Raw genomic sequence first — 168988 nt, 5'->3', positions numbered from 1 at the left:
AGTACCTGGCTACGAACCAGGCGGTCGGGAGTTCGAATCTCTCCGGGCGCACCATTACATCGAACGGCAGGCTCGCCTGCCTTCCCGTCGAACGTGGCGACACGCGCGGCAGGACACACAACCAGACAATGCAAATGCGCCCGTAGCTCAGTTGGATAGAGTACCTGGCTACGAACCAGGCGGTCGGGAGTTCGAATCTCTCCGGGCGCACCATTACATCGACGAAGACAGCAGCCATCGGTTGCTGTTTTTTTTTGCGTTGGCGCCGGCCAGCGGCCGGCACTACCGGGAGGTCAACCCTGCGGTGCGGGTGCCTGGGCCGCCTGCATCGCCATCAGATCGGCTTCACCCGGCAGCTCCGGTGCCGGGCACGCGCCACCGGCGTGGTCGTCGTGCGCCAGCCAGTCGTCCACCACGCCGCCCAGCAGGTCCACACGCAGCGGCAGCGTGATGTGGTCTTCGCCACGCATTTCGATGTAATGCACGCGCGGGCTGGCGGCGGCCAGGCGGCGGCCCTGCCCGACCGGCACGTGCTCATCGTCCTGGCCGTGCAGCAGCAGCACGCAGGCGCGGCTGTCGGCCAGCGCGCGGGTGACGTCGACGCGATCCAGGTCCAGATCCAGGCGCTGGCTGGCGGCGGCGATCACCTGGTCGATATCCTGCCCGCCATAGCGCCAGCGCCCGTAGGCCGCCATGGCCTGCGCCTTCCATGCGGTCGGCTGCAGCGACATCAGGTGCGGGATCATGCTGCGGATCGCATCGCCGGCATTGGCGAAGGACTCCATCGCCACCACCCCGGTGACCTGGTCGCCGAGCTTGTCGGCAGTGAACAGCGCGGTGGCCGCACCGTAGGAAACGCCGAACAGGTACAGCGGCCCGACCACCTCGCCGCGCGCCTTCAACGCCGCGATGACATCGACCACGTCATCCGATTCGAACGTGCCGTAGCCGGACGGGCCGGCGCCGGAATGGCCGTGGTTGCGCAGATCGATGGTGACCACGCGGTAGCCGGACTGCGCCAGCTGCAGCGACCACGGCAGCATCGCATCACCGTTCATCATCCAGCCGTGCAGCAGCACCACCGTGCCGCGTGGCGCCTGCGGCTGGAACGGATGCGGCAGGTCCAGCGCCATGCCGGTGCGCAGCGGCTCGCCGTTCTGGTGCTGCTGGGCCAGGTATTCGTAGCGCACCCCGTACTGCCCCGGGTCGAAGGCCCGCCAGAAGATCGGGACGCCCGCGCGGCCGGTCACGAGGCCGTGCCGGTTGGGCACGCTGTCCACCGCTTCGGCGATGCGCGCGGTGTCCAGCAGCGTGGACACGCCACCCGGCGCGATCAGCCGATCGCTCAACGAGGTCGAGGCGGCGGTGGAGGTCAGGGAGGAGCAGGCAGCCAGCCACAGGCCAGCCCCGGCCAGCAGCAACAGCAGCAAGCGCTTCATGGGGAGATGTGCGAAAACCAGACGAGTCGGGCAGGTTACCGATCAGGCCGACGGCGCTCTATCGCATCCAGATGACCATCCGATGACAGCGAGGCCACGATTCAGGTTGACTAGCCCAGCCAGGCCTCCATGGTCGGCCACCAGCCCGCCAGCACCTCCGGGCGCTGCATGCGCTCGCGCCACCACTTCAGCGCCGCCCCCTCCTCGCCGGTGCGCCAGGCCAGCCAGAAGGTCTCATCCGGCTTGGGCTCCTCGACCTGCCTGATCACCAGCCGCCCCTCGCGCACCGCCTGCTGCACATACGGCTCGGGAAGGAAGCCGAACCCCAGTCCCGCACACTGCAGGCGGAACTTGCTGACCATGTCCGGCACGGTGACCGTCTCCTGCCCCATCAGCAGCCCGACCGTGCGCGGCAGCAGCCGCCGCGCCGAATCGGCCACGGCGATGGCACAGTGGCCGGCCAGCTGCTCGCGGCCCAGCGGCTCGGGCGCGGTTGCCAGCGGGTGCGAGGGCGCCACCGCGAACACGAAACGCACCACGCCCATCGGCTCGACCACGTAGCCGCCACCACTGGGCCCCTCGCCCGCCGCGCCGACCAGCAGGTCCGCGCGCCGGTCCAGCAGCGCCTCCCAGGTGCCCGACAGCGATTCACTGATCAGCCGCATCCGGGTCTGTTCGGCCACCGCATTGAAAGCGCGCACGTCCTCGGCCAGCAGTGCCGGCACGAACATCGAGTCGACCGCCACGGTCAGTTCGGCCTCCCAGCCGGAGGCCACCCGCCGCACCCGCATCTCCAGCTCGCGCGCCGCCCGCAGCAGGTGGCGCCCCTCTTCCAGTAGGGCCTCCCCGGCCGGGGTGAGGTGCGCGCGCGGCCCGACCCGGTCGAACAGCTGCACGCCCAGGTCCTCTTCCAGCTTGGAGACGGTGTAGGAAATGGTCGAAGGCACCTTGTGCAGGGCCTTGCCGGCCGCGGCGAACGAGCCCCGGCGGTCGATGGCATCCAGGATCTGCAGGGCGTCGAGGCTGAGCTTGAGCATTCGAATTTTTCGATGATGGCTTGCAAAACTATCCGTTTTTCAAGCCGGCGGAGCAAGCGGATACTGGCCGCAACAGGAAAGGGGACGGCAGCGACCGCCCCGGACCGCCATCGAAACCATCGAACACCAAGGAGATTCCCATGCTGCAGATCCGCAAGAGCAACACCCGTGGCAAGGCCGACCATGGCTGGCTGAACTCCATGCACACCTTCTCCTTCGCCAACTATTACGACCCGCGCTACGTCAGCTTCGGCCCACTGCGGGTGATCAACGAAGACCGCGTCCAGGGTGGCCAGGGCTTCGGCACGCACAGCCACAGCAACATGGAGATCATCTCCTACGTGCTCGGCGGCGCGCTGGAACACAAGGACTCGATGGGCACCGGCTCGGTGCTGCGCTACGGCGACGTGCAGCGCATGAGCGCCGGCAGCGGCGTCAGCCACAGCGAGTTCAACCACTCGGCCGACGAAGCGGTGCACTTCCTGCAGATCTGGCTGTTCCCCGACCAGGAAAACATCACCCCGAGCTACCAGGAGACCCATTTCGCCCCGGACACCAAGCGCGGCCAGCTGCGCCTGATCGCCTCGCGCGATGGCCGTGAGGGTTCGCTGCTGATCCACCAGGACGCCAACATCTACGCCACGATCCTCGACGGCGACGACCGCGTCCACCTGCCACTGGCCCCGCGCCGCGGTGCCTACGTGCAGGTCGCCCGCGGGCAGCTGCAGGTCAACGGCATCACGCTGGAGACCGGCGATGCGCTGCAGGTCAGCGACGAGGCACAGCTGACGCTGGAAAACGCCAACGACGCGGAAGTCATCGTGTTCGAGCTGGCGCTGTAACCACCCGGCCTCAAACGCAGACACCCCGGTTGCCCGGGGTGTCGTTCGTTGCGTGGATCAGAATTTGTAGTTCAGCGTCAGCCGCACGTTGCGCGGCTCGCCCCAGGTGTAGGTGCTGTACCAGCTGAAGATCGTGTAGTAGTGCTTGTCCAGCAGATTGTTGACGTTGAGCGTCGCCGACAGCTGGTCGTTGAACTGATAGCGCGCCATGGCATCGAGCAGCCAGTACGGCTCGGTGCGATGGAGCTGGCTCCCGCCGGTGGCGGGGTTGGTGATGGTGCCGAACGTGCTGCCCTGCCAGCGCGCGCCACCGCCCACGCTCCAGCCATCGGCTGCACCGGTGAGGCGGTAGCTGGTGTGCACGCTGAACTGATCTTCCGGCTCCAGCGTGGAGACCTTGGTGGACTGCTGGCGCGCGATCTTGTGCGCATAGCCGCCCTGGACCTGCCAGCCCGGCGCCAGCTGACCCGACACCTCCAGCTCGTAGCCCTTGGTGCGCACCCCCATCAGGCCTTCATAGGCGATCCCGCCGCTCGGCGTCCTGCCGCCGGTCGGTTGTGCGTAGTTGTCCTGCTCCAGCTGGAACACCGCCGCGCTGGCGTTGAGTCGGCCATCGTAGAACTCCGCTTTCAGGCCGGCCTCGTAGCTGCGCCCTTCCATCGGATCCAGCACCCGGCCCTGTTCGTCCTGGTTGCCCTGCGGCTTGAAGATGGTGCTGTAGCTGGCGAACACCGAGAAGTTGCGGTTGAGGTCGTACACCAGGCCGGCGTACGGAACGACCACGCCACTCTCGTCGGTATCCGGAGATGTGTAGTTGGCGATGCGGCTGCCGACGATCAACTTCAGCGGGTCGGCCAGGTCGAAACGGCCCACCACGTAGGCACCGCTTTCGCGGGTGACCTGGTTGTCACCGTAGCCCCACTGCCAGTCCGGCTCGGGCACGTCGCCGGTCCAGGCGTAGTAGTCGGCAACGCTGCTGACATAGCCAGGCTGCGGCGAGTAGCCGTTGTTGACCCAGCGCTTGCGCGACACGCTGCCGCCGACGACCAGCTCGTGCTGGCGGCCGAACCATTCGAACTTTCCGCTCACATACAGATCGGCCGCGTTGCTGGTGGTCTTGCCGATGTACTGGCCCAGCCACATGCTCACGCCCTCGCCGGTCACCGGATCCGGATTGCCACCGGCCGCGGCACCCAGCGAGGCGTCATACCCGTTGACCTGGTGGTTGAGCTGCAGCTTGGCGACCCAGTCATTGCCGAAGGTGTGCTCCAGCGTGGCGAAGCCGGTACGGGCGTACTGGCCCCAGCGGCTCCATTGCGCGCCGTTGTTGAACGAGCGCGGCATCTTGTTGAAATTGCCTTCGCTGTCCAGCAGCGGAATGCCGCCCCAGCTGGAACCCTCGGGATCGCTGTCCTGGTAATCGGCCCCGACGGTCAGCAGCGTACTCTCGCCGATATCGGCCTCGAGGATGCCGTAGAACACCTCATTGCTGCGCTGGTAGTGGTCGGCATTGGAATGCCTGTCCTGGTAGGCGCCCACCACGCGGCCGCGCACGCGGCCACTTTCGGTGAGCGGCCCGCCGACATCGACCTCGGCGCGATAGCTGTCCCACGAGCCCACGCCCAGCGTGGCGCTGCCGGCCAGTTCGCGGGTCGGCTTCTTGCGCACCAGGTTGATGGTCGCGCCCGGATCGCCCATGCCGGTCAGCAGGCCGGTGGCGCCCTTGAGCACTTCGATGCGGTCGTAGATGGCCATGTCGCTGAGCGTGTTGCCGGCCGAGTACGCCGAATCACGCGCCATCGGGATGCCGTCGTACTGGAAGTTCTGCACCGCGAAGCCGCGCGCGTAGTACTCGGTGCGCTCGCTGTCATAGGTGACGATGCTCACGCCGGGCGTGACCTTCATGACGTCGTCGATGCCGTTGAGGCCGAAGTCGTTCATTTCCTGCCGGGTGATCACGCTGATCGACTGCGGGGTCTGGCGCGGGCTGAGCACCAGGCGGGTCGCGGTGGCGATCGTGCCGGGCGTGTAGGAATCACTGCCTTCGGTCACGGTGCCGAGCTGGTTGGCGGTGACCTGCACGGTCTGCAGGGTCTGCGCGCCTTCCTTGGGCGGTGCTTCGCCACGTGGCGCCTCGTCGGCCTGCACGGCCGAGGCGGACAGGGCCAGGCCCAGCACGCAGGCCATCGCCTGCATCAGCGGGGAGAGCGCGGGAACAGCACGACGGCGACCCGGGTGGATCGGGGCAACACGGAACGGAACGACGGACACGGCAATGCCTCCAGGCAGGAAGGGACTCCTCTGGCGGCGGCTGGAGGGAACGAATGGGCGGCATGATGCCGCATCCGGGGCGCCAGTGGAAGATGGCGCGACCGTTGAGGCAGAAGGCGTTCGGGGGTCGCCCCGCGCCAGGCGGGGCGTGGTGGGTCAGCCGCGCGGCACCGGGGCATCCGAGGCGATCAGCTTCTCCTGCTTCAGCTCGGCCCAGAACGCGGCCGGAATCGCCACGGACATCGAGGCGACATTGGCCAGCACCTGTTCCGGCGTCCGCGCGCCGGGAATGACCGCCGAGACCACCTCCGGCGCATCGGCGAACTGCAGCGCCGCGGTGCGCAGATCCACACCATGGCGATCGCAGACGGCCTCCACCTTCGCGCGCTTCTCCGGCGCCCACGACGGCACCTTGCGGTCATAGAGATACCGGTCGCGCCCGGCCAGGTAACCGGCCAGCAGCGGCGAACCGACCACGACCGATGCACCGTGTGCGGCGATCTTCGGGAAGGTGTCATGCAACGCCTGCTCGTGGTCCAGCAGCGAGTACTGGCAGGCGAGCAGGAAAGATGTCCGGATCCGCCTCGGCCACCGCGCGCAGGGCGGGCTCGGGCCGGTTCACACCGAAGCCCCACGCCTTGATCAACCCCTCCTCGCGCATGCGGGTCAGCGCCGGCATCGCGCCCTTCGCAGCTTCCGCGAAACGCTGCTCCCAGGGCATGCCCAGGTCTTTCTCGTTGTCCGGCGACAGGTCATGGATGAAGACCACGTCCAGCTGCGACACACCGAGCCGGTTGAGGCTGTCCTCCACCGAACGCCGCATGCCGTCGGCGGAGTAGTCGTAGCGGTAATGGAACGGCGACGGGTCCTTCCACATCACGTCCTGCAGCTCACCGGCGGTCGCCGTCAGCAGGCGCCCGACCTTGGTCGACAGCGTGTACTCGCGCGCCGGATGGTTGTGCAGGTGATGGCCGTAACGACGCTCACTCAGGCCCAGCCCGTACCAGGGCGAGGTGTCGAAGTAGCGCACCCCGGCCGCGTACGCTGCGGCCAGGGTGGCTTCGCTCTGCGCATCGGTTGCGGCCTCGAAACCATTGCCGATCGCGACGCCGCCCAGGCCCAGGCGGGTCTGCGGCCGGTAACGCCTGCCCTGCTGCGCGGGATTGCCGGGCAAGGGCTTCGCTGAAGCCTGGCCGCGGGTGGGCAGGACGCTGCCCGGGCCGGCCGCTTGCGCCATCAACGGGGAGGCGGCGAAAGCGGCAGTGCCGGCGGCGGCAACGGAAAGGAAGTGGCGACGTGCGTTCACGGCGACTCCTGTTTCTGCGGGGAAGCGGACAGCGTCGCAGAGCGGTGGTGCAGAGCATGCCGTTGCCGCGTCAAGGCAGCGGCAACATTGCCCCCTGCCGCCCTGCGGATGTTCAGCCCTGGGCAGCGCCGGCGGCGAGAAGCAGCGTCTCGATCGCGCGGTACCCGCGCTGGCGTGCATGCTGCAGCGGGCTCACGCCTTCACCGTCGGGCAGGTTCACATCCGCGCCTGCCGCGATGAGCTGACGGACGATCTCGACATGCCGCGGGCCGCCATCGGCGAGGATGATCGCCTCCAGCAGCGCGGTCCACTGCAGGTTGTTGACGTGATCCACATCGACACCGGCCGCGATCAGCGTCGCCACGGTCTCCACGTGCCCGCGTTCGGCCGCTGGGATGAGTGCGGTGCCGCCGTAGCGGTTGGTGCTCTTCAGGTCCGCGCCGGCCGCCAGCGTCGCGCGCAGGATCTCGAGATGCCCGCGGGCACCGGCGTAGAGGTAGGGGCTGTCCTGGATCGCATCCTTGGCATTGACGTCGGCACCGGCCTGGATCAGCGCCAGCGCGGCCTCCACGTGATTGTGGTGGGTCGCGACCAGCAACGGTGTCGCCTTCGCCACGCCGCGCGCATCCACCCGGGCGCCCTGCCCCAGCAGCGTACGCACCGCAGCGGCGTCACCTTTCTCCGCCGCCCGATGCAGCCGCTCTTCCAACGAGGCGGCACTGGCCGGCATGACCATGCCCATCAGCAGGCTCATGACCACCCAACCACGCAGCGACCTCCGTCCCATCGACATGTTCCTGCTCCTTTCACGGGGGCGCCCGGTGGAACGCCGCTGGAGAACGACCGTAGCCGAGCCGCCGCGCTGGCACCAATGAAGATTGGGGATCGACGGCATTCGCCATCCGAATGTGTCGGCCGGCGCGCGTGCCGCCGATTTCATGCGACGCTGCGCGCGACATTCGACACGGACGCACATCGCCATGCTGCATCACATTTCCCTGGGGGTGCGCGATCTCGCGCGTGCCGCCACCTTCCACGATGCCGCGCTCGGTGCGCTGGGCATGCGCCGCGTCTTCGAAGACGACGAGGCCATCGGATATGGCTACGCGGAGGATGAGGACCTGGTGTGCCTGAAACTGCGGGCCGATGCCGCAGCGCCGGGCCATGGATTCCACCTGGCGTTCGGCGCCCCGTCCCGCCAGGCCGTGGACGCGTTCCATCGCGATGCGCTGGCGGTCGGCGGCACCTGCAATGGTGCGCCGGGACTGCGCGAGGACTATGGCGATCACTACTACGCCGCGTTCCTGATCGACCCGGACGGGCATCGGATCGAAGCGGTCTGCAAGACGGTCGTTTGAACCGGATCGCACAAAGAAAAAGGCCTCCGTACTTGCGTACGGAGGCCTTCTCTACAACTGGCGGAGCGGGAGGGATTCGAACCCTCGATAGAGTTTTAAGCCCTATACTCCCTTAGCAGGGGAGCCCCTTCAGCCACTCGGGCACCGCTCCAGTGTTCTTGGTCCGCCGCCGTGATGAATCATCTCAGCGGGGGCGCGAATAATAACGTTTTCCGCGCCCTCAGGTAAAGCCTTAATCCGAAGAATTTTCACTTCCGGATGCATTCGGCTCATCACCGCGCTGGATGCGCTGGTAAATCTCTTCGCGGTGCACGGCCACGTCCTTCGGAGCGGTGATACCGATACGCACCTGGTTGCCCTTGACGCCGAGCACGGTCACGCTGACCGAGTCACCGATCATCAGGGTTTCGCCTACACGGCGAGTCAGGATCAACATTTGTTCAAGTCTCCAGGGGAACCGGTGGTGGCATTTCCCCACCGGCTTGGCGCCCCGGCAAGAGCGCCCCACGACAACGGGAAAAGATTCGCCATAGTACCGTCAGGCCTCCCGACCCATCAAGGAGCAGGAGGCTTCAGGCTGTTCAGATACGGGGGGTGACCCAGTCGACGACGGCGGCCAGTGCAGAAGCAAGGGCGGGCCCGTCCTCACCACCACCCTGGGCGAGGTCCGGGCGGCCGCCGCCCTTGCCCCCGATCTGACTGGCGATATGGGCCAACAGTTCCCCGGCCTTGACCTTGCCCATTGCGCTGCCGTTCACGCCCGCGACCAGAGCGGCCTTGCCGTCCTGGGCACCGGCCAGCACGATCACCGCGTCGCCGAGCTGCTGCTTGAGGCGGTCGATCGCATCGCGCAGCGCCTTGGCATCGAAGCCTTCCAGGCGCGCGGCCAGGATCTTGATGCCGTTGACCTCGACCGCGGCGGCGCCAAGATCAGCGGTCGCACCGGCGGCCTGCTTGGCCTTGAGCGCCTCGAGCTCGCGCTCGAGCTTCTTCTGGCGCTCGCCCAGCTGGCGGATCTTGTCGACCACGTCGCCGGCGTTGCCACCGAGCAGTGCGGCCGCTTCGCTCAGCTGCGCTTCTTCATGGGCCACGTAATCCAGCGCGCCCTGCCCGGTCACCGCTTCGATGCGGCGCACGCCCGAGGACACACCGCCTTCAGCGGTGATCTTGAACAGGCCGATGTCACCGGTGCGCGACACATGCGTACCGCCACACAGTTCGGTGGAGTAATCGCCCATCTTCAGCACGCGCACGTGCTCGCCGTACTTCTCGCCGAACAGCGCCATCGCACCGAAGTCGAGCGCTTCCTGCATGCCCATGTTGTGGACTTCGGCCGCGTTGTTGGCGCGCACCTGCTCGTTGACCTTGCGTTCGATGATCGCCAGGTCCTCGGCGCTGATCGGCGCGAAGTGCGAGAAGTCGAAGCGCAGGCGATCGGGTGCGACCAGCGAGCCCTTCTGCTGCACGTGGGTGCCCAGCACTTCGCGCAGGGCGGCATGCAGCAAGTGGGTGGCCGAGTGGTTGAGGATGGTCGCGCCGCGGCGCTGGCCATCGACCTGGCCGGACAGCACGTCGCCGACCTTCAGGCTGCCGCTGGTGATCCTGCCCACGTGCCCATGGAACTGGCCCGCGAACTTCTGGGTGTCACTGACGTCAACCTGCACGCCGGCGCCTGACAGGCTGCCGTTGTCGCCGACCTGGCCACCGGATTCGGCGTAGAACGGGGTCTGGTTGGTCAGCACGATGACGTCGTCGCCGGCCTGCGCGGTCTCCACCGGGCGACCGTCCTTGAGGATCGCCACCACGGCGAGGTCGTCGGCCTGCAGGCGGTCGTACCCGAGGAACACGGTCGGCTTGAGCGTGGCGACCAGATCGGCCGACAGGGTCACGCCGCCGCCGAACTTGCCAGCCGCGCGCGCGGTCTCGCGCTGGGTGTCCATCGCGGCATTGAAGCCTTCGATATCCACGGTCAGGTCACGCTCGCGCGCGATGTCCTGGGTGAGGTCGAGCGGGAAGCCGTAGGTGTCGTACAGGCGGAACGCATCCACGCCCGGGATCACGCCGTTGCTGACCTTGGCCGCGACGTCGTCGAAGATCTTCATGCCCGAATCCAGCGTTTCAGCGAAACGCTCTTCTTCGGCCTGCAGGGCGCGCACGACGGTGTCGACCTGCGCCGGCAGTTCCGGATAGGCCACGCCCATCTGCTCGACCAGGGTCGGCACCAGCTTGCTGAAGAACGGCTGGCGCACGCCCAGCATCCAGCCATGGCGCAGGGCGCGGCGGATGATCCGGCGCAGCACGTAGCCACGGCCTTCGTTGGACGGCAGCACGCCATCGACGATCAGGAACGAGCAAGCGCGGATGTGATCGGCGATCACGCGCAGCGACTTGTTCTCCAGATCAGCCATGCCGGTCAGCTCGCTGGCCTTGCGGATCAGCGCCTGGAACAGGTCGATCTCGTAGTTGGTGTGGACGTGCTGCAGGATCGCGGCCAGACGCTCCAGGCCCATGCCGGTATCCACGCACGGCGCCGGCAGCGGCACCAGGGTGCCGTCGGGCTGGCGGTCGAACTGCATGAAGACCAGGTTCCAGATTTCGATGAAGCGGTCGCCGTCTTCATCCGGCGAGCCCGGGGGGCCACCGGCGATATGGTCGCCATGGTCATAGAAGATTTCGGTGCACGGGCCGCACGGGCCGGTCTCGGCCATCTGCCAGAAGTTGTCCGAGGCAAACGGCGCGCCCTTGTTGTCGCCGATGCGCACAATCCGCTCTTCCGGAATGCCCACCATGTCGCGCCACAGCGCGTAGGCCTCATCATCGGTCTGGTAGACGGTGACGAGCAGGCGCTCGGCCGGCAGCTTCCAGACCTGGGTCAGCAGCTCCCAGGCCCAGGCGATGGCGTCCTTCTTGAAGTAATCGCCGAACGACCAGTTGCCCAGCATTTCAAAGAAGGTGTGGTGGCGCGCGGTGTAACCGACCTGGTCCAGATCGTTGTGCTTGCCACCGGCGCGCAGGCAGCGCTGGACGTCGGCCGCGCGCACGTAGCTGCGCTTCTCGGCGCCAAGGAACACGTCCTTGAACTGCACCATGCCGGAGTTGGTGAACAGCAGGGTCGGATCATTGCCCGGCACCAGCGGCGCCGACGGCACGATCGTATGGCCTTTGCCCTTGAAGAACTCAAGGAAATCGCTGCGGATCTGGGAGGTAGTGAATTTGACGGATGCGTTCATGGGGGGCTGGCTTTTTGCGGGCCGGTCAGTCCCTGGCACGCAGCCCCAATGGCCGGGTGTCAACTGCAGGACCGCCGAAACCACAAAGGGTATCAGGCCCGGGCCGCTCAGTCCTCAGGGTCGTAGCGGGTGGCCTGGCGGATACTGTCGCCGGGGAACCCACGGCGGGCCAGAAGATCGGCGGCTTTGCGCCGCGCAGGCAGTTCCTGCGGGCCGGCGTCGCCGAAACGGCGGCAGACCAGGTCGCGGGCGTTCTCGGTCCAATCGCCTTCAAAGGTGTCCATGGCGGCGGCGATCTGGTCGCTGTCCAGCCCATGCGTGCCCAGTTCGGCGCGGATGTGGATCGGGCCATAGCCCGTGTTGGCCCGAATCCGGACCAGGTTCTCGGCAAACCGGGTGTCATCCTGCCAGCCGGCCTCGGCCAGCTTGGCGACGGCCGCCTCGGCCGCCTCGTTCTCGATGCCACGCGCCTGGAGCTTACGGGTCAGTTCTTTACGCGAATGCTCGCGGCGCACCAGCAGCCCCAACGCCCGCTGGACCGGCGTCTGTTCCTGGACACGGCGCTTGCGCCGGGGTGCGGGGGCTTCGGAGTCTTGCATGGCAGTGGTCCATTACAGTGCGCCGTCCTTGGCGCCATCCCGTCGGGGATACGTGAAACTGCAGGACAGGGCGAGCGTCACTGACGGCGCTGCCCTGCCCCGCAGGAAACTCATTCGGCGTCGTCTTCGGCCTCGTCGCCGCCTTCGCGCACGGCTTCTTCCGGCTGGAACTTCTCGCGCAGCTCGGCTTCCAGGCGCTGGGCAATCTGCGGGTTGTCGCGCAGGTAGCCGCGGGCGTTGTCCTTGCCCTGGCCGATGCGCTCTTCGCCGTAGCTGTACCAGGCGCCGGCCTTCTCGACCAGCTTGGCTTCCACGCCCATGTCGATCAGTTCGCCTTCGCGGCTGATGCCTTCGCCGTACAGGATCTCGGTGATGACCTGCTTGAACGGGGGCGCCAGCTTGTTCTTGACCACCTTGATCTTGGTCTGGTTGCCGATGATCTCGTCGCCCTTCTTGATCGCGCCGATACGACGGATGTCCAGGCGCACCGAGGCATAGAACTTCAGCGCGTTGCCGCCGGTGGTCACTTCCGGGCTCTGGCCCGGCATCATCACGCCGATCTTGTGGCGCAGCTGGTTGATGAAGACCACCAGGGTGTTGGAGCGCTTGATGTTGCCGGTCAGCTTGCGCAGGGCCTGGCTCATCAGACGGGCCTGCAGGCCCGGCAGCTGGTCGCCCATTTCGCCTTCGATTTCGGCCTTCGGGGTCAGCGCGGCGACCGAGTCGATCACCACGATGTCCACCGAGCTCGAACGCACCAGCATGTCCGCGATTTCCAGCGCCTGCTCACCGGTATCCGGCTGCGAGAGCAGCAGGTCGTCCACGTTGACGCCCAGCTTGGCGGCGTAGATCGGATCCAGCGCGTGCTCGGCATCGATGAAGGCGGCGGTACCGCCCTTCTTCTGGCATTCGGCGATCGCCTGGAGGGTCAGGGTGGTCTTGCCCGAGGATTCCGGACCGTAGATCTCCACGACACGGCCCTTGGGCAGGCCACCGATACCGAGGGCGATATCCAGCATCAGCGAACCGGTCGGGATGACCTCGACCGCCTCGACGACGCGGTCGCCCATGCGCATCACGGCGCCCTTGCCGAACTGCTTTTCGATCTGGCTCAACGCGGCGGTGAGGGCGCGCTTTTTGTTTTCGTCCATCGGAGTGGTCCTTGCAGAGGTCGTATCGGTGGAGGTGCTGTCTTTGGAAGTCTTCTTGGCCATGGGTTCACTTTAAGGCTGGCGTATCGCACGGGCTGAGATTCTGCCCGGCGTTCGGAAAAAAAGTATCGGACATCCGTACCAACCTCAGCAGAACCAGAGATGTGCCACAAAAGACCGCGCGTAATAGAGGGAAAAACCGGGTCAGCGGTTGGGCCGCAGCAACCCGCAATAGAGGCCTTCGATGGCGAAGTCCTGGTCGGGCAGGACTTCGATCGGCTTGTAATCGGGGTTGCGCGGCAGCAGGCGGATCCGGTCCTTGCCCATCTTCAGCAGCTTGACCGTGATCTCGTCATCGATACGGGCCACCACGATCTGGCCGGACCGGGCGTCGCGGGTGCGGTGCACGCCGATCAGGTCGCCGTCGAAGATGCCTTCGTCGATCATCGAGTCGCCCTGCACCTTCAGCAGGTAATCTGGTGCCGGCGAGAAGAACACCCGGTCCAGGACCACGAAATCGTCCGAGCCGATATCCGCCCCGATCGGCAGACCGGCCGCGACCCGGCCCAACACCGGCAGGCGCAGGACGTGGTCCGGCAGCGCCGAGGCGGGCAGCGATTCGGGCAGGCCGCTCTGCAGCGACGGCGCCTGGACCAGCCGGATGCCGCGGGCCTGGCCCGGGATGCGACGGATCGCCCCGGCCTGCTCCAGCGCCTCGAGGTGGTACTGCGCGGCCCGGACGCCCTTGAAGCCGAACGCACGGGCGATTTCAGTCTGCGACGGCGGTGCGCCATCGGTCTCTATACGCTCGGCGATCAACTGCAGGATCGCCTGCTGGGTATCGGTCAGGTCCATGGTTAGTAGTATTACTACTAACGATGCGGGCACGCAAGTGCCCGCAGAGGAAGAGCAGATAGAAGAAGGGTGGTCGAGGCCCGACCGAAGCCGCCAGCAACACCTGTAGCCACCGACCGTTGGTCGGTGACCGCGCGAACGCGCGGCAATGCCTGACGGCGCGGGCGCATGTCGCTTGCGGCCATCTCTCCGGCGTTTAGCCTCTGCCATCTCTTGGGTCAGGCATTCGTGGGGGCCGGATGAGGAGCAGCCACGCATGGCGTGGCTCTACCCGTGGAAGCGGTGACGGACCGGAGCAGCCACGCGTGGCGTGGCGCAACCGGGCAGCGGTGACGGACCGGTCAGGAAGGAGCGTCCGACCAACGGTCGGACCTACACGGAATCCCCCGCTTGGGCGGGAGATTCCAGGGATCCTTCGGATCCCAGCGGCAAGAACCCTACGGGTTCTTGCCGCTGCGCCAGATCGAAAACAGGATCCACACGCCGCAGAACCCGGCGCCGATGAAGCCGGCCACGCCGAGCGCGAGCAGCCAGCGGCTGGAGATGCCGCCGACGCTGTGCATGACGATCGAGGAGCCGATGATCAGCGCGGCAGTCACGATCCCCATCACCAGCCGGTTGGCGGCGCGGTTGACCTGGTCGCCAAAGCCCTGCAGCGCGGTGGTCTCGATCTTGAGCTGGAGCCGCCCGCGGCGCGCCATCTGCAGCAGGCGACGGACATCGCGCGGCAGATCGCCGACCAGGTCCATCACCCCGACCAGGCTGCGCTTGCCGCGCTTGAGCATCGCGCCGGGCGAGTAGCGCTGCCACATCACGCGCTCCAGATAGGGACGCGCGGCACTGGCCATGTCGAACCGCGGATCGAGCTGCCGCCCCATGCCTTCCAGGGTGAGGAAGGTCTTGATCATCAGCGCGAGGTCGGCCGGCAGGGTCAACGCGTACTGGCGCAGCAGCTGGGTGATGTTGCCCAGCATCAGGCCCATGTGCAGGTCCTTGAGCGGCACGCCGCGGTACTGGTCGACGAAGGTGCTGATGTCCTGCTGCAGCCGCGATTCGTCGACCTCCACGCCCCCGGCCCAGTCCAGCAGCACGTCGGCCACCTGTTCCGGCTCCTGGGTGACCAGGCCATGCAGCAACTGGGCGACCTGGAAACGGCGCTGCTCGGAGATCGCACCGACCATGCCGAAATCGATCACGCCGATCCGGCCGTCGCGCAGGTAGATGATGTTGCCCGGGTGCGGGTCGGCGTGGAAGCAGCCGTCCTCCAGCACCATTTTCAGCACGATGCGTGCCCCCGTGCGGGCGAGCTGCACGCGGTCGAGACCGGCTGCATCGACGCCGACAAGGTCACGGCCGGGAATGCCGTCGACGAAGTCCTGCACGTTAAGGCTCTCGCAGGTCCACTCCCAGTGCACGTTGGGGATCAGGATGTCGTCGCGGCCCTGGAAGTTGCGTGCGATGCGCTCGGCATTGCGGCATTCGGCCGCGAAATCCAGCTCGCGGCGCAGCGAGACCTGGAACTGCTGCACGACTTCGGCCGGGCGGTAGCGCTGCAGGTCGGGCAGGCGCGCTTCGACGATTTCGGCCAGCCGCGCCAGCAGGCGCAGATCGGCCTCGATGACGTCACGGATGCCCGGCCGCCGGATCTTCAGCACCACCGCGGTGCCGTCGTGCAGGGTCGCGCGGTGGGCCTGCGCCAGCGACGCCGCCGCCATCGGCGTTTCATCCAGCCACGCGAACACCTCGGTCGCGGGCGCGCCAAGATCGCGCTCCAGCTGATCGCGTACCTGTGCATACGGCAACGCGGGTACGGCGTTCTGCAGTTCGGAGAATTCAGCGATCCAATCCGGCGGGAACAGGTCCACGCGGGTCGCCAGCACCTGGCCGAGTTTGACGAAGGTGGGGCCCAGGTCTTCCATCGCACGGCGCACGCGCACCGGCGCGGTCATCCGCAGCATCTGCTGGGTGTCGTTCCAGTGCAGCAGCCGGCCGGCACGTTCGAGCACATCGGCCAGGCCGATGCGGCGCACGAGGTCGCCGAAGCCATAGCGGATCAGGACCGACGCGATTTCCTGCAATCGCCCCAGGTCACGCACGGTACCCAGCGTTTCCCACATCGGCCCACTCTCCTGTCAGCACACCCGGTCAGGATGTCACAACAGCGGGAAGATTCCGGTCAGCGCCTGCTGCACGGTCTGCCGCCGTATGGCTTCGCGGTCGCCCTCGAACTGGAACAGCTGCGCACGCGCGTAGCCGCCACGGCCCTTCCAGCCGATCCAGACGCTGCCGACCGGCTTGTCCTCGCTGCCGCCGCCGGGGCCGGCGATGCCGGTCACCGCCACGGCGATGCCGGCACCGGAATTGATCAGCGCACCGGAGACCATTTCCAGCACGGTCTCGCGGCTGACCGCACCGAACTGCTCCAGGGTCTGCGCACGCACGCCGAGCAGGCGTTGTTTGGCTTCATAGCTGTAGACGACCATGCCGCAGTCAAAGAACGCCGAGGAGCCGGCGATATCGGTCATCGCCTTGGCGATCCAGCCGCCACTGCAGCTTTCGGCGGTCACCAGCTGCAGCGAGGCCTGCTGCAGGCGCTGGCCCACGTCACTGGCGAGGGCGCCCAGCTCGGCGTCGGAAGGAACGGTCATGGGGAAATCCTGGATCAACGGGGGGACGAACGCCCCCTGTTTTAGCCGAAAACGTGGGTGGTGTCGTGTGTCCGCGGGTGCGACGGAGGGTCGCGCTTCCTCAGGATCATGGGCGCCGGCCAGTGGCCGGCACACCCATCACCATTCCGGGAGCTTCTTCGGGAGCATCGCGCGGATCGGTTCGCCGCCCTCGCCGGCCGCCAGCTTCTCGGCCTCGGCGATCGGGATCTCGACCTGGAGCAGCCAGCCGTCCTCGTCGGTGACTTCGCTGCGTACGACCTCCAGCTGATGCAGGCGCGAACGCAGGCGACCGGCACTTGGCGGCAACCGCAGCTCGCCGCTGACATGCTGCAGGCCCAGGCGCTTGCCCAGCACGGACTGCAGCAGCGGCAGGCCGACATTGTCGCGGGCGGAAATCCAGACCCGCTCGCGGCGTGCGCTGTCCGGGATGCCATCCTGGCCATCGTGGCGCACTTCGGCCCCGTCGATACGGTCGATCTTGTTGAACACCAGCAACTGCGGCAGATCGCCCGCGCCGATGGCGGTCAGCACTTCATCGACCTGCGCGATGCGTTCCTCGCGGTGCGGATCGGCGGCATCGACGAGATGCAGCAGGAAGTCCGCTTCGCGGGCTTCGGACAAGGTCGACCGGAACGCGGCCACCAGATCATGCGGCAGGTCGCGGACGAAGCCGACGGTATCGGCGAGCACCACGCTGCCGCCCGGCAGCGCGATGCGGCGCACGGTCGGGTCCAGCGTCGCGAACAACTGGTCCGCGGCGTAGGCCTCGGCGCCGGTCAACGCGTTGAACAGGGTCGACTTGCCGGCGTTGGTGTAGCCCACCAGGGCCACGCGCGGCAGCTCGCTGCGCAGCCGGGCACGGCGCATCTGGGTGCGCTGCACTTCCACCTTTTCCAGCTTCTTCTGCAGCTGCTCCACCCGCTTCTGCAGCAGGCGGCGATCGGTTTCCAGCTGGGTTTCACCCGGCCCGCGCAGGCCGATGGAACCGCCGCGCTGGCGCTCCAGATGGGTCCAGCCGCGGATCAGCCGCGTGGACATGTGGCGCAACTGCGCCAGCTCGACCTGCAGCTTGCCTTCGTGGCTGCGCGCGCGCTGGGCGAAGATGTCCAGGATCAACCCGGTGCGGTCGATCACGCGCCGTTCCAGGAAGCGCTCCAGGTTGCGTTCCTGCCCCGGCGACAGCGCATGGTTGACCAGGATCAGGTCGGCACCGGTCGCATCGGCCGCGGCCTTGACCTCGTCCAGCTTGCCGCTGCCGATCAGGATCGACGGATTGGGCCGATCGATGCGCGCGGTCAGGGTGGCCGCGATGCTGGCCCCGGCGGAGCGGGCCAGATCGGTGAACTCTTCAAGCACGTCGTCTTCGAGCCGGCCGGCATGCGGCTGGATCAGGAGTGCGTGTTCGCCTCGCTTGGAACGGTCAAACACGCAGTTCTCCAGAAATTTTCACACTGTCACTCAACGTCGTCATCACCTTGGACGCCTTCGGCGCCATCATTGGACTGCACATAGCCACCACCGGGCCCGACCTTCACGTTGCGCGCCGGAACGACGGTCGAGATGGCGTGCTTGTACACCATCTGGCTCACCGTGTTACGCAGCAGCACCACGAACTGGTCGAACGATTCAATCGTCCCCTGCAGCTTGATGCCATTGACCAGATACACCGACACCGGCACACGTTCGCGCCGAAGTGCATTCAGAAACGGATCCTGCAGCGATTGCCCCTTGGACATTGCACACTCCTGATTATTGTTTTTATGGTCTTCCGGCAGTTGCCACGGCCCCCGCCGCCCGCCGGAACCCTTGATGGTACACGGGGTGGAGGCGTGAAGGCGTGGACTCAGCGTGCGACGAAGGTCGACACCGCATCCGCCAGGGAAGCCCTGTCTAAATGGGGATCGAACCAGCGCGCATCAAGCTCCCCGCGCAGCCAGGTCAGCTGGCGCTTGGCCAGCTGACGGGTGGCCTGGATGCCGCGTTCACGGAACGCGGCCGCCGTACCCTGCCCGTCCAGATACTCCCAGGCCTGCCGGTAGCCCACCGCGCGCACCGCCGGCAGATCCAGCGGCGCCGCGACCCCGGCCATGGCAGGCAGGGCCCGCAGCGCGCGGACTTCGTCCAGGAACCCGTGGGCCAGCATGGCGTCGAAACGGGTCTCGATGCGCTGGTGCAGCACCGAACGTTCGCGCGGTGCGAGGACCAGTTTGAGCGCCCGCACCGGCAGCCGGTCTACGCCAGGCAGCTTCTGCCACTCGCTGATCGGGGTGCCGGTCAGGCGATGGACTTCCAGCGCCCGCTGGATGCGTTGCGGGTCGGTGGCGTGAATGCGCTTTGCAGCGGCCGGATCGAGGCCGGCCAGCTGCGCATGCATCGCCGCCCAGCCCTGCTCGGCCGCCTCGGCCGCGATCTGCGCGCGCACCGCCGGATCGGCTTCGGGCATCGGCGACAGGCCCTGCAGCAGGGCGCGGAAATACAGCCCGGTGCCGCCGGCCAGGATCGGCATTCGCCCGCGCGCGATGATGTCCCGGACGGCACGCGCCGCGTCGCTGGCGAACTCCGCCGCCGAATAGGTCTGCCACGGGTCGCGCACATCGAGCAGATGGTGCGGCGCCTGCGCGCGCTCGGCCGCATCGGGCTTGGCCGACCCGATATCCAACCCGCGATAGACCAGCGCCGAATCGACGCTGACGATCTCACCATCCAGCTGCTGGGCCAGCGCGATCGCGGTAGCGGTCTTGCCCGACGCGGTCGGGCCCATGACCGCGATCGCCAGCGGGCGCCGATCGACGGCCATCAGTCCTCGTCCGGCCAGCGCGGCATCGCCGGGGCGGCGGACACCCGCGGCATCGGGACGGCATCGACCGCTGCCCACACCTTCAGGGCATCGACCGTGGCCGCGACATCGTGCACGCGCAGCAGCATCGCGCCGCGCTGGGCCGCGATCAGGTGTGCGGCCACCGAACCGGCCACGCGGTCACGCGGCTGCTCGCGACCGGTCAGTTCACCGATGCTGCGCTTGCGCGACAGGCCGGCCAGCATCGGCACGCCCAGCTCGAGGAACCGGTCCGAGCGCGCCAGCAGGATCATGTTGTGTTCGGTGGTCTTGCCGAAGCCGAAGCCCAGATCGATGATCAGGTGCTTCTTGGCGACGCCGGCCATCTCGGCCTGGAACATGCGCTCGGTCAGGAAGCGGTGCACCTCGGCGACCACGTCATCGTAGTGCGGGGTGTCCTGCATGCTGCCCGGCTCGCCCTGCATGTGCATCAGCACGACCGGCACGCCGAGGTCGGCGGCGGCGTCCAGCGCCCCCGGCTGGCGCAGCGCATGGATGTCATTGATCAGGCCGGCTCCGGCCGCGACGGCGGCACGCATCACCTCGGGCTTGAAGGTGTCGATGCTGATCGGCACGGTGGTTTCGCGTGCCAGGCGCTCGATCACCGGGATGACGCGGCGCAGTTCTTCGTCCAGCGGCACCGGCGCACTGCCAGGCCGGGTCGACTCGCCGCCGATGTCGAGCAGGTCGGCGCCCTCGGCCACCAGCTGCAGGCCGTGTGCGACCGCGGCCTCGACGCTGTCGTGGTCACCGCCGTCGGAAAACGAATCCGGGGTGACGTTGACGATGCCCATGACCCGCGCGCGATCCAGCCGCAGCAGGCGGCCGCCGCAATCGAGCTGGGGAGAGATATCGAACATGGGCAGATCCACGAAGTACGCCAGCGCGTAGTTTACGCTGGCGCACCGGACCGGCAGTCAGAGGTCGCCGAGGCGGGCCCCATCGACCGGCTTGGCCAGCCAGATCGCCAGATCGTTGCCGATCGCATTGACGGTGCGTTCAAGCACATCGCAGGAGCCCTTGAAGCCGGCAAACGCGCCACCGCGCGACACGCGGCGTGCGGTGACCGTGGCCACCTGCTGGCCGTTCTCGAACAGAACACCGCGCACGGCGGCCGACTTGAAGTGGCCGGTGAACGCATTGCCTGCGCTCTGCGCCTCCACCAGCTCCAGCTTCAACGCGTGTCCACTGCCGGTGTTCACCGGATCACTGCCGAAGACGATGGTGTTGCCATGCGCCGGGGCATTCCTGCCCAGCGCGGTCGCCAGCTGCGCGCCCATCCGGCACTCGGCCTTGATGTTCTCGGCGATGATCGCCGACTCGTTGAACGGCACCGGATCCTGCACGTGGATCTCGGCCGCCATGACCGGCGTGGCACAGCACAGCAGCGCAGCAACGGCTGTGCGCATCGAATGACGCATGAAAATCCCCCTGGAAAGTGTGTCGGCCGATCCCCCGGCCATGCCCGACCGCAGCATGCGGCGCGGGCAAGCGCATCGTGCCCACTGCCGGCCGCGCGCGCAACCACTCAGCGCTGGCGGCGCTTGCGCTCCACGTAGACAGTCTTGGCGATGCTCATCAACACGCCGACGGCGATGCCGATGCCGGCGCCGAGCAGGAAGTTGTCGCGGGTCAGGCCGATGGCCACGCCGATGATCGTGGCGATCACCATTTCGGTGGTATGCGAGATCGGCTGCGGCGGGGGTGCGGACATGGCGACTCCAGAACGGGAACGAATACGGTGTCCCATTATGACCTGCCGGAAACGACGAAGGCCGGGTTTCCCCGGCCTTCGTCAGTTACGTGGGCAACACTCAGATCTGCTCGGCAGGACCGGCGATCGGCGCGACCGGACGGGCATCGCCGCCCTTGTCGTTGTTGTTGCCGCCATCCTTGTTGCTGGGCGACTTGTCCCAGCCCATCGGCGGCGGCGGATCGCGGCCTTCCATCACGGCGTTGATCTGCGGCGCATCGATGGTCTCGTACTGCAGCAGCAGCTGGGACATCGTGTGCAGCTTGTCGAGGTTGGCGGTCAGCAGCTCCGTGGTCCGGGCGTAGGCCTTGTCCAGGATGCTGCGGACGACTTCGTCGATGCGGCGGGCGGTGTCGTCGGAGACGCTCTTGTGCTGCGTCACCGAACGGCCGAGGAACACTTCATCGTCCTCTTCGCCGTAGGCGATCGGGCCGAGTTCGTCGGACAGGCCCCACTTGGTGACCATGTTGCGGGCCATCTTGGTGGCGCGCTCGATGTCGTTGGAGGCACCGGTGGTGACCTTGTCGGTGCCGAAGATCAGCTCTTCGGCAACGCGGCCACCGTACAGCGAGCACAGCTGCGACTCGATCGCGACGCGGTTCATCGAGTACTTGTCGCCTTCCGGCAGGTACATCGTCACGCCCAGCGCACGGCCGCGCGGAATGATGGTGACCTTGTAGACCGGATCGTGCTCGGGCACCAGTCGGCCGACGATGGCGTGGCCGGCTTCGTGATACGCGGTGAGCGTCTTTTCTTCTTCGCTCATCGCCATCGAACGGCGCTCGGCACCCATCAGGATCTTGTCGCGGGCACGATCGAAGTGGTCCATGCGGACTTCCTTCTCACCGCCACGCGCGGCAAACAGCGCTGCTTCGTTGGCCAGGTTGGCCAGGTCCGCACCGGAGAAGCCCGGGGTACCCCGCGCGATCACCATCGGCTCGACATCGTCGGCCAGCGGCAGCTTGCGCATGTGCACCTTGAGGATCTGCTCGCGGCCCTTGACGTCCGGCAGGCCGACCACGACCTGGCGGTCGAAACGGCCCGGGCGCAGCAGCGCCGGATCCAGCACGTCCGGACGGTTGGTGGCGGCGATGACGATCACGCCCTCGCCTCCCTCGAAGCCGTCCATTTCGACCAGCAGCTGGTTCAGGGTCTGCTCGCGCTCGTCATGACCGCCGCCCAGGCCGGCACCACGGTGGCGACCGACGGCGTCGATTTCATCGATGAAGATGATGCACGGCGCCTGCTTCTTGGCCTGTTCGAACATGTCGCGCACGCGGCTGGCGCCGACGCCGACGAACATTTCCACGAAGTCCGAACCGGAGATCGAGAAGAACGGCACCTTGGCTTCGCCGGCGATCGCACGGGCCAGCAGGGTCTTGCCGGTACCCGGCGGGCCGACCATCAGCACGCCACGCGGAATCTTGCCGCCCAGCTTGGTGAACTTGGTCGGGTCGCGCAGGAAGTCGACCAGCTCGCCGACTTCTTCCTTGGCTTCGTCGCAACCAGCGACGTCGGCGAAGGTGACCTTGATCTGGTCTTCGCCCTGCAGCTTGGCGCGCGACTTGCCGAAGGACATCGCGCCCTTGGCACCGCCGCCACCACCCTGCATCTGGCGCATGATGAAAATCCAGAAGCCGATGATCAGGATCACCGGGAGGAAGTTCATCAGGATCGCGCCCAGCGAGATGCCGCTGGACGGGGGCGCCTGCTCGAATTCCACTTTCTTGCCACGCAGCACGTTGATCAGGTCGCGATCGTAGGGCGCGGTGATGGTGCTGGTCTGGCCGCTGCGGGTGGTGTAGGTCACATCGTTGGCACCGCCGCGCATTTCGCCCAGCACTACCTTCTGGATGTTGCCGCTGTCCACCTGGTCCAGGAACTGCGAGTACGTCGCGCCCTGTGCGCCGGCTCCGCTGCTCTTCGGCGAGAAGCTCTGGAAGACCACCATCAGCACGACGGCGACGACCACCCATAGCAGGAGGTTCTTGGTCAAGTCGTTCATCCTCATTGGCTCCGGTGTTCCTCTAATTCCTGACGCGATTCGTATGGTTGAGCTTACTTGATCTGCGCGCGTTTTCCCTGCCCCAAGGCATACACCTCGGGCGAGCGCTTCCGGGACGCTTCAGGCTTGCGGATCACCACTTTGTCGTACCGGCGGCGCATTTCGCGCACGTAGTCGTCAAAGCCCACGCCCTGGAACAGCTTGATCAGGAACGCGCCACCGGGCTTGAGATGGTTGTCGGCAAAATCCAACGCCAACTCCGCCAGGTGCATCATCCGCGGTTGGTCCACCGCGTCCATTCCACTCTTATTGGGGGCCATATCCGAGAGCACAAGGTCCACCGGCTGATCGCCCAGCATGGCTTCGAACTCCGATAGGACGGTCTGCTCCCTGAAGTCCCCGTGAAGGAACTCCACGCCGGCCAGCGGCGGCATCTCCAGGATGTCCAGCGCCAGCACCCGGCCGGTGTCGCCGATCTGGCGCCGGACCTGCTGGGACCAGCCACCCGGGGCGGCGCCCAGGTCGACCACGACCATGTGCGGCTTCAGCAGCCGATCCCGCTGCAGCAACTCCTCCAGCTTGTAGGCTGCGCGCGAACGCATGCCCTCGGCCTGGGCCTTCTTCACGAAGGGGTCGGCGAAGTGCTCTTTCAACCAGCGTTGACTGCTTTTGCTACGGGTTGCCATTGAGATGCGGGTCGGATGGGGAGGTCATGATACCCTGATCGCCCCAGTTAACCGCTTGTTCCTGAATGGCTATCGCCCTGACTTCTTCCCAAACCCGTTTCCTCCGCGGCCACGCGCATGATCTGAAAGCCCTGCTCCAGATCGGCGGCAAGGGGGTGACACCGGCCTTCCTGGCTGAACTGGAAGAGGTGCTGGAGCGCCACGAGCTGATCAAGGTCAAGGTCGCCGCCGAAGACCGCGAGGCCCGTGACGCCCTCATCGCCGAGCTGGTCAGTGCCAGCGAAAGCGCGCTGGTGCAGCGCATCGGCCACGTTGCCGTGCTGTACCGCCCGAGCAAGGAACAGCGCCAGATCGTCCTGCCGCGCGGCTGATCCCGGAACGCCCATGCAGCTGAGCCACGAAATCCCCGACTACGCCTACGCCCTGCGCGCCGCCGATGGCCGCAGCGCGAAGGTGAATGACCGGACGCTGGCCGCCAGTTTCATCCTGGCCCCGGACACGCTGATCGAAGCCTGGCCGGTGACCGACATCGCCCAGCTCACGCCCGAGCACCTGCAGCCGGTGCTGGCCTTGAACCCGGCGCTGGTCGTGCTGGGCACGGGCGACACCCAGGTGTTCCCGCCGGCTGCGGTCATGGCCGCCTGCCTGACCCGGGGGATCGGCCTGGAAGTGATGAACAACCCGGCCGCGGCGCGGACCTTCAACATCCTCGCCAGCGAGGGTCGCAAGGTGGCGGCCGCGTTCATCCTGAAGGGGTGAGACCGGGATTTCCGTTCAGAAAAGGCCGCCCTTGGGGCGGCCTTTTTCGTTCTTACTTCGGCGGCAGGTACAGCAGCGGATCGACCGGCTTGCCGTTGTAGCGGATCTCGAAGTGCAACATGTCGCGTGCAGCACCCGTCCGGCCCATCTCGGCGATCTGCTCGCCGGCCTTGACGCTCTGGCCTTCGTTGACCAGACGCTTGCGGTTGTGGCCATAGGCCGACAACCACTGGTCGCTGTGCTTGATGATGATCAGCTCGCCGAAGCCGACCAGGCCGGCACCGGAGTACACCACCACGCCGGCGGCCGTCGCGCGGACCGGCTGGCCACTGGCACCGGCGATGTCCACGCCCTGCTTGGTCGCTTCACCCGCGACGAAACGGCCGACGATCGCGCCGTCCGCCGGCCAGCGCCAGCTGATGTTGCTCTTGATCGCGGTGGTCGGCGCGGGGGTCGCGGCCGGCGCGGTCGTGCCCGGACGCGGCGCGGTGACCACGGTGGTCGGCGCGCGGCCGGGGCTGCCGCTGCCGCCCGGGTACAGGCGCAGCGACTGGCCGGGATAGATCGTGTACGGCTCGGCCAGCCCATTCCAGGCCGCCAGATCACGCGGCGTGATGTTGTGGATGCGGGCCAGCGCATACAGCGTGTCACCGCGACGGACGACCGCCGTCTGGCCCGGTTTGGCCACCGAGCTCTGCGGGGTGCTGTGGGCCACGCCACCGCCCGAGCCCGAGGGCCGCACCACGGTGGCGGTGCCACAGGCGCTCAGCGCCGACACCACCAACAGCAGCGCGCCGGTGCGCACTCCTTTGCTCAAACGATCAGCACTCATGCGAACTTCGACCTCCATACAAGCCAGGCCACCAGCACGACCACCAGCGCGGTCGCGATCCAGCCCAACGGTTCAATCCAACGGCGCAGCGCAGCTTCCGCGCGCGGCCCGCCAATACGAATGACCGCCGCCAGCACGTACACGCGCTTGCCACGGCCGATCAACATGCTCAGGAAATACTGTGGCAACGGCACGCCGACGATACCCGATGCCCATGTGAAGACCTTCATCGGGATCGGCATGAAACCGCCCAGCACCAGGAAGGTGAACACTGCCCACGGCGACTCGGCCATCTTGGCCTGCACGAGGGCGATGCCGCCTTCGATGCTGGTCAACATGCCCAGCGCGGCGAACACCGGCTTGAGCGCTTCGAAGGCGAAGTGACCCAGCGCATAGCCGACCAGCGCGCCTGCCATCGAGCCGGACAGGCTGAGCGTGGCGAACCACCAGCCGCGTTTGGGCTGGGCAACGCACATCGGGGCGAGCATCACCTCGGGCATCACCGGGAAGATGATCGCCTCGATGAAGCTCAACACCGTCAGATAGGTCGGCGCGCGCTCGTGCGCGGCCCACTTCATTGCCCGCTCGTACAGCGGACCGAAAATCTTCATGACGCAACGCTCCTTGGAATCAGTCCAGCATGCCAGACAGCAGCGGCACGAACGTGACCGGTGCCAGTACCTGCTGTTCGACACTGCCGTCATCGCGACGGGTCAACTGGATCAGCGACTGCGCGCCCGGGCCACCGACCGGCGCGACCAGGCGGCCGCCGACGGCAAGCTGCTCGACCAGCGCATCGACCAGCGCCGGTGCCGCCGCAGTCACCACGATCGCATCGTACGGACCGTGCTCGGCCCAACCGACGCGGCCGTCGTCATGCTTGCTGCGGATGTTCATGCCCAGGGCGCGGAAGCGCTTGCGCGCCTGGCGCAGGAGATCGCCGATGCGCTCGACCGTGTACACCTCCAGCCCGATCGCGCCCAGCACGGCGGCCTGGTAGCCCGATCCGGTGCCGACTTCCAGTACCGTCTTCGGGGCGGACTGCAGCACCGCTTCGGTCATGCGCGCCACCACCCAGGGCTGGGAAATGGTCTGGCCATGGCCGATCGGCAGTGCGGTGTCTTCGTAGGCACGCGAGGCCAGCGCTTCATCGATGAACAGATGGCGCGGCACGACGCGGATGGCATTGAGGGTGGCTTCGTCGGCGATGCCGGCATCGCGCAGGCGATCCACCAGGCGATCGCGGACCCGCTGCGAGGTCATGCCGATGCCGACGGCTTCGGGCTGCAGGCGCAGGCGTGGGCTCATGCCGGCCGGTCCAGTGCGGCAGTCAGCCCGCCGACCCAGCTGGCCACTTTCTCCAGCGCCTGGTAACGGGTGAGGTCGACCTGGATCGGGGTGATCGAGATGAAGCCGTTGCGCACTGCGTGGAAATCCGTGCCGGGGCCGGAGTCCTGCTCGCGCCCGGCCGGGCCGATCCAGAACACCTGGTTGCCGCGCGGGTCGCGCTGGGCGATGCAGCCCTCGGCGCGATGGCGGTTGCCCAGGCGGGTCACTTCGAAACCACGCACCTCGCTCCACGGCAGGTCCGGCACGTTGACGTTGAGGATGGTGTCGGCGGGCAGCGGATCGGCCTTGAGGCGGGTCACGATCTCGACCGCGGCACGCGCGGCGGTCTCGAAATGACGGGGCTCGTGGTTGTGCGTGACCAGCGACATCGCCACGGCAGGCAAACCGAGGAAACGTCCTTCCATCGCCGCCGACACGGTGCCGGAGTAGATGACGTCGTCGCCCAGGTTGGCCGCGTTGTTGATGCCCGAGACCACCATGTCCGGCTCGTACTCGAGCATGCCGGTCAGGGCCAGGTGCACGCAGTCGGTCGGCGTGCCGGCCACCGAGCAGGTGTAGTGGTCGATGCGCTTCATGCGGATCGGCAGGTCCAGGGTCAGCGAATTGCTGGCGCCGGAACGATCACGATCAGGAGCGACCACGGTCACTTCATGACCGGCGTCACGCAATACCGTGGCGAGCATCTTGATGCCCGGCGCATCGACACCGTCGTCGTTGCTGACCAGAATCCGCATCTGCGATTTAACCGCTTGATTTTTCAAGACTTCGATTCCATCACTTCCCACTGTTGGCGGCGGTGGCCCTGCCCCTCCCGGGACCGGACGACCGCGCAAGTGCGTCAGCTATTGTGCCGCAAGCAGACAGATCGTCCTACCCCGATAACGGTAGGCATCGCCCTTCCCGCCCATTAGGCTGTACGCATGTCACATCCTGAAGACGAAGATCCCGCGGCGCTGTTCCGGGCCGCCATCGGCGAGGTCACGCCGCTGCGCAAGGCGGTCACCCCGCCGCCGTCCGCGCCGCGGCCCAAGCCGCGTGCGCGGATGGCCGAACAGGATGAACAGGAGGCCCGCGGGGAATTCGCCCGGCTGCTGCGCGACAGCAGCCCGCTGGAGGCCGGCGATACCGCCAGCTACCGGCGCGACAACCTGCCGCCGCGGATGTTCCAGCGGCTCAAGCGCGGGCAGTATTCCGTGCAGGACGAACTCGACCTGCATGGCGCGACGGTCGCGCAGGCCGAGGCACTGGTGCGGCAGTTCCTGGTGGAGGCGCATGCTCATGAGTACGGCTGCGTGCGCATCATCCACGGCAAGGGGCTGCAGTCCGACGGGGGTGCGCCGGTGCTGAAGAATCTGGTCGATCGCCTGCTGCGGCTGCGCAACGACGTGCTGGCGTTTCATTCCGCGCCCGCCGGGCAAGGCGGAACGGGCGCGGTACTGGTGCTGCTGGCAAACCGGTAGAGCCACCCCATGGGTGGCTGCACGGGGTGCCGATCGTGCGGCATCCACGCATGGCGTGGATCTACGCCTCCGGTGCGGCCTGGCTGGCGTCTTCCACCGGGCCCAACTCGTGCAGTACCGCGGTGGCGTAGCAGCCCGGCGGCAACGCGAAGCTGAGTTCCAGCACATCCGCAGCCAGCCACTGGTGCTGCAGCATGGCCGGGCGCAGGCGCAGCGCGCGGCGCTCCTGCTTCAGGCGGGCGCTTTCCAGGCCGGCCCGCAGCGCCAGCGATTGCTCGTCCGACACCGCGCCCAGCTCCAGTTCGGCGGCGGCACCGGTGCTGCGCAGCTCGCCCTCGCCCCACAACGGGCCGCTGGGATGGATGTCGAACCGGCCGAGGCGATCGGCCAGCAGATCCGTCCACGGCTCCGGGCCGAACACGCTGCGGCTGCCATCGAGCATCCAGACCTCGCCGTCCAGCGGCGTGTCCCAGTTGCCCTGCTCCACGCGTGCCGCCAGCACCTGGTTGAACAGGGCCGAACGGGCCGCCGAAAGCAGCAACGAACGCTGGTCGGGGCGCATGCGACGGCCACCGAACATCGCCAGCGCGGCCGGCACGTTGCCGCCATCGCGGCCGAAACGCTGCTCACCGAACCAGTTCGGCAGGCCGCGCGAGGCGATATGGGACAGGCGCTCTTCGATGGCCGTGGGATCGCCCTGCACGTCGCGCAGCACCAGCTTGAAGCGGTTGCCAGCCAGCGCACCGCGCTGCAGCTTGCGGTTGTGCCAGGTCGACTCCACCACCTCGATCTCGTCCGACGCCAGCAGCGCCGGGTCCGGCGCCACGCGCTTGGGCAGGTGCACGCTGAAGCGCTGCGTGGTGACCGCGTGGCGATCCTTCATGCCGGCGTAGCTGACCCCCATGTCCGGCAGCCCGGCCCACTTGGCCAGCACCTTGGCGACATGCACGGTATTGGCGCCGCGCTTGCGGATGGTCAGCAACAGGTGCTCACCCTCCCCGCTCGGCTCGAACGCCGGCAGTTCGTCAACCTGGAAATCCTCGGGCGAGGTGCGGATCTTCGCGCTGAGCAGCGGCGCGCCGAACGCCAGCGGCAACGGGATCACAGGGCCACCAACAGCACGCTGGCCTGGGCGGCGATGCCCTCGCTGCGGCCGGTGAAGCCCAGCTTCTCCGACGTGGTCGCCTTGACGCTGACGCAGTCCAGCGCGATCCCCAGCACGGTGGCGATGCGCTCGCGCATGGCCAGGGCGTGCGGGCCGACCTTCGGCCGCTCGCAGATCACGGTGATGTCGGTGTTGCCGACCTGCCAGCCGCGCTCGCGCAGCAGCCCGTTGCAATGGTCGAGCAGGTGCGCGCTGTCCGCGCCCTTCCAACGCATGTCGGTCGGCGGGAAATGCACGCCGATGTCGCCCAGCGCCAACGCACCGAGCATCGCATCGCACAGCGCGTGCAGGATCACATCGCCATCGCTGTGCGCGAGCACCCCGCAGCTGTGTTCGACGCGGATGCCGCCGAGCATGATGTGGTCGCCCTCGCCGAAGGCATGGACGTCGTAGCCCTGTCCGATGCGGAAGGGAGGAAACTGGGGCGTGGTCATTGCAAGAACCTGCGGTTGGGTGCGGCGCGTGCGGACGTCAGGGTGCGCGACGCGACAGCACGAATTCGAAACGGGACAGATCAGCCGGGGTGGTGACCTTGAAGTTGTCTTCGCTGCCTTCCACCAGCAGCGGGCGCAGCCCCTGGCGCTCCATCGCCATGGCTTCGTCGGTGATGTCCACGCCGGCGTCGGCCGCCTCCTGCAGCGCGCGCGCCAACTGGTGGCGGCGGAACAGCTGCGGGGTCAGCGCGCGCCAGAGGCGTTCGCGTGGTTCGGTGGCATCGATGCCGCCATCATCGCCGGCACGCTTGAGCGTATCGCGCACCGGTGCGGCCAGGATCGCCCCGACCGGGTCGGCACGCCCGACTTCCAGCAGGCGGCCGAGATCGGCAGCGGCCAGGTTCGGGCGTGCGGCGTCGTGCACCAGCACGAAATCGTCGGCGCGTACGTCATCGGGCAAGGCCTGCAGGCCGGCCAGCACCGAGCTGGCGCGGGTTGCACCGCCGATGCAGGTCAAAATGGGTTTGTCCGCCAGCGACTGCCAGCCCGGCCAGTCGGCATCATTTTCGGCGACCACCACCATCACCCCAGCCACGACCGGGTGCGAGAGCAGCGCCTCGAGGGTGTGGGCCAGCAACACGCGGTCGCCGGCGAGGAGATACTGCTTGGGCGTGGCCCCGCCGAAGCGGGTGCCACGGCCAGCGGCGGGAACCACCGCCCAGATGCCCGCCATCAGGGCACGTCCTGGTGCGGCGCGTCCGGATCGGTGACCGCCGTCGGCGCACGCGGAGGCGGCACCGGCGCGTCTTCGACCACGCGGTAGAACTTCTCGCCGGGCTTGATCATGCCCAGCTCGCTGCGCGCGCGTTCTTCGATCGCCGCTTCGCCTTCCTTGAGGTCCTTGACCTCGGCAGCGAGCGCGTCATTGCGCTGCTGCAGCCCGGCGTTGTCCCGCTTCTGGTTCTCGACCTGGGCCTCGAGCATCATCACTTCGCCCGAGTTGCCCGGTCCAAACCAGAAACGGTACTGCAGCCATGCGAGCAGCAGCGCGAGCACCAGCAGCAGCCAGCGCCAGTTGCGCATGCGATCAGCGCTTCAGCGACACGAACGCGTCACGACCGGCGTAACGCGCGCCGGCACCGAGGGCTTCCTCGATACGCAGCAGCTGGTTGTACTTGGCCACGCGATCGCTGCGGCACAGCGAGCCGGTCTTGATCTGGGTGGCGGTGGTGGCCACGGCGATGTCGGCGATGGTGGTGTCTTCGGTTTCGCCCGAACGGTGCGAGACGATCGAGGCGTAGTTGGCCGCGTGCGCCATGGCGATCGCTTCCAGGGTCTCGGTCAGGGTGCCGATCTGGTTGACCTTGATCAGGATCGCGTTGGCGGTGCCGGACTCGATGCCTTCCTTGAAGATCTTCGGGTTGGTGACGAACAGATCGTCACCCACCAGCTGCACCTTGTTGCCGATGCGGTCCGTCAGCAGCTTCCAGCCGGCCCAGTCGTTCTCGGCCAGGCCGTCTTCGATGGTCACGATCGGGTACTGCGCGGCCCAGTCGGCCAGGAAGTCGACGAACTGCTCGGAGGTCAGGCGCTTGTTCTCGCCGACCAGGTTGTACTTGCCGTTCTCGTAGAACTCGCTGGAGGCCACGTCCAGGCCCAGCAGCACGTCTTCACCGGCGGTGTAGCCGGCCTTGCCGATCGCTTCCAGGATGGTGTCCAGCGCTTCGACGTTGCTGCGGAAGTCCGGCGCGAAGCCGCCTTCATCACCCACCGCCGTGCTCAGGCCGTGGCCCTTCAGCACCGACTTCAGCGAATGGAAGATTTCGGTACCGGCACGCAGCGACTCGGAGAACGAGGTGAAGCCGACCGGCAGCACCATGAATTCCTGGAAGTCGACGTTGTTGTCGGCATGCGCGCCGCCGTTGATGATGTTCATCATCGGCACCGGCAGGGTCACGTCACGGCCGTTGGCCAGGTGCTGCCACAGCGCCTGCTTCTTCGAGGCGGCCACGGCGTGGGCATTGGCCAGCGAAACACCGAGCAGCGCGTTCGCGCCCAGGCGGCCCTTGTTCTCGGTGCCGTCCAGGTCGATCAGGCGGCGGTCGAGGCCTTCCTGGTCGGCGGCATCGAAGCCCTTCAGCGCGGTCGCGATGGTGGTGTTGACGTTGGACACGGCGTTGCGCACGCCCTTGCCCAGGTAACGGGTCTTGTCGCCGTCACGCAGTTCCACGGCTTCCTTGGTGCCGGTCGAGGCGCCCGAGGGCACCGCGGCACGACCGAACGAGCCGTCCTCGAGGATGACTTCGGCTTCCAGCGTGGGATTGCCACGGCTGTCGAGGATTTCACGGGCGTGGATGCTGCGGATCGTGGTCATAGCGGGCCGGTTACCAGTCAGAGTGGGGAGGCGCCGCCAACGCAGCGCCGAAAAATAGATGCCGCGTGATTATCCCTGCACACCCGTCACTTGCCAAATCGGCGAGGGCGCGGACAGCGCCCCAACCACGCTGGCGTTGCCCGGAACCAGCGACGGGATCACCAGCAGCACCAGCAGCAACGCCAGCAGGGCCAGCCCGACGCCGCCACCCGCCGCCTGCCGGCGCAGCCGGAACGCGAGCACGCTGGCAGTCACGCAGGCCAGTGCGGCGGTGCCGGTCAGCGACAGCGTCGCCAACAGCATGGGCATTACCCCGCGCAGTGCGTTGTCGCCATCACCGGGCGAGCCCATGCTGGTGAACATCAGCACCACCATCAGGAACACCCCGCACCAGGCGGCGATCGCCGCGCCCAGCGCGATCCAGCCCCAGGCCCAGCCGCGCCAGCCGCGGCGCACCGCGGGGGACGCCGGAACGTCGGCCATCATGCGAAGCGCGAGAACCCGTGCTTCTTGGTGACCGCGTCGAGCTCCATCAGGGTTTCGAGCAGTTCTTCCATGCGGTCCAGCGGCCAGGCGTTGGGACCATCGGACAGCGCCTTGGACGGATCCGGGTGGGTCTCGGCGAACAGGCCGGAGACACCGACTGCCACCGCTGCGCGCGCCAGCACCGGCACGAATTCGCGCTGGCCACCGGAGCTGTTGCCCTGCCCGCCCGGCAGCTGCACCGAATGAGTGGCATCGAACACGACCGGGCAACCGGTATCGCGCATCACCGACAGCGAGCGCATGTCGCTGACCAGGTTGTTGTAGCCGAAGCTGGCGCCGCGCTCGCAGACCATGATGTCCTGGTTGCCGGTGGCCTTGGCCTTCTCCACGACAGGCTTCATGTCCCACGGCGACAGGAACTGGCCCTTCTTGATGTTGACCGGCTTGCCGGCCGCGCACACCTTGGTGATGAAATCGGTCTGGCGCACCAGGAAGGCCGGCGTCTGCAGCACGTCCACCACCGAGGCCACTTCGTCCATCGGGGTGTATTCGTGCACGTCGGTGAGCACCGGCACGCCGATCTGCTTCTTCACTTCGGCCAGGACCTTCAGGCCCTCTTCCATGCCCGGGCCACGGAAGGCGGTGCCGGAGGTGCGGTTGGCCTTGTCGAAGCTCGACTTGAAGATGAAGTTGATGCCGAGGCGATCGGTGATTTCCTTCAACTTGCCAGCCACGTCCAGCTGCAGCTGCATCGACTCGATCACACACGGGCCGGCGATCAGGAACAGGGGCTGGTCCAGCCCGACGTCGAATCCACACAGTTTCATGGCGTTTCCTTGTTGTCCGGCGGACACTGGCCAGGCCAGCCGCCGTGGGTGATTAGCGCTCTGCAATGGGGGCGCGCGGCCCCCACTGCAAGTGCGGCGTGCCGATCAGGCGGCTGCGTCCTGGGCCAGCTTGCCACCGGCCTTGCGCTCGCGCGCGGCGCGGATGAAGCCGATGAACAGCGGGTGGCCTTCGCGCGGCGTGGACAGGAACTCCGGGTGCGCCTGGCAGGCCAGGAACCACGGGTGCTGGTCGCGCGGCAGCTCGATGACTTCCACCAGGGTGTCGTCCATCGACTTGCCGGCGATCACCAGGCCCGCATCCTCCAGCTGGGTGCGGTAGCGGTTGTTGAACTCATAACGGTGGCGGTGACGCTCGGACACCACGTCCTTGCCGTACAGTTCGCGGGCCAGCGTGCCCGGCTTCAGGCGCTGCTCCTGCAGGCCCAGGCGCATGGTGCCGCCCAGATCGCTCTTGTCGTCACGCTTCTCGACATCGCCGGTCGCGGTGCGCCATTCGGTGATCAGGCCGATCACCGGGTTCGGCGACTGGCGGTCGTTCTCGGTGCTGTTGGCGCCGTCCAGGCCGGCCACGTGGCGGGCGAAATCGACCACCGCGGCCTGCATGCCGTAGCAGATGCCGAAATACGGCACCTGATGCTCACGGGCGAACTGCGAGGTCAGCACCTTGCCTTCGAAGCCACGGTCGCCGAAGCCGCCCGGCACCAGGATGCCGTCGACATCCTTGAGCGCGGCCAGGTCGCTGTCCTCCAGCTCCTGGGCTTCGAGCCACTTCAGGTTGACCTTGGTGCGCTGGCGCAGGCCACCGTGCTTGAGCGCTTCGCCGACCGACTTGTAGGCGTCCTGGTGATCGACGTACTTGCCGACCACGGCGATGGTCACCTCATCCAGCGGGTGCAGGGTGGCATCCACCGCGGCTTCCCACTCGGCCAGGTCGACCGGGCCGGCCTTGTCGCCGAGCTTGAGCTGGTTGACGACGATATCGTCCAGGCCCTGCGCATGCAGGCCCATCGGGATGCGGTACAGCACGTCCACGTCCGGCACGCTGATCACCGCGCGCTCGGAGACGTTGGTGAACTGGGCGATCTTGCGGCGCTCCGAATCCGGCACGACCTGCTCGGAACGGCACAGCAGCACGTCCGGCTGGATGCCGATCGAGCGCAGCTCCTTGACCGAGTGCTGGGTCGGCTTCGTCTTCAGCTCACCGGCAGCAGCGATGTACGGCACCAGGGTGAGGTGCATGAACAGCGCCTTCTCCGGGCCGCGCTCGGTGCGCACCTGGCGGATCGCTTCCAGGAACGGCAGCGACTCGATGTCGCCCACGGTGCCGCCGATCTCGACCAGCGCCACGTCGAAGCCTTCGGTGGCCTCGTCCATGCAGCGGCGGATTTCATCGGTGATGTGCGGAATGACCTGCACGGTGGCGCCCAGGTAGTCGCCGCGGCGCTCCTTGCGGATCACGTTCTCGTAGATCCGGCCGGTGGTGACCGAGTTCTTGCGGCTCAGGCGGGTGCGCACGAAGCGCTCGTAATGGCCCAGGTCCAGATCGGTCTCGGCGCCGTCGTCGGTGACGTAGACCTCACCGTGCTGGAACGGGCTCATGGTGCCCGGATCGACGTTGATGTACGGATCGAGCTTCATCATCGTCACCCGCAGGCCGCGGGCCTCGAGGATGGCGGCAAGCGACGCGGCGGCAATACCTTTGCCGAGCGAGGACACTACGCCGCCGGTTACGAAGATCAAGGGAGTCATGGCTGGGGGTGTCCTGTCAGGAAGGGGGAAACGGCGCCGGCGCGCAGGGCGACGGACGACGTGAAGGGGGAAATCGGGGCGATCCGGGCGGCTGCGGGGCGTTCACGCGCCAGGGCCGGGATCAGGGGGGAGACGGTGCGGGAGTGGGTCAGCGACGTCGGGTCAGCCGTGCCGGCCACTGTCTGGACCGTCACCTCCTGCCTACCCTGCTGGCGATCGCGCACGATCAGGCCAGTCCATTCGCTGATGGATGACACGCACTACTCCCGGAAAGCCATAGTTTACAGATTGCCGGCCTCCAGCCCAAGGGGCGGATGACGGTCTTCACATAAAAAGAAGAGCCCCGGCGCGATACCGGGGCTCATGGTGAGTACTTTTTCAGATTCCCAGGTCTCTCTGGTGGAGAGCCCCCTTGGAGTTCAAGGGGGCGCGCCGACAGGCGCGGGGATGTGGAGGAGAGGGTGAGCGGGGCCCACGGTTTGCCGCGCAAACCGTGGGGAAGCGTCAGCGCGAAGCGCTTATCGCTTCTTCCGCGCTTCTTCTTCCTCTTCCTTCTGCGGGGCCTGCTCGCCCCTGGCCTTCATTTCGGCCGTGGCGGCGGCGCGGCGCTTGGCCTTGGCGTCCGCCTCGGCCTGCGCCTTGTCGGCCTGTTCGCCCTGCTGCGGCGTGGGCTGGCCCTGTCCGGCGTTCTGGGCCAGTGCCATGGGCACGGCCACCACGGCGGCGGCGATGGCAACGATGGTCAGCAACTTCTTCATGGGGTGCTCCTCGCGGTATGGCATGGAATGGGTCGCCGGAGGGTCCGGTTTCCCATCGCAGACAGTCTATCGCGCCCCGGTCGGCCGCCCCCTGAACGTGTGGCGTGCAAAAAACCCGTCCAGACCGCAAACTTCGCCGTCGCATTGCGCTTTATGAAGACAGATGAACGCCCGCTATAACGCCGCCGATATTGAAGTCCTGTCCGGCCTGGACCCGGTCAAGCGCCGCCCCGGCATGTACACCGACACCGCGCGCCCGAACCATCTGGCGCAGGAAGTCATCGACAATGCCGTCGACGAAGCCTTGGCCGGACACGCCCACACGGTCGAAGTCACGCTGTTCAAGGACGGCAGCTGCGAGGTCAGCGATGACGGCCGCGGCATGCCCGTGGACATCCACCCCGAGGAGAAGATCCCCGGCGTCGAACTGATCCTGACCCGCCTGCACGCGGGCGGCAAGTTCAACAACAAGAACTACACCTTCTCCGGCGGCCTGCATGGCGTCGGCGTCAGCGTGGTCAACGCGTTGTCCACCCTGGTCGAAGTGCACATCAAGCGCGACGGCAGCGAACACCGCATCACCTTCCGCAACGGCGACCGCGCCACTCCGCTGGAAGTGGTCGGCAGCGTCGGCAAGAAGAACACCGGTACCCGCGTGCGCTTCTGGGCCGACCCGAAGTACTTCGATACGCCCAAGTACAACCTGCGTGCGCTGCGCCACCTGCTGCGCGCCAAGGCTGTGCTGTGCCCGGGCCTGACCGTCAAGCTTCTCGATGAAGCGACCGGCGAGCAGGACACCTGGTACTACGAAGATGGCCTGAGCGATTACCTGAAGGCCGAGCTTGGCGAGCGCGAGATGCTGCCGGCCGACCTGTTCGTGGGCCACCTGAAGAAAGAAAACGAGATCGTGGACTGGGCCCTGGCCTGGATTCCCGAGGGCGAACTGGTCCAGGAAAGCTACGTCAACCTGATCCCGACCGCCCAGCACGGCACCCACGCCAACGGCCTGCGCACCGGCCTGACCGAGGCGCTGCGCGAGTTCTGCGACTTCCGCAACCTGCTGCCGCGTGGCGTCAAGCTGGCCCCGGAAGACGTCTGGGACCGCGTATCGTTCGTGCTGTCGCTGAAGATGACCGATCCGCAGTTCAGCGGCCAGACCAAGGAACGCCTGTCCTCGCGCCAGGCCGCGGGCTTCGTCGAGGGCGCCGCACACGATGCCTTCAGCCTGCTGCTCAACCAGAACGTCGCCTTGGGCGAGCAGATCGCGCAGCTGGCGATCGAGCGCGCCAGTGCGCGCCTGAAGACCGAAAAGCTGGTGACCCGCAAGAAGGTCACCCAGGGCCCCGCCCTGCCCGGCAAGCTGGCCGACTGCATCAGCCAGGACCTGTCGCGCACCGAGCTGTTCCTGGTCGAAGGCGACTCCGCGGGCGGCAGTGCCAAGCAGGCCCGCGACAAGGACTTCCAGGCGATCCTGCCGCTGCGCGGCAAGATCCTCAACACCTGGGAAGTGTCCTCGGGCAGCGTGCTGGCCTCGGAAGAAGTGCACAACCTGGCGATCGCGATCGGCTGCGACCCGGGCAAGGAAGACATCGCCGGCCTGCGCTACGGCAAGGTCGTCATCCTGGCCGACGCCGACTCGGACGGCCTGCACATCGCGACCCTGCTGACCGCGCTGTTCCTCAAGCACTTCCCGGCGCTGGTCGATGCCGGCCACGTGTTCGTGGCGATGCCGCCACTCTTCCGCGTCGACGTGGGCAAGCAGGTGTTCTACGCCCTGGACGAGGAAGAAAAGCGCACGATGCTGGACAAGATCGAGCGCGAGAAGATCAAGGGCCAGGTCAGCGTGACCCGCTTCAAGGGCCTGGGTGAAATGAACCCGGAGCAGCTGCGCGAGTCCACCATCCACCCCGATACGCGTCGCCTGGTGCAGCTCACCATCGACGATGGCGAGCAGACCCATTCGCTGATGGACATGCTGCTGGCCAAGAAGCGCGCCAGCGACCGCAAGGGCTGGCTGGAAAAGAAGGGCGACCTGGCCTCGCTGGAAGTGTGATCGACCGGTTGTGACAGTGGAAAAACCCGCCTCCCGGCGGGTTTTTTTTGGGGCACGGGGAGACACCGGGCATGGCTACACGGGGCAGGAGCGGCTAACGTGGCCACACCTCGAGCACAGGAACCCGCATGCCGTTCGATCCCACCCTGCAACTGGAGAGCGCGCGTCTGGTGCTGACACCGATCCGCGCCACGGACGCGCAGGCGTTGTTCGCGATCCAGTCCGACCGTGCCGGCATGCGTTACTGGAATCATCCGGCGTGGACGGACCTCAAGCAGGCCTACGTGCAGATCCTCGACGATCTGGCCGCGCTGGATGCGGGCACGCAGTTGAAGCTGGCGATCCGTGAACGTGTGGACGGGCCACTGCTGGGGATCGTGGTGGTATTCGCGATCGACGAGACGTCCCGGCGCGGGGAGATCGGGTATCACCTGGCGCCGTCGGCACAGGGCAAGGGCTACATGCACGAGGCGCTGTCACGGTTCGTGGCGTATCTGTTCGACGTGCTGCGCCTGCGCCGCCTGGAAGCGGAGATCGATCCGCGCAACGCCCCCTCGGCGAAGGTGCTGGAGCGGCTCGGCTTCCAGCGCGAGGGGCTGCTGCGGGAGCGCTGGCGGGTCGCCGGCGAAGTATCGGATTCGGCGGTGTATGGGCTGCTGGCAAGGGAGTGGCAGAGACCAGGCAGCGCAGTGTCAGGGTGACCGTCTCACGAAACGGCCTCCGGCCATTTCGGCCTCGGCATCCGCCTTCCCACGAAAAAGCCCGCCTTTCGGCGGGCTTTTCGATGTTCAACGCGTGGACCGATCAGGCCCAGCCGAACATTTCGAACAGACGCAGGATCAGGTACGCACAGCCGCCGGCGGCCGGGATCGTCAGGATCCAGGCCCACACGATGCGCTCGATCACGCCGAAGCGCAGCGAACGCGGATTCTTGGCGAAGCCGACGCCCATGATCGCGGTGGAGATGCTGTGGGTGGTGGAGACCGGCATGCCGAAGTGCGCCGCCACGGTCAGGATCGTGGCCGAGCTGGTTTCCGCGGCGAAACCGTGGATCGGGTGCAGCTTGACCATCTTGTGGCCCAGGGTCTTGATGATCTTCCAGCCGCCCGACGCGGTACCGGCGGCCATCACCACGGCACAGGTCAGCACGATCCACATCGCGATGCCGTCACCGGCGCTCGCGTCCGGGTGCATGAAGGCCAGCCAGGACGGCAGGTCGTTCAACGCACCGGTCGCCTCGGCACCGATCAGGGTCATGGCGATGATGCCCATGGTCTTCTGCGCGTCGTTGTGGCCGTGGGCGAAGCCCATGTAGGCCGCCGACACGATCTGGGCCTTGCCGAAGAACGCGTTGACGATGCGCGGGCGCGCCAGGCGGCCCAGGAAGCCACCGATCTTCGCCATGCCCGCGATCATGCCCCACAGCAGCAGCATCACCGCGATGCCGAGCAGGAAGCCGGCGATCGGCGAGGTGATCATCGGCAGGAACACCTTCCACAGCAGGCCCTTGTTCTGGGCCCAGGTGCCGATGCGCTCGGACCAGATCAGCGCGTCCCAGTTGTTGTGGGCCGCGGCCAGGCCGGCGCCGCACAGGCCGCCGATCAGGGCGTGCGAGGACGAAGACGGCAGGCCCTTCCACCACGTGATCAGGTTCCAGATGATGCCGCCCAGCAGCGCGCACAGGATCACCTGCGGGGTCACATCGACCACGTTGGTGTTGAGCAGGCCCGAGGCGATGGTCAGCGCGACGGCGGTGCCGGTCAGTGCGCCGATGAGGTTCATGAACGCGGCGAGCATCACCGCCCAGCCGGGCGAGAGCACTTTGGTCGCCACCACGGTGGCGATGGAGTTGGCGGTGTCGTGGAAGCCGTTGATGAACTCGAAGACGAGCGCGGCCAGGATCACCACCAGGACAAGGGTCAGCATGCTGTGGCGTCCGTCAGCTGTTCTTCAAGACGATCTGGTACGCCACCACGCCGGCCTCGCGGCAACGATCGATGGCCTTTTCCAGGATCTCGAAGAATTCCTTGAGCAGGAACATCTGCAGGCTGTCCAGGCGGCCGGAGTAGATGTCGCGGTACAGCTCGAGCATCAGGCGGTCGGCTTCGTTTTCCAGCGAACGCAGCTTCTCGTTGAGCGCGGTCATCCGGTCCAGGTTCATGTGGCGCAGGTCGTTGACCATCTCCACCACCACGTTGGCAGCCTGTTCCAGCATCGCCGCGCGCGGCGCGAAATCGATGTGTTCCAGATGCTGGGTGGCCAGCGAATAGCGATCGGCGAACTTCTCGATCTGCTTGGGAATCTTGTACAGCGCCGAACCCAGCGCTTCGATGTCTTCGCGCTCGATCGGGGTCATGAAGCTGTCGACCAGCGCCTGGCTGATCTTGTCCGAGGCCGCGCGCTCGCGCAGGCGGGCCAGCTTGAAGGCGTCCAGCGCCGGCTGGCGGTCCGCTTCGCGCAGCATGGAGTGCAGCGCCTTGGAGCTGTCCTGGGCGGCCTGGGCAGCCTCGTCCAGCAGGGTGTAGAACTGTTTGCCGGAGCCAAAAATGGTCTGCAGAGAGAACATTGAGAAACCTATTCGCCGTCGAGGAAGGACGGCACCGGGCGGAATTATGACGGTTTGATGTCCAATCCGGGTACTCCCTGTCATCTTCACGCTCTGACGGCCCTGCCTGAACGACCCTGATTGCATCCCTGCCCCGGCCTTTTGTTAAGATGCGCGGGCACCTTCGGGTGCACTCTATGGACGACGACCCTTACCCCCCGCCGCACCGCCGCGCTCACGCGCCCTCCGGTAGCCGACATCGCTTGAACACGCCCTCCCTGCCACCAACCGGGGATGCCGCCCGTGTTTGAACTGATTATTGTCCTCGCCCTGATCCTGCTCAACGGCTTCTTCGCCATGTCCGAGATGTCGGTCATGACCTCGCGCAAGAGCCGCCTCAAGCAGATGGCCGGCTCCAGCAAGCGCGCCGAGCGCGCCCTGACGCTGTCCGAGAAGCCCGAGAACTTCCTCTCCACGGTCCAGATCGGGATCACCCTGATCGGCATCCTGACCGGCCTGTTCGGCGGTGAGGCCATCGGCCTGACCATCGCCGAGTGGCTGCAGGGCATGTTCCCGGCCTTTGCTTACTCGGGCGTGGTCGGCAAGACGCTGGCCGTGGCCCTGATCACCTTCCTGACGCTGATCTTCGGCGAACTGGTTCCCAAGCGGCTGGCCCTGACCCGTTCGGAGGACATCGCTGGCCTCGTGGCGCTGCCGATGAGCTGGCTGGCCCGCATCGCCGCGCCCGGCGTCTGGCTGCTGTCCCACTCCACCCGGCTGGTGCTACGCGTGCTCGGCCTGGGCAAGGACGAATCGGCCTCGGTGACGGAAGAAGAGATCCGCATGCTGGTGGCCGAGAGCCATGAGGCCGGCGTGATCGACGCCCACGAGCGCGACATGATGAACCGCGTCATGCGCCTGGGCGACCGCACCGCCGACAGCCTGATGACCCCGCGCAACCGGATCGCCTGGCTGGATACCCAGGCCGATCCGGAGAAGAACATCGCGACCATGCGCGAGAACGAGTTCTCGCGGTACCCGGTGTTCCGCGACAACGACCAGGACATCGTCGGCGTGCTCGAGGTCAAGAGCCTGGTGACCCGCCTGGTGCGCGATGACCATTCGCTGTTCCAGAACCTGCGCGAGCCGCTGTACGTCTCCGAGTCCACCCATGCAATGAAGCTGCTGGAGATCTTCCGCGAGGAACAGCAGTCGATGGCGCTGGTGGTGGACGAGTACGGCGAGATCCAGGGCCTGGTCACGATCAGCGACCTGATGGGCGCGGTGGTTGGCCGCCTGCAGTCGGTGGAGAACGTGGACGAGGACGCGCTGGTGGTGACCCGTGAGGACGGCTCGTTCCTGGTCGACGGTTCGCTGTCGATCGAGGATCTGCGCGAACTGATGGGCAACGCCGAGCTGCCCGATGCCGATGATGGCGACTACTACACGCTGGCCGGCATGTGCATCCACTATTTCGGCCGCATCCCGCATGCGGGCGAGTACTTCGATTGGGCCGGCTGGCGCATCGAGATCGTCGATCTCGACGGTGCCCGGGTCGACAAGCTGCTGCTGCGTACCCTGAGCGAAGACGAGACCGATGACATCACCGGCTGAGCCGACGCCGCCGGACCCGACGCGGCCGCAGTACCGCAACGAGGGTATCCGTACCCTGCTGGCGATGTTCGACCACGGTGACCCGGAGCAACGGCTGCTGCTGGGCCAGATCCTGCAGGACCTGCAGCAGAGTGCGTTCGGTGTGTTCCTGTTCGTCGCGATCCTGCCCGCCTTCATTCCGATCCCCGGGATCGGCGGTGCGGTCAGCGGGCCGCTGGTGGTGCTGATCGGCGCGCAGATGCTGTGCGGCATGCGCCGGCCGTGGCTGCCGGGCTTCATCAGCAGGCGGGGTCCGAAACGCGGAACCATGCATCGTTTCCTGGAGCGGATCGACGGTCCGCTGCGGCGGCTGGACCGTCTGCTCAAGCCGCGGATGCCCGGGCTGCTGGTGCCGCTGCCGGCGCACGCGTTCAGCGGCCTGCTGCTGATTCTGATCGGCGTGCTGTTGTCGCTGCCGATCCCGCTCACCAATTACCTGTTCGGCTTCCAGCTGCTGCTGTTCGCCCTCGCGCTGCTGGAGCGCGATGGCGTGCTGATGCTGCTCAACTGGATCGGCGCCGTGGCCGCCGTGTTGTTCTTTGGCTTCAGTTCGGGGCAGCTGGTGGGCTATACGGTGGATCTGTTCCAGCGCTGGTTCTGACGTACTGAGGTACCGACCAACGGTCGGTACCTACCGCATTGCTGACCCACGGTCGGTACCTGCCGCATTGCTGACCAACGGTCGGTACCTGCCGGGTTATCGAGTCGGTACCTACGCGCCGGGCTTGAGATCCACCGTGCCGGTGTCGGACATCGCGCCCGGATCGTCGGTCACCGCCGACAGCACGAAATACAGCGCCTTGCCCAGCAGGCCACCGGGACCATCCCAGTACTCGGCCGATTCGGCGCTGACGTGGATCAGGCGCAGGTTCGGGTCGTCCTTGCCGCCGGGGAAGAAGATCTTCATCGCCGGTGACCACAGCTGCTCGATCTTCGCGCGGTCGTTGACCACGCGGGCCGTACCCGAGACCGAGACATAGGTGTTGCCCGAGGGCGACGCATAGGCGACGTTGACGCGCGGATTCGCCGCGATCTCGGCGATCTTCGGGCTGTCGGCCCCGGTGGCGAACCACAGGTCGCCATCGAACTCAACTTCCTGCGTGCCCAGCGGTCGGCTGAACAACCGGCCGTCCGCGCCGACCGTGGTGAACATCGCGATGTCCACGTCGCGGATCAATCCGGCCAGTTGTTTGATGTGCTGCTGGCGATCGTGTTCGGCCATGAGGTGGCTCCTGTAAGGGGAGCCCCCATCACAGCCGATTGGCGGCTACGGCGACGTGAACCGCGCGGTCACGCGTTCTTCGCATGCAGCGCCGGCGTCAGGCCTGCAACGCGCGCCATGCCTGCATCGCCAGGCCGAACGAACGCTTGCGCGCGGCATGATCGTAGATGTTGGCGGTGACCAGCACTTCGTCCGGCTTGTGCCGCGCCACGAAGGCGGCCAGGCCGTCCTGCACCTGCTTCACGTCGCCGACCACCGCACAGGCCAGCGCGCTCTGCACGCCTGCCTTTTCGTGCGGCTGCCAGAACGCTTCGATGTCGTCGATCGGCGGCGGAATCAGACCCGGCAGGCCGCGCCGCAGATTGACGAAGCTCTGCTGCTGGGTGGTGAACAGCCGCTTGGCGTCGGCTTCGGAATCACTGGCAACCACGTTCAGGCCCAGCACCGCGTACGGCGCCTGCAGATACTGCGAGGCGCGGAACTCGCGACGGTAGACCGCCAGCGCTTCGTCCATCGCGTCCGGGGCGAAGTGCGAGGCGAACGCGAACGGCAGCCCCATCGCCGCCGACAGGCGCGCACTGAACAGGCTGGAGCCCAGCAGCCACACCGGTACCGGAATGCCCGCACCGGGCACGGCGCGCACGGCCTGCCCCTTCTGGGCCGGCTCGAAGTAGTGCAGCAGCTCGCGCACGTCCTGCGGGAACTGGTCGGCGCTGTCGAAGTAACGGCGCAGCGCGCGGGCGGTCGGCTGGTCGGTGCCCGGCGCGCGGCCCAGGCCCAGATCGATGCGGTCCGGGTACAGCGAGGCCAGGGTGCCGAACTGCTCGGCCACCTGCAGCGGCGAGTGGTTGGGCAGCATGATGCCGCCGGCGCCGACCCGGATGCGCTGGGTGCCCCCGGCCACATGACCGATCAGCACCGCGGTGGCGGCGCTGGCGATGCCGGGCATGTTGTGGTGCTCGGCCAGCCAATAGCGATGGAAACCCCAGCCTTCGGCGTGCTGGGCCAGGTCCAGCATGTTGGCGAAGGCCTGCGTGGTGTCGCTGCCTTCGCAGACCGGCGCCAGATCAAGAATCGACAGCTGCATCATGAATGCTCGTTCCAACCAGGAGATATCTCACTGAGATGGGGCTGTCCGCGCGGTTTGCCACCGCCCACAAGGCGCGGATGGCAAGACGCTGATTTCCGTCTCGCGACGATTCAGGACAATCAAGGCCGTGAAGACGGCTCAGGCGGCGTCGGCGTCCTGGTCGACCAGCGGTTGCATAGCCGGGTCCAGCGCCACCCGCTCGTCGAACACGAAGCAGCGGCCGTCATAGCCCTCGCCGCCCACGGCCTCGAAATAGCCCAGGATGCCGCCGTCCAGCTGCAGGACGTTGTCCATGCCATCGTTGCGCATCCACAGCGCCGCCTTCTCGCAGCGGATGCCGCCGGTGCAGAAGCTGACCACCGTGCTGTCCTTGAGCGCCTCGCGGTGCGGGGCCAGGGCCTCGGGCAGGTCGGTGAACTTGGTGATCGGCAGCACCAGCGCGTCCTGGAAGGTGCCGTACTCGATTTCCTGGGTGTTGCGGGTGTCCAGCATCACCACCGGCTTGCCCGCGTCATCGTGCCCCTGGCGCAGCCAGCGCTGCACCGTGGCCGGATCGATAGAGGGTGCGCGCGGATAGGCCAGCGGCTGGCCGTCGTCGATGCGGAAACTGATGATCTCCGGCTTGACCTTGGCCTTGAGCCGGGCGAACGGCTGCATGTGGCTGTAGCTGGTCTTCACGCGCAGCCCGGCAAACCGCGGATCCGCCCGCAGCGCGGCGTAGAAGCCGTCGATCCCGGGCTCGGCGCCGGCCAGGAACAGGTTGATGCCCTCGCCCGCCACCAGGATCGTGCCGCGCAGCTGCGCGGCGGTTGCCCGCTCCAGCAGGGTCGCGCACAGCGCGTCCGGGTCGGCGACGGGGGTGAAGTGGTAGGCGGCGGTATTGGCGATCATCCCGCCATTTTAGCCGCTGGGCAGGCGCCGCGCCTGACCCGGCCGGGAATCAGCCGCGCAGCAGCACGAACGGCAGCAGCACCAGCGCGGTCGCGACGGCCATGCCGATCAACACCGCGACCACGAACACCGGGCGGCGCCGGATCAGGCTGCCGAAGGTCTCGGCCGTGCCCTCGCGCAGGGCGGCCTCGCGCTCACCGCGGACGCGTTCGCCGCGCGCCTGCTGGTACTCGGCCATCAGCGCCTTGGCCCGCGGGTGATCCTCGTTGTCGCGGACCCATATCCCGCCAAAGGAGATTCCCCAGGGGCTGGGCTCGGTGCGGTAATGGGCGATGCCCGCCTTGTCCAGCAGGGCGGTGACATCCTGGATTTCATCGTCCGCGACATTGCGCAGGTTGAGCAGCAGTTTCGACATGCGCCCATGATAGCGCCCGGCGATGCGCTACCCTTGCGTCCCCGTTTTTTGGATCCGGAGCCCGCCATGCGCCGTCTGCCGCGTTACCTGCTCGCCCCCCTGATGTTGTCGCTGCTGGCGGCCTGCACCCCGCCCGGCCCGCCGCCCGGTGGCAGCATCGCGCAGTTCGAGAAGATCGACACCCAGCCGGGCACCGGCGCCGAGGCCACGCCGGGCAGCAAGGTCACGGTGCATTACACCGGGTGGATCTACGACGAACGCACCGCCGACAAGCACGGCGACAAGTTCGACAGCTCGGTGGACCGTGGCGAGCCCTTCAGCTTCGATCTCGGCGAAGGCCAGGTCATCAAGGGCTGGGACGACGGTTTCGCCGGCATGAAGGTGGGCGGCAAGCGCACGCTGATGATTCCCGCCGAGTATGGCTATGGCGCCCGCCGCGCCGGCCCGATCGCACCGAACTCCTCGCTGGTGTTCGATGTCGAGCTGCTCGACGTCAAGCCGCGTTGATCCTGCCTGCATGAGCATTGCCCTGACTACCCCACGCCGGGTCGCGATCATCGGCGGCGGTCCCGCCGGCCTGATGGCGGCGGAAACCGTGCGCGCTGCCGGCCACGTCGTCGATCTGTACGAGGCCAAGGGATCACCCGGCCGCAAGTTCCTGATCGCCGGCAAGGGCGGCCTCAACCTGACCCACTCCGATGCGCGCGACGTGTTCGTCTCGCGTTATCGCGAGCATGCGGAGGCGGTAGGCGGCTGGCTGGCCGATTTCGATGCCGAGGCGCTGCGCGCCTGGGCGCTGGCATTCGGCGTGGAGACCTACGTGGGCAGTTCGGGGCGCGTGTTCCCGGTCGACCGCAAGGCCGCGCCGCTGCTGCGCGGCTGGGTGCGCCGGCTGAAGGAACAGGGTGTGCGCTTCCATGTGCAGCATCGCTGGACCGGCTGGGATGACGCGGGCGCGCTGTGTTTCCAGACCCCTGAAGGCGAGACCACCGTGACTGCCGACGCTGTGGTGTTCGCGCTCGGCGGCGGCAGCTGGCCGGAACTGGGGTCGGATGGCGCGTGGGTCTCTCCCATGACCGCGCGCGGCATCGACATCGCCCCGCTGAAGCCGGCCAACTGCGGCTTCGACATCGGCTGGACGCCCTACTTCAGCGAGCGCCAGGCCGGTGCCCCGCTCAAGCCGGTGGTGGCGCACTGGACCGACCTGCAGGGTCAGCCGCGTTCGCTGCAGGGCGAATGCGTGATCACCGCAACCGGGATCGAAGGCAGCCTGATCTATGCGCTGTCGGCCGATCTGCGCGACAGTCTGGCCCGCGATGGCCGGGTGGACCTGCAGCTGGACCTGTTGCCGGGCCAGACCGAAGCGCAGGTGCTGGAGAAGCTGCAGAAGCCGCGCCAGGGCCGCAGTTTCGGCGAGTTCCTGCGTCGCCAGCTCGGCCTGGGCGGGGTCAAATCCGCACTGCTGTTCGAGGTGCTGGGCCGCGAGGCCGGGCAGCTGCCGCAGGACCGGATCGCGCATGCGCTCAAGCGCCTGCCGCTGGCACTGCAGGCACCGCGGCCGATCGATGAAGTGATCAGCACCGCCGGTGGCGTGCGGCTGGAGGCGATGGACGCGCAGTTGATGCTGCGCGAGCGCCCCGGCACGTTCTGCGCCGGCGAGATGCTGGACTGGGAAGCGCCGACCGGCGGTTACCTGCTGACGGCGTGCTACGCCAGCGGGCTGCGCGCCGGCCGTGGCGTGGTGGCGTGGCTGGCGCAGGCATAGATCGCGAGGTGCCGGCCAGCGGCCGGCATCACAGTGTGCGCTGCATGCGCACCGAGGCGAGCGCTACCCCGCTGGGATGCGGATAGCGTTCCTCGCGCAGGGCCTCGAAGCCACAACGGGTGTAGAACGGCACCGCGTTGAGCGAGGCCGAGAGCACCAGCGGACGCGCCGGATCGGCCAACGCCTCCATCGCCTGCATCAAGGTCAGGCCGATGCCACGGCCACCGCAGTCGGGATCGACGAACAGCGCGTCGATCTCATTGCCGTCCCGATCGATCACCCCATACCCCAGCAGGGCGCCGTCGCTGTCTTCGGCGACCACGCAGCCACCGGCCGCCAGCAGCGCGCGATAGTGCGCCGGCGGTGGCGTGCCCGACCAGGGCGCGATCACCTCCGGCGGATACGCCGCGCTGCACAGTTCTCGCACGCAACGCGTGCGCAGCACCCACAGGGCGTCCGCCTCATCGGCACGGCCCACACGCAGTTGAACGGTACGGTCCCCACTCACCGCGATTTGCTCGCACGCAGCGCCTGGATGCGCGCCGGGGGCTGGAAGGAATCGCTGCGCGCATCGGCCCAGTAATCGTGGAAGACGGCATGGTCCGGCACCTTGCGCAGCAGCTCGCCGGGGGCGAGATACCGGTACAGCGATGCCAGCGAACGGATCTCCACCGGCGAGACACGGCGCAGGATGTGCTCCGGCCCCAGCTCCGACGGATCACTGAGGCCGGCCGCGCACAGCAGGTCGCGCAGCGCACGCAGCGTGTTCTCGTGATAGCTGTGCACGCGCGTGGCCTTGTCGGTCGCATCCAGGTGGCGCCAGCGATTCGGGTTCTGCGTGGCGATGCCGGTCGGGCATTTGTCGCTGTGGCAGCTCAGCGACTGGATGCAGCCCAGCGCGAACATGAAACCCCGCCCGGCATTGCACCAGTCCGCGCCCAGCGCGATGGTGCGGGCGATTTCGAACGCGCTGGTCACCTTGCCGGCCGCGCCGACCCGGATGCGATCGCGCAGGTCCAGACCGACCAGGGTGTTGTGCACCAGCAGCAGGGCTTCATGCATCGGCACGCCGACATGATCGATGAACTCGGCCGGTGCCGCGCCGGTACCGCCCTCGGCCCCGTCGACCACGATGAAGTCCGGCAACAAGCCGGTCTCCTGCATCGCCTTGGCGATGCCGAACCACTCCCAGGGATGACCGATGGCCAGCTTGAAACCGACCGGCTTGCCGCCGGACAACTCCCGCAGCCGCGCCACGAACTGCAGCAGCTCGACCGGCGTGTTGAACGCGCTGTGCTTCGACGGCGAGACGCAATCCACGCCCATCGGCACGCCGCGGGTGATCGAGATTTCCTCGCTGACCTTGGCCGCCGGCAGCACGCCGCCGTGGCCGGGCTTGGCACCCTGCGAGAGCTTGATCTCGATCATCTTGACCTGATCGTGGTTGGCGTTGGCGACGAACTTCTCTTCGCTGAAGCCACCCGCATCGTCACGGCAGCCGAAGTAGCCCGAGCCGATTTCCCAGACCAGATCGCCACCCATCTCACGGTGATACGGTGAGATCGATCCTTCGCCAGTGTCGTGGTAGAAACTGCCGCGCCGCGCGCCCTCGTTGAGTGCGCGGATCGCATTGGCCGACAGCGAGCCGAAGCTCATCGCGGAGATGTTGAACACACTGGCCGAATACGGCTTGGCGCAGTTCGGGCCGATCTGGATGCGGAAATCGTGGTGGCCGATCTCGGTCGGCGCGATCGAATGGTTGATCCATTCGTAGTCCACGGCATAGGTGCTGCGCAGCGTGCCGAACGGCACCACGTCCATTTCATTTTTCGAGCGCTGGTAGATCAGGGCGCGCTGCTGCCGCGAGAACGGCACGTCCTCCAGATCGCTCTGCACGAAATACTGGCGGATCTCCGGGCCGATCGATTCCAGCCCGTAGCGGAAGTGCGCCAGCACCGGGTAGTTGCGCCGCAGCGTGCTGCGTTTCTGTAGCAGATCCCAGGTGCCCAGCACCGCCAGTGCGGCCGTCACCCCCACGCCCCAATACCAGGCGGGCCAGATCGTGGCCAACCACAGGCAGACCGGGAACAGCAGGATGGCGAGCAGATACGCGAGATAGCGATGCATGGCTTTCCTCAATCAATAGCTGCCCCGAGTCTACAGGCGGTCGTCCACCACTTCCCGGGGCCATACGGATTTGACGTCGTACACCACGCCACCAGGCGTGAGCAGCGCGCGCACCTGCGCCGCGTCGAAGGCGCGGAAACGATCATGCGCCACCGCCAGCACCACGGCGTCATAGCCGGCCGCCGCCGGTGCCTCGACCCAGTGCACTCCCGCATCGGCAAGCGCGGCCGGCCCGACCCACGGGTCCTGCACGTCCACCCGCGCGCCACTGGCCTGCAGCCGCTGCGCCAGCTCCAGCGCACGGCTGTTGCGCAGGTCCGGGCAGTTCTCCTTGAAGGTCACGCCCAGCACCAGCACGCGCGCCTGTGCGACGGCGATGCTGCGCGAGGCCAGCAGCGCCAGCACCCGCTGTGCGACGTGCTCGCCGACACGGTTGTTGACCTGGCGCGCGGTGTGGATCAGATCGGGGTGATACCCCACGCTCTCGGACTTGTGCAGCAGGTAATACGGGTCCACGCCGATGCAGTGGCCACCGACCAGGCCGGGGCGGAACGGCAGGAAGTTCCACTTGCTGCCGGCGGCGTCCAGCACATCCTGGGTGTCGATGCCGAGCCGGTCGAAGATCAGCGCCAGCTCGTTGACCAAGGCGATGTTGACGTCGCGCTGGATGTTCTCGATCACCTTGGCCGCTTCGGCCACGCGGATCGAGGGCGCCGGCCAGGTGCCGGCGGTGATGATGCCCTTGTACAGCGCGTCGACCACGGCGGCGACCTCGGGCGTCGAGCCGGAGGTGATCTTGCGGATATCCGGCAGCCGGCGTTCGCGGTCGCCCGGATTGATCCGCTCGGGGCTGTAGCCGCAGTAGAAATCGACGTTGAAGCGCAGTCCCGATCCTGCTTCCAGCAGCGGCACGCACACTTCTTCGGTGGTGCCGGGATAGACCGTGGATTCGTAGATCACGATATCGCCGGGCGTGAGCAGGCCGGCGATCAGGGTGCTTGCACTGCGCAACGGCGCCAGGTCGGGCTGCTCGTGCGCGTCGATCGGGGTCGGCACGGTGACGATGTATACATTGCACTCGGCCAGATCCGACGGATCGGCGGTGTAACGCGCGTGCACCGCGGCGGCGAGTTCGTCCGCCTCCAGTTCCAGGGTGTGGTCCACCCCACGCTGCAGCTCCGCCACGCGCGCGTGGTCGATGTCGTAGCCGATCGTGGCGTGTTTTCCGCCGAAGGTCACCGTCAACGGCAGCCCGACGTAGCCGAGCCCGATGACGCCGATGCGCGGGGCGAGCGCGGCGGAGATGGCCTGCGTCATCGAGCGGCTCCGCACCGCGGAACCGGGCCGGCCATCAGGCGGGGCATCATCAGGGAATACGTCATGCGCTACGGAACCGGGGGTGCAGGTGATGCAAGCCTAACGCGCCGGACCCTGCCCCACAAAGAACAAAGCCGCCGCCCGCGGAGAGTACGGACGACGGCCAAAGGAATAATGGTCCAGCTGCGGTTACTACCCTTTCAGACAGCCTCCAAGGGCAAACCTCGCAAGACTGGTCACAGCTGGTAGAAACATACTAGGCGCTGAGCCGTGATCATTCTGTTACGGCCAGCGTTGTTTTGCGTTACGACCCCAGCGTCACTGCCGCCGGTTCCAGTTCCCCGGAGACACCGGTCCAGGCAGCGAGCAGACATCCGAACCCCGCCAACGTGTCGTCGCCAGCCGCAGGTCGCGACTGGAATCCCTGCCACGGCGCGTCGGCGATGCGCGCGAGCGCAGTCGGGTCGACCGCTGCCGATGCCATCGTCCAGCGCGGGAAATGACGCGCGTCCACCGGACCACGCGCGAGTTCGCGAAGATTCGTATGGATGCGTGCGTTGAACACGCGCTGGAACACCGAGTCGACGCCGTCCTCCGGCCCTTCGAAGTACTGCAGGAAGCGCTGGCCGTCGAACATCAGCACGCCGGTCACGCCCGCCACTTTGTTGAATCCCACTGCTGCCTGCAGAATCTGATCGATATCAGACGTTTCGATTCCTTCGATAGCGTCGCTGACATAAGCGACCGCATGCAGCGGCATGAATTATTTCCTTGATGAACTTGAGCTGACTATGCCACGAAGCATTCGCACTGGGTAGACGCCCCGCCATCGCGCTCATTCCGGCACCAGGACCTCGTAGCCCCGGGCCCGCAGTTGATCGGCATAGCCACCGGGCGTGACCATTGACGTCACCGGGACGGTGGCGAAGGTCACCGCATTGCGACGCAGCGCATCGCTGGCCATGTCCATCCATTTGCGATGCGCCTGGGCATCGACGTCGGCCAGCCCGCGCCGCCGCCCGAACTCGCTGGTCGCCACCGCATCCACGCAGGCCAGGTACTGCCCTTTCACCGCCAGGCTCTCCAGCGCCGCGATGTCGCCAACCGACCAGGCATTGGCCCGCTCGGCCAGCAGCGGCAGGCCATGCTCGACCACGTCCAGCGTGCGGCGGAAGCACTCCACGTCCTGCAGTGCGGTGCCGCGTACTTCCTTGAGCGCTTGCCGCGGGTCGGCGATCTTGATCGTCACCCGCGTCGATACCGGTGTGAGGCCGTGGGCCTTGCTGGCCTTCTCCACCACCTTGGACACCGGCGAGGAATGCCCCAGGCCGACATCCTTGAGGGCGGCCGCATACAGCTCCCCTGCAGCGACCAGCGGCCGGTCCTTCTCGATACCCTTGTCGCGCCCGATATGACGCTGCTTGAGTACCTCCCAGCGCGCGTAGAGATCGGGTGGCAGGCGCTCGCGCAGCGTGCGCCCGTCCGGGTCACGCGCGGCCTTCATCGCCGAGGGCAGCAGGGTCAGTCCGCGGAAGAAACCCACATCGGCGTCCAGCGTCCAGCCGGGTGAGCCAAGCACCTCCTGCGCGCTGGCGATCACGGCCCGCACCTCGTCGGCGCGCCATTCCAGCTTGGCAGGCAGCGGCGACACGGTACCGAGAATCCACAGGGTGTGGCCCTGCGCGTCGCGGACCTGCCACATGCCGGGCCCGGGCTGCTCGCCCGAGACCAGCACCGGCGCGAGGTCGATCACCTCGCCCGCAGCTTCCTTCGGCGCCGGCGGCAGCGTCGGATCCTGGGCGTGGGCGGCGCCGCCGAGCAGCAGCGCGACGCTCCACACCAGTGCTTTCCCTGCACATGCTGCGTTTGCCATGAGGCCTGTCCGAAGAGAGTTGCTGCGCAGCCTACGGTGGCGCGCGTCCGGCTGCGTAAAGTTTGCGTTGCGCGCGATTCCAAAGAACCTTGGTGCCCGGGGCCGGAATCGAACCGGCATGGGGTTGCCCCCGGCGGATTTTAAGTCCGATGCGTCTACCAGTTTCGCCACCCGGGCAACGGCGCGCATAGGGTGCCTGATCACGCCGGGTTTTGGAATGCACGCGCGCCGATGCGCCCCTGCTCAGATCGCGCGCGAGTACCGCACCGGCTGGTCCGGCTGGGCCAGATAGCGGTCGAAACACATCGCCAGCAGCCGCAGCAGCGGACGTCCGCGCTCAGTGACCCGCACCACGCCCTGCGTGTACTCGGCCAGGCCGTCGGCCTGCAGTGCGGCCAGCGCGCGCAGCCCGTCGGCGAAATACGTCTCGAAGTCCACCCCGTGCCGTGCCGCAAACGCCCTGCCATCCACCTCGCCCTGGCACATCAGCTGGCCGATCAGCTCGGCGCGCAGCACGTCGTCCGGGTCCAGCGCCAGGCCGCGCCAGACCGGCAGCCGCCCCGCATCCACCGCCGCTTCCCAGGCCGGCAGCTCGCGCGGATTCTGACTGTAGGTGTTGCCGATGTGGCTGATCGCGCTGGCGCCAAGGCCGACCAGATCGGTATCGGAATGCGTGGTGTAACCCATGAAGTTGCGGTGCAGTTGACCCGCGCGTTGTGCGCGCGAGAGGTCTTCCTCCGGCAGCGCGAAGTGGTCCATGCCGATGTACTGATACCCCGCCTCGGAGAGCCGTTGCACCGCCAGGCCGAGCAGGGCGAGTTTCTGTTCGGGGCTGGGCAGATCCGCATCGGCGATCTGGCGCTGCGCGCGGAACAGATGTGGCAGGTGCGCGTAGCCATACACGGCCAGGCGATCCGGCCCCTCGCGCAACACCGTTTCCAGCGTCTGCGCGAACCCGGCCAGCGTCTGTTTCGGCAGCCCATAGATCAGATCGACATTGACCGAGCGCAACCCGTACTCGCGGCATGCACGCAGGATATCCAGCGTGGCTTCCACGCCCTGCTCGCGGTTGATCGCCTTCTGCACATCGGGATCGAAGTCCTGCACGCCCAGGCTGGCGCGATTGAAGCCCAGTTCGGCCAGTACCGCGATGTCGGCGCGCGTAACGAAGCGCGGATCGAGCTCGATGGAAAAGTCGCGCGAGGCCGCCGTGCTCAGCGTGAAGCGCTGGCGCAGCCCCTCGATCAGCTCGCGCATCTGTGCCGGCGCGAGGAAGTTAGGCGTGCCGCCGCCGAGGTGCAGCTGGATCACCTCCCGCGCCGGATCGAACTGCGGCGCCATCAGGTCCGCCTCGCTCAGCACCCGCGCGACATAGGCGATGCCCTTGCCATGGTCACGGGTGATGACCCGGTTGCAACCGCAGTAGAAGCACGGGCTGCTGCAGTACGGCACGTGGACGTACAGCGACAACGGTCGCCCAAGCCGGTTGCTGTCCACGATGGCTCCGCGCAGGGCCGATTCACCGTAGCCGTCATGAAAGTGCGGCGCGGTCGGATAGGAGGTGTAGCGCGGGCCGGGCCGATCATGGCGGCGCAGCAGCTCGGGGTCGAAGTGCCAGGCGAGCCCGGCGGCGGCAGGCGAGAAAGTATCCATGTCGCCAGCGTGCGCGTACATGGGCGCGCGCGCATTGCGTCAGATCAATTCAGGCCCGGGCGCCCCGCCATCGGCAGGCTGGGCCAGCGCAGCATCTGGAAGCGGCGCCAGAACGTATCGGCGATGCGCTCGGCGACATCATCGGCCAGCCGCTGCATCGGCACGTTGCCGCATTCGGCAGTGGTCTGCCGGAACAGCGCCAGCCAGCGGTCGAAAAGATCGCGGTCGAGCTCGTCCATGGCCATGTGCTTGGGCATCGGCGCGCCTTTGAAGCGACGCGTGCCGCGCAGCATCGCCGACCAGAAATCGACCAGCTGGGCCAGGTGCGCATCCCAGTCGTGGATCCGTGCCGCGAACACCGGCGCCAGGCGCGGCTCCTCGCGCACTCGCGCGTAGAAGTCGTGCACCAGGCGGGTGACCTCGTCCTCGCTGCACAGGTCCAGCGCCGGGAGGGGCAGCGTGTTGTCGGTGGGATCGGCCATGAACATCCTCGGGCGGCAACGCCCAGCATCGTCGGCAGGGTCCGCCGCTGCCTTGATCAGGATCAATGAAGCCGGTGGCGAAGCCTTCTAGTCTGGGAGCTCGACAGGAAGCGCGCACCCGCGATCCCGGCCCCCGGTCGGCGCGAAGTATAGCCCCGCCCTGCCCCCTCCTCCTGAGCGTGGCCGCAATGAACGACCTGCACGACCCGCCCGACGGCAGCCGCCGACGGCTGATCCAGCAATGGGGCGCCATCCTGTGGCCCAGCTTCGTCGCCGCCGGCCTGGCCAGCGTGGTGTTCTTCGCCTTCGTTGACCCATTGCGCCTGCGCGACATCAGCTTCCCGCAGCATGAGATCAGCCGCGAGCTCGGCTATACGCTGGGCTTTTTCATGTTCTGGGCGGTCACCGCCGCCGCCAGTGCGATCACCGGATACCTGCTGCGGCCGATGCCCGGCGACGACGACGATCTGCCGCTGGGGTGACCATGTCCAAGCGCGTGCCCCTGCACCTGGTCGATACCCCGCCGGCGTCCCCGCCAGCACAGCCGCACACGCCGCTGCGCTGGCGTCCGCTGTTGTCCGCGCTGCTGCTGGCCGGGTTCTACGCGCTGCCGTGGCTGCGCTGGGACGGCCGCCAGGCGCTGCTGTTCGACCTGACCGCGCGCCGCTTCGATCTGTTCGGCTGGACGCTCTGGCCGCAGGACGTGGGCCTGCTGTTGGGGCTGGCCGCCGTGCTCGGCGCCGCGCTGGTACTGGTCACCAACCTGGCCGGACGGGTGTGGTGCGGCTATGGCTGCCCACAGACCCTGTGGAGCCGGCTGTTCCGCTGGATCGAACAGGGCATTGCGCGCCGGGTGCCGGCCGCGGGTGCGGCGCGCGCGATCAAGCACCTGGCGTGGATGCTGGTGGCGGCATGGACCGGTATCACCTTCGTCGGCTTCTTCAGTCCGATCCACGGGCTGGTCGGCACGTCATGGCCGCCGCTGTGGAGCGGATGGGAGACCTTCTGGATCGTGTTCTATGCGGCGGCCACCTGGGGCAATGCCGGTTTCCTGCGCGAGCATGTCTGCCGCGAGCTGTGCCCGTATGCACGCATCCACGGCATGTTCTGCGACAGCGACACCCCGCGGATGCACTACCACGCGCGCCGCGGCGAACCACGTGGAGCGCGCGTGCCGGGGTTGGGCGGTGTCGAGGCGCGTGGCCGCGGGCTGCTCGACCCCACCAGCGCCCGCGATTACGCCTTCCGCGCCGCGCATGAAGACATCGCCGGCCCGATGCCGCGTTTCAGCGCCGACCGCCTGGGTGATTGCCTGGATTGCGGCGCCTGCGTCAGCGTCTGTCCGATGGCGCTGGACGTGCGTGCCGGGCCACACGCGGACTGCATCGGCTGTGGCGACTGCCAGGATGCCTGCGATGCACGGATGCGCGCGGCGCAGTTCCCGATCGGCCTGATCCGGTACACCAGCACGGCGGCCATGCAGCAACGTCCCGCGCGCTGGCTGCGCCCACGCACGCTCGCCGCGGCCGGCACGCTGCTGGCGCTGCTGGGTATCGGTCTTCATCACGTGTCGTAGCGCCGCGCTGGCGGTGTTCCCCCTGCGGATTCCCGGTCCCCCGACCCGGTCTCAGCGTGCGCGTGCCCGCGCACTGCGCGGCGGCACCAACTGCGCCCGCCGCACGATCCCCAACTGTTCGATGATCAACGCCAGCTCATTGGTGACACGGGTTCGCGCGGTGCCCTGCGCCGGTGGGACCAAGCGCTCGAGCACGCGCTGGTAGGTGGACCAGAATTCCGGGCCGCAGCCATGTTTCACGTAGCTGGCTTCCAGCTCGGTTCGCACTCCGTCAGCCAAGTCATGTTCGCCGTATTCCATACGACCTCCGTGGGACTTGCTTGCTTCAGAGACGACAAAACCCCCTCAGGGGCGGATTCACTTCGGGTTCACTTAAAATTTGCACGGTCGTTGCATTAAGTCAATTACCCGGCCGGCAAACGCAGACGCCATGATGAACCGTTCATAATGCGCCCCGCCCGCATCTGCATCATGCAGCTGCGGTATTGACAGCAATATGTCAGTGGCGGCCCCGCGGATAATCGGTGACCGTCAGGCCTCACTCCCCCGGGAAACTTCACGGGAGGCACGCTCACTCGGCGGACGAGCGGGTTTCCTGGACCCCGGCGCGCTCGGGCAGGTGCGGTGCGACGAACCGCATGAGACGCTCCATTGCACTGTCCACCGGCGGGCCGCCCAGGCTGCGATCGGCAAACGCCTCCCAGTCACCGGCCGACAACTCCGCGATCAGGGTCGGGTCCACGCCCAGCCAGCGCATGCTCCAGTACGGGAAATAACGCTGCGGCACGCGTGTATGGCCGAGTTTGTGGATGGCCCGATGGCTGCGCGCCTGCAGCACGCGCTCATGCACGGCGGACACACCATCATCCGGACCTTCGAAATACTGCAGGAACCGACTGCCATCGCAGAGCAGCACACCGGTGACCCCAGCCAGGCTGTTGAAGCGGATGGCATCTTCGACAAGAGCATCGAGATGCGCCGCAGACAACGGGCCCGCAACGTCGCTGACATACGCGATCGCGCACAGGGGCATGGGTAAACTCCGACAATTTCAAACCACTATGCTGGCACTTTCAGGTACCTAAATAAAGCCACTGCCTGAAGCGTTCAGAACAGGGCGGGTTTTACTGCCGCGGGGCAATCGAACTGCGGACCGCCTCACTGAAGGCATCGAGCAGGAACGGTTTGGCGATCATCGCCATGCCGTTGTCGAGAAACGCTGAGCGTTCCTGCGCTTTCTCCGCGTAGCCGGTCATGAACAGCACGGGCAATGCCGGGCGCGACTGCCGCGCGATTTCCGCCAGCTGTCGTCCGTTGAGGCCCGGCAGCCCGACATCGGTGATCAGCAGGTCGATTTTCTTCGACGAGCCCAGGATCGGGATGGCGCCGTCGGCATCGCCGACCACTTCGGCGGTATACCCGAGATCCTCCAGCACCACGGTCACCAGCATGCGCACCTGCTCGTCATCCTCCACCACCAGGATCGACTGCCCGGCGCCGAGCGACACCGGCGGTGCGCTGGGGGCGTCGTCGTGTTCGGTGACTTCGTGGACCACCGGCATGAACAGCGACACCGTGGTGCCCTGCCCCGGCGTGGAGTCCACGGTGATGTGGCCGCCGGACTGCTGCATGAAGCCGTAGATCATCGACATGCCCAGGCCGGTGCCCTTGCCGATCGGCTTGGTGGTAAAGAACGGCTCGAAGATGCGCTCCACCACTTCCGGGGGCATGCCGGTACCGGAATCGGCGACGGACACCACCGCGTACTCGCCGGCCGGAATGGTCGGCAGCTCGCCGTCGGCGACGTGGACGTGCAACGTGCGCAGCTGCAACTCCCCGCCATCGGGCATCGCGTCACGCGCATTGATGGCCAGATTCAGCAGCGCGCTTTCGAACTGGTTGCTGTCCAGGTTCGCGCGCAGCGGCGTCTCGCTGATGGCCATCTGGATGCGGATCGTTTCGCCCAGGGTGCTGCGCAGCAGGTCCTGGACCGAACCGACCAGCTCATTGAGTTCCACCGTCCTGGAATCCAGCGATTGCCGGCGCGAGAACGCCAGCAGCCGCTGCGTGAGCGCCGCCGCGCGCTGGCTGGAGGCGGTCGCCGCATCGAGGAAGCGCTCCAGCCCATCCATGCGCCCCATCTCCAGGCGCATGCGTACGATATCCAGCGAGGACAGGATGCCGGTCAGCATGTTGTTGAAGTCGTGCGCGATACCGCCGGTCAATTGCCCGATCGCGTCCATTTTCTGCGACTGGCGCAGGGCGGCTTCACTGGCCTCGCGCGCGGCCATCTGGCGTTCCAGTTCGGCGGTGCGCTCGGCCACCATCGCCTCGAGGTCCAGCGCGTGCTGCTGGCTGGTCTCCAGGGCGAGTTTGGACGCGGTGATATCGGTGACGAACACATGGAAACCGTCCGGCGCGCCTTCCGCATTGAAACGCGGCGAGTAGCGGATTTCACTGTCGCGTCGGCGGCCGTCACTGAACGGCCAGTTGGCTTCGAACACGATGTGCTCTCCCGCCAGCGCGCGTTCGATCAGCGGCCGGCGGCTGGTCCACACGTCCTGCCCGAACACCTCCGGCACGCGCTTGCCGATCACCTCCACTACAGGGCGCTCGAACCAGGCTTCATAGGCCTTGTTCGCGAAGCGGTAGTGCAGGTCGCGGTCGATGAAGGCGATCAGCACCGGCATGGCATCGGCGACCAGGCGCAGCTCGGCCTCGCTGCGCTCCAGTGCGGCCCGTCCATCGGCCAGCGCCTGCATCTGGTCGCGCACCAGGAACTGCTTGTCGCGCGCCCTCAGCGCGCTCTGCACGGAGCTGAGCAGCGAACTGCTGCCCAACGGCCGATCCAGTTCGATGATGTTGATCGCCAGCTGCAGGCCGGGATTGGCCAACGGGCGCTTCTGCGAGCGCGGCGAGCGCAGCAGGATGAAGGGGATGTCCGACCAGGACGGCTGCCGGGCCAGCGGCTCCAGCAGGGCGCCCGCACCTTTGGTCACCGCCTCTTCGGTGACGACCACGGCGCCCACGTCATCGTCGAGCGCATCGCCCAGCCGCGACAGGCTGTCGTGGATCGTGGTGTTCAGTCCGGACGCGTGGAGCACCGAAGCGATGCTCTCCGCATCGCGCCCGAACGGGGCAAAGATGTGGATCGCCCCGGACGCGCCATCATTCCGCACTGGCGAGGCCAAGCAGATGCGCCGTATTGCCCACGAACTCCGGCGTGCCGGTCAGGATGCCCTTGAATTCGTCCAGGGGCGCACTGAGCGAAATGCCCTTGCCGTCGATCTTCAACTCCCGGATCGTGTTCTCGTGCGCACCACCGCGGTTCTTGATGACCGAGATCGCCTTGCGGATGCGGCCCTGCGATTCGAAGAAACGGAACAGCACGACCGAGTCGGCGATATAGGAGACGTCGAGGTTGCCGGTCGACATCGTTCCGACCAGGCCATGTTGCGGATTGATCAGGAGGGTCGCCACGCCCTTCTGGTTGAGATACGAAAGCATCTCATGCAGCTGCAGCATGAGCTGCTTCTCCTGCGGCATCGCGGTGACGTAGCCGATGAGGCTGTCGATCACCAGCAGCTGGCAGTGACGTTCCTCGACCGCACGCTGCAGGTTCCAGGCGAACTCGCCCGGCGAGATCTCCGCCGGATCGACCTGTTGGATTTCCAGCAGTCCCGAGTCGAGATGCTTGCTCAGATCGATGTCCAGCGATTCCGCGCGGGCCAGAAGCGTGCCGATGCGCTCATCGAACTCGAAGATGCAGCAGTGCTCGCCGCGCTCGCACGCAGCCCAGACGTACTGCAGCGCCACGTTGGTCTTGCCGCTCCCAGCGGGGCCGGTCAGCAGCGTACTGGTGCCACGCAAGGGTCCGCCACCGAGCAGGCTGTCGATCTCGCCCACCCCGCTGCTGATGGGCGTACCCACGAACTTGGCGTGGTGATCCAGCGCGATCAACCGCGGGAACACGACCAGCCCGCCCTCGCGGATGGTCATGTCGTGGTAGCCGGCGGTGAAGTTCACCCCGCGCAGTTTCTGCACATGCATGCGGCGGCGTGCCGGGCCGAAATCCAGCGTCAACCGCTCCAGCGACACCACGCCATGACACAGACTGTGCAGCTGGCCATCGCGCTCTTCGCCGGAGGCGGTCATGTCATCGACCAGCACGACCGTCGCGCTTTTGGGCGCGAAGAACTGCTTGAGCGAGAGAATCTGGCGACGGTAACGCAGCGGGTCCTGCGACAGCAGCCGCAGTTCGGACAGCGAATCGAAGACCACGCGATGCGGCTTGATGCGCTCGACCTCGCGAAGGATCAGCTTGACCGTTTCGTCCAGCTCCACTTCCCAGGAGTGCAGGACGGACTGCAGCCGCCCATCGCCGAGCGCTTCTTCCGCCGAAGCCAGCTCGAACAGCTCCAGCCCCTCCAGCGACCAATCGTGGGCATCGGCGACCTCGCGCAGTTCGTCTGCCGTCTCCGAGAGCGTGATGTACAGGCAGCGCTCCCCCTTGCTCAATCCATGCAGCAGGAACTGCAGGGACAGCGTGGTCTTGCCCGATCCGGGGGGCCCCTCCAGCAGGTACAGCCGCCCTTGGGGAAAGCCTCCGCCAAGAACGCTGTCGAGCCCTTCGATCCCGGTTGCTACGCGCGCTTTTTGTGTCTGCATAAGGTTGCCAATGTGGACGGCTGCAGCATACGAAGCGCCCTGTGTAGGCCCCGTCGGCTCTGCCCGCCAACCTGAATGGAGACCCACAACGCACAAAGCCCGCTTTCGCGGGCTCTGGGCTTGTTTCTATTTGGAGGCCTGGGTCGGAATTGAACCGGCGTACGCGGATTTGCAGTCCGCTGCATGACCACTCTGCCACCAGGCCGGTGACCCTACGATCATCGAAGGCGTGTTGCATGCCCCGATAAAACAAGACCCCGAGAACGGGGCCTGGTCAGGATTTGGAGCGGGAAACGAGACTCGAACTCGCGACCTCAACCTTGGCAAGGTTGCGCTCTACCAACTGAGCTATTCCCGCAAAATCAAGCGTGCATGTTACCGAAACCACTCGAAACACGCCAGCTTTTTCACACCTTTTTTCACATCCCGGTCGATGCCGCCGGACCGGATGCCCGCGTGCCACCGCGGAGAAAAACAAGGCCCCAAGGGGGCCCTGTCGAAATCTGGAGCGGGAAACGAGACTCGAACTCGCGACCTCAACCTTGGCAAGGTTGCGCTCTACCAACTGAGCTATTCCCGCAGACTTTCGCTTGCCCCGACCGCACCGCACCCTGGGGCGCTGGAGGCTGTCGGCCCCTCGACCTGCGTCGAAGGAGCGCTATTCTGTCGGAATTCCTTCACGTCGTCAACATCCTTTTGGCCGCAACTTGGTCTGGTTCCCGACCCTGCCAACAGCCCGCCACACCCGCACCCCAGGCCGATGGACATTGCGCCGCGCGGGGCGGTCACGGCGGCCTCCGGCAGCTCCCCCGTGCTCCTCCAGCACAAAGTCCCCCATGTCCAGCCTGCCAGACGCTGACGTGCCGAAGCGCCCACCCGGCCAGCACGTCGTTGCGGTTCTCCGCGGCCCGCTTGCACTTTTCCCACAAATTGTATTGTCAAAGGAAGTGCGACGCCGTCTGATGCATGCAATGCAACGGACCCCACACCTGAAGATTCCGACACCCATGGCATGCACCTCCGGCAGCAGCGCCAGGCTGATGCTGTCTGCACTCAACTACATTCAATGTTGCCCTGCCCGCATGGCCGCCACCTGTACCGGACTGTTATTGACCGCGTCGGTGGTAGCCGCCCCCGTGACGCTCGTATTCCCGCTACCCGATGGCAACCACCTGAGCGTTTCCGCCAGCGACAAGCACGTACACGCGCAGCGGATGTCGGGGAAACGTCGGGCAATTTCCGTGGATTCCGACCTGCGGCGGGTGCTCATGCAGGCCAATACCGTGTTTCCGATCAACCGCAGCGGCTTCATGCTGGAGGGCGGTCCGGGCGTAACGCTGTTCGTGCGCACGGCATCCAATCCCGGCCATCCGATGGACTACTGCGGTTCGGGGCGGGAAGACCAGGTGCTGCTGATCGAAGTACGCGCGAACCGACTGGTCTTGCTCGACCGACTGCTGCTCGACAGCTGCTTACGCTCCATTGCAGTGATAGCAGACCTGGGCGACTCGCCACAGGAAGCCGTGGAGCCCATGGCATATCCGTGGGTGGCTCGATTTCAGGCGCTCAACATGGATGGCCCTTATCCGCGCTGCGTTCGCATCGCACATCAAAGACTCTGGGTAGACGACTCCTGCGAGACAAGCGAGCGGCCTCAGCCTGAGTAGTCGCCCGGCCCGTCATGGTCGTCGGGGCTGCTGTGCTGACGGAGTGAACCCATGATGCAGATGCATACGCGAGGCACCGCGCGCATACGAAAAAAGCGACCCGGGAGGTCGCTTTTTTCGGCGTTTCCGTTCGCGACGGATCGCGATGGACACAGTATCTGGAGCGGGAAACGAGACTCGAACTCGCGACCTCAACCTTGGCAAGGTTGCGCTCTACCAACTGAGCTATTCCCGCTTGGGAGGCGAAATTCTACAGCCAAATGCAGGGCTGTCAACAGCCCTTTACGGATTCTTTTTTGCCTTGGCGCTCTCACGCGCGAGGCGTTCGTCTTCTCGCAGGCTCGGCCAGGCGGCGTGCAGGTACTGCAGGCCCGACCACAGCGTCAGGATCGAGGCGATCGCCAGGGTCCAGTCACCGATATGGAAAACCTGGATGCCCATCCAGATGTCCTGCATCGGGGTGTGTGGTGCGACCGAATACAGCAGGCACAGCAGCGCGACCATCTGCGCGGTGGTTTTCACCTTGCCGATCACGGCCACGCGCACCTTGGCGCGCTGGCCGATTTCCGCCATCCATTCGCGGAGTGCGGAGACGGCGATCTCACGGCCGACGATCACCGCCGCCCAGACCGCCATCCACGCCGTGGGATGGCCCTGCACGATCAGGAACAGCGCCACGGCCACCATCAGCTTGTCCGCGACCGGATCCAGGAACGCGCCGAACGCGGACTGCAGGTCGTAGCGGCGGGCGATCCAGCCGTCGAGCCAGTCGGTGAGCGCGGCCAGGCCGAAGATCGCCGCGGAGGCGAAATTGGTCCACTTGTAGGGGAGATAGAACACCAGCACCAGCACGGGGATCATCACGATCCGCAGCAGGGTCAGCCAGGTGGGGAGGGTCAACTTCATTGCGTCTCTCTACTCGCCCGCCGCGTCGGGCGTGGGCAGTCCATGAAGGTTAGCGTAGATACGCGCAGCGAGGGCGTCATTGATGCCTTCCACCTTCGCGATTTCCGCTTCGCCGGCGGCTTTCAGGCCGACCAGGCCGCCGAAGTGTTTGAGCAGGCTGGCACGTCGGCGCGGGCCGATGCCGGGGATATCTTCGAGTTTGCTGGTCATGCGGGCCTTCTGGCGGCGCCCGCGGTGGCCGGTGATGGCGAAGCGATGGGCCTCGTCGCGCACCTGCTGGATGAACTGCAGCGCCGGTGAGGCCGCGCCCGGGCGCAGCTCGCGGCCGTCCGGCATGACCAGGGCTTCATGCCCTGCCCTGCGCTCCACGCCCTTGGCCACGCCGACCAGCATCACCCCTTCCACGCCCAGATCGGCCAGCGCGGCCTGCGCCTGGGCCAACTGGCCGGCGCCACCATCGATCAACAGCAGATCGGGCAGCACGCCATCCTCTTCGACCGCACGGCGGAAGCGCCGCTCGATCGCCTGGCGCATGGCGGCATAGTCATCGCCCGGTTCGATCCCGCTGATGTTGAAGCGGCGGTACTGGCTGCGCACCGGGCCCGCCGCATCGAACACCACGCACGAGGCCACGGTGGCTTCGCCCATGGTATGGCTGATGTCGAAACACTCCACCCGCTTGACCTGCTCGGTGAGACCGAGCATCTGGCGCAGGTCTTCGCTGCGCGCGTGCTGCGCGGTGCGGCTGCCCAGTTCGGTGACCAGGGTGATCTGCGCATTGCGCGCGGCCAGCTCCACATACCCGGCGCGCTCGCCACGGACATTCCACCGCAGCTGCACCTTGTGCTCGGCGGAAGCACTCAGCGCTGATTCGATCAGGCTGGCATCGGGAATCTCTCGGTCGAGCAGGATCTCGCGCGGAGGGGCGTGCTCGGCGTAATACTGGGATACGAACGCGCCCAGCACTTCGTCGGCGCTCTCTTCGCCATTGGTGCGCGGGAAGAACGGCCGCGTGCCCATGTTGCGGCCATCACGGAAGGCCAGCAGCAGCACACAGGCACTGGCGCCCTGGGTGGCGCAGGCGAGCACGTCCAGGTCGGCGGCACGGCCGTCCACGTACTGACGGGTCTGCATGCTGCGCAGCGAGGCGATCAGATCACGCAGGCGCGCGGCCTGCTCGAACTCCAGTGCTTCGCTGGCGGTCTGCATCTGGGTGCCGAGCTCGCGCGCGAGCTGGTCGCTCTTGCCTTCCAGGAACATCGAGGCGCGGCGCACGGATTCGGCATAGTCCTCCGGCGCCACCAGGTCCACGCACGGCGCGCTGCAGCGGCCGATCTGGTACTGCAGGCAGGGCCGCGAGCGGTTGCGGAACACGCTGTCTTCGCAGCTGCGCAGCTTGAACAGCTTGTGCATCAGGTTGAGCGTTTCACGCACCGCGGTGACACCCGGGTACGGCCCGAAGTACCGCCCCGGCACGGCGCGCGGGCCACGGTGCAGCGCGATGCGCGGCCATTGCTCCCGGGTCAGCAGCACGTGCGGGTAGGTCTTGTCGTCGCGCAGGGAGACGTTGTAGCGCGGCGAGAGCGACTTGATCAGCTGGTTTTCCAGCAGCAGCGCCTCGGCTTCCGAGCGGGTCACGGTCACGTCCATGCGCGCGACCTGCGACAGCATCGACATGATCCGCGTGGTCTTGGGCGTGCCGTTGAAATAACTGCCCACGCGATTGCGCAGCGCACGCGCCTTGCCGACGTACAGCAGGGTGTCGTCGGCAGCGTACATGCGGTACACGCCGGGGGCGGTGCTCAGGTGGGCCGCAAATGCCTTGCCATCGAAGGCGGGGGCGGAAGAAACAGTCATTCGTTGATCGGCACGTCGCTCAGGACACCACTGACGGGGTCGAAACGGAGGACGGCATGGGCGTCGGTTTCCGCGATCCAGACCGCACCGCCGCCCAGCGCCAGGCCGGCCGGGCCATGCAGGCGGCGCGGCAACTCCAGCGTGCTCAGCTCGCCCCCGCCGAGGCGCAGCGTGCGCAGACGGCCGTTGCCGGCATCGGCGATCCACAGCAACGGGGCATCCGGACTCAGCGCGATCGCCTGCGGGTACTGCAGCAGTGCCGAGGCACGCGGGCCATCCTGTTCGCCGAAGGTCCACAGGCCCTGCCCGACCAGTGTCTGCACCAGGTCGCCGCGCAGCTGCATGGCGCGGATCGACGAGCCGAGCGCATCGCAGACGTACAGCACCTGCTGGACCGCCGCGACCGAGCACGGCTGCGCGAACGCGGCCAGATGACCGCTACCGTCGCGCGCGTCGATCGCGCCGCTGCCGGCGCGCCACTGCAGGCTGCGCTGGCCGAGGTGATAGGTCCAGATGCGGTTGTCGCCAGCCATCGCGATATGGATCTGGTTGTCGGCGACCGCCAGGCCCTGCGGGTGGTTGAGCGCCGTACGGCGCGGATCGGCTACCGGCCCTTCGATCGGCTCGCCGGGGCGCCCGGTGCCGCACAACGTATCGACCTGGCCGGACAGCAGATGGATGCGGCGCACCGCATGGTTGCCGGTGTCGGCAACGTACAGCCATTCGCGCTCCAGCGCGAGGCCCTGCGGGTGGTGGAAGGCCGCTTCGGCCTGGCTCCCGTCCATGAAATCGGCGGTACCCATGCCGAACTGGCGCAGCACGCGGCCACCGTGGCTGCATTCCAGCACGCGGTGATGGCCGGTATCGGCGATGTACAGGCGCTCGGTGGTCACCGCCAGCCCGGTCGGGAAGCGCAGCGCGAGGCGCGGCTCGGGGCTCAGTTCGCGGGCACCGTGCAGGTCGTCATCGGACGGCCGCGCGCTGCCTTCGCAGAGGGCCGTGAGGGCGCGGTCCAGTTCGCCGCCGAGGCCGACCAGCCGTTCGCGCTCGCGCCCCTGGGCATCCAGCAGGACCAGGGTCGGCCACGCGGTCACGCCGAAGCGGCGCCAGCCGTCCCACTCCGCATCCAGCAGGGCCGGGGCGTTCAGGCCCTGGCGCCGGAGCAGTTTCAGCGACTGCGCCGGATCGCGCTCGCCATCGAAACGCGGCACCTGCAGCACCAGCAGCTGCAGCTTGCCCGGGTTGCGCGACTGCCACTGGGCCAGCTCGGCCAGCCGCTGCGCGCACCACACCGAGGCGGCATTGACGAAGGCCAGCACCACCGGCCGTCCCTGCAGCTCGGCGAGGGTGGTCGGCGGGGCGTTGAGCCAGGTGGCGAATTCGGGCAGATCCTGGACGGGCTGGACGTTCATGCCCCGATTATGCCGGACTCGGCGTCATGCATCCGTCGTGCCACGGTCATCCGGCGGTCCATCGGTGGTCCATCGGCGTGCGGCGGAGGTCGCCGCGGCGGACGACCGCCCCGGTCACGGGTGCGCGGCCCACCATGCCTCTGCGCGCTCCAGATCCTCCGGCGTATCGATGCCGGGCGGGAACTCGGACGGGGTCAGCGCCACGCTGATGCGGTGCCCCGCTTCCAGCACGCGCAGCTGCTCCAGCGATTCCAGCTGCTCCAGCGTGCCGGGCGGCAACGCAGCGAACTGGCGCAGGAAGCCGGCGCGGTAGCCGTAGATGCCGATATGGCGCAGCCAGTGCGGGCCGGCCAGGGTGTCGCGCGAGCGCGCGAACGCATCGCGGTGCCACGGGATCGGTGCACGGCTGAAGTAGAGCGCGTCCAGGTTCTGCCTGCGCACGACCTTGACCACGTTCGGGTCGAACAGGGTTTCGGCATCCTCGACCGGGGTGGCCAGCGTGGACATCTCCGCACCGCTGTAGACCAGGGCTTCGGCCACTGCGCGGATGCCTTCGGCCGGGGCGAACGGCTCATCGCCCTGCAGGTTCACCACCAGCGTGTCATCCGCCCAGCCGGCCTGCGTTGCGCACTCGGCCAGGCGATCGGTGCCGGACGCATGCGCGGTGGAGGTCATCGCCACGCGCACCTCGGCCAGCCCCTGCAGGGCATCGGCGATGCGCTGATCATCGGTGGCGACCCAGACTTCGCGCGCACCGGCAAGCAGGGCGCGTTGCGCCACGCGCAGCACCAGCGGCTCACCGCCGAGCAGGCGCAGTGGCTTGCCCGGCAGCCGCGATGCGGCGTAACGGGCGGGAATGGCGACGACGAACTCGACGGAAGCGCTCATGGGGGACGACCTGTACGGAAGGAATGCAGTCAGGGCCTCAGTGTGCCGCACGCGGCACCGGGGCCGTCAACGCTTGCCGAGTTTCTCGACGCGGTCCAGCAGCGTGATCCAGAACGCCGCCGGCAGTTCGGCCGACAGCGGCACGGCGAAGTGCCATTCGGTCGCGAAGGCCTTGCACTTGACCGCATCTTTCTCGGTCATCAGCACCGGCAGTTCGCTGCCGAAACGCAGATCGGCCGGCTGGTAGGCATGGTGATCGGCGAAGGCATGCGGCACCACGCCGATGCGATGCGCACGCAGCATGTCGAAGAAGCGCTGCGGGTTGGCGATACCGGCCACCGCGTGCACGCGCTGCCCCTGGAAATGCGCGAGGCGCCGCGCGCGGCCGCCCTGCAGCGGCTGGGCGCTGTCGATGCGCAGCTGCATCGGCCATTCGCCGAAACCGCAGGCGGTCTGCGCTTCGGTGCCATCGCTGGCCTGGCCCATGTTGACCACCCGGAAGTCGCAGTCGCGCGCACGGCTGGCCGGCTCGCGCAGCGGCCCGGCCGGAATCAGCCGGCCATTGCCGTAGCGACGCTGGGCGTCGACCACTTCGATCTCGATGTCACGCGCCAGCCGGTAATGCTGCAGGCCGTCGTCGCAGACGATGATGTCGCAGCCCGCCTCGACCAGTGCCTTGCCGGCCGCGACACGGTCCGCATCCACCCGGACCGGCACGCCGGTTTTCCAGGCGATCAGCACCGGCTCGTCGCCGCCGATCGCGGTATCGGTCGTGGCCAGCACCCAGCGTGGCGTTCCCGCGTCCTCGCGGCCATAGCCACGGCTCGCGACGCCCGGCTTCCAGCCGGCCTCGCGCAGCCGGTTGACCAGCGCGATCGTCAGCGGGGTCTTGCCGGTACCGCCGGCGGTGATGTTGCCGACCACCACCACCGGCACCGGCAGCGGATGCCGCTTCAGCCAGCGGCGGCGATACGCCATCCGCCGCAGCGCGATGGCCGCGCCGTACAGCGGTGACGCCAGGCGTGCCAGGAACGGAATCGCGGTGCCGTCATACCAGTACGACGGCGTGTGCGTACCCTTGCCGGCCATCAAGGCTGCCTTTCGCGGAACTGCATCTTGTGCAGGTGCTCATACAGGCCACCCAGCGCCAGCAGTTCAGTGTGCGTGCCACGTTCGACGATGCGGCCGTGGTCCATCACCAGCACCTGGTCGGCATGCTCGATGGTGGACAACCGGTGCGCGATCACCAGCGTGGTGCGCTCCGGCATCAGGCGCTGCAGGGCATCCTGCACCAGGCGCTCGGATTCGTTGTCGAGCGCGGCGGTGGCTTCATCCAGGATCAGGATTGGCGCGTCGCGCAGGATCGCGCGGGCGATCGCCAGACGCTGGCGCTGGCCGCCGGAGAGCAGCGCACCGTTCTCGCCGACCGGCGTCTGCAGCTGCTGCGGCATGCGCGCGATGAACTCCCAGGCATTGGCCGCTTCGGCCGCCGCGCGGATCTGTTCTTCGGTGGCGTCCATGCCGTAGGCGATGTTGGCGCCCACGGTGTCATCGAACAGCATCACCTTCTGTCCGACCATCGCGACCTGGCGGCGCAGATCGGCCAGCGGATAATCATCCAGCGCCACGCCGTCGAGCGTGATGCGGCCACCGCTGGGTTCGTAGAAGCGCGGCACCAGGCGGATCAGGCTGGTCTTGCCGCTGCCGGAGCGGCCGACGATCGCCGTCACCGTGCCCGGCTTGGCCACGAAACTGATGTCATCCAGCGCGATGCCGGTGTCCTCGCGGTAGCGCAGCATCACGTGTTCGAACGCAAGCTCGCCACGCGCACGGCCGATCCGCTGGATGCCTTCGTCACGCTCGACCGGCATGTCCAGAATCCCGAACAGGCGCTCGGCTGCGGCCACGCCGCGCGAGATCGAGGTCTGCACGCTGGTCAGGCGACGCAGCGAGGGAATGATCGCCATCATCGAGGTCATCAGGCCCATGAACTGGCCTGCGTTGAGCTTGCCGGCCAGCGCCTCGCGGGTGGAGACCCACACGATCACCGCCAGCGCCAGCGCGGCCAGGAACTGCACCGTGCTGGAGGCCAGCGCGCGCGTGGTTTCCACCTTCATGTTCAGGCCGAGCATGCGGTTGGCCAGACGCGAGTAGCGCGAGATTTCATGCGCCTGGGTGCCATGCACCTTCACTTCCTGCTGCGCAGCCAACGACTGTTCGGCGGTCTGCGCCATGCCACCCATGCCGTCCTGGATGCCCCGGCTGATGCGGCGGTAACGCTTGCCGACGACCGAGACGATCACGCCGATCAGCGGCACCACGACCAGCATCGCCATCGTGACCTTGACGCTCATCTGCAGCATCACCACCAGCATGGCGATGATGGTGAGGGTGTCGGCCACCAGGGTCTTGAGCGCATCGGCGCTGGCCTGGGTAACCTGCTCGGTATCGAAGTTCAGGCGGCTGACCATCACCGGCGTGGCCTCGGCATCGAAATGCGAGGACGGCAGATGCAGGTACTTCTCCAGCACCTGCTCACGCAGGTCGCGCACCACGCTGCGCCCGGTGCGGGCAAGCGCGTAGTCGCTGACCAGGGTGGCCAGGCTGCGCATCATGAACAACCCGAGGATGGTCAGCGGCAGGATCACCGCCATGCGCGGCTCCGGGTTGACGAACCCCCGGTTGACCAGCGGCTCCATCAGCTTGGTGAAGCTGTAGCCGGCCAGGGCCTCGACCACCATCGCGACCACAGCCGCGACCATGAACACCCAATAGGCACCGGTATACCCGAGCAGGCGCTTGTAGATCGGCCAGACGGGGGAATGTTTCTTGCTCATGGACGCACCTCCGGCGCGGTAGCGATGGCGATGCGGCGGAAGCCCAGCTGGCCCAGGGCATCCTGGGCAGTGACGACAGCCTGGTAAGGCGTACGCGCGTCGGCGCGCAACAGCACGGTCTGTTCGCGATCACTGCCGGCCACGGCGGCGATCGTCTGCTTGACCGACTCCACGTCGGTACGCAGCACTTCCTGATCGTTGATGAAGTAACGCCCCTCGGCATTGACCAGCACGCTCAGCGAACGCGGCGGCTCGGTGGTGTCCTGCTGGCTGGCGGTCGGCAGCTGCAGCTGCAGCGTCGAGCGCGCGTCGAAGGTGGTGGTGACCACGAAGAAGATGATCAGGACGAGGATCACATCGATCAGGGGAACCAGATCGATGTGGGGCTCGTCCTGGATCCGGTCATTGCGGATGCGCATCCGTCAGCCCTTGACCGTCACGGGTGCGGCGCCGGCCGAAGCACCGGTGGCGCGCGGAGCGTTGTTCATCACGCCCGGGCGGCCATCGAGCGCGTCCAGCAGGGCCGAGGCCTCCTGCTCCATGTCGATCACGTAGCCGGCGATACGGCCCTTGAAGTAGCGATGGAACATCAGCGCGGGGATCGCCACGATCATGCCGGTGGCGGTGCAGACCAGCGCCTTGCCGATACCGCCGGCCAGCTGGTTCACATCGCCCACGCCGTGGTCGAGGATGCCCATGAACATCTGGATCATGCCGACCACCGTGCCGAGCAGGCCGAGCAGCGGGCCGGCCGAGGCGATCGTGCCCAGGGCGTTCAGGAACCGCTCCATGCGGTGAACCAGGTGCCGGCCGGCATCTTCGATGCGCTCGCGGATCTGGTCGCGCGGGCGGTTGCGTGCTTCCAGCGCGGTAGCCAGCAGCGCGCCCAGCGGCGAATTGCCGCGCAGCGACTGGATATGGCTCGGGTCGAGCTTGCCGCGCGCGGCCCAGTTGCGCACTTCCTGGCCCAGCCCGGGGGGCAGGACTTCATTGCGGCGCAGGGTCCAGAAACGCTCCAGGACAATTGCCAAAGCCAGTACGCCCAACAGCAGCAGCGGCAGCATCGGCCAGCCACCGGCCTTGACCAGTTCCCACACGTTTCAATCCTCCGGCCCAGCGGCCGCCTGTTTGATCGCCGATAGGATAGCAGCCGGCCGGCTCCGCTCCGCGGCATCCCACCAACGCCGCTCGAAAACCCGTTGTTCACGCACCTGCAGGCCTTCACGCCCGAGCCAGACCCGCACCGCGCCGCTGTCGGCGGTGGTGAGCACTTCGGCGCCCACCGCCTGCCAGCGCTCCACCACCTCGGCACGGGGATGACCGAAGCGGTTGCGGTGGCCCGCCGAGACGATCGCCAGCCGCGGCGCGACCGCTGCCACCCATGCCGGCGTGGACGAACCGGCGCTGCCGTGGTGTGGGACGACCACCGCTTCCGCCGCCAGGCGTGCGCGCGCCTGCTGGACCAGCAGGGCTTCGCTGCGCTTTTCGATGTCACCGGCCAGCAGGATCGCCCCCTGCGGCGTCTCGATCCGCAGCACGCAGCTGCTGTCGTTGGTGGACTGCGGTTCGTCGCGCGGGGGATGCAGCACCCGGAACGTCACCCCGTCCCATTGCCAGGACTGCCCGGCATGGCAGGCCGAGGCACGACCGCGCAGCGCGTCAGGCGGCGCCTGCAGCATCGCGCCCGGAAAGCTGCGGCGAACCCCGCGCAGCCCGCCGGTGTGGTCGCGGTGGTCGTGGCTGATCATGATCCGGTCCAGACGCCCCTGCCCCAGCGCCCGCAGGGTCGGCACCACGATCCGCTCGCCCGCGTCGAAGCCATCGTCGGCCCCGGGCCCGGTGTCGTACAGCAGCGTGTGCCGGCGCGTACGCACGGCTACCGCCAGGCCCTGCCCGACATCCATCACGATCAGCTCCACCTCGCCCTCGCCCGGACCATGCCGCGCCGGCCACAGCAGCGGCAGGCACAGCAGCAGGGCCGGGACGCGGCCACCACTGCCGCGCGGCAGCAGCAGCCAGAACACACCGAACACGGCCGAGATCAACGCCCAGCGGTTGGCCTGCGGCAGCCACCACAGCGACAGCTCGCTGCGCGCGGCATACCCGAACAGCCACCAGCTCGCCTCGAAGCACCATGCCGCCAGCTGCCACGGCCAGCGCCCCGCCCCGTCGATCAGCGCCTCCAGCGCGGTGCCGAGCAGCGCCAGCGGCACCACCACCATCGTCCACCACGGAATCGCCACCAGATTCACCAGCGGCCCCGCACGCGAGGCCTGGCCGAACAGCGCCACGGTCAGCGGCAGCAGCGCCACGGTCGCCACGCCCTGAGCACCCAGAAAACCACGCAGCCAGCCCTCCTCACGCCCCGGCAGGCACCAGATCAGCCACAGCACGCCGGCAAAGCTCAGCCAGAAACCGGGGGCGAGCACAGCGAGCGGATCGAACAGCAGCATCGCCAGCGCTGCCAGCGAGAGCGACTGCGCGACGGTCGCCCGCCGCCGACTACAGCGTGCAGCGGCCACCACCGCGATCATCAGCACGGTCCGCACCGTGGGCAGCGCGAAGCCGGCCGCCGCCGCGTACAGCGCCGCACCCGCGACGGCGGCTACCGCGGCACCCATCGGCCGCGGCCAGTACAGGCCGAGCAGCGGCAGGCAGCGCCAGAGCCCGCCCGCCAGCACGGCGGCAACGCCCGCCACCACACCGACATGGAAGCCGGAGATCGCCACCAGGTGGGTCACCCCCAGCGCGCGCAGATCGTCCCAGTCGGCCGGGCTCAGGCCGCGAGTGTCACCCAGCGCCAGTGCCTGGACGAAGCGGCGGCCGTCGCTCTCGACCGCCTTGCCGATCGCGTCGGCCATCCGCTCGCGCCACGCAGGCAATCCCGTGGGCGCGGCCAGCGCAGCCGCCTGGGCGGGCTCGCGAACGTAGCCACTGCCGGCAACACGGTGCCGGAGTGCGTAGCCCTCGGCATCGAACCCACCAGGATTCACCCGGCCGCGCGGGGGCCGGACGCGCGCGGCGAGCGACCAGCGCTCGCCCGCGCGCAGCGTGCGCCGTCGATCATCGGCCGCGCCACGGAATCCGTCGTACCAGCCCAGGGCCAGGTCGCGGCCACGGAGTTCGGCGGGCATCGCCGGATCATCGTCCACCCGGAAGCCGAAGCGGGTGCCGCCGGGGCCGTGCACCGGCAGGCTGGTCACCCGTCCCTGCACGACGTGGTCCACCGGCGCGCTGCCGGCGGGAAGCTGCTGTGCGAGCCCGGCGTGGCCGTGGAAGGCGGCCCAGCCGAGGCCGAAAAGGGCGGCGCCGAGGAGGCGCAGACGGGAGGGCAGGATCCAGATTGCCAGCCCTGCCGCGAGCGAAGCCCACATCCAGCGAGGCGGCAAAAGAAAGGGTGCGAATACCGTCGCGCTCACGCCTGTCAGAAAAGCCGCCGCACAGGCCTTGCCGAGCATGGGCAACGGTGGGCGTCCGGAGGTAGCCAAGCGGCGCGGGGACATGCCTGTCGCACCCGATGAAAATCCAAGCCTCCCCCGTACACCGCACAACCACCATCAGGCGCGGCCGTGGCGAGCTGTCAGGCAATCCTGGCTGGGTGGCGCATCCTATTTCCGAAGCGCAGCGCCTTCACATCGGCGGCAGGACGGGATGCAAAGCAGCGACAACAAGACGCAGGACAATGTGTGACGCAGTTCAAACAAAGCCCTTCGCCGCGCCAAGAACCAGCGCCATCGACGAAAACCCAACACGCCGCCACGCCATTGCACGCGGCAGCGTTGCCCGATAGTGTCCAAGCTGCGCCGGGCTGTTGTTCCAGCCCGTGGTCACCACAGGGGAAAGGGGGTGTACGTGCAGCGGGAATGGTTGAAAAAGGAGTTTCACCTCAATCTGCGCATCTCTTCCAGTGGCGTATTGCTGGCGCTGGTCTACGCGATGGTGTTCTGGGCAACGCGGCAGATGTCGGTGGACCAGTTCTACCTGCCTGCCGGACTCCGCGTCGCTGCGCTGCTGTTGTGCCCGCCGCGGACATGGCCTTACCTGATCGTTGGTGAGTGGGCTTTCTTCGCGCAGGCACGTTTCCACCTCATCGATCAGTACGGCCTCGCGTGGGTCGTACTTGCATCCGCGTTGCTGATGCCGACGGTTGCAGCGATCGTGTATCTGCACCGCCGCCGATTGGCTGCGGGCAATCCGGCCTGGCTGCTGTCCATCGCTGCACTTTCCGCCGTCGCCATCACGGCACTCAATCAGGGCCTGGCTTATCTGCTGATGCCCACGCTGCACGACGCCGTCTCCTGGATGGGCGTCGCGAAATACATCATCGGCGACTACCTGGGCATCCTGATTTTCGCGCCGGCCGCGCTGCTGTGGAAACACCGTCACCATCTGCCACGCCCTACCGCTGGCACAGGAATGATGGCCGTGGCCACATTGACGGTGATCGGCGTGCTCGGCGTGACGGCGATGCAGCTCCCCGCCGATGACCTGCTGGCAAAGAGCAGCGTGCGCATCGCGATGCTGCTGCCGGCGGCCGCGCTTACCTGCATGTACGGATGGCGCGGCGCCGCCATCAGCGTAGCGGGATTGAACCTCACCATCGGGCTGACCCTGGAAAGCTCCGGATTGCCCGGGTCGTTCGATCCGGTCGCCTTCATGGCGCAGCAGGTCCTGGCGGTCACCGGCACCGCATTGCTGCTGCTGGGCTCCACGATTTCCCGTTACTACCGGCAGTTCAATGCACACGACCGGCTGGGCAGACAGGCCGCCTCGCTCGTCCGCACGGCCCACCTCGCCAGCGAAGAAAGCCGCAGGGAACAGGCGCTGCGCATGCAGACCATTGGGGAAGACATCGACCGCTCGCTCCAGATGGCAGCCGATCTCCTCAAGCAACGAGGGTATCTGGCGCCGGCGATGGACATGCTGCGCCGTGGCGCATCGCAATCGCGCCTGTTCCGCGAGCAGATCAGCATGGTCTACCCGAGCGACATCGAATACGCAGGTCTTTACGTCGCCCTGCAGTCGGGCGGCGTCGCCGGCGCCTGGGACGCGACCGATCGCGTGGCGCGCCCTCGGTTCAGTGGCGACCCCTGCCAGCTGAGCCTCGGGCTGCAACTGGCGGCCTACCGCAGCCTGGTCGACGCTGTCGGCGTGATGCTGAAGCACGAGTCGGGATTCCTGCGTGTCCGCGCTCACTGCGGTCGTCGTGGCGACTCCCAGGGCATCGTCATCACCGTCGCACTGCTGGATCCGCAGCGCACACTGACCGCGCAGACCGTTGCGCGTGCCAACGAGGTGCTCGGCGGACGGGCCTTGGCTTACGGCGGCAACCCACGTTGCCGCCGTAATCGTCTCCGCCTGGTGCTTGTCGAGACCCGGCAGCCTTATCGCGTGCCGTCAGGGCTTTCGATCGACCAGATCACGCCCCGCGCCGTGCTGTAAGCCACCAGCCACAGCCCCGGCTTGCGGTACACCACTTCCCGGCCGGCACCTGCCGGAATCTCCAGGATCCGCCCCGGCAGCGAGACGCGGTCGGCATCCACACCGCCCGGCAGCGTCCAGAACACCGTGTCGATGTTGCCGATGATCGCGCGGACCTGATCATTGCGGTCATTGACCTGGATGTACCAGACGCCGTCCCGCTTGAACTCGAAGGCATGCCAGCCCGCTGCTTCGCTGACGTCCAACGCCAGCGGCGCGGACTCCCCGAGACCCTTCGCTGCGATGTAGCTTCCGTGCGGTTCGCTGACACAGCAGGACGCCGCCTGTGCCGATGGGACCGCGAGAATCGCCGTCGCGAAAGCCGCGGCCGCGTATGCCAAAACCGTAAGACGATGCGTCGTTGCCATTTTGCCTCCTTCCATTGGGATTAGGTCACAGGACCGGTTCCGGCCGGCCGCAGGTCTGGCCAACCGGCCTCGCGACGCTAACACACGGGATCAAGGAGACAGCCTCGACATGCCCGCACCCACGGGCCATGGGAAGGGCGAGGCGCAGAGAACGAAAGGAAAAACGCCGAAAACGAAAAAGCCGGCCTGGTGGCCGGCTTCGTCTTGTTCCACCTGTTCCCGTGGTTTCCCAGGTACTGAAGTGGTGGGCGGTACAGGGTTCGAACCTGTGACCCCTACCATGTCAAGGTAGTGCTCTACCGCTGAGCTAACCGCCCGTTTTGCTTTCCTGCCCCGCTGCGAATGCGTCGGTGCAGGCCGCGTATATTACGGACGCCCCCTGGAAAGCGCAACACTTTTGTGAAGATATTTCACAACGCGTTGTTCAGCCCAGACTGGCCTCCTTCAACTTGCGGATCTGGTCGCGGACGCGGGCGGCATCCTCGAACTCCAGATCACGTGCGTGCTGGTACATCTGCTGCTCCAGCGCCTGCAGGCGCTTGGCGATCTGGGCCGGCTCCATCGTGCGGTAATCGGCGGCCTCTTCAGCCACGCGGCCGCCCTTGCCCTTGCCCTTCCCTTTGCCGCGCGACTCCTTCTCGGCCGCTTCCGATCGCGCGCCTTCCAGCACATCGGTGATCGGCCGCAGCACCGACTTGGGCACGATGCCATGCAGTTCGTTGTACTCGACCTGCTTGGCGCGACGGCGGTCGGTCTCGTCGATGGCCGCCTGCATCGAGCGGGTCATCTTGTCCGCATACAGGATCGCCTTGCCACGCAGGTTGCGGGCGGCGCGGCCGATGGTCTGGATCAGCGAGCCGGTCGAGCGCAGGAAGCCTTCCTTGTCGGCATCCAGGATTGCCACCAGCGACACTTCGGGCATGTCCAGGCCTTCGCGCAGCAGGTTGATGCCGACCAGCACATCGAACTTGCCCAGGCGCAGGTCGCGGATGATCTCCACGCGCTCGACGGTGTCGATATCCGAGTGCAGGTAACGCACCCGGATGCCGTGCTCGGTCAGGTATTCGGTGAGGTTCTCGGCCATCCGCTTGGTCAGCGTCGTGACCAGCACGCGGTCGCCGAGCTTGATGCGTTCGTTCACCTCGGACATCAGATCGTCGACCTGGGTGCCGACCGGACGGATCTCGACCACCGGATCGATCAGGCCGGTCGGACGCACCACCAGCTCGGCAATCTCGCCCTCGGTCTCGCGCAGCTCATACGGCCCCGGCGTGGCCGAGACGTAGATGCTGCGCGGGCACCGTTCTTCCCACTCCTCGAACCGCAGCGGACGGTTGTCCAGCGCCGACGGCAGGCGGAAACCGAACTCGACCAGGGTCTCCTTGCGCGAGCGATCGCCTTTGAACATCGCGCCGATCTGAGGGATGGTCACGTGCGATTCGTCGATCACCAGCAGCGCGTCCGGCGGCAGGTAATCGAACAGGGTCGGCGGTGGATCGCCGGCATTCTTGCCGGTGAGATGCCGCGAGTAGTTCTCGATGCCGTTGCAGTAGCCGACCTCGGCCATCATCTCCAGATCGAACTGGGTGCGCTGCGCCAGGCGCTGCGCTTCCACCAGCTTGTTCTGCTCGTACAACTGCTCCAGGCGGACCTTCAACTCCGCCTTGATCGTATCCACCGCCGACAGCACGCGCTCGCGCGTCGTGGCGTAGTGGGTCTTCGGATAGATCGTGTAGCGCATCATCTTGCGCAGGCTCTCGCCGGTCAGCGGATCGAACATGCTGATCTGCTCGACCTCGCCTTCGAACAGCTCGATGCGCACCGCCTCGCTATCCGATTCGGCCGGGAACACGTCCACCACTTCGCCGCGCACGCGGAAGGTGCCGCGGTGCAGCTCGAACTCGTTGCGGGTGTACTGCAGCTGGGTCAGGTGCTTGATCAGATCACGCTGGTCGATCCGTTCGCCGGTGGAGAGGATCAGCCGCATCGACAGGTAATCCTCCGGCGCCCCGAGGCCGTAGATCGCCGACACCGTCGCCACCACGATCGCGTCCGGGCGCGACAGCAGGGTCTTGGTCGCGGCCAACCGCATCTGCTCGATGTGCTCGTTGATCGAACTGTCCTTCTCGATGAAGGTGTCCGACGAAGGCACGTAAGCCTCGGGCTGGTAGTAGTCGTAGTAGCTGACGAAATACTCGACCGCGTTGTGCGGGAAGAACGACTTGAACTCGCCGTACAGTTGCGCCGCCAGCGTCTTGTTCGGGGCCATCACCAGGGTCGGCTTCTGCACCTGCTGGATCACGTTGGCGATCGTATAGGTCTTGCCGGAACCGGTGACGCCGAGCAGGGTCTGCTTGGCGATGCCCGCCTCGAAGTTCGCGGTCAGTTTCTCGATGGCCGCCGGTTGGTCGCCCGCCGGCGAATACGGGGATACAAGTTGGAAACGATCGCTCATGGTGCCGCCACTGCCGGGAAGCGCCCAGTATAACGGCCGCCTTGGTGACGGCCGGTTGATGGGAATACCCACCCTTCAGGACGGGTCAGGCTGATATTCAGGCTGTGCGCCACAGGGCAACCTCAAGCCTTCCCTGCTGACGGATGCCCAGCCCCATGCCCCGGCGCCCTTCCTGCTCTCGTCACACCGGCCTGACCCTGCTGGAGCTGATGGCCACCCTGGCAGTTCTCGGCCTGCTGGTAGCGGTCGCTGCGCCCAGCTTCATCGAGACGGTCTCCAGCCTGCGCGCGGACGCACTGCGGATGCAGCTGAACTCGGCCTTTTCCGGCGCCCGGATGGCGGCGGTGACCCGCAGGGAGAATGTCAGTGTCTGCCCCAGTGACGACGGTAGGCGGTGCACGGCGGAATGGAGCAAGGGGTGGCTGACCTACCGCGACCCACTTCGGCGGCCGCAACCTGCTGCCGAGCAGGACATCCTGCAGTACTACCCCGGCCAGACCGCTTTGACGCTGCTGGCCCCCACGTCGGCTGGACGTCCGCGCCTGCGGTTCCGGCCGGATGGCAGCAGCATGGGCATCAACCTGACCGTGACCATTTGTGCACGGGGCCGCAGACACAGCAGAGTGATTGTCAATAATGCCGGGCGCGCCCGCTCGGAACGACTGGCCGATCGCGCTCCCTGCTGAGCACGTTGGATCGCAAGAACGCCGTGCAGGAACGACAAAAGCCGCGATTGCTCGCGGCTTTTGCAGAATCTGGCGCCCGAAGTTGGACTCGAACCAACGACCCCCTGATTAACAGTCAAGTGCTCTAACCGGCTGAGCTATTCGGGCGGGGAGGCGCATTGTACGGGGCACTGGCGTGGAGGGCAACACCCCGGCGCAAGGTTTCCCTCAGCACGTCACCAACATTCGGAGAGCGTGCCGCCACTTGTCTTGACGTTGGCCTGGTTGATGCCGAGGTCCCCGCATTTGTCCTTGGCTTGATTTCCTTGCGCGGTCGCAGACAAGGTGAAGGTCGACTGGGTGCCGACGAACCCGACGCTGTAAGCCGCGGTGCCGCCTTCGCGCGGCGAGCTGACCGACGAGCCGCCACCGGGCAGCGTGAACCCCTCGTAGGTGTTCTGCGTGGTGTGGTAGCGCTCGGCCAGCTGCGCATACTCGACCAGATCCGCCTTGACCTGGCCACGCTTGGACTTGCGCGTCTGCTCCACGTAACTCGGGTAGGCGATACCGGCCAGGATCGCCATGACGATCACCACCAGCATCAGCTCGATGAGCGTGAAGCCGCTCACCCTGCGCGCAAAGGCGGGCGACGCGCCACGGGCACGGGCTATGGCAGGAAACAAACGACTCATTGCAACTGCCTCCAGGACTGGCGACCACAGGGATAGGGCACGTACATCGGGACGCCGCCCGCAGCGGTAACCAACATCTGGCAGGGTTCGGCAGGCGGATCCACCGGGGGCGGCGTGCTACCGCCGGGCGACCCCGGCCCACCGTTACCCGGACCGCCCGGGTCACCGCCGGAAATGCTGCCCGGCGGTTGCTGGCGCGGCAGCACCTGAACGCCGACGTCCTTCACCGGTGCATTGCCGCCCGTCGACAGCGGTACCGCCGCCGTGCCCGCACCGTACTTGGTGCCGGTCGGCGACCCGGCGCGCATCTTTGACAACGCGGGCGCGCCGGACTGCGCACTCAAGCCGAACAGCCAGTTGGAGCCATCCGAGGCACAACTCTTGGTGGTCGGGTTGGGCACATAGGTGGGCATGAAAACCACTCCCGAGGCCAATGCGGGATAGGCAACGAAACGCTCACCCGCCGGCAGGTCGACATGCCAGCCGCGCGCGTTGGCCGGTACCGTCCCCAGCGTCATCGTGCGCACATCACCGGATGCGGACACGCTGTACGGGCGCAGATCCGCTGCGGTCATCGTCTCGCCGGGCGCGCCATCCGAGGCGTCCAGGACGGCATACAGCGATTGAATCGACTCGTCGCGGACGTCTTCGTTGAACACAAAGCTGCCCGTACCGAAGAACAGCATCACGCCGCCGCGGTCACCGTTGGTAGCATTGATGCCGCCGGTGATCGGCTGACGGTACGTCAACCCATTCTTGGTGCTGGTCTGTGTGGTGAACAGCGGCGTGGAGACCTTGGCACTGGTGTCGCGCAGGTCGAACTTCCACATCGCGCCCTTCTGATCGGCCGCGTAGACGGTATCGGCGTAGCCGTCACGCCCGCGGCTGCTGCCGGACCAGCGGTCGACCACCAGGATATTGCCCAGGCCGTTCTTGCCGGCCGGCGGGGTGCCTGCGGTCTCGGACGCTTCGATCATCGTGATGTTGGGCGAGCCGGTGCCGATGTCCACCATGAACAGCACGACCTTGCCACTGGCGCTGCCGTAGCCGTTGCCGAAGATGGCCTTCCACGTCACCGTCCCGCTGGCATCCTTGAACGGAACGATGACCGGCTTGCCCAGCACGTGCCCGATGTTGGCCTTCACTCCATCTGACCCGCTGAGGTCGTTGATTTCCCACAGGCGGCTGCCGGTACCGAAGCTGCCCGGCTTGGTCACATCCAGAGCGAACACGCCGCGTCCGCCCGCACCGGTCGTGCCGACCAGCACGGTGCCCCAGCTCTTACCGATCCGCGCATCGGAGACCGCGACCGGGCCATCGACGTAATAGCGATGGGAGAACTTCTGGAATGCCTGGTTGTTCGGATCGAGCGGGAACAGCAGGTTGCCCATGTGGCCCATCGACATGGCGGGAATGTAGGCGAACGTTTCAGCGCCACCGCCATTGTCCATCGTGCCGGCCACCCCCATGCCACCATCGAAGGCGTGCAGCATGCCGTCGTTGGCGCCGACATAGACCATGTAACGCCCACTGCGCTTGGTCTCCAGGTAGGTGGCATAGCTCGCGCCCAGGCCTCCATCCAGCCCCCGATAACCGTAATCGTCGATGGGGGCACTGATGACCGGCGACGAATTGATGATGTCGCCAAGCACCGTGGTGCGGTCGCGGAAGCGCCCCCCTCGCCGCGTTTCCAGACTTCTGTCGCCCAGCAGGTAGCTGACCGCGTTTGCGGGCGACGCGCCGAGATCGGTCAGCTCACCGACCGAGCAACGGGCCATGCCCGGGTACAACGACGGGGACAGGTCACACAACGACTCCAGCGTGACACTGTTGCTGCTGAAGGGAAGCACTTCGGTGTTCGTACCGAAGAAAACCTTGCGCGCGGTCGGCTGCGGCATCTTGGCGCTGGCTTCCCACGCGGTGGTGTAGACCGCTTTGCGCGTTGCCTGGTCCACGGTGATCTGGCTCGCGGTGAGGCGGCTGAACCAGTCGGTCGATTCGTTGGCGATCTCGTAGTACGGCGCCACCGCCATCGAGCCGGTGCCGATGCGCGCGCCCGACTGCGCGTAGCTGCCCGAGGACGACGCACCGGCCGTCACCGACGACAGCACGCGGCGCATGGCCTGGGTGATGTCGGCCGGGGTACGCGCGTTGATGAACTCGCCACGCGTGTTGACGGCGGCATGCCAGATGTCATCGATGGTGCTGATCGCACCGTTCTCGCGCTTTGGCCAGTTGTTGTAGATGGAGGCGTTGGTATACGGGTCCTGGACGATATCGGGATTGAACAGCTTGCCGCGCCCGCCCAGGGTGATGCCGTAGAAATTGACGTGCAGGTTCTTCTGGCAATCCAGGCGCGGATCCGGGTTGGCCGTATTGCAGGCCTCCGGCACCGGCACCAGCCCGGGCGCGAGTTCCGGACGCAGTGGGGATTTGCTATCCTTGTTGATGTAGTACGAAGCGGCGATATCGGCCATCGTATTGTCGTGGCTATCCTTGAACGGGATGCCCATGTTGCCGTCGCCATTGGCATTGGCGACCGCCGGACCGTCAAGGTTGCTGTAGCCGTCCGTGAACAGCATGACGGCATTCTTCTGGCAGGCCAGCTGCACCGGGGCGAGATCATCGGTCCGGGTGAACTGCGTAGCGGCCGCCTTCACCGCCTGGCGGTTGGGGGTACTGCCCGAGGCGTTCAACGCGATCATCTCGGCGTACAGCGCGCGCTTGTCGTCCTTGGTACCCAGATCACGGATGGGCAGCACCGCGCCCTTGTCGCTCATGTCGTAGGAGGCGTTGTCGTTGATCTTGAAATAGCCCACGCGCAGGTTGTCCACCGTCGCCATGGATCGGGTCATGCCGGCGATCATGGAACGGTTGCGGTTGCCGTAGTAGGAGAACCAGTTGGCAAAGTTCTGCAACGCGGTGCCATCAGTGCTTTTGATGGTGTACTTCCACATCGTGCAGCCCGTGCCACAGGCATTGGCGACCTCCGAGCGTTCCACCGCCGCGTAGGCCCCGGGGCTTCCAGCCAATTCAGGACGCGGGTCGTTCTTGCTCGTGAACGGAAGGAAGAAGGTGGCCGGCACGTAGGTAATCGTGGCGTCGTATCGTGTTGGCTGATTTTTGACTTTGTAGAAATCTGCGGTGTTCCAGACGTAGTCATTGTTAGCCGCGAACGGGGTGCCGTCCTTCTCCCTACCATTGTTGTCATAGGCGAAGAAGACCGTGCCCTTTGGCACGATCATTCCATCGACCATGTTGAACACACCAGTGGTGGCCGCGGTCAACGACACTTTATTGGCCTGACGAGGATCGATCAGAGTATTGTCGGTGGCCGCCTGCGCGTAATCGACCACCTTCTCCTGGGCGGTGTCATAGCGCATCCACGGCTCATACTTGATCGTAGGGTTGTAGAAGGCCGGGTTGTACGTCGGGGAACGTGCGAAGCCGAACTTATCGAACGGTGCAATGCCGTAATACGCGCCGGAAATGCGCGACCCCGGCAGCACGTAGAAGAAGCTGCAGGTCCCTGATGTACTGAGCGCCTTGGAGCTGTTGAAGAAGCTCTTGGTCGTCGTATTCCAACAGGCCTCGCCATCCGCACCGGGGAACTGGGTCTGAAAGGTCATGGAGCCGGAGTTGTCGACGGTCATGATGAAGGCCGGTTGCGCCTGCACCTGATTGTTCAACGGCACCTGGGACAGCGTCCCCTGCCCCTGCGCGGCGATCAGCTGGTACGTCAGCACTCCGCCGCCGACCAGCACGGCCAGTACGGATGCGGAAATGAGTGTGGTCCTGCGCGATACCATGTGCGCGTCCTCAGAGCTTGAAAACCGTGTCAATCACGGTCGAAGAAGTGGGATTGTCAGCATCGTCGGCGGCATAGCCGGTGATCTGGTAGATCGGTATGGGGTTATCGCCCGGCCCGCCCATGCCGACGCCGGTGCCGAAGGGCACGCAGGTATCGATCTGCCTGACCGTTACCGCTGGAACCGCATCGGAACTCTGCTTGCTGCCCCACTCTGACGGGTCGAAGGCAGCATCGCAGCCGGCATCGATGTCGCCGGCGCCGATCAGGCTGCCGTCGGGCACCACCTGACGATTCGCGATTTTCTCCACGAGATGTTCGGCGGTGCGCACCGTCGCTTCGGTGTTCTGGAAGGAGAGATTGCTCGCGCGATAGTTGGCCGACATCTTTTCCTGCATGCCGGCGACCTGCATGCCCGCGATACCGATCAGCGCCAGCAGGATCAACATCACCAGCGCCACATACAGCACGGCGCCACGCTGGCGGCGCGGGGCCGGAGAACGAACGACGGGGCGGACGGAGGCGTGCATGTCAGTTCCCATAGAGTCGATTGCGCAAGGCCACCGATACTTCATAGCTGGCCCGGTAGCGGGTATCGCGGGTATCGGACGGCGCGAACTCCACGCCCAGTGCGCCCTGGCGAGCCACCTTCTGCTGCGCCTGCAACGCATCGGCCGGTTGCGGGCTGCGTGCCAGCACGCCGACCTGCACCAGGCCTACGCGCCGCCACTGGCCGGCAGCGGCGGCATCGGTGCCTGTGGTGACGCCACTGGCGGTTGCCTGTGCGGTGATGTTGCCGATCGGCGAGGCATCCGCACTGATGTTGGTGGTCGAATCCAAGCCGAACAGCACCTGCAGATTCTCGATGCCCTCGACCAGTTCTTCATTGAGCTCGGCCGGATATTGGCCAGCAGAATTGGCGCGGGCACGTCGCAACGCCGGCTCGCCGGATGCGCCGGCCCCGATGTAGTACACGATGGATTCGGCGCGGTAGACCAGCGTCTGCCCGTTCGGCGGTGCGTATCGGGACAGGTCCGCATTGGTCGCCGTCACCGTGCCGCCAGCCAGCGTCCCCGGGAAAATATCAACATGGGCGCAATCGGCGATACCGAACATCGTCGGCGCAGCGGGCGTGCCCTGGCTCAACCGCGCGGCGCGCTCCGTGTCCATCGTCAATTCGCTGCTGCCACTGTCCGCCGAGATGGCCGTGACCGGAACGCCCTCACCGGCCAGGAAGCGCAGTACCAGCACGTCGCTGCCGCCCAGCGGATTCAGCCCGACGATCCCGGACGGCAGGCCACTGGCATCACTCCAGGCCTCGCCCAGAGTCAGGGTATTGCCTGGCGCGGTGCCGCCGGCTTCATAGCCCTGCACCGCCACCGAGAAATCCAGCGGGCTGCCGGCACCGGTGGCAGCCGTGAAATGATGTCGTGGATCCCCCTCATCCTTGATGAAGTGGGCCTGGTCGTTGACGCACCCGTAGTGTCCAGCCATGCGGATGTCGCGCTCGAGGAAGTCGATCGCAAACCGCGCATTCTCCTGGGTGCGTGCAACGCCTTCGGCCAAGCGGGAGGCTGTGCGCGAGGCGATGAAGACCTGGATGACGCCCAGCATCAGCACGGTACCGATCACCACCGCGACCATCAGTTCGATGAGGGAAAGGCCGTGCTGCCTGCGCCGCAGGCTCGGGAAATGGCTCATAGCTGCGAGGTCACGGTGAAAGTGGTCTTGTCATCGGGATTGTCCTTGTCCCAGCGCTGATCACCCCAGGCGATCCCGACGGTGACGCTGCCATCGCTGTAGGTCACGTTGGCACTGGCGGTTTCGCCCAGCGCCTTGGCCACCTGGCACTGCCACCGTGCGACGTTCTGTTCGATGGTGACCGCATCCCCGGTCGGACGGCCACAGGCCCCGGCCACGGCTACTGATCCGGCCGAGAACGATGCCGTGCTGTACCAGGCTGCCTGGAAACGATTGGCACGCATCTGATCGATCAGGTCATACGCCAGGTTGGTCGCCTGGGTGCGGTAGTTGGCGCTCTGGGTAAAGCGCACGCTCATGGTCTGCAGCAGCGCGAAGCCGAGCAGGCCAAACGCAAGCACCACAATGGCAACCAGCACCTCGATCAAGGTAAATCCACCTGGCACTGCGCGCAGGCGGCGATGGCGTTTGCGCTTCATTGGCACGCTCCCTGGGCACTGCGTGCCTGGCCGGAGGAATTGATGGTCACGGTGCGCTGCATCGGTTGGCCGCTGCATTCGTCAGGCCGCAGGGTCAGCGTCTGGTCGGCAGGCGCCTGGCGGCGACCTCGCCCGTCGAAACTGATGGCCAAGTTGTCCGGCCCGTCAACGACCAGCCTGGGGTGGCCTTGGCTGTAGCGCAGGACCGTTTCGCCGGTTTCCAGGGTACCGCTGCCGTCCGGGTCGGCAAAAGCCAGCATGCCGCTGTTCCAGTCGCCGTCGCAGCTGCTGCCAGTGGCGCTGCCACAGACACCGCCGCCCCTGTTGTTACGGATGGCCTCACTGCGTGCGAGCGCCAGCAGGCCCAACGCTTCATTGTTGGCCGCAACCACCCGATTGGATCGGATGACGCCCAGAAAATTCGGGAACCCCACCGCGACCAGCACGGCAAGCACCGCCATGGTCACCATGAGCTCGATCAGTGTGAAGCCGTTGGACCGGCGCAAAGACATGAAACGCTCCCCAGCGTTGATGACACAGAAGATGAACGCCCCGCCGCCGATCAGCAAGCGGCGGCAGGACGAACGGTCGCCCGGAGGCGACAGGCGTCAATCAGTTGACGCAGAACAAGGCCAGTGGCGGGCCCCCTGCCCGCCGCCGGCCGGGTCACGGCCTCAGGCCATGACCTTGTAGCAGGGCTGGTACTCGCCCGAGATCTTCATGCGGCGCTGCTCGACGAACGCGCGCAGCAGCTCGTCCAGGGCCTGCATCATGTCCGCGTCGCCATGGATCTCGAACGGACCGAACTGCTCGATGCGACGCATCCCGTCTTCCTTCACGTTGCCGGCGACGATGCCGGAGAACGCACGACGCAGGTCGGCGGCCAGGGCATGCGGCGGGCGGCCGTGGTGCAGGTCCAGCGCAGCCATTGCCTCGTGGGTCGGCACGAACGGCTGCTGGTACTCCCACGGAATCTCGATCGACCAGTTGAAGAAGAACGAGTCCTTCTGCGCCAGGCGGTGCTCGCGCACGCGCTTGATGCCCTGGGCCATCTTGCGGGCCACGTTGACCGGATCGCCGATGATGATCTCGTAACGGCTGGCGGCTTCTTCACCCAAGGTGAGGCGGATGAAGCGGTCGATCTGCTCGAAGTACGGCGCGGCGACGGTCGGGCCGGTCAGGATCAGCGGGAACGGCAGGTCCTTGTTCTCGTCGCGCAGCAGGATGCCCAGCAGGTACAGGATCTCCTCGGCGGTGCCGACGCCGCCGGCGAACACGATGATGCCGTGGCCGATGCGCACAAACGCTTCGAGGCGCTTCTCGATGTCCGGCATGATCACCAGGTGATTCACGATCGGGTTCGGCGACTCGGCGGCGATGATGCCCGGCTCGGTCAGGCCGATGTACCGCGTGGTGGTCTTGCGCTGCTTGGCATGGGCGATGGTGGCACCCTTCATCGGACCCTTCATCGCACCCGGGCCGCAGCCGGTGCAGATGTCCAGCCCACGCAGGCCCAGCTCGTAGCCGACCTGTTTGGTGTACAGATACTCATCGCGGCCGATCGAGTGACCGCCCCAGCACACGACCAGGTTCGGGTCGCCCGGGTTGAGGATGCGCGCGTTGCGCAGCAGCCCGAACACCGCGTTGGTGATGCCTTCGGAGGATTCCAGCTCGGCCGCGTAGGCCGGGCCCATCTCGATGGCCATGTAGGCCAGGTCCCGGACCACGGCGAACAGCAGCTCGGCGACGCCGCGGATGATCTCGCCATCCACGAACGCCATCGCCGGCGCATTGACCAGGTCGATGCGCACGCCGCGGTCCTGCTGCGCCACCTGGATGTCGAAATCGGGGTACAGATCGCGCGCCGCGCGCGGATCGTCGGAGGCGCTGCCGCTGGTCAGCACGGCCAGCGCGCAGCGGCGCAGCAGCTCGTGCATGCCGCCACCGGAGGCGTCCCGCAGGCGCGCTACTTCGGCGCGCGACAGCACATCCAGCCCACCGCGCGGGTAGATCCGCGCGTCCTGCACCGGCAGCGTACGCGCCGGTTTTTCGTTGATCGTCATGTCCATCTTTTTCGCTTTCCTCAAGGTTACCGACTGTACCGCTGCCCCCTTAAAAAGCAAAACGGCCGGGAAACCCGACCGTTTGGATGTGTCTGACCGCGACAGGGGCACTGGGCCGTCGCAGGTGCGCCGATTTCCGCGCAACCAGCTGAAGATACGCCCATAAGCCGCCCAGCACAACCACCGGAGCAGCATCGCCTGGAAACGCGCGACGTCTCTGCCGGCCCGCGTCCCCGCCGAATCGTGAAACGCCGGCAGAAAAAAAGCGGCCGGGTTGCCCCGGCCGCTTTCAATCCCACGCTACGTTCGATGCATCAGAACTTGTAGCGGAAGCCCAGCTGCAGCGACCACTGCGACACGCCGGTGTTGAAGCCGTCAGCGTCCGCGTTGGCGAAGGCGCTGTCGGTCACGGTGGCGCTCGTGTTGCCCTGACGCTCCGCGCGGAACTCGTACAGGTACTTGCCAGTGGTCGGGTCGATGCCGCGGAAGTTGGCGATGCCCTGGTCAGCATAGAAGCCGAAGTCGTCGATGCGACCCCACTTCTTGTTGAGCAGGTTGCCCACGTTCTGGATATCGAGCCAGATTTCGGACTTGTGACCCTTCATGAAACCCGGCAACTGCTGGGTGATACGCACGTCAAAGGTGTTGACCCAACCGGCGCGAGCCGAGTTCTGCGGGGTCACCTGGCCGGCGTAACGGTTCAGCTGTGCATTGTTCTCCATCCATGCGAAGAAGGCTTCTTCCATGGCGGCACCGCCGGTGAACAGCACGTCGCCACGACCCTTCGGCACATAGAACAGGTCGTTGTAGGTGCGGCCGTCGCCGTTCATGTCGTTGGAGTACACGAAGCTGTACGGACGACCGGTACGGCCTTCATAGAACATGCCGACCTGGGTCTCGTAGTCACCGAAGAACGCATGCTTCCAGTTCACCGAACCCGAGATGCGGTTGCGGATCTCGTAACGCGAGCGCGCAAGCGCGTTCTCGTTGGCCTGGAAGATGTAGTTGTTGTTCCAGTTCGAGGTCGCCACCGAGGAGGTGTTGCTGGCAACTTCCTTCGCATCGGTATAGGTGTAGCCCAGGTTCCAGGCCCAGTCACTGTCCGGGCTGAACGGCTTGGCCAGGGACACGGTGAACTGCGCGGTGCGGCCCTTGTCGGTGTTGTCCAGCAGCACGGCATCGCTCACCCAGCTCGGGGTGGTCGACTTGGAGGTCGAGGCGTTGGCAATGTTGCCCCAGTAGAAGTTGCGACCGTCCGGACCACCGGTGTAGCTCGGCTGCACCAGTTCCAGGCGCTTGAAGTACAGACCATCCTTGACCTTGGTCACCAGCAGCTCGGCCGATGCGACCAGACCGTTCCACGGCAGTTCGTGATCGAACGCCAGATTGGCCTTGTACACGGACGGGGTACGGAAATCGTCGGAGACGAAGTTCACGACCTGCTGTCCCGGACGGTTGCGGTTGGCGTACGGGTAGTCGGTGCCCTGGGTGAAGTTCACGCCGTTGTTGGCGTAGATGTTGCCCAGCCACACCTGCGGCGCTTCACCACGGAACAGGCCAACGCCACCGCGCAGCTGCGTCGGGCGATCGCTGTCGAAGGTGTAGTTGAAGCCGACGCGCGGCTGCACCATGAAGCCGTTGTCGCCGATCGAACGGTTGTCGTAACCGAAGAACTCACTGGCACGCTGGTTGTAGGCCGTGTCCTTGTTGGTGTCGTATTTGTCCGCACGCACGCCCAGGGTCAGGGTCAGGTTGCTGTTGACATACCAGGTGTCCTGCACGAACAGGCCCAGGGTGGTGTAGTCGTAGTCGGCCGCAAGGCTCTCCACGCCACCGTCCACCGGGTTGCGCCAGGTGCTGACCACCGGCGTGTTGTTTCGGAAACCTTCGATGCCGTTGTAGACCAGGTAGCCGTCGATGTTCGGCGCGTACAGGTTGTAGATTTCGTTCTTGCTGTAGTCCGCACCGAACTTCACGTCATGGTCGCCCAGGGTGAGCGTGCCGGAGGCGAAGTAGTTCCAGGTCTTGGTGTACAGCTCGTTGTACTGAGTGTTGGCTTCGGTACCCAGGTACAGGGTCGGATTGGCGACCGACTCCCGGTTCGAGTTCAGACCACCGAAACCAATCAGGATCGCCGGAGTGCCCGGAGCCGACGGGTTACGGATGGCCGAGTAATCGCGGTAGCTGGCCTTGATTTCGGTCGAGAAGTTGTCGCTCCAGTCGCTGAACAGCTGGCCGACGTAGGACTCGATCTTCTTGTCGTGCTGGTACCAGTACGAACTGATCGACGCACCGGTGGTCTGGCCGTAGCCGTTGATGCGCAGCTTGTCCTGCTCCAGCTTGCTGTAGCGGAAGCTCGCACGCTGGTTGTCGGTGATATTCCAGTCCAGCTTCAGCGCGTACTCTTCGAGGTTGGTGTCCGAAGCGGCGTCGTAGCTACCCGCCGACACGCCATAACGATCCTGGAAGATCTGCTGGGCCTGGGCGATCTGGGCATCGGTGATGGTGCCGGCGCCGATGGCGCTGCCGGCGATGTCGGCGCCGGGAGCGGACTGCTCGAACTTCTCATAGTTGGCAAAGAAGAACAGCTTGTCCTTCACCAGCGGGCCACCCAGCGTGAAGCCGTAGGTCTTCTCGTCTTCGAAACCGTTGAACTTGCCGCCACCCGGGTTGTCACCGAACCAGCTGCCGTCACGCATGTAGCCGTAGACCGAGCCGTGGAATTCATTGGTACCCGACTTGGTCACGGCATCAACCACAGCGCCGGTGGCGCCAGTGATGGTGATGTCGTAGCTGGACAGGTCGACGTTGATGGCTTCGATGGCTTCCATCGAAACCGGCTGGCGACGTGTCGGGAAGCTGTTGCCTTCCAGGCCAAAGGTGTCGCTGGCGGACACGCCATCGATACGGACGGCGTTGTAGCGCGGGTTCTGGCCGCCGGCGCTGATGCTGCCCGAAGCACGGTCAACGAAAGCGACACGCGGATCCAGGCGCATCATGTCCTGAATGTTGCCGCCGACGGACGGCATGGCTTCGATCGTTTCCTGGCTGATCGACGTGCCCGAGCCCATCTTGGTGGCGCTGAACACTTCCGAGCCTGCGGCCACGGCGGTGACCTGCACGGCATCGAGGTTCGTCGCAGCGAGGTCGCCGGTCAGTGCCGCATTGACGGTACCGATCTGGTTGACGCCGAGGTACACACCTTCTTCAGTGCGCGTGCCTTCACCCGGCTTGTTGATGGTGATGGTGTACGGACCACCCACGCGCAGGCCGCGCGCGTTGTAACGACCCGATGCATCGGTCGTGGCGCGGCTGACGGTGCCCGACTCGGTGTGCGTGATGGTGACTTCTGCACCGACGACAGGCGCGCCTGCAGCCGACGTGACCTGACCGCCGACACCGGAAGAGGTGCTCTGGGCGAAGGCGGGAGCGGCGGCAAGTGCAGCCACGAGACCAAGCGTCAGCTTGGACATCCGGAGACAACGGGAGTGGGTCATTGGGGAGTAGCCTCGATGCGAGATTGGCGATGGCGGAGAAAAAAACGCGCCCAAGCAGCCTTGCTGGCGGCTGACTGGACTTTTATCTGGGTTCCCTAGCCGCGAGCTGGTTTCAGCCGCAACGGTTAACACTAGATTAACACGATAGCCTCGGATTGTGACGGTTTGGCGACAAAACACACGCCATCACAACGGGATCGTGACGCTATCTTCACATCTGTTTATGACCCGCTGAATGCAGGGCGGCAGCGGATTTCAGGTGGGGTCGCTTGGCGGGGAGCCGGCCAGCGGCCGGCACTACCTGGCATTGTTCGGGTCGTCATCCAGTGCCGGCACGTCCCAACAAAGGCGTTGACGCCTTTGGCGCCCTCAGGCGTCGAGAATCTGGCCGCGGTGCGCGGCGCCCGCGGCCGACAGCAGCAGGACCGCCGCAGCGGCGCAGTCGGCCGGGTCGCGGGCGGTGCGGTCCTCATCCAGCGAGAACGCGCGGGCGCGCAGGGCCGTGCGCATCGGGCCGGGCTGCAGGCCGCTGACCCGGACCGGGCTGCGGCCGAGTTCGTCATGCAGGGAGGCGATCAGTCCGCGCAACCCATGCTGGGCCGCGCCGTAGCCGCCCCAGTAGGCCTGCCCTACCCGCGCGGGATCGTCCACGGTGAACACCAGGGCGGCATCGTCGCGCTGGCGCAGCAGCGGCAGGCAGGCCTGGGCCAGCCAGGCCGGTGCCGTCAGGTTCACGTGGACCGCGCGGGCGAAGGCGGCCGGTTCGGCCAGTTCGAACGGGGTCAGCCCGGCGAAATCGGCCGCGCAGTAGAGCATCCCGTCCAGCTGGCCCAGCTCGGACTGCAGGCGCTCGGCCAGCGTGGCGTAGTCGTCGGGGGTCGCGCCTTCCAGATCCAGCGGATACAGCAGCGGCTCCGGGCCGACGGCTTCGACCGCGGCGTAGACCCGGTCCAGTCGGCGCGGTTTGCGCCCCAGCAGCACCACGGTGGCCCCGGCCTGCGCACAGGCCACGGCGGCAGCGCTGCCAAAGCCTCCCCCGGCCCCGGCAACAAGAATGACGCGATCGGCGAGCGATCCGGTCCCGACCACCACGGACGGGACCGCACTCACGGCTGTGAGGCCTCTTCGACGATGCGCTTGAGCTCGCCGGATTCGAACAGCTCCAGCACGATGTCACAGCCACCGATCAGCTCACCGTGGATGAACAGCTGCGGGAAGGTCGGCAGATTGGAGAAGCGCGGCAGGTTGGCGCGGATCTCAGGCTCTTCCAGCACGTTGACCGTGCGCAGCGCGATCGCGCCGGCGGCCATCAACGCCTGGAGGGCACGGCTGGAAAAGCCGCACATGGGATATTGCGGGGTGCCCTTCATGAACAACACGAGGGGGTAACGTTCGACTTCGGACTGGATCTGCTGCATCACCGCCACAACGACTCTCCCTCCAATGGGACAACCCGGCCTCACCGGTCGGATAGACTTCCCTGACCGCCATTGTATGCCCTACCTTCGCGTGGTGGGCACTCTGTCGGCGCTCTCCCCTCCCAATCTGTCGTGCCCATGCCCCTCGAACTGCCTCGCCTTCCCTACGACCGCGCCGCCCTGCAACCCCACCTGTCGGCGGAGACGCTGGACCTGCATCACGGGCGGCACTTGCGGGCCTATCTGGACGCGGTCAACGCACGTATCGACGGCACGGAGCTGGCCGAGCTGCCGCTGGAGGACATCGTCCGCCAGAGCCAGGGCAGCCTGTTCGATGCAGCGGCGCAGGCCTGGAACCACCAGTTCTATTTCCAGTGCCTGCACCCGCGCGCCGGTGGCGATCCGCAGGGCCGGCTCGGCGAACGGGTGACCCGATATTTCGGGGATGCCAAGCGGCTGCGCGAGGCCTTCGACCGCGCGGCGCTGGGCCTGTTCGGCTCGGGCTGGGTGTGGCTGGTGCAGCACCCCAACGGCGCACTGGCGATTCAGGTCACGCGCAACGCGGGCACGCCGTTGACCGGCGAGAGCACGCCGCTGCTGGCCTGCGATGTGTGGGAACACGCGTATTACACCGATTACCAGAATGAGCGCGCCCGCTATCTGGAGGCGTTCTGGAAACTGGTGAACTGGGATTTCGTCACCGCGCAGCTGCGCGATTAAGGTAGCGCACGACCGTTGGTCGTGCGGCCGGATAGGCGGTGCCGGCCAGCGGCCGGCACCGCCGGGCCTTCAGCCGCGCAGGCTCTCGATCACCGGCGCGACCTGCTCACCGCGATCAAGCTGCCCACCGACGGTCTCCAATGCATCGGCCAGCGCAGCCGCATCATCGTCGCGCAGCGTGGCATGGCCTACCTTGCGTCCGTCCCGCGCCTGCTTCCCGTAATCGTGCCAATGGCCACTGGCCTGGCCGAGCACGGCCGCAGCATCGGGCATCTGCCCGATCCAGTTGAGCATGCAGGCGTGGCCGAGCATGCGCGTGTCGCCCAGCGGCAGGCCGAGCACGGCGCGCAGGTGGTTCTCGAACTGCGAGGTCTCGCTGCCTTCGATGGTCCAGTGGCCGGAGTTGTGCACCCGCGGCGCCATCTCGTTGGCCAGCAGCTCGTCGCCGCGGCAGAACAGCTCCAGCGCGAACACGCCCACATAGTCCAGGCGCTCGGCCAGGGTGCGTGCGTAGCCGATGGCAGCCTCGTGCTGGGCCGCCGACAGCCGTGCCGGGGCCAGGCTGGCCGAGAGCACACCATTGACGTGCCAGTTGCCGGTGATCGGCCAGGCGCGGAACTCGCCGTCCTGCCCGCGTACCGCCACCACGCTGACCTCGCGATCAAAGGCGACGAAGCCTTCCAGGATCAGGCCGGTCTTCTCGACCTGGTCGCCGAGGGTGTCCCAGGCCGCGTCGATGTCGGCGGCGCTGCGGATCCGGAACTGACCCTTGCCGTCGTAGCCCAGGCGACGGGTCTTGATGATGCAGGGCATGCCGAATTCGGCGACCTTGGCCGCCAGTTCATCGCGGCTTCGGATGTCGGCGAAGGGCGGCAGCGGGATGCCCAGCGACTGGAACAGGGTTTTCTCGCTGAGCCGATCCTGGGCCATGGCCAGCGCATCCGGATTCGGATGCACCGGCACGCGCTCGGCCAGGAACGTCGCGCTCTGCGCCGGCACGTTCTCGAAATCGAAGGTCACCACGTCCACGCGGGCGGCGAAGGCGGCCAGGGCGGCTTCATCCTCGAACGCGGCCACCTGCAGCGGCGCCACCTGGGCGCCACAGGCATCGGCAGCCGGGTCGAACAGCTCGAAGCGCAGCCCCATCGGCGCACCGGCCAGGACCATCATGCGGGCGAGCTGGCCGCCGCCCAGGATGCCAACGGTCTTGGAGGTCATTGACGCGGGTCGTCGTGGGCCATGACGTCTTCGGTCTGGCGGGCACGGAAGGCTTCCAGCGCCTCACCGATCGCCGGCTGGTCCGAGGCCAGCATGGCGGCCGCGAACAGCGCCGCATTGGAAGCGCCGGCATTGCCGATGGCGAAGGTGGCGACCGGGATGCCGGCCGGCATCTGCACGATCGAGAGCAGCGAGTCCATGCCGTTCAGGGCCTTGGACTGCACCGGCACGCCCAGCACCGGCACGGCGGTCTTGGCGGCGATCATGCCCGGCAGGTGCGCTGCCCCGCCGGCACCGGCGATGATCGCGCGCAGGCCACGCTGGCCCGCCTGCTCGGCGTAGGTGAACAGCACGTCCGGCGTGCGATGCGCCGAAACCACTTTCACTTCATAGGGAACGCCCAGCGAATCCAGCTTCTGGGCGGCGTGCTGCATGGTTTCCCAATCCGAGCGGGAACCCATGACGATGCCGACGAGCGGCGCGGTTTGGTTGAGGGTCATTGGCCGTCACCTGCCTTAAAGACGTATTCTAGCCGTCTTCCACGCAAGACGAAGAATCCATGGATCGCAAGCTGCTCGACCTCCTGTGCTCGCCCGATACGCGCCAGCCCCTGTCCCTGCTCGACGCCACCGGCCTGGACGCGCTCAACCGCGCGATCGGCAGCGGTGCCGTGCTCAAGGCCGATGGCAGCCCGCAGGCCCAGGCGCTGCGCGAGGCCCTGCTGACCCGCGACCGCAAGCAGGTGTTCCGCGTGGACGACGGCATCCCGGTGCTGCTGGCCGAAGAGGCCATCGCCACCGCCCAGATCGCCGATTTCCCGGAAAAATGAGCCACCTCCCCGTGCCGGCCCCCGAGGCCGCCCTGGTGGCCGCCGATGTGGCCCGTGCACTGGCCGAGGACATCGGCAGCGGTGATGTCACCGCCGCCCTGCTCCCGGACCGCCCCGACACCGCCTACCTGCTGTGCAAGCAGGACGCGGTGATCGCCGGCCGCCCCTGGTTCGATGCGACCCATCAGGCGCTCGACCCGCAGGTACGGATCGACTGGCGCGTGGCCGAGGGCGACCACGTCGCCGCCGGCACCGTGCTGGCCCTCCTGCACGGCCGCAACCGCAGCCTGGTGAGCGCCGAGCGGACCTCGCTGAATTTCCTGCAGACGCTGTCCGGCACGGCGACCACCACCGCGCAGTACGTCGCGGCCGTGGCCGGGACCGGCGCGCGGATCCTGGACACCCGCAAGACCCTGCCCGGCCTGCGCGTGGCGCAGAAGTACGCGGTGCGCTGCGGCGGCGGTGACAACCATCGCCTGGGCCTGTTCGACACGGTGATGCTCAAGGAAAACCACATCCGTGCCGCCGGCTCGCTGACCGCCGCGGTACTGGCCGCGCGCGCGCACTGGCCGGCATTGCCGCTGGTGGTCGAGGTCGAGGACCTGGACCAGCTGCGCGAGGCGCTGGAGGTCGGCTGCACCCGCATCCTGATCGACGATTTCGACGCCGCCACGCGGCGCGAGGCCGTGCGCATCGCGGCCGGGCGGATTCCATTGGAAGTCTCCGGCAGTGTCGGCCTGGACGGGCTGCGCGCGATCGCCGAAGACGGCGTGGACTGCATCTCGATCGGCGGGTTGACCAAGCATGTGCAGGCGATCGACCTGTCGTTGAAACTGGGCGATCCCCCGCGCGGATAATGCCGCTTTCACGGTATGGGCAGATGCGGTCTGCGAGGCTGCGTCTGCCCCCACCTGGATTGCACGCATGCGCTGCCTGCCGCTTCTCGCCTGCCTGTCTCCCCTGCTCGCGCTGCTGCCCCTGCGGGCCGCCGCCGCCGAGGTCTGCGATGTGCCGCCGCGCTTCGGGCTCAGCCCGTTGGCGATCAACATCGTCAAGACCGCCTGCAACGAACACCGCCTCTGGTACCGGCCTTTCATCGATCGCGATGGCCGCGCGGCCAGCCTGAGCGTGACCGAAGCCGAGGACGTACACCTGGCCGACAACGGCCTGGTTGCCTGGCAACGGGTGGTCGGCTATTGGCGGCAGAGCGGCACGCTGTCACCGATGGGCAGCCAGCCCGGCGCATCGAGCTGCATGGCCCCACCGGGCACGCGCTACACCGACACCGACTGCCGTGCGTTCCTGGTGGACAACCCGTGGTCGGCCGCCTTCATTTCCTGGGTGATGACCCGCGCCTCGGTCCCCGGCTTCACCCGTTCGCCGCGGCACATCGACTACATCCGCCCGGCGTACCAGAACAGCGGACCGTACCGGATGACCGACCCGGCGCAGGAGAAACCGGCGCCAGGCGACCTGCTGTGCTACCTCCGCGACCGGCGCGAGACCCTGAGCTACAGCGGCCTGGTGCAGTCACTGGGCAGCGGCGCGGTGACGCACTGGAAATCGCATTGCGAAGTGGTGATCGCGGCCAACATGGGCGGCGACCGCACGCTGTATCTGATCGGCGGCAATGTGATGAACACCGTCGCGTTGCGCAAGCTGTCGTTGGACCGCAGCGGCCGGGTCGAGCTGCCGCCCGCGAAGGCCAGTGCAGGCGACGGTGTGGATCTGGGCTGTACGCCGGGCCGCGAAGAGGAATGCAGCTTCAACCGCCAGGACTGGGCCGCACTGCTGAAGCTGGTGGCGACCGCCCCGGCGACGATGCCGATGGACGCGCCCGTTCCGGGCGACATGCCAGCGCCGGGCACGATGACACCCCCGATGACGACGCCCCGGGATCCACGAGCGCCAACGACGACCCCCACTGTCGTGCCGCCCCGCCCTCAGGTACCGCAGTCAACCCCGATCCCGGCGCCACAGCCCGTACCGGTCCCGCCACCCCGCACGCCCTGATCGTCGACGCCCGCATGGCTTGATCCGCGCGGCATTCGTCGCCATCTTGGAGGGACCATCCTCCTTGACCGCGCCGAGTCACCGATGCCCAGTTTGATCCTGTTGATGATTGCCGGCGCGTTCGCGTACGCCTTCTGGAATTCCTCGCGTGCCGCCGCCGAACGTGCCGGCGTGCTCGGGCGCAATGCCTGCCGCGCTGCCGACGTGCAGTGGCTGGACCAGAGCGTGCACGCCACCGGCCTGCGCGTGTGCCGCAAGGACAACGGCTGGCTGGGCTGGGAGCGCACCTTCAAGTTCGAGTATTCGCACGATGGCGTGGACCGCCACAGCGGCCGCATGGTGCTGCGCGGCGATCAGCTGATCACGTTCGTGGGTCCCTCGGCGGCGCGGATCAGTGAGATCCGGCGCGATATCGATACCCGGGATGCTGAAGACGTCTGATTCCGGTAGATGAAATGGCCGCCTTGCGGCGGCCATGGTGTGTCTTATTTGACGACCCGCAGATGCGGGCGACCGCTGGGCTTGGGCGGTGCATCGTCCGGCGGGGTCGGTGAATCGTCCGGCGGCAGTTCGTCGTCCGGGCCCGGCTCATGGCCCGGGATATCGTCCGGCAGCGCCATGCCCTGCCCCGTCTCGCGGGCATACACGGCCAGCACGGCCGAGATCGGCACGTGCACCGGGTAGCTGGTGCCGGAGAAGCGGGCCGAGAAGCTCACGCTCTCATTGTCGATATGCAGGCGCACCACGGCGCGCTCGGCGATGTTCAGGACGACGCGGCCGTCCTTGACCGCGCTCTGCGGTACCTGCACGCCGGGCATGCCGGCGTCGACCAGGATATGCGGCGTCAGGTCGTTGTCATTGATCCATTCCACCAGGGCCCGCAACAGGTACGGACGGTGGCTGGTCATGCGAAAAGTGTCTTCAGTCATGTGGTAGAGCCGAGCCGTGCTCGGCTGCTCTTGATCCGGATTGCCTGATGCAAGTGTACGCGCCCGCCTACCCGCAGGTCAGCCATCACGCGTACCGGCACCGCGATTTCGTTCAGTACGCCGGGGGTGCACGCGGCACCCGGGCGTGGTCAGACCGGCAGGTCGCGCAGCTTCTTTTCCTGCTCGGTGAGGCTGCGGATGAAGCCCGGGTGGCGGAAAATGCGGTTGCCGTAGTCTTCGATCGACTTGCCATCCTTCGGCAGCGGCACGTCCAGTGCCTGCAGCCGCCAGATGATCGGCGCCATCGCGCAGTCGGCCAGGCTCATTTCCGGATTGAGGAAGAACTTGCTGGCCTTGAACAGCGGTACCGCGCTGGTCAGCAGTTCCTTGAGCCGCTTGCGGCCCGCCTCGGCCTGGGTCTTGTTGCCCAGCTGGATGGCCTGCACCTGCGGCACCCAGTCGTGTTCGATGCGCAGCATCGCCAGCCGGATGCGGGCCCGCGAGAGCGGATCGACCGGCATCAACGGCGGGTGCGGATAGCGCTCGTCCAGGTACTCGCTGACCACCGACGCCGCGTACAGCACCAGCTCGCGTTCCACCAGGGTGGGCACGGAATGGTACGGATTGAGATCGATGAGATCCTCGGGCGGATTCTGCGGGTCGACCGGCACGGAGTCATAAGTGACGCCCTTGGCCGCCAGTACCAGCCGCACGCGATGGCACAGGACATCGTCGTTCGAGGAAAACAGCGTCAGGGTGTTCCGCATGCGTACGCTCGCCGCCATCAAAGGCTCTCCAACGTCCGGTAACCGCCGGTCGTATCGGCGCCGCCAGCCCATTGCCGACGGTCGTCACAGTACCCGAGTGTGCAACCGCACATCGCAAAAGCCAATAGGTCGATCGTCCCACGGCAGGAACGATCGACACAGGACGGCGTCCGGCGGCTCAGTGGACGTCCTTCCAGTATTCCTTCTTGAGCAGGTACGCCAGGAAGGTCAGCAGTGCCAGGAACAGGATCACCCAGACGCCCAGCTTCTGGCGCTTCAGGGCGGCCGGCTCGCCGGCGTACTCCAGGAAGTTGGTGATGTCGCGCACCGCCTGGTCGTACTGGCCGGCGTCGACGTTGCCCGGCTGCTCGATCTTCAAGCCGACCACCGGTGCGTCGAGGCCCGGGCCTTCGGCCTTGCCATGCACGGCGTGCTGCAGCCCCTGCATTTCCCACAGCGGGTTGGGCATGGAGGCATTCGGGAACACGGTGTTGTTCCAGCCCAGCGGTCGCGTGGGATCGAGGTAGAACGACTTGAGGTACGTGTAGACCCAGTCGCTGCCGCGCACGCGCGAGATCAGGCTCAGGTCCGGCGGCATCTTGCCGAACCACTTCTCGGCCTGCGCCTTGGGCATCGTCACCGGAATCGGTTCGCCGACCGGGGTGCCGGTGAAGTTGAGGTTGTTCATGACCTCCTCTTCGCTCAGCCCGAGATCGGCGGCCATGCGCGAATAGCGCAGGTATTTCAGCGCGTGGCAGCCGGAGCAGTAGTTCATGTAGAGCTGCGCGCCGCGCTGCAGCGAGGCGCGGTCGCTCAGGTCATTGCCCGCCTGCAGGGTCTTGGCACCCTCGGCGGCATCGGCTGCCGCGACACCCAGCATCAGGGCCGCCGCGCAGGCCAGCCGGACAATCCAGTGGTCAGTCATGCGTGGTCACCCGGTCCGGTACCGGCTTGGTCCTGTCCAGCTTGGTCCATAGCGGCATGGTGATGAAGAAGGCGAAATACAGGAAGGTCAGCACGCGGCCGATGTAGGTCTCGTGCGCGTCCGTACCCGGGCCCGAGCCGATCACGCCCAGCCACACGAAGCACACCGCGAACATGCCCAGCAGGCCGCGCGAGAGCAGGCCGCGGTAGCGGTAGGACTTCACCCGCGCCCGATCCAGCCACGGCACCAGGAACAGGATGGCGATCGCGGAGAACATCACGATCACGCCGCCGAGCTTGTTGGGCACCACCCGCAACATCGCGTAATACGGGGTGTAGTACCAGACCGGCTTGATGTGCTCGGGCGTCACCAGGCGGTTGGCCTCGGTGAAGTTGTCGTGCTCGAGGAACAGCCCGCCGAAGGCCGGGGCGAAGAAGATGATGAAGGCGGCGATGATCAGCAGGAAGCCGGCGCCGACCGCATCCTTGAGCGTGTAGTACGGATGGAAGGGAATGCCGTCGGTGGGCGCGATGGCCGACCAGCGGTTGCCCTTCGGGCCCTTCTTGATCTCCACGCCGTCCGGGTTGTTGGAGCCCACTTCGTGCAAAGCGCCCAGGTGCAACACCACCAGCAGCAACAGCACCAGCGGCAGTGCGATCACGTGCAGGGCGAAGAAGCGGTTGAGGGTGGCATCGCTGGGCAGGTAGTCGCCCATGATCCATTCGGTCAGCCCGGTGCCGATCACCGGGATCGCGCCGAACAGCGAGATGATCACCTTCGCGCCCCAGAACGACATCTGGCCCCACGGCAGCACGTAGCCCATGAAGGCTTCAGCCATCAGCACCAGGTAGATCAGCATGCCGAGGATCCAGACCAGTTCGCGCGGCTTCTGGTAACTGCCGTAGAGCAGGCCGCGGAACATGTGCAGGTAGACCACGATGAAGAACAGCGAAGCACCGGTGGAGTGCATGTAGCGGATCAGCCAGCCCCACTCCACGTCCCGCATGATGTATTCGATGGAGGCGAACGCTTCGGCGGCGTTCGTCTTGTAGTGCATCGTCAGGAAGATGCCGGTGACGATCTGGTTGACCAGGATCAGCAGCGCCAGCGAGCCGAAGTAGTACCAGATGTTGAAATTCTTCGGCGCGTAGTACTCGCTGACGTGCTTGCGGTAGACCGGCATGAGGCCCGGTGCGCGCGCGTTGACCCAGTCGGCGACGCCGGTGGCGGTGCGGGAAAGGATGTTCGCCATGATCAAGCCGCCCCCTGCGGATCAACGCCGATGATGATGGTGTTGTCGTCCTGGTAATGGTGCGGCGGCACCAGCAGGTTGATCGGTGCCGGAACATCCTTGAACACACGACCGGACATGTCGAAGCGCGACTTGTGGCAGGGGCAGAAGTAGCCGCCCTTCCACTGGGGGTCGTAGGGCTCGGGACGGATCTCGGCGACCATTTCCGGCGAACAGCCCAGATGGGTGCACAGCCCGACCAGCACCGAGACCTCGGCCTTGATCGAGCGGAATTCGGGATTCTGCTTGAGCACGTACTCGGGCTGCTGTTCTTTCTCGCCCGACCCGGGATCCTTCAGGCGGCCGTCCAGTCCGTGCAGCGCCTCGAGGATGGCCTTGGAACGCTTGACGATCCAGATCGGCTGTCCACGCCACTCCATGACCAGTCGCTGGCCTTCCTGGAGCGCGCTGATGTCGGCAATCACCGGTGCACCGGCCAGTTTGGCGCGGGCGCTGGGATTCCAGGACTTGATGAACGGTACCGCTGCAAATCCGACGCCGACCGCTCCGACCACCGCAGTGGTGGCGGAAAGAAACCGTCGACGTCCAGTGTTGACTGGATCGTTTACCCCATCGTTGGCCATCCGGCACTCCGATATTGATTTAGGTAGCTTGAGGCTGCCAGCAGACCGGTGGGGGCCAGTCCACATTGAATCAGCCGCGAGTGTAGCTGAACCGAAGTCGGCCACACAACGCGGTACTACGGAACGACATTACCCCGACAGTACGGCATCAGGTACCACCGGCGCCATGGGTTATTGATGGCTGGCCACCGCGCCGCGATAGCGGTCGGCCAACAGGGCCACCCGCTTCACGTAATACTGGGTCTCGCTGTAGGGCGGCACGCCGCCGTGGCGGTCGACCGCGCCCTCGCCCGCGTTGTAGCCCGCGGCGGCCAGGGTGAGATCGCCATTGAAGCGCTTGAGCAGCCAGGACAGATACTGCACGCCGCCGCGGATGTTCTGCGAGGCATTGAAGGAATCGCTGACGCCGAAGCGGCGCGCGGTGGGCGGCATCAGCTGCATCAGCCCCTGCGCGCCGGCACGACTGAGCGCGGTCGGGTTGTAGGCCGACTCGGCGTGGATGATCGCGCGGACCACCGCTTCCTCCACGCCGAACTCGCGCGCGGCGGCGGCGATCTCATCCTGGTAGGCCGTGGTGTTGAGCCGCACCGAGCCGAAGTTGACCGCCGGGTTGGCCCCGCAGGCGTAGCAGCGCTCGATGAAACTGTAGTGGATGGTGCGGACCTGGCCCAGGCTGGCGACGCCGGCCGGGCGTGCGCTGGTGTAGTGGCGCACGCCGTCCTTCATATAGGAGTACAGCTGGCCACTGCGCACCTTCCCCGCCTTGCCGGTGGCAGCGGACGGGGCGGACGGTGCGGTCAGCACCGTGGCCGTGGCCGGGGCGGGCGTGATCGCGGTGGCGGAGGTGGCGCTGTCGGCCCGGACGGGGGCTGGGGCTGGGGCTGGGGCCGGCGTCACGCTGGCGATCGGGGCCGCCGGGCCCGGCGCGGGCGGCGGCAGGGCCCGGCGAGGCGCGCTGCGGTCCGGCCGGTAGCTGCTGATCACACTGCAGCTGGCCCCGCTCACACGCTTGCTCACGTAGCTCGGGATGCCGTCGCTGCCGACACACTTGTACAGCGTGCCCGCACTGGCCGGCATAGCGGTCAGCGCAGCCAAGGCCAGCGCAGCGATCCCCAACATCCCCTTCATGAGCGGGAGTGTCCCCAATTCGCCGGGGATTGCCAAGGGGGGAGCCCGACCCGGCTACAATGGCCTGCTCACCGCAGCCATCCGGCTGCCTGCCCGCCCACCCGACTGGAATAAGCGCCATGACCGGGACGCCAGCTTCGACCGCGCCGACTTCGGCCGGTTCTACCCTGCCTGCCTCTGCTCCTGCCAGCACCGCCCCCCGCCCCGACCTGCTCCCCCTGCCCGGCGCCAGGCCACAGGTGACCGGACCGGTGCGCGGCAAGCTGTACATCAAGACCCACGGTTGCCAGATGAACGAGTACGACTCGACCAAGATGGCCGACGTGCTCGCCGCCTCGGAAGGACTCGAGCTCACCGACGACCCGGCCGAGGCCGATGTGTTGCTGATGAACACCTGCTCGATCCGCGAGAAGGCCCAGGAGAAGGTGTTCAGCCAGCTGGGTTACTGGAAGGCACTGAAGAACAACGGCCGCGGCGTGATCATCGGCGTCGGCGGCTGCGTGGCCTCGCAGGAAGGCGAAGCGATCATCAAGCGCGCGCCGCACGTGGACCTGGTGTTCGGCCCGCAGACCCTGCACCGCCTGCCGGAGCTGATCCGCCAGCGCCGCGAATCGGGCAAGTCGCAGGTGGACATCAGCTTCCCGGAAATCGAGAAGTTCGACGCCCTGCCCGAACCGCGCGCCGAGGGTGCCTCCGCGTTCGTCTCGATCATGGAAGGCTGCTCGAAGTACTGCTCGTTCTGCGTGGTGCCCTACACCCGCGGCACCGAGGTCAGCCGCCCGTTCGAGGATGTGGTGGTGGAAGTCGCGCAGCTGGCCGCCCAGGGCGTGCTGGAAATCAACCTGCTGGGGCAGAACGTCAATGCCTACCGCGGCCCGTATGGCGACGGCGAGTTCGCCGACCTGGGGCTGCTGATCCGCACCATCGCCGAGATCGACGGCGTCGGCCGGATCCGCTTCACCACCTCGCATCCGCTGGAGTTCAGCGACTCGCTGATCGACGCGTACCGCGATGTGCCGCAGCTGGCCAACTTCCTGCACCTGCCGGTGCAGGCCGGCAGCGATCGCGTGCTGTCGGCGATGAAGCGCGGCTACACCGCGCTGGAGTTCAAGTCCAAGATCCGCAAGCTGCGCGCGGTGCGCCCGGACATCTCGATCAGCTCGGATTTCATCGTCGGCTTCCCCGGCGAGACCGACGCCGAGTTCGAAAAGACCATGAAGCTGATCGAGGACGTGGGCTTCGACCAGAGTTTCTCCTTCATCTATTCGCGCCGGCCGGGTACCCCCGCCGCCGATCTGGAAGACACGACCCCCGATGCGGAAAAGCACGCGCGCCTGTCGCGCCTGCAGGCCCGGATCAACGAGCAGGCCGCGGCCATCTCCGAGAAGATGGTCGGCACCGTGCAGACCGTGCTGGTGGAAGGTCCGTCCAAGCGCAACCCGAACGAGTTGACCGGCAAGAGCGAGAACATGCGCTCGGTGAATTTCCCGGGGCACCCACGCCTGATTGGCCAGTTCGTCGATGTGGTGATCACCGAGGCATACAGCAATTCGCTGCGTGCGCGGATGGTGACCGCCTGAAGGCCTGCCGACCGTCGGTCGGCAGTGCCTAATCCAACCGCTTGCGGAAACGCACGATCGCCAGGGTCATCATCACTGCGATGAAGCCCAGCAGCGCGAGCACCTCCGGCCACAGTTCCCAGATCCACGCGCCACGCAGCATGATGCCGCGGATCAGGCGCAGGAAGTGGGTCAGCGGGAGCACTTCGGCCAGCCATTGCACCGGCCGCGGCATGCCGGCGAACGGAAACATGAAGCCGGACAGCAGGATCGACGGCAGGAAGACGAACATCGTCATCTGCATCGCCTGGAACTGCGACTGCGCCTTGGTCGAGATCAACAGGCCCAAGGCGAGATTGGCTGTGATCAGCAGCATCGCGGCCGCATAGACATCCAGCACGCTGCCACGCACCGGCACGTCGAACAACCACAGCCCCAGCAGCAGCACCAGGCTGGTCTGCAGGAGGCCGATCGCCGCATAGGGCAATACCTTGCCGACCATCAACTCGCCGCTGCTCAGCGGCGTGGCGATCAGCAGTTCCATGTTGCCGCGCTCGCGCTCGCGGACGATCGCCACCGCCGTGAACATCACCATGGTCATGGTCAGGATGATGCCGATCAGCCCGGGCACGATGTTGATCGCCGAGCGTCGCTGCGGGTTGTAGAACGCCACCACGCTGATCTGTCCAGCGGCCGCCACCGCCCCGGTGCGCAGGGGTCGATCGTTGCGGACTGGCGCACTGTCCAGCGGCACCTGCGCCAGTTGCACCGCTGCGCTCTGCACCACGGTGTCGCTGCCATCGACCAGCACCTGCACCGCCTCGCGTCCTTCGAAGTGGCGTCGTTCAAAGTCGGCCGGGATCACCACGCCGATGCTGATCTCCCCGCGCCGCAGGGCCGCCATCACCTGTTCCGGCGTATCCACGCGCTGGGTGGGCGTGATCACGCCGGTGGCGACCATGTCCATCACCAGCGCGCGCGAGGCCGAGGTATTGGCCTGGTCGGCGATGGCGGTATCGAGGTGGCGAAGGTTGAGGTTGATCGCATAGCCGAACAGCACCAGCTGCATCACCGGAATGCCCACGATCATCGCCAGGGTGATGCGGTCGCGACGCATCTGCCGCAGTTCCTTGAGCACGATCGCCCACAGCCGGCGCGGGTTCATGCTGCGGGCCCGGCGGCCGGCACACGCCCACGCGTGGCCGAGACGAACACGTCCTCCAGATTGGCCGCCGCGGCAACGACCTCGGCCTGCTGCCCGGCAGCACGCAGCACCTGCTGCAGTCGCTCGGGCCCGTCGCCGTCGTGACCAAGCAGAACCCGCAGCGTGTTGCCGATCTGGGCCACGCTGAGCACGCCCGGCGCCGCGGCAAGCAGGCGCTGGGCCTGGCGCGGCTGCGCGGCATGCACCTCCAGCGTGCGCCCCTGCAATGCGGCGGTCAGCTCGGCCGGACTGCCGTCGGCGACCAACATGCCCTGGTCCAGGATCGCCAAGCGGTGGCAGCGCTCGGCCTCGTCCATGTAATGGGTGGAGACCAGCAGCGTGGTGCCCGCATCGGCCAGGTCGAACAGCTTCTCCCAGAAATCCCGGCGGGATTCCGGATCGACCGCGCTGGTCGGCTCGTCCAGGAACAGCAGCTCGGGCTTCTGGATGACCGCACCGGCGAGGGCAAGACGCTGCTTCTGCCCGCCGCTGAGGGTGCCGGCCAACTGCTTCTGGCGTTCCTGGAAGTGATAGCCCTCGACCAGCTCATCGATCCGCTGCCGGGCCGCGGCGCGCGGGATGTCCTGCACGGCCGCGAGAAACTCCAGGTTCTCGCGCACGGTCAGGTCGTCGAACAGGGAGAACCGCTGGGTCATGTAGCCGATCCGTTTCCGCAGCGCTTCGGCCTGCTCGGGGATGCGCAGCCCGAGCACATCGATGTCCCCTTCGCTGGGAGTCAGCAGCCCGCACAGCATGCGGATGGTGGTCGACTTGCCTGATCCGTTGGGCCCCAGGAAGCCGTAGACGTTCGCGCGCGGCACGCTCAGGTCGACGTGGTCGACGGCGACCAGGGCCCCGAAGCGCTTGGTCAGCCCGCGTGCGCGGATCGCCGGCTCACCGCCCTGGCCTGCGGCCGGTGCAGGCGGGACCGCATTCAAAACGAAACCCGCACCGGCACGCCCGCCGGCAGCTGCGTCATCGCCGCCGCATCGTTGTCGGCGGTCAGCTCGATCTCGGCCAGCCAACTGAGCCGCGCCGCGTCCGCGCCGCTGAGCGCGTAGTACGGAGTGAAGCCAGGGTCGCTGCGGATGCTGCGCACCCGCCCGACGAGTGTCCCCTCGCGCCCCTGCAGGGCGATCGTGGCGGCCTGCCCTACCCGGACCCGGACCCTCAGCGGCTCGGGCAGGTATACCCGTGCATACGGCCGGTCACCGACCAGCAGCACCGCCAGCGGCGCGCCGACCGGCGGCTGGTCGCCCAAGCGATATGGCAATGCGTCCACGCGGCCCGCGCGTGGGGCCAGCAGATCCAGTCTGCGCAATGTCTCGGCTTGGCCGGAGGCCTGCGCCTGTGCCGCCTGCAGGGCCGATTCGCCCTGCGCGATCTCTTCTACCCGGGTGCCGTGCTCGAGCGCCAGCAGCGCCTGCTCGGCTGCGCGCACCACGCCGTGGGCGTTGCCCGCCGCCGCGCGGGCACGGTCCACATCGGCAGCAGCCACCAGCTGTTGACGTCCCAACGGCTGCAGGCGGCGGTAGTACGCGGCGGCATCCTCGGCCTGCGCCCGCACCGCGGCCAGGTTGGCGCGCGCCTGCGCGATGTCTTCATTGCGCGGCCCCTGGCGCAGTTCGTCCAGCACCTGCCCCGCGCGGGCCGCGTCCGCCTGCAGCGCCTGCAACTGGGCAGCAGTGCGGGTAGGTTCGAGCTGCAGCAGCGATGTGCCTGCCTGCACCTGCTGGCCTTCACGCACGTGCACCGCCACGATGGTTTCCGCCGCGGCGGCTGGCACCGTGATGCGATCCCACTCCAGCGTGCCCAGCGCCGCCTCATCGGTCTCGCGGCAACCAAGTAACAGCAGCAGCCAGACCGCCAACACCAACCAACGCCGGGACGCGGATACCGATGCGGGCATGGCGTGGGGCCTCTGAAAGGAGTGTGCGCGGAGGCGCGATCCTCACCTTGCGCACACAGCCGTGAAGAACAGGTCACGCTGCAGCGCGCGGGCTGGTCATGAAATGATCACGCCCTCGCACCCGTTGCCAGCATTGGCGCGCTGCACGTTATCCACACCTTTCTCCCGCGACCACCCACAGGCGCTGTGGATGACCGCCCCAGGCGCAGGAACACCGCTTTCCGCTGCTGCTGTAGCGGCCGCCCGATACCCGCGCTACCCTGTTCTCCCTTTCCCTGCTTGCGGCCCGGTCGGCTGGACCGGCGGCCGCCGGACGCAATGACCGCACTCGCACAACGCGACTTCACCCTCACCCCGGAAGACAACGAACGCCTGGCCAACATGGCCGGCCCGTTCGACGAACATCTCCGCCAGGTGGAACTCAAACTCGGCGTGGAAATCGCCAACCGTGGCCACGTCTTCCGCGTGACCGGCCCCAAGGCCGTGGTCGCCGATGCGCAGGCCCTGATCGAAGCGCTGTACGCCGAGGCCGGCGACGTGGTGTTCGACAGCCATGCCATCCACCTGCGCCTGAACGAGGCCAACGTGGAGCATGTTGTCGAGCGTGCCTACGAGGCCCAGGAGGTGGCGATCAAGGTCAAGCGCGGCACGGTGCGCGGCCGCGGCGCCAACCAGGCGCGCTACCTGCACCAGATCACCACCCACGACATCAACTTCGGGATCGGCCCGGCCGGTACCGGCAAGACGTTCCTGGCCGTGGCCAGCGCGGTCGAAGCGCTCAACGAAGCCCGCGTGCAGCGCCTGATCCTGGTCCGCCCCGCGGTGGAGGCCGGCGAGAAGCTCGGCTTCCTGCCCGGCGACCTGAGCCAGAAGGTCGACCCGTACCTGCGCCCGCTCTACGACGCGCTGTATGAAATGCTCGGCGTGGAAAAGGTGCTCAAGCTGCTGGAAAAGAACGTCATCGAGATCGCGCCGCTGGCCTACATGCGCGGGCGCACGCTCAACGATGCGTACGTGATCCTGGACGAAGCGCAGAACACCACGGTCGAGCAGATGAAGATGTTCCTGACTCGGCTGGGCTTCGGCTCCACGGCGGTGGTGACCGGTGATCTCACCCAGACCGATCTGCCCAAGCACGTGAAATCCGGCCTGCGCGATGCGATCGATGTGCTGCGTGACGTGGAGGGCGTGAGCTTCACCTTCTTCGAAGCGCGCGACGTGGTCCGGCATCCGCTGGTGGCCCGTATCGTCAGCGCCTACGACCGCCGCGATCTGCAGCAGGTCCAACCCGGAGCAACCCCATGACCCGTGGTCCCGTGCGACTGGATGTCGCGATCAACTACGCCCTGCCCCGCGCCGGCCTGCCGTCGGCGGTGAGCTTCCGCAAGTGGGTTGCCGCGGCCCTGAAGGGCCGCATCCGCGAGGCCGATCTGGCGATCCGCCTGGTCGACGCCAAGGAAGGCCAGTCCCTGAACCGCCATTACCGCGGCAAGGATTACGCCACCAACGTGCTCAGCTTCCCGGCCGAACTGCCGGAGGGCCTGCCCAAGGGCGTCAAGTTCCCCCTGCTCGGCGATCTGGTGATCTGCGCCCCGGTAGTCGCCCGCGAAGCGGACGAACAGGGCAAGGCACTCAACGCCCATTACGCGCACCTCACCGTGCACGGCGTGCTGCACCTGCTCGGCTGGGACCATGAGGACGAGAAGGAAGCCGATGCCATGGAACAGCTGGAGCGTGACATCCTGGCCGAACTGGGCATCGCCGATCCGTATGCCGGCGAGCGCTGAGCGCCCCCTCGATACCTGTGTTGATCCCTCTGCCCTACAAGGATGTATGCCGCGATGCCGTCACCTGACCGCCGCTCGGCACTGGGCCCCCTGCTGCTCGCACTGTCGCTGGCGGGCGTGGTGTATTCCGCCCTCGGCGCGCCAGGTCTGCCGGCACTGACACCGGCAGGCCGCGATCCCGGTGCGATCCGGTTGGGCATGCTGGCGCTCTCGGCGGTGATCGCCCTGCTGTCCCTGGCCCCGGCGCGCAGCTGGTGGGCTGCGCATCAACGGCGCGCGCCCCTCCCCCCACACTGGGCCGACCGCCTGGACGGCGTGGCTACCGGCGTATTCGTCGTGGGCCTGCTGACCAGCGTGGTGGCGGGCCTGGTCCTGCCCCGCCTGCTGGCCGGCCCAGGCGACGCCGCGCTCAGCGCCACCGGCCTGGGCGTGGTGGCTTGGTCGGGACTGGCGGCGGCACTGGCCGCACCGACGGGCTGGCGCACGTTGTATCGCTGGGCCCGGCGCGATGGTGCCCCGCCCGCACAGTCCCCGGTCTTCCGCGCACGGCCGGTGCAGGTGGCGCTGCTGTTCGTCCTTGCCGCGGCCTTCGCGCTGGTGTTCGGCCGCACGCTGATCACGCTCACCGCCAGCGGCCCGGAAGCGCTCCATCTGGGCGCCTCGGCCTTGGTCCTGTGCGCGGCGGGGATCGCGATCGTCACCTTCACCGCCACGCTGCGCTGGCTGCTGCGCCGTCGCTGACGGCCTGCCAGGCGGGACCGCCCCCCGTTATGATCGTCGCCGCGTCCGTGCCGTGCACGCCTGTTGATGGACCTGTTCCGATGACCCTGTTGCGATTTGCCTACCTGGGCCTGCTCGGCCTGCTGCCTGCCCCGGCGTTTGCCGACGCGGCGCCGCTGGACCTGCCCGCTTTGATTGAATGCCGCAAGAGCGTGAGCGATTACGATGCCGTCGCCCCGGTCGTGGCGGACCCGCTCAAGGCGGTCGCCAATGGCCTGCAGCCGTTGCCGCAGACCAACCAGTTCATGACCGAATTCCGCCTGGCCGCGCCGATCACGGTCTTCGGCGAGCGCGCCGAGTACATCACGGTGGCCGGGGCCAGCATCATGGCGATCCTGGACCTGGCCGATCCGCGCCCGCTGGCCAAGCGCCTGGCCCTGGAAGACGGTGTGGATACCCCGGAGAAATTCATGGCCGGGCGCGAGCTGGTCAGCCGCGACGTCACCGACCCGCGTACCGGCGAGGCCCTGATCGAGTCGGTGATCCTGAGCCTGTCCACGGTCAAGTCCCACCCCGGCAAGACCCTGGCCGGCTGTACCTACAGCCTGGACCTCCCGCCGGAAGAGGAGACCCCGCCCCCGGCCGCCGCCCCGGGCCCCGCGCCGGGCGTGAATCCCGCCTCGGCTGGCCGCTGACAGGCGCCCGCATCCTGATAGACTAAATCCAACGCCCGGCACGCCGGGTGCCTTTTTTTCCAGAGATGTCTGAAGACGACAGTAGTAGCTCCACCCAGGAGCACAATGAAAAGAAGCGCAGCTGGCTCGAACGCCTGACCTCTGCCTTCTCCGGCGAACCACACACCCGCGACGAGCTGGTGGCGGTCCTGCACACCGCGCACGAAGACGGCCTGATCGCCGCCGACACGCTGCGGATGATGGAAGGTGCCATCGCGGTGGCCGAGCTCACCGTCGGCGACGTGATGATCTCGCGCTCGCAGATGGTCTCCCTGCCGGTCGAAGCCCCCTTCCTTGAACTGATGAAGCAGGTGGTCGAATCCGGCCATTCGCGCTTCCCGGTGCACGGCGACAACAAGGACGACATCCTCGGCATCCTGCTGGCCAAGGACCTGCTGCGCGGCGTGGTCGCCGACAACGGGCCGGCCAACATCCGCGAGCTGCTGCGCCCGGCGGTGCTGATCCCCGAGGCCAAGAAGCTCAACGTGCTGCTCAAGGAGTTCCGGCTGTCGCGCAACCACATGGCCATCGTGGTGGATGAGTACGGCGGTGTCGCCGGGCTGGTCACCATCGAGGACGTGCTGGAGCAGATCGTCGGCGAGATCGATGACGAGCACGACGAAGCCGAGGACCACACCTCGCAGATCGCGATCCAGGCCGACGGCCAGTACGTGGTCGACGCGCTGACCGCGATCGAGGATTTCAACGAGCGTTTCGGCGCCACGTTCCCCGATGATGATTACGACACCATCGGTGGCCTGGTCACCGAGGCGATCGGGCACCTGCCGGAAACCGGCGACGAACTCACCCTGGACCGCTTCGTGTTCCGGGTCGCGCGTGCCGATGCCCGCCGCGTGCAGGCGTTCCACGTGACCGTACTGCCGCCTGACACCCACAACGAGGATTGACCCACGCCATGCGGCCCCCTTTGAATCGGTGGTCGCTGTGCCGCCTGTTGTTCGTGTTGTCGCTGATGGCGATGGCCAGCCTGCCCTTCGGGGCGCTGGCCGCGCAGGATGCCGCGCCGGTCAGTGATGCCCCGGCCTCCGTCGCCGCGGCGCCGCGCATCGGCGTGGTCACCATGCAGCCGGGCGAGATTTTCTTCGAACGCTTCGGGCATGACGCCCTGGTCGTGGTCGACCCGGTCACCGGCGACGCCACCTCCTACAACTTCGGTTACTTCGACCCGAGCGAATCCGATTTCATCGGCAACTTCGTGCGCGGCGACATGATGTATTACCTGGTCGCGCTGCCCCTCGGGCAGGATCTGTCGTACTACCAGGAGAGCGGTCGCGGCGCGAGCGTGCAGTGGCTGGACCTGACGCCTGAGCAGGCGCATGCCTTGGCCGCCTCGCTGGCCGAGCGCGCCAAGCCGGAAAACGCGCGCTACCACTACGATTACTACACCGCTAACTGCGCGACCATGGTCCGCGATGCGATCGATGGCGCGCTCGGCGGCGGGCTGCATTCGCAGCTGTCCGGGCGCTCGCGCGGCAACACCTACCGCAGTGAATCGGTGCGCCTGGCGTCGCCGTCGCCGTGGATGTGGCTGGGATTCGATATCGGCCTGGGCCCGTTCGCCGATCAGCCCCTGTCGCGCTGGCAGGAAGCGTTCGTGCCGATGCGCCTGGCCGATGCGCTGCGCCAGGCGCGCAACAGCGAAGGTCGCCCGCTGGTACAGGCCGAGCAGGAACTGCTGCCGCACCGGATCGCCCCGGAACCGGCCGAGTCGCCCCGGCGCTGGTGGCCCTGGCTGCTGTGCGGCCTGATCGCCGCCGCGGGTGTGGTCGCACTGCGCCGCCGGCGGCGTCTGCTTGGCGGCCTGGCGCTGCCGTTCTGGCTGTTCTGCGGGATCGGCGGCGCCCTGCTGACCTACCTGTGGGGCTTCAGCGCGCACCAGGCCGCCTGGGCCAACCGCAACCTGCTGCAGCTCTCGCCGCTGTGCCTGCTGCTCCTGCCCGGCGCGATCACCCTGCTGCGCGGCCGCATGCCGCGTGCGTGGTTCCGGATCGTGCTGTGGGCGGTCGCTGGCCTCTCGCTGCTGGGCCTGGTGCTGCATTGGCTCACGCTGCAGGCGCAGTACAACCTGCAGTGGATCGTGCTGCTGCTGCCGATCCACGTGGCGCTGGCGTGGGCGCTGGCCCGCCGTGACCCGCCCGTCACGGGCCGCTGACGCACGATGCCCGCCATGGATACCGTCACACCCGAAAATCCCGCCTGCGTCATCAACTGCGTTCACTACGATGACCAGGGCAAACGGCACGACATCAGCCTGGATGCAATCAGCGATGTGATCGCCAGCGACAACGGCTTTGTCTGGGTGGGACTCTACGAGCCCCACGACAGCGTGCTGCTGAAGCTGCAGGAAGAGTTCTGCCTGCATTCGCTGGCCATCGAGGACGCGCGCAACGCGCATCAGCGGCCCAAGGTCGAGGCGTACGGCAACTCGCTGTTCGTGGTGGTGACCACCGCGCAGATGGTCGACGAGCGCATCCAGTACGGCGAGACGCATGCCTTCCTCGGGCCGCGCTTCCTGGTCACGGTGCGCCACGGCGCCTCGCTGTCCTACGCGGCACCGCGCGCCCGCGTCGAGCGCGAGCCGGAGCTGCTGCGCACGATGGGGCCGTCGTACTGCCTGTATGCGGTGCTGGATTTCGTGGTCGACAACTACCTGCCGATCACCCAGCGCTACCGCGACACGCTGGAGCTGCTGGAGAAGGACATCTTCTCCGACAACTACAAGCGCCATACCGTGGTGCGCCTGTACGAACTCAAGCGCGAGCTCAACAAGATGCGCATGGCGGTCGCGCCGCTGCAGGACATGCTCTCGCAGATCAAGCGCTACCAGGGCGACCTGGTGCCGGACGAAGTGAAGCTGTACCTGCGCGACGTGCACGACCACGCCGTGCGGATCAGCGATGTGATCGACACCCTGCGCGAAATGCTGGGGACTGCGCTGAGCGTGAACCTGTCGCTGGTGACCTTGGCCCAGGGCGAGACGGTCAAGCGCCTGGGTGCGTGGGCGGCACTGCTGGCCGCCCCGACCCTGATCACCAGCTGGTACGGCATGAACTTCACCCACATGCCCGAACTGGACAAGCCCTGGGCCTACCCCGCCATGATCATCGGCGTGGGTGCGGTATGCGTTGGCCTGTACCGCCTGTTCAAGCGCGCCCGCTGGCTGTAGGTAGCGACCGTTGGTCGCTACGGCGGCGACCGTTGGCCGCCAAGGCGGTGAGCCGACCAACGGTCGGCTCCTACCCCGATCGGTGGCATCAAGCCACGTAAATCGTCTTGATGTTCATGAACTCATGGATGCCGTGCTCGGCCAGTTCGCGGCCGAAGCCGGAGCGCTTGCTGCCGCCGAACGGCAGGCGCACGTCGCTCTTGACGATGGCGTTGACGAAGGCGGCACCACATTCCAGCTGCTGGGCAATCGCTTCGCCGCGCACCGGGTCGGTGGTCCACACGCTGCCGCCCAGCCCGAAGCTGGTGTCATTGGCCGCGCGCAGCGCCTCGGCCTCGTCGCCAACCCGCAGGATCGCGGCCGCCGGGCCGAACAACTCTTCGTCATAGGCCGGCATGCGGGGGGTGACGTTGTCCAGGATGGTTGCCGGGTAGCCCGCGTGCGAGCCGGCCACCGGCTCGCCGCCGAGCAGCAGCGTGGCGCCCTTGGCGATGCTGTCCTGCACCTGCTTGTGCAGCTCGTCGCGCAGATCCGCGCGCGCCATCGGGGCCAGCGTGGTGGTCTCGTCCTGCGGATCGCCGTAGACGCGCTTGCCTGCCGCGGCAACGAACTTTTTCACGAACGCATCGGCGATCGCATCGACCACGATGAAGCGCTTGGCCGCGATGCAGGTCTGGCCGCTGTTGTCGAAGCGTGACTTCACCGCGGCGGCGACCGTCTTCTCGAGATCGGCGTCGGCCAGGACCACGAACGCGTCGCTGCCGCCCAGCTCCATCACGCACTTCTTGAGCTGGTCACCTGCATTGGCCGCGATGGACCGCCCGGCGCGTTCGCTGCCGGTCAGGGTGACCGCCTTGATCCGCTTGTCGCGCAGCACCTCGGCCGCCTGGTCGTTGTCGATGTGCAGCACATCGAACACGCCCTCGGGCAGGCCGCCATCTCGGCATACGGCCAGGATCAGGTCCGCGCACTGCGGCACGTTGCTGGCGTGCTTGAGCAGGGCTACGTTGCCGGCCATGAACGCCGGGGCGAGGAAACGGAACACCTGCCAGATCGGGAAATTCCACGGCATCACCGCGAACACGCAGCCGATCGGCTCATAGCGCACGTAGCTGCGCTGGGCCTCGGTATCGATCAGCTGCGGCTTGAGGTAATCGGCCGCGTGGTCGGCGTAGAACTCGCAGGCCTCGGCGCACTTCTCGATCTCGCCCAGCGCCTCCCCCTTGAGCTTGCCCATCTCGGTGGTCATCGCCTGCTGGATGTCGCCTTTGCGCTGGCGCAGCTGGGCGGCGATGGCACGCAGGATCGCCCCGCGCTCCTGCAGCGAGCGTGCGGCCCAGGCCGGGAACGCCTCGGCGGCAGCGGCCAGGCGCTGCTCGACCTCTTTGGCGGTGAGCAGTTCATGGCGATACGTGACCTGGCCGGTCGCAGGATTGATGATGTCAACGGTCATCGCGGGTCTCCGAAAGTCAGACCCACAGTGTGCGCCCGGCCACGTGATCCGGATGTTGCCGGATCAGGATGACGTTCAGCCGGGGTCCTGCAGCGCCATCTGCATGTCGCGCTGGCGACGCTTCTCCGTGCGCGCGGTGATGTACCACCCGATCACCGCCGCGATCGACACCGCCAGCACCATCAGGGTTGCCAGCGCATTGATCTCCGGCTTGATGCCCATCCGCACCGAGGAGAACACCTTCATCGGCAGGGTGGTCGAGTTCGGCCCCGCCACGAAGCTGGCGATCACCACGTCATCCAGCGACAGCGTGAATGCCAGCAGCCAGCCGGCCACCAGCGCCGGGGCGATGATCGGCAGGGTGATCTGGAAGAACACCTTCAGCCGGCTCGCACCAAGATCCATCGCGGCCTCCTCCAGCGAGCGGTCCAGTTCCTGCAGGCGCGAGGACACCACGACGGTCACGAAGGACAACGTGAAGGTGACATGCGCGATCCAGATGCTGGTCACGCCGCGGCTGGGAAAGCCCGGGATGCCGCCCATCGCCACCAGCAGCGTCATCAGCGAGAAGCCCAGGATCACTTCCGGCATCACTAGCGGCGCAGTGATCAACGCTCCGAACAGCGTCTTGCCCGGGAAGCGGCGCATGCGGGTCATCACCATCGCCGCCATCGTGCCGAGCACGGTGGCCGCACAGGCGGTCCAGAACGCGACCTTGAGGCTGATCCAGAGCGCATCCAGGATCTGCCGGTTGTTGAACAGTTCGCCGTACCAGCGCGTGGAGAAACCCGACCAGACCGTGGCGAGCTTGGAGGCGTTGAAGGAGTACACCATCAACAACAGGATCGGCAGGTACAGGAAGGCGAAGCCCAGCCCGAGCAGGCTCCAGCCCAGCCAGCGGTTGCTGCGCACCATGCTCATGCCAGCTTCCCTTCCAGCTCGCGCTGCTGCATGCGGTTGAACAGCAGGATCGGCACCAGCAGCAGGGCCAGCATCACGATCGCCACCGCCGAGGCCGTCGGCCAGTCGCGGTTGTTGAAGAACTCGCCCCACAGCACGCGGCCGATCATCAGCGTATCCGGCCCGCCCAGCATTTCCGGGATCACGAATTCACCCACGGCCGGAATCATCACCAGCATGCAGCCGGCGATGATGCCCGTGCGCGACAGCGGCAGCGTGATCCGCAGGAAGGCCTGCCACGGCTTGGCGCCCAAATCGTAGGCGGCCTCGAGCAGGCGGTTGTCCAGCTTGACCAGGTTGGCGTACAGCGGCAGCACCATGAACGGCAGATAGCAGTACACGATGCCGATGTAGGCCGCAGTCGGGGTGTACAGGATCTGCAGCGGCGCATCGATCACGCCGATCTTGAGCAGCAGCTGGTTGAGCAGGCCGTTGCGGTCGAGGATGCCGATCCAGGCATACACGCGGATCAGGAACGAGGTCCACGAGGGCAGCACCACCAGCATCATCGCCACGTTGCGCGCGGCCGGGCTCATCCGCGAGATCACGTAGGCCATCGGGTAGCCGATCAGCAGCGTGAGCAGGGTCGAGATCACCGCGATCTTGATCGAGCTCAGGTAGGCCAGCAGGTACTGGTTGTCCTTGACCAGGGCCGCGTAGCTGCCGAGGTTGAGCTTGAGCGAGAAGGCGCCGTCCACGTACTCCAGCAGCCAGGTGTACGGCGGCGAGCCGACCTGGGTGCGCGCGAAGGAGATCATCAGGATGATCACGAACGGCACCGCGAAGAACAGCAGCAGCCACAGGTACGGCGCGGCGATCACGCCGGCGCGCGTGCCCGGGAGCCAGCGCTTCCAGCCGGTCGCGCTCATGAGGTCAGCACCACGCCGTCGTTGTCGCGCCAGTGCACCCACACGGTGTCACCCCAGGTCAGGCCATCGCTGGCCCAGCGCTGCGAGTTGGCGAAGTTGGACAGCACCTTTGCCCCGCTCGGCAGGCGCACATGGAACACCGAGTGGCTGCCGAAATAGGCGATCTCCTCGATCACGCCCTGGGCCTTGTTGGTGTCGCCGGCCGGCTCGTCCTTGCCGATCATCACCTTCTCCGGGCGCAGCGCGAACGCCACCGGCTGGCCTTCGTAGCCGGTGATGCCGTGGGCGACGTAGATCGGCGCGGGGAACAGCGGCGTGCGCACGGTGACGTACTCGGGAAGGTCTTCATCCAGCACGCCGTCGAACAGGTTCACCGAGCCGATGAACTCGGCCACGAAGCGGTTGGCCGGCTGCTCGTAGATTTCATCCGGCTTGCCGACCTGCTGGATCCACCCGGCGTCCATCACCGCGATCCGGGTGGCCATGGTCATGGCCTCTTCCTGATCGTGGGTGACCATCACGCAGGTCACCCCGGTGGTCTCGATGATGTTGACCAGCTCCAGCTGCATCTGCGAGCGCAGCTTCTTGTCGAGCGCGCCCATCGGCTCATCCAGCAACAGCAGCTTCGGACCCTTGGCCAGCGACCGCGCCAGCGCCACGCGCTGCTGCTGGCCGCCGGAGAGCTGGTGCGGTTTGCGCTTGGCCAGCTTGCCCAGCTGCACCAGCTCCAGCATTTCGCCGACGCGGCGGTTGATCGCATCGCGGGCCATGCCGTCCTGCTTCAGGCCGAAGGCGATGTTCTGCTCCACCGTCATGTGCGGGAACAGCGCATAGGACTGGAACATCATGTTGATCGGGCGCTGGTACGGCGGCAGCGCGTTGATGCGCTGGCCGTCCAGGTCGATGGTGCCCTGGGTCGGTGTCTCGAAGCCGCCCAGGCAGCGCAGCAGCGTGGATTTGCCGCTGCCGGAGCCACCAAGCAGCGCGAAGATTTCGCCCTTGCGCACGTCCAGGGTGACGTCATCGAGCGCGACGAAGCCGTCGAACTCCTTGCGCAGCGCGCGGATGGACAGGTAGCCCGGTTCCAGGACCGGGAGGACCGCGCCTTCCGGCTTGGCTTCAAATGGCATGGGGGGCGGCTCCGGGAGCGGCGGCAGGACGGGGGGGAGCATCCCATTTTACCGGTCGTCGTGGCGTCATGCGCTACCCGGCCGGGCGGCCCGCTTTGCCGGGCCCGGGGCGGATTGCCGCCCCTCCCCCTGAAACGACGACGCCGGCACGGGGCCGGCGTCGCACGGGCGGGTCAGCGCCCGGTCTTCACCTCGGTCCACAGCCGGGTATAGAGCTTGTCGACCTCGGGCGTGTTGATCGAATAGGTGAACATCTTCGCCGCCACATCGGCCGGCGGGTAGATGGTCGGGTCGGTACGGATCGCTTCGTCCACCAGCGGCGTGGCCGTGGTCACCGGGTTGGCGTAGTGGATGAAGTTGGTGTTGGCCGCGGCGACCTTCGGCTCCAGCAGGTAGTTGATGAAGGCATAGGCGGCCTCCGGGTGCTTGGCATCCTTGGGGATGGCCAGCATGTCGAACCACTGCGGGGCGCCTTCGCGCGGGATCGAGTACGCCACGGTCACGCCGTTGGAGGCCTCGGCCGCGCGGTCACGGGCCTGGATGATGTCACCGGACCAGCCCACCACCAGGCAGGTACCGCCGTTGGCCAGCGAGCCCACGTACTGCGAGGAGTGGAAGTTCTGCACGTACGGGCGGATGGTCTTGAGCAGCGCGGCGGCCTTCTCCAGCGTGGCCGGATCCTGGCTGTGCGGATCCTCGCCCAGGTAATGCAGCGCGATCGGGATCATGTCCGACGGCGTATCCAGGATCGTGATCCCGCAGTCCTTCATCTTGGCGATGTTTTCGGGCTTGAAGATCAGGTCCCAGCTGTTGGCGATCTCGGTGCTGCCACCGAAGCGCTGCTTGAGCAGCTCCACGTTGTAGCCGATGCCGGTGGTGCCGATCATGTACGGCACGCCGTATTCGTTGCCCGGATCCTGCTGCGCGATGCGTTTCATCACGCTCGGATCGAGATTGGCCAGGTTCGGGATCTTGCTCTTGTCCAGCGGCAGGAACACGCCGGCCTTGATCTGGCGGCCGAAGAAGTTCAGCGTCGGCACGACCACGTCGTACCCGCTGTTGCCGGCCAGCAGCTTGGTTTCGACCATCTCATCGCTGTCGAACACGTCATAGGTCACCTTGGTGCCGGTGGCCTTCTCGAAATTCGGGATGGTGTCTTCGGCGATGTAATCGCTGTAGTTGTAGACGTTCAGCACCTTGGCGTCGTCCTGCTTGTCACCGCCGCCACAGGCGGTCAGCACGGATACGGCAATGCCGAGGGTGAGGATTCGCAGCTTCATCGGACTCTCCACAGGTCAGGTGCGAGTTGGGGGGAACCGGCCGGACCGGCGCAACGGGTGCCAGCCTACCGGGCATGTCCCCATTTTCCCAGCACACGGCCCTCACGGCCATGCCGGATGGGGCGCCTCGGGTCAGACGTTGAGCAGCAGGAACTCGCGCTCCCAGGAGCTGATCACCCGGAAAAACGTCTCGTATTCCTTGCGCTTGACCGACACATAGGCGCGGCAGAAGCGCTCGCCGAGCATCTCGCGCAGCTCCGGGCAGCCTTCCAGCCCGTCCAGCGCCTCACCCAGCGAGCGCGGCAGGTCGTAGCCGAGCTCCTTGGCGCTGCCGCTGATCGGCGCGGTCGGCGAGCCCTGCTCGCGGATGCCGAGCAGCCCGGCGGCCAGGGTCGCGGCGATCGCGAGGTAGGGGTTGGCGTCCGAACCGGCGAACCGGCTTTCCACCCGCATGTTTTCCGGCGTGTCCAGCGGCACCCGCAGCCCGCAGGTGCGGTTGTCGAAGCCCCAGTGCACGTTGCTGGGCGAGACTTCGCCGAACATCAGCCGGCGGTAGGAGTTGACGTTCGGCGCGAAGAACGCCATCGCGGCCGGCACGTATTTCTGCAGGCCGGCCAGGTAGTGGCCGAACAGCGGGCTGAAATCCTCACCGCCATGCTCGCCGGTGAACACATTGCTGCCATCGCTGATCTTCAGCAGGCTCTGGTGGATGTGCATCGCACTGCCTGGCTCGTTCTCCATCGGCTTGGCCAGGAACGTGGCATAGATGCCGTGGCGCATCGCCGATTCGCGCATGGTGCGCTTGAACAGGAACACCTGGTCGGCCAGGTCCATCGCGTTGGCGTGGGTGAAGTTGACCTCCAACTGCGCCGCGCCGGATTCGTGGATCAGCGTGTCCACGTCCAGCTTCATCGCATCGCAGTAGTCGTACATCAGATCGAGGATCGGATCGAACTCGTTGACCGCATCGATGGAGTAGGACTGGCGCGCCGTCTCCGGTCGCCCGGAGCGGCCGGCCGGCGGCAGCAGCGGGAAGTCCGGATCGGTGTTCTTCTGGACCAGGAAGAACTCCAGCTCCGGTGCCACCACCGGGCGCAGGCCCAGTTCGGCGTAGGCATTGAGGACGCGACGCAGCACGTTGCGCGGGGCCAGCTCATGCGGCTCGCCGGTCTTGGTGAAACAGTCATGGATGACCTGCGCGGTCGGATCGGTCGCCCACGGCACCATGCGGACGGTGTCCGCGTCCGGGCGCAGGATCATGTCCGAATCCGAGGGGGAGGTCAGCTCGTAATAGTCGTCCGGGAATTCGCCGGTGACCGTGGTGGCGAAGATGCCTTCCGGCAGGCGCGTGCCGTAATCGTGCGAGAACTTGTCGGCCGGAATGATCTTGCCGCGGGCATTGCCGGTGATGTCCGGCACCAGGCACTCCACCTCGGTGATCCGCCGGTCCTTGAGCCAGCGCAGCAGCGTGCTCTCCTGCGGAACAGGCTTGGGGGCGGCGGCTTTGCGCGAACGCGTTCGGGTGGTCATGACCGGTCTGCTGTAAGGGAGTTGCGGCGACAAGCATCGCCGAAGGCATGGAAAATACTGTGATAGAACGGATTGTCGGCCACCCGCCACTCCGGATGCCACTGCACCCCGAGCACGAAACGATGCGTGGTGCTGCGCGCGGCCTCGATCAGGCCGTCCTCGGCGACGGCCTCGATCTGCAGCCCCTCGGCCAAGCGATCGATGCCCTGCCCGTGCACGGAATTGACCCGCGCCGACGATGCCCCGGCCCAACCGGCCAGCCAACCGCCGTCGGACAGCCGGATGTCATGTGCAGGACCATACTGCACCTCGACGGGCGCGTCCGGATCTTCACGATGATCGCTCATCCCCGGTATCTCGTGCACACGCGGATGCAGGCTGCCGCCCAGGGCGACGTTCAACTCTTGGAAACCGCGGCAGATCGCCAGCACCGGCAGGTCGCGCGCCAGCGCTTCGTGCAGAAGCGACAGCGCATTCGCATCGCGTCCCGGATCGTGGCGATTGCCCGGCCAGCTCGGCGGACCGGCATACAGATGCGGCTCGATGTTGCTCACCGCGCCGGTCAGCAGCACGCCCTGCAGGCGATCCAGCCAATGCGCGGCCGGCAACGGCGGCTGCAGGCTGGGCAGCAGCACCGGCGTGACGCCGGCCGCCTCGACCAGCGCGCGGAGGTACTTCTCACCCGCCGCCGCGAAGCGGTGATGGCCCAGCATCGTGCTGTCGGTGGGCAGGCCGACCCAGGGGGGCGAGACCATGCGTCATGCTCGGATGACCTGCGGCCACGTTACCCCTGCGCGCAGACCCCGCGCAACACGCGGCCGCGCTGCCGAAGCACGACCCATCACATGCCGGCGGCAAAGGCTGCGACAGACTGCGTGCTGTTCCGCGCGTCGGTTGCTGGCATCCTCTGTCCATGATTGTCGTCCTCACCTTTTTCCGCCGGTGCCCGGCGTGACCGCCGCCGGCGAAGCGCACGCGCCGAGCTGGTACGCCGACAGCGTGCCTGGCACGCCACTGCGTGCGCCGCTGGCCGGCGACCTGAACGCCGATGTCTGCGTGCTCGGCGCCGGCTACACCGGACTCTCCGCCGCCCTGACCCTGGCCGAGCGCGGCTATCGCGTCGTGCTGCTGGAGGCCCACCGGGTCGGCTGGGGCGCCTCCGGCCGCAACGGCGGCCAGGCAATCGTCGGCTACGGCTGCGAAGTGGATACGCTGGAGCATCTGGTCGGCGCCGAGGACGCGCGGGCGCTGTTCGCGTTTTCACGCGACGGCATGCGCCTGCTGCGCGACCGCATCGCCCGCCACCAGATCGACTGCGACTGGCGTGACGGCCATGCCAGCGTGCCGATCAAACCCCGCCAGGAGCGCATGCTGCGTGCCGGGCTGATCGATCTGGCCCAGCGCTACGACTATCCCCTGGAGTGGTGGGACCGCGCGCAGTTGCGCGGACAGCTGGACAGCCCGCGCTACCGCGGGGCCATGTTCGATCCCCACAGCGGCCACCTGCATCCGCTGGCCTATGCGCAAGGCCTGGCGCGCGCGGCCGAGGGGGCCGGGGCGGTGATCCACGAACAGTCGCCGGTCCTGCAGCTGATCCGAGGGGCACGGCCGCAACTGCGCACCGCGCACGGCACGGTAACAGCCGACCATGTGGTGATCGCCGGCAACGCGTGGCTGGAAGGCATCGCGCCGGAGTTGGAATCGCGGATCATGCCGGTGGGTACGTATATCGGCGCCAGTACGGTGCTGGGCCAGGCACGGGCGCAGTCGCTGATCCGCAACGACATGGCCGTGGCCGATGTCAGCTGGGCGCTGGACTATTTCCGGCTGAGCCGCGACCACCGCCTGCTGTTCGGCGGCCAGGCCAGCTATTCCGCCCTGCCCCCACCCGGCCTGCGCGGGGTCATGACCCGGCGCATGCGCGCGGTGTTCCCGCAGCTGGCCGATGTGGAACTGGAGTACGTCTGGGGTGGCTATGTCGACATCACCCGCAACCGCGCCCCGCATTGGGGCCGGCTGACCCCGAACGTCTATTTCGCGCAGGGCTTCTCGGGCCACGGCGTGGCGGCAGCCGGGCTCGCGGGCCAGGTGCTGGCCGAGGCCATCGCCGGCCAAGCCGAGCGCCTGGATGTGTTCGAACGCATCCCGCACCGGCCCTTCCCCGGCGGGCGCATGCTGCGGACGCCGCTGCTGGTCGCGGCGATGTCCTGGTACAAGCTGCGGGATGCGTTGTGGTGATCCCCACGTAGACACGATTGCGCCATGTCCGTTCTGCCGATACCGTCCGATCTGAACGGACGCTCGTGTCATGTCGTACCTGCCGGGGGTGTTCCGGCCGGGATGGGGAGGGGATGGTGGGACTGCAGTGGTCGAAAGAAGGTCTTCAGCTGAGTCTGCGCATACAGCCCGCGGGGCTGGTGATTGCCGTGGTGTATGCCGTCGCCTGCTGGGGTGCGCGGAAATTCTCCCTCGACCAGTTCTACCTGCCGGCCGGCGTCCGTGTCGCCGCGCTGATGGTCTGCCCACCGAGGCTGTGGCCCTACCTCCTGCTGGGCGAGTACGCCTACTTTGCGCAGATGCGGATTCCCATGATCGGCAGGTACGGCCTGGCGTGGGTGGTCCTGGGGTCGGTACTGCTCATGCCCGCCGTCGCGATGATCGTGCACCTGCATCGCAGGATGATGGCGGGCACGAGCGTCATCTGGCTGCTGTCCGTCGGCGCGTCCGCCGCCATTGTCGTCACCGCGATCAATCTCACCGGGTCGCATCTGCTGTGGCCGGTACCGCCCGCGATCCCTGTCACGAGCAGCGCAGCCCGGATGATCCTGGGTGACTTCATCGCCATCCTGACGCTTGCGTTGCCTGCACTGCTCTGGACACGGCGCCGGAGCGAACCGGAATGGTCGCGGCGCTTCGTGGTACCCACCCTGGCCGCCATCGCGCTGACCCTGTTGCTGGGCATCTCCTCCATCGTGACGCCGCCGGAGACTGACGGTGCCAAGGCCAGTGTATTGCTGTTGATGGCCCTGCCTGCGATCGCGCTGACCTGTATGCACGGTTGGCGCGGCGCCGCCATCGGCGTTCCGCTGCTCAACCTGATCATCCACATCACGACGCCCAGCACCGGCCTTCCCGAATCCTTCGATGCGCAGACCTTCGCCACCCAGCAGAGCATGGCCGTGGTCAGCATCGCGCTTCTCGCGCTGGGCTCCAGCATCAGCCATTACCGCCAGCAATACCGTACCCGCGAGCAGGCCGAGAAAGCGGCCCTCGCGCTCGCCAGAACCTCGCAGATCTCCAGTGAGATCATCCTCAGGGAGCGTGCGCTCCACCTGCAGAGCATCGGCGAGGGAATGGATGTGTCGCTCAGCCAGGTGGTGACCTGGCTCCAGGCGCACGGACACCACGACACGGCCGCTGCGCTGCTGCACACCTCCGCACGCCATTCACGGCAGTTCCGCGAGCAGGCCAGCATGCTGTATCCCACCGCGCTGGAGCAGCTCGGCCTTTATCTGGCCCTGCAGACAGGCGGCCTCCGCGAGAGCTGGGAACGATCGGACCGCATGGCCCAGCCACGCCTGGCGGGCGACCCATGTCGATTGAGCGTGGACGTGCAGCTGGCCGCCTATCGAACGTTGAGCGACGCGGTGTCCCTGCTGTTGGGGCACGAGACCGGGCAGCTCCGGGTGCATGTGCGCTGCGGCCGGGTCCGGCAGCAGCGCGGGATCGTGATCGTGGTGGCCCTGCTCGACAGCGACCGCCAGCTTTCGCAGGCGACGGCGGCACTGGCGCGCGAGCGGCTGGCGGCGCGCGCGCTGGCCTACGGCGGCGCAGTACGTTGCCGCCACAATCGCGTCAGCATCCTGCTGACCGAGACCGCCCTGCCTGCCTCCCGATGGAGCGATGCGCTGCTGCGCACGGGCGCCGCGTAGGGGCCGCTGCGCGTCGACCTAAAGTTGCGTGTGAAACCGCCGCTATCTGTCCCGACCCACTCGGAACCGAGCGTACGCCTCATGCCGGCACTGTTGCAGGGCGCTGACCTCAGCGACCCCGGTGATGCCCTGCCCCAGCGGATTCTGCTGGTGGAAAACTCGCGCACGTTCACCAGCATGCTGCGCGAGGCGATCGAGCAGCGCCTGGAGCTGCCGGTCTCGGTGGCGACCAGCCTGGCCGAAGCCGGTCGGCTGCTCGATGAAGAAGAGGGCTGGTTCCTGGTCCTGACCGGGCTGGTCCTGGCCGATGGCGACCGCGACACCGTGGTCGATTACTTCCTGTCGCGCGGGCTGCCCACGGTGGTGGTCAGCGGCGTCTACGACGAAGACCTGCGCAAGCGCGTACTGCAGCAGCAGATCATCGATTACGTACTCAAGAACACGCCCGGCAGCATCGACTACCTGGTGTGGCTGGTGCAGCGGCTGGAGCGCAACCGGCGCATCGCCGCCCTGGTGGTGGACGACTCGATGTCGGCGCGGATGTACGCCGCCTCGCTGCTGCGCATGTACGGGCACGACGTCTACGAGGCCGCCGACGGTGCCGAGGGGCTCAAGGCGATCGAGGCCCATCCGGCGATCCGGCTGGCCGTGGTCGACCAGGAAATGCCCGGCATGGAGGGCGTGGAGTTCACCCGCCGCCTGCGCACGATGCGCTCGCGCGACAAACTGGCGGTGATCGGCATTTCCGGCAACACCGATCCATCGCTGATCCCGCGTTTCCTCAAGAACGGCGCCAACGACTTCCTGCGCAAGCCCTTCTCGCGCGAAGAGTTCTTCTGCCGCGTCTCGCAGAACGTGGATCAGCTCGAGCTGATCGGCACCCTGCAGGACCTGGCCACCCGTGATTTCCTGACCGGCCTGCCCAACCGCCGGTGTTTCCTGGAGCAGAGCCAGCGCCAGCTTCCGCAGCTGCACCTGGACGGTGAACAGGTCGCGGTGGCGATGATCGACATCGACCACTTCAAGCACATCAACGATACGCATGGGCATGAGGCCGGTGACGATGCGCTGCGCGCGGTCGCGGCGGCGGTCGCCCAGCACGCCCGCCAGGACGACCTGGTCGCGCGCTTCGGTGGCGAGGAGTTCTGCCTGCTGGTGCCGGGCCTGGACCAGGAGGCAGCGCTGGTCTACTTCGACGAACTGCGCCAGACGATCGCCGCGCTGGAGGTCGACCTGGGCCATACCACCCTGCGCATGACGGTCAGCATCGGACTGTGCTGCCTGCGCCCGCAACGCGATTCGCTGCACCGGCTGATCTCCGAGGCCGACCGGCAGCTGTACCTGGCGAAGGCGGGGGGTCGCAACCGGGTCCACTGCGCCACCGTGGCCACGGGCCCACGCCAGCGCGAGCCCGCCCTGGCGCCTTGATCGAGATCAACGCGGCCCCGGCCGCGACTGCCTAGAGTCGCCCCCAGTTGAACAGCGCGGGGAACGCACCATGGCACTTCTGGTCTGGCAGGACGATCTGAACATCGGCATCGATGTCATCGATCACCAGCACATGCGCATCGTGGAGATGCTCAACCACCTGCACGTCGCCCAGAAGAGCCTGGAGCGGCTGGCCGTGGCCGAAGTGATCGACGAGCTGGTGGACTACACGATGTCCCACTTCGCCTTTGAAGAAGAGCTGATGGAGGAAGCCGGCTACCCGTTCTGCGCGGCGCACAAGCGCGTGCATGAAATCTTCGGCAAGCGCGTGGGCGAGTACCGGCTGCGCTTCCAGGCGGGCGAAGACGTCACCGAAGAGCTGCGCACGATGCTGTCGCGCTGGCTGTTCAACCACATCCGTGGCGATGACAAGGCCTACGCGCCGCAGGTCAAGCAGCACCTCAACCAGTTCGCGCGCGACCATCAGCAGGGCAGCTGGCTGGGCCGCACGCTCAAGCGCTTCTTCCGCTGATCAGCGCCCGCGCCGGCCCATCGCCAGCAGCGCCACGATGGTGATCAGCGCGGTCACGCACAGGTAGTAGCCCACCGCCACCAGGCCGTAGCGTTCGGCCAGCCAAGTGGCCACGTACGGCGCCGGTGCGGCACCGAGGATGCCGGCGAGGTTGAACGAGAGCGAGGCGCCGGTATAGCGCACCTGGACTGGATAGATCTCGGCCAGGAAGGTGCCGCAGGGCCCATACGTCAGCCCCATCAGGAACAGCCCCAGCGCCAGGAAGCCCAGCACCAGCCAGGGGCTGCCCGCCTGGAACAGCGGCGCGAACACCACGCCGAAGGCGAGGATCAGGCCGCTGGCGACGATCATGGTGCGGCGCGTGCCCCAGCGGTCGCCGTACAGCGCGGAAATCGGAATGCCCGCCGCGAAGAACAGGATGCCGACCATCTGCAGCAGCAGGAACTGCTCACGCGAATACCCCAGCACGGTGGTGCCGTGGCCCAGCGTGAACACCGTCATCAGGTAGAACAGCACGAAGGTGGCGAATGCCCCGAGGGTGCCCAGCACCAGGGTCAGCAGATGCTCGCGCAGCACCGTCAACATCGGCAGCTTGACCCGTTCGTTGCGGTCCAGCGCGGCCTGGAACTGCGGGGTCTCGTGGATGTTCAGGCGTACCCACAGGCCGATGCCGACCAGCAGCGAGCTGGCCAGGAATGGCACGCGCCACCCCCATTGCAGGAAGTCGGCGTCGCTCATCGCGCGCCCCAGCAGCAGGAAGATGCCGGCCGAGAGCAGGAAGCCCAGCGGCGCGCCCAGCTGCGGGAACATGCCATACCACGCCCGTTTGCCGGGCGGTGCGTTCTCGGTGGCCAGCAGCACCGCGCCGCCCCACTCCCCGCCCAGCCCCAGGCCCTGGCCGAACCGGCACAGCGCCAGCAGCGCCGGCGCCACCAGGCCGATGCTGGCATGCGTGGGCAGCAGGCCGATCGCCACGGTCGAGATGCCCATCGTGAGCAGCGCCGCCACCAGGGTGGCCTTGCGCCCGATGCGGTCGCCATAGTGGCCGAACACCGCCGAGCCGACCGGCCGCGCGATGAACGCGACGGCGAAGGTCGCCAGCGACTGCAGCATCGCTGCCCCGTCGCTGCTCTCCGGGAAGAACAGGTGCGGAAACACCAGCACCGCCGCCGTGGCGTAGATGTAGAAATCGAAAAACTCGATGGTGGTGCCGATCAGGCTCGCCAGCAGGATGCGGCGGGGGGAGTTCACGACAGGGGCGACAGCAGGTGTGGACATCGGGTACGCGGGAATAGGCAGCTGCCGGATTCTGCCACGCCCACCCCGGGCCTGCCGCGATGGTTGCAGACGAGACTGTCAGGCTGTGACCGGGTCGGCGACCTGCGCATCGGGCAGGAACTTCCCCTGCACCGCCCGGTCTCACGGCGGTCACCCCACCAGGACGGTCCCGGATGTCTGCCTCAAGGAAGAGTGCCACCGCCTCGCGCTGGACACAGCCGACCGCCATCGCCGTGGTGATCGTGGTGCACGGACTGATGCTGGGCGTGCTGCTGCGTTCACCGGCCCCCAGTGCCGCCGCTGATGAAGCGCGCCTGGCGCTGTACTGGTTGCCGACGCCATTGCCTGCACCGGTTCCCCCGCCCTCGACGGCTACACTGCCTTCCCCGGTGCAGGCCGCGGCATCGCGGCGCCTGCCTGCGCCCGTCGCGACCACGCCAACCCCCGCATCGCACGCCGCCGTGGATCCACTGGCCCTGCCCGTGCCGCTGGACCTGAGCGTGCCGTCGTCGCTGACCGGCAGCGGCATCGACGCTGCCTCACTGGTGCCGCGCGTGCTGGGCGACCGGGATGTCCACCCGGCGTTCCAGGCACGGCGCGAGCGCTTCCGCATGAAGGCGGGAATGACGCCGGAGCAGATCGTACAGGGCATCTTCCAGCTGATCGGTGCCTGGCCGCCGGGCTACATCGTGGACCAGTGCAGACTCACCCGGCAGCAGATCGATTACCTGCGCAACGCCGTGGACGAGATGGATCGCGACCTGCTGCGCGAGGCGCTGATCCGCCACGGCCAGGACTGCTGAGGTGCCTCATTCGCCCAGATGGATCCAGGTCGCCTTGAGCTCGGTGTATTTTTCGAAGGCGTGCAGGGATTTGTCGCGGCCGATGCCGGACTGCTTGTAGCCACCAAACGGCGCGGTCATGTCGCCGCCGTCCCATTGGTTGACCCAGACACTGCCCGCACGCAGCCCGCGGGCCACGCGGTGCGCACGCCCCAGGTCGCGCGTCCACACACCGGCGGCCAGGCCATAGACCGAGTCGTTCGCCATGCGCAACGCGTCCTCTTCGTGATCGAAGGTCAGCACCGACAGCACCGGCCCGAAGATTTCCTCGCGGGCGATGGTGTGCTGCGGATCGACGTCATCGAATACCGTCGGCTCCACATAGCTGCCGCCCGGCACCACCTCGCGCCGCTTGCCGCCCAACAGCAGGCGCGCGCCCTCGGCCTCGCCGCGTGCCACGTAGTCCAGCACGCGGCCCGCGTGCGCCTCGTCGACCAGGGCGCCCATCGCGGCGTCCGGCTCGAACGGATGCTGCGGCTGCATGTGCCGGCCCTGCGCGAGCACCCGCGCCACGAAGGCATCCTTGATCGAGCGCTGGACCAGCAGGCGCGAGCCTGCCGTGCACACCTCGCCCTGGTTGTAGAAGATGGCGGTGGCGGCGGCCTGCGCGGCCTTGTCCAGATCCGGCGCGTCGGCGAACACCAGGTTCGGGCTCTTGCCACCGCACTCCAGCCAGGTGCGCTTGAGATTCGATTTACCCGCGCACTGCAGCAACCGGCGACCGACGGCGGTGGAGCCGGTGAAGGCCAGCGCATCCACGTCCATGTGCAGCGCCAGCGGTTCGCCGGTGCGCTCGCCATGGCCCGGCAGCACATTGAACACGCCATCGGGCACGCCGGCTTCGGCGACCAGTGCAGCGAGGCGGATCGCGCTCAATGGCGACCGTTCGGACGGTTTGAGCACGATCGAGTTGCCCGCCGCCAGGGCGGGCGCGATCTTCCACGCAGCCATCAGCAGCGGGAAATTCCACGGCACGATCACCGCCACCACGCCGACCGGCTCGCGGGTGATCAGGCCCAGCGTATCCAGCGCGGTAGGGGCGACCTCGCCGTACACCTTGTCGACCGCCTCGGCCGTCCAGCGCAGGCAGCGCAGCACCCCGGCCAGGTCGCCCTGGCGCGCGTCGCGCACCGGCTTGCCCATGTCGAGGGTTTCCAGCAACGCGAGTTCGTCGGCGTGCCGCTCAACGAGATCGGCCAGCCGCAGCAGCACCTGCTTGCGGTGCGACGGTGCGGCCCGCGACCAGTCCCCTGCGTCGAAACTGCGCCGCGCCGCCGCGACCGCACGGTCGACATCCACGGTATCGGCGTCGGCCACCTGCACCAGAACGCGGCCGTCGATCGGGCTGATGCAGTCGTAGCGCGCGCCGCTGGCGGCATCGACATACCGCCCATCGATGAAGGCCTGGCCCTGGAAGGCCAGTGCATCGGCCTGGCGCTGCCAGTCGTCACGGGTGCGTGCGGTGGTCATGGGCGTCATCCTCGCGGTGTCATTCGGGTAAGGCGGTTATACCCGCCGCCGTCACGGGATGACGTGAGGCGGGTGCGATAAAGTCGTGACCATCGCGACCCTGCGGAGTGCCTCATGCCTCGTCCCGAATCGTCGTTGTCGACCCTGGCCAGCCAAGCGCCTGCGGACCTGGATGCGTACTGGATGCCGTTCACCGCCAACCGCCAGTTCAAGGCCTCCCCGCGCCTGCTGGTCCGCGCCGAGGGCATGTACTACCACGACGTCGACGACCGCCCGATCCTGGACGGCGCAGCCGGGCTGTGGTGCTGCAACGCGGGGCATGCGCGGCCGCGGATCGTACAGGCGATCCAGCAGCAGGCCGCCACGCTGGATTTCGCGCCGCCCTTCCAGATGGGCTCACCGCTGCCCTTCGTGCTGGCCCAGCGCCTGGCCGCGCTGGCGCCGGGCAGCTTGAACCATGCGTTCTTCACCAATTCGGGTTCCGAAGCGGTCGACACCGCGATGAAGATCGCGCTGGCCTACCATCGCCTGCGCGGCGAGGGCCACCGCACCCGCTTCATCGGCCGCGAGAAGGCGTATCACGGCGTCGGCTTCGGCGGCCTGTCGATCGGCGGCCTGCCCAACAACCGCAAGAGCTTCGGACCGTTGCTGGCGGGCAGCGATTTCCTGCGTCACACGCTCGATCTGCAGCGCAATGCCTTCAGTCCCGGCCTGCCACGCCACGGCGCCGAGCTGGCCGAGGATCTGGAGCGGCTGATCGCTCTGCACGATGCGTCCACCATCGCGGCGGTGTTCGTCGAGCCGATCGCCGGCTCGGCCGGCGTGATCCTGCCGGCGCCGGGCTACCTGCAGCGCCTGCGCGAGATCTGCGACCAGCACGGCATCCTGCTGGTGTTCGATGAGGTCATCACCGGCTTCGGCCGGGTCGGCAACGCCTTCGCCGCGCAGCGCTTCGGGGTCACCCCGGATCTGCTGACCCTGGCCAAGGGTCTGACCAACGGCGCAGTGCCGATGGGGGCGGTGCTGGCCAGCGATGCGATCCACGGTGCCTTCATGCAGGGTCCGCCGGCCGCGATCGAGTTCTTCCATGGCTATACGTATTCCGGTCATCCGCTGGCCTGTGCGGCCGCCCTGGCTGCCCTGGATACCTACGCCGAAGAGCATCTGTTCGAGCGTGCCCTCGAGCTGGGCGACTACTGGCAGGAACGGCTGCACAGCCTGCGCGGGCTGCCGCATGTGATCGACATCCGCAACTTCGGGCTGATCGGCGCGGTCGAGCTGATACCGCGCAAGGATGCCCCGGGCGCCCGCGGCTACGAGGTGTTCGAGCGCTGCTTCCGCGACGGCCAGCTGCTGGTGCGCTGCACCGGCGATGTGATCGCACTGTCGCCGCCGCTGATCCTGGAGCGCAGCCACATCGACCGGATCGTGGACGTGCTGGGCGAGATGATCCGCGCCACCGGCTGAGCCTGAATCCATCGGCGACGACGGCGGCCGCCGCGATCCTTATAATGGTCGGTCACGTTTCGCTCGCGTACCGGATTGCATGGACATTGTCGTCAAAGAAGAACTCAAGGCCTACATCGACCCGCTGACCCCGGACGAGCACGACGCGCTGGAGCGTAGCATCCTCGCCGAGGGCTGCCGCGATGCGCTGGTGCTGTGGGGGGAGGTGCTGGTGGACGGCCACAACCGCTACGGCATCTGCCAGAAACACGGCCTGCCGTTCCAGACGATCCAGAACACCCGGTTCCAATCGATGGACGACGTCCACCTGTGGATGATCGAACAGCACCTGGGCCGCCGCAGCGTCTCCGATTTCCAGCGCGGCGTGCTGGCGCTGCGCAAGCGCGACATCCTGGCCGAGCGCCACCGCGCCGACCAGGCCCAGCTGCAGAAGGAAAGCGACGGCGAGATCAGCGGCCCGGCCGATGCCGATGACGAGGACAGCCCGCCGTGGACCGCCGCGCCGAAGGTCAGCCGCGCCGACATGGCCCGCGAAGCGCGCCTGAGCAGCAGCCAGGTGACGATGATCGAGCGTATCCACAAGCAGGCCGCGCCGGAGCTGGTGGAAGCGGTCAAGACCGGGGTGATCTCGATCAGCGCCGCGGCCGCCGTGGCGGACCTGCCGGAAGACGAACAGCGCGCCGCGGCCGCCGCCGGCAAGGACGAGCTCAAGCAGGCCGCCAAGCGTGTGCGCGAGTCCAAGCGCAAGCCGCGCAAGCCGGCCCAGGAGGTGCTGCACAGCGCCGATGGCGACGCCGAGATCGACCCCAGCCGCGCCGCCGAGATCGCCGATGCGCTCAACGCACTGGGCGAAGGCCCGGCCGAGCTGCGCCAGCGCATCATCGCGCTGACCCTGGAGAACGACACCCTGCGCCAGCAGCTGGCCGCGCTGCGCAAGCAGGTGCAGGACAGCGAGATGGCCGACGCCTGATCCGGTGTAGTGCCGGCCGCTGGCCGGCAACGCGAACAACCTTCGGATGGGAGTGCCTGGTTGCCGGCCAGCGGCCGGCACTACCTCGCAATCATCCTTCGGTCGTTAGACTGCCGGAATGACGCCGATCTCCCCGCCCGACCCGCGCCGCGCCCAGCTGCGCCGCCTCAAACTGATCGCCCTGGCCATGCTGGTGGCGATGCTGGCCGGATTCGCGGTCAGCCACTGGCACGGCGAACGCGGCATCTGGGCCTGGGTCTCGGCCTTCTGCGAAGCCGCCGCGGTCGGCGCGCTGGCCGACTGGTTCGCGGTGGTCGCGCTGTTCCGGCGGCCGCTTGGCCTGCCGATCCCGCATACCGCCATCATCCCGCGCAGCAAGGACCGCATTGCCGACAGCCTGGCGTTGTTCGTGCGCGACCAGTTCCTGGAACCGCAGGCGCTGCTGGCGAGGCTGCAGGTGTTCGATCCGGCCAGCCGCCTCGGCAGCTGGCTCGCCGAACCCGCGCGCGCCCGCATGCTGGCCGACATGGCCCGCGGCTGGGCGCTGCAGGCGCTGGACTTCCTTGATGAAGCCGCGGTCCGGCGCAGCATCCAGGGGTTCGTGATCCAGCAGCTGCGCCAGTGGAACGCGGCCGCCACCGCCGGTGAACTGCTCGGCCTGCTGACCGCCGACAACCGCCACCAGCGCGTGCTGGATGAAGGCCTGACCCGGATCAGCGAATGGCTGGGCAACGAGAAGGTCAAAGACCGCGCCTCCACGCTGATCGTGGGCTACATCCAGCGCGAGTGGCCCAAGCTGGCCAGCACGGTCAACTGGGTCAAACCGATCGACGAGATCGGTGACACCCTGGCCGAGCGCCTGGCGCACGCGGTGCTGGAAGAACTGCAGCAGATCCTGGCCCAGCCCGAGCATCCGCTGCGCCGCGATTACGAAACCTGGCTGAGCGACTACATCCAGCGCCTGCGCGAAGACCCGGCGCTGGCCGAGAAAGTGGAACAGCTCAAACAGCAGGTGATCGACCACCCGGCCGTGCAGGAGTACGTGCAGGGCCTGTGGGCGCGCATCCACGCCAGCCTGCGTGCCGACCTGGCCAGCGAGGACTCTGCGCTCGCCGGCCATCTGCGCCGCAGCCTGGCCTCCGTGGGTGAGGCGCTGCAGGCCGACCCGTCGCTGCGCGAGGCGCTCAACCAGCACCTGATGGACGGTGCCGAGCGCCTGACCACCCGCCTGCGCAGCGGCGTGACCGAGCACATCGCGCAGACGGTCAAGAGCTGGGACGAACGCCACCTGGTCGAGCAGCTGGAACTGAGCGTGGGCCGCGACCTGCAGTTCATCCGCTTCAACGGCACCCTGGTGGGTGGCCTGATCGGCGTGATCCTGCACGCGCTGACGGTGTGGTTCCACTGGTAGCCCGACCCGCGTCGGGCCTGCCGCCGGACGCTGGCGAGGTCACCGCCAGCGTCGTCGGGTGCCTCAGCCGGCGACCGCGCGTACCGCCGCCACCAGTGCGTCCATCTGCGCCGGCGTGCTGAAGATGCCCGGCGTCACCCGCAGGCAGGCGCCGGAGGCCAACCCCTCGCGTGGCACCACGAACACCCCGGACTGCTTCACCATCCGCTGCGAAGTGGCGGTGTTGTCGCGCATCGTGGTCTGCCCGCGCAGCCGGAACGAGGTGATCGCACTGGACAACCGCGGGTCGTCCGAGCCCAGCAGTTGGATGCGCGCGTCGCCTCGCAACGCGTCCATCCACTGATTGCGCAGGCGCAGCAGGCGCGCACGCTTGTTGGCCACGCCGATGCGCTCGTGCAGGTCCAGTGCGACCGGCAGTGCCATGTACGCCGCGAAGTTGACCGTGCCGGTGTGCACGCGGGTACGGATGTCGTCGTGGTCCTGCTCGCCCATGTACGGATCCAGATCACGCACCCGTCCGCGGCGGACATACACCGCGCCGACACCGACCGGCGCGCCGATCCACTTGTGCAGGTTGATCCCGATGAAATCCACGCCCAGCGCGCGCAGCGGCGTATCCACCTGGCCGATGCCATGCGCCGCATCAAGCACCACCTCCACGCCGGCCGCCCTCGCCAGCGCGGCGATCTCGGCCACCGGCAGCAGCATCCCGTTGCGATGGTTGACGTGGGTCAGCAGGAGCAGGCGCACGCGCGGGTTGGCGGCCAGCGCGCGGCGGTAGGTCTCCACGATGCTGTCATGGTCGAATGGCTCGGGCAGCGTGATCGCCACCGGCTGCACACCGCGCCGCGCCTGCAGCCACTGCATCGCGCTGATCATGCTGTCGTAGTCGGTGTCCGCGTACATCACCGCATCGCCCGGTGACAGCCCGCGGTAGCTGCCGATCAGCACCTGCATCGCTTCCGTCGCACCGCGAGTGAGCACGATCTCGTCGGTCTCCACCCCCAGCACCTGCGCCAGGCGCACGCGGGCCTGTTCGAACAGCGGCGGGAACGCCAGGCGCCCGAACCAGGCGTTGCCGGCATTCACCGTGGTAGTGGCCTGCTGGTAGGCCTGCAGCACCGGGCGCGCCATCGCGCCCCAGTAGCCGTTGTCCAGCATCACGACCTCATCGGTGAGGTCGTACAGCGCGCGGACCTGCGCCCACCAGGTTTCGTCGGCGGCAAGCTCTGTGGGCGTACGCGTGCCCACTGCCGGCAGCGCCATCGGTTCAGCACCCATGGCGGTCGTGCCGGAAAGTACCGTGGCGACCGGCAGGGCCAGTGCGCCCCGCAGCAGAGAGCGTCGTTGCCGGTCCATCAGTAGCGGATCCGGTATTCGGCGTAGAGGTTGCGGCCGTCGGTGTCATACGGCGCGTTCCGCGAATAGATCAGGCCGCGACTGGCCTGGAAGCTGGCCTCGTCCGGGTAGCGGTCGAACAGGTTGTCCGCGCCGATCCGCAGCGTCTGCTGCTCGGTGACAGTCCAGCTCACGGCCAGATCGACGAAGCTCATCGCCCCGAAGCGCTGGAAGATGTCGCCGGTGGCATTGCCCGAAGAGTCTGTCCATGCCCCGTAGTATCGCAGCTTGCCGAGCACGCTGAAGCGGCCCCACGCGTAGGTGCTGCCGAGGGTGGCCTTCTGCCGCGGCAGGCGCTCTTCGAAGATGCGGCGCTGGCTTTCATTGGTGGCCACGCCGGTGGCACCGCTGTCCACCTGGGTCTGGTTGTAGTTGTAGCCCAGCGTGGTGCTCAGTCGTCCCGCGCCGAGTGCGGTGGTGTGGCTGGCGACCACGTCGACACCGCGCGTGGTGGTATCGAAATCGTTGGTGTAGAAACTCACCGAGGTGTACGCCAGCGGGTTGGGCACGCCGGCCGGCACCGCGAACGAGGCCGACTGGCTGAAGCGGTCGGTGACCTTGATGTCGTACAGGTCCACCGAGCCGGAGAAGCCCAGGTCGTTCTTCCAGGTCAGGCCGAGCGAGGCGGTGCGCGACTGCTCCGGCTTGAGCGGCTGGGCACCGAGCTGGATCGCGAGCGGATCGCTGGGCGACAGGCGGCCAGTGGTGAACACCTGCAGGGTCACGGTATCCAGGCCCTGCTGGGTGCTCTGGGTGTAGAGCTGGCCCGGGGTCGGCGCACGGAAGCCGGTGGAGACCGAGCCGCGCACCGCCAGGTCCGGGGTGAACTCGAAGCGGCTGGAGAGCTTGCCGTCCACGCTTTCACCGAAGGCGGAGAAGTGCTCGTAGCGGGTGGCTGCGCCGACCGTCCAGCGTGCCGTCAACGGGGCTTCGACATCGATGTAGGCCGCGCGGCTGCGCTGGCTCCAGCGCCCGGCATTGGCCGCACTGAAACCCGGCGCACCGTTGGCACCACCGGCCAGGCCGGTGACCGCCCCCGGGCCGATCGCATAGGACGCCGGATCACCGGCATCCACCCCGTAGGTTTCCTCGCGCGTCTCCGCGCCGAAGGCGATGTTGATCGGCGCGGCCAGCGCGCTGACCGGCAGCGAATAGACGATATCCGCGTTGAGGTTCTTCTCTTCCTGCGAGAGGCGCCCAAGGTAGAACGAGGTGGGGCTGTCCGGGCCGAGCGAGGCGTTGATCGAATTGCCCAGCGTGTAGTCGATGCGGTTGCGCCCATAGGAGCCGCTCACATCCCAGCGCCAGCGCTCGCCCCAGTAGCCACGCAGGCCCAGAACGCCCTGCAGGTCGTCCTGCTCGTTGCCGTATTTCGGGCTGAAGCCGGTCGGGTACAGGCTGCGCGCATCCCAGCCGGGGAACACGCGGCTGCGGTTGTAGACCGAGGCGGTGCCATCGGGATTGCGCCAGTTGAAATCACTGACGCCTTCGCTGTGCCCGTACAGACCGAAGCCGTAAAGGTCGACGCTGTCGTTCAAGGCCAGGGTGAGGTTGACGCCGAAATGGCGGTTCTCCAGGTCCGGCTGGCCCCAGCGCTGCACCGGATCGGGCACGACCAGATCCGGATGCGCGGTCTGGAAGGCGATCGCATCGGCGCGCTGGCGGCTGCGCGAGGTGGCATCGGACTTGTCCCAGTCGGCGAACAGCGACAGGCTGCCCTTGTCGCCCAATGCGAAGCCGTGCCGGCCGCCGATCTTGCGGCCGGTGCCATCGCCCTCGCTGTATTCGGAGAGGCCCAGCGACAGCTCACCCCCGACGCGATCATCCAGGATGATGTTGATCACGCCGGCGATGGCATCCGAGCCGTACTGCGCCGACGCACCGTCGCGCAGCACTTCGATGCGCTGAATCGCATGCACCGGAATCTGGGCCAGGTCCGGGCCCTGCGCACCGCGTGCACCGAGCAGCGCAGAGCGGTGGAAGCGCCGGCCGTTGACCAGCACCAGGGTCTGGTCCGGCGAGAGGCCACGCAGCGTGGCCGGCCGCACGAACACCAGGCCGTCGTTCATCGGCATGCGTTGCACCACGAACGACGGCACCAGCTGCGCCAGCACATCGTTGAGGTCGGACGATTCGATCGCCTGGATCTCTTCCTGCGAGAAAACGTCCACCGGGGCCAGCGTGTCGAACTGCGTGCGATTGCTGCCGCGCGTGCCGGTGACGATCATCGTGTCCAGGGTGGCGGGGGCCGCGGCATTCCCTGCCGGGGCGGCCTCGGCGCGCGCATCGGCGGCCGTGGCGAAGGGAAGGACGGACAGCACCGCAACAGCAAGGGCACAACGATTCACTGACGACTCCGCGAACGAACAGATGGGGGATGCAGTGACGGCGTGTCACGACATCCTCACAGTCTGTTGACGCGATATTGCCCGGCCGTGACACACAGGCGACGGTCCTGCAGACCGCCAGACATACGCCAGCGCACGGCGTTTACCCGCTCCCGACACCGCCGTGACGCTTGTCTAACGAAATGATAATGACTATCATTCACGGATCGGCTGTACGCCTAGCCAATCGGCGCCCGGATGCACCACGCCCTCCCCGCGCAACGCCCCGTGTACACCTCCTGATCCGCTGCCTCGCCTGCCTTGCTGCCTCTGCAGCGTCGCTGCGCGCGCGTGCTGCCGCCTCTCACACTGGAAGTGTTGCCATGTCCCGTTCGTCCGCGTCACCGTTGTCCCGACCATCGTTGTTGACGATCGCCCTCGTTGCTGCCCTCGTTGCTGCCCTCGCCGGCCCGGCGCTGCCGGCCTTCGCCGAGGCCGAGCCGAATGAGGCGACCACGCTGGACACGATCAAGGTGACCGCCGACGGCGAGATTCCCAACGCCTACACGGTCAAGCAGGCCAGCACCGCCACCAAGTTGAACCTGTCGCTGCGCCACACCCCCCAGTCGGTCACCGTGCTGACCCGCCAGCGCCTGGACGACATGGGCCTGTACGCGCTGTCCGACGTGATGGGCCAGGTCACCGGCGTGCATGTGTCGGTCACCGATTCGGAGCGCATCAACTACATCTCGCGCGGTTACAGCATCACCAATTTCCAGATCGACGGGATGCTCAACACGTTTGGTGGCTCGCTCAAGACCAACACCGACAGCGCGATCTACGAGCGCATCGAAGTGGTCCGCGGCGCGACTGGCCTGACCACCGGCGCCGGTGATCCGTCGGGCACCATCAACATGGTCCGCAAGCGCCCGACCCAGGAGATGGCGATGAGCGCCGGCCTGACTGTGGGCCGCTGGGGCAACCAGCGCCTGGAAGCCGACATCGGCGGCCCGGTCGCGCTGGACGGCCGCGTGCGTGCGCGCTTCGTCGCCGCCAAGCAGCAAAGCGATTCCTTCCGCGATGTGTACCGTCTCGACAAGGACGTGTTCTACGGCATCGTGCAGGCCGACCTGACCGACAGCACCCTGTTCGAAGTCGGCTACGACTACCAGTCGCCGGAAACGAAGGGCGTGACCTGGGGCGTGGTGCCGTACTGGGGTCCGGACGGCACCCCGGCCAACCTGCCGCGCTCGACCAACCTTTCGGCGAGCTGGAGCAGCTGGCCTATCGTGGAGAAGACCACCTTCGTGCGCCTGGAGCAGCAGCTCGGCAACGGCTGGTCCCTCAAGGCCAGCGCAACCCAGGCCAAGCGCAACACCGATGGCGACGTCTGGTACGGCGCGCAGGGCTATCCCGCGCCGGATGGTACCGGCGTGCGCGCCTACCTCTCGCATTTCGCCGAACGCAGCGAAATGAACGTGTTCGACCTCAACGCCAGCGGCACCTTCCAGCTGTTCGGCCGCGAGCATGAGCTGGTCCTCGGTGTCGGCCAGTCGGTTCGCAAGGGCGAATCGCCTGCCTCGGAATTCACCCAGCCGCCGGGCTACGACGTTGTACCGGACTGGCGCACCTGGACCGGTGACGTCGCCCCGTTGCCGCTCACCCGGCATGACTGGCTGGCCTCGGAGAACGAGCTGACGCAGAAGGCTGCCTACGTGGCCGCCCGCCTGCAGCTGGCCGACCCGTTGCTGGCCGTGCTCGGCGCGCGCTACGGCAGCTGGGAAACCCGCAGCTGGCGCTACACGAACGATGCGGCAGGCAACCGCACCGGTACCACCCGCGGCGGCTACAAGCCGGACGACTCGCTGACCCCCTACTTCGGCCTGGTCTACGACTTCAGCAGGCAGTTCAGCGCCTACGCCAGCTACACCGACATCTTCCAGCCGCAGGACTACCGCGACAAGAACAACGACTACCTGGAGCCGGTGGTCGGTGACATGTGGGAGGCCGGCCTGAAGGGTGAATTCTTCGGTGGCCGACTGAACACTTCCGCCGCCGTATTCAAGGGCGAGAAGGACAATGTCGCCGAGCTCGATGATTCGGTGCCGGCCGCCTCGCTGCCCGATGGCACCAGCGCCTACCGGTCCACCGGCAAGGGCAACAAGGTCAAGGGCTGGGAACTGGAAGCCCAGGGCAGCCTGACCGGGAACTGGAACCTTTCGGCCGGTTTCGCGCACACCACCATCCGCAACCAGGCCGGCGTGGCGCAGAACACCACCAACCCGGTGGACACCTTCCGGCTCAACACCAGCTGGCGCCCGAGCGGTGAGTGGAACCGTCTCTCGCTGGGGGGCGGCGTGACCTGGCAGAGCCGGATCTACCGCACCAGCACCAAGCCGCGCGCCGATTACGCGACCAGCGGCCGCACCGAGTCGGCATTCATCACCCAGGATGCGTTCTACCTGGTGAATGTGTTCGCCGGCTACCGCTTCAACGACAACTTCTCCGCGCAGCTCAACGTCAACAACCTGCTCGACAAGAAGTACTACAGCAACGTCGGTTTCTACAACGGCGTGTACTGGGGCGAACCGCGCAACGTGATGTTGAACCTGCGCTGGAAGCTCTGAGACCGGCTCCAAGGGACCACTGCGACGCGCAGTGAACACGGCCACGGATGGCCACTATCATTCATCACCGGCTGCGGCCGGTGATGCCCGTTTCCCCGATCGATCAGCAGGTTTCCGTGGACAGCACGCCGAACGCCAGCGCCAGGTTCAACCGTCTTGGTTCTTTCTTCACCCGCCCCTGGCTGGGTGTGTTGTCACGCTCGCTCGCCGCGATCTTCGGCGGCTACGCACTGGCCGCCACCTGCTCGATGTTCTTCGCCGTCGCCCTGCCGATCGCGCGTGGCCAGGCCGTGCTGACCGGCATGCTGGTGGCGATCGTGCTGTGCGCCTGCGCGGCGTTGTGGGCGTTCGCCACCCGCACCGCCCTGCGCGCCTGGGTCGGCATCCTGGTTCCAACCGTGCTGTTCTGGGTGGGCACCCGCCTGCTGCAGGGGGCCGCATGAAAAATGGTTTCCGCCAGTCGATGGCCTGGCTGCACACCTGGACCGGCCTGCTGGTCGGCTGGCTGCTGCTGCTGATTTTCATGGCCGGCACCGCCAGCTATTACCGCGAAGAGATCAGCCGCTGGATGCGCCCGGAACTGCCGCGCAGCAGCGTCACCGCCGACGTGGCCGCCGAACGTGCGCTGACCTTCCTGCAGCACAAGGCCCCGCAGGCCGAGAGCTGGAACGTCACCCTGCCCGACCCGCGCAACCCGGCGATGCGCATGTTCTGGCGCAACCCCGAATCGATGGTCAAGCCACCGGTGGAAGGCGAGCGTCGCCGGCGCGGCGGTGGCCGCTTCGGCGATGCCACCGTCGATCCGAACACCGGCGAGGAGATCGCCGCGCGCGAGACCCGCGGTGGCGACTTCTTCTACCGCCTGCATTTCGACCTGCACTACATCCCGGTGTACTGGGCGCGTTACCTGGTGGGGTTCTGCGCGATGTTCATGCTGGTGGCGATCATCACCGGCGTGATCACGCACAAGAAGATCTTCAAGGACTTCTTCACCTTCCGTCCGGAAAAGGGCCTGCGTTCGTGGCTGGATTTCCACAACGTCAGCGCGGTGATGGCCCTGCCGTACCACGCGATGATCACTTACACCGGCATCGTCACCCTGATGTTCATGTACCTGCCGTGGGGCGTGAGCGTGGCCTACCCCAAGGACGAGGAGGCGTTCTTCAGCGAGGCCTTCGCGCGCCTGGCCGAGATCGAGACCCCCGCCGAGGGACGCGCCACGCCGCTGCCGATCCAGCAACTGCTGGACAGCGCCCGCGCCGAATGGAAGGGCGCGGACGTGGCCGGCTTCACCCTGTACCACCCGGGCGCGGCCAACGCGATCGTGGACATCACCCAGCGCGATGGAAAGCGCCTGTCGGTGGATACCCCGTCGCTGCGTTTCAATGCCATCACCGGCCAGTTGATCGAGGCCAGCCCGGCCTCGGGCGGCGCGACCCAGACCCGCGGCGTGATGTACGGCCTGCACCTGGCCCGCTTCGCGGATTGGGGCCTGCGCGCCCTGTTCTTCCTGTCCGGCCTGATCGGCTGCCTGATGGTCGCCAGCGGCGTGGTCCTGTGGGCGGTCAAGGAGCGGCCCAAGCACGCCAAGTCCGGCAAGACCGGCTTCGGCCTGCGCTTGGTCGACGCGCTCAACATCGGCGCGGTCGCCGGCCTGCCGATCGCGTTCGCGACCTACTTCCTGGCCAACCGGCTGCTGCCCGTCCACATGGCCGAGCGTTCCGATGCCGAGGTCAATGCCTTCTTCTATGCCTGGTCCGCTGCCTTGCTGGCCGGCTTCGTCTGGCCGAAGCGGATGATGTGGACCTGGCAGCTGTATCTGGGTGGCGTGCTGTTCGCCCTGATCCCGGTGGTCAACGCACTCACCACGCATGCGCATCTGGGCGTGACCCTGCGTAGCGGTGACTGGGTGCTGGCCGGGTTCGACCTGACCATGCTCGCCTTCGGCGCGATGCTGGCCTACTGCGGCCATCGCATGCAGCGCTGGCAGCCCCCGCTGAGCGCGGCCGAAAAGAAGCGTCGCCAGCAGGCGGCCGCGGCGGAGGCCACGGCATGATGCTGCTCGCGATCACGCTGACCTTCTCGGCATTCACGGCGCTGTCGCTGGCCATGGACAAGCACCAGCTGGACCTGCATGGCAAAGCCGGCGCCAGCGCATCCCGCATGCGGGTATGGCGCTGGGTGGGCTGGGCGCTGCTGACCGTCGCATTCGCGCTGTGTGTGCTGGACCACGGCTGGGCGATCGGTCCGGTGCTGTGGCTGGGCGCGCTGACGATCAGCGGGGTGCTGATCGCGTTCGGGCTGTATCCATACCGCCCGCGCTGGATCGCGCCGCTGGCGTGGGCGTTGCCGGTGGTGGGGCTGGCGGTGGCGCTCATCGCGCGCTGAGGGGAACAGCCACGCAGCCGCATCGCGATCGCCGCTCAGGGCACCAGTGAGAACATGTGCGCTGCGGCAGGACGGTCGTCGATGACCAGTCGGTTGCGCGCCACGCCCTCGCGCAGGGCGCCGGACTTCACCGCCACCCGTTCGCTGGCGAGGTTGCCCACGGCCACGACGATCTCCACCCGATGCAGGCCCAGCGGCCCGAATGCCTGGACGGCCAGCGCCTGCACGACGCGGGGCGCGACACCCTGGCCGCGACACGCCTGCCGGACCCAGTACCCCAGGTTGCAGAACCGGGGGTCGGCCTGGATCTTGTTCAGTCCCGCGCCGCCAACGAAGGCGGCGGTGTCACGGTCGAATACCCCGTACTCGCAGGCCGTGCCTGCCGCCCAGCCGTCCCGGCAGGCCTGGAACCACTGCAGCGCCTGCTCGACGCTGTAGTCGACCGAGCTCCACGGCATCCAGCGCCGCATACCCTCGGCCGATTCACGCACCGCCGCTGCGAACGCGGCGGCGTCGGCATCCTCGAACGGCCGCAGCAGCAGCCCGTCGGCGTGGAGTTGGCTGTCGTCCATGTCAGCCCCTTCCCGTCAGGCGCCGTAGCGGCGCAGTTCCCACGCGCGGTGGATGCGCGGGTTGCGCTCGAAGTCGGCACCGATGGTCTCGGGCGAAATCTCCTTGCACTCCGCGAATTCCTTGATCGCTTCGTCGTCCAGCTTGAAGCGGCGGAAGTTGTTGGAGAAATACAGCACGCCTTCCGGGCTCAGGCGCGCCACGGCCGCGCGCAGCAGGCGCACGTGTTCGCGCTGGATGTCGAAATCATCGGCGCGGGCCGAGTTGGAGAACGTCGGCGGATCGCAGAAGATCACGTCGAAGCGGTGACGCTCCGCCTCCAGCCACGCCAGGGCATCGGCCTGGATCAACTGGTGCTGGCTGCCACCCTTGCCGTTCAAGGCCAGGTTGTCGGCGCACCACTGCAGGTAGGTACCGGACAGATCCACGCTGGTGGTGCTCGCGGCACCGGCCACGGCGGCCTGCACGGAGGCGACGCCGGTGTAGCAGAACAGGTTGAGGAAACGCTTGCCCTGGGCTTCCTGTGCCATGTGCCAGCGCAGCGGGCGATGGTCCAGGAACAGGCCGGTATCCAGATAGTCGAACAGGTTCACGCGCAGCAGGGCATCGTTCTCGCGCACCAGCACGAACTCGCCGCGCTGCTCGAAACGACCGTACTTGCTGCCGCCCTTGCCACGCTCGCGCGACTTCAGCGCGACCTGCTCGGCCGGCACCTGGAAGACCTCGCGCGCGGCCGACAGCAGCTCGTTGCGACGACGACGCACATCGACATCCGGAATGGTCGCCGGGGCCGCATATTCCTGCACATGCAGGAAGGTGCGGCGGGCACCGCCGTCTTCTTCGTAGACATCGATGGCGGCCGCGTACTCGGGCAGATCGGCATCGTAGACGCGGTAGCAGGTGATGCTCTCGCGCGTCCGCCACGTCTTGAACTTCTTGATGTTCTTGCGCAGGCGGTTGGCCACCATCTGCGCGCCTTCGCTGAGCTCGCGTGGCTGGCCGGTGTTCTCGCGCTGCGGCACCGCGATCGGGTCGCAGACGATCAGCGCGCACTCGATGGCGCCGTTGAACAGCTGGTACTTCTTGTTGGCACGCAGGCCGGTGGCGAAAGCCAGGTCGGCGCTGCCGCACAGCAGGCTGGCACGCCACTGCGGCACCGCGCGCTTGAGCGCGTCGCCGAGGCGGCGGTACAGCAGGGCATCGGCGGCCAGGCGCTCGTCGTAGGGCGGATTGCAGACGACGCAGCCGGTTTCCTGCAGCGGCACCTGCACATCGGCCACGTCGCGCACGCCGAACCAGATTGCGTGCGAGACACCGGCGGTCTCGGCATTTTCCTTGGCTGCGCGGATCGCATGCGGATCGATGTCGCTGCCGTGGATGACCTGGTTGAGCGCACCGCGGCCGGCTTCCTCGCGCGTGCGCGCTTCGGCCATCAAGGTGTTCCAGCTCTCGCGGTCAAAGCCCAGCCAGCGGCTCGGCGGAATGCTGCCGTGGCGCTGCAGGCCCGGGGCGACGTCGGCGGCCATCAGCGCGCCTTCGATCAGCAGCGTGCCGCTGCCGCACATCGGGTCGAGCAGGCCACCGCCTTCACTGTGGATCTTCGGCCAGTTGGCGCGCAGCAGTACGGCAGCGGCCAGGTTTTCCTTCAGCGGCGCCTCGTTCTGCGCCATGCGCCAGCCGCGGCGATGCATCGGGCCACCGCCCAGATCGATCGAGATCGTGGCCCGGCCCTTGCGCAGCGACAGGTTGATCCGCACGTCCGGGAACTCCACGTTCACCGACGGCCGTTCCAGGCCTTGCGCGCGCAGGCTGTCGACCACGCCATCCTTGACCCGCTGCGCGGCGAAGCGCGCGTGGGTGATCTCGGTACCGGACACATGCGCGTCCACCGACAGGGTCAGCTCGGGGCTGATGTGCTGCTCCCACGCCATCGCCGACACGCCCTGGTAGAGCGAGCCCTCGTCCGGGCACTCGAACTCGGCCAGCGGCCACAGCACCCGGCTGGCCAGGCGCGACCAGAGCACCACGCGCTGTGCCTGCGCCAGCTCGCCCTCGGCGTTGACGCCGGAAATGGTGGCGGTGGCCTTGTCCAGGCCGAGCGCCAACAGTTCGTCGGCGAGCAGATACTCCAGGCCCTTGGCGCAGGAAACAAAGAATTTCACGGAATCGGTATCGCAGGTCAGCGGAGAGGGGGTGCCCACGGGCACGGCAAGCAGCCGGGCACGGAGCCCGGGTGGCCATTGTACGTGACGTGGGCGGGATCGCCCGGTTACAGCGAGGCCAGCAATTCCTCGAACGCCCGGCAGGAGGCCTCGACGTGGTCGGTCAGCCGGTGCCCGTCATCCACCATCAGCAGGCGGGCCGAGCGGGCCTGGGCCCAGGCGATCACCTCGGCCGGCGGGATCAGCTCGTCGTGCCAGGCATGCACCACACTGGTCGGCACGCGGGCCGCGTCCAGGGCCGGCATCGGCCCCATCCGGGTCGGCGGCACCATCAGGAACAGGCCACGCACCGGCACCTGCAGCGAGGCGATGGCTGAAATGTAGGACCCCAGGCTGGAGCCGGCCAGCACCACCGGGCCCTCGGCGGCACGGGTGGCGGCGAGGGTGACCAGGCGCTGCAGGCGGGCCCGCACGTCGCCCAGGCTGCTGACCTCGCGCAGGGCGTCCAGGTCGGTGTAGTCGGGGCGCTCGTGGGTCCAGCCCAGGCGTTCGGCCACCTCGGCCAGGGCGGTCACCTTGATCGCGTCGGGGCCACTTTCAAAGCCGTGGGAGAGGATGCAGTGGCCGCGGCTCATGCGCGTACCGCGCGGGAATCGATAGGAGCGTTCATGCCCAAATGCTAGCATCGCCGCATGCCCGACCGCGCCCCGCCCGCCATCGATGCACAGCCCCTGCCCTACCAGGACAGGCTGCTGCCGCGCACGCACGACGACATCGATCTGGTGGTCATCCACTGCACCGAACTGCCTGATCTGGCCATGGCGCGCGCCTACGGCGAACGGGTGCTGTATGACAGCGGCACCGGCAACAGCGGCCACTACTACATCGACCGCGACGGACGCATCGTCCAGTACGTGGCGCTGGACCGCGTCGCGCATCAGGTCAGCGGCTTCAATCCGCGCTCGATCGGCATCGAACTGGTCAACACCGGGCGTTACCCGCACTGGTGGGATTCCCGGCACCAGGCGATGGACGAGCCCTACCCCGATGTGCAGATCGCGGCCCTGATCGATCTGCTGCAGTATCTGTGCGGGACGCTGCCGGCGCTGGCACATATCGCCGGCCATGAGTGGCTGGATACGCGCGAGGAAGTGGCCAGCGATGATCCGGAGCGGCGCGTGCCACGCAAGCGCGATCCGGGTCCGTTGTTCCCGTGGCCGCGCGTGCTGGCGGCAGTGCCGTTGCAGGAACTGCGTGGCTGAGAGGGTGTGCCGACCAACGGTCGGCACCTACCGCGCCATTGGCCGTGGCCGTCATCGTGGCCTTATCAGCCGGTGGCGACGGGACGCGACGGGTCGCTGACCCAGCCGCTCCACGAATCCGCATAGATCCGCGCACCTTCCAGGCCCGCGATGTCCATCGCCAGCAGCAGGTGGCAGGCGGTGACGCCGGAGCCGCACATCAACACCACCTCGTCCGGCGCGTGGGTGCCGATCAGCGGCTGCAGCGCCGCACGCAGATCGTCCGCAGGGCGCAACCGCCCGTCGTGCACGTTCAACGCGAAGGGACGATTCACCGCGCCGGGCACGTGGCCGGCGACCGGATCCAACGGCTCCACTTCGCCACGGAAGCGTTCACCGGCCCGCGCATCGATCAGCCAGCCCGGCGCGTGCTTCAATCGCGCCTGCACCTCCTCCACCGAGGCGATCCGGCTGCGGTCGAAACGACCGGGGTACGGCGGCAACGGGGACACCTGCGGCAGCGCCGCCGTCACCGGCAAACCAGCCGCCTGCCAGGCGGCGAAGCCACCATCGAGCACCTGCACGTGCGCATGTCCGACCAGCCGCAGCAGCCACCACAGGCGCGCGGCGGCCATGCTGCCGTCGCCGGCGTCGTAGACCACGACCCGGGTCTGCGGCCCGATGCCCCACTCGCCCAGGCGCGCGGCGAACGCATCGCTGTCCGGCAGCGGGTGACGGCCATGGCCGGTGCGGCCGAGATCGGACAGATCCCGGTTGAGATCGGCGTACAGCGCACCGGGCAGATGGCCCTGTGCATACAGTTGCGCGCCGGACTGCGGGTCGGCGAGCGAGAAGCGCGCATCCACCACCCGCAGCTGCGGGGCGGCACTGGCCGTCGCCCGTGCATCCATCAGGCGCGTGGCGCCCTCCTCCAGGGCCTTTGCGAGGGCGGTGACATCGATCAGTGGCGTGGTCATGCGATCTGCTCCAGGCGGCGACGCAGGTTGTAGAGAATGGCGGCGGTCGCGCCCCAGATCCGCTGCCCGGGCCAGTCGTATTCGAGCACGTGGCGGATGCGCCCGCGATGGTCGATCTCGACGTGGTGCAGGTTGGCCGGATCCATCAGGTAGGACAGCGGCACTTCGAAGACTTCCGCGACCTCCCCCGGCTCGGGCACGGCCACGAACGCGGGATCGATCACCGCCACCACCGGCATGACCCGGTAGCCGGTGATGGTCACGAACGGGTCGAGATACCCGAGCACCTGCACCTGGTCGTGCTTGAGCGCGATTTCCTCGTCGCTCTCGCGGATCGCGGCCGCCACGGCGTCACGGTCGTCCGGCTCCATGCGGCCGCCGGGGAAGCCGACCTGCCCCCCATGGTGGCGCAGCGTGTCGGTACGCCGGGTCAGCAGCACCTGGGCGCCGCCCTCGCGCGGAATGATGCCCGCCAGCACGGCCGCTTCGACCGGCGGGCCGGGCGGCAGGAGATCGATGAGTTCGCTGCGGTTCCAGCCATCGCCCTGCGGCGGCTGGTCCAGCGGATGCAGCGCGCGCAGCAGGCGTTCGTGCTCGGCCAGCGAACCGCGCAGCGATTGACGCAATTGTTCGCGCAGGGGCAGCGTGTGCTGCATGACGTGATGCTGTTCGGGTCGGCTCATGGTTCGCCAGCGGGTGATCTCATCCACGGTGCGCAGGCAGCCCGTGCAGATACCGGCGCGATCCAGTGCGCAGATTCCGATGCAGGGTGTGGGCGCGGCATGCGGGGATTCTTCCATCGATTGGACCGCTCAACAGTAGCGCGAATGCACGGAAACGAAAAACGCGCCGGTGTTTCCACCGGCGCGTTCTTGATGTTGCAGAAATTACTTGACGCTGACGAGCTTGATTTCGAACTGCACCGCAACGTTCGGCGGGAACGGCGTGCGCGGATCGGCACCATAGGCCTGCTCCGGCGGCAGCGTCACTTCCCACTTGGAGCCGGCCGGCATCTGCAGCAGGGCTTCACGCATGGCCTTCATTTCGACTTCGCTGACCTTGATGCCCGGGATCTGCTGGGCCGGGCGCGCTTCGGCCGGACGGGTGCCGAACGGATACGGACCGGCCACTTCCAGCTGCACGGTGCTGGCCTGGGTCGGCTTGGCACCCTTGCCTGCTTCGATCACGCGGTACTGCACGCCGCTCGGAAGCGACTGCACGCCGGCCTTGGCCTTGTTGGCGGCCAGGAACTGGGTGCTCTTGGTCTTGTTCTCGGCGGCAGCCTTGTCGTACTCGGCCTTGGCGGCCTGGGCACGACCCTGCTCACGCTTCTGGAAGGCTTCGACGGCGGGCTTCAACTGCTCGGCCGTGATCGACGGCTGCTTCTTGGCGTAGGCATCCTGCAGGCCCTTCACCACCGAGTTGATGTCCAGCTGCTCGCCGCGTGCGGTGAGTTCAGCCAGGTTGTTACCGTAGTCGTAACCGAAGTAATAGCTCAGCTTGCCCTTTTCGGACGAGGTGTCCTGGGCGAAGGCATTGCCCGTCAGGGCCAGGGCCGCGACGGCGACCGCGATAGAACGCAACTTCATCAAACTTTTCTCCAGGGGTGGTAACTCAGGACGCGTTGGGCCGCCCTGAGGCGACGGGTTAGGATAGCCGCCGCAACGTTGAACCGCCACTAACGACGGAGGCTCTGACCTGACTTCGTTTCAAGAGTTCAACATCACTATTTTTTAACGTTTTCAGGAGTCCTGCCGTGGCCGACGCCCTTATCGCGATTATGGACGATGGTGCCGTACGCACCGTGACGGTCAACCGCCCGGACAAGCTCAACGCCCTCGACCGGGCCACGCTGGAAGCCTTGGATGCCGCCTTCGCCGCGGCGGCCGCCGATGCGGAGGTGCGGGTGGTGGTGCTGACCGGCGCCGGTCCCAAGGCGTTCGTTGCCGGGGCCGACATCGCCGAAATGAACGGCCTGAGCGCGGTTCAGGGTCGTGATTTCTCGCTGCTGGGCCAGGGGTTGATGCGGCGCATCGAGCGGATGCCCAAGCCGGTCATCGGCAAAATCAATGGATTCGCGCTGGGTGGCGGGCTGGAGCTGGCCATGGCCTGCCACCTGCGGGTGGCCGCCGAGACCGCCAGACTCGGCCAGCCGGAGATCAACCTGGGGCTGATCCCCGGCTTCGGTGGCAGCCAGCGCCTGCTGCGTCTGTGTGGCCGCGCCGCCGCGCTGGAGCTGTGCCTGCTCGGCGCCCCGATCACCGCCGCCCGCGCCGCGCAGTTGGGGATCGTCAACGAGGTCGTCCCGGCCACCGATCTGGATGCCCGCGTCCACGCACTGGCGTCGCAGCTTGCCTCGGCCGCGCCCCTGGCGCTGCGCGGCATCCTGGATGCCATCCACATCGGCGGCGAGTGCGCGCTGGGCGAAGGTCTGGAATACGAGAGCGCGCAGTTCGGCCTGATGTTCGCCACCGAGGACATGCGCGAAGGCACCAGCGCTTTCCTCGCGCGCCGCCCGCCGGTGTTCCAGAACCGCTGAGCCATGTCACCTTCCGATACCGCTTCGCCAGCGCAGCTGCTGGCACTCGTGCTTGACGATCACTGGGACGCCGCGCTTGCGGCCGGCCTGATGGACTACGTCCCGCAGCCGGGCGACGAGCACCTGCTGGCCGACCATCCCGATCTGCCACAGCGCCTCAAGCACGCACAGCAGCAGCTGCAGCGCGCCTGGGATGCACGCGAACGCTATCGCCAACGCGGGCAGCGGCTCGCCCGCCGCGCCGCCGAACGGGAGGCGCGCCGCGCGCCGCCTCCCACACCCGACATCCAGAAACCCGCCCTGCCCTCGGCCGCCGCCGCGATTCTCGCGCGCGCCAAGGCGAAGGCGGCTGGGCGTTTTCCCTGATGACCACGATGAAGAAAACCGCCGCACGCAGCGCGCGCATGCCCAAGGCCGATGTGATCGAAATGTTCACCCGCCTGCGCGAGCTCAACCCGCACCCCAAGACCGAACTGGAGTACAGCTCACCCTTCGAACTGCTGGTGGCGGTGGCGCTGTCGGCGCAGGCCACCGACGTCGGGGTCAACAAGGCCACGCGCAAGCTGTTTCCTGTTGCCAACACGCCGCAGGCGATCCTCGACCTTGGTGAGGATGGCTTGAAGAAGTACATCGCCACCATCGGCCTGTACAACGCCAAGGCAAAGAACGTGATCGCCGCCTGCGCGATGCTGGTCAACCAGCACGGCGGCGAGGTGCCGCGCGATCGCGCCGCACTCGAGGCATTGCCCGGCGTTGGGCGCAAGACCGCCAACGTGGTGCTCAACACCGCGTTCGGTGAACCGGTGATGGCGGTCGACACGCACATCTTCCGCGTCTCCAACCGGACCGGCCTGGCGCCGGGCAAGGACGTGCGCGCGGTGGAGGACCTGCTGGTCAAGGTGATCCCCGCCGAGTTCCTGCTCGATGCGCATCACTGGCTGATCCTGCACGGCCGCTACGTGTGCAAGGCACGCAAGCCGGACTGCCCGCAGTGCGTAATCCGCGACCTGTGCCGGTTCAAGGAAAAGACCGCCGCCTGAACGGGGGCGCGATTGCCATCTGGACGCAACCCGGCGGTCATCTCCGCCGGGCATAAATGGCAGCCCTGACGCCGCTTGGGATACGGCAGATGACGGTTTGTCTGAAACTGTCACATTTACGCAATCTTCACTAATTAGCCTGCGCAGCATCTTCCCACCTGCCTGCAAGGCTCCTTCCATGAAACTGCATCGCCAACTTCTTACTGCGGCCGTGGCGGCTGCGCTGTTCGTTCCGGCCGCTCACGCTGAAGTGGCCATCGATGTGATCGGCGGTTCGGAAATCACGTTCGAGGGCCTGGTCCAGGCCGACGGCAACTGGTTCGACAACGATGTGACCGACCTCAATGGCGGCGACGCCGGCAACGGCAAGAACAGCGAGTTCGAGCTGCGCCGCGCCGAGCTGGTGCTCAAGGGCAAGGGCCCGGGCAACGTGGAATGGGTGGTGGGCTACGACGCCAAAGCCGACAAGTTCCTGGACACCAACCTGAAGTACAAGCTGGCCGGCAACGCCAACCACTTCGTGCAGTTCGGCCAGTTCAAGCAGCCCAACAGCCTGGAAGAACTGTCCAGCACCAAGAACAACGACTTCATCTCCAAGGCCGCGGTCACCAACACCTATGCAGTGGCCCGCCGCCTCGGTGGCGCCTACAGCATCGGCGACAACAACTGGTCCGTCACCGCCAGCGGCTTCGGCCGCGAACTGACCCGCAACCTGGCCCACGGCAGCGGCTACGGCGCGCGTGGTACCTGGGCCCCGATCAATGACAAGGGCCAGGTCCTGCACTTCGGCCTGAGCTACGTCGACTACGACACCGATGCGGACACCCTGCGCGTGCGCGCCCGTCCGAACGCCGACCTGGCCACCGCGCGCCTGGTCGACAGCGGCAACCTGGTCGACACCGACCGCGTCAGCACGATCGGTGCCGAGGCGATGTACATCGGCGGCCCGTTCAAGGCGCAGGCCGAGTACTACACCAGCAAGGCCAAGCGCTACTCGCACGACAACTACAGCAGCGACGGCTACTACGTCAGCGGCCTGTGGAACATCAGCGGCGAGACCTGGGGCTACAAGGGAGGCACCCCGACCACCGGCCTGCCGGACGAGCCGGGCCGCGGCATGTGGCAGCTGGGCGCGCGTTACGACCACATGGACCTCAACGACGGCAACCTGTCGGCGAATCCGGTGGCCGGTCGCCCGCCGATCGTCGATGGCGTGCTCGGCGGCAAGATGGACATCTGGACCGTGGGCGTGAACTACTACTGGCGCTCCAACACCAAGTTCGCGCTGAACTACGTGATGGTGGACAGCAAGAAGTACAGCTCCACCGCCCGTACGTTCGTCAACGACGATCCGAACATCCTCGAAGCGCGCCTGCAGTTCTTCTGGTAAGCCCTGCAACACGCGTGTGACACAAAGGCGCAGCTTCGGCTGCGCCTTTTTTCATGCCCGTGCGCGGGTATGCTGGGCGCCCTTTGCCCATGGATGGACCCGATGCGTATCGCACTCCCGCTGTTGCTGGCCGTCGCGTGCAGTGCCGCCGCCCTGCCCGCCCACGCGCAGGACTGCCACGACGCCCAGGCCGCCGCAGAGGAGGCGTACGTGGTGCGGGCGGACGGCGCGCTGCCCGATCGCCTCGGCTACACCCGTGACACGGCCGCCAGCGTCTGCCGGCGCTGGCCCGCGCGCCCCGAGCTGACCCTGCTGGCCACGCCCGTCTGGCGCGACGGTGGCGACAACGACTCCCGCGATGGCGATGTGGAGGTGCTGGTGATCGATTCCGACACCCTCGCCACGCGCGCATGGACGGTGCTGTCCGGCGCACTCGACAGCGATGCGGTCTTCTTCGACGGTATGCACCTGGATACCGCGCGCTACCAGCTTGCGCCGGACACCCTCGCGTTCGGCCTGCGCGTGCAGCGGCGCAATGGCTCCGGGCCCAATCCTTTCAGCGAAGAACAGGTGCAGCTGCTGGCGGTGCAGGCAGACACGCTGCGCACGCTCGGCCCACCGATGGTGTTGCGTCGTTTCCAGGCCGAGTGGGACACCCGCTGCGCCGGTGAATCCACCGACGTGACGCGCACCATGGCGGTCGGCCCGCAAGGCAGGCACGGCATGGCCGACCTCGTCCTGCGCGAGCGCCGGGTCACCACGCACAGCTGGATGGACGGCGACACCTGCCGCGACCAGGACACGCCGGTGGAAGGCGAGCGCCACGTGCTGCGCTTCGACGGCCGCCGCTACGCGGTCCCGGAGGCGTTGCAGCCGTTGTGACACCCCGCCCGGAAGGCGTGTCACGAGGTGGTCATATGACAGTCGCTGCGCTGTCATCGAACCGTTATGGAATGAGCACCGGGCGGGACACCCCGCACCTTCATCCATCCCAGGAGCCACCCCGTGATCCACGCCTTCAAGTCGCGCGCCGCCGTTGCCGTCCTCGCCGCGTCGTCCGTGTTCGCCGCCAATGCCGCCGATGTGACCGGCGCGGGCGCCTCGTTCATCTACCCGGTCATGTCCAAGTGGTCGGCCGACTACAGCACCGCGACCGGCAAGAAGGTCAACTACCAGTCCATCGGTTCCGGTGGCGGCATCGCCCAGATCAAGGCCGCGACCGTTGATTTCGGCTCCTCCGATGCCCCGCTGAAGCCGGAAGAACTGGCGGCAGCCGGCCTGGCCCAGTTCCCGTCGGTCATCGGCGGCGTGGTCCCGGTGATCAACGTGGCCGGCATCGCTCCGGGCACGCTGAAGCTCGACGGCCCGACCCTGGGCAACATCTTCCTCGGCAAGATCAAGACCTGGAACGACCCGGCGATCGCCGCACTGAACCCGGGCGTGAAGCTGCCGGACGGCAAGATCACCGTCGTGCACCGCTCGGACGGCTCGGGCACCACCTTCAACTTCGTCAACTACCTCTCCAAGGTCAACCCGGAGTGGAAGACCAAGGTCGGTGAAGGCACGTCGGTCCAGTGGCCGGTCGGCATCGGCGGCAAGGGCAACGAAGGCGTCGCCGCCTACGTGAAGCAGATCAAGGGCGGCATCGGCTACGTCGAACTGTCCTACGCGCTGCAGAACAAGATGTCCTACGCCGCGATGAAGAACGCCTCGGGCAAGATCGTGCTGCCGAGCGACACCTCCTTCGCCGCCGCTGCCGCCAGCGCCGACTGGGCCAGCGCGAAGGACTTCTACCTGGTCATGACCAACGCCCCGGGCGCCGATGCATGGCCGATCACCGCCACCAACTTCATCCTGGTCCGCAAGCAGCCCAAGAACGTCGCCAACGCCAAGGCCACCCAGGAGTTCTTCCGCTGGATCTACAAGAGCGGCGATGCCCAGGCCAAGCAGCTCGACTACGTTCCGCTGCCGGACACCCTGGTCAAGCAGATCGAGACCTACTGGTCGCAGAACCTGAAGTACTGATCGATCGACGGGGTCACCACCGACGGTGGTGACCTACCGGTAGGTACCGACCGTTGGTCGGTAGGCGTCGCCCCCGACGCAACCCACCGGACAGTGCAATGGCGCCGGAGGGTCCTCTCTCCCCCTTCCGGCGCCATCGGGCGCGGACCGCAAGGTTCCGCGCCTTTTTGTTGCCCGCCCCTGCGAGCCCGGCCCTTGTGCCGCAAGGCTTTGCGTGCGCCCGGTCACGGCGTCATCAAGCTGTAACAAAAACATCATTTCATAGTCGCGTCGCCGGAAAGACCGGCCCTTGTCCCGCTATGGAGTGACGCATGAAACTGCACACGGCCAGCATCGCCGCCCTTTCCCTGGCCATCGCGCTGGGTCTTTCCGCCTGCAAGCCGGGCGCTGAAGGCCAGGCCGCCGCGCCGGCCACCGACGCGCCCGCCGCCGCCCCCGCCGCGGGCGACCGCCTGACCGCCGAAATTTCCGGTGCCGGTGCCTCCTTCATCTTCCCGCTGGTGTCCAAGTGGTCGGCCGACTACAACACCGCCACCGGCGCCAAGATCAACTACCAGTCGATCGGCTCGGGTGGCGGCATCGCCCAGATCAAGGCCGGCACTGTTGATTTTGGTTCCTCCGACAAACCGCTGAGCAGCGAAGAGCTGGCCCAGGCCGGCCTCGGCCAGTTCCCGTCGGCCATCGGCGGCGTGGTCCCGGTGGTCAACATCGACGGCCTGGAAGCCGGCAAGCTGCGCCTCAGCGGCGCCCTGCTGGCCGACATCTTCCTGGGCAAGGTCAAGACCTGGAACGACCCGGCCATCGTCGCCGCCAACCCGGGCGTCACACTGCCGGACGGCAAGATCACCCTGGTCCACCGTTCGGACGGTTCGGGCACCACCTTCAACTTCTCCAACTACCTGTCCAAGGTCAGCCCGGACTGGAAGAGCAAGGTCGGCGAAGGCACCTCGGTGCAGTGGCCGGACGGCGTGGGTGGCAAGGGCAATGAAGGCGTGGCCTCGTACGTGAAGCAGATCAAGGGCTCGATCGGCTACGTCGAACTGGCCTACGCGCTGCAGAACGGCATGCCGTATGCCTCGATGCAGAACGCCGCCGGCAACTGGGTGCAGCCGAGCGCGGAAACCTTCGCCGCTGCCGCCGCCAGCGCCGACTGGGCCAGCGCCAAGGACTTCAACCTGGTCATCACCAATGCCCCGGGCGACCAGGCATGGCCGATCACCGCCACCAACTTCATGCTGATGCACAAGCAGCCCAAGGATGCCCAGCGCAGCAAGGAAACCCTGGCGTTCTTCAAGTGGGCCTTCGAGAAGGGCCAGGCCCAGGCCAACGAACTGCACTACGTGCCGCTGCCGGCCGAGCTGGTGACCCAGATCGAAGCGTACTGGACCAGCGAGTTCAAGTGAAAAAGGCAGGCCCGCGCGCGGCGGGGGCCTGACCGACCGTAGTGCCGGGCGCTGCCCGGCCGCACCACGCTCCGAACGTGATGCCGGGCAGCGCCCGGCACTACCTCTTCTCTTTTCGGGCCCCCGCCTCAGCCATGAATGCCATCGCCCAGCCTGTTCCCGCACCGTCCCTCCGCGACCTGCGTGATGCCCGCAACGACAAACTGTTCCGCTGGGTCCTGATCGCCACCGTCATCCTGGTGCTGGTCGCCCTGGCCTGCGCCGCGCTCTCGATGCTGTGGGGCGGCCGCCATGCCCTGCAGGAGCAGGGCCTGAGCTTCTTCTATTCGTCCGAATGGAATCCGGTCGAGAACAAATTCGGTGCCCTCGCACCGATCTACGGCACCCTCGTCACCGCACTGATCGCGATGGTCATCGCCGTGCCGGTGAGCTTCGGCATCGCCTTCTTCCTGACCGAGGTCGCCCCGCGCTGGCTGCGTGGCCCGGTCGGCACCGCCATCGAACTGCTGGCCGGTATCCCCTCGATCATCTACGGCATGTGGGGCCTGTTCGTGCTGGTCCCGGTGATGACCGAGTACGTCACCCCGTTCCTCAACGATCACCTCGGCACGTTGCCGATCATCGGCCCGCTGTTCCAGGGTCCGCCGCTGGGCATCGGCGTGCTCACCGCCGGCTTCGTGCTGGCGATCATGGTGATCCCCTTCATCTCCTCGGTGATGCGCGAAGTGTTCCTCACCGTGCCGACCCGCCTGAAGGAATCGGCGTATGCGCTGGGCTCCACCAAGTGGGAAGTCAGCTGGGACATCGTCCTGCCCTACACCCGCTCGGCGGTGATCGGCGGCATCTTCCTCGGCCTCGGCCGCGCCCTGGGTGAAACCATGGCGGTAGCCTTCGTGATCGGCAACAGCGTGCGCCTGTCGCCCTCGCTGCTTGAGCCGGGCACCACGATTGCCGCGCTGATCGCCAACGACTTCGGCGAAGCCACTGAAACCTACCGGTCGGCGCTGCTGCTGCTCGGCTTCGTGTTGTTCCTGGTGACCTTCGTGGTGCTGGCGATCGCCCGCCTGATGCTGATGCGCCTGGCCCGCAAGGAGGGCAACTGATGTCCACCGCCAATGCACAACCGCTGTACCTGCGCCGCCGCATCGTCAACGTGGTCGCGCTGCTGATGTCCTGCCTGACCGCACTGTTCGGCCTGTTCTTCCTCGGCTGGATCCTGTGGACGCTGGCCTCCAAGGGCCTGGCCGGGATCAACCTGGACCTGTTCACCAAGATGACCCCACCGCCGATGCAGGACGGCGGCCTGGCCAACGCCTTCTTCGGCAGCGCGGTGATGTGCGGCCTGGCCATCGCCATCGGTACGCCGCTCGGCGTGCTGGCCGGCACCTGGCTGGCGGAGTACGGCAACTTCCGCAAGACCGGCACGGTGGTCCGCTTCGTCAACGACATCCTGCTCTCGGCGCCGTCGATCGTGCTGGGCCTGTTCGTCTACACCCTGTACGTGATGCAGACCGGTGGCCAGTTCTCGGCCTTCGCCGGTGCGCTCTCGCTGGCCTTCATCGTGCTGCCGGTGGTGGTGCGTACCACCGATGAAATGCTGCGGCTGGTGCCCTCGCAGATGCGTGAAGCGGCCCTGTCGCTCGGCATCCCGCAGTGGAAGGTGACGGTGCAGGTGCTGTACCGCAGCGCCGCTGCCGGCATCGTGACCGGCATCCTGCTGGCGCTGGCCCGCATCTCCGGTGAAACCGCCCCGCTGCTGTTCACCGCCTTCGGCAACCAGTACTGGAACAGCAACGTGTTCCAGCCGATGGCCTCGGTGCCGGTGGTGATGAACCAGTTCGCCGGCAGCCCGTACGAATCCTGGCAGGTGCTGGCCTGGGCCGGCGCGCTGGTGCTGACCGTGTTCGTGCTGCTGGTCAGCCTTTCCGCGCGCGGCATCCTGCTGCGCAACCGTATCTCCCATGACTGACCTTTCCACGGACATCGCCATGAACGATCTCTCCAACGCCGTGCCGATGCAGCGCATCGTGGTCCCGGCTTCGCATGAAAGCCTGCAGACCCCGGCGCCGATCAAGCTGGCCGCTCGCGGGCTGGATTTCTACTACGACAAGTTCCATGCGCTGAAGGGCATCGACCTGGAGATCCCGGAAAAGCGCGTCACCGCGCTGATCGGTCCCTCCGGCTGCGGCAAGTCCACCCTGCTGCGCATCTTCAACCGCATCTACGCGCTGTACCCCAAGTTGGAAGCGCGTGGTGAAGTGATGCTGGACGGGGAGAACATCCTCTCGCCTAAGTACCCGATGAACCGCCTGCGCAGCAAGGTCGGCATGGTGTTCCAGAAGCCGGTGCCGTTCCCGATGACCATCTTCGAGAACGTGGCCTACGGCATCCGCCACCACGAGAAGCTCTCCAAGTCGGAGATGACCGACCGCGTCGAGCAGGCCCTGCGCCAGGGCGCGCTGTGGGACGAGGTGAAGGACAAGCTCAACCAGAGCGCGCTGGGCCTGTCCGGCGGCCAGCAGCAGCGCCTGTGCATCGCCCGCGCCGTGGCCCTGCGCCCGGACGTGCTGCTGCTCGACGAGCCGACCTCCGCACTGGACCCGATCTCCACCAGCCGCATCGAGCAGCTTGTCGAAGAGCTCAAGCACGATTACACCATCGTGATCGTGACCCACAACATGCAGCAGGCCGCGCGCGTCTCCGACTACACCGCCTTCATGTACCTGGGCGACCTGATCGAACACGACCGTACCGAAGTGATCTTCTCGCAGCCCAACAAGCAGCAGACCGAGGATTACATCACCGGTCGTTTCGGTTGATCGGTGCTGTCCCCTCACCAAATGCCCCAGCCAGGCACGGCCTGGCTCTACCCGGATTGCAGACCATGAATCTTCCCAACGACCACATCGTCAAGAGCTACGACGAAGAACAGCAGCGCCTGGTGGCCGAGATCGTGCGCATGGGCGAGATGGCCGTCGCCCAGCTGGAGGCGTCCATGGACGTCATCGAGAAGCGCGACGAGAACGCCGCCCAGCGCATCATCGCCAACGACGAGGCCATCGACCAGCTTGAGCAGCAGATCAGCCACGACGTCATGCGGCTGGCGCTGCGTGGGCCGATGGCGCGCGACCTGCGCGAGATCCTGGCCGGCCTGCGCATTCCGGCCGACATCGAACGCATCGGCGATTACGCCGCCAACGTGGCCAAACGCTCGATCGCGCTGAGCAAGGTGCCACCGCTGCCGCAGATCCAGGGCCTGCGTGCGCTGGGCCGCCTGGCCGCCCAGCAGGTGCGCCGCGCCATCGAAGCCTACCGCGACAACGACGCCGCCGCGGCGCTGGAACTGCGCGACGACGACGCCCGCCTGGACGCGCAGTACACCGCGCTGTTCCGCGAGCTGCTGACCTACATGATGGAAGACCCGCGCAACATCACCCCGTGCACCCACCTGCTGTTCATGGCCAAGAACCTGGAGCGCGTGGGCGACCATGCCACCAACATCGCCGAGAACGTCTGGTTCCTGGTGCATGGCGAGCAGGTACTGCCGCCGCGCGAGAAGCGCGACGAGACCAGCAGTACCGATCACGTCTGAGGTCTGCCTGAAGCGCAGGAAGAAGAAGCCGCTGCCTCCGGGTGGCGGTTTTTTTTTGCCTTGCTGTTGCGTTGCCATGCTGGCAATCCCGCACACTTCACGAAACGTTGAATCCTGTGTGAGGATTCGATGAGTCGGGTCGGTCCACCATGGCCGCACCTGCTGCCCCCACGCAGCCATCCCGGGCCCCGGCCCATTCCAAGGAGATCCACCCGATGAGCACACCCACCCGTTCGCTGTCCCTGTTGGCGGCCACTGCGCTGGCCGCAGGCCTGGGGGTCACCGCCTCGGCATCCGCGTTGAGCATGACCGAGCTGGCCCAGGGCTATCTGGTGGCTGGCCAGACGGCGACGAAGGCCGCCGAGGGCAAATGTGGCGAAGGCAAGTGCGGTGCGCACGGCGGCAAGGCCGGGACGAAGGCGGGCGACAAGGCCGCAACGACCGGTGCCAAGGCCGCCGAAGGCAAGTGTGGGGAAGGCAAGTGCGGCGCCGACAAAGCGAAGGCCACCGGCACCAAGGCCAAGGCTGCTGGCGACACGAAGACGGCGGAAGGCAAGTGCGGCGAAGGCAAGTGCGGTGCCAAGCACTGACGCGCTGGCCACTGGCCTGGACCGGTCGTCGCTGCCTGCGGCGGCGACCGGCCTTGGTCTGCGCCGGGCCCTGCTGCAGGACCTGCGCGATGCGCCCGCCGGCGATGTCGACTTCCTCGAGTGCGCCCCGGAAAACTGGATCGGCGTCGGCGGGCCAGCCGGCGACGCACTCGCCGAACTGGCCACGCGCTACCCGCTGACCTGCCACGGGCTGTCGCTCTCGCTGGGCAGCACCGCGCCGCTGGATACCGTGCTGCTGGACCAGGTAGGACGCTTCCTGGCGCGGCACAACGTGCCGCTCTACAGCGAACACCTGAGCTACTGCAGCGATGAAGGCCACCTCTACGACCTCCTGCCGCTCCCCTTCACCGATGAGGCGGTACGCCACACCGCGGCGCGCATCGCCCGCGTGCAGGACGCGCTCGGCAGGCGCATCGCGGTGGAAAACGTGTCCTATTACCTCGCCCCGGAACCGGCCATGGACGAGCTGACCTTCACCAACGCCGTGCTGGCCGAGGCCGACTGCGATCTGCTGCTGGACGTCAACAACGTGTACGTCAACGCCTGCAACCACGGTTACGACGCCGACACGTTCATCGCCGGGCTTCCTGCCGCGCGCATCGTCTGCCTGCATGTCGCCGGCCATCTGGACGAAGCGCCCGACCTGAAGATCGACACCCACGGCAGCGCGGTGATCGACCCGGTCTGGGACCTGCTCGCCCGCACCTATGCGCGCATCGGCGCGCGCCCGACCCTGCTGGAACGCGATTTCAATTTCCCCCCGTACGCCGAACTGCGCGGCGAACTGCATACCATCCGCCGCCTGATGGCCGCCCATGCCGGAGCCGGGCATGACTGACGCCCCTTCGCACCTGCACGCGCAGCAGAGGGCGTTCACCGCGCACCTGCGCGACCCGGACCATGTCGCCGCACCCGCCGGACTGGACGCACGCCGGCTGGAGATCTACCAGCGGCTGGTGTTCAACAGCGTGCTGGGACTGCTTGGGACCGGCTTCCCGGTCTGCGTGCGACTGCTTGGCGAGGCGGCGTGGTCCACGTTGATCCGGCAGTTCTTCGCCCGACACCCCGCGCAGACCCCGTTGTTCACCGCACTGGCCGCCGAGTTCGTGCAGTGGTTGCAGCAACACCCCGCGCTGCCGCACCCGGCACTGGCCGAACTGGCCCACTACGAGTGGGTGGAAACGGCCCTGTACCAGCTCGACGCGCAGCCCCTGCCGCCCTCCCCCGGCCTGGACCCGATGTCCGCGGCGCTGCAGCGTTCGCCGCTGGCCTGGCCGCTGCTCTATCACTGGCCGGTGCACCGGCTGGGCGCCGAGGATGCACCGGAGCATCCAGATACCGGTCCTAGCGGGCTGCTGGTCCGGCGCGATCCCGATGGCCAGGTCCGCTTCGCCACGATCAGCCCGATGGCCGCGCAACTGCTGGAGCGGATCGGCCAGCATCCCGGCCACAGCGGCGCCACCTACCTTCAGCATCTCGCCGAGGCACACGGCCTGGCGGTCGATGTGCTGCGCGTGCCCGGCGCCGCCCTGCTGCGCCAATTTCATGGCAACGGGGTGATAGGCCCCGCCGCGCCCGTTTCCTGATCCCTCCCCAACGGAATCTCCCCGATGAAGTCACCTCACCTGGCCGCGCTGCGCGACCGGCTGGACCGTGTTGCCCCGTGGTTCGCCCCGCTCGGCCTGCGCCTGCTGATGGGCTGGGAGTATTTCGAGTCGGGTCGCGAAAAACTGCGCGGCCAGAACTGGTTCGAGGACCTGCAGCAGGCCTTCCCGTTTCCGTTCGACCAGTTGCCGGCGGCCCTCAACTGGCACCTCGCCACCTGGTTCGAGCTGGTCGGCGCGGCCTGCCTGCTGCTCGGGCTGGGCACCCGCCTGGCGGCCAGCAGCCTGCTGGTGCTGACCGTGGTCGCCACTGCCGCCGTGCACTGGCCGATCCACTGGGAGGGCCTGGGCGAGCTGGCGATGGGCTATGCCATCACCGACCAGGGCTTCGGCAACTTCAAACTGCCGCTGCTGTTCATGGCCATGCTGCTGCCCCTGGCCCTGCAGGGCGCCGGCCCGCTGAGCCTGGACCACCTGCTGCGCCGCCGCGCACGCACGCCTGTCTTCGCCTGAGCACGGGGGGGCGTACAGGGCGCTCTGCTAAACTGGCGCAATGACTGACGACCTCCCCCGCTCCGACGCGCCGGCTGCTGCCGACGCACTGCCCGCTGCTGCGCAGCGCTTGATGGCAACCCGTTTCCGCGGCTTCCTGCCGGTGGCGGTGGATGTGGAGACCGGCGGATTCGACTCTGATCGCCACGCGCTGCTGGAGATCGCCGCCGTTCCGATCGAGATGGACGAAAACGGCCTGCTCTATCCCGGGCAGACCGCCAGCGCCCACGTGGTGCCGGCCGAGGGGCTGGAGATCGATCCCAAGTCACTGGAGATCACCGGCATCATCCTGGACCATCCGTTCCGCCTGGCCAAGGTCGAGCGCGATGCGCTGGACCACATCTTCGCCCCGATCCGGGCCGCGATGAAAAAGTACGGTTGCCAGCGCGCGATCCTGGTCGGGCACAACGCGCACTTCGACCTGGGCTTCGTCAACGCGGCGGTCAACCGCACCGGCCACAAGCGCAACCCGTTCCACCCCTTCAGCGTGTTCGACACCGTCACCCTGGGCGGTATCGCCTATGGCCAGACCGTGCTGGCGCGCGCGGCCACGGCGGCCGGCCTGGGCTGGGATGCCGATGAGGCGCACAGCGCGGTGTACGACACCGAACAGACCGCGAAGCTGTTCTGCAAAGTCGCCAACAGCTGGCCGCGCTAGGCGGGCCCCCTCGGGCTCAGCCGATGCTGGTCCTGTCCCTGCCTTCGCTTTTTGCGCGGTACAGCGCGCGGTCGGCGCGCTGGTAGAGCAGCATCGGGGTGCGATCGGCGGCATCGAGTTCGACCAGGCCGGCGCTGAAGGTGACCTTCAGGCCCGGAATCCCCGCCCAGTCCGGATGATCGTGGAACAGCCCGCGCAGGCGCGCGCAGACCTGCGCCGCTTCGTCCAGGCGGGTGTCGTTGAGCAGCAGCGCGAACTCCTCGCCACCGGTCCGCGCCGGCATGTCCGAGTCGCGGCAGGCCGAGGCCAGCAGGCGCGCCACTTCGACCAGCACTACGTCGCCCACCGAGTGACTGTGCCGGTCGTTCACTTCCTTGAAGTGATCGATGTCCAGCACCACCAGGCACAGCGGGTGGCGGCTGCGCTGCGAACGGGCGAAGTCACGCGCCAGCGCTTCGTCGAAGGCACGCCGGTTCGGCAGTCCGGTCAGTGCGTCTTCGCGCGCCTGCCGTTCGAACGCCTCGGCCTGCACCGCCAGGCGATCGGCCAGTTCGGTCTTCTCCTGATTCAGTGCCTGCAGGTTGACCGTCTGTGTCTGCAGATCCAGCGTGGCTTCCTTCACCATCCGCGCCAACCGCACGTTGCTGGTCTTGTAGCGGTTGATCAGGTAGCGGTACAGCGCGACCAGGCCGGCCAGCAGCAGCAGCGCGGCGATCAGCTGCACGCTGTGGCGCTGCCACAGGAACGGCTCCACTGTGAACTCCCAGACCGCCTCGCTGTCGCTCCAGACACCGCCGGGATGCGCGGCCGAGACGTGCAGCGTGTAATCGCCCGGCGGCAGGCCGATGAACTCCACGCTGCGCTGCTGGCCGCGTTCGATCCAGCCCTTGTCCAGGCCCTCCAGGCGGGTGCGGTAGCGGATGCGCTCGGAGAGCAGATAGCTCAGCCCGACGTAGCTCACGCTCAGCCGGCGCCCGCCGGGAATCGTATTGTGATTGCTGCCCTGCCAATGCAGGGGCGCCCCGTCGACCTGCACGTTCTCGATCACCGCCGGCGGCGCCAGGCGCTCGCGGAAGCGCTGCAGGCGCAGCGGATCGACCGTGCTCAGGCCACCGGCGGTGACCACCCAGAAGGTGCCGTCCTGGCGCAGGATCGCCGACGGACCGGAGCTGCCGTTGGCCTGCGAGTTGGCCATGCCGTCGATCTCGTTGTAATGCTCCACCTCCACCCGCGCGGCGCGACCATCGGCGACGGCGTTGAGCATCGTCATGTCGGTGCGCAGCACGCCGCGGTTGCTGCTGATCCAGACGTTGCCGACCCGGTCGGGCACCAGCTGGAACACCGTATCCACCGGCATGCCCTGCTCCAGGCCGACCCGCGCGAGCTGGCCTTCCTGGTAGCGGTACAGGCCGCGATCGGTGCTGATCCACATCGCATCGCCGATCTGCTGGAACCCGAACACACTGCGCCCGCCACCCAGCGGCTGCAGATCGATGGACTGCACCCGTCCCCCCCGCAGCACCCGGATGCCTTCGATGGTGCCGATCCACATCGCACCGTCGTCGTCGTGCGCCAGCGCGGTGATCAGCCCGCCGGGCATGCCCGGGATCGCCGGCTGCTCGGCCCTGCCGGCGTCGATGCGGACCACGCCCTTCTGCGTGCCGGCCCAGACCACGCCGTCGCGGTCGATGCTGATCGCACGTATGTTGCCGCCCGGCAGCCCTTCGGCCGTGCCGTAGCCACGCAGGCGCTGGCCCTGTTCGTTGATCCGGAAGATACCGTCACCGAAGGTGCCCACCCACAGCGTCCCTTCGCGGTCCTGGGCCAGGCTCAGCACCGAAGGACTCTTGCCGACGTTGTTGCGCAAAGGCACCGGACTGAAACGGCCCTGCGCGTCGCGCCGGTCCAGGCCACTGGCGCTGCCGATCCAGAGCTGGCGCTGGCGATCCTCGAACACCGTCCGCACGTAGTCGCCGCTGAGTCCGTCGCGCTCGGTGAAGCTGCTGAACAACGTTTCGCGCAGCCGGTACAGGCCGCCGTTGGCGCCGACCCAGATGCTGCCCTCGGCATCTTCGCGCAGGCTGACCACGCGCCCGCCCGGCAGTGAGAGCCCCGTCGGCAGCCGCTCCAGGCCATGCCGCGACAACCGCAGCAGACCTTGATTCTCGGTGCCCAGCCACAGGTCGCCATGGCGGTCCTGCAGCATTGCAGTGATGTGGGTCACGCCGGGCAGGCGGTGCTGCAGCAGCGGCGCGCCGTCCTGCATGCGGTAGATGCGCTCGCCGGCCACCACCCACATCACCCCGTCGGGCCCCCGGTACGGCCAGACCAGCCCACGCCCCAGCCCCCAGCTGTCCGGCGCGCGGCGCAGCACGCCGTCGGTATCGCGCACCACCAGCCCGTCCAGGGTGCCGACCCAGACGCGGTCCTGCGCATCCACCACCAGCTTGGTGAAACTCATCGCCATCGGCACGTCGGCCGGCGGCTTCTGATAATCGAAGTTTCCATCGGGCCCAAGGCTGCCGATGCCCTTGCCTTCATACAGCAGCCACAGGCGTCCATGGCTGTCCATCTGCATGGCCTGGATCAGCACCTGCGGGGTGTCGGCACGGTGCTCCCAGACCTGCCAGCGGCCGTCCGTCCCGCGCCGGGTCACGTTGCCGCGCGAGTCACTGATCCACAGCCCGCCGCTGCGGTCCACCAGCAGCGCGCCCACGCCGTTGTCGCGCAGACCGGGCGTGGTGCTGCGGTCGAACACGGTGAAATCCAGGCCGTTGTAACGGACCAGGCCCTCCCAGGTGGCGAACCAGAGATGCCCTTCGGGGGTCTGGGCGATGTCACGCAGGGAGTTGTGCGGCAGCCCGTTGCGCGAGGTCCAGACATCGATGGCGTAATCGCGCAGCGGCGGCGGGCCATCCTGCGCCGACAGCGGCCAGGGCGCCGCACACAGCAGCATCAGCCACAGCGCTGCGGCCTGCAGCGTCGGCAGGCCCGGGAACTTCAGTTGTACCGGCCGCCACCGGATCCTGCCCCCCCGATCGCTCATCCGTGTGGATCAGCCCTGGGCAGGCGCCGTGCGCATGGGGGGGACGGCCGTGCACCAGCGCGAAGGCTGGCAGAGTCGTACGCTCTCATGGGGGAGACGCTGGAAAGAGATGCCCATAGTAGGCAAATCCTTGCGTTTTGGGGGAGCCTGCGTCAGCTCCCGCGTGGCCCCGATGGCGCCCGCGCCGGCGACGTCCAGCGCACGATCGCCTCCAGCCCGCCCTGGGGATGGTTGCGCAGGTGCAGGGTCGCGCCGTCCTTTTCCGCCAACGCGCGGGCGATCGTGAGCCCCAACCCGGCACCCCCGGTCTGGCGCGAGCGCGAGGTCTCCAGCCGCACGAACGGGTCGAACACCGCTTCCAGTTCGTCCTCGGCCAGGCCCGGGCCGCTGTCGCGGATGCGCACCTCCACGTCCTGCCCGACCTGCTTCACCCGCACGCGCGCGCTCTGGCCGTACATCACCGCGTTGTCGACCAGGTTGGAGAACAGGCGGTGCATGGCCAGCGGACGCAGCATCAGCACCGCCCCGCTCGGCTGTTCGAAATGGACATCCGCCCCGGCCTCGGCGGCATCTTCGACGATGCTCTCCAACAGCGAATCCAGGTCCAGCGCGGCGCGCTGCTCGGCGCTCTCGGCGCTGCGGGCCAGCTCCAGGCCTTCGCGGATCAGCGCCTGCATCGCACCGAGATCGCCGATCAGGCGCTCGCGCAGCGCTTCGTCGGTGACGTTTTCCAGGCGCAGGCGCAGGCGGGTCACCGGCGTCTGCAGGTCGTGGGTGATCGCCGCCAGCATCTGGGTGCGCTCACCGAGGTGGCGCTGCAGGCGCTTCTGCATGGCGTTGAAGGCTTCGGCCGCCCGGCGCACCTCGAACGGCCCGGTCACCGGCATCGGCGCGCCCTGCAGGTCATCGCCCAACGCGGCGGCGGCATCGGCCAGCCGCTGCAGCGGTGCACTGGCCATCCGCGCCACGATGTAGGCCAGGATCGCGATCGCCACCACCAGCAGGG

Annotated in this window: 158 protein-coding genes, 9 tRNA genes and 2 pseudogenes (1 of these 169 only partly in view); 59 read left to right on the top strand and 110 right to left on the bottom strand. The window is 67.2% G+C overall.

All coding sequences use genetic code 11. The features are described from left to right. The first annotated feature begins 136 nt into the window (after positions 1–136). A tRNA-Arg gene (locus AB9O74_RS05990) sits at positions 137–213 on the top strand. An 80-nt stretch (positions 214–293) separates the two neighbouring features. Here AB9O74_RS05990 and AB9O74_RS05985 read toward each other — a convergent pair. Both AB9O74_RS05985 and AB9O74_RS05980 read right to left on the bottom strand, forming a co-directional pair. Then, entirely contained in the window at positions 294–1439 is a 1146-nt protein-coding gene (locus tag AB9O74_RS05985; RefSeq protein WP_369348737.1) for an alpha/beta fold hydrolase, read from the bottom strand. Positions 1440–1549: 110 nt separating this feature from the next. Next, positions 1550–2476 (bottom strand): LysR family transcriptional regulator, encoded by a 927-nt coding sequence (locus AB9O74_RS05980; protein WP_354274203.1) that lies wholly within the window; start codon positions 2474–2476, stop codon positions 1550–1552. Positions 2477–2616: 140 nt separating this feature from the next. Between AB9O74_RS05980 and AB9O74_RS05975 the strand changes: the two genes are divergently transcribed. Further along, positions 2617–3318, top strand: coding sequence for a pirin family protein (locus AB9O74_RS05975; RefSeq protein ID WP_319211314.1), 702 nt, complete (start codon positions 2617–2619; stop codon positions 3316–3318). 57 nt (positions 3319–3375) lie between these two features. Here the strand turns inward: AB9O74_RS05975 and AB9O74_RS05970 are convergent, their stop codons facing one another. The 3 genes and pseudogenes from AB9O74_RS05970 to AB9O74_RS05960 form a co-directional block, all read right to left on the bottom strand. Continuing rightward, positions 3376–5514, bottom strand: a complete 2139-nt coding sequence (locus AB9O74_RS05970) for a TonB-dependent siderophore receptor (RefSeq protein WP_369348751.1) — start codon at positions 5512–5514, stop codon at positions 3376–3378. A 231-nt stretch (positions 5515–5745) separates the two neighbouring features. Beyond that, positions 5746–6895 (bottom strand): annotated as a pseudogene (locus tag AB9O74_RS05965) (aldo/keto reductase). A gap of 112 nt (positions 6896–7007) precedes the next feature. After that, complete coding sequence (locus tag AB9O74_RS05960; RefSeq protein WP_369348750.1) at positions 7008–7649, bottom strand: ankyrin repeat domain-containing protein; 642 nt, start codon at positions 7647–7649, stop codon at positions 7008–7010. Positions 7650–7875: 226 nt separating this feature from the next. Between AB9O74_RS05960 and AB9O74_RS05955 the strand changes: the two genes are divergently transcribed. Continuing rightward, positions 7876–8253 carry a VOC family protein gene (locus tag AB9O74_RS05955; RefSeq protein WP_369348749.1) on the top strand — a complete coding sequence of 126 codons (378 nt, stop codon included), beginning with the start codon at positions 7876–7878 and terminating at the stop codon, positions 8251–8253. Positions 8254–8311: 58 nt separating this feature from the next. Here the strand turns inward: AB9O74_RS05955 and AB9O74_RS05950 are convergent. From AB9O74_RS05950 to rlmE, 16 genes are all read right to left on the bottom strand, one after another. Next, positions 8312–8404, bottom strand: a tRNA-Ser gene (locus tag AB9O74_RS05950). 81 nt (positions 8405–8485) lie between these two features. Then, the gene (gene csrA / locus AB9O74_RS05945) at positions 8486–8689 is read right to left on the bottom strand and encodes a carbon storage regulator CsrA (RefSeq protein ID WP_019183311.1); all 204 of its coding nucleotides are present in this window, start codon (positions 8687–8689) and stop codon (positions 8486–8488) included. 145 nt (positions 8690–8834) lie between these two features. Beyond that, positions 8835–11483, bottom strand: coding sequence for an alanine--tRNA ligase (alaS, locus tag AB9O74_RS05940; protein WP_369348736.1), 2649 nt, complete (start codon positions 11481–11483; stop codon positions 8835–8837). A gap of 107 nt (positions 11484–11590) precedes the next feature. Next, the gene (gene recX, locus AB9O74_RS05935) at positions 11591–12082 is read right to left on the bottom strand and encodes a recombination regulator RecX (RefSeq protein ID WP_176989647.1); all 492 of its coding nucleotides are present in this window, start codon (positions 12080–12082) and stop codon (positions 11591–11593) included. A 110-nt stretch (positions 12083–12192) separates the two neighbouring features. Next, positions 12193–13233 carry a recombinase RecA gene (gene recA, locus AB9O74_RS05930; protein WP_121041797.1) on the bottom strand — a complete coding sequence of 347 codons (1041 nt, stop codon included), beginning with the start codon at positions 13231–13233 and terminating at the stop codon, positions 12193–12195. A 204-nt stretch (positions 13234–13437) separates the two neighbouring features. Continuing rightward, positions 13438–14088 carry a transcriptional repressor LexA gene (lexA, locus tag AB9O74_RS05925; protein ID WP_176989646.1) on the bottom strand — a complete coding sequence of 217 codons (651 nt, stop codon included), beginning with the start codon at positions 14086–14088 and terminating at the stop codon, positions 13438–13440. Between the two features lie 437 nt (positions 14089–14525). Continuing rightward, entirely contained in the window at positions 14526–16205 is a 1680-nt protein-coding gene (gene ubiB, locus AB9O74_RS05920; protein ID WP_369348735.1) for a 2-polyprenylphenol 6-hydroxylase, read from the bottom strand. 36 nt (positions 16206–16241) lie between these two features. Continuing rightward, the gene (locus tag AB9O74_RS05915; RefSeq protein WP_176989644.1) at positions 16242–16736 is read right to left on the bottom strand and encodes a CinA family protein; all 495 of its coding nucleotides are present in this window, start codon (positions 16734–16736) and stop codon (positions 16242–16244) included. 138 nt (positions 16737–16874) lie between these two features. Continuing rightward, on the bottom strand, positions 16875–18185 hold the full coding sequence (hflX, locus tag AB9O74_RS05910; protein WP_369348734.1) for a ribosome rescue GTPase HflX: 1311 nt from the start codon (positions 18183–18185) through the stop codon (positions 16875–16877). A 26-nt stretch (positions 18186–18211) separates the two neighbouring features. Further along, positions 18212–18493, bottom strand: coding sequence for an RNA chaperone Hfq (hfq, locus tag AB9O74_RS05905; RefSeq protein WP_019183319.1), 282 nt, complete (start codon positions 18491–18493; stop codon positions 18212–18214). Positions 18494–18600: 107 nt separating this feature from the next. Next, entirely contained in the window at positions 18601–19554 is a 954-nt protein-coding gene (gene miaA, locus AB9O74_RS05900) for a tRNA (adenosine(37)-N6)-dimethylallyltransferase MiaA (RefSeq protein WP_369348733.1), read from the bottom strand. After that, positions 19554–20453: a dihydropteroate synthase gene (folP, locus tag AB9O74_RS05895; RefSeq protein ID WP_369348732.1), complete on the bottom strand. Its 900-nt coding sequence runs from the start codon at positions 20451–20453 to the stop codon at positions 19554–19556. Before folP ends, miaA begins: the two co-directional genes overlap by 1 nt. Before the next feature lie 57 nt (positions 20454–20510). After that, positions 20511–21002 (bottom strand): hypothetical protein, encoded by a 492-nt coding sequence (locus tag AB9O74_RS05890; protein ID WP_369348731.1) that lies wholly within the window; start codon positions 21000–21002, stop codon positions 20511–20513. Between the two features lie 119 nt (positions 21003–21121). Next, entirely contained in the window at positions 21122–21307 is a 186-nt protein-coding gene (locus tag AB9O74_RS05885) for a hypothetical protein (protein WP_019183322.1), read from the bottom strand. Between the two features lie 100 nt (positions 21308–21407). Further along, a complete protein-coding gene (gene ftsH / locus AB9O74_RS05880) occupies positions 21408–23351 on the bottom strand; it encodes an ATP-dependent zinc metalloprotease FtsH (RefSeq protein ID WP_176989639.1) in 1944 nt (647 codons plus the stop codon). A gap of 53 nt (positions 23352–23404) precedes the next feature. Beyond that, positions 23405–24037, bottom strand: a complete 633-nt coding sequence (gene rlmE / locus AB9O74_RS05875; RefSeq protein WP_176989638.1) for a 23S rRNA (uridine(2552)-2'-O)-methyltransferase RlmE — start codon at positions 24035–24037, stop codon at positions 23405–23407. Positions 24038–24102: 65 nt separating this feature from the next. On the opposite strand from rlmE, the gene yhbY reads away from it, so the two are divergent. Both yhbY and AB9O74_RS05865 read left to right on the top strand, forming a co-directional pair. After that, positions 24103–24408 carry a ribosome assembly RNA-binding protein YhbY gene (gene yhbY / locus AB9O74_RS05870; RefSeq protein ID WP_019183325.1) on the top strand — a complete coding sequence of 102 codons (306 nt, stop codon included), beginning with the start codon at positions 24103–24105 and terminating at the stop codon, positions 24406–24408. A 13-nt stretch (positions 24409–24421) separates the two neighbouring features. Continuing rightward, a complete protein-coding gene (locus AB9O74_RS05865; protein WP_176989637.1) occupies positions 24422–24796 on the top strand; it encodes an Mth938-like domain-containing protein in 375 nt (124 codons plus the stop codon). Positions 24797–24848: 52 nt separating this feature from the next. Here AB9O74_RS05865 and AB9O74_RS05860 read toward each other — a convergent pair whose 3' ends face one another. The 4 genes from AB9O74_RS05860 to surE are packed head-to-tail and all read right to left on the bottom strand — an operon-like array spanning position 24849 to position 27712. Beyond that, positions 24849–25628 carry a peptidoglycan DD-metalloendopeptidase family protein gene (locus tag AB9O74_RS05860; RefSeq protein WP_346478613.1) on the bottom strand — a complete coding sequence of 260 codons (780 nt, stop codon included), beginning with the start codon at positions 25626–25628 and terminating at the stop codon, positions 24849–24851. Beyond that, positions 25625–26239, bottom strand: coding sequence for a YqaA family protein (locus AB9O74_RS05855; RefSeq protein ID WP_176989635.1), 615 nt, complete (start codon positions 26237–26239; stop codon positions 25625–25627). The genes AB9O74_RS05860 and AB9O74_RS05855 overlap by 4 nt, the downstream gene beginning before the upstream one ends. 19 nt (positions 26240–26258) lie before the next feature. Next, positions 26259–26936 (bottom strand): protein-L-isoaspartate(D-aspartate) O-methyltransferase, encoded by a 678-nt coding sequence (locus AB9O74_RS05850; RefSeq protein WP_176989634.1) that lies wholly within the window; start codon positions 26934–26936, stop codon positions 26259–26261. Next, positions 26933–27712: a 5'/3'-nucleotidase SurE gene (surE, locus tag AB9O74_RS05845; protein WP_176989896.1), complete on the bottom strand. Its 780-nt coding sequence runs from the start codon at positions 27710–27712 to the stop codon at positions 26933–26935. The genes AB9O74_RS05850 and surE overlap by 4 nt, the downstream gene beginning before the upstream one ends. Positions 27713–27898: 186 nt before the next feature. Between surE and AB9O74_RS05840 the strand changes: the two genes are divergently transcribed. Further along, positions 27899–28438, top strand: coding sequence for a Smr/MutS family protein (locus AB9O74_RS05840; RefSeq protein ID WP_369348730.1), 540 nt, complete (start codon positions 27899–27901; stop codon positions 28436–28438). A gap of 61 nt (positions 28439–28499) precedes the next feature. Here AB9O74_RS05840 and truD read toward each other — a convergent pair whose 3' ends face one another. From truD to AB9O74_RS05790, 10 genes are all read right to left on the bottom strand, one after another. Further along, positions 28500–29543, bottom strand: a complete 1044-nt coding sequence (gene truD, locus AB9O74_RS05835) for a tRNA pseudouridine(13) synthase TruD (RefSeq protein ID WP_369348729.1) — start codon at positions 29541–29543, stop codon at positions 28500–28502. Next, positions 29540–30037: a 2-C-methyl-D-erythritol 2,4-cyclodiphosphate synthase gene (ispF, locus tag AB9O74_RS05830; RefSeq protein ID WP_369348728.1), complete on the bottom strand. Its 498-nt coding sequence runs from the start codon at positions 30035–30037 to the stop codon at positions 29540–29542. Before ispF ends, truD begins: the two co-directional genes overlap by 4 nt. 37 nt (positions 30038–30074) lie before the next feature. After that, positions 30075–30773, bottom strand: a complete 699-nt coding sequence (ispD, locus tag AB9O74_RS05825; RefSeq protein ID WP_369348748.1) for a 2-C-methyl-D-erythritol 4-phosphate cytidylyltransferase — start codon at positions 30771–30773, stop codon at positions 30075–30077. Then, entirely contained in the window at positions 30770–31120 is a 351-nt protein-coding gene (ftsB, locus tag AB9O74_RS05820; RefSeq protein ID WP_265310090.1) for a cell division protein FtsB, read from the bottom strand. The genes ispD and ftsB overlap by 4 nt, the downstream gene beginning before the upstream one ends. Positions 31121–31124: 4 nt before the next feature. After that, a complete protein-coding gene (gene eno / locus AB9O74_RS05815; RefSeq protein ID WP_121041757.1) occupies positions 31125–32411 on the bottom strand; it encodes a phosphopyruvate hydratase in 1287 nt (428 codons plus the stop codon). Between the two features lie 69 nt (positions 32412–32480). Further along, positions 32481–32897 (bottom strand): hypothetical protein, encoded by a 417-nt coding sequence (locus AB9O74_RS05810; RefSeq protein WP_369348727.1) that lies wholly within the window; start codon positions 32895–32897, stop codon positions 32481–32483. After that, positions 32894–33724: a 3-deoxy-8-phosphooctulonate synthase gene (gene kdsA, locus AB9O74_RS05805; protein WP_019183338.1), complete on the bottom strand. Its 831-nt coding sequence runs from the start codon at positions 33722–33724 to the stop codon at positions 32894–32896. Before kdsA ends, AB9O74_RS05810 begins: the two co-directional genes overlap by 4 nt. Before the next feature lie 105 nt (positions 33725–33829). Further along, positions 33830–35494, bottom strand: a complete 1665-nt coding sequence (locus AB9O74_RS05800; protein WP_176989628.1) for a CTP synthase — start codon at positions 35492–35494, stop codon at positions 33830–33832. After that, positions 35491–35751, bottom strand: coding sequence for a hypothetical protein (locus AB9O74_RS05795; protein ID WP_179459259.1), 261 nt, complete (start codon positions 35749–35751; stop codon positions 35491–35493). The genes AB9O74_RS05800 and AB9O74_RS05795 overlap by 4 nt, the downstream gene beginning before the upstream one ends. Before the next feature lie 261 nt (positions 35752–36012). Further along, positions 36013–36252 carry a hypothetical protein gene (locus AB9O74_RS05790; protein ID WP_176989627.1) on the bottom strand — a complete coding sequence of 80 codons (240 nt, stop codon included), beginning with the start codon at positions 36250–36252 and terminating at the stop codon, positions 36013–36015. Between the two features lie 163 nt (positions 36253–36415). On the opposite strand from AB9O74_RS05790, the gene parE reads away from it, so the two are divergent. Together parE and AB9O74_RS05780 are read left to right on the top strand one after the other, a co-directional pair. Beyond that, the gene (gene parE, locus AB9O74_RS05785; protein WP_369348726.1) at positions 36416–38305 is read left to right on the top strand and encodes a DNA topoisomerase IV subunit B; all 1890 of its coding nucleotides are present in this window, start codon (positions 36416–36418) and stop codon (positions 38303–38305) included. Positions 38306–38433: 128 nt separating this feature from the next. After that, positions 38434–39006, top strand: coding sequence for a GNAT family N-acetyltransferase (locus tag AB9O74_RS05780; protein WP_369348725.1), 573 nt, complete (start codon positions 38434–38436; stop codon positions 39004–39006). A 103-nt stretch (positions 39007–39109) separates the two neighbouring features. Here AB9O74_RS05780 and AB9O74_RS05775 read toward each other — a convergent pair whose 3' ends face one another. Continuing rightward, the gene (locus AB9O74_RS05775) at positions 39110–40231 is read right to left on the bottom strand and encodes an inorganic phosphate transporter (protein ID WP_176989624.1); all 1122 of its coding nucleotides are present in this window, start codon (positions 40229–40231) and stop codon (positions 39110–39112) included. Between the two features lie 13 nt (positions 40232–40244). After that, positions 40245–40871 carry a DUF47 domain-containing protein gene (locus AB9O74_RS05770; protein ID WP_176989623.1) on the bottom strand — a complete coding sequence of 209 codons (627 nt, stop codon included), beginning with the start codon at positions 40869–40871 and terminating at the stop codon, positions 40245–40247. A 282-nt stretch (positions 40872–41153) separates the two neighbouring features. On the opposite strand from AB9O74_RS05770, the gene AB9O74_RS05765 reads away from it, so the two are divergent. Continuing rightward, positions 41154–42464 carry a hemolysin family protein gene (locus tag AB9O74_RS05765; RefSeq protein ID WP_369348724.1) on the top strand — a complete coding sequence of 437 codons (1311 nt, stop codon included), beginning with the start codon at positions 41154–41156 and terminating at the stop codon, positions 42462–42464. Then, on the top strand, positions 42448–43104 hold the full coding sequence (locus AB9O74_RS05760) for an exopolysaccharide biosynthesis protein (RefSeq protein ID WP_176989621.1): 657 nt from the start codon (positions 42448–42450) through the stop codon (positions 43102–43104). The genes AB9O74_RS05765 and AB9O74_RS05760 overlap by 17 nt, the downstream gene beginning before the upstream one ends. A 111-nt stretch (positions 43105–43215) precedes the next feature. On the opposite strand, the gene AB9O74_RS05755 is transcribed toward AB9O74_RS05760, so the two are convergent. The 4 genes from AB9O74_RS05755 to AB9O74_RS05740 form a co-directional block, all read right to left on the bottom strand. Further along, complete coding sequence (locus AB9O74_RS05755; protein WP_346478606.1) at positions 43216–43725, bottom strand: pyridoxamine 5'-phosphate oxidase family protein; 510 nt, start codon at positions 43723–43725, stop codon at positions 43216–43218. Between the two features lie 97 nt (positions 43726–43822). Next, a complete protein-coding gene (locus tag AB9O74_RS05750; RefSeq protein ID WP_179459265.1) occupies positions 43823–44815 on the bottom strand; it encodes an LLM class flavin-dependent oxidoreductase in 993 nt (330 codons plus the stop codon). A gap of 138 nt (positions 44816–44953) precedes the next feature. Beyond that, positions 44954–45706, bottom strand: a complete 753-nt coding sequence (locus AB9O74_RS05745) for a sulfurtransferase (RefSeq protein WP_369348723.1) — start codon at positions 45704–45706, stop codon at positions 44954–44956. Positions 45707–45755: 49 nt separating this feature from the next. Then, complete coding sequence (locus AB9O74_RS05740; protein WP_176989617.1) at positions 45756–46121, bottom strand: DUF6164 family protein; 366 nt, start codon at positions 46119–46121, stop codon at positions 45756–45758. Between the two features lie 66 nt (positions 46122–46187). Here AB9O74_RS05740 and AB9O74_RS05735 point away from each other — a divergent pair, with 66 nt between their 5' ends. Then, positions 46188–46628 carry an FKBP-type peptidyl-prolyl cis-trans isomerase gene (locus AB9O74_RS05735; RefSeq protein ID WP_369348722.1) on the top strand — a complete coding sequence of 147 codons (441 nt, stop codon included), beginning with the start codon at positions 46188–46190 and terminating at the stop codon, positions 46626–46628. A 10-nt stretch (positions 46629–46638) separates the two neighbouring features. Further along, a complete protein-coding gene (locus AB9O74_RS05730; protein WP_369348721.1) occupies positions 46639–47886 on the top strand; it encodes a TIGR03862 family flavoprotein in 1248 nt (415 codons plus the stop codon). Between the two features lie 28 nt (positions 47887–47914). Here the strand turns inward: AB9O74_RS05730 and AB9O74_RS05725 are convergent, their stop codons facing one another. The 8 genes from AB9O74_RS05725 to AB9O74_RS05690 all read right to left on the bottom strand — a co-directional run bounded on the left by AB9O74_RS05725 (position 47915) and on the right by AB9O74_RS05690 (position 55344). After that, positions 47915–48394: a GNAT family N-acetyltransferase gene (locus AB9O74_RS05725; RefSeq protein ID WP_369348720.1), complete on the bottom strand. Its 480-nt coding sequence runs from the start codon at positions 48392–48394 to the stop codon at positions 47915–47917. Then, entirely contained in the window at positions 48391–50013 is a 1623-nt protein-coding gene (locus tag AB9O74_RS05720; protein ID WP_369348719.1) for an FMN-binding glutamate synthase family protein, read from the bottom strand. Before AB9O74_RS05720 ends, AB9O74_RS05725 begins: the two co-directional genes overlap by 4 nt. A gap of 30 nt (positions 50014–50043) precedes the next feature. Further along, positions 50044–51330, bottom strand: coding sequence for a nucleotide sugar dehydrogenase (locus AB9O74_RS05715; protein ID WP_176989612.1), 1287 nt, complete (start codon positions 51328–51330; stop codon positions 50044–50046). 304 nt (positions 51331–51634) lie between these two features. Next, positions 51635–52090 (bottom strand): BLUF domain-containing protein, encoded by a 456-nt coding sequence (locus AB9O74_RS05710; RefSeq protein WP_369348718.1) that lies wholly within the window; start codon positions 52088–52090, stop codon positions 51635–51637. A gap of 75 nt (positions 52091–52165) precedes the next feature. Beyond that, entirely contained in the window at positions 52166–53203 is a 1038-nt protein-coding gene (locus tag AB9O74_RS05705) for a TraB/GumN family protein (protein WP_369348717.1), read from the bottom strand. A 90-nt stretch (positions 53204–53293) separates the two neighbouring features. After that, positions 53294–53380: transfer RNA gene (locus AB9O74_RS05700), tRNA-Leu, on the bottom strand. Positions 53381–53446: 66 nt separating this feature from the next. After that, positions 53447–54856 carry an oxygen-independent coproporphyrinogen III oxidase gene (gene hemN / locus AB9O74_RS05695; protein ID WP_369348716.1) on the bottom strand — a complete coding sequence of 470 codons (1410 nt, stop codon included), beginning with the start codon at positions 54854–54856 and terminating at the stop codon, positions 53447–53449. A 44-nt stretch (positions 54857–54900) separates the two neighbouring features. Next, entirely contained in the window at positions 54901–55344 is a 444-nt protein-coding gene (locus AB9O74_RS05690) for a group III truncated hemoglobin (RefSeq protein WP_369348715.1), read from the bottom strand. A gap of 182 nt (positions 55345–55526) precedes the next feature. Here AB9O74_RS05690 and AB9O74_RS05685 point away from each other — a divergent pair, with 182 nt between their 5' ends. Both AB9O74_RS05685 and AB9O74_RS05680 read left to right on the top strand, forming a co-directional pair. Beyond that, positions 55527–55820 (top strand): hypothetical protein, encoded by a 294-nt coding sequence (locus AB9O74_RS05685; RefSeq protein WP_179459275.1) that lies wholly within the window; start codon positions 55527–55529, stop codon positions 55818–55820. Positions 55821–55822: 2 nt separating this feature from the next. Then, positions 55823–56914: a 4Fe-4S dicluster domain-containing protein gene (locus AB9O74_RS05680; protein ID WP_369348714.1), complete on the top strand. Its 1092-nt coding sequence runs from the start codon at positions 55823–55825 to the stop codon at positions 56912–56914. A gap of 51 nt (positions 56915–56965) precedes the next feature. Here the strand turns inward: AB9O74_RS05680 and AB9O74_RS05675 are convergent, their stop codons facing one another. The 7 genes from AB9O74_RS05675 to AB9O74_RS05645 form a co-directional block, all read right to left on the bottom strand. Continuing rightward, a complete protein-coding gene (locus tag AB9O74_RS05675) occupies positions 56966–57214 on the bottom strand; it encodes a hypothetical protein (protein ID WP_346490797.1) in 249 nt (82 codons plus the stop codon). A gap of 271 nt (positions 57215–57485) precedes the next feature. After that, positions 57486–57947 (bottom strand): BLUF domain-containing protein, encoded by a 462-nt coding sequence (locus AB9O74_RS05670; protein WP_369348713.1) that lies wholly within the window; start codon positions 57945–57947, stop codon positions 57486–57488. A gap of 91 nt (positions 57948–58038) precedes the next feature. Continuing rightward, the gene (locus AB9O74_RS05665; RefSeq protein WP_369348747.1) at positions 58039–60093 is read right to left on the bottom strand and encodes an ATP-binding protein; all 2055 of its coding nucleotides are present in this window, start codon (positions 60091–60093) and stop codon (positions 58039–58041) included. Then, positions 60083–61594 (bottom strand): ATPase domain-containing protein, encoded by a 1512-nt coding sequence (locus AB9O74_RS05660; RefSeq protein ID WP_369348746.1) that lies wholly within the window; start codon positions 61592–61594, stop codon positions 60083–60085. Before AB9O74_RS05660 ends, AB9O74_RS05665 begins: the two co-directional genes overlap by 11 nt. A gap of 119 nt (positions 61595–61713) precedes the next feature. Further along, positions 61714–61787, bottom strand: a tRNA-Cys gene (locus AB9O74_RS05655). A 77-nt stretch (positions 61788–61864) separates the two neighbouring features. Then, positions 61865–61940 (bottom strand) — tRNA-Gly (locus AB9O74_RS05650). A gap of 146 nt (positions 61941–62086) precedes the next feature. Next, positions 62087–62162 (bottom strand) — tRNA-Gly (locus tag AB9O74_RS05645). Between the two features lie 427 nt (positions 62163–62589). Here AB9O74_RS05645 and AB9O74_RS05640 point away from each other — a divergent pair. Then, a complete protein-coding gene (locus tag AB9O74_RS05640) occupies positions 62590–63249 on the top strand; it encodes a hypothetical protein (RefSeq protein ID WP_369348712.1) in 660 nt (219 codons plus the stop codon). Positions 63250–63408: 159 nt separating this feature from the next. On the opposite strand, the gene AB9O74_RS05635 is transcribed toward AB9O74_RS05640, so the two are convergent. The 10 genes and pseudogenes from AB9O74_RS05635 to AB9O74_RS05590 all read right to left on the bottom strand — a co-directional run bounded on the left by AB9O74_RS05635 (position 63409) and on the right by AB9O74_RS05590 (position 74652). Beyond that, positions 63409–63484: transfer RNA gene (locus AB9O74_RS05635), tRNA-Gly, on the bottom strand. Between the two features lie 47 nt (positions 63485–63531). Continuing rightward, the gene (gene pgsA / locus AB9O74_RS05630) at positions 63532–64155 is read right to left on the bottom strand and encodes a CDP-diacylglycerol--glycerol-3-phosphate 3-phosphatidyltransferase (protein WP_369348711.1); all 624 of its coding nucleotides are present in this window, start codon (positions 64153–64155) and stop codon (positions 63532–63534) included. 9 nt (positions 64156–64164) lie between these two features. Next, positions 64165–66012: an excinuclease ABC subunit UvrC gene (uvrC, locus tag AB9O74_RS05625; RefSeq protein WP_176989600.1), complete on the bottom strand. Its 1848-nt coding sequence runs from the start codon at positions 66010–66012 to the stop codon at positions 64165–64167. Then, a complete protein-coding gene (locus AB9O74_RS05620; protein WP_369348710.1) occupies positions 66009–67424 on the bottom strand; it encodes a hypothetical protein in 1416 nt (471 codons plus the stop codon). Before AB9O74_RS05620 ends, uvrC begins: the two co-directional genes overlap by 4 nt. A 114-nt stretch (positions 67425–67538) precedes the next feature. Then, on the bottom strand, positions 67539–68312 hold the full coding sequence (gene kdsB / locus AB9O74_RS05615) for a 3-deoxy-manno-octulosonate cytidylyltransferase (RefSeq protein ID WP_179459284.1): 774 nt from the start codon (positions 68310–68312) through the stop codon (positions 67539–67541). A gap of 66 nt (positions 68313–68378) precedes the next feature. Further along, on the bottom strand, positions 68379–69401 hold the full coding sequence (lpxK, locus tag AB9O74_RS05610; RefSeq protein ID WP_369348709.1) for a tetraacyldisaccharide 4'-kinase: 1023 nt from the start codon (positions 69399–69401) through the stop codon (positions 68379–68381). Then, on the bottom strand, positions 69401–71149 hold the full coding sequence (gene msbA / locus AB9O74_RS05605) for a lipid A export permease/ATP-binding protein MsbA (RefSeq protein ID WP_176989596.1): 1749 nt from the start codon (positions 71147–71149) through the stop codon (positions 69401–69403). The genes lpxK and msbA overlap by 1 nt, the downstream gene beginning before the upstream one ends. Further along, positions 71146–71568, bottom strand: coding sequence for a biopolymer transporter ExbD (locus AB9O74_RS05600; RefSeq protein WP_019183376.1), 423 nt, complete (start codon positions 71566–71568; stop codon positions 71146–71148). The genes msbA and AB9O74_RS05600 overlap by 4 nt, the downstream gene beginning before the upstream one ends. A gap of 3 nt (positions 71569–71571) precedes the next feature. Next, entirely contained in the window at positions 71572–72246 is a 675-nt protein-coding gene (locus tag AB9O74_RS05595; protein ID WP_176989595.1) for a MotA/TolQ/ExbB proton channel family protein, read from the bottom strand. Beyond that, positions 72137–74652 (bottom strand): annotated as a pseudogene (locus AB9O74_RS05590) (DNA internalization-related competence protein ComEC/Rec2). The gene AB9O74_RS05595 and the pseudogene AB9O74_RS05590 overlap by 110 nt, the downstream one beginning before the upstream one ends. Positions 74653–74995: 343 nt before the next feature. Between AB9O74_RS05590 and AB9O74_RS05585 the strand changes: the two are divergent. After that, a complete protein-coding gene (locus tag AB9O74_RS05585) occupies positions 74996–76591 on the top strand; it encodes an MASE1 domain-containing protein (RefSeq protein ID WP_369348708.1) in 1596 nt (531 codons plus the stop codon). On the opposite strand, the gene AB9O74_RS05580 is transcribed toward AB9O74_RS05585, so the two are convergent. From AB9O74_RS05580 to uvrB, 3 genes are all read right to left on the bottom strand, one after another. Next, positions 76534–76998 (bottom strand): hypothetical protein, encoded by a 465-nt coding sequence (locus AB9O74_RS05580; protein WP_346478587.1) that lies wholly within the window; start codon positions 76996–76998, stop codon positions 76534–76536. The two genes, AB9O74_RS05585 and AB9O74_RS05580, sit on opposite strands and share 58 nt — an antisense overlap. A gap of 242 nt (positions 76999–77240) precedes the next feature. Next, a tRNA-Val gene (locus AB9O74_RS05575) sits at positions 77241–77315 on the bottom strand. A gap of 107 nt (positions 77316–77422) precedes the next feature. After that, on the bottom strand, positions 77423–79453 hold the full coding sequence (gene uvrB / locus AB9O74_RS05570) for an excinuclease ABC subunit UvrB (protein WP_346478586.1): 2031 nt from the start codon (positions 79451–79453) through the stop codon (positions 77423–77425). Positions 79454–79608: 155 nt separating this feature from the next. Between uvrB and AB9O74_RS05565 the strand changes: the two genes are divergently transcribed. After that, entirely contained in the window at positions 79609–80139 is a 531-nt protein-coding gene (locus tag AB9O74_RS05565; RefSeq protein ID WP_176989592.1) for a GspH/FimT family pseudopilin, read from the top strand. Positions 80140–80209: 70 nt separating this feature from the next. On the opposite strand, the gene AB9O74_RS05560 is transcribed toward AB9O74_RS05565, so the two are convergent. The 11 genes from AB9O74_RS05560 to grxD form a co-directional block, all read right to left on the bottom strand. Then, positions 80210–80286, bottom strand: a tRNA-Asn gene (locus AB9O74_RS05560). Positions 80287–80354: 68 nt separating this feature from the next. After that, a complete protein-coding gene (locus AB9O74_RS05555; RefSeq protein ID WP_176989591.1) occupies positions 80355–80810 on the bottom strand; it encodes a type IV pilin protein in 456 nt (151 codons plus the stop codon). Next, positions 80807–84619 (bottom strand): pilus assembly protein, encoded by a 3813-nt coding sequence (locus tag AB9O74_RS05550; protein WP_369348707.1) that lies wholly within the window; start codon positions 84617–84619, stop codon positions 80807–80809. Before AB9O74_RS05550 ends, AB9O74_RS05555 begins: the two co-directional genes overlap by 4 nt. Before the next feature lie 10 nt (positions 84620–84629). Further along, the gene (locus tag AB9O74_RS05545) at positions 84630–85148 is read right to left on the bottom strand and encodes a PilX N-terminal domain-containing pilus assembly protein (RefSeq protein WP_369348706.1); all 519 of its coding nucleotides are present in this window, start codon (positions 85146–85148) and stop codon (positions 84630–84632) included. Position 85149: 1 nt separating this feature from the next. After that, positions 85150–86319, bottom strand: a complete 1170-nt coding sequence (locus AB9O74_RS05540; protein WP_369348705.1) for a PilW family protein — start codon at positions 86317–86319, stop codon at positions 85150–85152. Next, positions 86316–86798, bottom strand: coding sequence for a type IV pilus modification protein PilV (gene pilV, locus AB9O74_RS05535; protein ID WP_176989587.1), 483 nt, complete (start codon positions 86796–86798; stop codon positions 86316–86318). The genes AB9O74_RS05540 and pilV overlap by 4 nt, the downstream gene beginning before the upstream one ends. After that, positions 86795–87310 carry a GspH/FimT family pseudopilin gene (locus AB9O74_RS05530; RefSeq protein ID WP_369348704.1) on the bottom strand — a complete coding sequence of 172 codons (516 nt, stop codon included), beginning with the start codon at positions 87308–87310 and terminating at the stop codon, positions 86795–86797. Before AB9O74_RS05530 ends, pilV begins: the two co-directional genes overlap by 4 nt. A 162-nt stretch (positions 87311–87472) precedes the next feature. Beyond that, the gene (gene ppnN / locus AB9O74_RS05525) at positions 87473–88861 is read right to left on the bottom strand and encodes a nucleotide 5'-monophosphate nucleosidase PpnN (RefSeq protein ID WP_121042205.1); all 1389 of its coding nucleotides are present in this window, start codon (positions 88859–88861) and stop codon (positions 87473–87475) included. 314 nt (positions 88862–89175) lie between these two features. Further along, entirely contained in the window at positions 89176–92358 is a 3183-nt protein-coding gene (locus AB9O74_RS05520) for a carboxypeptidase regulatory-like domain-containing protein (protein WP_369348703.1), read from the bottom strand. A gap of 369 nt (positions 92359–92727) precedes the next feature. After that, positions 92728–93468: an SDR family NAD(P)-dependent oxidoreductase gene (locus AB9O74_RS05515; protein WP_369348702.1), complete on the bottom strand. Its 741-nt coding sequence runs from the start codon at positions 93466–93468 to the stop codon at positions 92728–92730. Continuing rightward, on the bottom strand, positions 93465–93785 hold the full coding sequence (grxD, locus tag AB9O74_RS05510; RefSeq protein WP_176989582.1) for a Grx4 family monothiol glutaredoxin: 321 nt from the start codon (positions 93783–93785) through the stop codon (positions 93465–93467). Before grxD ends, AB9O74_RS05515 begins: the two co-directional genes overlap by 4 nt. 129 nt (positions 93786–93914) lie before the next feature. Between grxD and AB9O74_RS05505 the strand changes: the two genes are divergently transcribed. Beyond that, complete coding sequence (locus AB9O74_RS05505) at positions 93915–94496, top strand: superoxide dismutase (RefSeq protein WP_369348701.1); 582 nt, start codon at positions 93915–93917, stop codon at positions 94494–94496. 69 nt (positions 94497–94565) lie between these two features. Here the strand turns inward: AB9O74_RS05505 and AB9O74_RS05500 are convergent, their stop codons facing one another. Together AB9O74_RS05500 and purE are read right to left on the bottom strand one after the other, a co-directional pair. Further along, positions 94566–95714, bottom strand: coding sequence for a 5-(carboxyamino)imidazole ribonucleotide synthase (locus tag AB9O74_RS05500; protein ID WP_369348700.1), 1149 nt, complete (start codon positions 95712–95714; stop codon positions 94566–94568). Continuing rightward, entirely contained in the window at positions 95711–96214 is a 504-nt protein-coding gene (purE, locus tag AB9O74_RS05495) for a 5-(carboxyamino)imidazole ribonucleotide mutase (protein ID WP_019186188.1), read from the bottom strand. Before purE ends, AB9O74_RS05500 begins: the two co-directional genes overlap by 4 nt. Positions 96215–96273: 59 nt before the next feature. Here purE and AB9O74_RS05490 point away from each other — a divergent pair, with 59 nt between their 5' ends. From AB9O74_RS05490 to AB9O74_RS05475, 4 genes are all read left to right on the top strand, one after another. Then, positions 96274–96543 carry a Trm112 family protein gene (locus AB9O74_RS05490; RefSeq protein WP_176989579.1) on the top strand — a complete coding sequence of 90 codons (270 nt, stop codon included), beginning with the start codon at positions 96274–96276 and terminating at the stop codon, positions 96541–96543. Then, positions 96540–97400 (top strand): carboxylating nicotinate-nucleotide diphosphorylase, encoded by an 861-nt coding sequence (gene nadC, locus AB9O74_RS05485; protein WP_346478574.1) that lies wholly within the window; start codon positions 96540–96542, stop codon positions 97398–97400. Before AB9O74_RS05490 ends, nadC begins: the two co-directional genes overlap by 4 nt. A gap of 67 nt (positions 97401–97467) precedes the next feature. Next, positions 97468–98556: a DUF2272 domain-containing protein gene (locus tag AB9O74_RS05480; protein ID WP_369348699.1), complete on the top strand. Its 1089-nt coding sequence runs from the start codon at positions 97468–97470 to the stop codon at positions 98554–98556. A gap of 84 nt (positions 98557–98640) precedes the next feature. Beyond that, on the top strand, positions 98641–98997 hold the full coding sequence (locus tag AB9O74_RS05475) for a DUF3301 domain-containing protein (protein WP_019186192.1): 357 nt from the start codon (positions 98641–98643) through the stop codon (positions 98995–98997). A 44-nt stretch (positions 98998–99041) separates the two neighbouring features. Here the strand turns inward: AB9O74_RS05475 and AB9O74_RS05470 are convergent, their stop codons facing one another. From AB9O74_RS05470 to AB9O74_RS05445, 6 genes are all read right to left on the bottom strand, one after another. Continuing rightward, entirely contained in the window at positions 99042–99485 is a 444-nt protein-coding gene (locus AB9O74_RS05470; RefSeq protein ID WP_176989576.1) for a ClpXP protease specificity-enhancing factor, read from the bottom strand. A 149-nt stretch (positions 99486–99634) separates the two neighbouring features. Next, positions 99635–100270 carry a glutathione S-transferase N-terminal domain-containing protein gene (locus tag AB9O74_RS05465; protein ID WP_088433019.1) on the bottom strand — a complete coding sequence of 212 codons (636 nt, stop codon included), beginning with the start codon at positions 100268–100270 and terminating at the stop codon, positions 99635–99637. Between the two features lie 160 nt (positions 100271–100430). Beyond that, a complete protein-coding gene (locus AB9O74_RS05460; protein ID WP_241696536.1) occupies positions 100431–101132 on the bottom strand; it encodes a cytochrome c1 in 702 nt (233 codons plus the stop codon). A gap of 37 nt (positions 101133–101169) precedes the next feature. After that, positions 101170–102429, bottom strand: a complete 1260-nt coding sequence (locus AB9O74_RS05455; protein ID WP_319208240.1) for a cytochrome bc complex cytochrome b subunit — start codon at positions 102427–102429, stop codon at positions 101170–101172. A 2-nt stretch (positions 102430–102431) separates the two neighbouring features. Then, the gene (gene petA / locus AB9O74_RS05450; protein ID WP_176989573.1) at positions 102432–103052 is read right to left on the bottom strand and encodes a ubiquinol-cytochrome c reductase iron-sulfur subunit; all 621 of its coding nucleotides are present in this window, start codon (positions 103050–103052) and stop codon (positions 102432–102434) included. A gap of 171 nt (positions 103053–103223) precedes the next feature. Continuing rightward, positions 103224–104180 (bottom strand): lytic transglycosylase domain-containing protein, encoded by a 957-nt coding sequence (locus AB9O74_RS05445; RefSeq protein ID WP_369348698.1) that lies wholly within the window; start codon positions 104178–104180, stop codon positions 103224–103226. A 119-nt stretch (positions 104181–104299) separates the two neighbouring features. Here AB9O74_RS05445 and miaB point away from each other — a divergent pair, with 119 nt between their 5' ends. Then, positions 104300–105760: a tRNA (N6-isopentenyl adenosine(37)-C2)-methylthiotransferase MiaB gene (gene miaB / locus AB9O74_RS05440; RefSeq protein ID WP_369348697.1), complete on the top strand. Its 1461-nt coding sequence runs from the start codon at positions 104300–104302 to the stop codon at positions 105758–105760. 28 nt (positions 105761–105788) lie between these two features. Here the strand turns inward: miaB and AB9O74_RS05435 are convergent, their stop codons facing one another. The 3 genes from AB9O74_RS05435 to AB9O74_RS05425 are packed head-to-tail and all read right to left on the bottom strand — an operon-like array spanning position 105789 to position 108852. After that, entirely contained in the window at positions 105789–106904 is a 1116-nt protein-coding gene (locus AB9O74_RS05435; protein ID WP_369348696.1) for an ABC transporter permease, read from the bottom strand. After that, on the bottom strand, positions 106901–107830 hold the full coding sequence (locus AB9O74_RS05430; RefSeq protein WP_369348745.1) for an ABC transporter ATP-binding protein: 930 nt from the start codon (positions 107828–107830) through the stop codon (positions 106901–106903). The genes AB9O74_RS05435 and AB9O74_RS05430 overlap by 4 nt, the downstream gene beginning before the upstream one ends. 47 nt (positions 107831–107877) lie before the next feature. Continuing rightward, a complete protein-coding gene (locus AB9O74_RS05425; protein ID WP_369348695.1) occupies positions 107878–108852 on the bottom strand; it encodes an HlyD family secretion protein in 975 nt (324 codons plus the stop codon). A 318-nt stretch (positions 108853–109170) separates the two neighbouring features. On the opposite strand from AB9O74_RS05425, the gene AB9O74_RS05420 reads away from it, so the two are divergent. From AB9O74_RS05420 to AB9O74_RS05390, 7 genes are all read left to right on the top strand, one after another. Beyond that, the gene (locus AB9O74_RS05420) at positions 109171–110157 is read left to right on the top strand and encodes a PhoH family protein (protein ID WP_369348694.1); all 987 of its coding nucleotides are present in this window, start codon (positions 109171–109173) and stop codon (positions 110155–110157) included. Beyond that, the gene (gene ybeY, locus AB9O74_RS05415) at positions 110154–110639 is read left to right on the top strand and encodes an rRNA maturation RNase YbeY (RefSeq protein WP_019185849.1); all 486 of its coding nucleotides are present in this window, start codon (positions 110154–110156) and stop codon (positions 110637–110639) included. The genes AB9O74_RS05420 and ybeY overlap by 4 nt, the downstream gene beginning before the upstream one ends. 54 nt (positions 110640–110693) lie before the next feature. Then, positions 110694–111380 (top strand): hypothetical protein, encoded by a 687-nt coding sequence (locus AB9O74_RS05410; RefSeq protein WP_369348693.1) that lies wholly within the window; start codon positions 110694–110696, stop codon positions 111378–111380. Between the two features lie 80 nt (positions 111381–111460). Next, the gene (locus tag AB9O74_RS05405; RefSeq protein ID WP_369348692.1) at positions 111461–112054 is read left to right on the top strand and encodes a hypothetical protein; all 594 of its coding nucleotides are present in this window, start codon (positions 111461–111463) and stop codon (positions 112052–112054) included. A 65-nt stretch (positions 112055–112119) separates the two neighbouring features. Continuing rightward, positions 112120–113001, top strand: coding sequence for an HlyC/CorC family transporter (locus AB9O74_RS05400; RefSeq protein WP_176989567.1), 882 nt, complete (start codon positions 112120–112122; stop codon positions 112999–113001). 8 nt (positions 113002–113009) lie between these two features. Beyond that, positions 113010–114266: a DUF4105 domain-containing protein gene (locus AB9O74_RS05395; RefSeq protein ID WP_369348691.1), complete on the top strand. Its 1257-nt coding sequence runs from the start codon at positions 113010–113012 to the stop codon at positions 114264–114266. A gap of 15 nt (positions 114267–114281) precedes the next feature. Beyond that, complete coding sequence (locus AB9O74_RS05390) at positions 114282–115280, top strand: magnesium and cobalt transport protein CorA (protein WP_346478565.1); 999 nt, start codon at positions 114282–114284, stop codon at positions 115278–115280. Positions 115281–115368: 88 nt separating this feature from the next. On the opposite strand, the gene AB9O74_RS05385 is transcribed toward AB9O74_RS05390, so the two are convergent. From AB9O74_RS05385 to AB9O74_RS05355, 7 genes are all read right to left on the bottom strand, one after another. Further along, positions 115369–116733 (bottom strand): NAD-dependent succinate-semialdehyde dehydrogenase, encoded by a 1365-nt coding sequence (locus AB9O74_RS05385; RefSeq protein ID WP_369348690.1) that lies wholly within the window; start codon positions 116731–116733, stop codon positions 115369–115371. A gap of 75 nt (positions 116734–116808) precedes the next feature. Continuing rightward, positions 116809–117654 carry an ABC transporter permease subunit gene (locus AB9O74_RS05380; protein WP_176989563.1) on the bottom strand — a complete coding sequence of 282 codons (846 nt, stop codon included), beginning with the start codon at positions 117652–117654 and terminating at the stop codon, positions 116809–116811. Next, positions 117651–118562, bottom strand: a complete 912-nt coding sequence (locus AB9O74_RS05375) for an ABC transporter permease subunit (protein ID WP_176989562.1) — start codon at positions 118560–118562, stop codon at positions 117651–117653. Before AB9O74_RS05375 ends, AB9O74_RS05380 begins: the two co-directional genes overlap by 4 nt. Next, positions 118559–119692, bottom strand: coding sequence for an ABC transporter ATP-binding protein (locus tag AB9O74_RS05370; protein WP_070426989.1), 1134 nt, complete (start codon positions 119690–119692; stop codon positions 118559–118561). Before AB9O74_RS05370 ends, AB9O74_RS05375 begins: the two co-directional genes overlap by 4 nt. 173 nt (positions 119693–119865) lie before the next feature. After that, entirely contained in the window at positions 119866–120972 is a 1107-nt protein-coding gene (locus AB9O74_RS05365) for a polyamine ABC transporter substrate-binding protein (protein WP_046272012.1), read from the bottom strand. Between the two features lie 132 nt (positions 120973–121104). Next, a complete protein-coding gene (locus tag AB9O74_RS05360; protein WP_176989561.1) occupies positions 121105–122502 on the bottom strand; it encodes a glutamine synthetase family protein in 1398 nt (465 codons plus the stop codon). Continuing rightward, a complete protein-coding gene (locus AB9O74_RS05355) occupies positions 122499–123257 on the bottom strand; it encodes a gamma-glutamyl-gamma-aminobutyrate hydrolase family protein (protein ID WP_369348689.1) in 759 nt (252 codons plus the stop codon). The genes AB9O74_RS05360 and AB9O74_RS05355 overlap by 4 nt, the downstream gene beginning before the upstream one ends. Positions 123258–123453: 196 nt before the next feature. Between AB9O74_RS05355 and AB9O74_RS05350 the strand changes: the two genes are divergently transcribed. From AB9O74_RS05350 to AB9O74_RS05335, 4 genes are all read left to right on the top strand, one after another. Beyond that, complete coding sequence (locus tag AB9O74_RS05350) at positions 123454–124740, top strand: FAD-binding oxidoreductase (RefSeq protein WP_346490769.1); 1287 nt, start codon at positions 123454–123456, stop codon at positions 124738–124740. A gap of 113 nt (positions 124741–124853) precedes the next feature. Beyond that, complete coding sequence (locus tag AB9O74_RS05345) at positions 124854–126434, top strand: MASE1 domain-containing protein (protein ID WP_369348688.1); 1581 nt, start codon at positions 124854–124856, stop codon at positions 126432–126434. An 81-nt stretch (positions 126435–126515) separates the two neighbouring features. After that, a complete protein-coding gene (locus AB9O74_RS05340; protein WP_176989557.1) occupies positions 126516–127862 on the top strand; it encodes a diguanylate cyclase in 1347 nt (448 codons plus the stop codon). Positions 127863–127932: 70 nt separating this feature from the next. Beyond that, entirely contained in the window at positions 127933–128394 is a 462-nt protein-coding gene (locus AB9O74_RS05335; protein ID WP_346478557.1) for a bacteriohemerythrin, read from the top strand. Here the strand turns inward: AB9O74_RS05335 and AB9O74_RS05330 are convergent, their stop codons facing one another. After that, positions 128395–129672, bottom strand: a complete 1278-nt coding sequence (locus AB9O74_RS05330) for an MFS transporter (RefSeq protein WP_369348687.1) — start codon at positions 129670–129672, stop codon at positions 128395–128397. It lies immediately after the preceding gene. 173 nt (positions 129673–129845) lie between these two features. Here AB9O74_RS05330 and AB9O74_RS05325 point away from each other — a divergent pair, with 173 nt between their 5' ends. After that, complete coding sequence (locus AB9O74_RS05325) at positions 129846–130475, top strand: hypothetical protein (protein ID WP_369348686.1); 630 nt, start codon at positions 129846–129848, stop codon at positions 130473–130475. Between the two features lie 6 nt (positions 130476–130481). On the opposite strand, the gene AB9O74_RS05320 is transcribed toward AB9O74_RS05325, so the two are convergent. After that, a complete protein-coding gene (locus tag AB9O74_RS05320) occupies positions 130482–131984 on the bottom strand; it encodes an aldehyde dehydrogenase (RefSeq protein ID WP_369348685.1) in 1503 nt (500 codons plus the stop codon). A 114-nt stretch (positions 131985–132098) separates the two neighbouring features. On the opposite strand from AB9O74_RS05320, the gene AB9O74_RS05315 reads away from it, so the two are divergent. The 3 genes from AB9O74_RS05315 to AB9O74_RS05305 all read left to right on the top strand — a co-directional run bounded on the left by AB9O74_RS05315 (position 132099) and on the right by AB9O74_RS05305 (position 135832). Beyond that, entirely contained in the window at positions 132099–133451 is a 1353-nt protein-coding gene (locus AB9O74_RS05315; protein WP_369348684.1) for an aspartate aminotransferase family protein, read from the top strand. Positions 133452–133530: 79 nt separating this feature from the next. Further along, entirely contained in the window at positions 133531–134421 is an 891-nt protein-coding gene (locus tag AB9O74_RS05310) for a plasmid replication/partition related protein (RefSeq protein WP_369348683.1), read from the top strand. A 118-nt stretch (positions 134422–134539) separates the two neighbouring features. After that, a complete protein-coding gene (locus tag AB9O74_RS05305; protein ID WP_179459321.1) occupies positions 134540–135832 on the top strand; it encodes a DUF445 domain-containing protein in 1293 nt (430 codons plus the stop codon). Positions 135833–135895: 63 nt separating this feature from the next. Here AB9O74_RS05305 and AB9O74_RS05300 read toward each other — a convergent pair whose 3' ends face one another. Both AB9O74_RS05300 and AB9O74_RS05295 read right to left on the bottom strand, forming a co-directional pair. Next, complete coding sequence (locus tag AB9O74_RS05300; protein ID WP_369348682.1) at positions 135896–137191, bottom strand: aminotransferase class V-fold PLP-dependent enzyme; 1296 nt, start codon at positions 137189–137191, stop codon at positions 135896–135898. After that, positions 137191–139578, bottom strand: coding sequence for a TonB-dependent receptor plug domain-containing protein (locus AB9O74_RS05295; RefSeq protein WP_369348681.1), 2388 nt, complete (start codon positions 139576–139578; stop codon positions 137191–137193). The genes AB9O74_RS05300 and AB9O74_RS05295 overlap by 1 nt, the downstream gene beginning before the upstream one ends. Before the next feature lie 362 nt (positions 139579–139940). Between AB9O74_RS05295 and AB9O74_RS05290 the strand changes: the two genes are divergently transcribed. Genes AB9O74_RS05290 through AB9O74_RS05275 form a run of 4 tightly spaced genes read left to right on the top strand, consistent with a single transcriptional unit; the run spans position 139941 to position 144572 of the window. Continuing rightward, a complete protein-coding gene (locus AB9O74_RS05290; protein ID WP_369348680.1) occupies positions 139941–142184 on the top strand; it encodes a TonB-dependent siderophore receptor in 2244 nt (747 codons plus the stop codon). Positions 142185–142231: 47 nt separating this feature from the next. Further along, positions 142232–142627, top strand: a complete 396-nt coding sequence (locus tag AB9O74_RS05285; protein ID WP_369348679.1) for a DUF3649 domain-containing protein — start codon at positions 142232–142234, stop codon at positions 142625–142627. Next, positions 142624–144240: a PepSY-associated TM helix domain-containing protein gene (locus tag AB9O74_RS05280; protein WP_369348678.1), complete on the top strand. Its 1617-nt coding sequence runs from the start codon at positions 142624–142626 to the stop codon at positions 144238–144240. The genes AB9O74_RS05285 and AB9O74_RS05280 overlap by 4 nt, the downstream gene beginning before the upstream one ends. Beyond that, positions 144237–144572 carry a DUF3325 domain-containing protein gene (locus AB9O74_RS05275; protein ID WP_354274148.1) on the top strand — a complete coding sequence of 112 codons (336 nt, stop codon included), beginning with the start codon at positions 144237–144239 and terminating at the stop codon, positions 144570–144572. The genes AB9O74_RS05280 and AB9O74_RS05275 overlap by 4 nt, the downstream gene beginning before the upstream one ends. Positions 144573–144607: 35 nt before the next feature. Here AB9O74_RS05275 and AB9O74_RS05270 read toward each other — a convergent pair whose 3' ends face one another. The 3 genes from AB9O74_RS05270 to AB9O74_RS05260 form a co-directional block, all read right to left on the bottom strand. Beyond that, the gene (locus AB9O74_RS05270; protein WP_346478546.1) at positions 144608–145144 is read right to left on the bottom strand and encodes a GNAT family N-acetyltransferase; all 537 of its coding nucleotides are present in this window, start codon (positions 145142–145144) and stop codon (positions 144608–144610) included. Between the two features lie 15 nt (positions 145145–145159). Beyond that, on the bottom strand, positions 145160–147304 hold the full coding sequence (gene rlmKL / locus AB9O74_RS05265) for a bifunctional 23S rRNA (guanine(2069)-N(7))-methyltransferase RlmK/23S rRNA (guanine(2445)-N(2))-methyltransferase RlmL (protein ID WP_369348677.1): 2145 nt from the start codon (positions 147302–147304) through the stop codon (positions 145160–145162). Positions 147305–147411: 107 nt separating this feature from the next. Beyond that, a complete protein-coding gene (locus AB9O74_RS05260; RefSeq protein ID WP_369348676.1) occupies positions 147412–147939 on the bottom strand; it encodes a hypothetical protein in 528 nt (175 codons plus the stop codon). Between the two features lie 57 nt (positions 147940–147996). On the opposite strand from AB9O74_RS05260, the gene AB9O74_RS05255 reads away from it, so the two are divergent. After that, positions 147997–148566, top strand: coding sequence for an N-acetylmuramoyl-L-alanine amidase (locus AB9O74_RS05255; RefSeq protein WP_369348675.1), 570 nt, complete (start codon positions 147997–147999; stop codon positions 148564–148566). Positions 148567–148631: 65 nt separating this feature from the next. Here the strand turns inward: AB9O74_RS05255 and AB9O74_RS05250 are convergent, their stop codons facing one another. The 3 genes from AB9O74_RS05250 to AB9O74_RS05240 all read right to left on the bottom strand — a co-directional run bounded on the left by AB9O74_RS05250 (position 148632) and on the right by AB9O74_RS05240 (position 151111). Next, on the bottom strand, positions 148632–149522 hold the full coding sequence (locus AB9O74_RS05250; protein WP_369348674.1) for a sulfurtransferase: 891 nt from the start codon (positions 149520–149522) through the stop codon (positions 148632–148634). Next, positions 149519–150322 (bottom strand): CoA pyrophosphatase, encoded by an 804-nt coding sequence (locus tag AB9O74_RS05245; protein ID WP_369348673.1) that lies wholly within the window; start codon positions 150320–150322, stop codon positions 149519–149521. Before AB9O74_RS05245 ends, AB9O74_RS05250 begins: the two co-directional genes overlap by 4 nt. A gap of 87 nt (positions 150323–150409) precedes the next feature. Continuing rightward, complete coding sequence (locus tag AB9O74_RS05240; protein ID WP_176989918.1) at positions 150410–151111, bottom strand: FKBP-type peptidyl-prolyl cis-trans isomerase; 702 nt, start codon at positions 151109–151111, stop codon at positions 150410–150412. Positions 151112–151278: 167 nt separating this feature from the next. Here AB9O74_RS05240 and AB9O74_RS05235 point away from each other — a divergent pair, with 167 nt between their 5' ends. The 16 genes from AB9O74_RS05235 (at position 151279) to rnt (ending at position 164936) form a co-directional block, all read left to right on the top strand. Then, the gene (locus tag AB9O74_RS05235; protein WP_369348672.1) at positions 151279–152061 is read left to right on the top strand and encodes an enoyl-CoA hydratase/isomerase family protein; all 783 of its coding nucleotides are present in this window, start codon (positions 151279–151281) and stop codon (positions 152059–152061) included. A gap of 3 nt (positions 152062–152064) precedes the next feature. Then, a complete protein-coding gene (locus AB9O74_RS05230; RefSeq protein ID WP_369348671.1) occupies positions 152065–152427 on the top strand; it encodes a hypothetical protein in 363 nt (120 codons plus the stop codon). Beyond that, on the top strand, positions 152427–153101 hold the full coding sequence (nth, locus tag AB9O74_RS05225) for an endonuclease III (protein WP_369348670.1): 675 nt from the start codon (positions 152427–152429) through the stop codon (positions 153099–153101). Before AB9O74_RS05230 ends, nth begins: the two co-directional genes overlap by 1 nt. 178 nt (positions 153102–153279) lie before the next feature. Continuing rightward, the gene (locus tag AB9O74_RS05220; RefSeq protein WP_369348669.1) at positions 153280–154491 is read left to right on the top strand and encodes an OprO/OprP family phosphate-selective porin; all 1212 of its coding nucleotides are present in this window, start codon (positions 153280–153282) and stop codon (positions 154489–154491) included. A gap of 102 nt (positions 154492–154593) precedes the next feature. Continuing rightward, the gene (locus tag AB9O74_RS05215) at positions 154594–155373 is read left to right on the top strand and encodes a hypothetical protein (RefSeq protein WP_369348668.1); all 780 of its coding nucleotides are present in this window, start codon (positions 154594–154596) and stop codon (positions 155371–155373) included. 123 nt (positions 155374–155496) lie between these two features. Continuing rightward, positions 155497–156516, top strand: coding sequence for a phosphate ABC transporter substrate-binding protein PstS (gene pstS / locus AB9O74_RS05210; RefSeq protein WP_369348667.1), 1020 nt, complete (start codon positions 155497–155499; stop codon positions 156514–156516). 311 nt (positions 156517–156827) lie between these two features. After that, positions 156828–157919 (top strand): phosphate ABC transporter substrate-binding protein PstS, encoded by a 1092-nt coding sequence (gene pstS, locus AB9O74_RS05205; RefSeq protein WP_369348666.1) that lies wholly within the window; start codon positions 156828–156830, stop codon positions 157917–157919. A 134-nt stretch (positions 157920–158053) separates the two neighbouring features. Further along, positions 158054–159022, top strand: a complete 969-nt coding sequence (pstC, locus tag AB9O74_RS05200; RefSeq protein WP_121041561.1) for a phosphate ABC transporter permease subunit PstC — start codon at positions 158054–158056, stop codon at positions 159020–159022. Further along, positions 159022–159888 (top strand): phosphate ABC transporter permease PstA, encoded by an 867-nt coding sequence (pstA, locus tag AB9O74_RS05195; protein ID WP_121041559.1) that lies wholly within the window; start codon positions 159022–159024, stop codon positions 159886–159888. The genes pstC and pstA overlap by 1 nt, the downstream gene beginning before the upstream one ends. Positions 159889–159907: 19 nt before the next feature. Continuing rightward, positions 159908–160738, top strand: coding sequence for a phosphate ABC transporter ATP-binding protein PstB (pstB, locus tag AB9O74_RS05190; protein WP_070471812.1), 831 nt, complete (start codon positions 159908–159910; stop codon positions 160736–160738). A gap of 65 nt (positions 160739–160803) precedes the next feature. Beyond that, the gene (gene phoU, locus AB9O74_RS05185) at positions 160804–161511 is read left to right on the top strand and encodes a phosphate signaling complex protein PhoU (RefSeq protein WP_176989927.1); all 708 of its coding nucleotides are present in this window, start codon (positions 160804–160806) and stop codon (positions 161509–161511) included. Between the two features lie 215 nt (positions 161512–161726). After that, positions 161727–162101 (top strand): hypothetical protein, encoded by a 375-nt coding sequence (locus AB9O74_RS05180; protein ID WP_369348665.1) that lies wholly within the window; start codon positions 161727–161729, stop codon positions 162099–162101. Then, positions 162088–162960, top strand: a complete 873-nt coding sequence (locus AB9O74_RS05175) for a DUF692 domain-containing protein (protein WP_369348664.1) — start codon at positions 162088–162090, stop codon at positions 162958–162960. The genes AB9O74_RS05180 and AB9O74_RS05175 overlap by 14 nt, the downstream gene beginning before the upstream one ends. Next, positions 162953–163708, top strand: coding sequence for a DUF2063 domain-containing protein (locus tag AB9O74_RS05170; protein ID WP_369348663.1), 756 nt, complete (start codon positions 162953–162955; stop codon positions 163706–163708). Before AB9O74_RS05175 ends, AB9O74_RS05170 begins: the two co-directional genes overlap by 8 nt. A gap of 24 nt (positions 163709–163732) precedes the next feature. After that, positions 163733–164239 (top strand): DoxX family protein, encoded by a 507-nt coding sequence (locus AB9O74_RS05165; protein WP_369348662.1) that lies wholly within the window; start codon positions 163733–163735, stop codon positions 164237–164239. 112 nt (positions 164240–164351) lie between these two features. Next, the gene (gene rnt, locus AB9O74_RS05160) at positions 164352–164936 is read left to right on the top strand and encodes a ribonuclease T (protein WP_369348744.1); all 585 of its coding nucleotides are present in this window, start codon (positions 164352–164354) and stop codon (positions 164934–164936) included. 16 nt (positions 164937–164952) lie between these two features. Here rnt and AB9O74_RS05155 read toward each other — a convergent pair whose 3' ends face one another. Beyond that, positions 164953–167892, bottom strand: a complete 2940-nt coding sequence (locus tag AB9O74_RS05155; RefSeq protein WP_369348743.1) for a two-component regulator propeller domain-containing protein — start codon at positions 167890–167892, stop codon at positions 164953–164955. A gap of 242 nt (positions 167893–168134) precedes the next feature. Beyond that, positions 168135–168988, bottom strand: partial view of a sensor histidine kinase gene (locus tag AB9O74_RS05150; RefSeq protein WP_369348661.1) — the 3' portion only. Its footprint extends 565 nt past the window's final position; 854 of the gene's 1419 nt are visible here — the last part of the coding sequence; the start codon falls outside the window, past its right edge; it ends in the stop codon at positions 168135–168137.

Source organism: Stenotrophomonas sp. JAG2, from assembly GCF_041080745.1.
GTDB classification, from domain to species: domain Bacteria; phylum Pseudomonadota; class Gammaproteobacteria; order Xanthomonadales; family Xanthomonadaceae; genus Stenotrophomonas; species Stenotrophomonas maltophilia_AA.
Note: the sequence above shows the minus strand (reverse complement) of the source record. Positions and strands in the feature narration are given on the sequence as shown.

Excerpts from the sequence above, each read along its gene's own strand:
- AB9O74_RS05980 (WP_354274203.1), bottom strand. The coding sequence starts at position 2,476 with ATGCTCAAGCTCAGCCTCGACGCCCTGCAGATCCTGGATGCCATCGAC.
- AB9O74_RS05285 (WP_369348679.1), top strand. The coding sequence starts at position 142,232 with ATGGCCACTATCATTCATCACCGGCTGCGGCCGGTGATGCCCGTTTCC.
- AB9O74_RS05500 (WP_369348700.1), bottom strand. The coding sequence starts at position 95,714 with ATGACCTCCAAGACCGTTGGCATCCTGGGCGGCGGCCAGCTCGCCCGC.
- AB9O74_RS05915 (WP_176989644.1), bottom strand. The coding sequence starts at position 16,736 with ATGACCGTTCCTTCCGACGCCGAGCTGGGCGCCCTCGCCAGTGACGTG.
- ftsH (WP_176989639.1), bottom strand. The coding sequence starts at position 23,351 with ATGAACGACTTGACCAAGAACCTCCTGCTATGGGTGGTCGTCGCCGTC.
- AB9O74_RS05690 (WP_369348715.1), bottom strand. The coding sequence starts at position 55,344 with ATGTTCATGGCCGATCCCACCGACAACACGCTGCCCCTCCCGGCGCTG.
- AB9O74_RS05395 (WP_369348691.1), top strand. The coding sequence starts at position 113,010 with ATGCGGCCCCCTTTGAATCGGTGGTCGCTGTGCCGCCTGTTGTTCGTG.
- msbA (WP_176989596.1), bottom strand. The coding sequence starts at position 71,149 with ATGAGCAAGAAACATTCCCCCGTCTGGCCGATCTACAAGCGCCTGCTC.
- AB9O74_RS05455 (WP_319208240.1), bottom strand. The coding sequence starts at position 102,429 with ATGGCGAACATCCTTTCCCGCACCGCCACCGGCGTCGCCGACTGGGTC.
- parE (WP_369348726.1), top strand. The coding sequence starts at position 36,416 with ATGAACGCCCGCTATAACGCCGCCGATATTGAAGTCCTGTCCGGCCTG.
- AB9O74_RS05310 (WP_369348683.1), top strand. The coding sequence starts at position 133,531 with ATGGACATTGTCGTCAAAGAAGAACTCAAGGCCTACATCGACCCGCTG.
- surE (WP_176989896.1), bottom strand. The coding sequence starts at position 27,712 with ATGCGGATTCTGGTCAGCAACGACGACGGTGTCGATGCGCCGGGCATC.
- AB9O74_RS05855 (WP_176989635.1), bottom strand. The coding sequence starts at position 26,239 with ATGAAGATTTTCGGTCCGCTGTACGAGCGGGCAATGAAGTGGGCCGCG.
- AB9O74_RS05280 (WP_369348678.1), top strand. The coding sequence starts at position 142,624 with ATGAAAAATGGTTTCCGCCAGTCGATGGCCTGGCTGCACACCTGGACC.
- AB9O74_RS05770 (WP_176989623.1), bottom strand. The coding sequence starts at position 40,871 with ATGTTCTCTCTGCAGACCATTTTTGGCTCCGGCAAACAGTTCTACACC.
- AB9O74_RS05380 (WP_176989563.1), bottom strand. The coding sequence starts at position 117,654 with ATGAGCATGGTGCGCAGCAACCGCTGGCTGGGCTGGAGCCTGCTCGGG.
- yhbY (WP_019183325.1), top strand. The coding sequence starts at position 24,103 with ATGGCTATCGCCCTGACTTCTTCCCAAACCCGTTTCCTCCGCGGCCAC.
- AB9O74_RS05555 (WP_176989591.1), bottom strand. The coding sequence starts at position 80,810 with ATGAGTCGTTTGTTTCCTGCCATAGCCCGTGCCCGTGGCGCGTCGCCC.
- AB9O74_RS05420 (WP_369348694.1), top strand. The coding sequence starts at position 109,171 with ATGACCGCACTCGCACAACGCGACTTCACCCTCACCCCGGAAGACAAC.
- AB9O74_RS05775 (WP_176989624.1), bottom strand. The coding sequence starts at position 40,231 with ATGCTGACCCTTGTCCTGGTGGTGATCCTGGCCGCGCTCGTCTTCGAG.
- kdsB (WP_179459284.1), bottom strand. The coding sequence starts at position 68,312 with ATGAGCGCTTCCGTCGAGTTCGTCGTCGCCATTCCCGCCCGTTACGCC.
- AB9O74_RS05435 (WP_369348696.1), bottom strand. The coding sequence starts at position 106,904 with ATGAACCCGCGCCGGCTGTGGGCGATCGTGCTCAAGGAACTGCGGCAG.
- AB9O74_RS05320 (WP_369348685.1), bottom strand. The coding sequence starts at position 131,984 with ATGACCACCGCACGCACCCGTGACGACTGGCAGCGCCAGGCCGATGCA.
- AB9O74_RS05885 (WP_019183322.1), bottom strand. The coding sequence starts at position 21,307 with ATGTCCGCACCCCCGCCGCAGCCGATCTCGCATACCACCGAAATGGTG.
- AB9O74_RS05370 (WP_070426989.1), bottom strand. The coding sequence starts at position 119,692 with ATGCCATTTGAAGCCAAGCCGGAAGGCGCGGTCCTCCCGGTCCTGGAA.
- AB9O74_RS05475 (WP_019186192.1), top strand. The coding sequence starts at position 98,641 with ATGCCCAGTTTGATCCTGTTGATGATTGCCGGCGCGTTCGCGTACGCC.
- AB9O74_RS05685 (WP_179459275.1), top strand. The coding sequence starts at position 55,527 with ATGAACGACCTGCACGACCCGCCCGACGGCAGCCGCCGACGGCTGATC.
- AB9O74_RS05985 (WP_369348737.1), bottom strand. The coding sequence starts at position 1,439 with ATGAAGCGCTTGCTGCTGTTGCTGCTGGCCGGGGCTGGCCTGTGGCTG.
- AB9O74_RS05220 (WP_369348669.1), top strand. The coding sequence starts at position 153,280 with ATGAAACTGCATCGCCAACTTCTTACTGCGGCCGTGGCGGCTGCGCTG.
- lpxK (WP_369348709.1), bottom strand. The coding sequence starts at position 69,401 with ATGGCCGGCAAGGGTACGCACACGCCGTCGTACTGGTATGACGGCACC.
- AB9O74_RS05505 (WP_369348701.1), top strand. The coding sequence starts at position 93,915 with ATGCCCCTCGAACTGCCTCGCCTTCCCTACGACCGCGCCGCCCTGCAA.
- AB9O74_RS05735 (WP_369348722.1), top strand. The coding sequence starts at position 46,188 with ATGCGCCGTCTGCCGCGTTACCTGCTCGCCCCCCTGATGTTGTCGCTG.
- lexA (WP_176989646.1), bottom strand. The coding sequence starts at position 14,088 with ATGGACCTGACCGATACCCAGCAGGCGATCCTGCAGTTGATCGCCGAG.
- AB9O74_RS05520 (WP_369348703.1), bottom strand. The coding sequence starts at position 92,358 with ATGACCCACTCCCGTTGTCTCCGGATGTCCAAGCTGACGCTTGGTCTC.
- AB9O74_RS05170 (WP_369348663.1), top strand. The coding sequence starts at position 162,953 with ATGACTGACGCCCCTTCGCACCTGCACGCGCAGCAGAGGGCGTTCACC.
- pstS (WP_369348666.1), top strand. The coding sequence starts at position 156,828 with ATGAAACTGCACACGGCCAGCATCGCCGCCCTTTCCCTGGCCATCGCG.
- ybeY (WP_019185849.1), top strand. The coding sequence starts at position 110,154 with ATGACCCGTGGTCCCGTGCGACTGGATGTCGCGATCAACTACGCCCTG.
- pstA (WP_121041559.1), top strand. The coding sequence starts at position 159,022 with ATGTCCACCGCCAATGCACAACCGCTGTACCTGCGCCGCCGCATCGTC.
- AB9O74_RS05355 (WP_369348689.1), bottom strand. The coding sequence starts at position 123,257 with ATGGTCTCGCCCCCCTGGGTCGGCCTGCCCACCGACAGCACGATGCTG.
- AB9O74_RS05620 (WP_369348710.1), bottom strand. The coding sequence starts at position 67,424 with ATGAACGTCCAGCCCGTCCAGGATCTGCCCGAATTCGCCACCTGGCTC.
- ubiB (WP_369348735.1), bottom strand. The coding sequence starts at position 16,205 with ATGTGGGAAACGCTGGGTACCGTGCGTGACCTGGGGCGATTGCAGGAA.
- AB9O74_RS05790 (WP_176989627.1), bottom strand. The coding sequence starts at position 36,252 with ATGAAGAAGTTGCTGACCATCGTTGCCATCGCCGCCGCCGTGGTGGCC.
- AB9O74_RS05470 (WP_176989576.1), bottom strand. The coding sequence starts at position 99,485 with ATGACTGAAGACACTTTTCGCATGACCAGCCACCGTCCGTACCTGTTG.
- AB9O74_RS05675 (WP_346490797.1), bottom strand. The coding sequence starts at position 57,214 with ATGGAATACGGCGAACATGACTTGGCTGACGGAGTGCGAACCGAGCTG.
- AB9O74_RS05155 (WP_369348743.1), bottom strand. The coding sequence starts at position 167,892 with ATGCTGCTGTGTGCGGCGCCCTGGCCGCTGTCGGCGCAGGATGGCCCG.
- AB9O74_RS05715 (WP_176989612.1), bottom strand. The coding sequence starts at position 51,330 with ATGACGCAGGCCATCTCCGCCGCGCTCGCCCCGCGCATCGGCGTCATC.
- kdsA (WP_019183338.1), bottom strand. The coding sequence starts at position 33,724 with ATGAAACTGTGTGGATTCGACGTCGGGCTGGACCAGCCCCTGTTCCTG.
- AB9O74_RS05565 (WP_176989592.1), top strand. The coding sequence starts at position 79,609 with ATGCCCCGGCGCCCTTCCTGCTCTCGTCACACCGGCCTGACCCTGCTG.
- AB9O74_RS05550 (WP_369348707.1), bottom strand. The coding sequence starts at position 84,619 with ATGGTATCGCGCAGGACCACACTCATTTCCGCATCCGTACTGGCCGTG.
- AB9O74_RS05215 (WP_369348668.1), top strand. The coding sequence starts at position 154,594 with ATGCGTATCGCACTCCCGCTGTTGCTGGCCGTCGCGTGCAGTGCCGCC.
- AB9O74_RS05545 (WP_369348706.1), bottom strand. The coding sequence starts at position 85,148 with ATGCACGCCTCCGTCCGCCCCGTCGTTCGTTCTCCGGCCCCGCGCCGC.
- rnt (WP_369348744.1), top strand. The coding sequence starts at position 164,352 with ATGGCAACCCGTTTCCGCGGCTTCCTGCCGGTGGCGGTGGATGTGGAG.
- AB9O74_RS05810 (WP_369348727.1), bottom strand. The coding sequence starts at position 32,897 with ATGATGGCCGACGTTCCGGCGTCCCCCGCGGTGCGCCGCGGCTGGCGC.
- AB9O74_RS05290 (WP_369348680.1), top strand. The coding sequence starts at position 139,941 with ATGTCCCGTTCGTCCGCGTCACCGTTGTCCCGACCATCGTTGTTGACG.
- AB9O74_RS05730 (WP_369348721.1), top strand. The coding sequence starts at position 46,639 with ATGAGCATTGCCCTGACTACCCCACGCCGGGTCGCGATCATCGGCGGC.
- uvrC (WP_176989600.1), bottom strand. The coding sequence starts at position 66,012 with ATGACTGTTTCTTCCGCCCCCGCCTTCGATGGCAAGGCATTTGCGGCC.
- AB9O74_RS05275 (WP_354274148.1), top strand. The coding sequence starts at position 144,237 with ATGATGCTGCTCGCGATCACGCTGACCTTCTCGGCATTCACGGCGCTG.
- AB9O74_RS05480 (WP_369348699.1), top strand. The coding sequence starts at position 97,468 with ATGCGCTGCCTGCCGCTTCTCGCCTGCCTGTCTCCCCTGCTCGCGCTG.
- AB9O74_RS05760 (WP_176989621.1), top strand. The coding sequence starts at position 42,448 with ATGACATCACCGGCTGAGCCGACGCCGCCGGACCCGACGCGGCCGCAG.
- AB9O74_RS05490 (WP_176989579.1), top strand. The coding sequence starts at position 96,274 with ATGGATCGCAAGCTGCTCGACCTCCTGTGCTCGCCCGATACGCGCCAG.
- hemN (WP_369348716.1), bottom strand. The coding sequence starts at position 54,856 with ATGGATACTTTCTCGCCTGCCGCCGCCGGGCTCGCCTGGCACTTCGAC.
- csrA (WP_019183311.1), bottom strand. The coding sequence starts at position 8,689 with ATGTTGATCCTGACTCGCCGTGTAGGCGAAACCCTGATGATCGGTGAC.
- AB9O74_RS05325 (WP_369348686.1), top strand. The coding sequence starts at position 129,846 with ATGTCTGCCTCAAGGAAGAGTGCCACCGCCTCGCGCTGGACACAGCCG.
- ispF (WP_369348728.1), bottom strand. The coding sequence starts at position 30,037 with ATGACCACGCCCCAGTTTCCTCCCTTCCGCATCGGACAGGGCTACGAC.
- AB9O74_RS05385 (WP_369348690.1), bottom strand. The coding sequence starts at position 116,733 with ATGACCGTTGACATCATCAATCCTGCGACCGGCCAGGTCACGTATCGC.
- AB9O74_RS05230 (WP_369348671.1), top strand. The coding sequence starts at position 152,065 with ATGTCACCTTCCGATACCGCTTCGCCAGCGCAGCTGCTGGCACTCGTG.
- pstC (WP_121041561.1), top strand. The coding sequence starts at position 158,054 with ATGAATGCCATCGCCCAGCCTGTTCCCGCACCGTCCCTCCGCGACCTG.
- AB9O74_RS05780 (WP_369348725.1), top strand. The coding sequence starts at position 38,434 with ATGCCGTTCGATCCCACCCTGCAACTGGAGAGCGCGCGTCTGGTGCTG.
- AB9O74_RS05365 (WP_046272012.1), bottom strand. The coding sequence starts at position 120,972 with ATGAAGCTGCGAATCCTCACCCTCGGCATTGCCGTATCCGTGCTGACC.
- AB9O74_RS05530 (WP_369348704.1), bottom strand. The coding sequence starts at position 87,310 with ATGTCTTTGCGCCGGTCCAACGGCTTCACACTGATCGAGCTCATGGTG.
- phoU (WP_176989927.1), top strand. The coding sequence starts at position 160,804 with ATGAATCTTCCCAACGACCACATCGTCAAGAGCTACGACGAAGAACAG.
- uvrB (WP_346478586.1), bottom strand. The coding sequence starts at position 79,453 with ATGAGCGATCGTTTCCAACTTGTATCCCCGTATTCGCCGGCGGGCGAC.
- hfq (WP_019183319.1), bottom strand. The coding sequence starts at position 18,493 with ATGTCCAAGGGGCAATCGCTGCAGGATCCGTTTCTGAATGCACTTCGG.
- ppnN (WP_121042205.1), bottom strand. The coding sequence starts at position 88,861 with ATGACGATCAACGAAAAACCGGCGCGTACGCTGCCGGTGCAGGACGCG.
- AB9O74_RS05670 (WP_369348713.1), bottom strand. The coding sequence starts at position 57,947 with ATGCCCCTGTGCGCGATCGCGTATGTCAGCGACGTTGCGGGCCCGTTG.
- AB9O74_RS05720 (WP_369348719.1), bottom strand. The coding sequence starts at position 50,013 with ATGCATCGCTATCTCGCGTATCTGCTCGCCATCCTGCTGTTCCCGGTC.
- folP (WP_369348732.1), bottom strand. The coding sequence starts at position 20,453 with ATGTTCGATATCTCTCCCCAGCTCGATTGCGGCGGCCGCCTGCTGCGG.
- AB9O74_RS05260 (WP_369348676.1), bottom strand. The coding sequence starts at position 147,939 with ATGAGCCGCGGCCACTGCATCCTCTCCCACGGCTTTGAAAGTGGCCCC.
- AB9O74_RS05740 (WP_176989617.1), bottom strand. The coding sequence starts at position 46,121 with ATGTCGAAACTGCTGCTCAACCTGCGCAATGTCGCGGACGATGAAATC.
- AB9O74_RS05860 (WP_346478613.1), bottom strand. The coding sequence starts at position 25,628 with ATGAGTGCTGATCGTTTGAGCAAAGGAGTGCGCACCGGCGCGCTGCTG.
- AB9O74_RS05890 (WP_369348731.1), bottom strand. The coding sequence starts at position 21,002 with ATGCGCACAGCCGTTGCTGCGCTGCTGTGCTGTGCCACGCCGGTCATG.
- AB9O74_RS05245 (WP_369348673.1), bottom strand. The coding sequence starts at position 150,322 with ATGGAAGAATCCCCGCATGCCGCGCCCACACCCTGCATCGGAATCTGC.
- AB9O74_RS05955 (WP_369348749.1), top strand. The coding sequence starts at position 7,876 with ATGCTGCATCACATTTCCCTGGGGGTGCGCGATCTCGCGCGTGCCGCC.
- recX (WP_176989647.1), bottom strand. The coding sequence starts at position 12,082 with ATGCAAGACTCCGAAGCCCCCGCACCCCGGCGCAAGCGCCGTGTCCAG.
- AB9O74_RS05580 (WP_346478587.1), bottom strand. The coding sequence starts at position 76,998 with ATGGCAACGACGCATCGTCTTACGGTTTTGGCATACGCGGCCGCGGCT.
- AB9O74_RS05975 (WP_319211314.1), top strand. The coding sequence starts at position 2,617 with ATGCTGCAGATCCGCAAGAGCAACACCCGTGGCAAGGCCGACCATGGC.
- purE (WP_019186188.1), bottom strand. The coding sequence starts at position 96,214 with ATGACCCTCAACCAAACCGCGCCGCTCGTCGGCATCGTCATGGGTTCC.
- eno (WP_121041757.1), bottom strand. The coding sequence starts at position 32,411 with ATGACCACGATCCGCAGCATCCACGCCCGTGAAATCCTCGACAGCCGT.
- AB9O74_RS05240 (WP_176989918.1), bottom strand. The coding sequence starts at position 151,111 with ATGAAGTTGCGTTCTATCGCGGTCGCCGTCGCGGCCCTGGCCCTGACG.
- pstB (WP_070471812.1), top strand. The coding sequence starts at position 159,908 with ATGAACGATCTCTCCAACGCCGTGCCGATGCAGCGCATCGTGGTCCCG.
- AB9O74_RS05800 (WP_176989628.1), bottom strand. The coding sequence starts at position 35,494 with ATGACTCCCTTGATCTTCGTAACCGGCGGCGTAGTGTCCTCGCTCGGC.
- miaB (WP_369348697.1), top strand. The coding sequence starts at position 104,300 with ATGACCGGGACGCCAGCTTCGACCGCGCCGACTTCGGCCGGTTCTACC.
- AB9O74_RS05405 (WP_369348692.1), top strand. The coding sequence starts at position 111,461 with ATGACCCTGTTGCGATTTGCCTACCTGGGCCTGCTCGGCCTGCTGCCT.
- pgsA (WP_369348711.1), bottom strand. The coding sequence starts at position 64,155 with ATGAAGTTGACCCTCCCCACCTGGCTGACCCTGCTGCGGATCGTGATG.
- AB9O74_RS05360 (WP_176989561.1), bottom strand. The coding sequence starts at position 122,502 with ATGACCACCCGAACGCGTTCGCGCAAAGCCGCCGCCCCCAAGCCTGTT.
- AB9O74_RS05465 (WP_088433019.1), bottom strand. The coding sequence starts at position 100,270 with ATGGCGGCGAGCGTACGCATGCGGAACACCCTGACGCTGTTTTCCTCG.
- AB9O74_RS05745 (WP_369348723.1), bottom strand. The coding sequence starts at position 45,706 with ATGATCGCCAATACCGCCGCCTACCACTTCACCCCCGTCGCCGACCCG.
- AB9O74_RS05330 (WP_369348687.1), bottom strand. The coding sequence starts at position 129,672 with ATGTCCACACCTGCTGTCGCCCCTGTCGTGAACTCCCCCCGCCGCATC.
- AB9O74_RS05375 (WP_176989562.1), bottom strand. The coding sequence starts at position 118,562 with ATGAGCGCGACCGGCTGGAAGCGCTGGCTCCCGGGCACGCGCGCCGGC.
- AB9O74_RS05400 (WP_176989567.1), top strand. The coding sequence starts at position 112,120 with ATGTCTGAAGACGACAGTAGTAGCTCCACCCAGGAGCACAATGAAAAG.
- AB9O74_RS05410 (WP_369348693.1), top strand. The coding sequence starts at position 110,694 with ATGCCGTCACCTGACCGCCGCTCGGCACTGGGCCCCCTGCTGCTCGCA.
- nadC (WP_346478574.1), top strand. The coding sequence starts at position 96,540 with ATGAGCCACCTCCCCGTGCCGGCCCCCGAGGCCGCCCTGGTGGCCGCC.
- AB9O74_RS05460 (WP_241696536.1), bottom strand. The coding sequence starts at position 101,132 with ATGCTGGGTGTCGCGGCAGCCGATGCCGCCGAGGGTGCCAAGACCCTG.
- AB9O74_RS05755 (WP_346478606.1), bottom strand. The coding sequence starts at position 43,725 with ATGGCCGAACACGATCGCCAGCAGCACATCAAACAACTGGCCGGATTG.
- AB9O74_RS05390 (WP_346478565.1), top strand. The coding sequence starts at position 114,282 with ATGGATACCGTCACACCCGAAAATCCCGCCTGCGTCATCAACTGCGTT.
- AB9O74_RS05165 (WP_369348662.1), top strand. The coding sequence starts at position 163,733 with ATGAAGTCACCTCACCTGGCCGCGCTGCGCGACCGGCTGGACCGTGTT.
- ftsB (WP_265310090.1), bottom strand. The coding sequence starts at position 31,120 with ATGCGCAACTGGCGCTGGCTGCTGCTGGTGCTCGCGCTGCTGCTCGCA.
- AB9O74_RS05250 (WP_369348674.1), bottom strand. The coding sequence starts at position 149,522 with ATGACCACGCCACTGATCGATGTCACCGCCCTCGCAAAGGCCCTGGAG.
- AB9O74_RS05640 (WP_369348712.1), top strand. The coding sequence starts at position 62,590 with ATGGCATGCACCTCCGGCAGCAGCGCCAGGCTGATGCTGTCTGCACTC.
- rlmE (WP_176989638.1), bottom strand. The coding sequence starts at position 24,037 with ATGGCAACCCGTAGCAAAAGCAGTCAACGCTGGTTGAAAGAGCACTTC.
- AB9O74_RS05705 (WP_369348717.1), bottom strand. The coding sequence starts at position 53,203 with ATGGCAAACGCAGCATGTGCAGGGAAAGCACTGGTGTGGAGCGTCGCG.
- AB9O74_RS05335 (WP_346478557.1), top strand. The coding sequence starts at position 127,933 with ATGGCACTTCTGGTCTGGCAGGACGATCTGAACATCGGCATCGATGTC.
- AB9O74_RS05680 (WP_369348714.1), top strand. The coding sequence starts at position 55,823 with ATGTCCAAGCGCGTGCCCCTGCACCTGGTCGATACCCCGCCGGCGTCC.
- AB9O74_RS05270 (WP_346478546.1), bottom strand. The coding sequence starts at position 145,144 with ATGGACGACAGCCAACTCCACGCCGACGGGCTGCTGCTGCGGCCGTTC.
- AB9O74_RS05425 (WP_369348695.1), bottom strand. The coding sequence starts at position 108,852 with ATGCCCGCATCGGTATCCGCGTCCCGGCGTTGGTTGGTGTTGGCGGTC.
- AB9O74_RS05710 (WP_369348718.1), bottom strand. The coding sequence starts at position 52,090 with ATGCCGCTGCATGCGGTCGCTTATGTCAGCGACGCTATCGAAGGAATC.
- AB9O74_RS05750 (WP_179459265.1), bottom strand. The coding sequence starts at position 44,815 with ATGATGCAGCTGTCGATTCTTGATCTGGCGCCGGTCTGCGAAGGCAGC.
- AB9O74_RS05305 (WP_179459321.1), top strand. The coding sequence starts at position 134,540 with ATGACGCCGATCTCCCCGCCCGACCCGCGCCGCGCCCAGCTGCGCCGC.
- AB9O74_RS05445 (WP_369348698.1), bottom strand. The coding sequence starts at position 104,180 with ATGAAGGGGATGTTGGGGATCGCTGCGCTGGCCTTGGCTGCGCTGACC.
- miaA (WP_369348733.1), bottom strand. The coding sequence starts at position 19,554 with ATGGCCGTCGATCGGCGCCCGCTGGCGATCGCGGTCATGGGCCCGACC.
- AB9O74_RS05540 (WP_369348705.1), bottom strand. The coding sequence starts at position 86,319 with ATGAGCCATTTCCCGAGCCTGCGGCGCAGGCAGCACGGCCTTTCCCTC.
- AB9O74_RS05960 (WP_369348750.1), bottom strand. The coding sequence starts at position 7,649 with ATGAGCCTGCTGATGGGCATGGTCATGCCGGCCAGTGCCGCCTCGTTG.
- AB9O74_RS05865 (WP_176989637.1), top strand. The coding sequence starts at position 24,422 with ATGCAGCTGAGCCACGAAATCCCCGACTACGCCTACGCCCTGCGCGCC.
- AB9O74_RS05300 (WP_369348682.1), bottom strand. The coding sequence starts at position 137,191 with ATGGACCGGCAACGACGCTCTCTGCTGCGGGGCGCACTGGCCCTGCCG.
- AB9O74_RS05315 (WP_369348684.1), top strand. The coding sequence starts at position 132,099 with ATGCCTCGTCCCGAATCGTCGTTGTCGACCCTGGCCAGCCAAGCGCCT.
- alaS (WP_369348736.1), bottom strand. The coding sequence starts at position 11,483 with ATGAACGCATCCGTCAAATTCACTACCTCCCAGATCCGCAGCGATTTC.
- petA (WP_176989573.1), bottom strand. The coding sequence starts at position 103,052 with ATGGCCAACGATGGGGTAAACGATCCAGTCAACACTGGACGTCGACGG.
- AB9O74_RS05840 (WP_369348730.1), top strand. The coding sequence starts at position 27,899 with ATGTCACATCCTGAAGACGAAGATCCCGCGGCGCTGTTCCGGGCCGCC.
- AB9O74_RS05345 (WP_369348688.1), top strand. The coding sequence starts at position 124,854 with ATGGTGGGACTGCAGTGGTCGAAAGAAGGTCTTCAGCTGAGTCTGCGC.
- nth (WP_369348670.1), top strand. The coding sequence starts at position 152,427 with ATGACCACGATGAAGAAAACCGCCGCACGCAGCGCGCGCATGCCCAAG.
- pilV (WP_176989587.1), bottom strand. The coding sequence starts at position 86,798 with ATGAAGCGCAAACGCCATCGCCGCCTGCGCGCAGTGCCAGGTGGATTT.
- AB9O74_RS05340 (WP_176989557.1), top strand. The coding sequence starts at position 126,516 with ATGCCGGCACTGTTGCAGGGCGCTGACCTCAGCGACCCCGGTGATGCC.
- AB9O74_RS05180 (WP_369348665.1), top strand. The coding sequence starts at position 161,727 with ATGAGCACACCCACCCGTTCGCTGTCCCTGTTGGCGGCCACTGCGCTG.
- AB9O74_RS05600 (WP_019183376.1), bottom strand. The coding sequence starts at position 71,568 with ATGCGCATCCGCAATGACCGGATCCAGGACGAGCCCCACATCGATCTG.
- AB9O74_RS05255 (WP_369348675.1), top strand. The coding sequence starts at position 147,997 with ATGCCCGACCGCGCCCCGCCCGCCATCGATGCACAGCCCCTGCCCTAC.
- AB9O74_RS05850 (WP_176989634.1), bottom strand. The coding sequence starts at position 26,936 with ATGAGCCCACGCCTGCGCCTGCAGCCCGAAGCCGTCGGCATCGGCATG.
- recA (WP_121041797.1), bottom strand. The coding sequence starts at position 13,233 with ATGGACGAAAACAAAAAGCGCGCCCTCACCGCCGCGTTGAGCCAGATC.
- AB9O74_RS05970 (WP_369348751.1), bottom strand. The coding sequence starts at position 5,514 with ATGCAGGCGATGGCCTGCGTGCTGGGCCTGGCCCTGTCCGCCTCGGCC.